The organism is Burkholderia contaminans (assembly GCF_029633825.1).
GTDB lineage: Bacteria > Pseudomonadota > Gammaproteobacteria > Burkholderiales > Burkholderiaceae > Burkholderia > Burkholderia contaminans.
The window spans coordinates 3,206,227-3,433,376 of record NZ_CP090640.1 but is presented as its reverse complement, the minus strand read 5'-3'; the positions used below and the strand labels follow the sequence as shown (position 1 = coordinate 3,433,376).

Sequence of the window (227,150 nt, the reverse complement as noted above, 5' to 3'; positions counted from 1 at the left end):
ACCGGCACCATTTCCGCTTCATTCTCTCGCCCGAGGATGGCGCGGAGCTGGAAGACCTGCGTACCTACACGCGGCACCTCATGGGCCGCATGGAGGCCGACCTGGGCACACGGCTGGAATGGGTGGCGGTGGATCACTGGAACACCGACAACCCGCACACGCACATCGTTGTGCGGGGGCGCGATGACACCGGCAAGGACCTCATCATCGCGGGCGACTACATCACAGATGGCTTCCGCCACCGCGCTGCCGAGCTGGCGACCGAATGGCTGGGGCCGCGCACCGAACTGGAGATCCAGCAGACCTTACAGCGCGAGGTGAATCAGGAGCGATGGATGAGCCTGGATCGCACGCTCAAACGCGAAATAGGCGAGGCCGGTGACGATGGCCTGGTGCATGTCGAACGGCTCAACGAACCCCGCTTACAAGACCAGCGCCTGCTGCTGATCGGCCGCCTGCAATGCTTGCAGCGCCTGGGCCTGGCCGACGAGACGAAGCCGGGCACCTGGGCCGTCCATGCCGATGCGGAAAAGACCTTGCGCGCCCTGGGCGAGCGCGGCGACATCATCCGCACCATGCAACGGGCCATGCGCGGCGAGCCGCGCGAACTGGCGGTGTTCGAGCCGGACCAGGATGCAGATGGAAGCGGCCGGACCATCCTCGGGCGCGTAGCCGCGAAAGGGCTGGCAGACGAGCTGCACGACCGGGGCTATCTGGTCATCGACGGGGTGGACGGCAAGGCGCACTACGTCGCGCTCAATGCCCGCGACGAGTTGGTGAACTACCCCACGGGCTCCGTGGTGGAGGTGAAGGGCTCGACCGACGCGCGCGCCGCCGACCGCAACATCGCTGCGCTGGCGAGCAATGGCCTGTACCGCACCGATCATCACTTGGCCGTGGCGCAGGGGCAGGCCGTACCGGGTCGCGACCCGCAGGAGGTCTTGGCGGCCCACGTTCGACGGCTGGAAGCCCTGCGCCGGGCGGGCATCGTGGAGCGCGTGGCCGAGGGGCTATGGAAGGTGCCCGGCGACCTGCCCGAGCAGGGCCGCCGCTACGACGCTCAGCGCCTGGGCGGCGTGGCCGTGGAGTTGAAATCGCACCTGTCCATCGAGCGGCAGGCCCGCGTGATCGGGGCCACTTGGCTCGACCAGCAGTTGATTGGCGGCGGCTCGGGCCTGGGCGACCTGGGCTTTGGTGCGGAGGTCAAGCAGCAGATGCAGCAGCGCGCCGACTTCCTCGCCGAACAGGGGCTGGCCGAGCGGCGCGGGCAGCGCGTGATTCTGGCGCGCAAGCTGCTGGGCACGCTGCGCAACCGAGAGCTGGCGCAGGCCGTGAAGGACATTGCCGCTGAAACCGGTCTGGAGCATCGGCCGGTGGCCGATGGGCAGCGCGTGGCCGGCATCTACCGGCGCAGCGTCATGCTCTCCAGTGGGCGCTACGCGATGCTCGATGACGGCATCGGCTTCTCGCTGGTGCCCTGGCGGCCAGTGATCGAGCAGCGGCTGGGGCGGCGGCTTGCTGCAATCGTGCGCGGCGGTAGCGTGTCGTGGGAAGTTGGGCAGCAGCGAAGCCCCTCTGTTGGTTAGGTCGCTTCGGATTACCAAGTCGGAGGTCTTGACAATTTTGACGAGTCCCGCCCTAGCACTATCGTATTAAAACAGGTAAAAAATTCCATTTTTTGTCTAATTGACGCTTGCCGCTCTCAGCTCAAAAAATAAGCACTCCACACATATAACAAAATTGAAAGGAGACATATATGTGGCGAGTTATTTTTGATATTAATGGGAGCTTCAATAATATATTTTCTTTGGAAAATTTAGGCGAAAAGCAATTAACAACAAAAGTTCTGAAAACAGAGCAAGAACGGCCAGTTGCGGCTCTTATGGCAATCGAAGATTGCAGGCTTAATGGTCTCGGCCATTGCAACGCTTGAGACGATGTAACAGCAATTTCGCATGCAACAAAGGAGACGCAATGAGCTATTCGAATTACATTCTTCCTGACGAGCAACGGGTTGGCCGATGGTCGCTCAATATGGCTTGGTGGGCGCTTTTCTCGGCGATGTTCTGGCTTTACATAGCGGTCGCTTGCGCCAATCTCGTCGGTACGGCCGACACGATAATCGGCATGATGCTGTCGATCGTGGTCTATGGCGGCATCAACGCGGTGCTGGCAAAGTTCGGTGCACGTACCGGCTTGACCGTGGAACTCTTCTCAAGATCGCTGTTCGGCATTCTGGGGTCGGCGCTCGCGACGCTGATCTTCGCGGCGACGGCGATCTATTACATCGTCTTCGAAGGTTCGATTATCGCCGTTGCATTTCAGTCGTATTTCGGCGGCGACATCAAGCACTGGTATGTCGCGGTCGCTATCTACATCCTCCCTCTTGTGATGGGCGGTGTGCACAAATGGCTGGACCGGCTCAACGGCTTCCTGCTGCCGATCTATTTCTTCGGCCTGATCGCCGCCGTCGTGATTACTGCGGGGACACACCCCGACGCCGCCATCGCATGGCCGACCGCTCCGGCCGAGAGCGCCCCCCTTCCCGGCTGGCTGACGACGTTCCTGATCTACATGGGCGTGTGGATCATGATGATGTACACGTTCGACTACGCCCGTCTCAGCAAGCAGAAAGACGAGCGCTTCCACGCCAGTGTCACATTCGGCTGGTTCTTTTACATCTTCACTTTTGGCTTCAACGGCCTCATCGGTATCTACCTCGCTTCCGTATGGAACGTCGCTGGCACCGAGACCGGGGTGGTCAAGGCTCTCATCGAGTCGCTCGGCGTCGTCGGATTGATCGTCATCGTTGTCTCGCAGACTCGGATCAACTCGGCGAGTTACTATCTGAGTTCGACGAACCTCGACGCCTTCTTCACCCGTATCTTCCGGCTTGCATTGCCACGCTGGGTTTGGGTCATCGTGACCGGGGCGATCGCTTACATGGTGATGCTCACCGATGTCCTGACCTGGATACTCAAAGCGCTCGCCTGGCAGGGTGTGTTCGTCACGGCGTGGGTCGCCATTGCAATGGTGTACGTCCTGTCCAACCGCCACGAAACGGGTGTTCTCCCCGAGGTACGCCGGGAAAGGCTCTCCCCTGTCGCTCCCGGCGCTGCAGTGTGGCTGGGTGCGTCGATCATCGGCATCTGGTTCACGGAGCAATCCGCGTTTCCCGTGCTCGCCCGGCTTGCGCCGATCATCACCTTCGTGCTTGCTGGCGTCGGGTTCTGGCTCACGTCGCGCGTGGCTCCGCCACGCATGCTCAGCACGTCCGAAAATGTGCATGTCGATGAGCAGCAGATGGCATGAAGCGTGACGCGAGCCCGAAAGAAGAACGGGGGCGAACGCGACCAGAGGGGCGGCTCACATTGTCGTTGCCCGTGGCTGTCGCGATCACAGTTGTGGTTGCGCTGCCGTTCGGACTCTGGCTCGGCCCATGGACCATCCCGTTGTTTCCGGCATTCATCGTGTGGACCGAGTACTTCGTGCTGGGGTCCAGTCCACAAGCGCTTAAGACGATCGCCCCCGCGTACATTGCAGGGGTGATTGCCGGCACCGCTGCTCTCATCCTGTCCCTCCTTCTCGACGGCTGGCTAGACGGGGCGAGCTTGATTGCCGCCGGCGACGTGGCGTGGATCGCGGGACTGTTCCTCGCGTTCATCCCGTTGATCTGGGTGATGCGGTTCTTGCCGTTCACTCAGGGGCAAGGAGGACTGCCGTACTTCAACGGAATAACCATGGGCATGGCGACCTACTTCGTGGGTGGGTACGAAGAATACGGGCGCCTTTCAATGCCGGATCACGCTCAGCCGCTCGTGCCCCTGATCACTATGCTCCCTGCGGTCTTCGCCGGGGTTCTGGGGATGTTCCTGGGCTGGTTCAACATCGCGATCATGACTCCCCTCGGCCGAGGTGGATCAGACGGGCCTGCCAAGCTCTGAGTCGAGAGGGCCGGGTGCTCCGCCGAGCCGCGGGTATGTTCGGGCGGGGCTCTGCCGCCGACCCTACGCCATACGGGCAAGCCATAACTCGGGCACATGCTTCGTGCGGCGCACACTCTGGCCGGTGAGCTTCTCCATCCTCGGCACGCGCTGACGCGCATGGTGAGCCAGACTAGGTGTAGTTGAGCCATGTCGCGAACCAGGACCGTTGATGCTCGTGCGTAGACGGTCGGGCTACTGCGGCACGATGCGAGACCTGTGTGGGGCTGCTCGCACGGTCTTCGTGTCCGAGCCGCTTCGCTATGGTCTATAAGGCTGAGAACCTGCTGAATGGCGTAGGAGGAATAGACGTAGGTGCATAGCAGGAAGCGGCTGCGCTCTGGCACTGGCGTCGTAACCGAAAACGCCACGAACCGGAATGCCCGGGCCGCCCCAGTGACGCCCGCTGGGGCGCTGCGGGTCGACATTATCTTCGTCATCAAGGCGCTCTTTGAATCTAGAACACACGAGAGGTGTCCCGCACGATGCCTATGGTGAGGATGAAGGCGATCAGGCGAAAGTCGGCATGGTGCAAACAGCGTTCCATGGCTAGTCGCTGGGGGATTGCTTGCGGACAGGTGATCGCCAAGCCGGCCGCCCATCGGGCCGATTGGTCCGGCACTCGGCGCGCGTGCATGAGCGCCACTGCCTCGCGCGAGCGGTCTGAAAGACGAACGCCAAGTCCATAACGGTAGAAAGCGATCGGTGATCGAGCTAGCGGCTGGGGCCGCAGATCGTCGCGACGGCGCGCGGGTGTGGGTGTCATGGGAGATGGGACGGCAGCCTGGCCGCAAGTCTAAATGCGTTAGTTTTCCAAGACATAACGGCTGCAGAAAATTTTCATAGCACGATAGTAGAAACGAAAGAACTAAATTTCTAGCTTAGCTTCATGGACGAGCGCAATTTTTGAACACAAAATCAATACTTCACACATATAACTTAAATTGAAAGGAGACATATATGTGGCGAGTTGGCGTGGATGTTGGAGGTACTTTCACCGATTTGTTTGCTTGGGAAGAAACGACCGGTAAACAAGTCACGGCGAAGGTGTTGACAACCAAACAGGATCGCTCAATCGCGGTTCTTCAGGCGATTGAAAAAGCTGGAATCGATATTGCGGATATTTCATATCTTATGCATGGCACGACCACCGCGACCAATGCATTGATCGAGCGCAATTACCCCGATGCGGCATTCATCACGACAGAGGGTTTTCGCGACACCATAGAAATCGGAAGGCAGCACAGAAAACACCTTTACGACCCTTATCAGACCAAGCCCAAGCCGATTATCAAGCGCCGTTTTCGCTACACGGTTCCCGAACGCACCAATGTGCAGGGCGAAACCGAGCGGAACCTGGATAATGCCGCAGCTCATGAGGTCGCGAAGCGGATTAAGGCCGCCGGCATTCAGTCGGTGGGTATCGGATTCATCAATTCCTATGTCAGCGGGAAGCATGAAGAGCAGATGCGTGACATTCTTCTGGAGCATTGTCCCGATATTCACGTGGTTCTCTCTGCAGAAACGCGCCCGGTATTTCGCGAGCATGGCCGCTTTATGACGACGGCAGTGCGCGCGGCCTGCATGCCCGTGATGGTCAAGTACATGGACGACCTCGAAGCGCGGCTCACGCTGCACCGGTTCGCCGGACAGTTGTTGATCCTTAAGAGCAGCGGCGGCGTGATGTCGGCCGACGTGGCGCGCCTGCATCCGGAAGACATGCTGGAGTCTGGCCCCGCGGGCGGCGTAGCCTACGCGGGCTACCTGACCCAGCAAAGCGGGTTCGAGCGCATCCTGCACACCGACGTGGGCGGTACCAGCTTCGACGTGTCCATCGTCGAGAACGGCCGGGGCCTGATCACCCGTGACCATGAGTTGGAATGGGAGGTGCCCATCGTTGTGCCGATGCTCGACATCCATAGCGTGGGTGCCGGCGGCGGTTCGATCGGCTGGGTGGATCAGGGCGGTTCGCTTCGCGTGGGCCCTCACAGCGCGGGTGCCGAACCCGGGCCCGTGTGCTATGGCCGCGGCGGCACCCAGCCGACCATCACCGATGCCAACCTCCTGCTCGGACGCCTAGACCCGACGCTCAGCGGCAAGATGACGCTGGACATTGCGGCCGCGGAAAAAGCAATGGCGGATCTGGCCCAGAGAATCGGCCTTTCCACGTTGGCGACAGCCGAAGGCATGATCCGTATCGGATGCGAATACATGGCCCAGGCCGTGAAGAAGATCCTCGTTTCCCGCGGTCGCGATCCCCGAGACTTCGTTTTCGCAAGCTTCGGCGGTGCTGGCGCCCTGCATGCCTGCATCGTCGCCAGGTCGATGAACATCCCCAAGGTCATCGTGCCACCACATGCGGGCGTGGCCTCCGCATTCGGTGCGACGGTGATGGATCTGCGCCAAGATCTGGAGCACTTCTATTACACCCCGGTGAAGAGCGCCGATCTGGACAGAATCAACGGCATCCTGTCCGAGCTTGAGACCAAGGCCAAGGCCGCGCTGAAAGCCCAAGGCTTCGACAACGAAAACGAAATCGAATTGATCCGTACCGCGCAGATGCGTTACGTGGGGCAGTCCTACGAGGTGGACACCCCCATCCCCAATGGCGTACTAACGGCAGACAGCCTGCCCGGCATCGAACAGGAGTTCCACGCCTGCCACCTGAAGGAGTTCGGTGTCAGTTCGGAAGACTTCGCACCGGCATTCGTTTCCTTCGGCGTCGCGGCCATTGGTCATATGGAGGATCCGCCACCCGTGGAAATCTCCCACGTCGCGGGCGGCGACATCCTCAAGGGCGAGCGCGACGTGTATTTCGAGGGCGCCTGGACCCTGTGCCAAGTCTACAGCGGCGAGGCGCTGGGCACCCAGCACCGCATCGAAGGCCCGGCCATCGTCGAATACGAGCATGCCTGCACCGTCCTGCCCCCCAAGACGCGCGCACACGTGAACGCGATGGGCGCCCTGGTCATCGACATCGAATACTGAAAAAGGAGACACGAAATGACCCATCAAGCCATCGACAACGTGGTTGCCGACGACATCGATCCCATCACGTTCGAAGTCATGCGCAGCATCTTTGAGTTCGCCAGTGACCGCATGGCCTCCGTGCTGCAGCGGTCCTCCTTCTCGCCCATCCTGGCGGACATGCTGGACTTTTCTAACGCCATCTACGACGCCGACCTGCAACTGCTGAGCCAGGCGGCCAACTGCCCGGTGCACTTGGCCGCCATGAAATTCAGCGCCGAAGAAGCCGTCAAGGGCATCGGCAAAGACAACGTCCATGAAGGCGACGTGCTGGTCGTCAACGATCCCTACCGTGGCGGCACCCACATCAACGACATTTCGTTCATCAAGCCCATCTATTACAAGAAGGAGCTGATCGGCTACGGCGTGAGTCGCGGGCACTGGATGGACCTGGGCGGCGGCGGCGCTGGCGGTCAGGCGTTCAGCACCCACATCGCCGCAGAAGGTCTGCGCCTGCCCCCGCTGAAGATCTTCACGGACGGCAGGATCAACGAGGATCTGCTGGCCATCATGCTGAACAACAGCCGCACGCCCCACTTCATCAAAGGCGACTTGCAGGCCCACCTAGGCGCACTGCGCGGAGCGGAGCAGGAACTACAGCGCGCCTGCGACCGCTACGGCGTCGATACGGTGAAAAAGGCCATGAAGAAGATTCAGGCCTATACCGAGAAGATGATCCGGGAGAGCATCGGCAAGATCCCCAACGGCGTCTACGAGGCGGAAGACTATGCCGATACCGACGGCGTGAGCCATGAGCGGGTCAAGATCAAGGTCAAGCTGGAAATCCGGGACACCTCGATCAAGGTAGACTTCACCGGCACCGACCCGATCTGCCAGGGCGCGATCAATTCCCCGCGCGCCAACACGATCTCGGCGGCGCTGTACTCGCTGCAGTTCTTCCTGGCGCCGGACGCACCGCAGAACCAGGGCATGTTCAACCCCATCGAAGTGGTGCTGCCCGAGGGCTGCTGGCTCAACGCCCAATGGCCCGCCCCGACCATCGGCTGCACGACGCTGACCTCGTCCAAGATCACCAGTGCCATCTGGCAGGCGCTCGCCAAGGCCATCCCCGAGAAGATCACGGGCTCGACCTGCGCGGAGTGCAACTGGTTTGTCGCCAGTTGTACCTCGCCGGACGGCAAGACCGACGTGTTCTCGGACCTGCCCGCCGGCGGCTGGGGCGGCACGCCCTACGCAGACGGCATGAGCGTCACCATGGACCCGCTGGGTAACTGCATGAACATGCCTGCGGAAACGGCGGAGCTGTTCTTCCCCATTGCCTACGAGGCCTTCGAGATGCGTCAGGACTCGGCCGGTCCGGGTCAACACCGTGGCGGCCTCGGTGCGGTCTTCAAGGTTCGCTTCCTGGGCGGCGGTGAACTGGGCATGGAAACTGCGCGCACGCTCGAAGGCAGCCCCGGCGCAGCTGGCGGTTTGCCCAGCGCCGTGCAGCGCTCCAGCCACATCCGTGCTGACGGCTCCGTCCAGGTGATCGGCGGCATCGATGCCGAGGGTGCCTGGAGTAACCCGCTGCTGTCAGGGCACAAGTTCCGTGCCGGCGAGGTGTTCATGTTCGAAAGCACTGGCGGCGGCGGCTGGGGCAACCCCAAGCGGCGTACCGTCGAGGAAGTGCTCGATGACGTCCTCGACGAGTACATCAGTATCGAGGCGGCAGAGAAGCACTACGGCGTCGTCATCGATCCGCAGACCTTGCAGGTCAGCGCGGCTGCTACCCAGGCCCTCAGAGGCTGATGGCTGGCGTGCGCGCCACTTGAACACACCCAGAAGGCCGCTGAGCACACCGGCCCTGGGCCGGTGTTTTTCATTCCACGGGTGCCCCATTCACCCCAAGGCCATAGGAGCTATGATGAAGTTGAATCCCACGCCTCCGTTGAAACGGAGTTATTGGCAGGAATCGATAGATGCCAGCGCACCAACTCCGGCGCTGCGTGGCATGGAAAAGGCAGATATCGCCATCATCGGCGGCGGCTTCGTCGGTCTTTGGACTGCGCTGACCCTCAAGCAGCACGAGCCGGACTGCGACGTGGTCATCCTGGAGCAGGACGTCTGCGGAGGAGGCGCCTCGGGCCGCAATGGCGGATTCGCCATGTCCTGGTGGCCGAAGATCGGAACGCTCCAGTCCCTTTGCAGCACAGAGCAGGCGCTCTTCCTGGGCCGCAGTGCCGAACAGGCAATCCATGAACTGGGTGAGTTCTGCCGTGAGCACGCCATTGATGCGCATTTCGTACAGAAGGGCTGGCTGTGGACCGCGACGACGCCAGCCCACGTGGATTCCTGGAACGGTACCTTGCAGGCCTGCGCCCGCCTGGGCGTGCAGCCTTTCGATCGCCTCTCGCCCAAGGAGGTACGGCGCAGGACGGGCTCCCCCATCCACCTGGCCGGGGTCTTCGAGGCGTCCAACGCCACCGTGCAGCCGGCCGCGCTCGTGCAGGGCTTGCGCCGGGTGGCTCTGGCATCCGGGGTGCGGATTCACGAGCGCTCGGGCGTGACCCGCATTCAGCCCGGCATGCCCGCAGTACTGCACACCGAGGGAGGGCAGCTCCAGGCAGAAAAGGTCGTGCTGGCCACCAATGCATGGTCGGCCGCCATTCCGGAACTGGCACGGCTGATCACCCCAGTTAACAGTTCCATTGCCGTGACATACCCCCTGGGCGAGGAATTTGAAAAAATCGGCTGGGCAGGTGGTGAATCCATCACCGATTCGCAATTGATGGTGGATTACTACCGCACCACCCGCGATGGGCGGATCGCGTTCGGAAAAGGCACGGGAGCCATTTCCTACCGGTCGGAAATCAAGAGCATATTCAGTGACGACGCACAAAGCATTGCCATGACGTGCGCCGATCTTTTTCATACCTACCCGTCCTTGAGAAACGATAGGATCAGCCACGGCTGGGCAGGCCCCATCGACCGGACTTACGACAGCCTGCCGGTTTTTGGAAACCTGAAAGGGCACGCCAACATTCTCTATGGCATTGGCTGGAGTGGCAATGGCGTGAGCCCCAGCCGCTTGGGCGGCCGCATTCTGGCCAGCATGGCACTGGGCCGCAAGGATGAATGGACCCAGTGCGGACTGGTGGGACGCCTATGCAAGCCATTCCCACCGGAACCTTTCCGGTATGTCGGCGGCAGCATGGTTCGTAACGCCGTGATTCGCAAGGAGCAGGCGGAAATGCGTGGTGAGCGCCCCGGAACCATCGATCGCCTATTGGCCAGCCTGGCCCCGTCTGGCCTTGAAGACAAATCCTGAGGATATTGAAGATGAACCCCATCGTGATCCGCGTAGAAAATGATGCCGCTTTCGGGCCAACGGCCCCTGTGGGTGCCCCTTGCGGCGAACCCGTTGCCCAGACACGCACCGCAGGCCACCGATCCGTCACGCCGCAGGGTACGAGCGCCGGCGTCTGGGAATGCTCGCCAGGGCGTTTCCGCCGCCAGGTGCCTCAGGCCGAATACAGCTACTTCATCAGTGGAGAAGGCAGCTTCACGCCTGATGGCGGCGCGCCAGTGGAGTTTCGCGCGGGCGACACCATTTACTTTGCCGCCGATAGCCAAGGGGAATGGCATGTCCGCCAGACCGTGCGCAAGGCCTACCTCATCATTGCCTGAGTCTGCCTGCCGCCGGTTTCAGCCTCCTGGGGGGATGGCTGAGAATCCATAGACACGTCGATTCCAAGCCTCCGGTCACAAGGGTGCCTCCATGCCACTAAGAATTGCCGACATCACCCAGATGCCAGAATTGCGCACCCGCTTCTTTGCAGGAAGCCAGGGCGGAGACAGAACAGTGCGCTGGGCGCATGTCTGTGAGTTGCCCGACCCCACCGAATGGCTGGGTGAAGGCGATCTGCTGATGACCACGGGAATGGGTATTCCCGCTGCACCGCAAGCGCAGGCCTCATATATCGAGAGGCTTTCCCAAGCAGGGCTGGCCGGCGTGATGATCGGAGAGAACATGCAAGCGCCGGGGGATCTCTCCACGTTGCAAAGTACGGCCGACCAGTTGAACTTCCCGGTATTGATGACTCAGTACGGCGTGCCGTTTGCCAGTGTCACCAGGGCCGTCATAGACGCGGGGCGCAAAGAGGAGTTCGACCGCCGCAACGCCATCAATAGGCTGTTCGTGAGTGCCCGCATGGCCATCGAAGGCCTAAGCCTGGAGCAACTGCTGCAGCGCTTGGAAGAGGACATACACGCCGATCTGATGTTGCTCGATCCGCAGGAGAAAACGCAGTTCTGGTTTCCCAGGAACATCGACATTCCCCAGAATCTACGCGACGCCATCAAGCGCCAGCCCATGGATTTCTCGGAAACACAGCCCGTGGTCCGGCGCTACATGCTTGACGATGGCGATGTCTTTGCCGTTTCCATACCGTCCCGCAAGGGTGGCGTCCTGCTCATACGCCATGGAGAGAGCCATTTACTCGAATACAGCCTGCTGCACCACCTGGTTGCGGTGCTGGGCATATCCATTGAGCGCCTCCGCATGGAAACAGAGCGCTCTCTGCGGATAGGGTCAGAACTGCTCGATGATCTGCTGAGCCTCCGGCTCTCACCCTATGAGATGGGAAGGCAACTCGAACAGTTCAAACTCAAGATCGAATCGGCCTGCATTGCTGTGGCGCATCCCAGTTCGCAGAAACTCTCGGAATGGAGCCTCCAGTTCTGGCGGCTTAATCTGCCCGTGGTGCTGCGCCCCCAGGGCGATGAATTGATCTTTATGGCGCATACCAGGGATATTCCCTTGGTGCAGACCATTCTGGGCACAGGGGTGGGGTTCAGCAATGAAATTGGCAACTATGAGAGGCTGTCGGAAGCCTTGCGAGAGGCACGCTTGGCCTTGGTCCATACCAGGGAGCATCCCGTCATCTCTTATGCGGAGATCGTCGACAAGGTGCCGTGGCTGCCAGACAACTTGGAAGAAGCCGCACAAACCTTCCGGCGTATCCTGGGACCGTTGGCTGATCATGACGAGAGACAGGGAACACCGCTGCTCCATTCCCTGCGCGTGTTCCTCGAACAGAACCGATCGTGGCTGGTGGCAGCAAAGCAATTGCACATCCACAAGACCACGCTGATCTACCGCATACGCAAGATCGAATCCCTCACGGGTCGCTCGCTTGACCATACGGAAGACGTCGCCATTCTGTGGCTTGCACTTCGGGCCGGAGAAATAGCGGGGGCTTCTTCCTCGCAGAAACGCAGGCCGCAAAAGGCCAGCGATCCAACTCATCCCTCCATGAAAGAACTTAAGTGATTGATTCCCATCTGTTCAAGCAGCATGCCTACATAAACGGCGAATGGCTGTCCGCCCTCGGTGGCGACACGCAATCCATTTTCAATCCGGCCACTGGGCAACTGATCGGCACGGTGCCGATGATGGGACGTCAGGAGGCCAGGCGAGCCATAGCTGCCGCCAACCAGGCCCTGCCTGCCTGGCGTTCCCTGCCGGCCAAGGAGCGTTCGGCCAGGCTGCGGGCGTGGTTCGAACTCATGCTGGAGCACCGGGAGGAACTGGCGTGTCTGATGACCATTGAGCAAGGCAAGCCGGTTGCCGAGGCTCGCAATGAGATCCTGTACGCGGCATCCTTCGTCGAATGGTTTGCCGAGGAGGGAAAACGGGTGTATGGAGACGTGATCCCCAGCCCCCAGGCCGACAAGCGCTTGCTGGTGATCAAGCAGCCGATCGGCGTCACCGCAGCCATCACGCCCTGGAATTTTCCTTCGGCCATGATCACCCGCAAGGCGGCGCCGGCGTTGGCCGCAGGCTGCACCATGGTGCTCAAGCCGGCGCCGCAAACGCCTTTTTCCGCCCTAGCGTTGGCAGCACTGGCGCAGCAAGCAGACATCCCTGCCGGCGTATTCAATGTCGTGACCGGCTCGGCGGAAGAGATCGGAGGCGAATTTACCAGCAACCCGACTGTGCGGAAGTTGACATTTACGGGTTCTACCCAAATTGGCCGCTTGCTAATGGCTCAATGTGCCAACGATGTAAAGAAGATGTCCTTGGAACTGGGTGGCAACGCGCCCTTCATCGTCTTTGAGGATGCTGATTTGGACAAGGCGGCCGAAGGTGCACTGATCGCGAAATACCGCAACAATGGTCAAACTTGCGTATGCACTAATCGAATTTATGTTCATGATAGTGTTTACGATGATTTTGTTCTCAGATTAAAGAGTGCTGTTGATGGGCTTAAAGTTGGCAATGGTTTGGAGAGTGGTATAACCATTGGCCCATTAATTAATGACGCTGCAGTCGAGAAAGTGAAATCCCATATCTCTGATGCATTGAGTAAGGGAGCGAAAATTTTGACTGGCGGTAAGCCTCATTCTCTTGGAGGATATTTTTTTGAGCCCACTATACTGACAGATGTTACCCAAGATGCCTTGGTTGCTAAAGAAGAAACATTTGGACCGCTAGCTCCCATCTTCCGGTTTCATGATGAAAGCGAAGCTGTTGGATTTGCAAATGATACAGAATATGGGTTGGCGGCATATTTCTATACAAAGAATTTAAGCCGAGCTTTCCGTGTTGCTGAAGCGCTGGAATATGGAATGGTTGGAATAAACTCCGGGGCAATTTCTAACGAGGTAGCGCCATTCGGGGGCATTAAATCCTCTGGATTGGGGCGCGAAGGATCAAAATATGGAATAGAAGAATATTTGGAAATTAAATATATTAATATTGAATTGTAGGTTGCTTTCTTCAGCGGGTAAAAAGGAAATGTGACAAGTGGATCTTCGACATCTACGCTGTTTCTTGGCAGTGGCCGAAGAACTCCACTTCGCTCGCGCCGCCGAGCGGCTGCATATCGACCAGTCACCGCTATCGCGCACCATCAAGGAGTTAGAGGAAGAACTCGGTGCTTGTCTGTTTGTGCGTACCACCCGCAGCACGCAATTAACTCGCGCAGGACGGGTGTTCCTAGAGCATGTTTCGCGCATCTTTTCCGCGCTGGACCAAGCCCGCGATAGCGTCAGATCAGCAGCCAACGGTTTTCATGGGCAGTTGCGTATCGCACTGTCCGACGGCATCACGCCGTCGCGCTTGCCAGCTCTGCTGGCTCGCTGCCGCGAGGAAGATCCTGAGATAGAGATTCGGCTGTTCGAGGTGTCACTAGTCCAGCAACTCAAGGGCTTGCATGACGACCTGTATGACGTCGGCTTCTCAATGGCCGAAGAGGTGGGTGACGGCATAGTGGTCAGGCGTGCGTGGGAAGACGAGCTGGTGGTGGCGGTTCCCGCGCGCCATCCCGTGCTGGCCCACAAGCAAGTTCCGCTGGAGGAAGTGCTGCGCTATCCGTTGGCGCTGTGCGATCCGGCGATATGCGAAGGCCATGCGCGGCAAGTTGATCGCGTTCTGCACCGATACGAGCAAAGTCCACTTATCGCGCAGCGCGTAGCCTCCTATGAGGTGATGATGACCCTCGTCTCCGCCGGGCTAGCACTCGGGTTGGTAGGTGCTACGCACATTGCATCCGGCCGTGGGCCAGGCGTCGTGGCCCGGCGCTTGGCGGGCAAGCCGCAGATGCTGACCACCTACCTGTTGCACCGTGACTTGGAGCCTTCTCCCATGCTGGCCCGGTTTATCGAACGGGTCGCAGTTCTCGATTCCGGTGACGGCGATAACGTCGTTGATGGCTCGTAAATTTCCGCCTGGAAAGGGTGGTCTTCATGAACAGGATCGCTGTGCCCCTCATCGCCATGACTTTGACGGCCTGCGGCCAGTCCAAACTCACCGACACCGTGGACGAACTGATAGCGAATCCCGCGCGCCTCAAGGAGGTCCAGCGCCTGTGCAAGGAAGACCGCGCGAAGGCCGGCGAAGAACTCTGCCGCCGCGCCGCCGAGGCCGTCAACCTGCGTTTCTTCGGTGATCGGCCGGAGCAGAAATCCCCGTAGTCCTCTTCGCCGTCGCTGCGCCGCGACGAATCTTGCTGTTACCACCTTACGCTGCAACGCGCTCGCGCTTGCGGCTTTTTTATTGTCTTCGCCACAGCAAGAAATCTGGCTCATTCGGCCTCAATCCCCGCCACAAAGGTCTTTGACCGGCACCTTCCACGGCACTGATCCTGATGCCTGCGGCACATCGCCGTGCCGTGATGGGAGGTCAGTCAATGCAAGGGACGAACGTGCTGTTCGGCCAGATCGCTGTCGTGTTCGGCATCGTGATCGCTGGCGTGTGGGGCGCCACACAATGGACCGCTGCCGCCTTGGGCTACCAACTGCGCCTGGGCTCGCCCTGGTTCGATTTTCTGAACACGCCGGTCTATTACCCCTGGCGGCTGTTCGAGTGGTGGTTTTTCTTCGACGCCTATGCGCCGCGCGTCTTCGACATCGGCGGTGCGATCGCGGGCGGCAGTGGCCTAGTGGCCGTGATGGTTGCCATCGGCATGTCGATCTGGCGCTCGCGACAGTCGAAGCTGGTCACGACTTACGGCTCGGCCCGCTGGGCAAACGCTGAGGACGTCCGCAAGGCTGGCCTCGACAAAGCTGCCGGCGTTTTCCTCGGTCTGCATCAACGCCAGTACCTGCGCCACGAAGGGCCGGAGCACATCCTGACGTTCGCACCGACGCGTTCGGGCAAGGGCGTGGGGCTGGTGGTTCCCACCTTGCTCTCCTGGCCGGCGTCGGCCGTCATCCACGACATCAAGGGCGAGAACTGGTCCATCACCGCCGGCTGGCGTTCGCGCTTCTCTCACTGCCTGCTTTTCAACCCCACCGATGCCAAGTCCGCAGCCTATAACCCGCTGCTGGAAGTCCGACGGGGCGCGCATGAAGTCCGCGACGTGCAGAACATCGCGGACATCCTGGTTGATCCCGAAGGCGCGCTTGAGCGGCGCAACCATTGGGAGAAGACTTCCCATGCTCTGCTGGTCGGCGCCATCCTGCACGTGCTGTATGCGGGCGAGGACAAGACGCTGCGCGGCGTCGCCAATTTCCTCAGCGACCCCGCGTGCCCCTTCGAGCTGACGCTGCACCGGATGATGACGACGAAGCATCTGGGCGATGCCGCGCATCCCGTCGTCGCCTCGGCGGCGCGCGAAGTGCTCAACAAGAGCGACAACGAGCGCTCCGGTGTTCTCTCCACCGCCATGTCATTCCTCGGCCTGTACCGCGATCCCACCGTGGCCGAAGTCACATCGCGCTGCGACTGGCGCATCGCCGACCTGATCGCAGCAGAGCACCCGGTATCGCTGTACCTGGTGGTACCGCCGTCGGACATCAGCCGCACCAAACCGCTGATCCGCTTGATCCTCAACCAGATCGGGCGGCGCCTGACTGAATCGCTGGATGGTTCGGATGGGATCGCGCGCCGACACAAGCTGTTGTTGATGCTCGACGAGTTTCCGGCGCTGGGCCGGCTCGACTTCTTCGAAACGGCCTTGGCCTTCATGGCGGGCTACGGCATCCGCAGCTTCCTGATTGCGCAGTCGCTCAACCAGATCGACAAGGCCTACGGCCAGAACCATTCGATCCTAGACAACTGCCATGTGCGAGTGACCTTTGCCACCAATGACGAGCGCACCGCCAAGCGCATTTCTGAAACCCTTGGCACCGCGACCGAACTGCGTGCACAGCGCAACTACGCCGGCCATCGGCTGGCTCCGTGGCTGGGCCACCTGATGGTGTCACGCCAGGAAACGGCGCGCCCGCTGCTGACGCCCGGTGAGGTGATGCAGCTCCCGCCCGATGAAGCCGTGGTGATGGTGTCCAGCATGGCGCCGATCAAGGGCAGGAAGCTGCGCTACTACACGGACAGCAATTTCAAGCGGCGCGTTCTGCCGCCGCCTGTGCTAGCGAATGGCCGCTATTCCGACGCGCCTCCGGCACGCGCTGATGACTGGAGCGGCCTGGTGATTCCGGCCGTTCCGGTGGCACCGGCCATCGAAGCCGTCGATGGCATCGGTAGCGCCGACGACGGTGGCCCGCGCCGCCAGCCCGAACTGTCTGAAGCCGTTGAGTATGACCCCGAGCTGGCTGCACCCGCTGCAGACCTCGCGCTGCTCGATGACGACGAAGTGCCGCTTCCACTTCCCCGCCAGTTCGATCCGGCCCTGCAGCGCACGGCTCGGCTGGCATCCCTCGACCCTGACGACGGAATCGATCTATGAGCCAGCACCGCCTCAATCTCTTCATCCAGCCCGAGCACGCCAGGCGTCTTGATGAACTGGCCGCTAAGAAGGGCGTCTCCAAGTCGTCCATCGTCGCTGCCGCATTAGCGTCCTGGCTATCGCCCGATGCGGCCGACCAGCGCGAGGCGGCGATTGCCAAGCGGCTCGACCGGCTGGCGCGCCAGTTCGAGCGGTTGGACCGCGATCAGAACATTGAGATCGAGACGCTGGCGCTGTTCATCCGCTACTTCCTGACCGTCAGCACGCCGGTGCCCGAAGCGCATCAGGACGCGGCCCGCGCCCAGGGCAAGGCGCGTTTCGAGCAGTTTGTCGAACAACTCGGCCGCCACCTGCTGCGTGGGCGCAGCCTGGTGCGCGACGTGGTGGAGGAACTGCAGCCCGATGGTGCGCGAATGGATGACGCGGCGGCAGTCGCCGAAGCACAGGAGCGATCCCGATGAGTGGCGTTCCCCCATCGCCCATGGCCACGTCGCTGGACCGCCGCATTCGCATGCTGCGCACGGCCATGGGGCCGGTCATCGCCGCAGCGCTGGATGACCCGGACGTGGTGGAAATCATGCTTAACCCCGACCGTACCCTCTGGATTGACCGGCTGTCATCGGGCCGCGCGCCGCTGGGCGTGGAGCTGTCCGAAGCGGATGGTGAACGCATCATCCGGTTGGTGGCGGCCCACGTCGGCGCGGAGGTGCATCGCGGCCAGCCGCTGCTGACGGCAGAGCTGCCAGAAACCGGCGAGCGCTTCGAGGGCATCCTGCCACCCGCTGCACCTGCACCGGCCTTTGCACTGCGCAAGCGTGCCGTGGGCGTGATTCCACTGGCTCGCTATGTCACCGACGGAATGATGACCGCCGACCAGGCGGAGTTTCTGGTGGAGGTCGTGCGTGAGCGGCAGAACATCCTTATCGCCGGCGGCACCAGCACCGGCAAGACGACGCTCGCCAATGCGCTGCTCGCAGAGATCGCTGCCACGGGCGACCGCGTGCTTGTGCTCGAAGACACCGTAGAGCTGCAATGTGCGGCCCGTGACCATGTGCCGTTGCGCACGCGCCAGGGCGTGGTGTCCATGCAGGAGCTGGTGCGTTCCTCCATGCGCCTGCGCCCGGACCGTGTCGTCGTGGGCGAGGTGCGCGGCGGTGAGGCGCTGGATCTCATCAAGGTCTGGGGCACGGGCCACCCTGGTGGCATCGCCACCATCCATGCGGGCTCCGCGCTGGGTGCGCTGCTGCGTCTGGAGCAATTGATTCTCGAAGTGGCGGTCCATCCACCCCGCGCGCTGATCGCCGAGGCCGTCAATGTCGTGATCCACATCGCCGGGCGAGGGCGCAAGCGCCGCATCGACAGCATCGCCCGCGTGATCGGCTTCGATGCCTCCAGCTACCAGCTCGACGATGCCCTGCCGCCACCACTTTCCTCCGTTTCCGTCCCTTCCTCAACCCAACCTGGAGAACTTCCATGACACACGCTACTACTTGCCGTTTTTCCGCAAATCCGCTTTCCAAATTTTCGGGGCATGGTTTGGCGCGCCCTGCCATGCAGGGGCTGATGCTGGCCGCGCTGTTGCTGCTTCTAGCCGGCACCGCGCAGGCTGCGGGCTCCAGCATGCCCTGGGAAGGGCCGCTGCAAGCCATCCTGGAATCCATCCAGGGGCCTGTGGCCAAGATCATCGCGGTGATCATCATCATCTCGACCGGCCTGGCGCTCGCGTTTGGCGACATGTCGGGCGGGTTTCGCAAGCTGATCCAGATCGTCTTCGGCCTGTCCATCGCTTTCGCGGCGTCCTCGTTCTTCCTGTCGTTCTTCAGCTTCTCGGGCGGGGCGGTCGTATGAGCCCGCGCGAGAGCATCGCGGCAGGCTTCGAGGTGCCGCTGCACCGCTCGCTGGCCGAGCCTATCCTGCTCGGCGGCGCGCCACGCACCGTGGCCATCGCCACGGGCACGCTGGCCGCTGCCGTGGGGCTGGGCCTGCAGCTGTGGATTCCGGGTGCCGTGCTGTGGATCGCCGGCCATGCGCTGGCGGTCTGGGGTGCTCGCGTCGATCCGCAGTTCATGCAGGTCTTTGCGCGGCACATCAAGTACAAGCCGCTGCTGGACGTGTGAGGGGATGCCATGCTGAACCTTGCCGAATACCGCCGGCGGCCCGCGCTGCTGGCCGACTGGCTGCCCTGGGCCGGCTTGGTGGCTCCGGGCGTTGTCTTGAACAAGGACGGTTCGTTCCAGCGCTCTGCACGGTTTCGGGGGCCGGATCTGGACAGCGCCACGCAGGGCGAGTTGATCGCCACGTCGGCGCGCCTGAACAACGCGCTGCGCCGGCTGGGTTCGGGCTGGGCCCTATTCATCGAGGCCGAGCGGCGGCCGGCCGCGCACTATCCGCATTCCGACTTTCCGGAGCCGCTGTCCTGGCTGGTGGATGAGGAGCGCCGGGCTGCCTTTGAGGGATCGGGGCAGCACTTCGAGAGCGGCTATCACCTGACCTTCGTCTACCTTCCGCCGGAAGAGTCCCATGCGCGAGCAGCCAACATGCTCTATGAGAACACGCCGACGCAGGGCGTGGACTGGCGCGAACGCCTGGCCGCCTTCATCGCGGAAACCGACCGCATCTTCGACCTGCTCGACGGCGCGATGCCCGAGATGGCCTGGCTCGATGACAGCCGAACGTTGACGTATCTGCACGCGACCGTGTCCACGCGGCGCTATGCGTTGTCGGTGCCCGAGGTTCCATTCCACCTCGATGCGCTGTTGGCCGATTGCGCCCTGGTGGGCGGCCTGGCGCCCATGCTGGGCGACCAGCACATCCGCGTGGCGACGATTCGGGGCTTTCCCACCGCGACTTGGCCGGGGATTCTGGACGACCTCAACCGGTTGGGCTTTGCCTACCGCTGGAGCACGCGCTTCCTGTGCATGGACAAGGCCGAGGCTGAGAAGGAGCTGCGCCGCCTGCGCCGCCAATGGTTCGCCAAACGCAAGAACATCGTGGCGCTGCTGCGCGAGACCATCTTCCAGCAGGAATCTCCGCTGGTCGATACCGATGCGAGCAACAAGTCGGCGGACGCCGATGCGGCCCTGCAGGAACTGGGCGGAGACCAGGTCGCTTTCGGCTACGTCACCACGACGCTGACGGTACTCGACGCCGATCCGGCCGTGGCCGATGAGAAGCTGCGGATGGTCGAGCGTGTGGTCCAGGGGCGGGGATTCGTCACCATTCCTGAAACGCTCAACTCGGTGGAGGCGTGGCTGTCGTCGGTGCCGGGCAATGCCTATGCCAATGTGCGCCAGCCCATTGTCTCGACGCTGAACCTGGCGCACCTGATGCCGGTGTCGGCGGTATGGGCCGGTCCGGAGAAGAACGCGCATCTCGGCGGGCCACCGCTGATCGTCACGCGCACCGAGGGCGCCACGCCGTTCCGGCTTGTGACACACATCGGGGACGTGGGGCACACGCTGGTGGCCGGCCCCACGGGCATGGGCAAGTCGGTCCTGCTCGCCACGCTGGCTTTGCAGTTCCGGCGCTATCCCGGCTCGCGTGTCTTTGCCTTCGACATGGGGCGTTCGATGCGGGCCACGGTGTTGGGCCTCGGCGGCGAGTTCTACGATCTGGGGGCAGACTGCGTATTTCGGGGAAGTTGAACGCCCGTTTCGGTGAAGTCGAACAGGCCAGGAGGGAGGTGCTGCGTTGTGCTTAGATTGTACTGCAGGTGTTCGAGATCAGGCTACTTTTTGATCAGGTGCGTTCTTCTTGCGCATCGAGTCGCCCTTCAATGCAAGCTTGTGAGCCTGATGGACGAGGCGGTCGAGGATTGCGTCGGCGAGAGTCGGGTCTTGCAGCCAGGCGTGCCAGTGTTCAAGGGGCAATTGCGATGTGATGATCGTGGATCGCGTGCCGACGCGATCGTCGAGCACTTCGAGCAAGTCGTTGCGCGCGCCCTGGTCGACGTCCTGCAGTCCCCAGTCGTCGAGCAACAGGACGTCCATCTTGGCGAGCTGCGCGAGCCGACGTGTGAAGCTGCCGTCGCCATGGGCGATCTTCAATTCCTCGAACAGCCGGGCGACGCGCACGTACAGCACGGAGAATCCCTGTCGGCAGGCCTGCTGGCCGAAGGCGCAGGCGACCCATGTTTTTCCGGCGCCAGTCGGCCCTGTCAGGATGAGGTTCTGTGCATTGCGGATCCAGTCACAGCCGGCGAGCGTAGCGACGATACCCTTGTCGAGCCCACGGCTCTGCCGGTACTCGATGTCCTCAACGCAGGCCTGGGGATTCTTGAGCTTCGCAGACTTGAGCAATCGCTCGAGCCGCCGGGTATCGCGCCAGGCGATCTCACGATCCACGACCATGCCGAAGCGTTCCTCGAACGACAGGCTCGTGCTGGCCGTCAGCGCCGCCTGTTCCTCGAACGCGCGAGCCATGCCGTCCAGCTTGAGGGCCTTGAGCTGGGAGAGGGTTTGCTGCATCAACATCGCGACCTCCTTGGGTCAGTGGTAATACTTGGGCCCTCGCACGTTCTCGTGCAGGGGCGACTGCCATTCGGTGGCCCCGCTTTGTGGCAGTGGATGCTTGTCGGCGCCGGTTTGCAGGATGGTGCGCACGGACCGCTGGGTCGGCGCGCCAATCACGAGTGCGCGCTGACACGCCGCTTCCAGCCGCTCCTTGCCGTACTTGCGCGACAGCGACAGCAGACCCAGGCAGGCCCGGTATCCCATTTCCGGGTGCGGACGGTTCGTCAGCAAATGCCTGACGATCGCCTCAGCGCTGACGCCGATCGATGTACCCCAGTGCAGCAGCCGGCTCGGGGTCCATTCCATGTGGGCGCGGTAAGCCGCAGGCATATGCTCGGCCACGGTGGTGTACTTCCCTTGAGCCGACTGCGAGCGTGGGCGGCAACGCGCTTGCCGCCGTGCAGGACTTCTACACCGTAACGCGTCACGCGCGCGTGGACTTCCTGACGCACAAGACTGTGCGGTGCGCTGTAGTAGTGACCGTCTACCTCAATGTGCGCGTCAATGTTGACGCGGCACTTCTGGAAGGTGGCGATTTCGTAGCGACGCGTCGGCAACGGGCGCAGCGCCGGTTTGTCGAGCCGCTCGAACCACTCGCGTCGAGTGCCATCGAGCTTCTTGAACGGCCGCGTATTCAGGTCATTGATCAACCCGGCGATCGCCTTGTTCAGTTCGGCCAGACTGTAGAACCGGTAATTCCGGAGGCGGGCGAGAATCCATCGTTCGACGATCTGTACGCCGACCTCAACTTTCGCCTTATCCTTCGGCTTGCGCGGGCGCGCGGGCAGCATCGCGGTACCGTAATGGTTCACGAAGTCCTGCGTGGTCAGGCCGAGCGTGGGTTCGTAGCGGTCGGCGTTCGAGATCAGTGCCCTCGGGTTGTCGGGCACAAGCAGAGCGGGCACGCCGCCGCAGAACTCCATCGCGTCAATGAGGCCACCGATCCAGTCGGGTGTCGCTTCCGATCGCGTAGCGCACGCATACGTGTAATTCGATGCGCCGAGCACGGCGACGAAGATGTGCGCCTTGAACGCAATGCCGCCGGTGCGATCGAGAATCGGCACCGTTTGCCCGGCGTAGTCGGCGAACAACTCTCGCCGGCGTAATGTTGCTGGGGCATCGAGCGCTTCAACGTCTGGGCCCAGTCCTTGTATCGCTGACAGAACTGCGTGTAGCGCAAGGTCTTCTGGCCGGGGTTCGCGCCGACGTACTCCTCCCACAGCAGTTGCAAGGTTACGCCTTTGCGGCGCAACTCCCGATGAATCCAGGCGCAGTCAGGCTCCATGCGCTTGCCTGCGGCCGTCGTCGGAACGGCGCCGTTGACGAGCAACTGCTCCAGCTCTGCCTCGGACAGCGGCTCGATCTTCGCCCAGTCCGAGCCGGCCGAGGCGGCAAGCTGCAAATATTGGGTAATGGTACCGAGCCCGACGCCGAGCGCGCCGCTCACTTGCCGGTGAGACAGATTACAGGTCCATTTCAGGCGAAGCACATCTTTTATTTTGCGCATGGTCGTCCGGTGAGCCGGCATAGTCGGTTTCTCCCAAAAGGAGCAACCTTAACCGCCGGCCGATTGAGCCATCCGCAGTACCGCCAACCGAAACCGCGCCTTTCGTTTCGGCACGCCGAACACACATTTCGGCGCAGTGAACAGCCGTTTCGGCGGGCTGAACACCGATTTCGGGAAGATGAACACGCGTTTCGGAACGCCGAACACCAATTTCGGAATACCCCGAAACTGTTCGACTTCAAGCGAAACGGCTGTTCACCTTCCTCCGGAAACCCTGTTCGACTTCAACCGAAATCCGTGTTCGGCTTCGCCGAAATACGCAGGCAGACGGAGAGATCGCTTTCCAGCCGCTGGCGCGCATCGACCGCGAAGGCTACAGGACCTGGGCTGCCGAATGGGTGGAAGGTCGGCTGCTGCATGAAGGCATGGCGGTCGGGCCCGAAGAGCGGGCCGCCATCTGGTCGGCCTTGCTCAGCCTCGCTGGCGCACCGTTGGAGCAGCGCACGCTGACGGGTCTGTCGGTGCTGCTGCAGTCCAATGCGCTGCGCCAGGCCTTGGCGCCCTATGTGCTCGGGGGTGCGCACGGCAAGCTGCTCGATGCGGACCAGGACCGGCTGGGCGATGCCGATGTGCAGTGCTTCGAGATGGAAGAGCTGATGCATAGCAAGGCCGCGGTGCTGGCCGTGCTGGGCTATCTGTTCGCACGTTTCGATGAGCGCTTCGACGGTGCGCCCACACTGCTGATCCTGGATGAAGCCTGGCTGTTCCTCGACGATCCGGTGTTCGCCGCGCGCATCCGTCAATGGCTCAAGACGCTGCGCAAGAAGAACGTCTCGGTGATCTTCGCTACGCAAAGCCTGGCGGACATCAAGGATTCGAGCATCGCGCCCGCCATCATCGAAAGCTGCCCCAGTCGGATTTTCCTGCCCAACCCGCAGGCTACGGAGCCACAGATCCGCACGATCTACGAGGGCTTTGGGCTGAACACCCGCCAGATCGAGATCGTCGCGACCGCCGAGCCCAAGCGGGACTACTACTACCAGTCGCGCCTGGGCAATCGCCTGTTCGACCTCGACCTGGGGCCCGCCACGCTGGCCTTTGTGGGCGCTTCCACGCCGCAGGACCAGAACGCCATCGACACGGTGCTGGCTTCTGCTGCTTCCACCGCTCCATCGTCTTCGCCCTTCGCGGACGCATGGCTGCGCCATCGCGGCCTGCACTGGGCCTCGGAGCTGCTGGCGTCAGCGCCAGCGGCAGCTTCCCATCCTGTCCACCCTTAGGAGAACTGCCATGTCACTTCGTACCGTTTTGACCACCAGGCTCGCTGCGGTAGTCGCCGCCGGTGTTCTGGCCTTCGCCGCTGCACAGCCGGCCTTGGCGCAGCGCATTGTGTTCGATCCCTCCAATTACGTGCAGAACACGTTGACGGCCATCCGCACGCTGGAGCAGATCAACAACCAGATCAAACAGCTGCAGAACGACGCGCGCAATCTGGCCAGCCTTCCGTTCAATGCGGTGGGCCGGCTGCGTGCCAACCTGGCGACCACCCAGCGGCTGATAGCGCAGGCCAAAGGGCTGGCGTACGAGCTGGCCACCATGGACCGGGATTTCGCGCGCCTGTACCCCGAGCAGTACGCGGCGACCGTCAGCGGCGACCAGATGTACCGCGATGCGCAGGAACGCTGGAAGAACACCCTGCAGGGCCTGCAGACAACCTTGCGCATGCAGGCACAGGCATCGCAGAACCTGGGCGAGGACGAAGGCGTGCTGGCCGATCTGGTGAGCCAGAGCCAGTCGGCAGTGGGTGCCCTGCAGGCCATGCAGGCCACGAACCAGCTGCTGGCCCTGCAGGCCAAGCAGTCCATCCAGGTGCAGCGGCTGCAGATCACGCAGGACCGGGCCGCGTCGCTGGAGCTGGCCCGCCAGACGGCGGCCGCCGAGCGCGGGCGGGAGGTGACGCGCAGGTTCATGGGCACGGGCACTCCGTATTCGCCGCAGTCCACAGGCTTTTACGGCAACTGACCGGACCAGGCCATGAACGACGTGACGGTCATCGACCGCTTTCTCAATACCTTTTCGCGCTACATCGACTCGGGGTTCGGGCTGTTGCAGGGGGAGGTGGCCTTTCTGACGGCCACGCTGATCGTCATTGACATGACGCTGGCGGGGCTGTTCTGGGCGATGGGGCATGCCAGCGGCCAGGGTGAGGATGTGCTCGCCAAGCTGCTGCGCAAGGTGCTGTACGTGGGGGCCTTCGCCTACATCATCGGCAACTTCAATATGCTCGCGGGGATCGTCTTCCGGTCTTTCGCGGGGCTGGGGCTCACGGCCAGCGGCTCCTCCCTGAGCATGGGCGACTTCCTGCAGCCGGGACGGCTCGCGAAGGCGGGCATCGATGCGGGGACGCCAATCCTCAAGCAGATCAACGACCTGGCCGGTTTCCCCGAGGTATTCGTCAATCTAGCGCCCATCGTGGTGCTGTTTATCGCCTGGTTCATCGTCGTCTTGAGCTTCTTCGTGCTGGCAGTGCAGCTTTTCGTGACGCTGATCGAGTTCAAGCTGACGACGCTCGCGGGCTTTGTGCTGGTGCCGTTCGCACTGTGGAACAAGACGGCATTCCTTGCGGAGAAGGTGCTGGGCAATGTGGTGTCCTCGGGCATCAAGGTGCTGGTGCTGGCGGTGATCGTGGGCATCGGCTCGGGGCTGTTCGCCGAGTTCAGGGTGCATCCCAGTGAGCCGTCCCTCGACCATGCGTTGGTCATCATGCTGGCGTCACTGAGCTTGCTGGCACTCGGGATCTTCGGGCCTGGAATAGCGACTGGGCTGGTCTCTGGCGGCCCGCAGCTTGGTGCGGGGGCCATGGCCGGAGCGGCGGTGGGAGCTGCTGGCGCAGCCGTGGCTGTAGGCGCCGCCGCAGCAGGTGTTGGCGGTGCGGTGGCTGCCGGGGCGCGCATGGCGCCGGGTGCCGCCAAGCTGGCAGGCAGCGGCGCGCGGGCGCCAAGGCGGCCTTCGACGAAGGCGCTGCGGCTGCGGGCGGTGGCGTCCGGGGTGCTGCGGTCGGCGTGGGCAACGTCGCCAAGGCCGGCGCACAAGCGGCCGGGCAGAAGGTGGTGGATGGGGCGCGTTCGCTCAAGGAGCGCGCGACAGCCGCGTTCCGGCCTGAGGACGCTGCCCCGGCATCCACCAGCGCTGCCGCTGAAAGCAGTGCCTCGGCCGCAGCTACCGAACAGCCGGCATGGGCCAGGCGCCTGCACCGCCGGCAGCAGCTCACCCATGCCGCCACGACCGCCGCCCACTCGTTGCGCGGTGGGGATGGTGGCGGCTCAAGCAGTGGGCCCAGCCTGCGCGATTCCGATTCCTGACCCTCAAGGAGAACCCTCATGCGATTCAAACGACCGCAGGTGCGCTATGGCGATACGCCGCAGCCTGCGACCCCTTACCAATCTGCCGCACAGGTCTGGGACGAGCGCATTGGCTCGGCCCGCGTGCAGGCGAAGAACTGGCGGCTGATGGCTTTTGGTTGCCTGTCGCTGGCATTGCTGATGGCCGGTGGCTTGGTCTGGCGCTCCGCGCAGTCCATCGTAACCCCCTATGTGATTGAGGTGGACGAGGCCGGGCAGGTGCGCGCGGTGGGCGAAGCGGCCACGCCGTACCGGCCGAGCGATGCGCAGGTGGCATATCACCTGGGCAGGTTTATCGGTCTGGTGCGCTCGCTGTCCATCGATCCCATCGTGGTGCGGCAGAGCTGGCTCGACGCCTACGACTACGCCACCGACAAGGGCGCGGTCGTACTCAATGACTACGCACGGGTGAACGATCCGTTCACCCGCATCGGCAAGGAGTCGGTGTCGGTGCAGATCACCAGCGTGGTCCGGGCGAGCGATGCCTCGTTCAACGTGCGCTGGACGGAGACACGCTTCGTCAATGGCGCGCTGGACCGCACCGAACGCTGGAACGCCGTGGTGTCCACGGTGCTGCAAGCCCCGCGCACCGAGCAGCGGCTGCGCAAGAACCCATTGGGTATCTATGTCAACGGCCTGTCGTGGAGTCGGGAACTGGATGCCAACGAAGGAGCCAAATGATGAATCCCTTGAAACTGTTTTCTCGCATAGGTGCATTCGTGCTGGTGGTTGTGGCCCTGTCGGCCTGTGCTACACAAGGCAAGCCGCCACCGACCATCGCACTGGATGAGGTTGTGCAGGCCAGCCCATTGCCTGAGCCGCCCAAGCCGGTCGAAGTGGTGGAGGTGCCAAAGGTGCTGCCGATGCCCGCGCAGATGAAACCGCTGGCGGACGGCGAAGCCAAGACACTGCCCGAGTCCCCCGATGAAAAACAACGGGTCGCCCGCGCCAACGCCGAGGCGCGTGTCGCGCCCACGCGCGAGGGCTATGTCAACGCGATCCAGGTCTGGCCTTTCACCGATGGTGCGCTGTACCAGGTCTATGCGGCCGTGGGGCGCGTGACGGTGATCTCGCTGCAGATGGGCGAGGAACTGGTGACGGTGGCCGCAGGTGACACGGTGCGCTGGATCGTGGGCGACACCTCCAGCGGCGCGGGTGAAGCGCTGCGCGTCAACGTGCTGGTCAAGCCGATCCGCTCGGGGCTCAAGACCAACCTGGTCATCACCACCAACCGGCGGACCTACCTGGTCGAGCTGACCTCGACTGAGAAGGCCTGGATGGCCTCGGTGTCCTGGGAGTATCCGAAGGACAAGATGCTGGCCCTGCAGCGCCAGGCACAGGCAGCGAGCGCTGCGGCGCCCGTGGAGTCAGGTCTGACGCTGGAGAAGCTTCGGTTTCGCTACGCGGTCAGCGGTAGCAATCCGCCGTGGAAGCCGCTGCGGGCCTTCGATGACGGCGAGAAGGTGTACATCCAGTTCCCGCAGGGCATTGCGCAGGGTGAGCTGCCTCCGCTGTTCGTGATCGGGGCGCAGGGGGATGGGCAACTGGTGAACTACCGGTTTCGCGCACCGTACTACATCGTGGACCGGTTGTTCGGCGCTGCGGAACTGCGCCTGGGCGGGGACAAGGGTGAGGTGGTGCGGATCGAGCGCACGGATGGCAAGCGAGGAGGCTGAGCATGGGCCAGGACGACACACCCGATCTCGCCACGCCGCAACCCGGCAAGGTGGCGCCTGAAGCCGTGGCGCTGCGCGCCCAGCCCCGCCCGGTGACACGCCTGAATCGGCGCACGCTGGCCATGCTTACCGGCGGCCTGTCGGTCGCCGTGCTCGGCGCCATGATCTGGTCGCTGCAACCCCATCGGCGCGGCGGCGGCGAGCAGACCGAACTGTTCAACGTGGACCGCGTGTCGAAGTCGGAGGGCCTGGACCAGCTTCCATCCGACTACTCGAAACTGCAGAAGGTGCCTGTGCTGGGGCCGCCGCTGCCGGGCGATCTGGGGCCGGCCATCGTGAAGTCGCAGCAGCCGGTGTACGGGCCACCGGGACATGATCCCGAGGATGCGCTGCGCAAGGAGGCGGAGGCGGCAGCGGCTTCGTCGGTGTTCTTCCGCTCGGTCAGTCAGCGTGCCGCTGCTGTGCCGGCGGGGCAGGGTGCCGCGGCATCCGGTGCCTTGGCAGCCGGCCTGGCGGGCTTTGACCCGCTCGCGGCGGGGCCCGCATCGACGGCGGCCCAGCCCTCCGATCCGACGGCTGTGCAGAACCGGCAAGACCAGAAAGAGGGATTCCAGAAAGCCGGAACTACAGAATCCCGCAATTCCGGCAATCTGCAAATGCCGGTATCTCCCTACCAGGTCATGGCAGGGACGGTGATCGCCGCGGCGCTGGTGACGGGCATCAAGTCCGACCTGCCGGGCGATGTGATCGCCACGGTGACGGAGCCGGTCTATGACACTGCCACGGGCAAATTCCTGCTGATCCCGCAGGGCTCGCGCATCCTGGGCAAGTACAACAGCCAGGTGAGCTACGGGCAGAGCCGGGTGCAGATGGTGTGGAACCGGGTCATCCTGCCGGACACATCGTCGTTGTCGCTGGACAACCTCGTGGGCACCGACCCGGCGGGCTATGCGGGGCTGGAGGACGGCGTGGACCGGCACTGGGGGCGCATCCTGGCGGGCGCGGCGCTCACCACGCTACTGGGCGTGGGGGCCGAACTGGCCGCGCCCGAGAACCGGCAGGATGGAAACCGCGTCGTCATTGCTGGGCGCGATAGTGTGCAGGACAGCGTGAACCAGATCGGGCAGGAGATGACCCGGCGCAACATGAACATCCAGCCGACGCTCACGGCTCGGCCGGGGCTGCCGGTGCGGGTCATCGTGAACCGGGATCTGGTGCTGCGGCCTTATCAGCCGATGTTTTTCCAGCGCGGGGCTATGCGATGAGCACAACCAGAGAGCTGCGGCTAGGCCCTCTGCCTAGGGCTGAGAGCATTAAGCTGACTTTCACCTGCCCGGCCAACATAAAGGCGGATCTCGATCGGTATGCCGCGTTGCACGCTCAGACCTACGGCGAGGCGGTCGATGCGGCGACGCTGATCCCGCACATGCTTGAGGCTTTCATGGCTGGGGATCGAGGGTTCAGGCGAGTGAGCGTCAAGCGAAAAACTCTCATTGCCTCTGTCGAGCCGCCGTCCGGTACGGGTGATGCAAAGGAATAGCGCCCCGCGCTGAAGCCAAACGGCTCGTCACAAGCCGCGAGTAGTTGCTGATATGCGGATGGTTCTACGCTTGCGTGCTAGCACTAGTCTGGTACACTGTCTGTGCATCAAGGTAGAACTATCCGCAAATGAGCCACCCACTAGGCACCATCGCCAAAGTCCACGCAGCCGCCGTTTTGCGCGACCAGGCCCCGAAGGAGGGGCCTGACGGTAACGTGCGCGCACTGGCCATCCGAGATCTGGTGGCTGGCAAACCCTTGCGCTGGCACGAGTTGCCACGCCTGCATGTGCCAGAGCGGTATCTCTCGTACTGCCTTCAGCGCGGCGACGTCGTGATCCCGTCGAGGGGTGACTACTACAGGGCCTGGCTCTTCGATGGTGCCGACGATCCGGTCTTCCCCGTGGGCCAGCTCAACGTGATCCGCCCGAGCCCCCAACTGGACGCGCGCTACCTGGTCTGGCATCTGAACGAGCCGTCGACCCAGAAGCGGATTTCTTTGCTGTTGACGGGCACCACGATCAAGGCGCTGACCAAAGCTGCGCTTCTTTCGCTGGAAGTCGAAGTTCCGCCCATGCCGAAACAGCGCCAGATTGCTGAACTCGATCAGACCAAACAGGAGATTGTGGGCATTCGACATCGTTTGAACGAGATCGACCGGATCGAGGTCGCCCACATGACGCGACAAGCACTGCGCAGGGGGGCCGCACATGTTTGACCCCGCGCGACAAGATTCCATTCGGTCTGCAGTTCTCCAGGCCTGCGACGCGTTCCGCGGAATCTGCGGGCCGATGGAGTACAGAGACCTCGTGCTGGCAATGCTGCTGGTAAGGTTCCTATCTGATTTTGCGTCGGCCCACGGCAACCAGGCTGCCGTAGTCTCTACCGATGCCTCCTATTGGGTGCCGGACGAGTCCCGCTTCGACCGCCTCGTCGCTGCCCGCAACAGCGCTGACCTGGGGAAACGCATCGATGCGGCCCTTGCTGCCATCGAACAGGCCAATGCTGGCCTGCGCGGCGTCTTCCAGGGCATCAGCTTCAACTCGACCGTGCTCGGCAACGCAGAGCAAAAGGAGCGTGTGCTTGGGCGGCTGCTGGATGCGGTCAGTGCTAGCGCTCTGAATCTCAGCGAGGACGGCGGCTTGGCGAATGAAGCCGTTGCCTTCGCGTGTGATTCGCTGATCAGACATACCTCGGAGCAGGGTGGAAGATGGGGCGGTGAGTTCTACACCCCGCCCGAGCTGTCTCAGCTGCTGGCGCGCCTGATGGAACCCGCGAGTGGCGAGGCCGTCAGTGATCCCTGTTGTGGAACAGGTTCTCTGCTGATCGCCTGCAGTCAGTTCGCCAGGGCGAGGTCAGGGCAGGGCGGGTGCGACCTCTTTGGCCAGGAGAAGAACGGATCCACCTGGGCGCTGGCCAAGATGAACATGGTTCTTCATGGTGAGATCCGTCATCAGCTCGAGTGGGGAGACACCCTGCGTGACCCCAAGCTGCTCGACGCCTCTGGCGGGCTGAGGCAGTTCGATGTTGCTGTTTCCAGCCCACCGTTTTCGCTGCGCGACTGGGGGCACGAAATGGCGGAGAGAGACGTCCATCAGCGCTACCGACGCGGCGTCCCCCCGCGAACGGCCGGTGACTACGCGTTCATAAGCCACATGGTTGAGACGCTCGCGCCTGAGACGGGCCGCATGGCAGCGGTCGTGACCTTGGGGGTGCTCTTTCGCACTGGGGCAGAACGGCAGATCCGCGAGCAACTCGTCCGCGAGAACCTGATCGATGCGGTGATCGCCTTGCCTACCAAGATGTTCGCCCATGCGGCTATCCCGGTCGCGATTCTCGTGCTGCGCAAGCGGAAGGCCGACGACGGCGTGATCTTCATCGACGCCAGCGACACCTACCAGCATGGCAAGACGCAGAACGTGCTGCGCGAGTCCGATCTGAGCATGATCGAGGACATCTACCGCCGGCGGCAAGACGTTGAACGGTATGCACGCCTCGTGGACCCAAGCGAGATCGCGGCGAACGACTTCAACCTCAGCGTGGCTCGGTATGTGGCTACCGCAGCAGATGAGGAAGCGGTTGACCTCGACGCCTTGCGAGCCGAGCGCGTTCAACTCAAGTCCGAGCTGGCGCGGCTGGAAGCCAAGCTGTCAGCGTTGCTGGAGGAGGCCGGTCATGCGTAGCACAAAGGAAAACGGCCGCTTACGCGGCCGCCTCCTCTTTTGCGTCTTGGAGTCCAGCGTCCGTCCGAAGAGGGTGCTACTGAACCATGTTGCCCAAGCGCTTACCAGGGGAGTATAACACGCATGCTGAAACTGATTACAGGCAACCCTGCTGGGAATCTGGCACACGTCCAGGCACTTTCGCATGCGCGACTGAGCAGCTACCGAAGCTTCTTCGGCGCGACGGATGACGGTGAGGCGCTGGGACTCTACCAGTGGAACGACGACCTGAGCGCCGTACTTTTTCGCACGATCTCGCTGGTGGAGGTGGTGCTTCGGAACCAATTTCATCATGCCATGAGCCTGCGCTATGGCGCAGTAGGTGGCCAGGGCTCCAAGGACTGGTACGCGCACGTTGCGCTGAGCAGCCTGTCGAAGGCCAAGATCATGGACGTCACGCACTACAAGCAGGGCAAGCAGTTGCTGCCGCGCGTACCTGCCCCCTCACCCGATGACGTGGTGTCCGGCCTGACATTCGGGTTCTGGCCGCGCCTTCTCGACCTCACGGTCGATGTTCACCGACAACCCGTGGCATGGGGCCCCATCCTCGTTGACGTTCTCCCCGGGCATCGGCAGCGACAGGCAGGCTACTGGGCCAAGCTGAAACATAGAGACGCCCTCTTTGCCAGGCTCGACCTGTGCAATGAGCTGCGAAATCGCATCGCTCACCACGAGCCCATCTGGAAGCTGGGACCACTGATGGCTGAGAGCCGTTCCCGTCACGGGTCGCCGGTGGTGGTGATCCAGGCGCCTGCGCCCACAACGCCTGCGGATGCGCTGAACCGTTTGCGTACGCTGTACGACCGTGTTATTGAACTGCTGGGCTGGCTGTCCCCCGCGGTGGCGGCTAAGCACAGTGCCAGCGATATGCATCTGCGCTGCCTGAACCTGCTGCAGATCAATACTCTGCGCGATTATCGGCGCGCGTTGCCTCCAGCCGAGATCGACCTCGCGACAGTACCCAACCTGAGGTCCCTGCGAAAGGCGCTCAGGTACGCTGCTCGCCGCAGGCAGCCAGTGCTTATTAAGGACGGCCAACGGTTGATCGGCAATCTGTCCTGCACCACACCGTGAAGAAGCCCGCTGTGCGGAATCGTATTCGCCGAAAGCTTCGCACATGACTCCGCCAACTGCGCTCAAACGGCGCAGGACGGGTCGGCTTGTCTCGCCACGTTCACTGGCATCGGGCAGCGATTGGTCATCTAGAAATTCGATTCGTACCTCTTGTGAATGCGCCGTACTGTACGTTCTTCAAGCTGCGTCCGTTGCCAGTAACTACGGTTGCGATGCCTCGGCTGCAGCGTCGATATGCTCGCAGTTTCGCATCTCACCCCCTAGGTTGCTGCTATTTTCCGCATTGGCAGTGACGCTCAGGCTGCGCGCGGCCAGTTCTCGGGGACGAGCTTCGATCCATCACGCCAGCGCTCCCGCAGCGCGGCTTGGAACCGGGCGTCGTCGCTGAAGTCCGGATGGTCGGTGATGAGCACCTGGAATTTGCCTTCCAGGCGCTCGACAACATCAAAGATCAGTCCGAAGAGCCGCTTGACGGCTCGGCGATCAGTGTCGATCTTCTCCTGCGTCACGCCGTCGCCCGGCGCCGTGTCGGGCGAGAAATGCGCCTGAGACAGCTGGTCAAGCAGAAGGAAGGCCGGCACAGGACGGCCGCGGCTTGCAAACCAAGTGTGCAGAGCCAGGTGCGCCACGATGTGGTAGCCCACATGATTCTCGCCGCTGCCGATCTCGCGCATGGGCACAGGCCGATCGGGCGTGTCGGCTACGACAGTGAGGTTGCGTGGGTCCAGGCGCAGGGGCGACTCTGAATACTCGAGGTCGATCCGTCTCGCATAGTCGGACAGATAGCGGTTTACGTTGGACAAGCAGGAATCGAGTTTGGCCTGAATGGTGTCGGTACTGACCGCTTCGTTGAGTTCGCCTTCCTGTACGCGCAGTTCCGTGAGTCGTGCCTGCTGCTCACTGATGTCCGGCATCTGAGGGATGTTCTCCATGTACAGGCTGATGCGCCCCAGCACCATCGCGCGCCGCGCCTCGGTGTCGCTTGCCAGTTGCAGGCGCTGGCTGCCGCGCTTGACAGCGGTGAGCAGCGCGCGGTTATCGTCGAGCCGGCGGCGCACGTCGGCCAGTTGAGTCTCTACCTGCTGGATCGCGGTCGCGATGCGCGGCGTTGCAGCGTCCATCGCGCCGCTGCGCTCACCGATGTAGTCCTGGGCTGCGCGCAGATCGCTGATCGAGGGGACTTGCGATGCCTCGGGAAGATCCTGCATGCATAGCGGGCAGGCGTGACCGGGCGCGTCGTGCTCGAAGACAGTTACCGCCTGCAGTCGTGCAGTGTGCTCACGGGCCTCGCCGGCATAGCCCCTGGAGCTGCCTTCGAAGCTGCGGGCGCGTTCCAGCGTGGATAGCAGCGAACGCTGCTCGCGCACAAGCCCGCTGCGCACGTCGGAAAGGCGCCGAAATTCGACGTCCTCGCCAGCTTCAGCTGCGGCGGTTGGGATCGGGGTGTTCTGGATCGCGCGTAGCGCCTCGATTTTTTCCTGCCAGGCAGCATCGTCGTCGAGCGTGCTCAGGCCGACCGCTTTCGCCTCGGCCAGCAAGGTGTCGGCGCGGCTGAGGCCTTCGCCGCGGATTGCAGCGGCCTCCGCCAGCCTGCGCTCGATCTGCCTAAGCTCGGTACGCACGCGCTTGAGTTCCTGCTGTTGAGCGACGTAGTCGTCGGTCACGGCGCCGAGGAAGTAGGGCAGGGTGTCCTTGATCGCCTGGGCCACGAACCGGTCGTTGGAACCGTGGAACAGGTACTTGCGCTGCGCGATCTCGGGCTGCGCCTGGAAGCAGAAGGTGAGGGCGTGGCTGATGGAGGCGGCCAAGGGCTCGCGCGTCTGGCCCGGAGGCGGCTCGTGCAGGTAGTCGCCCATTCCTACCCAAGACGCCAGCATCGCGCGCAGGCCCTCGCGGTTGGTTGTCGCGCGCAAGGCCTCGGCCTCAGGGATCGTGACCTTGTCGTTGGCTTCGACATAGATCGCCTCATTGGATTTGCCATCACCCTTTGGCAACTGGCGCGCCACGAAGGCCTGCCCGCGGCCGGTCTCCAGCAGCAGGCCGAACCAGGCGACGTTGCGCCGCACCTTGCCCTCGGGCACGTCGATCTCTTTGGCGCCCATCGCGTACTCGATGATGCCCACCAAGGACGATTTGCCGGTGCGCGGGTCGCCCGAGATGATGTTGACGCGGCCCGGGGCGAAGGGCACCACGCGGTGCCGCCCATCGTGGCTGTAGATGACGACGGCGCGAATCTGAATCATGGTTGCACTCCCAACAGCGCCAGCACCGTCGGCGGCGCGCCCGCTTTGCACAGCCAGCGGCCGACCAGTGTCGCCTGGCGCATGCAGTCCCTCACCTCCACACTCGACGTGCGCAGATAGGCGTTAATTTTCTTCAGGGCGACGTCGCTGGCCTCAAGCCTTTGCCCCTCCAGCGACAGTAGCCCGTGCTGCACCCCAAACAAGAGGGCCTCGCGTACCGTCGCGCGCAGCACGCCCACACCTTTGGCGACGGCCGATCGCTCCAGCGGGTGGTCATGAACCCAGGTGGCGAGTGAGGTAGTGGTCGAGCGAGGCAGCTGCTCGCGCGTCTGACCGCGCAAGATCAGACTCGCGCCGACGAACGCCATTGCAAAGGGCAAGCCGCCTCCTTCGCTGCCAAGCGCTGTGGCCTCGGTCCGGTAGCCGCGCGTGAGGTGCCACACTACGATAGCGCAGAAGGCGGGGTTGAGCAGATTGCGCTGCTCGATGCTGCGTTCTTGCCAGGCGTTCATGCTGCGCTGCCTTTGCTGGACGCGTCGAAGACGGCTTGCAGTCGCGCCTGGAAGTCGGGATGCCAGCCTAGGCGCAAGTCCTCGGCCAGCATATGCAACGAGCCCCGGCAGACCCAGGGCACGTTGACGCCCGAACGGATCGGCACGTGCGCATCCTCTGCCCACTTCAAGATCGCGCGGCCCGCACGGGCCATGGCGTCTTCGGAGGCGCCTTCGCCGAGCTCGTCGCACGCCTGGGCGAACTGCAGCTCCCACTCGGTGTGCAGCCGCTGGTCGTATTTCTGCAGGTCGGCATCGAATAGCAGGTCGTCGCGGGTCCAGGCCGAGCGCTGGCGAAAGGCCTGCAGGTAGCTGACGATTGCATTGCGGATGCGCAACTGGCTGCCGCCCACCAACTCCACCTGTTTGTAGAAGGGGCGATCGGCGAACTCCGGCAACTGGTCGAGGGCCACCATCAACGTGTCCAGCTCTCCGTCGATCGGTAGCGAGTCGGGTTTCAGCGACTCCTGGATCTCCACGATCTGGGCGTCGATTTCCGCGCGCGGGATGCCCCCGGACGGGTGAACCAACTCGTGCACTACGCGGCGGAACCACCAGCCTTCGAGCATCTGGATTGACAACACCTGATGATGCAATGACACATGGTAGAGCTCCACCTTCAGTTGCTCGGTGATGGCGACTGCGTCGGGCTGGGACGGCACTACATAGACGCGCGCCAGCAACTCTTCCCGGGCGGCCTCGTCCAAGGTGAGGTAAGCCTTGAAGGCGTCCTTGAGCTCGCTATTGCTGGAGGTGGTAGCTGCGTGTTTGAGCCGCTTGGCCGCTTCCGCCACGTCGCGCCCGTCACCCTCGATGCCCAACGTAGAGCAGGCGCTGCCGAAGGGCGCTGCGGCCGTGGCGATCAGGAAGCGGGCCGTCTCGGCTGGAATCTCGCCGCTCTCCAGTCCCGCGAGCCAAATCCGCATGGTCTTCCAGAGCTCGGGGCTCAGGTCGGTCAGGTTGGCCATCGCATTGAGCGAGTGTTTGGTCTGCAGCACGGCGTCGGGTTCGCCGCCGACCTCGAAGCTCACGTCGTCCAGAGTCTCGATGCTGACGGTGAAGTCACCGGCGGGGCTGCGTCGCAGCGCCCACAACAGCGCGACGCGGACCTGGTAGAGGTAACCTACCATCGGGCCAGCGGCGCCGAACGTGGAGAGGCTGGTGGGACTCATGGGTTGGGACCTCCTGGATTAGGCGACCGCAAGGATTTGCACGTCGGCGGACGCCAGCAGCGTGTAGAGCGGAGCGATGCTCCGGCGCGTGTTGCGACTGGGGGAATGCGTGAAGAAGACCCGCTGCTTGGCGCGTGTGAACGCCGCGAAGAAACCGACGGTCGCCTTGCGGTGTTCTGGGCGTAGCTCCGCCAGGCCAAGTCGCCCAGGTCGACGAAGATCACGGTGTGACGCTCCAGCGCCTTGCTCTTGTGCAAGGTCATGAGGGGCACCTCTTTCGTTCCTTCGTCGGCTTCCAGCGCTGGGGCCAAAGCGATTTCCTCGAAGGCAGGTTTCGCCTCACTTTTGGCTGTGGAGGACCATGCACCCACACCGCGCTTACCAGCCCTCACGCTGGTAGTGGTGGGCTTCGGGGTAGTAGTCGTGATGGACATGGTCCCGGTAGAGCCGGTAGCAGCCGTAGCCCCAGAGAAGGAGCGCAACGGCGTGGAAGCCTATCTCCATCCACTGGTAGGCTATCGGTGGCTGAGGTTGGCTCGGCAGAATGCTGAAAACTTTGGCGATGAAATTCGCAATAGCAAACGGCACGGCAGTCGCTGCCAAATAGAGCGTCCCGCGCCATTTGCCGAATTTGTAGGCCATCCGGCCGGTGTCCAACAGATAAAGCATTGCATTCTCCGTTACTGATACTTACGTGCATGGTAGCGACTATTCGGCCCACTAACGGGCATGAGCGCATGGACGAAACGCAAAGCGGCGGCTGCGCTTGATTGCTTGCTGAGGGAAGGGGTCGCGTCTGGACGGCGTGCGCTACTGGGTGGCGAACTGCGTGCTTTGCCACTGGCCGCATCGGCGGTTTAGCTCCAGGCAATAGATGGCTCGTGCGAAGCGGCGCCCTGCACGCTGCCTTCAGACGCAGTCTCCAACCTTCGCCGTAGTCGGCATAGTGCTGGTAACGTCGATGATGAGGTCGGCGTTGCAGCGTACTCTGGAAGGTCGTGGCGGACGCTATCTAAGTACTCCGACATACGCTGGTCTTTGACCCAGTTTTCGAGCCGTTTTCTTGGGGTAAGTTTTGGGTAACCACATCGCCAAACCATGCCAATCCACGCCCAAAGCATGCTCCAGCGCGTTCCGGCGTAGATGCTCTAAGTGGCCGTCATCAAAGAGAATTTCTTCCGCTAAGTGTTAAAGCACTTCTGTCTATCTACACAATGCTGCTATGGGCTCAATCGAAATCTCGCCGCAGGGGATGTCCATCATTGAGGACTGCCATGTCCGATCCATTGTTGACTCTCTCGAAGAGGATGAGGCTTCGGAGGACTGGTATCCGGCCAATAACATGTCGATCAAGCTCTGGCAGTGCTTGGAAGCCCTGAGAGACATTGATGTCGCTCTGGAAAGCGCTCTCGGCCAGAAGAACTCGACAAAGCGAAAGCGCCAACTCAAGCAGTTCTCAGTTCAACTTCATTCCTTCGCCACGGCCGTGGTTAGACTATGTGATCAAGTTGTTGGCGATCAGGACGCGCGCAGATGGCTTGAGCCGGGGACAACCAAGCAAGTCTCGATCATTAAGTCCGAGTTTCTGGAACTGGTGCCAATCGACCACAAGGGCGACCTGTCGGTGCTGAGAAATCGCATGGGCGGACACATTGACCGAGACCTGGCGCCATGGAATGCGCGCGAGATACTGTCCCGCAAGGCAATCTCGGGCTTTGGCCGGTGGCTCCACGTCTGCTTGCATGCGATGCTGGATCTGCTGAAGCTTGATGTCTACTCATGGAGCGTGCACTCAGGGGAGGGCAACTTTCGCCTCATGGCAAAGGAACCGTTTCTGCTGACTTTCAAGATAGGCAAAGACGAGAAGGAGCTTGTTGCGATTCACATTGCGCGGTCTCCGCGCAGCGTCATTGCCGATATCGCCGCATCTGTCGTGACCAACTCGCAGTGGATGTTCGAGCCTGGCGAGGCCAGGATCGGGTCATTGCGGGGAGATCGCGGAGCGCAATGGAATACGTTCACAGGCTGCAGCGCACTTTGGGCAGCTAAGAACTCGTTCGGCTGATTGTGCGGGCATACCATTGGGCGTCCTACTACGAAGTAAGGATGAGCATGACACCGTGTGAAACTCCGTAGCGAGCCCGCCGGAGTATGATTGAAAGCGGTTGACAATGAAGTCAAAAGAGTCGCTTCCCCGCAAATCGCTCCATCTCTCGCACCAGCAAAAGATATGCGCTTCTGACGGTAAAAGCGACGGTAATGCCCATGTCGATCACAGCCAAGTCCTTTAACCATGCGGGTTTGGGCAGCCTGTTGATGATGGAGTGGGAGTGAATTGACGGCCTTCGAGGACTATCGCCAGCTATCGAAAAACTGCCGTGACGTGTTGACCTTCAGGTCGATACGTCACGGAATCTATCGATGGCTATCGCCGGCCAGCAAAACAAGTTGGCCGTCGATCTGACGGTAAAAATCGAGGCCGGATCAAGACATTCCCGTTCACTATTCAGACTTTTACCGTCTTCGACGGTAAAAGTCTTCTCCGGGAAGCTTGTTTTACGCGGCTTTCCGGGCATCCACCGGTCTCCCGATCCCTGACGGCAAAACCGCCAAAAATTGGACACGGTGAACGGTTCGGAATATGCGAAACGGACCGTGTTCAAGCGGCTGCACTGCCGCGAAGCGAGACGGCGTCATACCAGCGTCGCAGGGCGTGGAATTCTTCCGGAATCGACAAGTCGATCGCCTTCGCGGCGAAATCCACCGTGACGAGCAGCGTGATGTCCGCTACCGAGAAGTTCTCGCCAGCGGCGAAGGGCGACTCGGCCAGCCGCGCGTTCATGTCCGCGAACAGATTCTTCACGCGCCGCGTGCTGCGCTCGACCAGTGCAGGGATCTGCTCGTAGTCGTGCGGTCCCGCGATCGCCCGGCCTTTCAGGCCGGGCGCCTTGTTCCGAATCGCTTCCATCACTGACGCAAAGCCTTCCTGCTCGATGCGGCGATCCCACATCGAGACCACGGCCTGCTCCGCGGGCGTCGTGCCGAAGAGCGACGGCGTCGGGTACACATCATCGAGGTAGCGGCTGATGACGGGCACTTCGCCGATGGTCGTCCCGTCGTCCAGCACCAGCGTGGGCACGACGCGGCGAGGATTGATGGCGCGGTAGGCGTCGCCGTGTTGTTCGCCCGTGCCCAGGTCGACGGGGACCAGGGTGGGAGTGAGACCCTTCTCGGCGAGCAGGATGCGCACGCGGCGCGAATTGGGCGACGAGGTGGAGTGATAGAGCTTCATTTGAATTTCCTTGAGAGATTGAATGGGCGGGGGCTCAGAGCTTGGAGCCGCCATCCACGCGCAACGTGTCACCGGTGATCCAGCGCGACTGGTCCGAGGCCAGGAACGCGACGACGCTGGCGATGTCGTCGGGTTGGGCCAGGCGTTGCAACGCCTGCATGCCGAGGGTTGCCTCGCGGCCGGCGTCCGTCTTGGTGAAGCTCGACATCTCGGTCTCCACCACGCCCGGCGCCACTGCGTTGACGCGGATGCCACGCGGGCCGAGCGCCGCGGCCCAGTGCTTCACCAGCGTATCGACCGCCCCCTTGGTGGCCGAGTAGGCAGAGAGCGTGCCGACCGAGGCGCGTGCCGCCAGCGAGGACAGCAGGACGATGCTGCTTCCTTTGCACAGAGCGGGCAGTAGTTGCTGCACGAGGAAAAAAGGTGCACGCACGTTGACGGCGAAGAGCGCGTCGAAGTCCTCGACCGTCGTCTCCTCGATCGACGCGGCCCTGGCGATGCCGGCATTGGCCACCAGAACATCCAGCCGTCCGCCGATGATGGTGCGAACACGCTCGGCGAGCTTGTGGGGACCGTCCGGCGAACGCAGGTCGGTTGCGATCGTCTCGGCTTTGCCGCCGGCGCGGCGGATCTCGTCGACCACAGCCGTCGCGTCCGTTTCGCCGCTGCCGTAGTGAACCAGGACCTGCGCGCCGGCCGCGGCCAGTGTCAACGCGGTGGCCCGGCCGATGCCGCGCGAAGCACCGGTGACGAGCGCGGTCTTGCCTGTGAGTGAGTTCATGACGTCCATCTCCAAAGAGGTTGCGAGGTCGCTCAAGCGCTGGCCGTGCCGGCCGGGCCTTCGTTCAGGAACTGAATGGCGTGCGCGACGAAGCGCTCCGGGTACTGATAGATCGAGCCGTGGCCGGCGTCCGGATAGATCACCAGCTGGGCGTTCGGCAGGTGCTGCTGCAGCGTGACGGAGTGCGCCGTCGGGATGATCGCGTCGTTGCTGCCCTGGACGATCAGCGTGGGCTGCCGGATCGACTTCAGGTAGGCCAGCGCATTCTCGTCCGGCGCGATCCACTTGCCGATGGCGACGCCTTGGGCGGCGACGGTTTGCGCGCTCGCTTCCGGGTCGCGATCCTGGCGGCGCCACTTGCGTTGAAGGAAGTCGATGCCGGCTTTCTGGCTCGCGTCGGACGGAGCGAAGTGCACCGACAGCCAGAGGTGTTCAGGCGGCTCGTAGCGGCCCGCGAAGATCTCGGCCGAGCGGCTGGCCGTCATGTCGTTGCCGCGATGGCCGGTGCCGACGAGGATGAGCTTGCGCACGAGATCTCCGCCTTGAAGTGCGATCTCCTGCGCGACAAAGCCGCCAATCGAGATGCCCAGCACATCGACCTGGTGGAGGCCGAGCGCGCGGATGAAGGCGATTGCGTTGGCACCCATTTCCGGGAAGCTGGCAGGCGTCTCGCCGGACGAGCTGGACACGCCGGCGTTGTTGAACAGGATCACTTCGCGCGTCTCTGCCAGGCCGTCGGTCACGGCCGGGTCCCAATAGTCCATCGTTCCGGTGTAGTGCTGGTTGAAAACGATTGGCACGCCGCTTGACTTACCGAACCGGCGATAGGCGAAGCGGATGCCATTGGCCTCGACGTACCGGGTCGGGGCGGTGTGATGGGTGAAGGCGTTCATGGTCGTATTCCGGATGAGGCTGACGGATTCTTGAGCGGGCAAGACGCTGCCCGGCTCCGGTGCAAAGCCGGGCGTTGCCCGGGCGACAGGGAGGGCCGCGCCGGCTCGGCGCGGCTCGGATCAGCCGGCGGTCTTGCCGCCGTCGACGGTGACGATCTGGCCGGTTACGAACGCTGCAGCGTCCGAAGCCAGGAAGCGCACGGCCGCTGCAATCTCGGCCGGCTTGCCGACGCGGCCCAGCGGCACGCCCGAAGCGAGCGCGGCCTTGTTCTCCGGCGTGCCGGTGAAGCGGTCCAGCATGCCGGTGTCGGTCGGGCCGGGAGCCACGGCGTTGACGCGAACGCCCGCGGCCGCCACTTCCAGCGCTGCGGACTTGGTCATGCCCTCGACGGCATGCTTGCTGCCGGCGTACACCGACGCGTAGGCCGCACCTTCATGCCCGTAAGTCGAGGAGATGTTGATGATGCTGCCGCTGCCCTGGGCAGTCATCACGCGCAGTTCGTGCTTCATGCTCAGCAGCGTGCCGAGCACGTTGGTGTCGAAGGTGGCGGCGTAGCTGTCGGCGGTCTGGTTCACGATCAGGCCGGGCTGGCCTTCGGTGCCGGCGTTGTTGACGGCCACGTCCAGGCGGCCGAAGTGCGCCACGGTCTGGTCCACCAGATCCTGGACCTCCTGGTCGTGCCGGACATCGGCCTGGATGAAGTGGGCCTCGGTGCCCAGCTGACGGAGTTCGGATTCGAGCGCCTTGCCTTCCGCCGGCCGGCGGCCGGAGATGACGAGACGGGCGCCGCTGCCTGCAAACGCCAGGGCGGTGGCGCGACCGATGCCGGTCAGCGCGCCGGTGACGAGAATGACGGGGTTGGAGGTCATGATATGCTCCTTGAGGTATGACGGTTGACGTATGGGCGATGGGTTGCCGGGGTTCGGAAGCTGCTTTTCCCGGCGCCATGGTTGAGAATTTAGGGGCTTCCACTCGCAAACAAAAAGACTTTGTAAGCGGGTGGGGATGCTTGAAAAGCATGGGAGAAAGCATGGAGCTGAGACATCTGCGCTACTTCATCGCCGTGGCGGAGACGGGCAGCCTGACGGTGGCTGCCGAGCGTCGGCTGCATACCTCCCAACCTTCGCTGAGCCGGCAGATCCGCGACCTGGAAGATCAGGTCGGCGTGGATCTGCTGAGCCGCAGCACGCGCGGCGTCGAACTGACGCCGGCGGGGAAAGCCTTCATCGATCACGCGCGGCTGGCCCTGAGCCAGGTTGATGCGGCGATCGAGGCCGCGCGCCGGGCGGCGCAGCCGAGCAAGCAGCGTTTTGCACTGGGATTCCTGACCGGGCAGGAGATGACCTGGCTGCCGAAGGCGCTGAACCTGCTACGCGACGAGCTGCCGAACATCGATGTGACGGTCTCCAGCGATTACTCACCGGACCTGGCGGATGCATTGGCGCGTGGCCGGCTGGATCTGGCCTTCCTGCGCGCCGAGCCGGGCTTCGATCTGGACTACACGACGGTTGGGCAAGAGCCGCTGGTCGTGCTGATGCCGAGCGATCACGCGTTGGCGTCGCAAGAGCGCATCCGCCCGCAGCAACTCGTGGGACAGCCTTTCGTGGCCATGGCCAACAAGGCACGCGTGCTGCGTTCTGTGGTGGACACGTACCTGCAGCGCGAAGGTGTGACGCTTACGCCCACCCAGGGCGTGGACAACCCGGCGATGGTGATGTCGCTCGTGGCGTCGACGCGCGGGCTGACGTTGATTCCCGACTACGTCGAGAACCTGCTGCCGTGGTCCGTGGTGAGCCGCCCGCTGGCGGGAGATGCGCCGACAATCGACCTCGTTGTCGGTCACAGCCGCTCCAACGCCTCGCCAATCCTCAAGCTCTTCCTGTCCCGGTTGGGCGAACTGGTGCCAGCGGCCGCCAAACAAGCAATGCAGCCCGGGAATGTCATAAGGACGGGCGCCTGACATGTTCGGCGCAGAACCGGTGGTACACGCGTCAGATTCTTCGGGATGCAGTGCCGAGCCCAAACTCCGCCACTGGTTGGAGAAATCGGTTGGGCGCACAACCTGCTCATCATGCTGCGCTGCAAGTGCGCGCAGGTGCGTCAGGGCGACGTGAGCCGGTTCATCTGCATCATCATGTGCAAGGAGGGCCCTTGCATGACACGATCGTGGGCGGCCACAAAATGGCTGTCCTGCCGTTGCCTTGTATTCGGAATCGACCGGAAGAGTGTTGCGACAAGAAAACGGCTTGGCAGATTGCCAAGCCGTTTTTCATCAGTGGATTGCGCGAGTCGGAAGCATCGCGACCCGGATGCTCACGCGTGTGCGCCCACGAGCGAACGCAGGTAAGTCGGCACTTTCGCCTTCGCCGTGGCCTGTACACGCGCCATGAGTGCGTGATCGATGCGATTCAGTCCGTAAGTCCGCGCAATGTCGTGCTGCAGCCGACACCACAGGTGCCCGGCCATCTCGGCATCGACCATCGCCCGGTGCGCACGGCCCGATTTCGGCAGCCGCAGCATATCGACCAGGCTCGACAGGCGGTGACTCGTGGCATCCGGGTAGATGCGTCTCGCCACGAGCATCGTGCAAGCAAACGCATGCTCGGCCGACTCGCCAAGCAGCCCGAGTTCCGACTGCCAGAACCGTTTGTCGAAACCGGCGTTGTGGGCCACGACCGCATGCTTGCCGACGAACGCCGCGGCTTCCTTCATGACCTTCGACGCCGGCGGCGCCGCTGCGATCATCTCGTTCGTGATGCCGGTCAGCGCGACGACATCGGACGGAATGCGTCTGCCTGCATTCATCAGGCTCTGGAAACGGTCGACGATTTCACCGTCCCGTAGCAGGATGACGGCGATTTCGGTCGCACGGTCGCCCATATTCGGCGAAAGTCCGGTTGTTTCGAAGTCCAGTACCGCAACGGTTTGCATGGTCGAATCCTGTGGCTTCACGCGGTGTCGTTAGAGTGGCCGAGAGGTTAGCATCTCCAGGCCCGCGACAGGCTCGTTCAGCCCGGGAAACGCTCATCCGTGCGGGGCGTGCCGAACCGATCGATGACCCGACCGCCCGGAGCGCACGACGTGAAGGGCGGCGTGCTATCCCGCGCGGGCCACGATCATGCGTGCTGCGGCGAGGACGACGGTTTCGTGCGATAGCGCAGGTGAATCAACGGATAGGCGCGCCCCTGCCCATCGAGCGCCGATCGCCCGGTGCGCTCGAAGCCGAGCCGTTCATAGAATCCTGCCGCCGCTTCGTTCTGCTCGTTGACGTCGGTCGACAGGTCGGGGTGACGCTTGAGCGCATCTTCCACGAGCAGGCGCCCGACACCCGCGCCATGGTGAGCGGGATCGACGAACAGCGCTTCCATATGACTGCCGTCGAGCAGCATGAAGCCGATCGCGCGGTCGGAATCGTCGACGGCGAGATCGAGCGGCGCACCGGGCAGGAACGCGACGACTTCGGATTCGATCGCACGTCGGTCGTCGTCGCTGAGGAACGGGTGCGTGGCGTCGACCGCGTTGCGCCAGATATCCAGCACGCGTGCGCCGTCGGCCGGGGTGGATTTGCGAATTCTGATCATGGGTTGGCCCGTCTTTGATTTGTAATTGGCAGTTCGTCGGCGGGTAGCCGGCACCGTCATGGCCCCGATCGGGCCGCTCGCAAAGGCTGCGAGAAAGACGGCGGTGTTTCAGGTTTTCAAGTATTGGCCGGACGCTGCGCGTGACCAGGGACCGCAGCATGCTCGATCGCGCGTCGCGCGACATCACGAACCCCCGCGCTCATCGGCAAGTCATCGCGGTCGAGTTCGGCGAGATCGAACCAGCGCGCATCGAGCGCATCGTCGCCGGCGGCAGGCGTGCCGCGCAACCATCGGCACAGCACCGCGACCATGACGAAATGCTGACGCACGTCGCCGCCAGCATCGTAATCGAACGCATCCAGCGCGGTAAAGGCGTCGAGCGCCTCGACGTCCATGGTCGTCTCTTCGGCGATCTCGCGCACTACCGCGCTCGCAATCGATTCCCCCACTTCGATCTTGCCGCCGGGAAAGCCCCAGCATCCCGCATCGGGCGGATTGGCGCGACGTACCAGCAGTACGTCGCGCTCCCGCAGCACGATGCCGATCACGGCGGGAACCGGGCGGACGGAAGCGGGGATGCGGGTCGGGGAGCGAGATGAGTCGGACATGTGGTGCTGCGCGCGGGTGCGTTCGGGTGGGTGGGGCGGCCGGCGACGTTTCATTGTGCGTGGTCGGTGCGCTGCTCGATCGCGCGGATCACCGCGACCATGTCGTCAGCGCCATGTCCGGCTCGCTCGGTCTCGCCGTACAGCGCATGGCAGATGTCGAGCAGGGGCGACGCGATGCCGATGCCGCGCGCGGATTCGGCAACGAGGCGGGCATTCTTCAGCACGTCGGTGATCGCGGCCTGCACCGAGAAATCCGCCGCGACGAGTTTGCCGAGCTTCACGCGTGACACGTCGCTCGCCATCGGGCCTGCGTTCAGCACGTCGGCGAAGCGGGCGAGATCGATGCCGTGGCGTTGCGCGAAATGCGTGGCTTCGGTCAGGCCGGTGACCATCGTGATCAGGAACAGGTTCACGGCGAGCTTCATCGTCAGCGCCGACGGTACGTCGCCGCACACGAAGCTGTCGCGGCACAGTGGCTTCACGAGCGAACGGACGGCGTCGACGTCGTCCGGCGCGCCGGCGAGCATCACGACGAGTTGACCGGCTTCGGCCGGCTTGCGCGACCCCGACACGGGTGCTTCAACGTAACGGCCCGACGCGGCGGCGATTTCGTCGGCCAGCGCGCGCGAGTATTCGGGCGGATGCGTGTCCATGTTGACGATCGTATGTCCGGCGACGCGGCGGCTGAAATCGGTCGTGCCGCGTCCGAGGACGGCATCGGTCGCCGCGTCGTTCGCGAGCATCAGGATGACGGTGCGGCAGGCCGCGAACACGTCGTCTGCATGGTCGGCCACGCGCGCGCCGGCGTCGCGCAGCGCATTGTCGCTGCCGTGCGACCGGCTCCACACGATGAGCGGCGTACCGGCCCGTGCAAGATTGAGCGCCATCGGCGTGCCCATCACGCCAAGGCCGATGAATCCGACTGCGGTCTGCATGTTCTGGCTCCCACGGTGGGTGGAGACGATCGTGGGCGTCAGTATCGCAGCGTTTCCGCACGCCTGCCATGTGGTCCGCACGCCTGCGGGCGCCACGTCATGGTTGCGCCGTCATCTCCGCCAGATACGGCCACGGATAGATGCCGCGCGCATGACCGTCGCCGAATACCGCGCGGATGCCGTAGCCGGCTGCCTCGACGTCGTTCAGCATCACATCGGGTCGTACATCGACACGACCGCCGTCGCGCCGGATCCTTCGGCATTCCGCACACGGGCAATCAATGCGCAGCTGCGCATAGCCGATGCGTTGCGTGTGACCGTCCGGCCAGCGAAGCGTCAATGTGCGCGCAGGGTGATCGAGCGCGATTTCGGTCGGGGCGATCATGGCGACGACGCGTCGATTTGCCGGATCGCGATCCGCACGGCCTTGCGTACTTCCGGATCGTGGTCCTCCAGCGCGCGGGTCAGCGCGGGCAACGTCGCGCGGTCGCGCAATTCGCCGAGCGCAAGCGCGGCTTCCTTGCGCAGGTTGCTGATCGCATGCGAGAGCAGCGCGGCGACGGCCGGCGCCGCGGCCGCATCGCGCAGTTGCCCGAGCGCACGTGCGGCACGCAGGCGCACTTGCCAGTAGTCGTCGTCGAGCGCGGCGACGAGCGGTTCGCGTGCGGTCGCAACGCGCAGCTTGCCGAGCGTCGTGGCCGCTTCCTCGCGCACCTGCCATTCGTGGTCGCGTAGTGCGACGAACAGTGCGTGGATGGTGGACGCATCGTCGGGCGCCGCGAAACCGATCGCGCCGACCGCGATACGTCGCACGTCCGCTGCGGTATCGGTCGTCGCGATGCCCGCGAGCGGCGGCAGCGCACGTGGATCCTTGAGCCAGCCGAGCACCGCCACGGCTTCGGCGCGCACCGCGGCGTGTTCCGCGTCGAGCGCGTGCAGCGCGGGCGCGAATGCGCCGGGGTCGCGCAACTCGCGCAATCCGCGCAGCACGGCTCGGCGCACGAACGGCTCGGGCCGGGCTGCCCATCGACACAGCACGGCGCCCGATGCCGAGTTCTTCAGTTCGGACAGGCTTTGCGCCGCGGCGGCGCGCACGTCGTCGTCCGGATCGAGCAACGCACCGCACAGTGCGTCGACGACGTCGGGCTGTTCCCACGCACCGAGCACGCGGGCGGCTTCGGCGCGCACGTCGGGCGACGGATCGGCGCGCAGCGCGGCGATGAAAGCGGGCACGAACCCGGGGTCCTCGAGATCGGCGAGTTCGAACAGTGCGACGCGGCGCACGGCGGCATCGGGCGACGCGAGGCGGGCGGCGAGTGCGGCTTCGTCGGAAGCGTGCGCGCGGGCCGGCGTGGCAGCGAAGGAGGAGTCGGTCATGGGCGACGGGAGGGAGCGTTGGGGGACAGGGTCAGCGCAGCAGGTAAGGGATGTCGACCTTGACCGCGCCGGTCGGGCAGTCGCGTTCGCATGGCATGCAGTACCAGCATTCGTCGAACTGCATATAGGCCTTGCCCTTGGTCACGTCGATCGCGAGCAGGTCGAGCGGGCACACGTCGACGCAGACGGTGCAGCCCTTGTCGGCGATGCACAGGTTCTCGTCGATCGTCACGGGTGCGCTGCTGCGCTGGAAGATGTCGTGCGGGGTATGGGGCATGGCTGGTTCCTCAAAGGGCGGCCGCGAGCGCGGCCGGTTCGCGGATGCGCAGATTCGTGTAGGCGCCGCGCTCGTCGTCGGCAAGCGGCACGACATACGGTTCGACCGGCCGCTTCTCGCTGCGCATCGCGCCCGCGGCGTCCTTGTGCAGCCAGGTGTGGCAAAACCATTCGGCGTCGTTGCGATGCGGGAGGTCGACGCGGTGGTGGTACAGCCCCCAGCGGCTTTCGGTGCGGTACAGCGACGCGCGCGCTGCCATTTCCGCGCAGTCACGGATCGCGCGCACTTCGGCGGCGCGCATCAGTTCGTGCGGGTGGTTCGCCTTGATCTCTTCGATATCCTCATTAATGGCGTCAAAGCGCTGCAGCCCGATTTCCATCTTGCGCGTCACCTTCGGCGGTTGCAGATAGTCGTTCACCATGCGGCGCAGCTTGTATTCGACCTGGGCCGGCGCCAGGCCGCGCTCGCGCAGCAGCGGCGCAAGCACGCGCGTGCGTTCGGCGGCGACCTGTTCGTCGTCCACCGGCGCATGCTCGCGGCCGGCCACGTAGTCGGCCGCGTTCTGCCCGGCAAACCAGCCGTACGTGAATGCGCCGAGCATGTAGTTGTGCGGGACAGCCGCCATGTCGCCGGCCGCGTAGAGCCCGGGCACGGTCGTCTCCGCGCGGGCGTTCACGTACACGCCGGATGCGCTGTGGCCGCTGCAGAAGCCGATCTCGGAGATGTGCATCTCGACCATCTGGCTGCGGTAATCGGTGCCGCGCCCGGCATGGAAACGGCCGCGGCTCGGCCGCTCGTTCGTATGCAGGATCTGCTCGATGGTCTGGATCGTTTCTTCCGCGAGGTGGTCGAGCTTCAGGAACACGGGGCCGTTGCCGCTTTGCAGTTCCTGGTAGAACTCCCACATCATCTGGCCGCTCCAGTAGTCGCATTCGATGAAGCGTTCGCCCTTGCCGTTCGCGGTGAAACCGCCGAGCGGGCCGGTGACGTACGCGCACGCGGGGCCGTTGTAGTCCTTGATCAGCGGATTGATCTGGAAGCATTCGAGATTCGCGAGCGCGGCACCGGCGTGATACGCCATCGCATAGCCGTCGCCCGCGTTGGTCGGATTCTCGTAGGTGCCCATCAGGTAGCCCGAGGCCGGCAGGCCGAGGCGGCCGGCCGCGCCGCAGCAGAGAATCACGGCCTTCGCGCGGATCACGTGGAACTCGGCGGTGCGGCAGTCGAAGCCGAGCACGCCGCTCGCGCGACCCTGCGCGTCGGTCAGCACGCGCGTCGCCACGATCCGGTTCGTGATCGCGATGCGCGCGCGCTTCAGCTGCCGGTACAGCACCTTCTTGATGTCGTGTCCTTCCGGCATCGGCAGCACGTACGAGCCCATGTGATGGACCTTCTTCACCGCGTAGTCGCCGGTGCCGTCCTTCTCGAACTTCACGCCCCAGCGGTCGAGCTGCTCGATCGTCGCGAAGCTGTGCGTCGCATATGCGTACACGGCCTCCTGGTCGACGATCCCGTCGTTGGCGATCGTGATCTCGCGCGTGTACTGCTCGGGCGTCGCATGCCCGGGGATCACCGCGTTGTTCAGGCCGTCCATCCCCATCGAGATCGCGCCGCTGCGCTTCACGTTGGCCTTTTCGAGCAGCAGCACGCGCAGGGACGGGTCGCGCTCCTTCGCCTTGATCGCTGCCATCGGGCCGGCAGTGCCGCCGCCGACCACGACGATGTCGTATTCGAGCACGTGGGTGGTCATCGCTGTTTCCTTGCAGGTTTGCGCGGCTTCTGCCGGTCGATGCGCAGCCGGTACTGGAAGGCGTCGCCGCGGAAGTAGAGGGTTTCGTAGTCGATCGGTGCGCCCGACGCGTCATGCGTGAGGCGCTCGATGCGCAGCACGGGGCTGCTTTCCTCGACGTGCAGGGCATCGACGATCTCGTCGTCGGCGAGGATCGCGTCGATCGACACGTCGGCATGGCCGAGCGGGATGCCGCAGTCGTTTTCCAGGACCAGGAAAATGTCGCGGGTCGCGAGGTCGGCGCCCGCGAGACGCTTGCCGATGGCTTCGGGCACCCACGTCTGTTCGAGCGACACGGGCTCGCGATTCAGCAGCCGCACACGATGAATCTCGACGAGCGCCGCGCCTTCGGGCACGTTCAGCTTCGTGGCGAGATGGCGGTTGGCCTTGACGGTGCGGAGGCTGCGCACCTGGTTGACGATCTCGTAGCCCATCGACGACATCGCCTCGGCGAAGCCCTGCAGCGAGGTCACGTTCTGGAACGCCTTCGGCTTCGACACGAAGGTGCCCTTGCCGTGCAGCTTGAACAGCAGTCCTTCCTTCTGCAGATCGCCGAGCGCCTGGCGCACCGTGATGCGACTGACGTCGAACATCGCGCAGAGTTCGTGCTCGGACGGCATCCGGCTGTGCGGCGCATAGGTGCCGTCGAGAATGCGCGCACGCAGCGTGTCCTTGATCTGCACGTAGAGCGGGGCCGCCGACAGCGGCACGACGTTGGGGGAGGTCATCGGTCAACTTGTTATGACAAGATTGCCCGAGTGTAGTCAGCCGGATCGCGCGGTCCAACCAACTATTTCTGATTTCGACTTTCCCGATTCCGGAAAGGCGCGGGGCAGGGGCGGACCGAACGGTCGATCCGGCGTGCGGTGACGGCCCGGTCCGCCCGTTGCGGGCGGAGCCGATCGGCGGACAATGAAAGTTCGACGTTGCGTGTGCCGCGCATGTCGATTTCCCGATGCGTCGCCCGTCGTATCCATGTCGACTGGGCATTGCGCGAAGCAGGTGGCGCCCGGTTCCCGAGGATCGTCATCACGACAAGGAGGTACCCCATGCCGGACTCCCGATACCGCTGGGTCATCGTCGCCGCGGGCGGCCTGATGGGCTGCATCGCGATCGGCGCGATGTTTTCGCTGCCGGTGTTCCTGCGCGCGATCGCGCGCGACACGGGCTGGTCGATGACCGGCATTTCCGGCGCGATGACGCTCGGCTTCATCGCGATGGCCTTCGCGAGCATGGCGTGGGGCAGCTTGTCGGACCGCATCGGCACGCGCCCGGTCGTCATGACGGGCGCCGTCCTGTTGTCGGCAAGCCTGGCGCTGGCGAGCCGCGCGCCGTCGCTGCTCGCGTTCCAGCTCACCTTCGGTCTCGCCGTCGGCGGCGCGACGGCTGCGATATTCGCGCCGATGATGGCGTGCGTGACGGGCTGGTTCGACACGCACCGCAGCCTCGCGGTGTCGCTCGTGTCGGCCGGCATGGGGATGGCGCCGATGACGATGGCCCCGCTGGCCGCGTGGCTCGTGTCGGTGCGCGACTGGCGCACGTCGATGCTGCTGGTTGCGGCGCTGGCGGCCGTCGTGATGGTTCCGGTGTCGCTGCTGGTGCGCCGGGCGCCCGCGCTCGACGGCGCGCAGGCGGCTCCCGCGGTGTCGGCGCCTGCCGGCGACCCCGCGGCGATGTCGGTCGCGGATGCGCTGCGCTCGCCGCAGTTCGTCGTGCTGCTGCTGACCAACTTCTTCTGCTGCGCGACGCACTCGGGCCCGATCTTCCATACGGTCAGCTACGCGGTGACGTGCGGGATCCCGCTGATCGTCGCGGTGTCGATCTACAGCGTCGAAGGGCTTGCCGGCATGGGCGGCCGGATCGCGTTCGGGATCCTGGGCGACCGCCTCGGCGCGAAGCGCATGCTGGTGGCCGGGCTGCTCGCGCAGGCGCTGGGTGCGCTCGGGTATTACTTCGTGCGCACGCTCGACGGGTTCTACGCGGTCGCCGTCGTGTTCGGCTTCATCTACGCGGGCGTGATGCCGCTGTATTCGGTGCTCGCGCGCGAGAACTTCCCGCTGCGGATGATGGGCACCGTGATCGGCGGCTGCGCGATGGCCGGCAGCCTCGGGATGGCCGCGGGCCCCGTCGCCGGTGGCCTGATCGTCGATACGTTCGGCAGCTACGGCTGGCTGTATCTCGGCTCGTTTGCGATCGGTCTCGGCGCGTTCCTGATCGCGATGATGTTCCGCCCGTTCGCGAACGCGCGGCGGGAAGCGGCGGCTGCCTGAAACAGGAAAACTGGAAACAGGGCCGTGTCCGTTTTTCCGGGGCGGCGCGGTTCGGTGGGCGTCGTCCCAAACAAAAGCGGAGCCCGATACGGGTCGCATTTGCCGGTGTCCGGATGGCCCGCAGCCCGCTGCAGCGCAGCAGAGCGGCAAATGAGACGGATCGGCGCGCATGCCCCACGATTCGGCCCCTAAAAAACACAATATCGAGCATATATTCGAAGGGCCTGTCATACCGGCGTCACCCTGCTAGAATTCGGCCTGCCGCATTGTTCCGATTGACTGATGAGATTGCTTGACGCCCTGGTCGAACAACGTATTGCCGCCGCCGCCGCGCGGGGAGAGTTCGACGATTTGCCGGGTACCGGCGCGCCGCAGGCGCTGGATGACGACCTGCTCGTACCCGAGGAGGTGCGGGTGGCCAACCGTATCCTGAAGAATGCGGGCTTCGTGCCGCCGGCCGTCGAGCAATTGCGCGCGCTGCGCAACCTGCATGACGAAGTGCAGGCGGTCAGCGACCGCGCCGCGCGATGCCGTCTGCAGGCGAAGATCCTTGCACTCGACATGGCGCTCGAATCGCTGCGCGGCGGCCCGATGGTGATGCCGCGCGATTACTGCCGGCGCATCGCGGAGCGCCTGTGCGAGCGCGGGCTCGACGAAGCGTCCGCTGAAGCGGGGCCGATGTGACGTCCGACGCGCTGCACGACGCAGACCGGTCGGCAACCGCCCCGGCGGCCGAACCTGCCGCCGATTCCCCCGTTCCCGAAGCTGCGCCTGCATCGGCGCGCGACCTGCATTTCATGCGCCTCGCCCAGGCTGCCGCCGAAGAGGCGCGCGCGGCCGGCGAAGTGCCGGTTGGCGCGGTGCTCGTGCGTGGCGACGAAGTGATCGCACGCGGTTTCAACCATCCGATCGGCGGGCATGACCCGTCGGCCCATGCGGAAATGGCCGCGCTGCGCATGGCCGCGCAGCATCTGCAGAATTACCGGATGCCCGGCTGCGAGCTGTACGTGACGCTCGAGCCGTGCCTGATGTGCGCGGGCGCGATCATGCATGCGCGCATCGCGCGGGTCGTCTACGGTGCCGCCGATCCGAAGACGGGCGCGTGCGGCAGCGTGATCGACGCATTCGCGAATCCGCAACTGAACCACCATACCGAAGTGACCGGCGGCGTGCTCGCCGACGAGTGCGGCGCCGCGTTGAAGTCGTTTTTTGCCGACCGCCGTCGCGCGCTGCGCGAAGCACGGCTTGCCCGTGACGCCGAGTCCGGCGCGTCATAGGCGCGCCCGCCGCACCCGCCGCTCGACGCGAGCCGGGCGTGCACGGTTCCGTGAACCGGAGACGGTTCGGACCCTCTAAGCAGGTTTGACGACCCGACACCTTTCTTCGCCATGTCCTTCCAGCCCGCCGCGTCCTACACCATCCGCCTGCTTGCGCCATCCGGCTATCCGCATGACCCGGACGCGATCAATCGCGCGCTCGAGCGCCTCAGCACCGCGCAGCATCGCATCGAGAACATCGAAGCGACGCAGCGGCGCTTCCAGCGGTTCGGCGGTACCGACGGCGAGCGGGCAGGCGACCTGAATCGTCTTGCCGATCCCGAGCGGCCGCTGCCGGACATCGCGCTCGCGGTGCGCGGCGGCTACGGCGCGGCGCGCATCCTGCACGGGCTCGACTATCGCGGGCTCGAGCGCCGGCTGCGCGACCAGCCGGTCGCGCTCGTCGGCCACAGCGACTTCACGGCGCTCCAGCTCGCGCTGTACGCGAAGGCGCGCATCAAGACGTTCGGCGGCCCGATGCTGTCCGCCGACTTCGGCGCGGAAACGCCGAGCGACTTCACGATGCAGCATTTCTGGCAGACGCTGACGCAGCCGAGCACGACGATCATCGCCGAAGCGCCGCAGGTGCAGAGCGTGAACGTGACGGGCACGCTGTGGGGCGGCAACCTCGCGATCCTCACGTCGCTCGTCGGCACGCCGTACATGCCCGACATCGAAGGCGGCATCCTGTTTATCGAGGACGTCAACGAGCAGCCGTTCCGGATCGAACGGATGATCTATCAGTTGCACCTGTCGGGGCTGCTCGCGCGCCAGCAGGCGCTCGTGCTCGGCCAGTTCACCGGTGCACGACCATTCGAGTACGACAACGGCTACGACATGCAGGCGATGATCGACCAGGTGCGCGCGGTGATCGGGATTCCGGTCGTGACGGGCCTCCAGTTCGGTCACGTGCCCGACCTGCTCACGCTGCCGTTCGGCGCGCAGGCGCAACTGGTCGCGAATGCGCATGGGTTCCGGCTCACGCTGTCGGACTATCCGCACCTCGGTTGAGGCGGGCGCAGTCGGTCGAAAGGCGGGGTTCCCGCCTTTTTCTTTATGTAAATGTGCAACTAACGGTCAGGTATTTTTCGTCGACATCAGCAAGGTCGTGGCCTGATCTTGCACCAGTTTTGTCAACAAAATGACCGGAAGCTACACGACGAGAAGCGCGTCAGTTGTACGTCCCAGCCTTGTCGTGCATGGATTTGACGCATCGTGCACCGAACGAGGTCGCATCGATGCACGCCGATTGTGCGCAATGTCGGAAAAGAATTGTTGACAATATTTATGTCCACCCTAGGATGAGGATCATCACACGATGCCGATCATGAACGAGCCCGAATCCCACCCGTCCGGTGCAGCCAGTCCCGAAGCGATCGCCGAGCGGATCCGCACGGCGATCCTCGAGCATCGGCTCGCGCCGGGCGCGAAGCTGACGGAGGCGCAGCTCTGCGAGGTGTTCGGCGTGAAGCGCGGCGCGATCCGCCAGGCGCTCGCGCAGCTCGCGACCGACAAGCTGGTCGATCTCGAGCCGAACCGCGGCGCGTTCGTCGCGAGCCCGACGCTGCAGGACGTGCACGAGGTGTTCGAGATGCGCCGGATCATCGAGCTCGCCGTGGTCGAGCGGCTCGCGACCGGGCCCGGCGCGAAGCGGCTGAAGGGCGTCGCCTCGCTGATCGAGAAGGAACGCAAGGCGTTCCAGCGGCAGGACTTCGCGGCCTGGATCCGCCTGTCGGGCGAATTCCATACGGCGCTCGCCACGCTGATGGGCAATGCGACGCTCAGCGAGTGCCTCGAAGGGCTCGTCGCACGCTCGACGCTGATGTCGGCGCTGTACGAATCGCACGGGCGCAGCCCGTGCTCGTGCGACGACCACGACGAGATCCTCGGTGCGCTGGAGGCCGGCGATCCGAAGCGGGCGGTGACGCTGATGGCGCACCACCTGCAGCATGTCGAACTGAAGATGCTGGACCGGCCCGCACAAGGGCAGGTCGATTTGCGCGAAGTGTTCGGCGGCGCCTGAGCGGCGACGCGAACCCGGCCACGCGCCACAAGAACGAGCGAAATGCAGGCCCGCGGCGTTTGCCGCGGGCCGCTGGTCCGACTCCGGGCGTCGATCCGGAGCGATATCGATGACGGTGGAGCGGCCTTCCGGCCGCGTCAAGGAGAAGTCATGGCTCAGTTCAGTGTGGCGCACGATAGCGCCTATCCGGCGGAAGAAGGCGGCGAGGGCGGCGACCCGACACTGCCGAATGGTTACAGCGAACGTCTGTACAACGAAGATTTGGCACCCCTGAAAAATCAGACATGGGGTTCGTACAACATCTTCGCGTTCTGGATGTCCGACGTGCACAGCGTCGGCGGTTACGTGTTCGCGGGCAGCCTGTTCGCACTCGGGCTGACGAGCTGGCAGGTGCTGATTGCACTGATCGTCGGCATCGGCCTCGTGAACGCGCTGTGCAACCTGATCGCGCGGCCGAGCCAGCAGATCGGCGTGCCGTACCCGGTCGCATGTCGCGCGACGTTCGGCGTACTCGGTGCGAACGTGCCGGCCGTGATCCGCGGGCTGATCGCGATCGCGTGGTACGGCATCCAGACCTATCTCGCGTCGAGCGCGCTCGTGATCGTCGTGCTGAAATTCTTTCCGCAATGGCTGCCTTACGCGGACGTGCATCGCTACGGCTTCCTCGGGCTGTCGGCGGTCGGCTGGGCCGGCTTCATGCTGCTGTGGGTGCTCCAGGCGTTCGTGTTCTGGAACGGGATGGAGACGATCAAGAAGTTCATCGACTTCGCGGGGCCGGCCGTCTACGTCGTGATGTTCATCCTCGCCGGCTACATGGTGTGGCGAGCGGGCTGGCGCAACATCGGCATCAACCTCGGCGGCGTGAAGTACCACGGCGCGGAAGTGATTCCGGTGATGATCACGGCCGTGTCGCTGGTCGTGTCGTACTTCTCCGGGCCGATGCTGAACTTCGGCGATTTCTCGCGCTACTGCCGCTCGTTCGGCGACGTGAAGCGCGGCAATTTCTGGGGGCTGCCCGTCAACTTCCTCGCGTTCTCGCTCGTCACGGTGATCACCACCGCCGCGACGCTGCCGGTGTTCGGCGAACTGATCACCGATCCGGTCGCGACGGTCGGCCGCATCGACCATCCGACCGCGGTGATCCTCGGCGCGCTCACGTTCACGATCGCGACGATCGGCATCAACATCGTCGCGAACTTCGTGTCGCCCGCGTTCGACTTCTCGAACGTCGCGCCGCGCCTGATCAGCTGGCGCGCGGGTGGGATGCTCGCGGCCGTCGCGTCGATCTTCATCACGCCGTGGAACCTGTTCAACAACCCGGCGGTGATCCACTACACGCTCGACGTGCTCGGCGCGTTCATCGGCCCGCTGTACGGCGTGCTGATCGCCGACTTCTACCTCGTCAAGCGCGGCCGGCTCGTGCGCGACGACCTGTACACGATGTCGGAAAGCGGCACGTACTGGTACACGGGCGGCGTGAACCGCCGCGCGCTGGCCGCGCTGCTGCCGGCCGCGGTGATCGCGGTCCTCTGCGTGATGGTGCCGGGCTGGCAGGCCCTCGCGAATTTCTCGTGGTTCATCGGAGCGGGGCTCGGCTTCGTGTTCTACCGGCTGCTCACGAGCGCGAAGGCGTAAGGAGCGTGCGATGAGGATCCGACTGATCAATCCGAATACGACCCAGCGGATGACCGACGCGATGGGCCGCTGCGCGCGCGAGGTCGCGGCTGCCGGCACGGAGATCGTGGCCGTGAGCCCGCCCATGGGGCCGCCGTCGATCGAAGGCTATTACGACGAGGCGCTCGCGACGCCGGGGCTGCTCGCCGAGGTCGCGCGGGGCGAGCGCGACGGTTGCGATGCGTACGTGATCGCGTGCTTCGGCGATCCGGGCCTGTACGCGGCGCGCGAGCTCGCACGCGGGCCGGTGATCGGCATTGCCGAGGCCGCGATGCATGCGGCGAGCGTGCTCGCGCCGGGCTTCTCTGTCGTCACGACACTCGCGCGCACCTGCGGGATGGCATGGCATCTCGCCGAACGCTACGGGATGAAACGGTTCTGCCGCAACGTGCGCGCGACCGACGTCGCGGTGCTCGAGCTCGACCGGCCGGGCTCGGCCGCGCGCCGGATCATCGTCGACGAATGCCGGCGCGCGCTCGACGAGGACGGCGCCGACGCGATCGTGCTCGGCTGCGCGGGGATGGCCGAGTTCGCGCACGAGATCGAGCAGCAGATCGGCGCGCCGGTGGTCGAGGGCGTCACGGCGGCCGTCAAGTGGGCCGAGGCGCTCGTCGCGCTGCGCCTCGCGACCGCGAAGCGTGGCGACTACGCGCGCCCGCTGCCGAAGCGCTACGACGGCGCGTTCGCCCGCTTCAGCCCGCCGGACAGGGATGAGGCGGAAGCGCTCCCGAATTTGCCGCAACCGCACATACACACCGTCTGACACGCACTATCTGCGCCGCTGTATGGGCGCGTATGGGCGTTTTCGCTACACTGGGCCGTCATCGCATCGGCTTGCGCAGCCGGCCTCCGGCGCCTGCGCAGTCGATGCGAACCCATTATTTCAGCGAGCTTTCGCCGCACTTCGAACCATGTCACTCGATCCCAACTATCCGCGCGACCTGATCGGCTACGGCCGCCATCCCGTTCAGGCGAACTGGCCGGGGCGCGCCCGCGTTGCCGTGCAATTCGTGCTGAACTACGAGGAGGGCGGCGAGAACTGCGTGCTGCACGGCGATCCGGGCTCCGAGCAGTTCCTGTCGGAAATCGTCGGCGCGGCCGCGTATCCCGACCGCCACATGAGCATGGAGTCGATCTACGAATACGGTTCGCGGGCCGGCGTGTGGCGCATCCTGCGCGAATTCGAGAAGCGCGGGATGCCGCTGACGGTGTTCGGCGTCGGCATGGCGATCGAACGCCACCCGGAGCTTGCGCGCGCCTTCGTCGAGCTGGGCCATGAAATCGCGTGCCACGGCTGGCGCTGGATCCACTACCAGAGCATGACGCCCGAGCTTGAAGCCGAGCACATGCGCCTCGGGATGGAAGCGATCGAGCGCGTGACGGGCGAGCGTCCGCTCGGCTGGTACACCGGCCGCGACAGCCCCAATACGCACCGCCTGGTCGCGGAATACGGCGGCTTCCTGTACGACTCCGACAACTACGGCGACGACCTGCCGTTCTGGATGGATGTCGAGGTGTCGGGCGGCGGCACGTCGCCGCAGCTGATCGTGCCGTACACGCTCGACACGAACGACATGCGCTTCGCGACGCCGCAGGGCTTCAACACGGGCGATCACTTCTTCGACTACCTGCGCGACGCATTCGACGTGCTGTACGCGGAGGGCGACGAGGCGCCGAAGATGCTGTCTATCGGCATGCACTGCCGGTTGCTCGGCCGGCCGGGCCGGTTCCGCGGGCTGCAGCGTTTCCTCGATCACATCGAGAAGCACGATCGCGTATGGGTGACGCGCCGTGTCGATATCGCGCGTCACTGGCGTGAACATCATCCGTATCAGCCCAATCATCGAAACGAAGGGAAAGCATGAAGGCGATGCGCTACACGTTGGAACAACTGAACACGATGGCGCCGAGTGCATTTGTCGCGGCATTGTCGGGGATTTTCGAACATTCGCCGTGGGTGGCCGAAGTCGCCGCGGGCGAGCGGCCGTTCGCGAGCATCGACGCGCTCCACAAGACGATGTCGGGCGCGGTGGAAACGGCCGGCGAAGTGCGCCAGCTCGCGCTCATCAACGCTCACCCGGAACTGGCCGGCAAGGCCGCCGTGCGCGGCGAGCTGACCGCCGAGTCGACGCGCGAGCAGAGCGGCGCGGGCCTCGACCAGTGCACGCAGGAAGAGTTCGACAAGCTGCTGACGCTGAACCGCACGTATCGCGAGAAGTTCGGTTTCCCGTTCATCCTCGCGGTGCGCGGCTATGACCGGCACGGCATCATCGCGAACTTCGAGTCGCGCGTGAATCACTCGCGCACCGAGGAGCTGCGGGCGAGCCTCGACCAGATCTACCGGATCGCGCGTTTCCGCCTCGACGACCTGATCGACGCCTGACATCGCAATACGGCCTGCTGCATCGCAGCGGCCTGATCGCCTCACTGAAACAAGGAAACATCATGGCTGTTCCGCTTCTCGATCCCAACGCTCCCGACTTCACGCGGCGCTACGTGAACCTGGCCGACCCGCGTCTCGGTGCGCAGGCGCTCGAAGCCAGCGACGATTTCTTCGCGCCGAAGGACCGGATGCTGAACCCCGAGCCGGCCGTCTTCATCCCCGGCAAGTACGACGACCACGGCAAGTGGATGGACGGCTGGGAAACGCGCCGCAAGCGCACGACGGGCTACGACTGGTGCATCGTCAAGCTCGCGCGCCCGGGCGTGATCAAGGGCTTCGACATCGACACGAGCCATTTCACCGGCAATTTCCCGCCGGCCGCGTCGATCGAGGCCGCGTTCGTGGCCGACGGCGCGCCGACGCATGCGACCGAGTGGGTCGAGATCGTGCCCTCGACGACACTGCAGGGCAACAGCCATCACTACGTCGAAGCGAGCGATGCGCGAGCGTTTACCCACCTGCGCGTGAACATCTACCCGGATGGCGGCATCGCACGCCTGCGCGTGTACGGCCAGCCGCAGCTCGACTGGGCCGGCGCGAGCGCGACCGAGCAGTTCGACCTCGCGGCGATGGAAAACGGCGGTTATGTGGTGGCCGCGAACAACCAGCACTTCGGCGTCGCGTCGAACCTGCTGCTGCCGGGCCGCGGTGTGAACATGGGCGACGGCTGGGAAACCCGCCGCCGCCGCGAACCGGGCAACGACTGGGCGATCATCGCGCTCGCGCAGCCGGGCGTGATCCGCAAGATCGAAGTCGATACCGCGTTCTTCAAGGGCAACTACCCGGACCGCTGTTCGATCCAGGCCGCGTACGTGTCGGGCGGCACGGACAGCTCGCTGATCACGCAGTCGATGTTCTGGCCGGTGCTGCTCGGCGAACAGAAGCTGCAGATGGACAAGCAGCACTACTTCGAACAGGATATCGCGTCGCTCGGCCCCGTCACGCACGTGCGGCTGAACATCATTCCGGACGGCGGCGTGTCGCGCCTGCGCCTGTGGGGGACGCTCGACAAATGAAGACGCTTGCCATCGAACCGCTGACCAAGGAAGCGTTCGCGCCGTTCGGCGACGTGATCGAAACGGAAGGGGCGAAGCAGATTCCGATCAACCTCGGCACCACGATCCGCTTTCACGATCTCGCGAAAGTCGACGTGACCGATGAAGACGGCCGCACGCTCGTCAACCTGTTCCGCGGCCAGCCGCGCACGCTGCCGTTTGAAGTGAAGATGCTCGAGCGGCACCCGCTCGGCAGCCAGGCGTTCGTGCCGCTGAACGACCAGCCGTATCTCGTCGTCGTGGCGCCCGCGGGCGATCTCGATCCGGCGAAGATCCGCGCGTTCGTGACGAGCGGCTGGCAGGGCGTCAACTATGCGAAGGGCGTGTGGCATCACCCGCTGATCGCGCTCGGCGGCGTCAGTGATTTCGTCGTCGTCGATCGCGGCGGCGATGGCCTGAACCTGAACGAGCAGGACCTGCAGGAATCGTTGTGGCTCACCGACGAGGCGCTGCACGCGCTGACGGCCTGAGTCGCCGGCGTTTCTGCCGGCGTCTGACGAAACCCGCGCATCATGCGCGGTTTTTTTTTGTGCGGCCGGTTCGGCGCGATTCAGGTCGCCGCGTTTTTGCGCGTGTCGTGCGAGCTGCCGGCGCCGCGACGCCGGTTCGCAATCGGTGCATGCTGCGCCATCAGCTCGGCGACCCAGTCGATGAAGACGCGCAGCTTCGCGCTGACGTGCCGGTTCGGCGGGAACGCGATGTACATCGGCATCGGTTCGAGCTGCCATTGCTCGAACAGCGGCACCAGTTCGCCGCGGGCGCGATGCGCGCCCGCCATGTAGTCCGGCAGCCACAGAATGCCCAGTCCGGCGAGGCCGGCCTCGAGGTACGCATTGCCGTCGTCGACCGCGAGCACGTAGCGTCCGCGCACGTGGACCTGCTCGCCGTCGCGTTCCATCGCAAACGGCAATGCCTTGCCGATGCGCGCCCACAGAAAGCCGACGACCCGGTGATGCGTATCCTCCAGCTCGTCCGGATGCGTCGGCGTGCCGGCGCGTGCGAGATAGGACGGTGACGCATACACGCCGAGCCGCAGGTCGCCGACGCGCCGCGCGACCAGTGAGCGATCGGTCGGCTCGCCGCCACGCACGACGCAGTCGACGTTCTCGCCGATCACGTCCACCACGCGGTCGCTCACGCCCATGTCGAGCTGGATGTCCGGATAACGCGCATGGAACGCGGGCAGCGCGGGGATCAGGATCAGGCGGGCGAACGGGGTCGGCACGTCCACGCGCAGCCGCCCCCGGGGCGACGCGGACGCGGCGGACAGGCTCGTTTCGGCGTCGTCCATGTCTGCCAGCAGCCGCACGACGCGGTCGTAGTACGCGGCGCCGTCCGCCGTGACGACAACCTTGCGCGTCGTGCGATTGAACAGCTTCACGCGCAGCCGCGCTTCGAGCTGCTGCACGAGTTGCGTGACGGTGGTGCGGCTCATGTGCAGCGTCTCGGCTGCCTTCGTGAAGCTGCCGGCTTCCACCACGCGGGCGAATGCCTGCATTGCGTCGAATCGATCCATCGGGTCAGGGCTCCGCGTCGGTCGGAATTGTTTGGTGCGTGCAAACAGTGTTGGACAGGGTTGCCGGTTTATTCGCCGTGCAATGGTCCCTAAAGTGCCTTCATCGTTAATGCAGGGGCGGTTTCGCCCCGCAAACCGAAGGAGGTAGGGGATGGTAAAGCGTAGCGTGGTTTTCCCGCCCGGTCGCCAGGCACTGTACGATCGCAACCGCTATTCGCCGGCGTTGCGCTCGAACGGCTTCCTGTTCGTGTCCGGGCAGGTCGGCAGCCGAGAGGACGGCTCGCCGGAGCCGGAGCTGGGCGCGCAGGTCCGCCGTGCGTTCGACAACCTGAATGCCGTGCTGCGTGCGGCCGGCTGCACGTTCGACGACGTCGTCGACGTGACCGTGTTCCTCGTCGACCCCGAGGCGACGTTCGAGCGGATCTGGGAGATCGTCCCTGACTACTGGGGCGCCGCGCCGCATCCGACGCTGACCGCCGTCGGCGTGACGTGGCTGTACGGCTTCCAGTTCGAGATCAAGGCGATCGCGCGGCTGCCGGAGACGGTCGACGCGTGAGCAGCGCGCGGTTCGCGGCGGCGCGCGTCACGGCGCGGCCGGCGGCTCCTGTTCGTATGCGCGATGCAGCAGCGCGACGAACGATGTCGAATCGGGCAACGTCGCCGTGCCAAAGCGGCGCACGGCGATCCCGGGCGTCCATGAATTCATCACGACGGCGCCGGCCATCGACGGCAGGTCGGCCGGTGCCAGTTCGCGATCGTGCTGCGCGACGCCCATGCGCGCCAGTTGCCGGCGCAGGATGCTCATCGTGACGCCGCCGAGCATGCCGGCCACCGGCCACACGACCGCGTCGCCGGTCCAGAACGCCAGATTCCAGATCGAGCCCTCGCTGATGCGCCCGTGGCGATCGACGAAGGCCGCATCGTCGAAACCCTGCGCGATGGCGCGGCGCAGGAAGTGCGTCTTGGCGACTTCACCGACGTGCTTGATGTCCGGCAGTACGCGCTCGTGTTCGAATAGCGCGAGATCGAGCGGGCCCGCCGGTCCCGACGATGGCGCGGCGGTGCGGACCAGCACGTCGAGCGTTTCGTCGTCGCGCGGCGCGACGAATTCGCCCGTCGTCGCATGCACGGTCGCCGTCAGCGACAGCGCCGGCGGCGCACGATCGAGCGCGGCGCGCAGGAGCGTGCGAATCCGGTCGTCGGGCAGTGCCTGGCCGAAGAGCGTGCTCGACGCATCGCGCAGCCGCGCGAGATGCAGGTCGAGGCCGCGCACGTGGCCGTCGCGCACCTGCATCGCGGTGAAATGCGCATGGCCCGCGAACGCGAGCGCGGCGAGCGCGTCCGGGGTGGCGGCGACGCCGTTGAGCTGAGCGACGGACGGGAACGGGGCAACGGTCATTGGCGTATCTCCGGGTTTGGCCGCGAGCGCGGGGCTCACGGCATCTTCAAGAAAGCCTATTGTTTGCCGATTGATGGCGTGTTGAAAAACGAGTAGTTTTGGAAGGGTCATCAAATCCGGTTTGAAGATCGATGGAACGCATGTGGCCCGGTACGCGCGCGCTGAGGACGTTCGATGCGGCGGCGCGGCACCTGAATTTCTCGCGGGCGGCCGACGAGGTCGGGCTGACGCCGGCGGCCGTCAGTCACCAGATCAAGGGAATCGAAGCGCAGCTCGACATGGCGCTGTTCGTCCGCACGAGCCGCAGCATCCGGCTGACGCCGGCCGGTGTCGTGCTGGCCGCTGCGGCCGCCGAGGCGCTGGCGGGGCTGCAGCGCGCGACTGCCCGGGCACGGCGCGTCGCGCGGGAGCAGACGGAATTGCGCGTATCGGTCGGCGCGCGCTTCGCGACGCACTGGCTGCTGCCGCGGATGCCGCGTTTCAGGGCCGAGCATCCTGCGTTCGAGCTGTCGTTCGATATCACCGACCGGTTGCGCGATTTCGATGACGACGACATCGATGTCGCGATCCGCTTCGGCACCGGGCGTGATCGCGATGCGTGCGCGCAGCGCCTGTTCGATACGTCGGTCGTTGCGATCTGCAGTCCGGCGCTGCTGTCGGCCGGGCCGCCATTGCGCAAGCCGCGCGACCTGCTGCGCCACACGCTTTGCCACGTCGACTGCGAAGTCGACGGCGTGACCTGGCCGCGCTGGGCGGCCTGGATGGCCGCGGCCGGTGTCGACGGCTTCGACGACAGCCGGTGCGTATCGTTTCCGGATTCGAGCCACGTCGTGCAGGCTGTGACGGACGGCACCGCGATCGGTCTGGCGGAGCCGCGCATGATCGCGCGCGATCTCGCGGAGGGGCGCGTCGTGCAGCTGTTCGACGTGAACGTCGAGGTGGCGCCCGGCCTTGCGTATCACGTCGTGTATCCGGAGCGCACGCAGGACGATCCGCGCATCGTCGCCTTGCGCGACTGGCTTGCAGATGAAGTCGCGACGATGTGCGTTTAATGGTGGCGGCGGCGCGTGCTATCGTGCCCGCATCGCCACTGCTCGACGCCGTTTTCCACGCGTGTTCCTTCGATGAGCCAACCTGAAAGCAACCTCGCGATCCTGCTGAGCACGATGCAGCCCGAACTGCTTCCGGGCGCGTTCGCATTCGTGTTGCTGCCGACCGATGCAGACGTATCGTTATCCGAAGTAATTGCAACGTTCCGCGAGGCGGAAGGGCTGACCGTCGTGGTCGAAGAGGAGACGGCAGCGCGTCACGGCTGGCCCGTGCTGTTCCGTGCGGCCTGGATCACGCTGACCGTGCATTCGGACCTCGCGGCGGTGGGCCTCACGGCAGCATTCGCACGGGCGCTCGGCGCGGCCGGCATCAGTTGCAACGTGATGGCCGCCGCATACCACGATCACATCTTCGTGCCGTTCGACGATGGCCCGCGTGCGCTCGATGCGCTCGTCGCGCTCCAGCGCGATGCGATGCGCGGCTGACGCGCGAAGCGCATTCGGAACATGCAAAAAAACGGGCCCGTCATCGGGCCCGCGAACGGAGAGGATTGCGCCGGAGAACGACCCCGGCGCACGACGGCTTACTTGTTCGCGCCACCTTCGAACCAGGCGGCGAGCTTCGTGCGCTCGTCGTCGGTCATGTGCGTGACGTTGCCGATCGGCATTGCCTTCAGGCGCACGGCCTGTTCGTAGATACGCTGCGCGTTCTTCGACACTTCGTCCGGCGTGTCGAACATCACCCCTGCGGGCGCGCTGCCCATCAGCGTCGGCTTCGCCGAGTGGCACTCGACGCAGCGCTGCTGCAGGATCGGCATGATGTCGTTGATCACGACCTTCGGCGCGTTCGCGGCCTGCGCTTCCGGCGCGACCGGCTTCGGCGTCGTCCAGACCAGTGCGCCTGCCAGCAGCGCGACGCCGCCGATCGGCAGGTACCACAGCTGCTTGCCGCGGTGGCGCATCACGAAGAACTGGCGGATCAGCGCGCCGGCCAGCATGATCAGCACGAGCACGACCCAGTTGAACTTGTTCGTGTAGGTCATCGCGTAGTGGTTCGACAGCATCGCGAATACGACCGGCAGCGTGAAGTACGTGTTGTGCACCGAGCGCTGCTTGCCGCGCTTGCCGTAGATCGGGTTCGGCTCTTCGCCCTTGAGCATCTTGTCGACCATCTTGCGCTGGCCGGGGATGATCACGAAGAACACGTTCGCCGACATGATCGTCGCGAGCATCGCGCCGACGATCAGGTAGGCGGCACGACCCGCGAAGATGTGGCACGCGAGGTACGCGGCGGCGACCACGTAGATGCCGACGCAGATGCCGAGCACGCGGTCGTTGGTGCCGAGGATGCGGCACAGCGAGTCATAGACGATCCAGCCGGCCGCGAGGAAGCCGAGTGCGGACGCGACGGCGACCACCGGGCCCATGTCGAGCACGCTCTTGTCGATCAGGTAGGTGTTCGGCGCGAGCAGGTACAGCACGAAGAACAGCGAGAAGCCCGACAGCCAGGTCGTGTACGACGGCCACTTCGACCAGTGCAGGTCATCGGGCATTTCCGGCGGCGCGACCGTGTACTTCTGCATGTTGTAGAAGCCGCCACCGTGGACGTGCCACAGTTCGCCGAACACACCGCGCTTGCGCTGGTTCGGGTCGGTCGGCGGTTTCAGGCTGTTGTCGAGCGCGACGAAATAGAACGACTCGCCGATCCACGCAATGGCGACGATGACGTGCAGCCATCGCAGCGCGAGGTTCAGCCAGTCGGTGATGAAGCCTTCCATGAAACTCCTCCAGACTCAAATCGTTTGTTTGATGCGGGCGCTGATTCGAATGTCAGCTGCCGCGATAGGTGCTGTACGACCACGGCGACACGAGCAGCGGCACGTGGTAGTGCGAGCCGGTGTCGGCGATGCCGAAGCGGAGCACGACGCGATCGACGAAACGGGGTTCGGGCACCTTCACGCCGAGCGACGCGAAGTAGTCGCCGGCATGGAACACGAGTTCGTATTCGCCGGCGGCGAGCGCGGCGCCTTCGAGCAGGGGTTCGTCGCAGCGGCCGTCGCTATTGGTCAGCACGGTCTTGATCGCGCGGCGCGATTCGCCGTCCAGCGCGTAGAGGTCCACCTTGATTGCAGCGCCGGGACGGCCGTGCGCCGTATCGAGTACGTGGGTAGTGAGCTTTCCCATTCGTTGTGTCCTTGTGTGAATGCGAGGTTCGGCGGCGACTCGATCCATGACTGTGCGGCGGATCGAGGCTCCACGTCACGTGGCTACATACCCGTCGGCGAGATTGAAGCGAGCGCCGTGCAGGCATTGTAAAAAGGTTCCCTGCGCAAATACGGGCGCGATATCAAAGATAATGCGCCGCGCATGAGCGGCTGTCGACGGCCCGCCGGATACGGCTCCCGGCGGGCGTTTCGGGCCTCCGGCGGGGCGTTGCGCGGCGTACCATATCGAAACCGTGAAGCGCGGTATTCCGGATCGCGCATTGTGTGCGGCGCGCGCTTGGGCGATCCTCCCGCCGTGCGCGTTGGCCTGTGGCCCGCGCGTACCCCGAAGACGGCGAGCACGCCGGGTAACCGGGCCAGGGCGTTCGAACGGACGCGGGCACCGGAGCGTGCCGCGATTCAGCGTTCGAACGGCTGTGTGACCGTCCCCAGGATCCACCCCTGGGGGCAGACCGACGCGGAGAACGCATGAACCTCGAGCAGCACGCTGGCGCACGCGCGCCGAACACCTCCTCATCCCGCCCGAAAACCCTGCTGGTCAAGCACGCCGACGTGCTCGTGACCATGGACGACACGCGGCGCGAGCTGCGCGACGCGGGGCTCTACATCGAAGACAACCGGATCGTCGCGGTCGGCCCGTCCGCCGAGTTGCCCGAGACGGCCGACGAAGTGCTCGACCTGCGCGGCCACCTCGTGATCCCGGGGCTCGTGAACACGCACCACCACATGTACCAGAGCCTGACGCGCGCGGTGCCGGCCGCACAGAACGCCGAGCTGTTCGGCTGGCTCACGAACCTCTACAAGATCTGGGCGCACCTGACGCCCGAGATGATCGAGGTGTCGACGCTCACCGCGATGGCCGAGCTGCTGCAGTCGGGCTGCACGACGTCGAGCGATCATCTGTACATCTACCCGAACGGCAGCCGCCTCGACGACAGCATCGGCGCCGCACAGCGGATCGGCATGCGCTTTCACGCGAGCCGCGGCGCGATGAGCGTCGGTCAGCGCGACGGCGGGTTGCCGCCCGATTCCGTCGTCGAGCGCGAGCCCGACATCCTGCGCGACACGCAGCGCCTGATCGAGACCTATCACGATGAAGGGCGTTACGCGATGCTGCGCGTGGTGGTTGCGCCGTGTTCGCCGTTCTCGGTGAGCCGCGACCTGATGCGCGACGCGGCCGTGCTCGCGCGCGAATACGGCGTATCGCTGCACACGCACCTCGCGGAGAACGTCAACGACATTGCATACAGCCGCGAGAAGTTCGGGATGACGCCCGCCGAATATGCGGAGGATCTCGGCTGGGTCGGCCACGACGTATGGCATGCGCACTGCGTGCAGCTCGACGATGCGGGCATCGGCCTGTTCGCGCGCACGGGCACGGGCGTCGCGCACTGTCCGTGCTCGAACATGCGGCTCGCGTCCGGCATCGCGCCGGTGAAGAAGATGCGTCTCGCGGGCGTGCCGGTCGGCCTCGGCGTCGACGGCTCAGCATCGAACGACGGCGCGCAGATGGTGGCCGAGGTACGCCAGGCGCTGCTGCTGCAGCGGGTCGGTTTCGGGCCCGACGCAATGACCGCGCGCGAAGCGCTCGAGATCGCGACGCTCGGCGGCGCGAAGGTGCTGAACCGCGACGACATCGGCGCGCTGAAGCCCGGCATGGCCGCGGACTTCGCCGCATTCGACCTGCGCCAGCCGCTGTTCGCGGGCGCGCTGCACGATCCGGTCGCGGCGCTCGTGTTCTGCGCGCCGTCGCAGACGGCGTACACGGTGGTGAACGGGAAGGTGGTGGTGCGGGAAGGGCGGCTCGCGACGCTCGACCTGCCGCCCGTGATCGAGCGTCACAACGCGCTCGCGCACGCCCTCGTGGAAGCTGCGCGCTGACGCGTCGGCGGGGAGGTCGCGCAGCACGTTGCGGATCGGGTGCGCGGCTTATGCCTCGATCAGCGTGCGGGTGGCTTCGGCGACGAGGCTGCGCAGCCAGCGTACTTCGTCGGAGTAGTGGCAGCGCTCGTGCCACAGCTGGTAGTACTGCATCGGCGGGAAGTCGAGCGGCGCCGGCACGACCGACAGCGGCAGGAACTTCGCGTAGTGATCGGCGAACAGCCGCGTGGTCGTGAAGATCAGGTCCGACTTCACGAGCACGTAAGGCGCGAGATTGAAGTACGGCAGCGTGACGACCACGTGGCGCTTGAGCCGTTCGCGCGCGAGATGCACGTCGATCGCGCCGCGCTGGCCGACCGAGTAGGGCGTCGGCGCGAGATGCGGCGCGTTCAGGTACTGGTCGAGCGTCAGCCCGCCGCGCTTCGCGAACGGGTGCGTGTTGCTCATCAGGCAGACGATTTCGTCGACGAACAGGTTCGACAGGTGCAGCTGCTCGGGCGGTTCGGGCCAGTTGCCGACGACGATGTCGAGCTTGCCGTCTTCCAGCGCGAGCTCATAGTCGAACGCGGGGCCGAGCGAATGGAATTCGAGCGTCGCGTTCGGCGCGGCCTGGCGGAAGCGCTCGACCACGGTCGGCACGAACAGCACGTTCAGGTAGTCGGGGCAGCCGATCCGGTAGCAGCGGATCGACGTGGCCGGGTCGAAGTTGTGCTGCTGGAACTTGATGCGCTCGATTTCACGCAACGCGTTCTGCACGGGCTCGAGCAGGCGCAGCCCGTATTCGGTCGGCACCATGCCGGATTTGCCGCGCACCAGCAGCGGATCGCCGGTGATGTCGCGCAGGCGCCGCAGCGCGGCGCTGATCGCCGGTTGCGACTGGTTCAGTTTGACGGCCGCGCGCGTGACGCTGCGCTCCATCAACAAGGTGTGCAAGACGCGCAAGAGGTACGTGTCGATCGCCTCGCGTTGCTGACTCATGTTATCTCCGGTTTATATGGCTGGGCTGATCGAGGGATGGGGTGGGTATATTGTTTTTAATATGAACGAAAATCAGCGTCAAGAGATGGATACCCGCGGCTACCCGCCGGCGGGGGCTCGACCAGGGGGCCGGACGAGGTGAAATACGGGACGCGTTGCGCCGCGCGGGTCCGTATTGCACGGATCCGGATCGCGACGCGGCGGGTGAGGCGACGGGTGCGTCAGTCGTCGATACGCATGCCGACCTTCAGCGTGACCTGCCAGTGCACGACCTGGTCGCCTTCGATGTGGCCGCGCGTTTCGGTCACCTGGAACCAGTGCAGGTTATGTAGCGTCTTGCCGGCTTTCGAGATCGCGTTGCGGATGGCGTCGTCGCTCGATTTCTGCGACGAACCGGTCAACTCGATCATCTTGTACACGTGGTCGCTCATGGTGCGCTCCCTGGGATGTCGGTATGGATGGCCGGCGCAAGCCGTGGTCCCGAAGCGGCGCCGCGCGTGCCCGGCTTCTTGAGTGATAGGTATGATGGGCGGCAAGTGCAACCCATATCGGAGACGAGGAGCATCGTGGAAGTCGGATTTTGCGGACCGGGATTGATGGGCGCGCCGATGATTCGGCATTTGCTGGCGGCCGGGCATCGCGTGAGCGTATGGAATCGTTCGCGCGAGAAGGCCGAGGCGCTCGTGAAGGACGGCGCGCAGGTAGTCGGTACGCCGCGCGAACTGGCCGAGCGCGTCGAGACGGTATTCGTGTGCGTGCTCGACGGGCGCGCGGTGGGCGATGTCGTGTTCGGCGAGCACGGGCTGCTTTCGGGTGATGCGGGCGCGCGCCGCGTGCAGCGCATCGTCGATCATTCGAGCATTCCGCCCGCCGCCACGCGCGACTACGCGGCGCGTGCGGCCGCGCTCGGGGTCGGCTGGGTCGATGCGCCGGTGTCGGGCGGCGTGCCCGGCGCGCAGGCCGGCACGCTCGCGGTGATGGCCGGCGGCCGCGCGGCCGATCTCGACGCGGTGCGAGCGCTGATCGATACGTACGCGTCGCGCATCACGCACATGGGCGACGCGGGTGCGGGCCAGACGGCAAAGTTGTGCAACCAGGCGATCGTGACCGCGACGGTCACCGCGATCGCCGAGGCGGTCGGCCTGGCGCAGGCAAGCGGCATCGACGCCGCGCGACTCGCCGAAGCACTGGCCGGCGGCTGGGCCGATTCGGTGCTGCTGCAGACGTTCGTGCCGCGCATGACGTCGGGCGGTCATCCCCCGATCGGCGCGCTGAGTACGTTCCAGAAGGATGTCGATGCGATCGCCGACGCGGCGCGCGACACGGGCGCCGTGATGCCCGTGTCGGCCACCGTGCAGCAAGTGTTGCGGCTCGGCGCCGCGCAGGGGCTCGCCGGCGCCGATTTCGCCGCGTTCATCGACATCGTGCGGCCGGGCAACGGCCGCCAGCAGGCGTCGTGACGGACAAGCGGGGCGTGTGAATGGCAGATGGGCCGCGCGGAGGCGGCCCATCGAATGGCGGGGCGATCAGCCGAGGGAGCGTGGTGTCGTGTCGCCGGCGTTCTGGCGGCCGAGCCCGCCGCGCAGGCTCGCTTTCGTGCCTGCACCAAACTCGGGCAGGATGCGCGCACGCGCACGGCTGGCGAACACGAGGAAGCCGAAGCCGTTTGCTTCATACCAGTATCCACCGTTCTCGAGGCCGTCCAGCGGCTGCTCGAGCGCGTTGGCGATCGACTCGATGCAGCGCTTGCGCAGTTCGGCGATGGCGGGATAAGGCGGCTGGGCACCGCGCACGCTGCACAGGAGCACGTCGAGACCGGGCAGCACATGTGCGTACAGGACGGGCTCGTCCTGCGCACGGGCGCGGGCAATCTTGGTGTCGAGCTGGGCAAACGGTTTCGAGTGGCGCAATACCGCGAGGAATGACTCCTGGCCATCCTGCTGGGCACGCCGACGTTTTTTCGGGAAGGACATAAACACTCGCCTCAAAAACAATTGCAAGAAATGCGGCACTTTCATGCGACCCACTCCCGGCTATGTACGCCGCATGTCGATCCTTTATAGCACACGAAAATGCTGCCTTCGTGCAGTACGACGATCAATGTCTCCCGTCGACCTGCTCGCCATGATCGACACAGCCAGCGTCTTGGCGCCCGTACTGTCGTTTAGTCTCCATCATAGACCTGCTTTCCCCGCGCGTGCATTCGCCCGTCACAAAAAAGTGAGATAGGCCGCATGCGGCGGTGCATCGCGCACGCAATAAAAAGGCCCGCACGGGGCGGGCCTGGCTGGCGGGGCGCCTGGCGATCAGCGCTGCTTCAGCGAATCGCGGATCTCGCGCAGCAGCACCGTGTCTTCCGGCGTCGCGGCCGGCGCGGCATCTTCCGGCTTGCGCAGCTTGTTGATGAATTTCACCATCAGGAAAATGATGAACGCGAGGATGACGAAATTGATTGCCACCGTGATGAACGAGCCGTAGCCGAACGCGGCGACACCCGCGGCCTGCAGGTCCTTGAACGAATCGGGATTACCCTTGAACGTCGGGGGAATGGTGCCGAGCAGAACGAACTTGTTCGAGAAATCAAGGCCGCCGGTCAGCACGCCGATGACCGGCATGATGAGGTCTTTCACGACCGAGTCGACGATCTTCGAGAACGCGCCGCCGATGATCACGCCGACGGCGAGATCCATGACGTTGCCCTTGACGGCGAACTCCTTGAATTCCTTGATGATGCTCATGAGCGGCTTTCTCCTGTTTGGGGCGAGAGGAGGCGTGCCGCGACGCGCAGGGATGCAGAGCGTCGAATGAGGGTCGGTGGCACGCCGATGGCCGCATGATAGCGAACGCTCCCCATTGCCGGTAGTCCATCTTGAAATGATTGACAAATCCGCGCGTCGGCGCGGCCGGCCATGCAGGGGAGCGCGGCGTGCGTGGCAGCGCGTCGCGGGTGCGTCGACGCGCTGCGTGGTGTCAGGTGTTGTCGTCGGTCCAGCCGTCGTCGTTGCTGCCGAGATCCATGCCGCCGCCGCCACCGTTGCCGTCGCTCCAGTTCGAACTGTCGCCGCGGCCGAAGTCGAAGCCCGGGTCGTTGTCCTGCCGGCGGCGCTCGCCGTCGACGATCACGTCGCGTTCGACCACACGCTCGCGGCCGCCCGACATCGCCTCGCCGAGCAACACACCGGTCAGCAACCCGCCCATGCCGCCGCCGAAACCCCCGCCGCCTTGCTGGATCACCACCGGCGGTTGCTGTTGCGGGTAGGGCTGCTGCGGGTACGGCTGGCCTTGCGCGCCCGTCATGCGGTCGGCTTCCTGCGCATACACGGAGCCGCTGCCGTTCGCCGGCGCCGCGGGTTGCGCGGCCGGATCGGGACGGCCTTCGATGCGTGCCTTCACGCTCGCATGACGCTGTTCGAGTTCGTCGACGCGATACGGCGGCACCGGATTCTTGCCGTTCGACAGCGATTCGACGAGCGTGCGCGCATCGGTCTCGATCGCTTCGAGTTCGCCCGTGAGTGCCGCGGCGCCGGGCGCCGTCGACAGCTTCGCGTCGAGTTTCAGCGGGCGGATGTCGTTCAACACGTCGGTGGCGCGCTTGAGCTGCGTGCGGCGTTCGTCATCGGCGCGGCTGTCGTCGGCCGTGCGTGCGCGCCGCAGCGTCCAGCGCAGCACCAGCGCGATCACCGCGGCGATCAGCCCGAAGCCGATCCACATGCCGGTCGACGGGCCGTGTTTTTCGGCCGGCGCGACGGCGGGCGCGAGCGACGATTGCAGCGTGCCGGCCTGCGTGGCCGACGGCACGTTGCCGCTCACGCGCGCCGCGTCGGCACGGATGCGCGACTCGGTCTGCGCGAAGCGCGAAGCATCGGTGAACTTGAGTTGCGGATCGAGCGATTTTGCGCGCTGCAACTGCGCGAGTGCGTCGGACGCGCGGCCTTCGCGGTCCAGCACCTGTGCGTACAGGTAGCGCGCATGCGCGTTGTTCGGATGGGCGTCGATGACTTGCGACAGCTGCGTGTCGGCTTGCTGCCAGTTGCGTTGCGCGATCGACTGCTCGACCTGCTGCAGCGACGGGACCGCAAACGCGGCGGACGACAGCAACATCAGCGAGAGGCCGAGTGCGGCGAGAGATTTCTTCATGGTCGAACCGGGCGCAGGCGCCCGTCTCCTGACGATCGGTTCGCGCCGCGCCCGGGGCGGGCGGCGGCGCGGTGGCCCGCAGATATCGTTACTGCGCGGGCGTGTCGAGCTGCTTCTTCAGCGCGGCGAGGCGATCCTCGACCGACGGGCCCTTGTTCAGCGCGGCGAGCTTGTCGTCGAGCGCCTTGCCGCTCGACGTGTCGGCCGAATTCAGGCGCGCGTCCGAGCGTGCGTTCTGCAGCGCGACCTTGTCCTCGAGCTTCTGGAAGTCCTCGGACAGGTTCTTGCCGCCGATGCCGCCCAGCGCGCTGGCCGCGACGTCCTTCGCCTGCGCGATCTCCTGCTTGGCCTGCAGGATGTTCGAGCGGGCATTCAGGTCGTTGCGGCGCTGACGCATGTCGGCGATCTGCCCCTTCAGCTTGTCGACCGACGGCTCGAGCGTCGTCAATTCGGCTGCGAGCGCGTCGCGCTCGGCTTCCGCGTTCGACTGCGCGCCGAGCGCCTCGCGGGCGAGTGCTTCATCGCCGGCCTGCAGCGCGCGCTTCGCGCCTTCCTCGTACTTCTTCACCTTGTCGTCGGCCGCATCGCGTTTGCTGCGCTGGGTCGCGACCTGTGCCTCGATCTCGATCAGCGAATTCTCGGCACGGCCGATGCTGTCGTCGAGCTCCCGCACGATCTGCCGTGCGTCGCGCGACGGATCCTGTACCGAATCGGCCGCATCGTTCAGCAGGCCTTTGATCGTGCGCGAAACAGAGTCGAAAAGCGACATGAAATCCTCCGTGGTTGATAGGCGCCGCGTGAGAGCGGCAGTGCCCGTTGCGAGCCGGTTCCGACCCGCATGAGCCGGCGGATATTACACCACCGGTTCACTTAAATACGGCTTAAACGCGCGAGTTCAAGCGGCTGGCGCATCAGGATGTCGAACCTTTCGCGATTGAAAGAAAATCCGCCGTGCGCGCGATATTGCGTGTCCATGATAGGCAGAGGATGACGACAATACGTTCCTCAAATCACGGCATTGCGGGAATTTTTACAAAAAATCGCGAAGGCATCCGGTCGATTTCATTAAAATGCGCTGTCACGTCGCGGGAACGGATCGCCGCGCGGCGGGGTCTGTCGACGTGACAGCCGCATCACGCTGTATCCGCTCTGATTCATTCGCCTGCATTTCCGCATGCGTCCGAGGGTGCCACGACCGCCCGCCATTCCGACATGCCAATTATCAAACGACCGCCTTCTTCTTCCGACAGGAACGAACCCCACTACACGCTGCGCCGTTCGCCGTCCGGAGCCTATTACCCCGATGACGACGATCGCGACGACGGCCGCCGCACCCAGCGCAGCAGCGGCGGAGGGCGCGGTCGCTCGTTCGGCTCGCGCGTCATGCTGTGGTTCGCCGGCCTCATCGCGACGCTGGCGATCGTCGGCGCGCTGATCGTCGGCTACGCGCTGGTCGTGATGGCGCCGCAGCTGCCGTCGCTCGATGCGCTGACCAACTACCAGCCGAAGGTGCCGCTGCGCGTGTTCACGGCCGATCACGTGCTGATCGGCGAGTTCGGCGAGGAGCGCCGCAGCCTCGTGCGCTTCCAGGACATTCCGGACGTGATGAAGAAGGCGGTGCTCGCGATCGAGGACTACCGCTTCTACGAACACGGCGGCGTCGACTTCGTCGGCATCCTGCGCGCCGGTGTCGCCGACCTGATGCACGGCGGCGCGCGCCAGGGCGCGAGCACGATCACGATGCAGGTCGCGCGCAACTTCTTCCTGTCGAGCGAGAAGACCTACACGCGCAAGATTTACGAAATGCTGCTCGCGTACAAGATCGAGAAGGCCCTGACGAAGGACCAGATCCTCGAGCTGTACATGAACCAGATCTATCTCGGCCAGCGCTCGTACGGCTTCGCGGCCGCCGCGCGCGTGTATTTCGGCAAGGACCTGAAGGACATCACGCTGGCCGAAGCCGCGATGCTCGCGGGGCTGCCGAAAGCGCCGTCCGCGTATAACCCGGTCGTCAATCCGAAGCGCGCGAAGGTGCGCCAGGAGTACATCCTGAAGCGCATGCTCGAGGTCGGCTACATCACGCAGCCGCAGTACGACGCGGCCGTGAAGGAAGAGATCCACGTGCGCACGCCGGGCAACCAGTACGCGGTGCACGGCGAGTACGTCGCCGAGATGGTGCGGCAGATGATGTACCAGCAGTACAAGGACGAAACCTATACGCGCGGGCTGACCGTCACGACGACGATCAACTCGTCCGACCAGGAAGCCGCCTACCAGGCCGTGCGCCGCGGCATTCTCGACTACGAGCGCCGCCACGGCTATCGCGGGCCGGAAGCGTCGATCAAGCTGCCCGCGGCCGGCGACGACCGCGACGAGGCGATCGACGACGCGCTCGCCGATCACCCGGACAACGGCGATCTGCAGTCGGCGGTCGTGCTGTCGGCATCGCCGAACGCGGTCGAGGTGCAGTTCGTCGGCGGCGCGACCACGACGATCGGCCCGGCCGGGCTGCGCTTCGTGGCGGGCGCGCTCAGCCCCCGCGCGAACGACACGCTGCGCATCAAGCCGGGCTCCGTCGTGCGCGTGCTGAAGGACGGCAAGACGGGCTGGCAGGTCGTGCAGCTGCCGCAGGTCGAAGGCGCGCTCGTCGCGATCGCGCCGCTGGACGGCGCGATCCGTTCGCTCGTCGGCGGCTTCGACTTCAACAAGAGCAAGTTCAACCACGTGACGCAGGCCTGGCGGCAGCCGGGCTCGTCGTTCAAGCCGTTCATCTACTCGGCGTCGCTCGACAAGGGCATGGGGCCGGCGACGATGATCAACGATGCGCCGCTGTACTTCCCGCCGAGCGTCCCGGGCGGCACCGCATGGGAGCCGAAGGACGACGACCAGCCGGACGGCCCGATGACGATGCGCACCGGCCTGCAGCGTTCGAAGAACCTCGTGTCGATCCGGATCCTCGCATCGATCGGTACGCAGTATGCGCAGCAGTACGTGACGCAGCGCTTCGGTTTCGATCCCGCGAAGACGCCGCCTTACCTGCCGATGGCGCTCGGCGCGGGCCTCGTGACGCCGCTGCAGCTGGCAACCGGCTATGCGGTGTTCGCGAACGGTGGCTACAAGGTCGATCCGTACCTGATCGCCGAAGTCGACGACGCACGCGGCCAGGCGCTGCAGAAGTCGCAGCCGGTGCTGGCGGGCAGCACGGCGCCGCGCACGATCGAAGGCCGCAACGCGTACGTGATGAACAGCCTGCTGCATTCGGTCGCGACGGCCGGCACGGGCGCGGGCACCAACGTACTGGGCCGCAGCGACTTGCAGGGCAAGACGGGTACGACGAACGACGCGAAGGACGGCTGGTTCGCCGGCTACCAGCAGTCGCTCGTCGCGGTCGCGTGGATGGGTTTCGACCAGCCGAAGAGCCTCGGCAGCCGCGAATTCGGCGCGCAGCTCGCATTGCCGATCTGGGTGAACTACATGCGCACCGCGCTGAACGGTGTACCCGAGCAGCAGATGCCGATGCCGGATGGCCTGACCTCGATCGACGGCGAGCTGTACTACGCCGATCGCACGCCGGGCAACGGCTTCGTCTCGAACGTCGACATCAACCCGGCCGAGAACGCGATCAGCGCGAACGACGCACTCGGCTCGGCCGGTGCGGCGGGGCTTGCGCCGCCGCCTGTCACGCCGCAGGAGAAGCAGCAGATCATGGACATGTTCGAGAACAAGTAAGCGGCACGCTGCTGTTCCGGCATGCGACGGGCGCCTTCGGGCGCCCGTTTTTTTTGCGCGATTTCTTTTGCGCGAATGGCCGGCAGGCGGAGAAGGGGAAATCAGAACGATGCGCAGGCGGGCACGACGGTCATGCCGACCGATTGCTGGTGGAATCGCTGCATGTACGCTTGCCGGATCGCGGCGAGCCGCGCACGTGTATCGGGCGTGTCGTCCGCGATGATACGGATCACGAAGCTGTCTTCGCGCGTGATCCCGCCGCTTGTCTGGTCGCGCCACTGGCCGTGTGTGTCCCAGTAGGTGAGGCCATCGGGGAACCGTGGGGTGACCGTATCGGCGAGGAATGCCGCGCGCTCCGCATCGGTGACGGGGCCGCGCCCCGTGATGTCGCGCCCGAACAGCAGGTCGGCCTGCAGCATGCGGTTTTCGCCCGGCTGCGTGCAGGCCGGCGATGTGCCGACGACGGGCGACGGCGGTGCCGCGCAACCGGCGAGCAGTGCGATCGCCATGACACATGCGGCCAGCGACCGCATCTGCCCATTTCGTGACGATCGACCTCCACGTGCGCAAAACGCTGCGCGCTCAACCACTTGCGTGCTTGTCCGGCGGGTTATCAACAGGGCTGTCAACATAATCTGGGGATAACCCTAGGTTCGTCCACGCGTGCCCGACGTGGGGTCAGTGCTGCAGTTTCGCGTGCGCGAGATGCATGCCGAGCGTGGCGGGGTCGGTATTGGTGCCCGATAGCAGCACGCCGACGCGCTTGCCCTGCAGCGTTTCGCGCAGCGGGCCGAGCAGGGCGGCCAGCGCAGCCGCGCACGCCGGTTCGACCGACAGTTTCAGTTGCGAGAACAGGAACAGCATCGCGGCCCGCAGCGCGTCGTCGGACACGGTGACGATGCGGTCGACGTGGCGTCGGCACAGCTGGTAGCTGTATTCCTCGGTATGCGGCGCCATCAGCGAATCGGCGATCGTCTGCATCGCGCCCATCTTGATCGTGTGATTCGCCGCGAAGCTGCGGCTCATCGCGTCGGCGCCTTCCGGCTCGACACCGTACACGTGCACGCGCGGATTCGCGAGCCGCAGCGCGGTCGCCATGCCGGCCGCGAGCCCGCCGCCGCCGATCGGCACGATCACCGCGTCGAGGTCCGGAGTCTGCGTCGCCCATTCGTAGCCGAGCGTCGCGGTGCCGAGAATCGTGTGATAGCCGTTGAACGGATGGATGAAGAAGCGGCCTTCCTCGGCCTCGATCCGCCGGACCAGGTCGAATGCCTGCGACGCGCTGCCGGCCAGCACGACTTCCGCGCGGTACTGCTTGCACTGCGCGATGCGCGACGGGCTTGCGGTGTGGAACATCACGACCTTGGCGCTGCTGCCGAGCCGCATCGCCGCATACGCGACGGCCGCCGCGTGATTGCCGGCCGACACGCAGGTGACGCCGGCGTTCTTGCGGGCTTCGTCGAGCGCGAGCAGGTGCGTGAACGCGCCCCGCGCCTTGAAGCTGCCGCTCACCTGCAGCAGCTCGAACTTGAAGTTGACGTGCGTGCCTTCGAGGGAAGGCAGGTCGGCGCGCTCGAACACGGGCGTGCGCGCGACCCACGGCGACAGCGCGAAATGCTGCGCGGCGATTTCGTCGAGCGTCGGAATCGGCTCGCCGTCGATCGTCGTATGGGCGGTGCCCTGTTGTTCAGTCGACATGACGTGGCGGGTGGCGAAGTGGGCCGGCCCGCACACGCGGGCCGGCGTGGCGGGGGGCAGTCAGTGCGCGTCGACCGACATGCTGCGGATGAACTTGTGCAGGAACTGCTCGCAGCCGGCGAGCTGCGCAAGCTCGACATATTCGTTCGGCTTGTGCGCCTGCTCGATGTTGCCGGGCCCGCACACGACGCTCGGGATGCCCGCACGTTGGAACAAACCGGCCTCGGTGCCATAGGCGACCTTGCGCTTGTCCTGGTCGGCCGTCAGCGCGCGCACGAGCTGCGTGATCGCGGCCTGTTCGGTGGCGTCGAGGCCGGGCGCCGCGGCGATCTTCGAGAATTCGATCGCGGCATTCGGATGCTCGCGAAGCATCTGCGGCAGCAGCGTGTCCCGTGCATACGCTTCGATGCGCGTGAAGATCTGCTCGGGATCGAGCGTCGGCAGGTTGCGGAACTCGAAGTCGAAGCGGCACTCGGCCGGCACCGTGTTGATCGCGTTGCCGCCCTGGATCGTGCTCGTCTGCGCGGTCGTGAACGGCACGTCGTACAGTTCGTCGAACGGGCCTTCGGCGCGAAAGCGCTCGGCGATGTCGCGGATGTGGCAAATGAGGCGCGCCGCGTACTCGATCGCGTTCAGCCCCTTCGGCGTCAGCGACGAATGCGCCGCGTGGCCGCGCACGCAGCAGCGGTACGCATTGATCCCCTTGTGCGCGATGATCGGCCGCATGCTGGTCGGCTCGCCGACGATGCAGCCGGACGGTTGCACGCCGCGCTTGACGAGATCCGCAATCATCAGCGGCGCGCCTGCGCAGCCGATTTCCTCGTCGTAGGACAGCGCGAAATGAATCGGCTTCGCGAGCTTCGTCGCCTGCATCTCGGGCAGCAGCGCGAGCGCCGCGCCGATGAAGCCCTTCATGTCGCAGGTGCCGCGGCCGTACAGGCGGCCGTCGCGGATTTCCGGCGCGAACGGGTTGCTGTCCCATTGCTGGCCGTCGACCGGCACGACGTCGGTATGCCCGGACAGCACGATGCCGCCGTTCGTCGAGCCGTCGTGCGCGGGCACGGTCGCGAACAGGTTCGCCCAGCCGTCGCGCGGATCGTGCGTGATCGTCGATGCGATGCCCTTCGCGGCGAGCGCGTCGCGCACCGTTTCGATCAGGCCGAGGTTCGGCACACGGCTCGTCGTGTCGATCGACACCAGTTGCTTGATCCAGGGCAGGCTGACGAGCGACGCGTCGCCTTGGGTTGCGGCGGACGGCGCTGTCGCGTCGAGAGTGGACATGGCAAAACTCCGTCTGATGAATGGGAAAATCATACTCAAAAACGCGTCGGCCCGCCCGCATCGGGCGCAGTGCGGTGCAGCAACGCCGCACCCGTCAGTATCGCGTCAGCGCACCGCGGCAGTCGCTCCCTGCTTGGGTCCGAGCGCGCGCAGGGTTTCCTTGATCGTCGACACGCGGATCGCGAGATCGGGCGAGCGCGTCTCGATGCGCAGCTTGTCCTGGCCCGCGAGCTTGATGTGCCGATGCTTCTGCACCATCTCGATGATCCGCATCGGATCGATCGGCGGATTCGGCTCGAACTGCAGCCCGATCGCCACCTCGCTCGCATCGATCTTCACGATGCCGAGCGGCTTCGCGGCGATCCGCAGCCGGTGCGTCTCGACGAGCGCGTGCGCCTGCGGCGGCAGCTTGCCGAAGCGGTCGATCAGCTCTTCCTGGATACCGTCGATCGCGTCGCCGTGCTCGCAGTTCGCGAGCCGCTTGTACAGCGACAGCCGCTCCTGCACGTCCGCGCAGTAGTCGGCCGGCAGGATCGCCGGCGCGTGCAGGTTGATTTCCGTCGTCGCGGCGAGCGGGGCGGTGAGGTCGGGCTCCTTGCCGTTCTTCAGCGCCTTCACCGCGTCGTTCAGCATGTCCGTATAGAGCTGGAAGCCGATCTCGTGGATCTCGCCCGACTGCTTGTCGCCCAGCACTTCGCCGGTGCCGCGGATCTCGAGGTCGTGCATCGCAAGATAGAAGCCGGAGCCCAGTTCCTCCATCTGCTGGATCGCTTCCAGCCGGCGCTGCGCCTGCTTGGTCAGCGCCTGCGGATCGTGGACCAGCAGGTACGCATAGGCCTGGTGATGCGAGCGGCCGACGCGGCCGCGCAGCTGGTGGAGCTGCGCGAGGCCGAACTTGTCCGCGCGGTGCATGATGATCGTGTTCGCGCTCGGCACGTCGATGCCGGTCTCGATGATGGTCGTACACAGCAGCACGTTCGCGCGCTGCGCGACGAAATCGCGCATCACGCGTTCGAGCTCGCGTTCGTGCATCTGGCCGTGCGCGATCACGATGCGGGCTTCCGGTACGAGCGCCTCGAGCATCGCCTTGCGGTTCTCGATCGTCTCGACCTCGTTGTGCAGGAAGTACACCTGGCCGCCGCGCTTCAGCTCGCGCAGCATCGCCTCGCGGATCACGCTTTCTTCCTCGCGGCGCACGAAGGTCTTGATCGCGAGCCGCTTCTGCGGCGCGGTTGCAATGACCGAGAAATCGCGCAGCCCTTCGAGCGCCATCCCGAGCGTGCGCGGGATCGGCGTGGCGGTGAGCGTCAGCACGTCGACTTCCGCACGCAGCGCCTTCAGCGCTTCCTTCTGGCGCACGCCGAAACGGTGTTCCTCGTCGATGATCACGAGGCCGAGGCGCTTGAACTGCACGTCCGACGACAGCAGCTTGTGCGTGCCGATCACGATGTCGACGCTGCCTTCGTTGATCTGCGCGATCGCCGCGTTGACTTCCTTCGTGGTCTTGAAGCGCGACAGCTCGACGATCCGCACCGGCCAGTCGGCGAAGCGGTCGGCGAAGGTCTGCGTGTGCTGCTCGGCGAGCAGCGTGGTCGGCGACAGCAGCGCGACCTGCTTGCCGCCCAGCACCGCGATGAACGCGGCGCGCAGCGCGACCTCGGTCTTGCCGAAGCCGACGTCGCCGCACACGAGGCGGTCCATCGGCTTGCCGCTCGTCATGTCGCCGATCACGGCCGCGATGGCGGCCGCCTGGTCGGGCGTTTCCTCGAAGCCGAAGCTTTCCGCGAACTTCACGTAGTCGCGCGGATCGAGCGAGAACGCGTGGCCTTCGCGGGCCGCGCGGCGCGCGTACAGGTTCAGCAGCTCGGCGGCCGTATCGCGGATCTGCTGCGCGGCCTTGCGCTTCGCGCGCTCCCACTGGCCGGAGCCGAGCGCGTGCAGCGGCGCGCTGTCGGGATCGGCGCCGCTGTAGCGCGAGATCACGTGCAATTGCGCGACCGGCACGTAGAGCTTGCTGTCGCCCGAGTATTCGAGATGCAGGAATTCCGTCTCGCCTTCGCCGAGATCCATCGACACGAGGCCCATGTAGCGGCCGATGCCGTGCTGCGCGTGGACGACCGGGTCGCCCACCTTCAGCTCCGACAGGTCGCGCACCATCGCGTCGACGTTGCTCGCCTGTTCCTGCCGGCGGCGGCCCGCGCGGCGGCCGAGCGCGCCGTACAGTTCGGTCTCGGTGACGATCGCGTAGCCTTCGCCCGGCACCGCGAAGCCGTTCGAGAGCGGCGCGACGCCGAGCGCGAAGCGTGCGTCGCTCTCGAGCCAGCCGGCGAAGTGGTCGTTCGATGTGGGGCGCAGATGGTGTTCGGCGAGCAGTTGGAGGATCGTCTCGCGGCGGCCGGCCGATTCGACGGTCAGCAGCACGCGCTTGCCCGACGATTCGACGAAGGTGCGCAGCGCGGCGAGCGGATCGTCGGCATGGCGATCGACCGTGAGTTCGGGCAGGCCCGTTGCCCAGCCGCCGGCCGGCTGCGCCGGGAGCACGACGCGCGCGAACGGCTTCGCGAATGCGAAGAAATCCTCGTCGGACAGGAACAGGCGCTGCGGTTCGAGGATCGGCCGCTCGCGATCGTGCGCGAGGAACGCATGGCGCTGCTTCGTATCGGCCGTGAAGCGGCGGATCGACGCTTCGAGATCGCCGGTGAACACGAGGTGCGCATCCTGCGGCAGGTAGTGGAACAGCGTGGCGGTTTCGTCGAAGAACAGCGGCAGGTAGTACTCGATGCCGGCCGACGGCACGCCGTTGCCGATGTCCTTGTAGATCGGCGCGCGGCTCGGGTCGCCTTCGAAGGTTTCGCGCCAGCGGCTGCGGAAGGCCGTGCGCGCGGCTTCGTCGAACGGGAACTCGCGGCCGGGCAAAAGACGCACGTCGCGCACCGGGTAGAGGCTGCGCTGCGTGTCCGGGTCGAACGCGCGGATCGAGTCGACCTGGTCGTCGAACAGGTCGATCCGGTACGGCAGCGGCGAGCCCATCGGGTACAGGTCGATCAGCGATCCGCGCACGCAGTATTCGCCGGGCCGCACGACCTGGCTTACGTGCTCGTAGCCGGCCAGCGTGAGCTGCGCCTTCAGCTTCGCCTCGTCGAGCCGCTCGCCCTGCGCGAATGCGAACGTGTACGCGGCCATGAAAGACGCAGGCGGCATCCGGTACAGCGCGGTGGTCGCGGGTACGAGCAGGATGTCGCAGCGGCCCTCGCCGAGGTCGTGCAGCGTCGCGAGACGTTCGGACACGAGGTCCTGGTGCGGCGAGAACGTGTCGTACGGCAGCGTTTCCCAGTCCGGCAGCAGGCGCACGCGCGCGTCGGGTGAAAAGTAGCGGATTTCCTGCGAGAGCCGCTGCGCGTCGACCGCGTTCGCGCAGATCACCGCAAGGAGCGGCACGTCCTGGCGGTTGTCGGCGAGATAACGGGCGATGGCGAGCGCGTCGGCGGAACCATGCGCGCCGTCGAAGGCGAAGCGCTGGCCGGGCTTGACGCGGGCAACGGGCGAGGCGGACGGGGTGGAAGCGTTATCTGGCATAGGGACGACAGGGGTGGCGTGCACGGGCGCATCGCGGTGCGCCGGTCGAGACGAAAGACCTATTATAAAATCCGCTTCTCGATTTCATCTTACCGGCGTTTCCCTTCGTGACTCCCCGACTTTTCGCCCTGATTCCCTGCGCCGGCACCGGCAGCCGTTCCGGCTCGGCCGTGCCGAAGCAATACCGCACGCTGGCCGGCCGCGCGCTGCTGCACTACACGCTTGCCGCGTTCGACGCGTGCAGCGAATTCGCGCAGACGCTCGTCGTCCTCGCGCCCGACGATTCCCATTTCGACGCGCGCCGCTTCGCGGGCCTGCGCTTCGCGGTGCGCCGCTGCGGCGGCGGTTCGCGCCAGGCGTCGGTGCTGAACGGGCTGCTCGAACTGGCCGAATTCGGCGCGACCGACCACGACTGGGTGCTGGTGCACGACGCCGCCCGCCCGGGCATCACGCCGGAACTGATCCGTACGCTCGTCGCAACGCTGAAGGACGATCCGGTCGGCGGCATCGTCGCGCTGCCGGTGGCCGATACGCTCAAGCGCGTGCCGGCCGGCGGCGACGCGATCGCGCGCACCGAGTCGCGCGACGCGCTGTGGCAGGCGCAGACGCCGCAGATGTTCCGCATCGGCATGCTGCGCGAGGCGATCCTGCGCGCGCAGCGCGAAGGGCACGACCTGACCGACGAAGCGAGCGCGATCGAATGGGCCGGCCATACGCCGCGCGTCGTGCAGGGCAGCCTGCGCAATTTCAAGGTCACGTACCCGGAAGATTTCGCGCTTGCGGAAGCGATCCTCGCGCGTTCCACGAACGCTTCCTGACATTCACCCCCTCACAATCGGAATACGCATGGATTTCAGAATCGGACAAGGCTACGACGTGCACCAGCTCGTCGAGGGGCGCGCCCTCATCATCGGCGGTGTGACGATTCCGTACGAACGCGGCCTGCTCGGCCACTCGGATGCGGACGTGCTGTTGCACGCGATCACCGATGCGCTGTTCGGCGCGGCGGCGCTCGGCGACATCGGCCGCCATTTCTCCGACACGGACGCGGCGTTCAAGGGGGCCGACAGCCGCGTGCTGCTGCGCGAGTGCGCCGCACGCATCAAGGCGGCCGGTTTCACGATCCAGAACGTCGACAGCACCGTGATCGCCCAGGCGCCGAAGCTGGCGCCGCATATCGACGGGATGCGCGCGAACATCGCGGCCGATCTCGGGCTGCCGCTCGATCGCGTGAACGTGAAGGCGAAGACCAACGAGAAGCTCGGCTATCTCGGCCGCGGCGAAGGGATCGAGGCGCAGGCCGCCGCACTGCTGGTGAAGCAGGGCGGCTGACGCGAGGCTGCGGCGGCGCGCGGTTCGCCCGCCGCGCCGCGCTGCTGAAATGAAAAATGCCACGCGGATGCGTGGCATTTTCGTTTGGAGCGACTGCCGGGCCGGCGCGGTTGCCGGCCGGGCGGTGCAACCGCTTATTCGCCTTCCGCGGCGATCACTTGCGCGGCGGCGTTGATCACCGACGCGATGCGGCCGACGTCGCGCAGCTGCGTAACGGTCATCCCTTGCTCGTTCTTCAGCAGCGCATAGTGCGACTTCACGCAGAAGTGGCACTTGCCGACGATCGACGCGGCGAGCGCGTACATCTCGAACTTGCGCTTGTCGACGCCACCGTGCGTCGCATACGCGCCCATCCGCAGCTCGGCGCGTTGCGTCTTCAGGTCTGCATCGTCGGCCATCTCGACATACGGATACCAGGTGTTGTTCATCCCCATCAGCGCGGCTGCCGTCAGCACGGCGTTCGTCTCTTCGGGCGACAGGACGCCGGCTTCGCGGATCGTCTTGATGAGCACCGTGCTCTTCGCCGCGATGGCCGCCGCCAGCGCGACGCCGACCGCGTCGGTGCCTTCGAGCGACGAGCGCGAGATCGTGCCGTCGAGGTTCAGGCGAATGTCCTTCGCGTAGTCGGGGATACGTGCCTTAATCGAGTCGATGAATTCCATTGATATCTCCTATGGGTTGGCCGTTAAAAAAGCCCGCAGGCAGGACGTGCGCCGCGGGCTTCGTGCATCGATGCGCTTACAGCGTTGCGCCGCCGACTGCACGGTTGCACGGGCACAGTTCGTCCGTTTGCAGGCCGTCCAGAATCCGCAGGACTTCTTCCGGGCTGCGGCCGACGTTCAGGTTGTTCACCGAAACGTGCTGGATCGTGTTGTCCGGATCGACGATGAACGTTGCACGCAGGGCCACGCCGGCTTCCTTGTCGCGCACGCCGAGCTGGTCGATCAGCTCGCCCTTGACGTCGCCGAACGAGTAGTGGTTCAGCTTGTCGAGGTCCTTATGTTCACGGCGCCATGCGAGCTTGACGAATTCGTTGTCCGAGCTGCCGCCCAGCAGGATGGCATCGCGCTCTTCGAACTGCTTCGTGAGCTTCGCGAATTCGACGATTTCCGTCGGGCACACGAACGTGAAATCCTTCGGATAGAAGTAGATGATCTTCCACTTGCCCGGGAACGACGCTTCGGTGACGGTCTCGAATGCCGACTGGCCGTTTTCCTCGTGATTGTTGAAGCCCGGCTTCGCGGCTACGACGGTGAAAGCTTCGAGTTTATCGCCCACGGTTTTCATGCGGATACTCCTGTATGAGTTGGGAAGAAGACTGAGTCAAGCTACCTCGGTGCTGCAACGATGGTGTGACAGCATGGGCAAAACTATAACACTATTAGTTAGGCGATTCAATAGATTTTGACTAACGATCCTCATAGCTTTTTTCAACCGGATCGATAGTGTGCAGCGCAAGAAGCGTGCGCGAGCGCGTCACGCAGTCGCACGCGCCTTGCCGGCGCCGGGGAATTCGAGCGTGACTTCGAGGCCCGCTTCCGGGTTGCGGTTGCGCAGGCGCAGCGCGCCGCGATAGCGGCCGACCAGGCGCAGCACGATCGCCATCCCGAGGCCCGTGCCGTCCGCCTTGGTGCGGGCGGTGTCGACGCGGTAGAACGGCCGCATCACGAGCGGCAGTTGATCCTCGGGGATGCCGGGGCCTTCGTCGCTCACCGACAGCTCGACGCGCGCGTGCGACACGCGTGTCTCGAGCGTGATGCGCGACACGCCGTCCTGCTTGCTCTGGCCGTACTTGCGCGCGTTCTCGACGAGGTTGCCGATCACGCGGCGCATGTCGGTCTCGTCGGCTTCGATCACCGCGCTCGGCGCGAGCCGTGTGCGGATCTCGACGCCATCCTCGCCCGACACGCGGGCGGCGACTTCCTGCGCGATCGACGATAGATCGACGGGCTCCGGTTTGCGTTGCGACGGGCGCGCGTAGTCGATGAAGGCCGCGATGATGCGGTCCATCTGCTCGATGTCGTCGACCATCGCGTCCTTGGTCGCCTGGTCGGACGGGCTCATCTCGGTTTCGAGCCGCAGCCGCGCGAGCGGCGTGCGCAGGTCATGCGAGATGCCCGCGAGCATCAGCGCGCGGTCGGCCTCGAGCTGTTCGAGGTCGCGCACCATCTGGTTGAAGCTGCGGTTGGTCTCGGCCGCGACGCCCATCCCGCGCTCGGGCAGCAGCTCGGGTGTCTGGCCCGAGCCGATCTGCCGCGCGGCAAGCGCGAGCCGCGAGAACGGCCGGTTCACCAGGCTGGTGATGAACGCTGAGCCGAACAGCGACAACGCGAGCGCGAACAGCCCCCAGCCGGCCCACTGCAGGCCCGTGACGCTGTCGAGCTGGTCGCGGTCGAGCGCGACCCAGTAATCGTCGTCGTCGATCTTGAAGCTGATCCACACGCCGGGAATGTCGTTGACCGACTGGGCGATCACGGTATCGTCGCCGAGGCGGCTGCGGATGTCGTGTTCGATCAGGCGGTTCAGCGATTCGTCGGGCTGCAGCTTGAACTTGTCGGTTTTCTCGCGCGGGTAAACGCGCACGCCCTCGTTGCTCTCGAGATCCTGCAGCAGCGCGCGCCGCAAATCGGGATCGGAATAGAGCAGGGCGGTGCGCGTGAGCTTCACGATCGCGACGAGCTGGAGAGCCACGCGCTGTGCACGCGGCTCGCGCTCGATCACGCGAAAGCTCTGGAACCACGCGGCGAGACTGACCGAGATCAGCAGCGCGATCAGCAGGAAGGTGCGCCAGAACAGCCCGCCGAACGCGAGCTGCAGGAGGCGCCGGTCGATACGCATGGGACGGGCCGTGGGCGGGCGAAACCGGAAAGGAAAAAGATCAGGCGGCGCCGTCCGGGATGAACACGTAGCCGAGGCCCCAGACGGTCTGGATGAAACGCGGGCTGCCCGGATCGGGTTCGATCAGCTTGCGCAGCCGCGAGATCTGCACGTCGAGGCTGCGGTCGAACACTTCGTATTCACGGCCGCGTGCGAGCTCCATCAGCTTTTCGCGCGACAGCGGCTGGCGCGGATGACGCGCGAACACCTTCAGCACCGAGAATTCGCCGGTGGTGAGCGGAATTTCCTGGCCGGATTTCGTCAGCGTGCGCGTGGCGAGGTTCAGCGAGAACTCGCCGAACTCGAACACCTCGGTGGTTTCCGACGGCGCACCCGGCAGTTCGGCCGGCGCCTGGCGGCGCAGCACCGCATGAATGCGCGCCACGAGTTCGCGCGGGTTGAACGGCTTCGGCAGGTAATCGTCGGCGCCCATCTCGAGGCCGACGATGCGATCCACATCCTCGCCCTTCGCGGTGAGCATGATGATCGGCGTGCGGTCGTTGCTGCCGCGCAGGCGGCGGCAGATCGACAGGCCGTCTTCGCCCGGGAGCATCAGGTCGAGCACGAGCAGGTCGAAACGCTCGCGTACCCAGAGCTTGTTCATTGCGGTCGCGTTTTCCGCGACGTAGACATTGAAACCCTGCTCGCCGAGATAGCGGCGCAGCAGGTCGCGCAGGCGCGGGTCGTCGTCGACGACGAGAATCTTGGAGGGGTTTTTCGTTTCCATGATCGGCATCTTATCGCGAATGGGAATTGGCGCACGGCCGCGTATTTTCGTGCGTTACAGTCGGTTACAAAATTTACCCGTAGTGTCGCGCCGAGTAAAGGCAGGCTATAGAGATTCCTTTACTCGAAGCCGAAATTCGGTAGATACTCCCCTGCACTCCATCATTCATCTTTGCACACCCGAATTCCGCAGGGTTTTTCAAGTACCAGAGGTAACCGGTTGCCGCGTGACGAAGGGAACAAATCGACCAAAGAAGCGAGGACGGTCATGCGATCTGCCCGGATTGCACTGATGCTGACGATCGCGCTTGCCGGTCCGTATGCGTCGAACTTCGCGTATGCGCAGCGCCCCGAGCAGGGCGCATCGTCGCGCAAGCTGCCGCGCGGCAAAGCGCCGCAGTCGGATCGTACCGCCGAGACGACGGTCCGTTCCGCCGTGCCTCCCGATCTCGAACAGCGCCGCCGCGACGGGCACATGACGCCCGAGGAACGCCACCTTTTGCGCCAGCACATCGAGGACGCCGTTCGCGAGCTGTACAAGCGCTGACACGCCGTCTTTCTCCCTGCGCGGAATTCACCGCGCGGAAAAGTTTCGTAGCAATTTTTCCGTCAACTTTCGCCTGCCGATTGCCGTTGTACCGGCATCCGCACCGCCGGTGCGCTCCGGGAGTCCATGACGATGAAAGCGAACGCTGCCGCACCGGCGCCGTCGCCCGCCATGCAGTCGCCGCTCGACGCCGACGATGCATTGTTTTTCCTGAGTCGTACCGGATTTTCTCCCGCGCCCGCCGATGTCGCGCGCGTCGTCGGCATGACGCGCGCGCAGGTCGTGGCCGACACGCTCGGCAACGTTCGCCGCGACCCCATCACGACCTGGCCCGACTGGATCGCCGAGTTGCCGCCGACGCGCGCGCAGCGCCAGGCGCTGACGCCCGACATGCGGCGCGACGAGCAGCGCGAGCGCAACGTCCGGTACGATGCGCTACGCGCGGCGTGGGTCAACGAGATGATCGTCACGCCGTCGCCGCTCACCGAGCGCATGACGCTGTTCTGGCACGGGCACTTCACGTCGGGTCAGGACAAGGTGCCTTATCCGCAGACGATGGCGGCGCAGAACGCGCTGTTTCGCCGCGAGGCGCTCGGCAACTTCGGCGTGTTGCTGCATGCGGTCGCGAAGGATCCGGCGATGCTGCAGTACCTCGATGGCGCGAGCAATCGCAAGGGGCGCCCGAACGAGAATTTCGCGCGCGAGGTGATGGAACTGTTCACGCTCGGCGAAGGGCATTACACGCAATACGACGTGACCGAGGCCGCGCGTGCGATGACGGGCTGGACAGTCGATCCCGATACTTATCGCTTCGAGGTTCGGCCGGATTTGCACGACGCCGGCGACAAGACGATCCTCGGCGAAACGGGGCCGTTCGATGGCGACGGCTTTCTCGACATCCTGCTGAAGCGGCCCGGTACCGCGCGTTTCATCGCCGCCAAGCTGTGGCGCGAGTTCGTGTCGGATACCCCCGATCCTGGCGCGCTCGATGCGGTGGCCGACCGGTTTCGCTCGAGCGGCTACGACATTCGGGCGGCGCTCGCCGCGTTGTGGTCGACCGACGCCTTCTGGGATCCTCGCAATCGCGGCGTGCTCGTCAAGTCGCCGGCGGAATTCGTCGTCGGGTCGGTGCGGCTGTTCGACGTGTCGTACGGCGATCCGCAGATGCTCGCGAACACCGTGCGCACGCTCGGGCAGAACCTGTTCTATCCGCCGAACGTGAAGGGCTGGCCGGGCGGCGCGCTGTGGATCAACAGCACCACGCTGCTCGCGCGCAAGCAGTTCGTCGAGCAGCTGTTCCGCGCGACGGAGACGGCCGGCATGCACCCGCCGGCGCATGCGATGGTGCCGCCGCCGAATGCGCCGAATGGCCGCGCACATGCGATGCCGGTGGTCGATACGGCATCCAACGCCGGCATGCACGGCACGCCTGCCAAGCCCGCGCGCGCCGGCCTGCGATTCGACCTCGAACGCTGGCTTTCGCAATATCGCGCGCGGCCGCAGGCGATTGCCGGTTTGTCGACCGAGCTTCAGCTGCAGCATGCGGTGCTGCAAATGTCGCCGGTCGCTGCGATCGACACGGATTCGACCGGCAGCGCGTATCTCGAGGCGCTGCTGATGGATCCGGCCTATCAACTGAAATGATTCGAACGACGATGAAGCGGGGAGCCGGTGCGGCAAAGACGCCGGGCGGTGAACCAAAGGATGCGCGATGAACCGACGTGATTTTCTGACGCTGACGGGCGCGGCGGCCGCGGCCGGCGTGTCGATGTGGCAGGCGCCTGCGATGGCCGCTTCCGTGACACAGGCGGGGCGCCAAGCGGCGGCCGGGTACGCGAACGTGCTGATCCTCGTCGAGCTGAAGGGCGGCAACGACGGCCTCAACACGGTAGTGCCGTATGCGGACCCGCTCTATTACCAGTTCCGCCGCAGCATCGGCATCAAGCGCGAGCAGGTGCTGCAACTCGACGCGCACACGGGGCTGCATCCATCGCTTGCGTCGCTGATGCCGCTGTGGCGCGACGGGCAGGTCGCGGTCGTGCAGGGTGTCGGCTACCCGCAGCCGAACCTGTCGCATTTCCGCTCGATCGAGATCTGGGATACCGCGTCGCGCTCGGATCAATATCTGCACGAAGGCTGGCTGACGCGCACGTTCGCGCAGGCGCCCGTGCCGCCCGGTTTCGCGGCCGACGGCGTCGTGCTCGGCAGCGCCGAGATGGGGCCGCTCTCGAACGGTGCGCGAGCGATCGCGCTCGTCAATCCCGCGCAGTTCATTCGTGCGGCCCGGCTTGCCGAGCCGTCGTCACTGCGCGAACAGAACCCCGCGCTCGCACACATCATCGACGTCGAGAACGACATCGTGAAGGCGGCCGACCGGCTGCGTCCGCGCGGCGGGATGCGTGAATTCAGGACCGCCTTTCCGGCCGGCGCGTTCGGCACGTCGGTCAAGACCGCGATGCAGGTGCTGGCCGCGTGCGAAGCGTCCGGGCCTGGTGCGCAGGATGGTGTCGCGGTGCTGCGCCTGACGCTCAACGGCTTCGATACGCACCAGAACCAGCCGGGGCAGCAGGCTGCGCTGCTCAAGCAGTTCGCGGAAGGGATGAGCGCGATGCGCGGCGCGTTGATCGAACTCGGGCGCTGGAACCAGACGCTCGTGATGACCTATGCGGAATTCGGGCGGCGCGTGCGCGAGAACCAGAGCAACGGCACCGATCACGGCACGGCCGCGCCGCATTTCGTGATGGGCGGCCGCGTGGCCGGCGGGCTGTACGGTGCGCCGCCGGCGCTCGGGCGGCTCGACGGCAACGGCAACCTGCCGGTCGCGGTCGATTTCCGCCAGCTCTACGCGACCGTGCTCGGGCCGTGGTGGGGGCTCGATGCAACGCGCGTGCTGCAGCAGCGCTTCGATACGCTGCCGTTGCTGAAGGCGTGAGGCGTGGAGATCAGCGGCGGCGCGCGGCGCGCCACGCGATCCACAGCTTGCGGATCGGTGTCAGCGCGATGCGCTGATGCAGCACCTGGTAGCCGTCGCGCTCGATTTCGTCGAGCAGCGAGCCGGCCAGTGCGATCTGCGCGCGCAGCGTGCGCTGGGCGCGGCGTTCGGATGCCGGGATCGCCGCTTCGGCGGCCACGAGTGCTTCGCGCGCGCGGGTCGTTTGGAATTGCAGCAATTCGGTGAAGGCCGGGCTGTAGCGGCGGTTCAGCAGATCGGCCGCGGTCACGTTGTAACGCTGCAGTTCGTCGATCGGCAGGTAGATGCGGCCGTGGCGCGCATCGTTGCCGAGGTCCTGCACGAACTGCGCGAGCATCAGTGCGCGGCCGGCGTCCGCGGCCCACGGTTGCGGTTCCGCCGGGTTTGGCGAACTTGCGCGTGCGACCAGCGACGCGAAGGTGCCGCCGGCCTGCGCGATATAACGCTGCAGGTTCGCGAAATCGAGGTAGCGCGCCTGTTCGAGATCCATCCCGTAACCGTTGACGAGCGTACGCAATGCGTCGGCCTCGGCGGCGATCGCCGGATGATGCTGCGCAAGCGCCTTCGTGACCGGGTGCGACGGCTGACCGTCGGCCAGCGCCGCGAGTTCCTTGTGCCACCACGCGAGCTTCGTGTGTCCGACGGTCGGGTCGCTGGTTTCCTTGACGGTTTCCTCGAGTTCGCGGCGCAGCGCGAATAGCGCAGTCAGACGCGGCTGCGTGGCGAGCGGCGCCTGACGCAGCGCGTAGTAGACGCTGGAGCCCGCAGGGGCGGCCTTTTGCTGACAGTAGTCGTCGAAGTTCACGGGCGGAATCGTGTGGGGGCGGGTTCGGGGACGCGCGGCGGCGCGGTGCCGAAACGTCGAGCGCGGCATTCTAGCACCGCTGCACGACGGGTGCCGGCGGGGCGAGACAAGCCCGCACGGATCGGGTAGAATCTCGCGCTCGCCTGATCGGGCGTGCCGGTTACAAGCCGGCGCGATGTCCCGGGCGCGTGGTCACGCATCTTTCGTGCCGCGTGGTCAGGCGACAGAAATGCGCGTGAGTGGCGAAATTGGTAGACGCACCAGGTTTAGGTCCTGACGCCCGCAAGGGTGTGCCGGTTCGAGTCCGGCCTCACGCACCAGAAGTCGAATGCGCCTCAGTCCGGGGCCGTTCACCCAAAAGCGCTGTCGGTCGATTGACCGCAGCGCTTTTTTGTTGATGCCGGTGTTTTTCCCGGTACGAGAGCCGGGGCAAGCGGTGGGCGAATATTCGTGCCGCGTGTAATATTGTGTTCGCTTCCCCTATAAGAAACACAATTACGCCGAGGGCCATCGATGAAAAACACCGTCCGCGTTCCGCTTTTCGTACTGGCGCTGATACTCGCTGCGCCGGCATTTGCCACGACGCCCGCCGACAACATAGCGTGGAGCGCCAAGCCGGTGCAGCGGTTCGTCATGCCCCCGGAGTGTTACGCCTACTCGAAGCGGCAGATTTCGAGCGATGAGTCGTTGACGACGGAACGTGTGCTGATAGCGGCCGCCAGGTTCCTGACCGGCACTGGGCCCACCCTCGTTATCGGCGGGACCCGGGGCACAGTCCCCGATCCGTGTACGTCCTCGGGCCTGTGACCGGCCCGCAAGCGAACTGCGGGAATTCCCGCTTCATCTGAAACAAGTCCGGCACCCAGCGCCGCGCGTCGCCCGACCCGCGGCGCTTCATCATTCCAGGCGCGCTTATTCCCAGAAGCTCCGGATCGCGACCGCCACGATCACCGGCACCGAGAACACCAGCGGGATCGCGAAATACTGCGCTTCGCGATCGACGACCCAGCTATAGATCACCCACGCCGCGCCGATCGCGAACGTGATGAGGCCGACCGTCACGGCGGCGATGTTCAGGACCAGCTTCGAAGGCTGGCGGCGCGCCTTGGCATCGTCATTGTTATCGCGCGGGGACGATTTCATCGGAAGAGTGCGGCTTCGGGCCGAAACGGGGATAAAGGCACAGGAAACCCCATCCGCCCCGATCGCGCAAGAGGGCCGGCGCCGGCCGGCCCTCGTCGCGTCCGCCGGCGCGCTTTACAGCCCGAACGACGTAGCCAGTTCGTCGAGCAATTCCCGCTGGAACGCGACGAACCGTTCGCCCGGCTGCTGCGCGATCGCGAGGTCGAGCATCGGATCGGCGACGTCGGTGCGAACCCCCGCCAGCGCCTCGACGATCGCGAGCCCGCAGAACGGCACGTACGCCTCCGAATAGCCGCCTTCGTGCACGATCACGAGCCGCCCGCCGCAATGGCGTTGGGCGGCTTCCTTCACCGCCCGTGTCATGAACCGGTAGCTGTCGGTATGCAGCTGCATGCGCGCGAGCGGATCGACCGCGCTCGCGTCGAGGCCGCTCGCGATCACGACGAGCTCGGGCCGGAATCGCTCCAGCGCCGGCAGCACGATTCGCTCGAACGCGTAGCGATACGCATCGTCGCCGCTACCCGCGAGCAGCGGCACGTTCAGGTTCGCACCGACACCTGCGCCTTCGCCGCGGTCGTCGGCGCCGCTGTAGCCGGGCGGGAAGCAGCGGTCCTGATGCAGCGAGATCGTCAGCGTGTCCGGATCGTCGTAGTAGATCGACTGCGTGCCGTTGCCATGATGCACGTCCCAGTCGATCACCGCGACGCGCTCGATGCCGTGTTTCGCGCGGGCGGCCTCGATCGCGATCGGGATGTTCGCCAGCAGGCAGAAGCCCATCGGGCGATCGCGCAGGCAATGATGGCCGGGTGGGCGCGACAGCGAGAATGCGTTTGCCGCACGCTCGCCGAGGACCGTGTCGACGGCCGCGATCGCGAGTCCGGCGGACAGCGCGGCGATCTCGTAGCTGCCCTTGCCGAACGGTGCGAGGTCGCCGAGGTCGCCGCCATTCGCATCGCTGAGTGCGCGGAACGCGTCGAGATAGTGCGCGGGGTGAATGCGCAGCAGGTCGGCGGTCGTGGCCGGCTCGGCACCGCGCAGGTCGAGCTGCGCGGCCAGGCCCGAGGCCTGCACGAGCGACAGGAAGCGCCGCTTCGAATCGGGCGATTCCGCGTAGCCCGCGCTCGACGGCGGCTGGACCCAGCCGCCGACCGGGAAGAACAGCGCGTGCGTGCCGCCGGTATGCCAGAAAGTGCGTTCGTCGGTGAAGAAGGCAGTGCGATTCATGGATGTGCGTGACCTGTCACGGTTGGGTGGAAATGGAAGGGTGCGTCCGGCGGTCGATGTGGCGCAGTGCGGCGAACGACACGATCGCGACGGCCGTCGCGGCCGAGAACAGCGCGCGCATCGTGCCGCCGGCGTCGAGCATCAGCCCGGCGAGCAGCGGGCCGGCCGCGAGGCCCGCGCCGATCACGAAATTGAGCGTGGCCACGAGGCGCCCCGACGTGTCGATCTGCGCGACGGTCGCGAGGATGAACGGCAGTACGAACGTCCACGCGAACTTGAATGCGAAGATCGCCGCGCTGTAGCCGCCGGCATGCCGCATCACGGCGAGCGCGACGAGCGAGGCCGCGAGCAGCGCGTAACCGGCCGCGAGCATCGCGCGCCGGGCAAGCCGGCCGCCCGCGCAGGACGCGAGCGCCGCGCCGGCGATGCCCATCACGCTCGCGATCGCGAGTACATTGCCGGTCGACTGCGGATCGAGTCCGGCTTCGGTCGCGGCGCGGCTTGCGAACGTCCACACGCTGCCGATCGCGAGATAGAACGTCAGCACCGCGCCGATCGCGAGCACGACGAAGCTTTGAGGTGTCTGCGCCGCAGCGTCGCGCGCGGGTGTTGCTCGCGCGCCCAGTGAGGACGGAAAGCCGCGCGACAGTGGCGCCGCGAGCAGCGCGAGTGCGGCGAGCGCGACATACAACGCGCGCAATCCGAACGCCGCGAACACGTGCGGCAGCACGAACAGGCCGATCGCGCCCGCGATTAACTGGCCGACGACCCACAGGCCGTACACGCGGTCGCTGTTCTCGCTCGTCGCGGCGCTCGTCATGCAGAGCACCATCAGCGAGCCGCCGCCGAGCGCGGTAACGGCGCGCAGCGCAAGCAGCGCGACGAAGCCCGGCATCCACAGCGCGGTCAGCAGGTTGCCCGCGCCGAACAGCGCGATGGCGAATGCGGCGACGCGGCGCGCGTCGACCCGCCCGAGCCACAGGTACGACGGCACGGTCGCCAGGCTGAACGCGCCGAGTTCGACGAAGAAGTAAGTGCCGATCTGCGACGCGGACAACCCGAGCTGCGTCGCGAGCTGGCCCGCGACGGCAGGCGCCACGAGCAGCAGCAGCGGCGTGATGGCCGCGAACACGACAAGCGCGACGAGCGTCGAGCGCGCGAAGGTCGATGCGCGGCCGGCGGGCGGGAGTGCGGCATCCGGGGACAGGGTTTTCATGGCGGAATCTCGTTGGGGAAATCAGAACAGGTGGTACATGCCGACCATCGCGCCGAACTGCGATGCACCCGCGAGCGGCGTCGGGTCGTATTCGTAGACGGTTTGCGAACTCTGGCCGCTGTTGCGCGCGTAGCCGAGGTTCACGTACGTGACGGTGCGTTTCGACAGCGCGTACGTGGTGCTCGCGATGAACAGCGTCGGGTGGCCGATCGCCGGCGTGCGCGAGTCGGTGTGATAGACACCCGCGTTCAGGCCGATCTCGCTCGACATCTGGTAGCGCGCACCACCCCAGACGATCGTGCGCGCCGCGTCGAGGTCGCCGGTCAGGCGTTCGACGCCCGCATGGACGGTGAGCGGCAGTGTGGCGAACGCATAGCGCGCGGCGAGCGTGCCGAGTTCGCGGCGGCGCGACGACGTGTCGTCGGCCGCGGAAACATCGCCGTGCGCCTGATGCAGCACCGCGCTGACCGACAGGCCGTTGCTCGTGTACTGGCCGGCGAGTTCGAGCACGCGTCCGGCGCGCGTATTGCCGGCGACGCCGGACGTCGCGGCAAGCGCCTCCACGTCGAAGCCGGCGAACGTCGGCGACTGGTACTTGACCGAGTGGTCGATGAAGTTCGCGTTCATCGGCAGGATGACGCCCTGGCCACTGTACGACGCGTACCAGAGCGGGTCGTAGAACAGCGTCTTGTCGAACAGCACGCTGAACTGCCGGCCGAGCGTGACGGTGCCGACGGGCCCCGCGATGCCGACGTACGCGCCGCGGAAGAATGCATAGCCGGGCACGGTCGCGGTGCCGTCGTTGAGGTTGAGGCCCTGTTCGAGCTTGAACAGCGCACGCCAGCCGCCGCCGAGATCCTCGTGGCCCTTCAGCCCGATCTGCGAAGGCAGGATGCCGTAGTTCTGCAGCTGCACGGCCGAGTGGCGTCCGTCGGCATGCGTCAGGTATTGCACGCCGGCGTCGAGCGCGCCGTACAGCGTGAGACTCGACTGCGCGTGCGCGGCAGCGCCGCACGCGGCAAATGTCGCGACGGCCGCGGCCGTGCGGATGAAGCGGGGTTGCGTCACGTGGGGTTCTCCATACCGTCCTGCATCGGTTTGTCGTTGGTGTTGTCGCGACGCAGTGTCCGCAGCGGGAAAACCTTCGAACAGTCGTACAGATGAACGGTGTGGAAAACCCGTGGTGCACGACATGCACACGGCGCGCTGCCGTGCCGCGGCGTGCTGCGGAGCAGCAACCTGCCGTGCACCGTTCAAATGGATGGGGCTGGCGCCCGTTCCGGCACCGTGGCCCGTCAAAAAAACCGCTCGCTATAATCGGCCGGTGTCGTCGCGCACATCAGCAGCCCGATCGGGCAGGGGAGCGGAAGGTGAGGATCACGACGGAAATCGGGCAGGATCTCGATGCGCTGCGCGACGTGCCGGCCGCCATCGTGCTCGACGATTTCGCCTGGCCGCCTCTGCCGTCCCGGCGCGCCGATTTCGACGGCGTCACGCGCGGTGACGCGTCGCAGCGCGAACTCGGGCTGATGCTGCTCGACCTGTACGCGGTTGCCGCCCGGTCCGGCATCGGCGAATTCGAATACCGCTTCTTTTCGCTGCTGCAGGCGCTCGTTCCGTTCGACGCCGCATGGACGGGCGTCGCGACCCACGTGCCGACGGGCCCGGTGATGCACAACAGCTTCCTGTACCGGTTGCCGCATGCGTTCTTCAGCGACTGGAAGCGCGTGCGCGATTGCGACCCGCTCGCGCACCGCACGCTGCGCGGCGCGCACGGCCACGCGGTGCGGTTGTCGGTCGTCGAACCGGGTCTCGATGCCCGGTTTCGCGACTGGTGCGTGAAGTACGGGCTCGCGCAACTGATGTGCGTGTGCACGCTCGATCGCCGGTTCGGCCTGACGACGTTCATGTCGATCTACCGCCAGGGCCTGAACCGCCCGTTCAGCGACGACGATGCGCGCCGCTTCGAGGAAGTGATTCCGCATCTCGCGGCGGCGCTGACGATCAATCGCGCCGCGCAACTCACGCGCGAACGCGGTGATACGGTCGCGCCGGCGGCGCGTGCGCTGTGCGACAACTTCGGCGTGCTTCACCATGCCGATCACGGTTTCGACGACGTGCTGCGTACCGAGTGGCCGGCATGGGCCGGCGCCCGCGTGCCGGAGCCGCTCGTCGCGCACTTGCGGCGACAGCCGGGCCAGCCGTTCGTCGGCGATGCGCTGCGAATCCAGTGCGTGCCGGTTGCGGGGCTGTTCCAGATCGAGGCGCGGCCGCGCTCGCTGCTCGACCGCCTGAGCCCGCGCGAGCTCGCGGCGATCCGCTATTACGGCGCAGGGCGCTCGCACAAGGAAGTCGCGCAACAGATGGCGATTTCGCCTACGACCGTGCGCCACTACCTGCGCTGCGCGTACCGCAAGCTCGGCATGCACGACAAGAGCCAGATCGCCGGCGTGCTCGGCGCGACGGGCGGTGCGGCCGACGACGAGCCGGTGGAAGCCGGTGGCGAGCCGCGCTGAATTGCACGATGCGCACGTTGCATGCGATCGCGTGAATGGTTGTGCCTGCAACCATTGAACGTTATGCTCGTCAGCTTCCAGGAGACGGAATTCCATCATGAACGACACGAATTCAGGGGCGGTGCGCGCGGCGGTGGTCGGGGTCGGCGCGATCGGCGGGTTGCTCGCGACCGCGCTGTCGCGGGCCGGCATGACCGTGAGCGCGTATGCGCGCGGCGCGACGCTCGACGCGTTGAATGCGCACGGCGTGCGAGTGATCGACGAGGCCGGCGAGACATCGTCGGTGCCGGTGCGAGCGAGTGACGATGCGGCCGCGCTCGGCGTGCAGGACTACGTGGTGATCGCGCTGAAGGCGCAGGCGTTGCCGGCGCTGGCCGCGGGCATCGCGCCGCTGGTCGGGCCGGACACCGTGATCGTCGCTGCAATGAACGGGCTGCCGTGGTGGTTCACGCACGGGCTCCGAGGCGCGCTCGACGGCGTGCCGCTCGATGCGGTCGATCCGGCCGGCGCGGTGTCGGCGGCGTTGCCGCCCGCACAGGCGATCGGTTGCGTCGTGCACCTGTCGTCGAGTACCGACGCGCCGGGCGTCGTACGCCGCGGGCGCGGCAACCGGTTGATCGTCGGTGCGCCCGATCCGCGGCTCGACGTTGCCACGGCGCGATTCGCCGCGGCGCTTGCGGCGGGCGGTTTCGACGTCGAGTCGACGCCCGCGATCCGGACCGAGATCTGGACGAAGCTATGGGGCAACATGAACATGAATCCGCTGAGCGCGCTGACGGGGTCGACGGCCGAGCAGTTGCTCGACGATCCGTTCACGCAGGATCTCGCATTGCGGATGATGGAGGAGGCGGCCGCGATCGGCGCGAAGCTGGGTCTGTCGACGGGGATGAGCGGGCCCGAGCGGATCGCGGTCACGCGCAAGCTCGGCGCGTTCAAGACGTCGATGCTGCAGGATTTCGAAGCGGGGCGTGCCCTCGAGATCGGGCCGATCCTCGGCGTGTTCCCTGAACTCGGTCGCAAGCTCGGCGTGCCGACCCCGTATTGCGACGCGGTGCTCGGGTTGTTGCGCCAGCGCGCGGCGAACAGCGGCCTGTAGCGCGCTCGGGGCCGCTGCATGCGCGACGCCGGCGACGCTACGCGTTGCGCTTCGCTTGCAACGCGTAGCGCGACATCACGCAAAGCGGGCCGCCCGCGTCGCTGTTCAGGCGACCGGGGCGGCCCGTCGAATTCATCTGATTAATGCTGCGGGCGCCGTGCCCGTAGCGGGGCTCAGTCGTCCCGCTCGGTCGCGTGCGCGACGACCTTGTCGAGCAGTCGTTCGAACGTCTGGCGTTCGCTGTCGGACAAGCACGCGAGCAAGCCGTCGTTCCACTTGCGCACGATCGGCATGATCTTGCGATGCAGCGCGCGGCCGTCGGCGGTCAGCGCGATCAGCACGATCCGGCCATCCTCCTCGCTCGCGCTCCGCTCGAGCAGCCCCTGGCGCAGCAGCGCCTCGGCTGCCCGGCTCGCCTGGCTCTTGTCGAGATTGGTGTGGCGCGCGAGATCCATGATCGAGAACGGGCCGAAGGCGCCGACGGCGGCGATCACGCGCGCCTCGGGCAGCGAGATGTCGAGCTTGTGCCGGTACACCTCGCCGATCCCGCGGTCGGATCGCTTCGTGAGCGCGTGGAGGCGATAGGTCAGAAACTGATCGAGCCCGGCTTGACGGCCTTTCATGTCGAATCCTGAAGAAAAAGGGCGGGCCCGATTGTTCCTGTATCGCGCGCTCGGGTCAACGGTCAGTGTGCGCCGTACTTCAGGCGTGTCAATTGCTCCGCTTCGTTCGCGAGCAGATTGGCCGCGTCGCGGATCGCGACGTCGAGCGTGATCGGCCCGGGAGCCGGCGAGAAGCAGCCGGAAAAATGTTCGGACAGACGCGGCAGCGCGGCCGGGTCGACCGCGCCCGACAGCAGCGATGCGGGCACGCCGGCGGCCTGCGCGTGGCGGCACGCGATGAACGGTGCCTTGCCGTGCAGCGTCTGCACATCGGAGCGGCCTTCGCCGGTGATCAGCCAGTCGGCGCCGGCAAGCGCCGCGTCGAGGCCGACCTGCCGCGCGACCACTTCGGCGCCCGCTTCGAACTGCGCGCCGAGCATGTGCAGCGCGAAACCGAGGCCGCCCGCGGCGCCGGCGCCCGGCAGGTCGCGGCTGCGACGGTCGAGCGCAGCTTCGAGCAGGTCGGCGAAGCGGGCGAGGGCGGCGTCGAGGGTCGCAATCTGCCCGGGCGTCACGCCCTTCTGCGGGCCGAACACGGCGGTCGCGCCGTGCGCGCCCGTCAGCGGGTTGTCGACGTCGGACATGCCGATGAATTCCGTTTCCTTCAGCCGCGGGTCGAGCCCCGACGCGTCGATGCGCGCGATCTCGGCGAGCCGCGACGGAACGGGTTCGACCGGCTGGCCGGCCGCGTCGAAGCACTGCAGGCCGAGGCCCGCGAGCAGCCCGGCGCCCGCATCGTTGGTGCTGCTGCCGCCGAGCGCGACGAAGAAGCGGCGCACGCCTTCGTCGAGCAGCGTACGGATCGCCTCGCCCATCCCGCGCGTACTGCGTGCGTCGACCGGCACGCTCATGCCGACCGGATCCGTAATGCCGACGATCTCTGCCGTCTCGACGATCGCGGTGCGCGCGTCGATCACGCCGACCGCCGCATCGCGCGCCGCGAGCGACGCGCCGGCCACCCGCAACGCACGCCGCGTGCCGCCGCCTGCCAGCATCGCGTCGAGCGTGCCTTCGCCGCCGTCGGCCATCGGGCAGCAGCGCACGACCGCGTCGGGCCGCGCGCGGCGGATGCCGGTGGCGATCGCGTCCGCGACCTGCTCGGCGGAAAGCGAGCCTTTGAACGAATCGGGCGCGATGACGACGACAGGCGCGGACGGGTGTTGCGGCATGGTGTCTCCGGAAGGCGTGATTAGTGTGAAGAATATCGGGGCTGCGGCGGCGGCTACCCCTCAATCGGAGCTTACAGGATGGCGGGGCCGGGGAGGATACGGCGTTCGGCATAGCGGCGATCCGCTTGCATTGCCGTGCAAAGGGCTGTTGACGCGGCGCGGACGCATGTGTGTCGCGCCGATCTGGCGGTGTGATGAAAATTGTTTGCTAGAATAGTCGATTCTTCCGGCCAAAGCCGTGCTCCGAGCCGCTTGCGCTAGCCATCCGGCGCGTGCAGGGATGGCGTGGCGCTCCGGCGCGGCGAGTGGATGTGACACACATCACGCCGCAGGCAGGCACGGCAAGGAAAACCCGATTCGCTCGAATAATTTTAGGACGATTGAAGCCATGGCTAACGTTGTTGAGAACCTCGGCAAGCTTGAACGCCGCGTGACGATTTCCCTGCCGAAAGACACCGTGCAGAAGGAAATCGACGCCCGTATCCAGAAACTCGCGAAGACCGTGCGCATGCCGGGTTTCCGCCCGGGCAAGGTGCCGGTGAAGATGGTCGCGCAACAGTACGCGGGTCAGGTCGAAGCGGAAGTGCTGAGCGACAAGATCGGCCAGGAATTCTTCACGATCAGCCGCGCGGAAAACCTGCGCGTCGCTGGCCAGCCGAGCTTCGAGCCGAAGCAGGAGCAGGCTGAAGGTGCATACGCGTTCGACGCGACGTTCGAGGTCTACCCGGAAGTCAAGATCGGCGATCTGGCGACGGCTGAGGTCGAGCGCTCGACGACGTCGATCGGCGACGCCGAAATCGACCGCACGCTGGACATCCTGCGCAAGCAGCGCGTGCACTTCCACGCACGTGGCGAAGCCGGCGAGCACGGCGACGGCGGTGCGGACACCGCAGCGAAGAACGGCGACCGCGTGACGGTCGACTTCGTCGGCAAGATCGACGACGTCGCGTTCCAGGGCGGCACGGCTGAAGACTTCCCGTTCGTGCTCGGCGAAGGCCGCATGCTGCCGGAATTCGAAACCGCTGCGCTGGGCCTGAAGGTCGGCGAATCGCGCACGTTCGATCTGGCGTTCCCGGAGGACTACCACGGCAAGGACGTCGCGGGCAAGACGGCGCAGTTCACGGTCACGATGAAGAAGATCGAATGGCCGCACCTGCCGGAAATCGACGCTGAATTCGCGAAGTCGCTCGGCATCGAAGACGGCGACCTCACGAAGATGCGTGCCGAGATCAAGGAAAACCTCGAGCGCGAAGCGAAGCGTCGCACGCAGTCGATCGTCAAGAACCAGGTGATGGACGCGCTGCTGAAGATCTCCGAACTCGACGTGCCGAAGGCGCTGATCGAGCAGGATCAGCAACGCCTCGTCGAAATGGCTCGCCAGGATCTGGCGCAGCGTGGCGTGCCGAACGCGAAGGACGCACCGATCCCGGCCGAGATGTTCACCGAGCAGGCAGAACGCCGCGTGAAGCTGGGCCTCGTGCTGGCCGAGCTCGTGAAGGCGAACGGCCTCGAAGCGAAGCCGGAACAGATCCGCGCGGAAGTCGACGAGTTCGCAAAGAGCTACGAAGACCCGAAGGAAGTGGTCCGCTGGTATTATTCGAACCAGCAGCGCCTCGCCGAGATGGAAGCGTTCGTCGTTGAAAGCAACGTCGTCGATTTCGTGCTGGGCAAGGCGAAGGTGACGGACAAGGAAGTGAGCTTCGAAGCACTCGCGAGCGCATCGGCGCAAGCGTAAGTGTTGCTCTAGCGGCGTGCCGGCTGTCGGAGCGACGGCCCGCACGCCGTTTTTACGTCAAGCGCACGGTTGCCATTAATATGGCGATTGAGCGGGCGGCTTCCTTCCGTTCAATTTTCCATTCGAACAAGGTTCATTGAATGATCACTCGCGCTGAATTGCTGGACATGCTTGCTTCGAACGCGCCGCAGGGTTTCGAGGCGCAAGCGCTGGGGCTGGTGCCGATCGTCGTCGAAACGAGCGGCCGCGGCGAGCGTTCGTACGATATCTACTCGCGTCTCCTGAAGGAGCGCCTGGTGTTCATGGTCGGCGAAGTGAACGACCAGACCGCCAACCTCGTGGTTGCGCAGCTGCTGTTCCTCGAGAGCGAGAATCCCGACAAGGACATCAGCCTGTACATCAACAGCCCGGGCGGGTCGGTGTCGGCCGGCATGGCGATCTACGACACGATGCAGTTCATCAAGCCGGACGTGTCGACGCTGTGCATGGGCCTCGCGGCCAGCATGGGCGCGTTCCTGCTCGCGTCGGGTGCGAAGGGCAAGCGTTTCGCGCTGCCGAACTCGCGCGTGATGATTCACCAGCCGCTCGGCGGCGCACGCGGCCAGGCATCCGACATCGAGATCCAGGCACGCGAAATCCTCTACCTGAAGGAGCGGCTGAACCAGTTGCTCGCGCAGCACACGGGCCAGGACGTCGAACGCATCGCGCGCGACACCGACCGTGATAACTTCATGTCGAGCGAGGACGCGAAGGCATACGGGCTGATCGATCAGGTGCTGTTGAAGCGTCCGTGAGCTTAAGTAGGGTGCCGCCCCGATTCGTGCGGCGCCCCTGCAACGTCCCGTACGCCCTGAGCATCTGCGGCAAGCGCATCCAGCCGGCTCCGGTCGCGCCCTAGGCGCGGCAGTCGGGGCATTCGGCGTATCATGTCATCTACCTGTCCGGAGGCTCTACATTCATGGCGGACAAAAAAGGTTCGAACAGCGAGAAGCTGTTGTATTGCTCGTTTTGCGGAAAGAGCCAGCATGAGGTGAAAAAACTCATCGCGGGTCCGTCGGTGTTCATCTGCGATGAATGCATCGACCTCTGCAACGAAATCATTCGCGACGAGGCGGCTGCCGCCGGCGTCGAGGCCAGCCTGTCCCGGTCGGATCTCCCGAGCCCGCAGGAAATCCGCGACATCCTCGATCAGTACGTGATCGGCCAGGAGCGCGCGAAGAAGATCCTCGCGGTGGCCGTGTACAACCACTACAAGCGCCTGAAGCATCTCGACAAGAAGGACGACGTCGAACTGTCGAAGAGCAACATCCTGCTGATCGGCCCGACGGGCTCCGGCAAGACGCTGCTCGCGCAGACGCTCGCGCGGTTGCTCAACGTGCCGTTCGTGATCGCCGATGCGACGACGCTGACCGAAGCCGGCTACGTCGGCGAGGACGTCGAGAACATCATTCAGAAGCTGTTGCAGAACTGCAACTACGAGGTCGACAAGGCCCAGCGCGGGATCGTCTACATCGACGAAATCGACAAGATCAGCCGCAAGTCGGACAACCCGTCGATCACGCGCGACGTGTCGGGCGAGGGCGTCCAGCAGGCGCTGCTGAAGCTCGTCGAGGGCACGATGGCGTCGGTGCCGCCGCAGGGTGGCCGCAAGCACCCGAACCAGGATTTCATCCAGGTCGATACGACCAACATCCTGTTCATCTGCGGCGGTGCATTCGACGGTCTCGAAAAGGTGATCACCGACCGTACCGAGAAAACCGGCATCGGCTTCGGCGCGACGGTCAAGAGCAAGCAGGAACGCGACGCGGGCGAAGTGCTGCGCGAAACGGAACCGGAAGACCTGATCAAATTCGGTCTGATCCCCGAATTGATCGGCCGCCTGCCGGTGGTCGCGACGCTCGGCAAGCTCGATGAAGCCGCGCTGATGAAGATCCTGGTCGAGCCGAAGAACGCGCTCGTCAAGCAATATCACAAGCTGTTCGCGATGGAGCGCGTCGAGCTGGAAATCCGGCCGGGCGCACTGCAGGCAGTCGCCCGCAAGGCGATCCGCCGCAAGACCGGCGCGCGCGGTTTGCGTTCGATCATCGAACAGGCGTTGCTCGACGTGATGTACGAGCTGCCGACGATGAAAGGGGTCAGCAAGGTCATCATCGACGAGAACGTCATCGATGGCGACGGCAAGCCTTTGCTGATCTACGAGGACACGCCGAAGGTGGCGGGTTCGAACTGACCGGCTTGCCGACGATGTTCTGCGAAAAAGGCCGTTCATGAGACCGTGGGCGGCTTTTTTTCGTTTATCTTGTGGGTAACTCTGACTCGACACGCGGTGGTTACTTTCTTACCGAATATTTCCCGCACTTGAAGGCTTGCAATTCGTTGTGGCGGCCTCAATTACCGAACAATTGATTCCACTCATGGGGAAATGAAATGTCAGGCACCCAACTTCTCCCGCCGGAACGCATCACGCTCCCGCTGCTGCCGCTGCGGGATGTCGTCGTTTTCCCGCACATGGTGATTCCGCTCTTCGTGGGCCGGCCGAAATCGATCAAGGCCCTCGAAGCAGCGATGGAAGGCGGCAAGCACATCATGCTCGTCGCCCAGAAGACCGCGGCCAAGGACGAACCGACCGAAAAGGACATGTACGAGGTCGGTTGTATCGCCAACATCCTGCAGATGCTGAAGCTGCCGGACGGCACCGTGAAGGTGCTCGTCGAGGGCCTGCAGCGCGCGAAGGCGTTGTCGATCGAAGAGCAGGAAACGCAATTCTCCTGCGACGTGATGCCGCTCGAGCCCGATCACGCCGACAGCGCTGAAACGGAAGCGCTGCGCCGCGCGATCGTGTCGCAGTTCGACCAGTACGTGAAGCTGAACAAGAAGATCCCGCCGGAGATCCTCACATCGCTGTCGGGTATCGACGAAGCAGGCCGCCTCGCCGACATGATCGCCGAGCGCCTGCCGCTGAAGCTCGACCAGAAGCAGCACATCCTCGAGATGTTCCCGGTCATCGAGCGCCTCGAGCACCTGCTCGCGCAGCTCGAAGCCGAGATCGACAACCTGCAGGTCGAAAAGCGCATCCGCGGGCGCGTGAAGCGCCAGATGGAAAAGAGCCAGCGCGAGTACTACCTGAACGAACAGGTCAAGGCGATCCAGAAGGAACTGGGCGAAGGCGAGGAAGGTGCGGATCTCGAGGAACTCGAGAAGCGCATCAACGCCGCGCGCATGCCGAAGGAAGCCAAGAAGAAGGCTGACGCCGAGCTGAAGAAGCTGAAGCTGATGTCGCCGATGTCGGCGGAAGCGACCGTCGTGCGCAACTACATCGACACGCTGATCGGCCTGCCGTGGCGCAAGAAGAGCAAGGTCAACAACGACCTGTCGAACGCCGAGCAGGTGCTCGACGAGGATCACTTCGGCCTCGAGAAGGTGAAGGAACGCATCCTCGAGTATCTCGCGGTGCAACAGCGCGTCGACAAGGTGAAGGCGCCGATCCTGTGCCTCGTCGGGCCCCCGGGCGTCGGCAAGACCTCGCTCGGCCAGTCGATCGCCCGCGCGACGAACCGCAAGTTCGTCCGGATGGCGCTCGGCGGCGTGCGTGACGAAGCCGAGATCCGTGGCCACCGTCGTACGTACATCGGTTCGATGCCGGGCAAGATCCTGCAGAGCCTCACGAAGGTCGGCGTGCGCAATCCGCTCTTCCTGCTCGACGAAGTCGACAAGATGGGCATGGATTTCCGCGGCGATCCGTCGTCGGCGCTGCTCGAAGTGCTCGATCCGGAACAGAACCACACGTTCGCCGACCACTACATCGAAGTCGACTTCGACCTGTCGGACGTGATGTTCGTCGCGACGTCGAACTCGCTGAACATCCCGCCGCCGCTGCTCGACCGGATGGAAGTGATCCGCCTGTCGGGTTACACGGAAGACGAGAAGGTCAGCATCGCCCAGCGTTACCTGCTGCCGAAGCAGAAGAAGAACAACGGGCTGAAGGAAGGCGAGATCGAGGTCACCGAGCAGGCGATCCGCGACATCATCCGCTACTACACGCGCGAAGCCGGTGTGCGTTCGCTCGAGCGGGAAGTGTCGAAGATCTGCCGCAAGGTCGTGAAGATGCTGCTGCTGAAGAAGGCATCGGGCGCGATCAAGGTCGACGGCGAAAACCTCGATACGTTCCTCGGCGTACGCAAGTACGACTTCGGCCTCGCGGCGAAGGAAAACCAGGTCGGTCAGGTGACGGGCCTCGCGTGGACGGAAGTCGGTGGCGATCTGCTGACGATCGAAGCCGCGGTGATGCCTGGCAAGGGCAACGTGATCCGTACGGGTTCGCTCGGCGACGTGATGAAGGAGTCGGTCGAGGCGGCACGTTCGGTCGTGCGCTCGCGCTCGCGTCGTCTCGGCATCAAGGACGAAGCGTTCGAGAAGCAGGACATCCACATTCACGTGCCGGAAGGCGCGACGCCGAAGGACGGTCCGTCCGCCGGCGGTGCGATGACGACCGCGCTGGTGTCGGTGCTGACGGGTATCCCCGTGCGTGCCGATGTCGCGATGACGGGCGAAATCACGCTGCGTGGTGAAGTCCTGCCGATCGGTGGTCTGAAGGAGAAGCTGCTCGCCGCGCATCGCGGTGGCATCAAGCTCGTGCTGATCCCCGAAGAGAACGTGAAGGATCTCGCCGAGATTCCGGACAACGTGAAGAACGCGATCGAGATCGTGCCGGTCCGCTGGATCGACAAGGTGCTGGAACTCGCGCTCGAGCGTTCGCCGACCCCGCTGCCGCCGGAAGAAGAGGCGAAGGCGGCGGCACCGGTCGCCGATGCGGCGAAGGACGCCGGCTCGACGGAATTCGTCAAGCACTGAGCATCCGGACACCGTCGTTCCTGACGGTTGTTCACGAAACCCGCGGCATAGCCGCGGGTTTTTTTTATGCGTCGCCGAATCGTGTGCGTGAACGTTTAAAAAATTCGCGTCAGGGCTTTGCAAAATGATCGGGGATGAATTAAACTTGCGGGCTCGCTGGTTGTTGATGCCGAAACGCAGATCGCAGCCAGAACGAATCGGAAACGGGTGCTTAGCTCAGCTGGTAGAGCGGCGCCCTTACAAGGCGTAGGTCGGGGGTTCGAACCCCTCAGCACCCACCAGTTTCCTGATTCAGCCAGACCAAGGAGCGGTAGTTCAGTCGGTTAGAATACCGGCCTGTCACGCCGGGGGTCGCGGGTTCGAGTCCCGTCCGCTCCGCCAGAAAATGAAGAAGCCCGCCTCGCGCGGGCTTTTTCATTTGCGTTTTCGGTTGCGCCCGCTGGCGGGCGCGTGACTGCGGAGTGGAGGAAGCTGCCTGCGCAGCTTCCGGCGGGACTCGAAGGGATGCGCGTGCACGCGCATCCGCGGCCTGCAGGATGTAGGCGAGTCCCGTCCGCTCCGCCAGAAAATGAAGAAGCCCGCCTCGTGCGGGCTTTTTCATTTGCGTTTCCGGTTGCGCCCGCCAGCGGGCGCGTGACTGCGGAGTGAAGGAAGCTTGCGCGGCTTCCGGCGGGACTCGAAGGGATGCGCGTGCACGCGCATCCGCGGCCCGCAGGATGCAGGCGAGTCCCGTCCCGCTCCGCCAAACAAACGAAAGTGCCCGCCTTGTGCGGACATTTTCGTTTTATGCGCCTGTTTGCTCCGCCGTACTTGCCCGCAGTGCGTCTGCTTTTCTCCCGTCCCACCCCGTATGTTGTAATATCGGACGTTTTGTCCAATTTTCCCGTCACGCATGCTCGATTTCTTCCGTAATCACCAGCGCCTGATGATGGCGCTCCTGCTCCTGATCGTGTTGCCGGGGCTGGGTTTCGTCGGGATCCAAGGCTTCCGCGGTTTCTTCGACGATAGCGCGAACGTCGCGGCAGTCAACGGGCACAAGATCACGCGGGTCGAATTCGACGGCGCGTTCCGCCAGCAGATCGACCAGGCGCGTCAGGCGCTCGGCGGGCAGTTCGACATCAAGATGTTCGATACGCCCGAGCACCGCAAGCAGGTGCTCGATGGCCTGATCCAGCAACGCGTGCTGGCCGACGAGACCCAACGTCTGCATCTGACCGCATCCGACAACGCCGTGCGCGACGCGCTGATGAGCACGCCGTTGGTCGCAGCGGCGAAGAAACCCGACGGCACGATTGACGTCGAACGTTATGCGCAATTGCTGTCATTCCAAGGGATGACGCCGGAGCAATTCCAAGAACGGGTGCGCTACAGCCTCGCGCTGGATCAGATCCCCGCCAGCATCGTGTCGACTGCATTCACGCCGAAGAGCCTCGCGCAACGCCTGTCCGAACTCGCCGCGCAGCAGCGCGAAGTGCAGGCGCTCGTGCTGAAGACGAGCGACTTCGCCGCGAAGGTCCAGCCAACCGACGCGCAGCTCGCCGCGTACTATGACGCGCACAAGCAGAGCTTCGCGACGCCGGAGACCGCGACGATCCAGTACCTCGTCTATTCGCCGGCCGCAGCCGCCGCGAGCGCGCAGCCGACCGATGCGGACATCAAGAAGTTCTACGACGACAACCCGACGCACTTCCGCACCGAGGCACAGGTGCGCGTGAGCCACATCTTCATCGCCGCGCCGGGCAGCGCAAGCGCGGCCGACAAGGCTGCAGCGAAGACGAAGGCCGAGCAGCTGCTGGCCGACGTGAAGGCGCACCCGGACCAGTTCGCGCAGATCGCGCAGAAGAGCTCGCAGGACGCACCGTCGGCGGCGAAGGGCGGCGACCTCGGCTTCATCGCGCGTGGCTCGACGGCGGGCGGCAAGGCGTTCGACGATGCCGCGTTCGCGCTCAAGCAGGGCGACGTGAGCGGTGTCGTGCAGTCGGATCTGGGCTTCCACATCCTGAAGGCAACGGAAGTGAAGCCGGCGGCCGTCAAGCCGTTCGCCGACGTGAAGGACCAGATCGCAGTCGAGCTCAAGCAGCAGTACGCATCGAAGGCGTTCACGGACAACGCGGAAGGCTTCACGTCCACCGTCTACGAAAAGGCGAAGACGCTGCAGCCGGCCGCGGACAAGTACAAGCTGACGATCCAGACGGCCACCGTCACGCCGACGCCGAATCCGCAGCTGCCGCCGACGAGCCCGTTGAACAATCCGAAGTTCCTGGCCGCCGTATTCGCGAACGACGCAGTGAAGAACCAGAACAACACGCAGGCGATCGACGTCGGCAACAACACGCTGATCTCGGCGCGCGTAACGGACTACAAGCCGGCTGCCGTGCCCGCGCTCGACGCGATCAAGGACGTCGTGCGCCAGAAGGTCGTTGCCGAGCAGGCTGCGGAACTCGCGAAGAAGGCGGGCGCAACGAAGCTCGCCGAACTGCAGAAGTCGAAGTCGGTCGACGGGTTCGGGGCTGCGCAGAAAGTCTCGCGCACGCAGTCGCAGGGCCTGACGCCGGCTGCGCTGAGCGCCGTCTACAAGGTCGACGCGAAGACGCTGCCGGCATATGTCGGTGTCGATCTCGGCGCGGACGGCTACGCGATCTACCGCGTGAACGCGGTGATCCCGGGCTCGGCGGTCGATCCGCAGCAACTGGCCGCCGCACAGCAGCAGATGTCGCAGACCGATGCGCAGAGCGAAGGCGAAGCGTATCTCGCCGCGCTGCGTGATCGCTCGAAGGTGAAGCTGTACGGCTCGACGGCCAGCCAGTCGCAGGACGGCGACAACTGAGCGTCGTTTCGCGCGCAACAAAAAGCCCCGCTTGATGCGGGGCTTTTTGTTTTCCGGCGGGGCGGCAGCGTCAGCCGCGCGGCTTGCCGAGCAGCGGTTTCAGCGCCGGCCAGACGTTGTCGAGCAGAATGCCTTGTGCCTGCTGTGCAGGGTGCATCTGGTCGGCCTGGAACAACTCCGGCTTGTTCTCGATGCCGGCCAGCAGGAACGGCACGAGCGGCACGCCGAGATCCTTCGACAGCCGCGTATAGACGGCGTGGAACTTCTGCGTGTAGTCGGGGCCGTAATTGGGTGGCACATACATGCCGACCAGCACGACTTTCGCCCGCGCCTGTCGCGCACCGGCGATGATGTCGCGCAGGTTCTGTTCTGTCGTTGCGAGCGGCACGCCGCGCAACGCATCGTTCGACCCGAGCTCGACGACGACGATCGCCGGCTTGAGCCGCTGCAGCACCGCGGGCAGTCGCGCTCGGCCGCCGCTCGTGGTGTCGCCGCTGACGCTGGCGTTCGCGACGCTATAATCGATTCGCTCGGTCGTGAGCCGTTGCCGCAGCAATGCTACCCAGCCGGTGTCACGCGGCAGCCCGTATTCGGCCGACAGGCTGTCGCCGAGCACGACGATCACGGGCTGGCCCGATGTCGCTGCCGGCGTCGTTGCGGCGCGTGCCGGCACGGTAGCCGCGAGCAGGGTGCCCAGCAGCGCGGCGAATGCCGCGCGTCTTTTCCAGCGAAATGTCGTGTCCATGTTCAAGATTACCGATCCGATCATCGAAGTCCATGACGTATGCAAGCGGGTCGCCGATGCAACGGGCGAGCTGACGATCCTCGACGGCATCACGCTCGCCGTGCAGCCGGGCAGCAGCCTCGCGATCGTCGGCGCGTCGGGGTCGGGCAAATCGACGCTGCTCGGCCTGCTTGCCGGGTTGGACAGCGCGACGAGCGGCACGGTTCGCCTGCTCGGTCGTGCGCTCGACCAGCTCGACGAGGATGCGCGCGCGGCACTGCGCAACGGCGCAGTCGGCTTCGTGTTCCAGTCGTTCCAGTTGATGCCGCACCTCACGGCGCTCGAGAACGTGATGCTGCCGCTCGAGCTGCAGGGCGGCATCAGCGCGCGTGAAGCAGCTGATCGTGCCCGGGCGCTGCTCGTGCAGGTCGGTCTCGGCGAGCGCACCGCGCATTATCCGAAGCTGTTGTCCGGGGGCGAGCAGCAGCGTGTCGCGCTTGCGCGCGCATTCGTCACGCGCCCGGCGATCCTGTTTGCCGACGAGCCGACCGGTAGCCTCGATGCAGCCACGGGCCATGCGGTCATCGACCTGATGTTCGAACTGAACCGCACACATGGCGCCACGCTCGTGCTTGTCACGCACGATGTCGAACTTGCACGCCGCTGTGCGACGACCGTGACGATCGACGCCGGACGCATCGTCGAGCCGCACACGGAGCGGCGCGGCACCTGAATCGAGCGGCCGGTCGCGCAAGCAGGGCTGCGCGGCCGGCCTCTGCATGACGCCGATACCTCAGCGCATCAGCGCTTCAGCGCCGCACGGGCGCGCTCGATCAGCGCGGTGGTCGACGAGTCGTGCTTCGCCGGATCGACAGACTCGGCCGTCAGGTCGGCTTCCACCACCTTCCCGAGAATCTTGCCGAGCTCGACGCCCCACTGGTCGAACGGATTGATGTCCCACACCGTTGCCTGCACGAGCACTTTGTGTTCGTACAGCGCGATCAGCGCGCCAAGCGTGCGCGGCGTCAGCGCATCGACGAGCAGCGTCGTCGTCGGGCGGTTGCCGGGGAACGTCAGATGCGGCGCGAGCGCCTCCTTGCCCGGCCCCGCGACCTTGCGCGCTTCATCGAGCGTGCGGCCGAGCATCAGCGCCTCGCTCTGCGCAAAGCAGTTCGCCAGCAGCTTCGGATGATGGCTCGCGAGCGGATGCTCGGGTGTCAGCACCGCGATGAAGTCGATCGGCACGATCGTCGGGCCCTGGTGCAGCATCTGGAAGAACGCGTGCTGGCCGTTGGTGCCCGGCTCGCCCCACGTGACCGCGGAGGTCGGGTAGTCGACGAAGGTGCCGTCCAGGCGCGCGGATTTGCCGTTGCTCTCCATTTCGAGCTGCTGCAGGTATGACGGCAGGTAGTGCAGCGCTTCCGAATACGGTGCGACGAGATAGCTCTGCGAACCGAAGAAATTCCGGTACCAGATACCGATCAGGCCGAGCAGCACGGGCAGGTTGCGCTCGAGCGGCGCTTCGCGGAAATGACGGTCCATGTCGTTCGCGCCGGCCAGCAGCTCGTCGAACTGCTCGGGGCCGATCGCGATCATGATCGACAGGCCGACTGCCGACCACAGCGAATAGCGGCCGCCGACCCAGTCCCACATTTCGAACACGTTGTCCGCGGCGATGCCGAACTTCACGACTTCGGCCGGGTTCGCCGACACGCCGACGAAGTGCTTCGCGAGCGCTTCCTCGGGGCAGCCGCGTGCGATGAACCAGTCGCGCAGCGAGCGCGCGTTCGTCATCGTCTCGAGCGTCGTGAAGGTTTTCGACACGATGATCGCGAGCGTTTCTTCCGGGTCGACCTGTTCGAGCACGCGTGCGAGATCGGCGCCGTCGACGTTCGACACGAAGTGCGTGGTGATGTCGGGCGTCGCGACGTAGTGCAAAGCATGTACGACCATCTTCGGCCCGAGATCGGAGCCGCCGATGCCGATGTTGATCACATGGCGGATGCGCTTGCCGGTGTAGCCCGTCCACGTGCCGCTGCGCACGGCGCGCGCGAAGGTCGCCATCTTCGCGCGCTCGGCGCTGATCTGCGCGTGGAACGGCGCTCGCGGATCGGTCGCGCGCAGCGCGGTGTGCAGCGCGGCGCGGCCTTCTGTCGGGTTGACGATCTCACCCGCGAACATCGCGTCGCGGCGCGCTTCGACGCCCGCGTCGCGCGCGAGCTGCACGAGCAGGCGCAGCGTCTCGTCATTGATGCGGTTCTTCGAGAAATCGGCCGCGAGGCCGCCGCCCGCGAGCGTGAAGCGTTCGGCACGCGTCGGCGCGTGGTCGTTTTCCGGCGCGAACCAGTCGCGCAGGCGAGCATGGCGGATTTGCTCGAAGTGGGATTGAAGGGCAGTCCAGGCGGGGAGCGAATTCAGCGTCATGGCGGTTCGAGTGAAGCGTGAATCGGGAGGAATGCCGCGCCGGCTCATCGGGATCGGAAGGCCGGCGGACGAGAGGGCCCGCCGTGCGGCGGGGCAGTCAGTATAGCGGCCTTATGTGTCGGCGCGCGGCGACGCGTAAAAAAGGCGATTGATCAACGTGCGCACCATCGGCGCGAGTTCGCCGGCCGTGAGTCCGGCCGGGCCGGTGCCGTGCGCGGTCAGCGTGTCGGCCGCGAGGCCGTGCAGGTAGACGCCCGCGAGCGCCGCTTCGTACGGCGCGACGCGCTGCGCGAGCAACGCGCCGATCAGTCCGCCGAGCACGTCGCCGGTGCCGCCCGTGGCGAGCGCCGCATTGCCGGTCGGATTGATCGTCACGCGGCCGTCCGGCGCCGCAATCACCGTGCCCGAGCCTTTCAGCACGACGTTCGCTACATAACGCGCCGCGAGCGCCTGCGCGGCGGCGACACGGTCGTGCTGGATCGTCGCCGTGTCGCTGCCGAGCAACCGGGCGGCTTCGAGCGGGTGCGGCGTCAGCACGCACGGATTGCCGCGCGTACCGCGCGTAGCGACGGCGGCCGCGAGATCGGCATGTGCCGCGACGAGGTTCAGCGCATCGGCATCGAGCAGCGTTGCGGCATCGTGTGCGAGCACGTCGCGCACGAGCGTCGCCGCGGCCTCGCGCGTACCCAGCCCGCAGCCGGCCGCGATGGCGGTCATCGCGCCGAGATCGAGGCCGTCAGCCGGATGCAGCATCAGTTCGGGAAACGGCGGGTCGTACGGCGGCGCGCCGGCGCCGAGGAAGCCGACGTGCACCTTGCCGGCACCGGCGAACAGCGCGGCGCGGGCGGCCGGGATCGGCGCACCGCACATGCCCGTGTCGCCGCCGAGTACCGCGAGACTGCCGAACGTGCCCTTGTGGGACGCGAATGCGCGCGGGGGCAGGGCGGCGGCGAACCGCGCGGGCGCGTTCAGCACGATGGCCGGCGCGGCGGGCGGCGCGACGTCGAGCGATGCGACGTCGATCTCGCCGGCGAGATCACGACCCTCGCCGGTGTAGAGGCCCGGCTTCGCGGCGATGAAGGTGAGCGTATGGGTGGCGGCGACAGCGGCACCCGCGCCGACGATCCGGCCCGTATCGCTGTCGAGCCCGCTCGGGATATCGAGTGCGAGCACCTGGCCGCCGCTGCGCGCATGCGCGGCGATGCGCCGGGCCTGCTCGGCGAATGCGCCGTCGAGTGCGCGGCCGAGACCGATGCCGAACAGCCCGTCGACGACCCATGCAAAGCCGTCCAGCGAAGCAGGCGGTGCGGCGGACAGCGGTACGCCGGCTGCGCGCGCGAGGCCGAGCGCCCATTGCGCGTCGTCCGGTTTCACCGGCACCGGCATCCACGCTTGCGTGGCGACGCCAAGCTGCTGGAGGTGGGCGGCGGCAACCAGCGCGTCGCCGCCGTTGTTGCCCGGGCCGACCGCGAACCACACGGGGCGGTCGTCGCCGGCCATGCGCTCGGACAGCCAGTGCGCGGCGGCGGCGCCGGCGCGACCCATCAGCGTATGCGGCGGCAGCACTGCCGCGGCGTCGGTTTCGGCCGTGCGCAGGTCGGCGACGCGCAGCAGCGCGATCGGATCGGAATCGGGAAGCGGGCGGGTATTGACGGTCATCGCGGGGTCGTGGCGGCTGGCTAGGAGGCCGCCGGGGACGGGCCCGCGGCGGTCAGGTCGTGAAGCGCCCGGCGCGCAGCGCGGCGAGCGTGTCGGCGGGCCAGTGCTGCACGTCGCCGCCCAGATAGTCGGTCACCACTTTAGCAGACCCGCATGCGAGCCCCCAGCCGGCCGGGCCGTGTCCGAAATTGACGAACACGCGCGAATGCGGGGTCGGACCGACGACCGGCAGGCCGTCCGGTGACAGCAACTGCGTGCCTTGCCACGACAACGCAGCGGAGATCCGCGCGGCGCCGGGCACCCAGTCGTGGACGGCCTGGCCCAGCAAGGCGAGCGCGGCCTCGGACAGCGGCTCCGCGAGCGGCTTCGCGGTGTCGGGCAGGCTCTGCAGCACGGCGCCGCCGCCGACGCGCAGCCGCTGGTGGGTGCGCGTGATCGAGATCCGCTTGATCGAATCGATGACGTTCAGGTGCGGCGCGTGTTCTTCATAGGCGACCGGCGCGGTGAGCGTATGGACGCGCACCGGGTGCAGCGGCAGGCGCCAGCCGAGCCGGTCGAGCAGTGGCAGGCTGCCGGCGCCGGCGGCGACCACGATCGCATCGGCGGAAATCACGTCGACCTCGCGTGCGTTCGACGCGCGCCGGTCGCCGGGCGGGACGAGCTCGACCGCGGCACGGCCGGTGTCGGCGCGGATCGCGGCGACTTCCGCGCCGAAGCGGAACTGCACGCCATGCTCGTCGAGCGTCTGCTTGACCAGTTTCGCGAACAGCGGGCAATTGCCGGTGCGTTCGGTCTCGAGCAGCACGCCGCCGGCGAAGCCGGGTTCGGCCGGCACCGACGGCTCGAGCGCAGCGCATTCGTCGGCGGAGAGCAGGCGGTACGGCTGGTCGAGCGTGCGCAGCAGGTCGAGTGCGGGCTGCATCGCCTCCCAGTCGCGCGGATCGCGCACCACGTGCAGGATGCCGGGCTTCTGTTCGAATTCGAGTTCGAGGCGCGTCTCGATGTCGGCGAGCGTGTCGCGCGACGCATCGATCAGCGGGCGCAGCCGCGCGTACTGGGCGGCGAACGCGTCGGGTTCGCGCAATGTGCCGAGCTGCTTGACGAAGCGGCGCACGCCGCCGTTGAAGCCCGGCTTGTAGACGATGCCGCTGTCGCGCGGCTGGCGCTGGCGCATGAAGGTCGGGCCGAACCAGACGTCGAGCGGGCTCGGCAGCAGCGCGCCGCCGTCGCCGTAGGTCGCACCCTGTGCGACGGTGGCGTGACGTTCGACCACGCACACGCGATGGCCGGCCGCGCGCAACTGGTAGGCGGTGGCGACGCCGCTGATTCCGCCGCCTATGACGATGACATCCATGGATTGCTTCGATGACGGGCGGCGCGCGTGCGCCGCCCGGTGAGAATTCGCTGAGGGCCCCGGCCCGGTGAACCCGGAATGATAGCGCCAAAATCACGGGAACCGGCGCCGGGCGAGCACGGACCGTGCAGCCGCGCCACGGCCGCCGGCTGCCGCGCCCGCGCGGGCTGCCCGGCGGGCGTGACGGACGCGGCGCGCCCCGTGGCACCGTCGCGGTGCACGCGGGCTACCGATTGGCCGGTCTGGGGCGACCGACTTCCGGGTATAATTACGGCCTTCCTTTCGCCCCACGTCGCCACCTCGCGCGACTCATCGACGTCAGTCCAGCCCATGGCTCACTTCTCGTGTTTTCCCGGCGCTTCGGCCCTCTCCGATTTCCGTCAAACCCGTCTGCTCGACACGCTCAGGCAAATCGACGCCAACATCGTCGCGGTGCGCGGGCAGTTCCTGCACTTCGTCAATGCGGCCGAGCCGCTGTCGGCCGACGACAGCGCGCGCATCGACGCGCTGATGCACTACGGCGCGCCGTTCGAGCCGGCGGCCGAGAAGGGCACGGCCGAGACCTTCGTCGTGCTGCCGCGCTTCGGCACGGTCTCGCCGTGGGCGAGCAAGGCGACCGACATCGCGCAGCATTGCGGCCTCACACAGGTGCGCCGCATCGAGCGCGGCGTCGAATTCACGGTCACGCTGAAGTCGGGCCTGCTCGGCGGCAAGAAGGCGCTGTCGGACGACGCGCGCGCAGCCGTCGCGGCCGCGCTGCATGACCGGATGACCGAAAGCGTGGTCGCGGCGCGCGACGACGCGAAGCACCTGTTCGACGAACTGCCGGCCAAGCCGCTCGCGACCGTCGACGTGCTGGGCGTCGGCCGCAGCGCGCTGGAACGCGCGAACGTCGAGCTGGGCCTCGCGCTCGCCGACGACGAGATCGACTACCTGGTCGACGCGTTCCGCAAGCTCGAGCGCAACCCGACCGATGTCGAACTGATGATGTTCGCGCAGGCGAACAGCGAGCACTGCCGCCACAAGATCTTCAACGCGCAGTGGACGATCGACGGCGAAGCGCAGGACATGTCGCTGTTCGCGATGATCCGCAACACCGAGAAGCTGAACCCGCAAGGCACGATCGTCGCGTATTCGGACAACTCGTCGATCATGGTCGGTGCCGAAGCCGAACGCTGGTTCCCGCGCAACGCAGGCGCGGCCGGCGAGCCGGGTGAACGTTATGGCCGCCACACCGAGCTCACGCACACGCTGATGAAGGTCGAGACGCACAACCACCCGACGGCGATCTCGCCGTTCCCGGGAGCGGCGACCGGCGCGGGCGGCGAGATCCGCGACGAAGGCGCGACCGGCCGCGGTGCGCGCCCGAAGGCGGGCCTCACGGGCTTCACCGTATCGAACCTCGATCTGCCCGATGCCCGCCAGCCGTGGGAAAACGATCGCGACGCGGCGCAGCCGGTTGCCGAGCGCAACCCGAACGAAGCGCACGGCCCGTACGGCCGCCCGGACCGCATCGCGTCGCCGCTGCAGATCATGATCGACGGCCCGCTCGGCGGCGCCGCGTTCAACAACGAATTCGGCCGTCCGAACCTCGGCGGCTATTTCCGCGTGTACGAGCAGAACGTCGGCGGGAAGGTGCACGGCTATCACAAGCCGATCATGATCGCGGGCGGCCTCGGCAACATCGCGGATCAGCATACGCACAAGCACGACGTGCCGGCCGGCTCGCTGCTGATCCAGATCGGCGGCCCGGGCATGCGGATCGGGATGGGCGGCGGCGCCGCGAGCTCGATGGCGACCGGCGCGAACACGGCCGAACTCGATTTCGACTCGGTGCAGCGCGGCAACCCGGAAATCGAGCGTCGCGCCCAGGAAGTGATCAACGGCTGCTGGCAGCTCGGCGCGGAGAACCCGATCCTGAGCATCCACGACGTCGGCGCGGGCGGCCTGTCGAACGCGTTCCCCGAGATCGTCGACGGTGCGGGCAAGGGCGCGCGCTTCGAGCTGCGCAAGGTCGCGCTCGAGGAGTCGGGCCTGTCGCCGCGCGAAATCTGGTCGAACGAAGCGCAGGAGCGCTACGTGCTGGCGATCGCGCCGGCCGACCTGCCGCGCTTCGAGGCGATCTGCGCCCGTGAGCGCTGCCCGTTCGCGGTGGTCGGTGTCGCGACCGACGAACGCCAGTTGAAGCTCGTCGACGACGAAGCGACGGGCGCCGATGAATACCCGGTCGACATGCCGATGGAAGTGCTGCTCGGCAAGCCGCCGCGCATGCATCGCGACGTCACGCGCGTGACGACCGAGCGCGCGCCGGTCGACGTGACGGGCATCGCATTGTCGGCGGTTGCCGTCGACGTGCTGAAGCACCCGACGGTCGGCAGCAAGTCGTTCCTGATCACGATCGGCGACCGCTCGGTCGGCGGCACGTCGGTGCGCGACCAGATGGTCGGCCCGTGGCAGGTGCCGGTGGCCGACTGCGCAATCACCGCGCTCGACTACGCGGGCTTCAAGGGCGAGGCGATGACGATGGCCGAGCGCACGCCGCTCGCCGTGATCAATGCGCCGGCATCGGGCCGCATGGCGGTCGGCGAGGCGATCACGAACATCGTGAGCGCGCCGATCGCGGCGCTCGACAAGCTGAAGCTGTCGGCGAACTGGATGGCGGCATGCGGCACGGCCGGCGAGGACGCCGCGCTGTTCGACACGGTCAAGGCGATCGGCATGGAGCTGTGCCCGGCGCTCGGGATCGGCATCCCGGTCGGCAAGGATTCGCTGTCGATGAAGACGAAGTGGGATGAGCAGGGCGTTGCGAAGGAAGTGGTGTCGCCGGTGTCGCTGATCATCTCCGCGTTCGCACCGGTCGAGGACGTGCGCCGTCACCTGACGCCGCAACTGCGCCGCATCGCCGACGCGGGCGACAGCGTGCTGATCGCGATCGATCTCGGCCGCGGCAAGAACCGGATGGGCGGCAGCATCTTCGCGCAGGTTACGCAGCAGGTCGGCGACACGACGCCGGACGTCGACGATGCGGAAGACCTGAAGCGCTTCTTCAACGCGATCCAGTCGCTGAATGCGCAAGGCAAGCTGCTGGCGTACCACGACCGCTCGGACGGCGGCCTGTGGGCGACGGTGTGCGAAATGGCGTTCGCGGGCCACGCGGGCGTGTCGCTGAACGTCGACATGCTGACGCTCGACCCGAATCACGAATCCGACTACGGCGACGCAAAGGACTGGGCGAAGCAGACGAGCGGCCGCCGCGAGGATCGCACGCTGCGCGCGCTGTTCTCCGAGGAACTCGGCGCCGTCGTGCAGGTGCGTGCGACCGATCGCGACGCGGTGCTCGGCGCGCTGCGCGAGTTCGGCCTGTCGGCGTGCTCGCACGTGATCGGGTCGGTCAACGATCGCGACGTGATCGAGGTGTACCGCGACGCGAAGAAGATCTTCGACGCACCGCGCACCGAACTCCATCGCGCATGGAGCGAAGTGAGCTGGCGCATCGCGCGCCTGCGCGATAACCCGGCCTGCGCGGATGCCGAATACGACGCGCTGCTCGACGCGGCCGATCCGGGCATCTCGCCGGTGCTGAGCTTCGATCCGGCCGATGACATCGCCGCGCCGTTCATCGCGACGGGCGCACGGCCGCGCGTCGCGATCCTGCGCGAGCAGGGCGTGAACTCGCATCTGGAAACGGCCTACGCGTTCGATCGCGCGGGCTTCGATGCGCACGACGTGCACATGAGCGACCTGCTGGCCGGCCGTGCCACGCTCGCCGATTTCGCGGGCGCGGTCGCATGCGGCGGCTTCTCGTACGGCGACGTGCTGGGCGCGGGCGAAGGCTGGGCGAAGACGGTCCGCTTCAACGCGAACCTTGCCGACATGTTCTCGGCCTTCTTCGCACGTCCCGACACGTTCGCGCTCGGCATCTGCAACGGCTGCCAGATGATGTCGAGCCTCGCGTCGATGATCCCGGGCGCGGAAGCGTGGCCGAAGTTCACGCGCAACAAGTCCGAGCAGTTCGAGGCGCGCTTCTCGTTCGTCGAAGTGCAGAAGTCGCCGTCGATCTTCTTCGCGGGGATGGAAGGTTCGCGGATTCCGGTCGCGGTCGCGCACGGCGAAGGCTATGCGGACTTCTCGCAGCAGGGCGACATCGATCGCGTCGCAGTCGCGATGCGTTACGTCGATCACCGCGGCGAAGCGACCGAGCGTTATCCGTTCAACCCGAACGGCTCGCCGGCCGGCATCACGTCGGTCACGACGGCCGACGGCCGCTTCTCGGTGCTGATGCCGCACATGGAGCGCGTGCATCGCACGGTCGCGATGAGCTGGCACCCGGAAAGCTGGGGTGAAGCGAGCCCGTGGATGCGCGTGTTCCGCAACGCGCGCCGCTGGATCGGCTGATCGGGATGATGTTCGACCCGAACGCGCCGGTCGAGGTCGTCACGCTGCGTGATGCGCGTGCAAGCGAGGCCGACGCGATCGGCCGCGTGATCGTCGCCGCGTTTGCGGGCGAGCCGGAAGGTGGGCAGTTCGAACGGCGAATCGTCGATACGCTGCGGGCGGACGGTGCGTTGAGCGTCTCGCTCGTCGCGGAGCGCGACGGCCGCCTGATCGGGCACGTTGCGTTCTCGCCGGTGTCGATCGGTGGCGAACCGTCCGGCAGCCAGGGCTGGTACGGGCTGGCGCCGCTCGCGGTGCTGCCCGACTGCCAGCGGCAGAGCATCGGTGCGGGTTTGGTGCGCACGGGGCTCGACGCATTGCGCCGGCTTGGCGCGCGCGGTTGCGTGCTGCTCGGCGAACCCGCGTACTACACGCGGTTCGGCTTTGCGCCATCCGGCGACATCGTGTTCCCGGGCGTACCGCCCGAGTATTTCCTCGCGCTGTCGCTCGACGATTCGGCGCCGCGGCCGTCGGGTGACGTTCGCTATCACGACGTGTTCTATCCCGCGTAGCCTGCCGCGCTTGCGGTGCGCGCTTGCGGTGCGCGCGAATCGTGCACGGGAAAGGGCCGCTCTTCTGAGCGGCCTTTTCTTTTGCCGGGCGAGCTGACGCACATCGTGATGCGCCAACAGCCCGCGCGGGCAATAAAAATGCCGCTCCGAAGAGCGGCATTTTGGATGCATCGGCGACGAGCGCCTGCGTTACTGGATCTTTGCCTGCTGGCGCAGACCTTCCTCGAACGCCTGCAGCTTCTGCTGCACAAGCTGCTGCGCGATCTGCTGCTTCACCTGATCGAACGGCGGCGGGGCGATGTCGCGGACGTCGTCGACACGGATGATGTGCCAGCCGAATTGCGTCTTCACCGGCGTGTCGGTCATCTGGCCTTTCTGCAGCTTTTGCGCGGCCGCCGCGAATTCCGGCACGTACGCCTTCGGGTCGGACCAGTCGAGATCGCCGCCGTTCTTGCCCGAACCCGGATCCTTCGAGAACTGCTTCGCGAGATCCTCGAACTTCGCGCCGGCCTTGATCTTCGCGATCAGGTCCTTCGCCTGCTGCTCGTCGCTGACGAGGATGTGGTGCAGGTGGTATTCACGATTGCCGCCCGCGCCCTTCACGAGGTCGTCGTAGCGCGCCTTCACTTCGGCGTCGGTCGGCTGGTTCTTCTTCAGGAAGCTCTCGATCATCGAACGCAGCACGACGGTCTGCTGCGCGACGGCGACCTGCGCCTTCACGTCCGGACGGTTCGGGATGCCTTCGCGGATCGCTTCCTGCATCAGGATTTCGCGGTTCACGAGTTCCTGGCGGACGGCCTGCTGCAGCTGCGGGCTGTCGGTCTGGCCTTGCTGGACGAGCTGAGCAACCATCGCGTCGGCGCGCGACTTCGGAATCGGCGTGCCGTTGACGACGGCGATGTTCTGGGCAAATGCCGGTGCCGCTGCAAAAGCAGCCGCCGCGACCCACAGGCGGGGGGATTTCAGGATCATCGGGAATTCCTAATGAGACTAGATTGAAGATTCGTTGAATTCTTCGGGCGTGTAAGCCACGATCGCGAGCGCGTGAATGCCGCGCTGCATCGCATCAGCGAGCGCATCATACACCAGCCGGTGCCGCGCGACGCGCGGCTTGCCCGCGAATGCGGCCGCTACGATCGTGACCGTGAAGTGGCCGCCGGCGGACGCGCCGGCGTGGCCCGCATGCTGCGCGCTGTCGTCGCGCACGGTGAGCGACAGCGGGGCGAGCGCCGCGGTGAGGCGCGCTTCGATCAGCGCGATGCGTTCGCCGGGCGACGCGTGGAGAAAGGCGTCCGTCATGTCACTCGTCCTTCAGGTATTTCGTGAGCCACAGGCTCTGCAGGATGATGAATACGACCATCGCGCCCGTCGTGCCGAACAGCTTGAAGTTCACCCATTGCGATTCGGTGAAGTTGTGCACCACGTACAGGTTCGCGACACCGAGCACCGCGAAGAACAGCGCCCAGGCGACGTTCAGCTTGTCCCACACGGGGTGCGGCAGCGTGAGCTGCTTGCCCATCATCTTCTCGATCAGGTTGTTGCCGAACGCATAGCGCGCGGCGAGCAGCCCGATCGCAAACAGCCAGTACAGCACAGTCGGTTTCCATTGAATGAATTTCTCGTCATGCAGGACGAGGGTGGCGCCACCGAAAACGACGATCACGCCGAGGCTGACCCACAGCATCGTGTCGACCTTCCGGTGCCGGAAGGCAACCCAGGCGACCTGGGCCAGCGTCGCGACGATCGCGACGGCGGTGGCGGTAAAGATGCCCCAGACCTTGAAGGCGGCAAAAAACAGGATGATCGGAAACAGATCGAACAGGAATTTCATGGCGCTCGCAGCTGCGTGAAAGGCCGCTTGCGCGGCCTTTCACCGTTGTAGGGACCCGCCAGGCACCGCCGGAGCGGATCGGGGCGGTGGCGCGAGGGGCGCCCCGCGGATCCGCCCGGCGCCGCTCATTCGTTTTCGGGTCGGGACTCGAAGTTTAACGCAGCCGAATTGATGCAGTACCGCAAACCGGTCTTGTCGCGCGGGCCGTCCTCGAAGACGTGGCCGAGATGCGCGCCGCAGTGGTTGCAGCGCACCTCGACGCGCACCATCCCGTGCGAGTAGTCGACCTTTTCGTCGATCACCTCGCCATTGAGCGGCTTGAAGTAGCTGGGCCAGCCGCAGCCCGAGTGGAACTTGGCGCCGGACTCGAACAGCGGCGTGCTGCAGACGACGCATTTGTAGATGCCGTCGTCTTCGGTGTCGGTGTATTCGCCGGTGAATGCGCGCTCGGTGGCCGCATGCTGCGTGACTTCGTACTGCATCGGCGTGAGCCGGCGGCGCAGCTCGGCGTCGTCCTTCTCGTACGGGAAGATCTTGTCGTCGGAATCGTGGGACATGTGGGGTTCTCCTGATCGATGGGGCGATACTCGCGGGTTGCGGCTCAGGACGAGCAGCTCACTTCGAGCGACCCGGCCCAGTCGGGCGGCAACGCCGCGTACGCTTCATGCTCCGGTTGTTCGTCGAACGGGCGGCGCAGGATCTGCGCGAGCCGCTCGATTTCCGAAAAATCCTTTTCCTTCGCGCGCCGGATCGCGACTTCGGCCAGATGGTTGCGAAGCACGTATTTGGGGTTCGCGCGGTTCATTGCAACCGCGCGAGCCGCGTCGTCGCGCGTTTCCTCGGACAGTCGCGCGCGGTAGAGGTTCGCCCATGCGTCGAATGCTTCACGGTCGATGAAGAGGTCGCGCGCGGGTGCGTCGCGGCTCGCGTCGTGCTTCGAGATCTGCGCGAGCCGGCGGAACGTCAGCGTGAAATCCGCGTGGCTCGCATGCATCGTCTCGAGCAGCTTGTTGGCGAGTTCGGCATCGTGCTCGCGTTCGAGCTCCAGGCCGAGCTTCGCGCGCATCGCACGTTCGAGCGCGGGGCCGAAGCGTTCCGGGAACTTCGCGAGCACGGCCTGCGCGTCCTCCACTGCACGCTCGGCGCGCGCATCGTCGTCGGCGATGCCGTGCTGCAGGCCGATCAGCGGCAGCAGCGCCTGCGCGAGGCAATAGCAGTTCCAGTGCGCGATGCGCGGCTGCATCCGGTATGCGTAGCGGCCGCTCGTATCCGAGTGGTTGCAGATGTGGTTCGCGTCGAACGCATCGACGAAGCCGAACGGGCCGTAGTCGATCGTCACGCCGAGGATCGACATGTTGTCGGTGTTCATCACGCCGTGGCAGAAGCCGACGGCCTGCCACTGCGCGACGAGATCGGCCGTGCGCAGCGTCGCGGCCTTGAGCAGCGCGAGGTACGGATCGTCGGCGTGGCGGCAATCCGGATAGAAGCGGTCGATCACGTGATCGGCGAGCTGGCGCAGCAGGTCGGGGCGATCGTTCGAGAAGAAGTGCTCGAAGTGGCCGAAGCGCACGAAGCTCTCCGACACGCGCGTGACGACCGCCGACGTCTCGATCTCCTCGCGCACCACCGGCTGGTCGGAGCCGATCACCGTCAGTGCGCGCGTGGTCGGGATGCCGAGGTGATGCATCGCTTCCGAGCACAGGAATTCGCGGATCGACGAGCGCAGCACCGCGCGGCCGTCACCCATGCGCGAGTATGGCGTGCGGCCGCTGCCTTTCAGCTGCAGCTCGTAGCGGCGGCCGTCCGTGCCGGTGCGCTCGCCGATCGTCAGCGCGCGGCCGTCGCCGAGCTGGCCGGCCCACACGCCGAACTGATGGCCGGAATACACCGACGCATACGGCATCGCGTTCGCGGGCCAGTCGCGCGTCGGGTTGCCGGCGAACAGCTCGGCGAAGCCGGGCTGCGCGGCGATCGACGGTGGCAGATCGAGCAGTTGCGCGACTTCGCCGGAAAGGCCGACGACGTACGGCGCGGCAAGCGGCGCGGCCGGCAGCCGCGTATGAAACGCGTCGCCGAGCGTGATGAACGCGCCGGCGGCGGGCGCGCCGAGCGTGGCGGCGAGGTCGGGGAGGGTGTCAGCCGGATCGGCTGCGCTTCGGGAAAACGACATGTTGAGCGCCTCTGGGTAAGCCGATATTGTAAGGCGGCGCCGCGCCGCCCGCATGGTGGCCCGCGCACCGTGCGCCAGGCCCGTCCGGGGCCGCTGACGGGCGCGCCGCAGAGGCACCGATTCGCATCCTCACGGAGAACAGGACGATGGGTAAGCCGTTGCTGGGCCAGATGATGGACATGCCGTTGCTGGTGTCCTCGCTGATTTCTCACGCCGCGCGCCACGCCGGCGATACGGAGATCGTGTCGAAGCGCGTGGAAGGCGACCTGCATCGCTACACGTACCGCGATTGCGAACGCCGCGCGAAGCAGCTGGCGCAGGCGCTCACCCGGCTCGGCGTCGAAACCGGCGATCGCGTCGGCACGCTGGCGTGGAACGGCTACCGGCATCTGGAAGCGTATTACGGGATCGGCGGGATGGGGGCCGTGTGCCACACGATCAATCCGCGCCTCTTTCCCGAGCAGATCGCGTACATCGTCAATCACGCGGAAGACCGCTACGTCTTCTTCGACATCAATTTTGCGCCGCTCGTCGAGGCCATCGCGCCGCAATGCCCGCACGTGAAGGGCTGGGTCGCGATGACGGACGCCGCGCACCTACCGTCCGGCACGACGCCGTTCCTCTGCTACGAAACGCTCGTCGAAGCGGAGGACGGCCGTTACGACTGGCCGCGCCTCGACGAGCAGCAGGCGTCGGGGCTCTGCTACACGTCGGGCACGACCGGCAACCCGAAGGGCGTGCTGTATTCGAACCGCTCGACCGTGCTGCACGCGTACGGCGCAGCGCTCCCCGACGCGATGAACCTGTCCGCGATGGACGCCGTGCTGCCCGTCGTGCCGATGTTCCACGTCAACGCATGGGGGCTGCCGTACGCGGTGCCGCTCACGGGCGGCAAGCTCGTGCTGCCCGGCAAGGATCTCGACGGGAAATCGCTGTACCAGCTGATGGAGGCCGAGCGCGTGACGTTCTCCGCGGGCGTGCCGACCGTGTGGCTCGGCCTGCTCAACTACATGCGCGAGGCCGGCGTGCGCTTCTCGACGCTGAACCGCACGGTGATCGGCGGCTCCGCGTGCCCGCCCGCGATGCTGCGCACCTTCGAGGACGAATACGGCGTGCGCGTGATTCACGCATGGGGGATGACCGAGCTGTCGCCGCTCGGCACGCTCGCGAAGCTCAACTGGGCGCAGTCGCAGCGGCCGCTCGACGCGCAGCGCAAGCTGCTCGAGAAGCAGGGGCGTGTGATCTGCGGCGTCGACATGCGCATCGTCGGCGAGGACGGCCACGAGCTGCCGTGGGACGGCGTCGCATTCGGCGAATTGCAGGTGCGTGGCCCGTGGGTGATCGATCACTACTTCCGCGGCGATACGTCGCCGCTGTCGTCGGACGGCTGGTTCCCGACCGGCGACGTCGCGACGATCGACCCCGACGGCTTCCTGCAGATCACCGACCGGAGCAAGGACGTGATCAAGTCGGGCGGCGAGTGGATCAGCTCGATCGACATCGAGAACGTCGCGATTGCGCACCCGGGCGTGGCCGAGGCCGCCTGCATCGCCTGTGCGCACCCGAAATGGACCGAGCGCCCGCTGCTCGTCGTGGTGCCGCGCGAAGGGGCGAACCTGAGCCGCGACGCGCTGCTCGCGTTCTACGAAGGCAAGGTCGCGAAATGGTGGATTCCCGACGACGTCGTATTCGTCGAATCGCTGCCGCACACCGCGACCGGCAAGCTGCAGAAGCTGAAGCTGCGCGAGACGTTCCGCGACTACGTGTTGCCGACGGCGGTCTGCGAGCCGTAACGCAGGCCCGGGCCGGAAGCGGCGCGTGACGCGGTCCCCCGATCCGTCCCCGGATGGGCGACCGGCATCGGGAACGAAATTCAAATTGAACGACCGTGCTTTTTCGTTGTATGCTGCCTCCGTTCATCAGGACATGCGGCTGTTCGACCGCGCACAATGAAGCGCAGCCACCCCGGCGCGCGATGCATGGAGGCAGGCAGATGGCAGTGGATTACTCGACTCGCGACGGCGTGGCCGTCCTTACGCTCAACAATCCGCCCGTCAACGGGCTCGGCCTGTCGACCCGTCAGGGCGTCATGGACGCGCTCGATCGCGCCGCGCAGGACCCGTCGGTGACAGCCATCGTGCTGACCGGCGCGGGACGCGCATTCTCGGGCGGCGCCGACATCACCGAATTCAATACGCCGAAGGCGCTGCAGGAGCCCACGCTGCACACCGTGATCCGCGCGGTGGAGGCGAGCGCGAAGCCCGTCGTCGCGGCGCTGCACAGCGTCGTGATGGGCGGCGGCCTCGAGCTTGCGCTCGGCGCGCACTACCGCGTCGCGGCACCGGGCGCGCAGGTCGCGCTGCCCGAAGTGAAGCTCGGCCTGCTGCCGGGCGCGGGCGGCACGCAGCGCCTGCCGCGTGCGGTGGGGCTCGAAACCGCGTTGAACATGATCGTGTCGGGCGCGCCTGTGCCGTCGGAGCAGCTTGCGAAGAGCGGGCTGTTCGACGAAATGGCCGACGGAGACCTGCTCGACGCGGCCGTCGCGTTCGCGGGCAAGGTCGGCGCGCAGAAGGGGCCGCATCCGCGCGTGCGCGATCGCAAGATCGTTCACCCGAACGCCGCGGGCTTCATCCAGTTCGCGCGCAATTCCGCGAAGGCCGCCGCGCCGAATTTCCCCGCACCGCACAAGTGCATCGACGCGATCGAGGCCGGCGTGCTGCACGGCTTCGACAAGGGCAGCGTGGCCGAGCGCGAGGGTTTCGTCGCGCTGATGATGACGCCGGAAAGCCGTGCGCTGCGGCATGCGTTCTTCGGCGAGCGCGCGGCGAGCAAGATTCCCGACGTGCCGGCCGATACGCCGCTGCGCGAGATCCGCCGCGTCGGCGTGATCGGCGCGGGCACGATGGGTGGCGGGATCGCGATGAACTTCGTCAACGCAGGCCTGCCCGTCACGCTGCTCGAGACGAAACAGGAGGCGCTCGAGCGCGGCGTCGCGACGATCCGCAAGAACTACGACGCGCAGGTGAAGAAGGGCAAGCTCACGCAGGAGAAGCTCGACGCGCGCATGGCGCTGATCACGCCGACGCTGTCCTACGACGACCTGAAGGACGCCGACCTGATCGTCGAGGCCGTGTTCGAGGAACTCGGCGTGAAGGAGCAGGTGTTCACGAAGCTCGACGAAGTCGCGAAGGCGGAGGCGATCCTCGCGTCGAACACGTCGACGCTCGACGTCGACAAGATCGCTGCATTCACGAAGCGTCCGCAGGACGTCGTCGGCATGCACTTCTTCAGCCCGGCGAACGTGATGAAGCTGCTCGAGGTCGTGCGCGGCGCGCAGACCGCGAAGGACGTGCTTGCCACCGTGATGGCCGTCGCGAAGAAGATCCGCAAGACGGCGGTCGTGTCGGGCGTGTGCGACGGCTTCATCGGCAACCGGATGATCGAGCAGTACATCCGTCAGGCGCTGTTCATGCTCGAGGAAGGCGCGCTGCCCGCGCAGGTCGATCGTGCGATCGAGAAGTTCGGTTTCGCGATGGGCCCGTTCCGGATGAGCGACCTTGCCGGCAACGACATCGGCTGGGCGATCCGCAAGCGCCGTTACATCGAGCAGCCCGATCTACAGTACTCGAAGATCGCCGACCGCCTGTGCGAGCAGGGCCGCTTCGGCCAGAAGACGGGCGCCGGCTGGTACGACTACGTGCCGGGCGAGCGCAAGGCCAGGCCGTCGTCGCTCGTCGACGAGATGGTCGTCGCGTATTCGAAGGAGCGCGGTGTCGAGCGTCGCAAGATCGGCGACGACGAGATCGTCGAGCGGCTCGTGTTCGCACTCGTCAATGAAGGCGCGAAGATCCTCGAGGAGAAGATCGCGTCGAAGGCGTCCGACATCGACATGGTCTACCTGACCGGCTATGGCTTCCCGCTGTGGCGCGGCGGCCCGATGCTGTACGCGGACGTGGTCGGCCTCTACAACGTCGAGCGCGCGATTCGCCGCTACGCGGCCGCACCGAACGGCGACGCATGGCAGCTCGCACCGTCGATCGCGGAACTCGCGAAGGCCGGCCGCGGGTTCAACGGCTGACGCGCCGGATCGCGGCGCGACGCATACCCGGAGAAACGCAATGAAACGCACCGACGACGTACTGCTCGTGATCGACGTGCAATACGACTTCATGCCGGGCGGCGCGCTCGCGGTGCCTGACGGCGACGCGGTCGTGCCGGTGATCAACGCGCTCGCGCAACGCTTCGACCAGGTCGTGCTGACGCAGGACTGGCACCCGCGCGAGCACGTGTCGTTCGCGGCGAACCATCCGGGCCGCGAACCGTTTTCCACGCTTTCGCTGCCGTACGGTGAGCAGGTGCTGTGGCCCGTGCACTGCGTGCAGGACACCGATGGCGCGGCGCTGCATCGCGATCTCGACATCCCGCATGCGCGGCTCGTGATCCGCAAGGGCGGCGACGCGCAGGTCGACAGCTATTCCGCGTTCGTCGAAGCCGACCGCACGACGCGCACCGGGCTTGCGGGCTATCTGCGCGAGCTCGGTGCGAAGCGCGTGTGGTGCTGCGGGCTCGCGACCGACTATTGCGTCGCGTGGTCGGCGCTCGATGCGCGCGCGGCCGGTTTCGAAGCCGCGGTGATCAACGATGCGTGCCGCGCGATCGACCTGAACGGGTCGCTCGCCCACGCGTGGCAACAGATGCAGGCAGCGGGCGTCGCGCATGTGACGTCCGCGGGCGCGCGCCCGGCGGCGTAGCGCAATTTCCCATCCGATTCAGGACATGAAGCAGGACCGAAGGAGACTCGCATGACCGAAGCCGTAATCGTATCGACCGCCCGCACGCCGCTGGCGAAATCCTGGCGCGGTGCTTTCAACATGACGCACGGCGCGACGCTCGGCGGCCACGCGGTCGCGGCCGCTGTCGAACGCGCGAAGCTCGACCCCGCACGCGTCGAGGACGTGATCATGGGTTGCGCGAACCCCGAGGGCGCGACCGGCGCGAACATCGCGCGGCAGATCGCACTGCGCGCGGGGCTGCCCGTGACGGTGCCGGGGATGACCGTGAACCGTTTCTGCTCGTCCGGGCTGCAGACCATCGCACTGGCCGCGCAGCGGATCATCGCGGGCGAAGGCGAAGTGTATGTGGCGGGCGGCGTCGAATCGATCTCGTGCGTGCAGAACGAGATGAACCACCACATGATCCAGGAAGGCTGGCTCGTCCAGCACAAGCCCGAGATCTACTGGAACATGCTGCAGACGGCCGAGAACGTCGCGAAGCGCTACGGCATCTCGAAGGAGCGGCAGGACGAGTACGGCGTGCAGTCGCAACTGCGCGCCGCGGCTGCGCAGGAAGCCGGGCGCTTCCTCGACGAGATCGTGCCGATCACCGTGCTCGCGGGCGTTGCCGACAAGGCGACGGGCCGCCTGTTCACGAAGGAAGTGACGGTCTCGGCCGACGAAGGGATTCGCCCCGACACGACGCTCGAAGGCGTGTCGAAGATTCGCTCGGCCGTGCCGGGCGGCGTGATCACCGCCGGCAACGCGAGCCAGTTCTCGGACGGCGCGTCGGCCTGCGTCGTGATGAGCGCCGACGCCGCGCGGCGCGAAGGGCTGCAACCGCTCGGCGTGTTCCGCGGTTTCGCGGTGGCCGGTTGCGAGCCGGACGAGATGGGCATCGGCCCCGTGTTCGCGGTGCCGAAGCTGCTGAAGCAGGCGGGGCTGAAGGTCGACGATATCGGCCTGTGGGAACTGAACGAAGCATTCGCGGTGCAGGTGCTGTACTGCCGCGACACGCTCGGGATTCCTGAGGATCGTCTTAACGTGAACGGCGGCGCGATCGCGGTCGGCCATCCGTACGGTGTGTCGGGCGCACGCCTGACGGGCCATGCGCTGATCGAAGGCAAGCGGCGCGGCGTGAAGTACGTGGTCGTCACGATGTGCATCGGCGGCGGGCAGGGTGCAGCCGGCCTGTTCGAAATCCTCTGATCTTTGATGTGGAGCGGCCGCGGTTTCGCTTCGGCGAGACAGGCGGCCGCGACGCGAATCGGTGCGAATGATCCGCCATTCGAAACAATCGGGAAGCAATAGGCATGCGCCCGGCAATGCCGTTTCCCCTTACTTGTCAAACGAATTGCCCCACCTATACTTGCTCTGACATTTGCCTTTCGGCACGATGGGCAGGATCGTGCGTCGTGTGATCCGTGCCGCGAAGGTTCGAACCCACGCAGCAGACCGACCGGGGACCGAATGAGTACGACCTATGCAGCCGGGGAACCGCCGCGCGTCGTCAGCGCGGCCGCAAGGCTCTACGCGAAATGCCTGCTGGTCGGATTCGCGTTGCTGCCCGCCTATCTGATTGCGTATCTGTGGTTCTTCAGCGACCCGCACGTCGTGTTCGAGAACCACGCGTTCCATGAAATCGCGATCGCCGCCGCCACCCTCGAAGGCGCGTTCGTCACCTACGTGACGTGGGTCTGCTACCGGTCGTCCGGCGAGCCGCTGCTGCGCTGGCTGACACTCGGCTTTCTCGGCTTCGCGATGATCTATGCGCTGCACGGTGCATTCACCGGGATGGCGCATCACAACATCTGGCTGTTCCTGCTGTACGGGCCCGCGTCGCGGCTCGTGATGTCGATCCTGCTGCTCACGGGCCTGCTGTCGTATTCGCGGCCGCCCGATCGCGTCGAGAAGCGCACGAGCGTGCGCACGTGGCTGCCGTGGATCGTCTTCTTCGTGATCGTCAACGTGGTCGTGGCGTACATCGCGTATTCGCCGGTCGCGGGCGCGCCGGGCACGCGGCTGTCGATGGAAGGCGGCGCGCTCGTATTCTCGCTGCTGAACGTCGCCGTGCTGCTCGCGCGGCGGATCCGCTCGCCGCTGATGATGATCTACGGCGTGTCGATCATGGCGTTTGCACTGTCGTCGCTCGCGTTCATTCTCGGCAAGCCGTGGAATCACATGTGGTGGCTCGCGCACGCGATCTTCGCCGGCGGCTTCTTCCTGCTCAGCTACGGCGTCGTGCAGGCGCTGCAGACGACGCGCTCGTTCTCGGCGATCTACCGCCAGGAAGACCTGATGAGCCGGCTGTCGGAATCGATGGCGCGCACCGAGAGCGCGTTGCAGGAGCTGCGGCGCACGAACCAGAAGCTCGAATACATGGCCGCTACCGACCCGATGACGGGCGCGTCGAACCGCCGGCAATTCATCGCGCAGGTCGAGCGCGAGATGGTGCGGGCCGAGCGCGACGGCACGCCGTTCTGCCTGCTCGCGCTCGATCTCGACAATTTCAAGAACATCAACGATGCGTACGGGCATCAGATCGGCGATGAGGTGCTGCGCGGTGTCGTGCGCCAGTGCCTCGACGCGATCCGGCCGGCCGGCGGGCTCGCGCGGGTCGGCGGCGAGGAATTCATGGCGCTGCTGCCGGAGATGCCGCTCGAAGGCGCACGGATGACCGCCGAGCGCGTGCGCTCGTCGATCGCGAGCTCGCCGTTCGGGCTCGATTTCAAGCGCGTGCAGGTGACGGTCAGCGTCGGCGTTGCGCAATACGGGGCCGACGGCAGCACGGTCGATGCGTTGCTGCGCGTGGTCGACGAACGGTTGTACCAGGCGAAGCGGGAAGGGCGGAACCGGGTCGTGGCGCGGTGACACGGGTTGGCGCGGCACGCGGGCGCCGGTGAACGGATGCGGAACGTTCGGCAACCCGGGCGTAAAGAGGCCGTGTCCGGCGCCTCGATCTCCAACGAAGCCCCGGAGGCGGTAACGCCACCGGGGCTTTTGCATGGCCGGTCGGCATGCGGCTGGCGACGCGCTACCGCGCTGCCAGCGCCGCCGCGCGCTGTTTCGGCTGAGCACCATCCTGCATCTGCTGCGACGCCTGCCACCAGTACTTGCCCGCGCGCTGCTGCGGATCGCGGATCGCGAGATACGTCGTACTCCAGAGCTGCGCAGCGTTCGCCTCGGTGGCGTCGGCGCTACGCGTACCGAATGCATCGGTCTGGTACTTGCCGTTCACGTACGACCACGTCCACATCTCGGACGTGCGCATGTCGCGTCCGTTCGAGATCACCTGCCAGATCGTCTGCCGCACCTGCGCGAGCAGCGTGCGTGTCGCAGCCGACAAGTCCTGGCGCGCGAGCTGGCGATCGAGCCCGGCCACCCACATCGCCTGCTGCCACGACCAGATCACCGTGCCGTGATACGCGGAACTGGTGAATTTCGGCCACAGCGCCTGGCTTGCATACGCGGGATTCGCGATCAGCATCCCGGCATCGGTCACGAGCCCGGTCGGGAACGGCCGCGTGACGTCGGTGACGATCCGCTGTAGCTCGTCATCCGGCGGCGTGCCGAACAGCAGCGCGAAGCCGCCATCCGAATTCATCACCGGAATAGGATTGCCCTGCTGATCGAGCGACAGCGAGTAGAACGCCAGTGGCGCGCCCGGTGCGGCGCCGGCCGGCACGCCCGCGGACGGCGCATAGGCCGACACGTCGGTGGCCGCCTGCGCGGCCGGTACGCTGACCTGGAACAGCGGCGGTGCCTGCGTTTCCCACGTGGCCGCCTGATTTGCCGTATTGGCGAGCGTCGCGCGCTGTCCGGCATCCAGGTACGGATCGAGCAGGCCGCGCGCGAGGAATGCGTTCGCCGCGCGCAACGCGGCCGGCACGAGCACCGCGTTGACGTCATACGGATAGACGCCGCCGCCGAGCCCGTCGGTACTGTCGCGCCAATTGCCGACGATTTCGCCGGGCCGCAGGTGGATCAGGTTCGCGACTGTCGGCTGCTGCGCGAACGGCTGCGCGGTTGTCGCGACGTGCAGCAGGTTGACGACCAGGCGGCTGCCATTGGTCTGTCCGTCGCTGCCGCGCTGCGCGAGATACGCGGCCGCGCGGGCCTGGCCGCGCGTATCGTCGATCAGCCACGCGGCCGCGATCGGCGCGAGCAGGTAGTCGCTGTCGATCATCTTGTAGTCGTAAGTCGGTGTCGAATCGTTCGGCCGCCCGTTCTTCTGGTTGTCGACGAGGGCGAATTCGCCGATCCCTTCCTCGTGCGCGACCTTGCCGTCGGTAGACAGCCGGCTCAGCACCGACGACAGGCCGGCCTCGATCGCCGCAGGTTCGAGCACGGGCATCAGCATGCGTACCGAGATCAGCGTGTCGCGGCCGAAGTAGGTGTCGTACTGCCACGAGCCGGCCAGCAGCTTGTCGTGGAAGCTCAGGAATTCGAGCACGTTCTGGCTCACCGGGTCGGGGTTCACCGACGGCGCGAGCAGGTCGGCGTGCGTGATCGGCGACAACGGCGTCTCGCCCGACAGCGCATCGACATGCAGCCGCAACGTGTGCGAGCCCGCCGGTGCGCTCAGGACGAGCTTGCCGCCCGCTGCCGGCGCGATGCTGCCGCCGTCGCGCAGCGTGATGCGCAGTGAATAGCCGGGCGCGCCGTCGATCCGGTCGCGTTGCCACAGTGCCGCGCTGCCCTGGACCGTCGGCGCGGTGAGGATCTGCTGCGGAATCGTTGCACCGCCGTTGAAGTCACGCAGGAAGCGCACGTTGCTGAGCACGCCCTGTCGGATCGTCAGCGTGTTGGTGTCCACCGACACGTCGGCGCCGATGCCGTACAGCGGGCGACCGTGCGTGTCGGGTGCCGATAGCGCGGACGGCGGCGTGTCGAGGCTCCAGTTCACCGGTTGCGCGGTATCGTCGAACCACAGCCCGGTGCCGCTGTTGCCGGCGGGGAAGACCACGAGCAGGCGCGGCTTCGTCGACGAGCGCACGAGCAGGTGTGCGGCGACGTTGTCCTGCCGGTAGAACGCGTTGATCTGGCCGCCGGTGTCCATGCGGAACGACAGCGCGACGTTGTTCGACGGCGGGTTGCTCGATTTGACGTCGTCGTCATTGCAGGCCGCGAGCAGGCCGGCGCAGATGAATCCGAGACACAGCGACTTCGCAAGGCGATGCATGTTGATGTCCCTCCTGATGACTGGCGATTTTTATGAGAATTATCGAATGAGCGGGTGCTCGATCTGCTTCGTCCGGTATTGCGGAATTCCTGGGAAATTCGGAATTAATCCGGGCGTACTTCCGGGGCGAATTGAATGAGAAATAACCGGTTGTCGGTTAATGCCGGAATTGAAAAAACGGAGGCGCTGCCCCGGCCGGGCATGCAAGACTTCTCTGTTGGCGTTCCAGTATCGCGCCGACATGGGTGTGTGCGCGGTATGAAAATCGAAACGTAAGCTGTCGTTGGGGATTCTAAAGTTCGGATAAAGTCGAAGTCAATAATGATTTTGTGGTTTTCGAATAATGTTCTGGAATGAGGTCGCAATTATTGCTTGTTGGGTCGGTAAAATATGCGAATTCGCCAGGGAATGGAGATGAGCTGATTATTGAATTTGGTGAAAATAGATTGGCAATCGTTGTCGGTATTGGTGATTGATTCTGAACCGGGATTGAATCGTGGCGGTTTGCCTGTCGCCGTGTCGCGGGCGGCGGATTCGACAATACGAAGCAGTGAGCAACCGGCGTTCCTGCGATTGGACCGTGGGGGATTCCATGAACCGGCTCCATGCGATCACGTCAGCGGCGCCGGCAAGTTTGGTAGGCTTGGGGACCGCTTCCGTTTACCGAATTCACGCACTCGGTCATTGACGCGATTCGATATCGGTCTTGTGCGGGACTGACGATCTTGCGACAAAGCGACTTTTCATCGACGGTCGATGGTGGTTGACGTCGCTTTCACTCCGGAGAATGCGCCGTGCTGCACGTGTCCGACGATTCAGTGGTCGTATTGGTTGATTTTCAGGCGCGGCTGATGCCGGTGATCCACGAAGGGGCATCGGTCGTCACGCAGGCTGTCCGACTTGCCCGCATTGCGCAGATCCTCGGGGTGCCGGTGATGGGTACCGAGCAGAGCCCCGTCCAGCTGGGCCGGAACGTACCGGAGATCAAGGATCTGTGCTCCGACACCGTCGTCAAGGACCATTTCGACGCGTGCGCGGAGGGCCTGGTCGATGCATTGCCGGCGGGGCGCAACAGTGTCATCGTCGCCGGATGCGAGGCGCACGTGTGCGTGTTGCAAACGGCGTTCGGGCTATTGCGCAGCGGCCGCAAAGTCACAGTGGTCAGCGATGCCGTGGGGTCGCGCAGGATGACTGACCGGGACGCGGGGATCGCCCGGCTCGGGGTGGCGGGGGTGCAAATCGCGACGGTCGAGATGATCGGGTTCGAATGGCTGGGCTCCAGCCGGCATCCGCGTTTTCGCGATGTGCTGCGCCTGATCAAATGAGTCGCGGCGCCCGTGCGCTGACGGAAACAGCGTTCCGGGAGCCGAATGCGTGAATCTCGGCATGTCGGCGCTTTGGCGCCGGCGAGTTTGGCAGGCTGGCTGGGCGGGATCGTCGCGCTGGCAGGCGACACGGAGAAAAATCGGGCATCGCGTGCGGGCGCCCGGTGGCGGTCCACCGACAGCGTGACGACAGTCCTCGTTGAACTGTCGTGCCGGCTCGAAACCTCACCGTCGCGGGGGAGGCGAGGCTTCTCTGCCGGCGACGGCGTTCAGGCTGCTGCCGCCTGATGAACCGAGTCGCGTTGCTCGCCACCCAGGATATCGATCAGGCTGGCCAACATCCGCTCCAATTCACCGGTCATCAGCGTGACATCCGAGTCGAAGCGTTCGTCGTCGTTCTGCGCGGTCGGATCCGCCGCCTCCTTGATCACGTCGAGCGGCGTCACGCGCTTGATCGTCAGCGATGGCGTCAGCACGAAGGAGATCCGGTTATCCCAGGTCATCGCAAGGCGCATGCATTGTTTGCCGGCCTCGATGTGCCGGCGCATGTCGTTCGCTTCCAGCGCGTGGCCGACGTATCGCACCGTGGCGCCGCCTTCACCGCTCGAGCGCAGCTCGGCGTCCTGGTCCACGGTGAATCCGCCCGGCGCCTCGCCGGACAACAGCCAATCCGTCATCGCGGCGACCGGCGAACGCACTACCTGCACACCAGCGAGCGGCAACTGATCGATCGATTTGACGAGCAGGCCGCGAACGTCGTCGGCAAGCGCCTGTGAAGCCGCATCGATGACGAGCCAGCCGTTCACCGTATCGATCCATACGCGGGTATCGCGCTGAATGGTGAACGCGCGCGGGAGCAGTTCGTCGGTTACCTGCTCCTTGAGTTCGCGCATCTGCTTTCGCCCCACCTTGAAACCCTGCTGCTCCTCCATTTCAAGCGCGCGGGCCTTGGTCACCTGAGTGACGACCGACGCCGGGAGCAGCTTCTTCTCGGCACGAAACGTCAGCAACATCTGCCGGTTGATCGAATACACGAGTGCGCCGTCGTCACGCGGCGACGCCCATCCGCAGCGCTGCATCTCGACGCTGGTGCCCGGCTGGAACGCGTGGGGCGCCAGCCATTTTTCCATCTGATCGGGGGTAACGGCCCAAGGTGCCGGAAGACGATGAAGCTGAAGGTTCTTGAACCACATAGGAGTACGGGCAAAGCGCACCATTCTATATGACGGTGATGCTTTCGGTGCGATTCGGTTGCCCGACGTGACGGTCCAATCCGAACGTACGTAGCGCGTTTCGTCGCCGCCTGGCCGCACAACAGGATCGCAAGCGACGCTGCGAAAGAACGTGATCAAGCGCTGGCTGATGCCGCAGCTGCCGACGGGGCTGCTGACGGGCTGCGCGAGCAGGGCGTCGCGCTCGTCGTCACTCGGAACCGGACCGCTGCCCGGAATGAAAATTTCAGAGATTTGCAAGCAACCGCAACTGATGCTTGGTCTCGGCCCCCATTACCAGGGCATAGAATCGCGCCTCGCGACGCTCAGGTACTGAAAGATCCTGCGCGTCGGAAAACTTGTTCCATTCGACACCGTCGATGCCCTCCAGTTTGCCGTGGGACCGTGCAAAGGCAAGCAACAACCGACTAGCTTCGCGTCGGATAACGATGCGATCCACATTCAATACATAGGGTCGCCATCCGTTCAGAAGAACAACGTAGTGAGGTACGGAACTTTGGTCGACTGTCATCGCCGGCGTTGCCATTCATCGAGATCTCGTTAGCCAATCAGATTCCTTCCAGCGTAGCAATCCGCAGAGGGTTTCCACGTGGAAGAATGGTTTCCTCAGCCAGGTTCGTCGCGTTCGAGCGATCGAGGCCGTTCGTCAACCATACCGTGAAGTTAGCCATTCTTCTGCCCATTTTGTTGCGTACGCAACTGCATCCTCACGATTGTAGAAAGCAGCCAGATCGCTACTATCATGTACTTCCTGTTCCGCGCCGTCCATCAGTGTTGTGGTGATCCGCGCGTGCGCGACATACTGAACATCGGCTCTGCGCGGTGTCGAATCGATTCGGAATCGCGTCGAATTGAAGCGCATTTTTCCTCCATGTATCGTGTTTCGGCCATCGAGTCGGCTGCTGACGATTTCTTCAGATCAGCTTGCTGCTGTCGTTCGAGTGCTGGCCCCGTGAGAGGAATCAGATCCGCTCCCGAAGATACTGGGTGCACTTCAGTCGCAGGCCCAACCGATTCGCGAGCGCATATCGCGGGTGTGCTGTCGCATCATCCGCGATACCAGGACGCTGTTCGGAAGGCGCGGAGCTATCCACGGCGTGGACGGACTTCGCTATTTGAAGGGCGGCATGACCTATCCAGACTCGATCGCGCCACTCGCATTTCGCTCGATGGACGACCAGCCATGCCTGCAGCGATTCGACGAGCTGAGGGGGTGACAGCCACTGACGAGTTTTCCTCTGGGTGACGAGCTGCAGCCCAACAAGGAAACAGAGCAAATCAACATACCGGGTCGCGACGCGCATGGTTGGTCTTCTGGTTTTCAATGTTTGTGACCGCGTCGGCGTGAGCATCATCCTTGGATGCTGAGCGCCTTCTCCAATGCCGCAATCAATTTGAATGCGTCGTCCCGACCGATCAGAAAGCCTCGGCTGGTGTACTCACACCCGAATGCATAGAAGCTCGGCAACAGGGTCACCATGTCTTTCTGCCGATTGAAATCGACTTCGCATTTGGTCAGCGGAAAAAACGGAGGCGCCTCGGACGGCATGTTGTACACGATGCTCTCCTAGTACATTTTCCGGGGCGGCAACATGCGCTTCGCACGCAAGTGTTGCCTGGCAACGGCGCTGGCTTTTTTCCGCTTGCGTTCCGTCGTCGGCTTTTCATAGGAGGTGCGACTGCGCAACTCGCGGATCAGCCCCGTTTTCTCGATGTCACGCCGGAAGCGCCGCAGCGCGACATCGATCGGTTCGTTGAGCTTAAGAGTGATTGTGGTCATGTAGATCCTGTATCGAAAGATTCAAACGGAAAGTCAGCCGAGCCGTGTCATGACGGCGCTTGCAATCTCGTCGGATTCGAATTCCGAATATCCGGCTCCGATCGATAGTGCACGTATGGCAGTGAACATTTGCAGCTCATGTGGACGGCACATTGCCGAATCGGCGATTCTGACGGGTACGACGGTGTCGATCCAGGTGACCTCGCGCCGTCTGATCAAGCCGAGCAGTTCGTCGATGATCATTTTGACCTCCAACAGACCGGGAAATTGTGTTGCGCTGACGAGTCGCCTCAGCGCGCGCTGGAAAAGAACCCCTGTTTGCCGCGGTTATCGTCGATGATGTTCTCGGCATAGCGCACCGAGGCACGACGGGCGTCGCCGGCGTTGTCAAATGGGGATGTGTCGCGCAATCTGAAAGTCTGGCTCTGTGTCAGCGTATCGGTGGTCCCGCGAAGGCAAATCTTGACTGCCGCGTCGAACCCGGCGTCGTAGTTATGCGGGCTGCCATTCGGCGCCAGCGCGTGAGGATAAATCAGTGGATAAATCTCGAATCCACGGTAGACGTGCATGCTCATGACAAACTCCTGGCGTTCGGCCACGACGAGTCGCATGGGCAAACGCATCCAGCCGGTATCCACGTTGCGGAGCGGGCTGGTTGATGAAAGGGACTGCGTTGCAGCGCGGAAGAGGGCGATGCAGCAAGAGGGCGGATGGAGGGGCGAAAGGTCAGGGGACTATTGGTCGCCCTGATGAGCCCATCATACGCGCATCGTTTGTTGCCCGTCCGATTTATTTCGGCTTTGCGCTGAGCTGGCCCCTTCAACAGGGCCAATGGGCTTCTGGCAAATTCCCTTTAAACCCCGCTCCTGGAAAGAGTTCAGACCAGCCGTTTCTTCAGCCGGGCATGCTCCACCTCGAGCTCCTCGAGCCGGCGGGCTTCCGAGACTTTCATGCCGCCGAACTTCGTACGTCAGGTGTAGAACGACGCATCACTGAACCCGTGCCTCATGCACAGTTCCTTGACCGGCATGCCGGCCTCGGCTTCCTTCAGAAACCCGATGATTCGCTGTTCCGTAAAGCGCTTCACATCGCCAGAGCGTGGAGCCGGACGGCTTCACGAACAGATACAGTCCATTGGCGTCGGTAAGTTTGGTAGGCTTGTCGCCTGCCTTCGCTTGTCGGATCTTGATGCCGGTAAGTGGCACGGTGAAAATGGCGGTATCGTCTCTGGCTTGTCGAACTGCTACCCCTTTTCATCCCCCATTTTTTTCTCGGCTGGACACGATTTCCGGCGACGCAGGCGAACGGTAGAAGGGCGTGAAACGCCCGACTGGCAAGGGGCTGCGGCAAGTTGCCGACCCATCACGAACTGGAGCGAACGAAGTGATCAGACACATTGTCATGTGGAAGTTGAAAGAATCGGCCGAAGGCGCGACGCGCGCGCAGAACGCGCTGAAGCTGAAGGAGAAGCTCGAAGGCTGCCGCGACCTCGTGCCGGGCACGCTGCAGATCGACGTCGGCGTGGCGACGCCTGGCCTCGATGCGACCGCCGACATCGTGCTCGTGTCCGATTTCGCGGACAAAGCCGCACTCGATGCGTACCAGGTGCATCCGGTTCACCAGGAAGTGAAGAAATTCGTCGTCGCGGTGGCCGAATCGCGCGAGTGCGTCGACTACCTCGTCGACAGCGCACGATGAGCGACGCGGCAACCCCGACGGACGGCCCGTCGATCGAAAGCCCGTTCGTCGACATGCTCGGCGTGCAGCTCGTGTCCGCGAGGGACGGCGCAAGCGAGATTGTGCTGCCGCTCGAAGAGCGGCACATGAACACGTGGAGCATCGCGCACGGCGGCGTGACGATGACGCTCGCGGATATCGCGCTCGCGATGGCCGCACGCAGCCTGACCGACGACGGTATCGGCGTCGTCACGGTCGAAATGAAGGTGAACTTCATGCAGCCGGGGCGCGGCGAGCTGCGCGCGTACGGGCGTGTGATGCATCGCTCGACCACGATGGCCTACTGCGAAGGCGAAGTGCGCGACAGCGACGGCAATTTCGTCGCGAAGGCGCTCGGCACGTTCAAGTACATGCGGCGGCTCGCGGTGGGCCGCGACATCAAGCGCCAACGTTCGCGCACGGCGCCGGACGCCCAGCCCGGCCCGAGCGACGCGTAAGCGCCCGGACGCACGGCGGTCCCGCCTCTTCACAGGCGGGGCCGTTTTGTCTGGCGGCGTGCATCGCACACCGCGGAATGTCGCAACACACGGCGCATCACGCTCGCCTGACGCGCGCGTGGCATCATGCACGCTTGTCCGTTCACGGCGCCCGCCAGGCGCCGTCCTCACCGATGCCGCTGAATCCGAAGATCGCCCAGGTGCTCGACATGGTCGAGCGCGCGAAACGTCCGTCCTATCACCACCAGACGCCGCAGCAGGCGCGCGCCGCGTACGAGAAGAGCGCGCCGATTCTCGACGTCGCACCGGCGCCGATGCATTCGGTCGAGGAATGCGTCGTGCCGACGCGCGACGGCCGCACGATCGGCGCGAGGCTGTACCTGCCGGTCGCGCCGAGCCTGGCGGAGCCGCTGCCCGCGCTCGTGTACTACCACGGCGGTGGTTTCACGGTCGGCAGCGTCGATACGCACGACGCGCTGTGCCGGATGTTCGCGCACGATGCGCAATGTGCGGTGCTGTCGGTCGGCTACCGGCTCGCGCCCGAACACAGGTTTCCGACCGCGGTGCACGACGCCGACGACGCATTGCAATGGCTGCATCGCGAAGCGGCTGCGTTCGGCATCGATGCCGAACGATTGGCCGTCGGCGGCGACAGCGCGGGCGGCACGCTCGCGACCGTCTGCGCGGTGCTCGCACGCGACGCAGGCATTCGCCTTGCGCTGCAGATGCTGATCTACCCGGGCGTGACGGGTTTCCAGGACACGGAATCGCACGCAAGGCTCGCGAACGGCTACTTGCTGACGCAGGACACGATCCAGTGGTTTTTCATGCAATACATACGCGATCGGGCGGACCGTGACGACTGGCGTTTCGCACCGCTCGACGGCACGCGTGATGCGCCGTCGTTCGCGGGCGTCGCGCCGGCATGGATCGCGACGGCCGAATACGATCCGCTGAGCGACGAAGGCGCTGCGTATGCGGAAAAGTTGCGTGCGGCGGGCAACGCGGTCACGCTCGTCTGCTATCCGGGGATGATCCACGAATTCTTCAAGATGGGCGGCTACGTGCCCGAGGTGCGGGCCGCGCATGCCGACGCGGTGGCGGCGCTGAAGGCCGCATTCGACGACGTTTGACGGTGGTTGTTTGGCGGCGTACGCGCCGCATGGGAGCTGCGATGACGAACGGCGTGGTGGAAACGGGCGACTGGACGGTACTCGGCGGCGATGCCGCGCGGATTCGCGATGCGGTGTTCGTGCGCGAGCAGCAGATACCGCCGGAATGGGAGCTCGATGACGACGATCCGCTGTCGCTCCATGCGGTGGCGTACCGCGTCGATGCGGCGACCGGCGCGCGCCGCGCGGTCGCGACGGGGCGGCTGCTGCCGTCCGGCACGATCGGGCGCGTCGCGGTACTGGCCGACGCGCGCGGGCAGGGCGTCGGGTCAGCCGTGCTGAACGCGCTGCTGGATGCGGCGCGGCGCCGCGGCGAAATCGTCGTGCGGCTCTACGCGCAGGATTCGGCCGTGTCGTTCTACCTGCGGCACGGCTTCGCGGCGGTCGGTGAACCGTTCGTCGAAGCCGGCGTGCCGCACGTCGAGATGGCACGCGCGCCGTAGCGCGGCGCGTGCTCAGCGCGGCGGCGTCGCGTCGAGGTCGAACGTGAGCGCGCGCTCGAACGTGCCGGGCCGGACGGTGCGGTGCGAGCCGTCGTCGTCGCAGCGTTCTTTGATCTCGACCGTCAGCCGCACGCCTTCCTTCATCGTGACGCGCAGCGCGGTCGTGCCGCGCGTGCCGTATTCGGGTGTCTCGATGAACGCGGCCGACAGCGCACGCTCGCGCTCGATCGGAATACCGGTGTGCGGCAGTGCGTCGTCGTCCGCGACATGCGGGTCGCGCATCAGCGCGATCAGCTCGTCGAGCGACGGGGTCGGATTGTCGGTGAGCAGCGTGCCGAGTTCCGCGCGCTTGCGCACCACTTTCGGCCAGGGCGTATCGAGCCGCGCATTCGACAGCGCATGCACGCCGGGCGCGATCGCGACAGGCGCGGCGACACTGCTTTCACCTTCGGGTGCGCGATTGCAGAACCACGCGAGCTCACGCCGTCGCCAGTCGCCGACGAGCAGGTTGAAGCCGTTGTAGACGGCCGCATGCTCCGCGAGCCGCCCGAGGTAGTCGAGCGGCGCGATGGACGGGCCGCCGAGGAAGTCGGACACGAGCTTGCCGCGGGTCGGCGCACCCGCGCGGATGTCGAACGGTGCGCGGTAGTTCGTCAGCGCGGCGAAACGGCCGTCGCGCGATACGCCGAGCCACGTGCCGCCCGCTTCGAGATCGCGGCCGGCCAGCACGCCCGGTACATCTTCCCACCATGAGAGCGGCGCGCTGGTCCGACGAAAGAACTCGTCGCGGTTGGCGGTGAGGGTAAAGACGGGACCGGCGGCGGCATCAGGCTGCCAGTCGAAGGCAATCAGACACATCGGGCGAATCTCTCGCAGGAAACATCGGGCGCCGGCTGCGACTCGCGAGCCGGCGCGCGAACGGGTTGTCAGTGCATTACGCTTCCGTCGGCCAGGCGTACGGCAGCGTATCGAACGCGAGCACCGGGCCGTCGGCCGAACCGAGGTGCACCGTGCCGCTGTCGAGCGCGGCGAGCTTGATCTCGACGAGCGCGTCGACACCGCCGGAGGGCGCGGCCGCCGCGTTGACGATCATCCCGCACGGCTGGCCGGGATCGTCGCTGTGGAACAGCTCGACGCCCGCATGCACGGTATCGGTCTCGCCGGCGACGTGCGCGAGCGCCGTGCGGCGCTTGATCGTGCCGCGGTACTGGCTGCGCGCGACGATTTCCTGGCCCGGGTAGCATCCCTTGCGAAAGTTAACGGCGCCGATCACGTCGAAGTTGACCATCTGCGGCACGAACTGTTCGACGGCAGGCAGCGTGATGCGCGGTTCGCCCGCGCGGATGTCGAGCCAGTCCCATACGGCCGGCGACACGACCGGCAGCGACCCGCCGAGCGCGGCGATGCGCGCGTCGACTTCCGCGCGCGGGCCGATCCACAGATAGCGCTTGCGGCCGGCTGCATCGGGCACGCGGATCAGCGTGCCGGCGGGGCCGTCGACCTTCACGTGCACGCCGTCCGGCAGCGCATCGAAGATGCCCGACAGCGCGTCGCGCACGTCGCCCGCGAAACCGACCACCGCGAGCGCGTCGCTCGCATCCGTCAGCTTCGCTTTGGCACGCAGCACGAACATCGACAGCCGCTTCTGCACGGCGGGCTGCACGTCCTTCGACACCAGCAGGCGCACGCCGTGGCCGGCGCGCCACGTGAGGAACGAGCCGAGGAGGCGCCCCTTCGGCGAGCAATAGCCGGACAGCCGCGCACTCGCGGCGTCGAGATGTTCGATGTCGTTGGTGAGCTGGCTGTGCAGGAACGTCGCGGCATCGTCGCCGGCCACGTCGATCACGCCGAACTGCGGCAACGGCATGCAGGCGCCCGGCGCGTCGAAATCGGCGGCGGACGGACGGGGGAAAACGGGGAGCGAGGCGGGTGCGGCCTGGACTGCCGGTGAAGCGAACGGTGTGCTCATGGAATGAGGGAACAGTCAACCCTGACTTTGACGGAGGCGAGCAAGTATTATATGGGTCTTACCTGAGTCACGTTTCCATGTCCCTACTGAAGAAATGCGCCGCGACGATCGTGGCGCTGGCCGTCGTTGTGGCCGCTGCCGGCGCGGGCGGCGGGTATTACTGGGCAACCCGGCCGCTGTTGCTGGGTTCGGCATCGCTCGACGTCACGATCAAGCCGCGCAGCAGCGTGAAGAGCGTCGCGCTGCAGTTGAAGCGCGGCGGCGTGCCGGTCGAGCCGCTCGGCTTCGTCGCGATGACGCGCGTGCTCGGGCTGTCGAGCCGGCTCAAGTCCGGCAACTACGAATTCAAGACCGGCATCACGCCTTACGAGGTGCTGCAGAAAATCGCGCGCGGCGACGTGAACGAGTACGTCGCGACGGTCATCGAAGGCTGGACCTTCAAGCGGATGCGCGCGGAACTCGACTCGAACCCCGATCTTGCGCACTCGACGGCCAGCATGAGCGACGCCGAGCTGCTGCGCGCGATCGGCGCGCCGGACAGCGCGGTGCAGCGCGGCAGCGGCGAGGGGCTGTTCTTCCCCGACACCTATCTGTTCGACAAGGGCACGAGCGACCTGAACATCTACCGGCGCGCGTACCATCTGATGCAGACGCGTCTCGACGAGGCCTGGGCTGCGCGCGTGCCGGGCCTGCCGTACAAGACGCCTTACGAAGCGCTGACGATCGCGTCGATCGTCGAAAAGGAAACGGGCCATGCGGCCGACCGTGCGTTCGTCGCGGCCGTGTTCGCGAACCGGCTGCGCATCGGCATGCCGCTGCAGACCGATCCGTCGGTGATCTACGGGCTCGGCGATGCGTACGACGGCCGCCTGCGCAAGCGCGACCTGCAGGCCGACACTCCTTACAATACCTACACCCGACGCGGGCTGCCCCCGACGCCGATCGCGCTGCCGGGCGTGGCCGCGCTGCAGGCGGCGATCAACCCGGCACCGACGAGCGCGCTCTATTTCGTCGCGAAAGGAGATGGCACGAGCGTGTTCTCGGACACGCTCGGCGACCACAACAAGGCCGTGGACAAGTACATACGAGGTCAATAATGGCGAGCGGTAAATTCATCACGTTCGAAGGCATCGACGGGGCGGGGAAGACTACCCACCTGCAATGGTTCTGCGAACGCCTCCAGGGCAAGCTGGCCGCGGCCGGCCGGCAAGTCGTCGTCACCCGCGAGCCGGGCGGCACGCAGCTCGGCGAGAAACTGCGCGAGATCCTGCTGAACCAGCCGATGGACCTCGAGACGGAGGCGCTGCTGATGTTCGCCGCGCGCCGCGAGCATCTCGCGCTCGTGATCGAGCCGGCGCTCGCGCGCGGCGACTGGGTCGTCTCCGATCGCTTCACCGATGCGACGTTCGCATACCAGGGCGGCGGCCGCGGGCTGCCGCGCGACAAGCTCGAGACGCTCGAGCGCTGGGTGCAGGGCGGTTTCCAGCCCGACCTGACGGTGCTGTTCGACGTCGCGCCGCAGGTGGCGAGCGAGCGCCGCGGCGCCGCGCGCATGCCCGACAAGTTCGAGAGCGAATCCGACGCGTTCTTCTCGCGCACGCGCAGCGAATACCTGCGGCGCGCGGAAGAGGCGCCGCACCGCTTCGCGATCGTCGATGCGACGCAGACGATTCCCGAGATCCGCCAGCAGCTCGAACGCGTGCTCGCCGCGCTGTAATTCGCAAGGAACGCACCCCATGATCTACCCGTGGCAGACCGACGACTGGAACCGCCTGCAGCAACTGCGTGCGCAATGGCCGCACGCGCTGCTGCTGCACGGCCAGGCCGGGATCGGCAAGCTGCAGTTCGCGCAGCATCTCGCGCAGGGCTTCCTGTGCGAATCGCCGCAGCCGAACGGCGAGCCGTGCGGCGCCTGCGCGGCCTGCACCTGGTTCTCGCAGGGCAACCATCCGGATTACCGGATCGTGCTGCCCGAGGCGCTGGCGGGCGAGGCGCCGGGCGCCGCGGACGACACGAAGGCGGCCGACGCGGACGAAGGCGGCAAGAAGGCGCGGGCGCCGAGCAAGGAAATCAAGATCGAGCAGGTGCGCGCGCTGCTCGACTTCTGCGGAGTCGGTTCGCATCGCGGCGGCGCGCGCGTCGTCGTGCTGTATCCGGCCGAGGCGCTCAACGTCGCGGCGTCGAACGCGTTGCTGAAAACGCTGGAGGAACCGCCTTCCGGCGTTGTATTCCTGCTCGTGTCGGCGCGCATCGACCGCCTGCTGCCGACCATCATCAGCCGCTGCCGGCAGTGGCCGATGACGGTGCCGGCGCCCGATGCGGCCGCGGCCTGGCTTGCCGCGCAGGGCGTCGAGCATGCGCCGGCGCTGCTCGCCGAGGCCGGCGGTGCGCCGCTCGCCGCGCTGGCGCTCGCGAGCGACGAGAACCGCCCGCTGCGCGACTACACGCTCGGGCAGCTCGCGGCCGGTGCGGCCTGCGACCCGTTCGCGTGCGGCGAGACGCTGCAGAAGCTGCCGGTGCCGCTGGTGCTCGGCTGGCTGCAGCGCTGGCTGTACGACCTGCTGGCCCAGCGGATGGCGGGCGCGCCGCGCTACTTCCCGATGCACGCGTCGGCGCTCGCGCGCTGCGCGGAAGCGGTCGATGCGAATGCGTTCGCCCGCTTCATGAAAGCCGTGACGCGGCAGCGGACGGTCGAGAACCATCCGCTCAACGCGCGGCTCGTATTCGAGGAATTGTTTCTCGGATACAGGGAAATGTTCGCGTGACCCGGCATTGTTTCCTGCAGGTTGCGAAATGATGACGGCCCCGCACCGTGACGCGACCGTGGCCGGCCGGCCCGCGAACGCCGCCCGTTGCCGCATGCCGGCGCGCGCATGCGCGCTCGCCTTACGTATTCAGGAAAAATGATGTTCGTCGATTCTCACTGCCATATCAATTTCAAGGGCCTGGCCGACCGCCTGCCGGCCGTTCTCGAGAACATGCGCGAGCACGACGTCACGCACGCGCTGTGCGTGTCGGTCGATTTCGAGACGCTGCCCGAGGTCCTCGCGATCGCGGACGCGTACGACAACGTCTATGCGTCGGTCGGCGTGCATCCCGATCACGAGGACATGCACGAGCCGACGCTCGCGGAGCTCGTCGAGCTGGCCGCGCACCCGAAGGTCGTCGCGATCGGCGAAACGGGCCTCGACTACTACCGTCTCGAAGGCCGGTCGATCGACGACATGGAATGGCAGCGCGAACGCTTTCGCACGCATATCCGCGCGGCGACCGCGACGATGAAGCCGCTGATCATCCACACGCGCTCGTCGTCGGAAGACACGCTGCGGATCATGGCCGAGGAGCGCGCGGACGTGCCGGGCGGCGTGATGCACTGCTTCACCGAGCCGTGGCCGGTGGCCGAGCAGGCGCTCGCGCAGAACTTCCATATCTCGCTGTCGGGCATCGTCACGTTCAAGAGCGCGACCGACGTGCAGGACGTCGCGCGGCGCGTGCCGCTCGACCGGCTGCTGATCGAGACCGACTCGCCGTACCTCGCGCCGGTGCCGTATCGCGGCAAGCCGAATGAACCTGCGTACGTCAGCCATGTCGGACGCTTTATCGCATCCGAGCGCGGGATTGCCGTCGAGGCGCTCGCCGATGCGACGACACAGAACTTTTTCCGGCTGTTCAAGATCGCCCGCTAACGACGTGCGCGCAGCCGACAACCCAGGGAAGGAGCCCACAACAATGACGAAGCCGACCAACCATCTGCCGAAACGCGCACTCGTTGCCGCCGCGCTCGTCGCGAGCGGCCTGTTCGCGGCAGCCGGCGCACATGCCGAATCGCTCGATGCGATCGTCAAGGCCGTCAAGTTCGACGACATCGCCGACATCGGCAAGCAGCTCAAGAGCGGCAAGCTCGACCCGAACACGATCGCGCCGAACGGCGACCCGCTGATCGTGATCGCCGCGCGCGAGAAGTCCGACAAGGTCGCGGCGGCGCTTGCCACGACGCCGAACGTCGATCTCGAGAAGGAAGACAAGGCCGGCGAAACCGCGCTGATGCTCGCGTCGCTGAACGGCGATGTCGGCCTCGCGAAGCTGCTGATCGACAAGGGCGCGGAAGTCAGCAAGAAGGGCTGGGCGCCGCTGCACTACGCGGCCACCAACGGCCAGGACGCGGTCGTGAAGCTGCTGCTCGACCACGACGCGTACATCGATACCGCATCGCCGAACGGCACGACGCCGCTGATGATGGCCGCACGCGGCAACCATCCGTCGACGGTCACGCTGCTGCTCGACCAGGGTGCCGATCCGCAGGTGAAGAACCAGCTCGGCATCACCGCGCTCGAATTCGCGAAGCACTACAACGCGCCGGACGCGATCGAGATCCTGAGCAAGCGGACGACCCGCATCGGGGCATCGACGCCGGCAGATGCGCAAAAGAGTGCAAAATGACGGTTTTCGGTGCGGCAGACGGTGCCCGCCCGGCCGGATTCCGGCCGGAGCAGGGCGTCCCGGCGCCGCGCCGGCCAGGGCAGCAGGCGGTCTCGGGCCGCATTGACATAAGGAACACCATGTTGCGCGCAATGTTTTGTGCCGCGGCGTTTGCCGTGCCGTTGTCGGCGGCGGCTTTCACGGGCGCTGATCTCGACCGGCTGTGCGCGAAGACGGACGTCAAGTCGCGGGCGTCGTGCGCGGCCTACATCGAAGGCGCCGCCGACGGCGTCTACAACACCATCGATGCGATCGGCGGCACGACGGGGCCGCGGGTCGGCCAGTATTTCTGCCTGCCGCCCGACATCCGGGCGCAGCAGATGACCGACGCGGTGCGCAAGTACATCGCGGAAAATCCGAAGCTGGCCGACTACAACGCGAGCACCGCGGTGTCGCTCGGTCTCGGCAAGGCGTTTCCCTGCAGGAGCGGCAACTGACCTGACGCCGTGTCCGGGCCCGCGCGCGGCCCGGGCGTCGCCGACGCATCCAGGACGAGGCGTGCGCGCCTCATAACCCACGGGCGCCGATGATTTCAATCGAGGAACTGCAGCGCATCACCGATGCGCCGCTGCATTCATGGCTCGGCACGCTCGCCGTGTCCGTCATCGTCTTGCTGGTCGTCACGGTCGTGCACCGTCTCGGCGCACGCATCGTCAAGCGCATCGCGCAGCCGTATCCGTTGATGAGCGCGATCCTGCGCTACATCGACAGGCCGTCGCTCGTCGTGCTCGCGCTGCTGGCGCTCGAATTCCTGTGGGTCCAGGCCGACGACGGTATGTCGTTCGTGCGCGGCATGCGCACGGCGGCGGCGGTCGGCTCCATCGTTTCGCTCACGTGGCTGCTGGTGCGGCTCGCCGCCGGCGTCGGCGACGCCATCATCCAGGCGCATCCGATCGATACAGCCGACAACCTGCAGGCCCGGCGCATCCATACGCAGGCCAAGGTGCTCGTGCGGACCGTGATGGTGCTGATCGTCATCATCGGCACCGGCGCCGCGCTGATGACGTTCCCGAACGTGCGCCAGGTCGGCGCGAGCCTGCTGGCGTCGGCCGGTGTCGCGGGCCTGGTCGCCGGTATTGCCGCGCGGCCGGTGCTCGGCAACCTGATCGCCGGGCTGCAGATTGCACTCACGCAGCCGATCCGGCTCGACGACGTGGTCGTGATCCAGGGCGAGTGGGGGCGCATCGAGGAAATCACCGGGTCGTTCGTGTCGGTCCGGCTGTGGGACCAGCGGCGCCTCGTCGTGCCGCTGCAGTGGATCATCGAGAACCCGTTCACGAACTGGACGCGCAGCAGTTCGGAAATCATCGGCACGGTCTACCTGTCGGTCGATTACCGCACGCCGCTCGCGCCGCTGCGCGAGGAGCTCGCGCGGCTCGTCCACGCGGCGCCGGAGTGGGACGGCCGCGTGCAGGTGCTGCAGGTGACCGACGCGACGGAACGCACGATGCAGTTGCGTGCGCTCGTGAGCGCGGCCGACTCGTCGTCGTGCTGGGACCTGCGCTGTCGCGTCCGCGAAGGGCTGATCGCCTACCTGCAGGACCGCTATCCGCAATGCCTGCCGCGCAGCCGGATGGAACTGTATCCGCATGATGCCGCGCCGGACGCGCCGAATCCCGAGCGGCCGCACGCGCGGCAGCCTGCCGCCAGCACCGCGGCCAATACCGCGGCCGATCCGCAGGCCGCCGAAGGCCGCTGAAAGCGGCCCGCATACCGTCACCCTCGTCATGACCGCGCTGAAAACGCTTGCCATCGCCAATTACCGCTCGCTGCGCGAGCTGATCGTGCCGCTCGCGGCGCTCAACGTCGTCACCGGGCCGAACGGCAGCGGCAAGTCGAGCGTGTACCGCGCACTGCGGCTGCTCGCCGACACCGCGCAGGGGCGCGTGATCCCGTCGCTCGCCCGCGAAGGCGGGTTGCCGTCGACGCTGTGGGCCGGCCCCGAGCGCTTCTCGCGGGCGATGCTGGACGGCGATATGCCGGTGACCGGCACGGTGCGCAAGGGGCCCGTGAGCCTGAAACTCGGCTTCGCCTGCGACGATTTCGGCTATTCGATCGATCTCGGTCTGCCGGTGAAGAACGACGCGACGCAGTTCTCGCTCGACCCGGTAGTCAAGCGCGAGTGCATCTGGGGCGGCGCGCTGCTGCGCCCGTCGACGCTGCTCGTCGACCGGCAGGGCGCGCAGATCCGTGCGCGCACCGCATCGGGAGACTGGCAGACGATTCCGCAGCCGGTGGCCAGCTTCGACAGCATGATGACCGAGTTCGCCGATCCGACCGGCGCACCCGAGATGATCGCGGTGCGCGAACGGATCCGCTCGTGGCGCTTCTACGACCACTTCCGGACCGATGCGCAGGCGCCCGCACGGCAGTCGCACATCGGCACCCATACGCCGGTGCTCGCGGACGACGGCGCCGACCTGGCCGCCGCACTGCAGACGATCCGCGAGATCGGCAACGGCGCGGCACTCGATGCGGCGATCGACGACGCGTTTCCCGGCGCGTCGGTCGTGATCGACAATCCGGGCGGCCGCGGCCGCTTCGACGTGCTGATGCGCCAGCCGGGGCTGCTGCGGCCGCTCGCGGCGGCCGAGCTGTCGGATGGCACGCTGCGCTACCTGCTGCTCGCGGCCGCGCTGCTGACGCCGCGGCCGCCCGCACTGATGGTGCTGAACGAACCGGAGACGAGCCTGCATCCCGACCTGCTGCCGGCGCTCGGCCGCCTGATCGCGCAGGCGGCACAGCGTTCGCAGGTGCTCGTCGTGTCGCATGCGGCACGGCTCATCGCGACGCTCGAGCGCGAAGCCGGCTGCGAATCGCTGGTGCTCGACAAGCAGCTCGGCGCGACGGGGCTCGTCGATGCCGACACGCGTGACCTGCCGGCATGGAAGTGGCCGTCGCGCTGACGGGCAGGGCGGCGGCACGCGTTCGGGCGCGCTCGTCGCATCGGGGGCCGGATCGGCCCGACAGGCGGAATGTATCCTGCCTGTAACAACACCCATAAAATGAAAGACGGGCGGTTCTGCGCAGCGGGATCGCGAATAATGAAGAGATATCCGGCTGGCGCCGTGCCGGCCAGCGCTGCATGGGGGCGAGCGGGGGCGAAAGCCCAAAGGCCCGCCGGCCGTGCGGCAACGGACAGGACACAGGAGACGTGGACCATGAGAATTGCCCAGATCGCGCCGCTGACCGAATCCGTGCCGCCGAAACTGTACGGCGGCACGGAGCGCGTCGTGTCCTACATCACCGAGGCGCTCGTCGAACTCGGCCATGATGTGACGTTGTTCGCGAGCGGCGATTCGACGACGCGGGCGAAGCTCGAGCCGGTCTGGCCGCGCGCGCTGCGGCTCGATTCGTCGATCCGCGACCGGGTCGCGCCGCACATGCTGCTGATGGAGACGGTCGCGCGCCGCGCGAAGGACTTCGACGTGCTCCATTTCCACATGGACTACTACTCGTTCTCGGTCTTCAACCGGCAGGAAACGCCGTACGTGACGACGCTGCACGGCCGGCTCGACCTGCCCGAGCAGCAGCCGGTGTTCGACACGTTCAACACGGCGCCGGTGATCTCGATTTCGAACTCGCAGCGCCAGCCGCTGCCGCAGGCGAAATGGCTGACGACGGTTTACCACGGGCTGCCCGACACGCTGTACATGCCGCAGCCCGTCGAGCCGCGCTATCTCGCGTTCCTCGGCCGCATTTCGCCGGAGAAGCGTGTCGACACGGCGATCCGCATCGCCCGCCAGTGCGGGCTGCCGATCAGGATCGCCGCGAAGATCGACGCGGCCGACCAGGAGTACTTCGAGCGCGAGATCAAGCCGCTCTTCGCGTTGCCGCACGTCGAATTCATCGGCGAGATCGCGGATCACCAGAAGGCCGAGTTCCTGTCGGGCGCGCATGCGCTGCTGTTCCCGATCGACTGGCCGGAGCCGTTCGGCCTGGTGATGATCGAGGCGATGTCGTGCGGCACGCCGGTGATCGCGTTCAATCGAGGCGCGGTGCCGGAAGTGGTGGACGAGGGCGTGTCGGGTTTCATCGTCGAGGACGAAATCAGCGCGGTGGCCGCCGTGAACCGGCTGCACCTGCTGCCGCGTGCGCGCGTGCGGCAGCGCTTCGAGGAACGCTTCACGTCGCGCCGCATGGCGCAGCAGTATGTCGACGTCTACCAGTCGGTGATCCGTGCGCAGAAGCGCTCGCGCTTCAAGGTGATCGACTCGACGACCTGACGCGCGAGACGCAGGACGCGCGCGGATGGAAAAACGGCGATGCCCGCAAGGACATCGCCGTTTGTGCATGGCCCGCGCGCGGTGCGCACGGGCGGTGCGCGAGCGTCAGATCTTCAGCTTCGTGACCTTCGTGCCGTTGATCGACACGTCGCCCATCAGGCCCGCGTTCGTCAGCACGACGACCTGGACCGGCGCGGTGGCCGTGGTCGTGTCGACCGCGCCGTTCGCGCCCATCTTCACGAGCGCGACCGACGCGCCGGCGCCGGCTGCCCAGCCGTCCGAGCCGCGGAATTCGTCGAGCGCTTCCTGCGTCATGAACAGGAACACGATCGCCTTCGACTGCGCACCGGCCTGCAGGCCGACCGACAGCGACGACGTGTTGTAGTAGCCGACCGTGCTGCCGCCGACGCGCAGTGCGCCGTTGCCGGACTGGCCGCCGACGATGAAGCCTGCCTGGATGACGTCCGGGAAGACGAGCACGCCGCGCGACTTCGCGACGAGTTCGCGCGAACCCTTGACCGTGGAGTACATGCGCGACAGCGTTGCGTCGACGCTCGAGTCGATTGCCTGGCGCTTCGACGCATTCGTTGCGGCGTTGTCCGGTTTGTCAGGGGTGGTGGTGCAACCGGTGAGCGCGAGGCTACCGACGATGAGCGCAGCGGCGGCTTTCAGCACAAGATTCCGTTTTTGCATCGTTCTTCTCCATCGGATGATGTTCGGAGTGAGTCTCGCTCAGGGAGCGGATCACGTCGGCAGTTATATCACAGCGGATTACAGCCTCTTTTCGTTGCGACGTGAAAAAGCGTCAAATCGGCCGGGGATGTCGCGGCGCGCCAACGGACGAACCGGCACCCGCGCGCCGACGTCGTATCGGCATGCGGGAAACACGGTGGTCGATCGGATGGCTGCGCCTGCCGCGCACATCAGTGCGTGACGGGCGGAACAGGCGGCTTGATCGGGGGGCGGCGCAGCGCGCGGCGGATCAGCGCGATCACGACGCCGCAGGCGAACAGGAACGCGGCCGGCACGACCCAGTAGCCGACGAACGCGTGCCACAGGTAGCTCGCCAGCGTGCTGCGGCGCACCACGTATTCGTCGCGGGCCGCCTGCTGGCGCGGCGCATTGGCGGCGAGCACGTCGGCCGGGCAACCGGCCGCGCGCGCCTCGTCAGGATCCCCGTGGCACTTCGCGGCGGCACCGGCGGCCTGCTGCGCATCGGTGAGCTGCCAGGTGGTCAGCGCGAGCTGCAGGTCCGCCTTGTTGTACGCCATTTCCTCGCGGATCTCGCGCACGGCGACGATCGCAACGGGCACGGCCCAGAACACGATCACGATCAGCCAGCGGCGGAACCAGCGGTGTTGTCTCCATGCCATCCATGCCTCCGTTTGACGCGTGTGCGCGTCTGTCTCGAGGGCGGCCCGATGGCGCTTCTTGTACTTGGATGGGCCGCGTTGCAGCCATCATAGAAGAAAACGCGGCGAATTGCCGCACCATGTGGCGGCGCCGGCACGGCGGGCCGGGAAAGCAGGGCGGGAGGCGTCACAAAAGCGCGGATGAAGCGCGGGGGCGGCGCGCGTTGATGCGCGTGCAACGAAAACAAAAATGCCGCGCCCGCCGGAGCGGTGCGCGGCATTCGATACGGGAGCGCCGGAACTCAGGCGGCCGGCGCGTTGCTCAGGCAGCTCTTCATGAACGCCTTGCGGTCGTCGCCTTTCTTGCCGGTGGCCTGCGTGTTGCACGCCTTCATCTTTTCCTGCTGCGACATGGCCTTCGCGGGCTTCGCCGACAGGCAGTCCTTCATGAACGCCTTGCGTTCATCGCCCGTCTTGCCGGCTGCCTGGGTGTTGCAGGCCTTCATCTTGTCCTGCTGGCTGTTCGCCGCGAATGCGGGGGAAGCCAGCATGCCGCCGAGAAGCACTGCGGCTACGAGCGATTGGATTTTCATTTCGACACTCCCATGGGGTGAATTGCGTGTTATCGACGCCGTCACGAAGCACCGTGCAGTGACGATAGGGTCGCATCGCACGGCGCGCTCCGATTATGGCAAATCCATGTGAAAACACCAAAACGGCACTTTCTATAACGTTGCGGACGCCACGGCCGTTGACGGCACGTGTTGCCGGACGATCGGGACAAACCATGATGCGCGGCGGCCAGCCTCGGTCGCCGCGCCGGAACCCGGCCGCAAGCCTTTACAATCGCGGCCATGAATACTTCGAATTCCGCATCCCCCTCGTCCGCGGCGGCCCTGCCGCGCATCGCCGTGCTCGCCACCGGCGGCACGATCGCCGGTGCCGCGCCCGACGCGGCCAGCACGGCCGGCTACCAGGCCGGCGCGCTCGGCGTCAATTTCCTGGTCGACGCGGTGCCGGCGCTCGCGTCCGTCGCGCGCATCGACGCCGAGCAGATCGCCAGCATCGACAGCAAGGATCTCGCGCTGCCGCTGTGGAATACGCTCGCCGCGCGGATCGACGCGCTGATGGCCGACCCGGCGGTCGACGGCATCGTGATCACCCACGGCACCGATACGCTCGAGGAAACCGCGTATGCGCTGCACCTGGTCGTCAACGGCGACAAGCCTGTCGTGCTGACGGCCGCGATGCGGCCGGCGACCGCGCTGTCGTCCGATGGTCCGCTGAACCTGCTGAACGCGGTGACGGTCGCCGCGCACCCGTCCGCACGCGGGCAGGGCGTGCTGGTCGCATTCAACAACCGGATCCACGGCGCGCGCGACGTCGTGAAGACGAGCACCTATGCGGTCGATGCGTTCCAGTCGCCGGAGCTCGGTGCGCTCGGCTGGGTGCAGGACGGCCGGGTCGAATTCGCCCGCCGCGTCACGCGTTCGCGCGACACGCAACTGGCGATCGCCGCCGCGTGGCCGCCCGTCGAAGTCGTCGCGAGCTACGCGGGCGTGACGCGGACGGCCGTCGATGCGCTCGTCGCGGCCGGCGTGCGCGGTCTCGTCGTCGCGGGCACGGGCAACGGCTCGATCCATGCGACGCTGCAGGCGGCGCTGGCCGATGCGGTGAGTGCGGGAGTCGTGGTGGTTCGCGCGTCGCGCGTCGGGTCAGGGCACGTGATGCGCAACGGCGCGGCGAGCGACGATGCGCTCGGCTTCGTGAGCGCAGGGTCGCTGAACCCGTTCAAGGCGCGCGTGCTGCTGATGCTCGCGCTCGCGAACGGCATTCACGGCAGCGACGCACTGCAACGCGCGTTCGATACGCTGTGAACGGCTGACCGCTGCGCGCGGCGTGGGCCGCGCGCGTCACCATGAAAAAAGGCAGGCCGATGGCCTGCCTTCTTGCGTCCGTCAGTCCTGCAACAATGCTCAGGACTGCGGCGGAATCACGAGCTTCTGGCCCGGGTAGATCCGGTCCGGGCTCGACAGCATTGGCTTGTTCGCCTCGAAGATCACCGGGTACTTGTTCGCATCGCCGTAGACTTCCTTGGCGATCGCCGACAGCGTGTCGCCCGGCTTCACGTCGTGGTACTGCACTTCCGGATCGTCCGGCTGCAGATCGTCGTCGTTGACGCCCGCGACGCCTTGCACGTTGCCGGCCGCGACCTTGACCTTGGCCTTCGTGTCGAGGTCGGCGACGCTGCCCGACAGCGTCACGGTGCGCGACGCGCCGTCGAACGCCACGGTCAGGTTCGACGTGTCGAGACCTTGCGTGTTGATGTAGTTCTTGATGGCATCGGCCGCGGTCTGGTTTGCGGCATTCGGATCTTCCGCGGCTTGCGCATCGGCATGACCCAGCAGTTTTTCACCCGCCTCTTTGATAAACGAAAGAAGACCCATCGTTGCACTCCTTAGGTGGTTGAAAAGAAAACGCGCCGTGAAGTGGCGAAAAAAACACCGCGCTGGGCGCGGTCACCGGAGGTGAACGCAAGCGCGGCGGTTTTCTCGAAAGGCGTGGCGAAAGTGTAGGCGTTCATGACGACGATTGCATGAAAAATCGCACGCTCGAACGTAAAGAAATGTAATACGCGAAATCCGACAGGCGGACACCCGACGACGACGTCTGACCGACCAAGGCTTCCCCGGCGTCGCCGGGTGCCGCTGCGGACCCCACCACGCCGCTCTCAGCCCAGAGCGGCGTTTTTCGCCCCGTCCCGCATGCCGTTCGGCAGTGCAGGGCGGGGCGCCCCACCGTGATGCGCGAGCGTGTCGCGCATCGATGCGACCGGCCGTGCCGGTCACGTGTGTCTGTCGCGCGCGTCCGCCATCGCAGCGGAAACGCGCATCGTTGCAGCCGTGTTACGCGGCCGGCGTCTGGCCGATCTCGAAGTTCGACATGATCTCGAGCGCACGCACGAGTGCCGAGTGATCCCATGCCTTGCCGCCGTGCGATGCACACACGCTGAACAGCTGCTGCGCGCTGGCCGTGTGCGGCAGCGCGAGGCCGAGCTTGCGTGCGCCGTCGAGCGCGAGGTTCAGGTCCTTCTGGTGCAGCTCGATGCGGAAGCCCGGATCGAACGTGCGCTTCGTCATCCGCGCGCCGTGCACTTCGAGGATGCGCGAGGCGGCGAAGCCGCCCATCAGCGCCTGGCGCACACGCTCCGGATCGGCACCCGAACGTGCGGCGAACAGCAGCGCTTCGCCGACCGCCTCGATGTTCAGCGCGACGATGATCTGGTTCGCGACCTTGCAGGTCTGGCCCGCGCCGTTGTCGCCGACGAGCGTGATGTTCTTGCCCATCTTCTCGAACAGCGGCTTCGCGCGCTCGAACGCCGCCTCCGGGCCGCCGACCATGATCGTCAGCGTCGCTTCGCGTGCGCCGACTTCGCCGCCGGACACCGGCGCGTCGAGGTAGTCGCAGCCGAGCGCGTTGATCTGCTTCGCGAATTCCTGCGTGTCGAGCGGCGAGATCGAGCTCATGTCGATCACGAGCTTGCCGGCCGTCAGGCCCTTCGCGACGCCGTCGTCGGCGAACAGCACGTTACGCACGTCCGGCGTATCCGGCACCATCGAGATGATGATGTCTGCGTTCCGCGCGACTTCGGTCGAGTTCACGACGACCTTCGCGCTCGTGCGCAGGTCCTCGGGAATCGGGAACGCGCCGTTCACGACGAGCTGGTGGTCGCCCTTGAGCAGGTTGCGCGCCATGTGCGCGCCCATGATGCCGAGGCCGATGAAACCGATGGTTGCCATGTGAAAGTCTCCTATAGGGCTGAAAACGGGAAGGGCGCGACTCAGGCGGCGCGACGCGCCGAGCCGGGTGCGCAGCCGGCGACGCCTTGCAGCCAGCCGAGGCCTTCCGTCGTGGTGGTGCGGGGCTTGTACTCGCAGCCGACGTAGCCGGCATAGCCGAGCCGGTCGAGCAGCGCGAACAGGAACGCGTAGTTGATCTCGCCCGTGCCCGGCTCGTTGCGGCCCGGGTTGTCCGCGAGCTGGACGTGGCCGATCGACGCGAGGTTGCGTTCGATCGTCGCGGCCAGTTCGCCTTCCATGCGCTGCATGTGATAGATGTCGTACTGCAGGAACAGGTTGTCCGAGCCGACCGCGCGGATCACGTCGAGCCCTTCGGACGAGCGGTTCAGCGCGAAGCCCGGGATGTCGAAGCTGTTGCACGGCTCGACGAGCAGGCGGATGCCTTCGCGCTTCAACGCATCGGCGGCAAAGCGCAGGTTGTCGACGATCGTGACGAACGTCTTGTCGCGCGCCGTGCTGGCCGACGGGATGCCGACGAGGCAGTTCAGCTGCGGTACCTTCAGCGCCTTCGCGTACTCGATCGCACGGCCGACGCCTTCCTGGAATTCGCCGACGCGGTCGGGCAGGCACGCGATGCCGCGCTCGCCCTGGTCCCAGTTGCCGGCCGGCAGGTTGTGCAGCACGAGGCGCAGGCGATGCGTCTCGAGCCGCTCGGCGAGTTCCTCTTTCGCGTACGGGTACGGGAACAGGAACTCGACGGCGTCGAAGCCCGCATCGGCGGCCGCCTTGAAGCGGTCGAGGAACGGCACTTCGTTGAACAGCATGGTCAGGTTTGCAGCAAACTTCGGCATGAGCTAAGCCTCTTCGGTCGGTCAGTCAAAAATGTCGTGCGGTTCAGTCGAGCATCGAGATCGCGGTCGGTGCGTGCTCGGCCTTTTCGGCGAGATCCTCGAATTCGTTGATCGCGTCGATTTCGGTGCCCATCGAGATGTTCGTCACACGCTCGAGGATCACTTCCACGACCACCGGCACGCTGAACTCTTCCGCGAGCGTCTGCGCCTGACGCAGCGCCGGCTCGATCTCTTCCGGCTTGAACACGCGCAGCGCCTTGCAGCCGAGGCCTTCCGCGACGGCCACGTGGTCGACGCCGTAGCCGTTCAGTTCCGGCGCATTCACGTTGTCGAACGCGAGCTGCACGCAGTAGTCCATGTCGAACGCACGCTGCGCCTGGCGGATCAGCCCGAGGTACGAGTTGTTCACGACGACGTGCACGTACGGCAGCTTGAATTGCGCGCCGGCCGCCAGTTCCTCGATCATGAACTGGAAGTCGTAGTCGCCGGACAGCGCGACGATCGGGCGGCCCGGGTCTGCTGCACGCACGCCGAGCGCGGCGGGGATCGTCCAGCCGAGCGGGCCGGCCTGACCGCAGTTGATCCAGTTGCGTGCCTTGAACACGTGCAGGAACTGCGCGGCGGCGATCTGCGACAGGCCGATCGTGCTGACGTAGCAGGTATCGCGGCCGAACACCTTGTTCATCTCTTCGTACACGCGCTGCGGCTTGACCGGCACGTTGTCGAAGTGCGTCTTGCGCTGCAGCGTGCGCTTGCGCTCCTGGCATTCCGACACCCACGCGCTGCGATCCTTCAGCTTGCCGGCGGCCTTCCATTCCTGTGCAACGGCGACGAACAGCTCCAGCGCGGCCTTCGCGTCCGACACGATGCCGAGATCCGGGCCGAACACGCGGCCGATCTGCGTCGGTTCGATGTCGACGTGCACGAACTTGCGGCCCTTCGTATAGACCTCGACGCTGCCCGTGTGGCGGTTCGCCCAGCGGTTGCCGATGCCGAGCACGAAGTCGGACGCGAGCATCGTCGCGTTGCCGTAGCGGTGCGACGTCTGCAGGCCGACCATGCCGGCCATCAGCGGATGGTCGTCGGCAATCGCGCCCCACGACATCAGCGTCGGGATCACCGGCACGCCGATCGTTTCGGCGAACTGGACGAGCAGGTCTTCCGCCGCCGCGTTGAGCACGCCGCCGCCCGACACGATCAGCGGCTTGTCCGCGTCGTTGAGCATCGCGAGCGCCTTCTCGATCTGCGCGCGGGTGGCCGCGGGCTTGTAGACCGGCAGCGGTTCGTACGTGTCGATGTCGAATTCGATTTCGGCGAGCTGCACGTCGATCGGCAGGTCGACCAGCACCGGGCCCGGACGGCCCGAGCGCATCAGGTGGAATGCCTGCTGGAACACGCGCGGCACGAGCGCCGGCTCGCGCACGGTGACGGCCCACTTCGTGACGGGCTTCGCGATCGACTCGATGTCGACGGCCTGGAAGTCTTCCTTGTACAGGCGGGCACGCGGTGCCTGGCCCGTGATCGCGAGGATCGGAATCGAGTCGGCCGAGGCGGAGTAGAGGCCCGTGATCATGTCGGTGCCGGCGGGGCCCGACGTGCCAATGCACACGCCGATGTTGCCCGGGGCCGCACGCGTGAAGCCTTCGGCCATGTGCGACGCGCCTTCGACGTGGCGTGCCAGTACGTGGCTGATGCCACCGGACTTGCGCATGGCCGAGTAGAACGGGTTGATCGCTGCGCCCGGCACGCCGAATGCGGTCTGGATGCCTTCTTTCTCGAGCACGAGCACAGCTGCGTCGACGGCTCTCATCTTGGCCATGAATGTCTCCTTGAATGGGGTGGATCTTGCAAATGGGTCTGTTGGGGACACTTTAGGGATGCAGGAAAGGTTTGATAAGATCAGCCGCAGTCGCTTTTTTCGAAACTAAAAGTATGGAATGACGGCCTGGCGGGCTTTCCGCTGGCGCCGGAACGGAGACGGAGGCGGGAGATGGATCGCTTCAAGCAGATCGAGACGTTCGTGCGGGTGGCCGATGCCGGCAGCCTGGCGGCGGCGGCGCTCGAGGAGGGCGTGTCGCCGGTGGTGCTGGGGCGACGCATCGACGCGCTCGAAAAGCGTCTCGGCGTGAAGCTGATGTACCGTTCGACGCGGCGGCTGGTGGTCAGCGAGGAGGGCGCGGCGTTCCTCGAGCGCTGCCGCGGCCTCCTGTCCGAATGGGACCAGGCCGAGAACGAACTGGCCGCCGGGCGGCGCGCGGTCAGCGGGCACCTGATCGTGTCCGCGCCGGCCGCATTCGGGCGCAAGCATGTCGCGCCGCATGCGCCCGGCTTTCTGGCCGACAAGCCCGAGATGCAGTTGTCGTTCAACCTGACCGATCGCGTCGTCGATCTCGTACGCGAAGGCTACGACCTGTCGATCCGGATCGGCGGGGCCGTCGATCCGAACTTCGTCGCGGTGAAGCTCGCGTCGAACCGGCGCGTGGTGTGCGGCACGCCCGGATATTTCCGCCAGCATGGCCGGCCGAAGTCGCTCGACGACCTGCTCAAGCACAACTGCCTGGCGTTCAACCTGCAGGGCGGGCAGAACCGCGGCTGGTATTTCCAGCGCCACGGCAAGATCGCGACGATGCGTGTCGCAGGCAATCTCGACTGCAACGACGGCGAACTGCTGCACCGCTGGGTGGCGGAAGGTCTCGGGCTCGGCTGGCGCTCGACGTGGGAAATCGCCGCCCAGCTCGAGACGGGCGAGCTTGAAACCGTGCTCGACGAATATGCGTTGCCCGACTACGACATCCTCGCGGTCTACCCGCAGCAGCGCTACGTGCCGGCGCGCGTGCGCTACTTCATCGACTACCTGCGCGCCGCTTATGCGAGCCCGGGCTACTGGAGCACCACGCCGTAACCGGCACGGACGGCCTGGCCACCGGGCCGTTTGACGATTTATTTGCGCTTCAGCCGCGCGGCGCGGGAATAAACTCGACGCAACGACGGTAAGGTCATCAAGCGTGCACGTTGCCGGTCTGTCCGGGCACCGTGTCCGGAACGGGCGCGGCTTCGGCCGCCGGGACCAGGGAGGCCATGTGGGGCAAGCCGGACAGGCGGTCGAAGAGCGGTCGGCAGACGACGCGGTTGCGCGTGGCGAGCGGTTTCGTGCGCTCGTGCTGCCGCATCTCGACGCCGCATACAATCTCGCGCGCTGGCTGAGCGGCAACGCCGGCGATGCGGACGACGTCGTCCAGGACGCGTGCATGCGCGCACTGCGCTTCGTCGATTCGTGTCGCGGCGACAACGCGCGGCCGTGGCTGCTGACGATCGTGCGCCATACCTGGTACACGGAATGGCGACGCCGCACGCATGCGCACGAGGTCGCGCTGCCCGACACGCTCGACGACACCGACGTGCCCGACGACTGGCAACCGGCGACCGACGATCCGCTCGCGCACCTGCTGCGCGGCGAGAACGTGCGGCTCGTGAACGAAGCGCTCGCGAAGCTGCCGCCCGAATACCGCGAGGTGCTCGTGCTGCGCGAGATGGAGGACCTGAGCTACCGCGAGATTGCGGCGATCGCGGACGTGCCGGTCGGCACGGTGATGTCGCGGCTCGCACGGGGCCGGCGCAAGCTCGCCGCGCTGCTGGGCGGCCCGCCGGCACCGGCGACCGAAGGCAGGCCGGGCCGTACGCCGGCTGGCGGAACCGCATCGGAGGCTATCGATGGACTGTAACGAAGCGCGAGCGTTGCTGGACGCGGACGTCGACCGCGAGCTGTCGGCGCCCGATGCGTTGCGGGTCCAGCAGCATGTCGAAGGGTGCGAAGCGTGCCGCCGCGAACGCGCGCGGATCGTCACGCTGGTGCAGGCCGTGCGCCAGGCTGACTATCACCGTGCGCCGGATGCGTTGCGGGCCAGCATTCTCGCGAGCCTGCCGGCAGCGGCCGATGCACCCGTGCGCGAGCAGGCGCGGGCGGAGCCGCAGCACGAACGGCGCTCAAAGCCGCAGCCGCGTCCGCGTGGCCGCCGCTGGTTTTCGTGGCTGACGGACCGTGGCGGGGCGGCACGCCCGGTGTCGGCCGGCATGGGGCCGCGCGTTGCCGCGCTGCCCGGCCTCGGCTGGGGTGTCGCGCTGCTGGTGGCGCTTGCCGCGGCGGGCGGGATGGCGTTGTCCGCCCGCCACGCCGACACCGACCGCACGGTCGACGAACTCGTGTCGAGCCACGTGCGGGCCGACCTGTCGGCGCGCGACATCGACGTGATCTCGACCGACCGGCATACGGTCAAGCCGTGGTTCAACGGCCGGATCGACTATGCGCCGCCGGTCGAGGATCTCGCGGCGGACGGCTTCGCGCTGGTCGGCGGCCGGCTCGACTACGTCGGGCGTCGCCGCGTCGCGGTGCTCGTCTACCGTTACCGGCAGCACGTGATCGACGTCTACGTGCGGCCGGCCGGGGAGGGGCCGGGGGCGCCGTACTCGACCGTGTCGCAGGGCTACGCGCTCGACCGGTGGGACGCGGCCGGGATGACGTGGTGGGCCGTGACCGACGCCGAGCCGTCGGCGCTCGCGGCATTCAGGACCGCGCTCGATGCGCGGCTCGGGGTCACGCGCACCGAGTGACGGCACGGCTGCGGGCTGCGGGCCCGCCGCGCGCTTTTGTTCCGACCCTGACCGGGAAAAGAGAGTCGAAGGGCGGCCCGCTTGCCGGGCGCGCCCTTCAAGTCGTTGAAAACATGGCCGAATCCGCGTGCGAATCGTCGATTGGTCTTGCATGTGCCCCGTATCCGGGTTAGAATCTTCGGCTTCTCACTTGCCACACCGGTTCAGACGCCCGGGTGGCTTTAATCCACAAGGAGTGTGTAATGCGTCATTACGAAATCGTATTCATCGTGCACCCCGATCAGAGCGAGCAAGTGCCCGCGATGATCGAGCGTTACAAGACCACGATCACGTCGCACGGCGGTCAGATCCACCGCGTCGAAGACTGGGGCCGTCGCCAACTGGCCTACATGATCGAGAAACTCGCGAAGGCTCACTACGTCTGCATGAACATCGAGTGCGACCAGACGACGCTCGACGAACTCGAACACGCGTTCAAGTTCAACGACGCCGTGCTGCGCCACCTCATCGTCAAGATGAAGAAGGCCGAAACCGGCCCGTCGCCGATGATGAAGGAAGTTCAGCGCGAAGAAGCCAAGAAGGCGGCTGCAGCTCAGCCGACCGAAGCGCAGGCTTAAGTTCGTCACTCATTAAGCCATCAAGGAGCGCGTCACTCACGTGAACAGGTTGCAATTGACGGCAAGCGTCGTCGAACGCGCACCGGTGCGATATACGCCGGCAGGTGTTCCGATCGCAAGCGCCACATTGCATCACCGCACGGAAGTCGTCGAAGCAGGCATTCCCCGTCAGGTCGAAATGACGATCGAGGCGGTGGCGGCCGGTGAGGCGAGCGGCAGGCTGGAGAGTCGTGAAATGGGCGTCGAAACGCTGTTCACGGGCTTCCTGGCAAAAAAGAGCCGCAACGCGAGAACCTTGGTGTTTCACATCACAGCATTGCAGGACATTGGAAAGGACTGAAATCATGCCCCGCCCGACTGGTAAGAAATTCGACAAGCGTCGTCAGCAACAAAACCCGCTCTTCAAGCGCAAGAAGTTCTGCCGTTTCACGGCCGCAGGCGTCGAGCAGATCGACTACAAGGACACGGAAACGCTGAAGGACTTCATCGGCGAAAACGGCAAGATCACGCCGGCTCGTCTGACGGGTACGAAGGCGCACTATCAGCGTCAGCTGGATACGGCCATCAAGCGTGCGCGTTTCCTCGCGCTGCTGCCGTACACCGATCAGCACAAGGCGTAATCAGGCGACGCAAAAAGGAGAATTCGAATGCAAATCATTCTGTTGGAAAAAGTCGCCAATCTGGGTAACCTCGGCGACATCGTCAAGGTCAAGGACGGTTACGCTCGCAACTTCCTGATCCCGAACCGCAAGGCTCGCCGCGCAACGAAGGAAGCGATCGCCGAATTCGAAGTTCGCCGCGCTGAACTCGAAAAGATCGCCGCTGAAAAGCTGGCAGCATCGCAGGCAGTCGGCGAGAAGCTGAACGGCCAGTCGTTCGAAATCACGCAGAAGTCGGGCGTTGACGGCCGTCTGTTCGGCTCGGTCACGAACGGCGACGTCGCGGAACTGCTGAAGAAGGCAGGTTTCGAAGTCGAGAAGCTGCAAGTTCGCATGCCGGAAGGCCCGCTGAAAATGATCGGCGAGCACAGCGTCCAGGTCGCGCTGCATACGGACGTCGTCGTCGACGTCACGATCAACGTGATCGGCGACCACGCGTAAGCGTACGCAAGCTTTCCGGGCGGCTTCCGCCGTCCGGACAAGGGCAGGCGCCCGGGCAACCGGGGCCTGCCTTTTTTATTGCGCGCTCGCCGGCAAGCGGTGGTAGCGCTGCCGCCATCTATTCGCGATAATCCCAACCCATGAACGCGCCGCAAGATCCTCAAATCGAATCGCTGAAAGTCCCGCCGCATTCGGTCGAAGCCGAGCAGTCGGTGCTCGGCGGCCTGTTGCTCGACAACGCGGCCTGGGACCGGATTGCCGACTTCCTGTCGCAAGGCGATTTCTACCGCTACGACCACCGGATCATCTACGAGCACATCGGCCGCCTGATCGCGTCGACGCGCCCGGCCGACGTCGTGACCGTGTACGAAGCGCTGACCACGTCCGGCAAGGCCGACGACGTCGGCGGGCTTGCCTACCTGAACGCGCTCGCACAGAACACGCCGAGCGCGGCGAACATCCGCCGTTATGCGGAAATCGTGCGCGACCGCGCGGTGCTGCGCCGGCTCGTGTCGGTCGCCGACGAGATCTCGGCCGATGCGTTCAACCCGCAGGGCAAGGAAGTCCGCCAGCTGCTCGACGAGGCCGAGTCGAAGGTGTTCTCGATCGCCGAAGAGGGCGCGCGCGGCAACCAGGGCTTCCTCGAGATCGGCCCGCTGCTCACGCAGGTCGTCGAGCGCATCGATACGCTGTACCACACGGCGAACCCGAGCGACGTCACGGGCACGCCGACGGGCTTCGTCGACCTCGACCGGATGACGTCGGGAATGCACGGCGGCGAACTGATCATCGTTGCGGGAAGACCGTCGATGGGCAAGACCGCATTCTCGATGAACATCGGCGAATACGTCGCGGTCGAGTACGGGCTGCCGGTCGCGGTGTTCTCGATGGAAATGCCGGGCACCCAGCTCGTGATGCGGATGCTCGGCTCGATCGGCCGGCTCGACCAGCACCGGATGCGCACGGGCCGCCTGACGGACGAGGATTGGCCGAAACTGACGCACGCCGTGCAGAAGATGAGCGAGGCGCAGCTCTTCATCGACGAGACGGGCGGCCTGAACCCGATGGAATTGCGCTCGCGCGCGCGGCGTCTGGCGCGGCAGTGCGGCAAGCTCGGCCTGATCATCGTCGACTACCTGCAGCTGATGTCGGGTTCGTCGCAGGGCGAGAACCGCGCGACCGAAATCTCGGAAATCTCGCGATCGCTGAAGAGCCTCGCGAAGGAGCTCGACGTGCCGGTGATCGCGCTGTCGCAGCTGAACCGCGGCCTCGAACAGCGTCCGAACAAGCGCCCGGTGATGTCGGACTTGCGCGAATCGGGCGCAATCGAACAGGACGCGGACGTGATCCTGTTCATCTACCGTGACGAAGTCTACAACCCGGACAGCCCCGACAAGGGCACGGCCGAAATCATCATCGGCAAGCAGCGTAACGGTCCGATCGGCCCCGTTCGGCTCACGTTCCTGGGGCAATACACGAAGTTCGACAACTTTGCGGGGGCGCAGACGTTCTACGGCGAGTAACGCCGGTTTGTAAAGCCCTAAATCGCCAAACGTTGTATCCAATCCCGGCGCGCGCATGTGCGCGCGTCGCGTCGCGACCGAAAACGGTACAATGTCGCCCGTTTTCGTGACAGTAGTTTGACAATCTCTCAGGAATCCCATGTTCGGTCGATTCATGCCCACCGAGGGCAAGTTCTTTGAACTCTTCAACGCGCACGCGAAGCACATCGTTTCCGGTGGCCGCGAACTCGAACTGCTGATCGACAATCTCGCCGACGCCGAGATTCACAAGCAAAACGTGCAGACTGCCGAGAAGGCCGCCGACAAGCTCACGCACGAGGCGATCGATCTGCTGCACAAGACGTTCATCACGCCGCTCGATCGCGACGAGATCCACAAGCTGATCACGACGATGGACGACATCCTCGACCTGATGGAAGACGTCGCGACGGCCGTGTCGCTGTACGACGTCCGTGCCGTCACGTCCGAAGCGAGCCAGCTCGCGCACATCGTCACGCAGTCGGCCCAGCACGTGCAGCAGGCAGTGGCCATGCTTTCCGACATGAAGCAGTCGGCGCAGATCCTCAAGCAGTGCGAGGAGATCGACCGCTGGGAGTCGGAGGCCGATCGCGTGCTGCGTGCGGCCATGTCGAAGCTGTTCCGCGAGGAAGACGACGTGAAGACGCTCATCAAGCTGAAGGCGATCTACGAGCTGCTCGAAGAGATCACCGACAAGTGCGAGGACGTCGCGAACATCATCGAAGGCATCGTGCTGGAAAACGCCTGAGCGGACCACGATGCATTCGATACAACTCGCCCTATGGATGGTCGCGGCGCTGGTGCTCGTCGCGCTCGTATTCGACTTCATGAACGGCTTTCACGACGCGGCGAACTCGATCGCCACCGTCGTGTCGACCGGGGTGCTGAAGCCCCAGCAGGCCGTCGTGTTCGCGGCCGCGTTCAACGTGATCGCGTACTTCATCTTCCACCTGAAAGTCGCGCAGACCGTCGGTAAAGGCACGATCGACCCCGAGATCGTCGACCACTACGTCATATTCGGCGCGCTGGTCGGTGCGATCGGCTGGAACGTGATCACGTGGTACTACGGGATTCCGTCGAGCTCGTCGCACGCGCTGATCGGCGGCCTGGTCGGTGCAGCGCTCGCCAAGTCGGGCTGGAGCTCGCTGAACATCGACGGGCTGCTGAAGACCATCGCGTTCATTTTCATCTCGCCGCTGCTCGGCTTCATCCTCGGCTCGCTGTTCATGCTCGGCGTGTCGTGGCTGTATTTCCGCACCGCGCCCAGCAAGGTCGACCGGCGCTTCCGGCGGCTGCAGCTGCTGTCGGCCGGGCTGTACAGCCTCGGGCACGGCGGCAACGACGCGCAGAAGACGATCGGCATCATCTGGATGCTGCTGATCGCGTCGGGCTATGCGTCGGCAACCGCCGATGCGCCGCCGGCGTGGGTGATCGGCGCGTGCTATCTGTCGATGGGCCTCGGCACGCTGTTCGGCGGCTGGCGCATCGTGCGCACGATGGGCCAGAAGATCACGAAGCTCAAGCCGGTCGGCGGTTTCTGTGCGGAAACCGGTGGCGCGATGACGCTGTTCCTCGCATCGTTCCTCGGCATTCCGGTGTCGACCACGCATACGATCACCGGCGCGATCGTCGGTGTCGGTGCAACGCAGAAGCTGTCGGCCGTGCGCTGGGGTGTGGCCGGCAACATCGTGTGGGCATGGGTGCTGACGCTGCCCGCGGCCGCGCTGTTCGCGGCCGGCGGATGGTGGCTCGGCCACCAGATCTTCTGATTGCCGACGTCGTAGCCGGATCGACATCCGATGCGCCGCAAGCCGAGAGGCTGCGGCGCATTTTCTTTTGGAGCGGAGAAGTTTTCGACGGAAAGGGCGGGGGCGGCGGCAGATACCGCCAACGTCATTTATTGTCGAGCTTCGGGCAACCGGTCAGTAGCTTTCGTTCGCAAACCGCGCGATCGGATCGTCTGTCGTACTAGTGCGCGGGCGGACAGGCGCGGATTGCGTCGACGCGCGCAATACCTGCACAGGTGCGGGCTCGATACTGCGCGGAGACGCCGACGCGGCGGCAGGTGGCGGTTCGGCATCGAACGCGGCGGCCTGGGCGGCCGTGAGCGCCGTCGTCGGAATCTGCGTGCCGGACTCCACCGGGGCGGCAGGCGCTGCATTGGCCGTCATCGCGGTCATGCTGTCATTCGTTGACGTTGCCTGTTGCTGCGCGGCCTGCATACGCGGTGGCGGCGGTTCGTACGGATCGGCGGCCGGGGCAGCAGCTGCGGCTGCGGCGGTCGTCACGACCGGCGCGGCAGCGATGACGGGCGAGGGCGCAGGCGCCTGCGTCGCTCTCGCTTGCGACGACGCATAGGCAGGCGGCCGCGGCGCAGCGGCAGTTGCGACCACCGTGGCCGGTACGGCCGCCGGCGCGCTGCGCGGCTCGTCGCGCTTCGCCTCGTAGGTCGGCGCGTCGAACGGCGTAGGCGCCCCGCGCGGCGGCGCGACGCGGCGAATACCGTCGAAACGCTTGGCCCAGTACGGGTTCGTCAGGTAATCGAGCCGCACGGTGCCGCCCGTCGACGGTGCGTTGACGAAGCGCAGCTTGCCGACGTAGATGCCGACGTGCGAATGCGCGCGGCCGGTCGTATTGAAGAAGATCAGGTCTCCCGGCGCGATCTGGTCCGGGTCGATCGATACGCCGCGGCTGCTCATGTCGGCGGTCGTGCGCGGCAGGTTCACGTCGGCCGCGCGGCCAATCACGTAGCGCACGAGCCCGCTGCAGTCGAAGCCGCTCGTCGGTGTGTTGCCGCCCCAGCGATACGGGACGCCGACGAGGCTCATCGCCTGGATCGAGATTTCTTCCTGGCCGACGCTGTGATCGACGAATTTCGGGAAATTGGCAGGAGCGGGAAACGCGCGCGGTGTCGTGATCCTCATGCCCGAATCGGAGCGCGATGCCGACTGCGGCGGCACGCTGGAGCAGGCCGCAAGCAGGGAAACGACAGCAACGGGAACCCAGATTCGAAGCATGGCAAGGCGGGCAAGCGCGGCGCGCTCGCGAATCGTATGACAACAGACAGACCCGATGGTAGACGCTCCGGCGGGGCTTAAGCAACCATTCTTGAGAATTTACTTGAAGTTTCGCGCGTAAACGGCGTTGTTGCGTGACGAAGCGTTACTTGCGTTTTCGACCCCAAATAAAAACGGCGCTCCGTTTCCGGAGCGCCGCGAGGCGTCGACAGTCGGCCGATCGGCCGGCTGGCCGCGTTACAGGATGTCCGACGCGTAGTCGGCGAGCCGCGAGCGTTCGCCGCGCGCGAGCGTCACGTGGCCGCTGTGCCCCCAGCCCTTGAAGCGGTCGACGACGTACGTGAGGCCCGAGCTGCCCTCGGTCAGGTAAGGCGTGTCGATCTGCGCGATGTTGCCGAGGCACACGATCTTCGTGCCCGGGCCCGCGCGCGTGACGAGCGTCTTCATCTGCTTCGGCGTCAGGTTCTGCGCCTCGTCGATGATCAGGTACTTGTCGACGAACGTGCGGCCGCGCATGAAGTTCATGCTCTTCACCTTCAGGCGCGAACGGATCAGTTCCTGCGTCGCGGCACGGCCCCATTCGCCAGCCGCGTCGTCGGTCTTCTGCAGCACTTCGAGGTTGTCGTCGAATGCGCCCATCCACGGCTGCATCTTCTCTTCCTCGGTGCCCGGCAGGAAACCGATGTCCTCGCCGACGGGCACGGTCGCGCGCGTCACGATGATCTCGTTGTAGCGCTTGTCGTCGAGCACCTGCGCGAGGCCGGCCGCGAGCGCGACGAGCGTCTTGCCGGTGCCGGCCTGGCCGAGCAGCGTGACGAAGTCGATCTCGGGGTTCATCAGCAGGTTCAGCGCGAAGTTCTGCTCGCGATTGCGCGCGGTGATGCCCCACACGTTGTTCTTGTGGTGGCTGTAGTCGCGCAGCGTCTGCAGCAGCGCGGTCTTGCCGTTCAGCTCGCGGACGATCGCATGGAACGTCGGCTCGCCGTTCTGCGGCTCGAGATAGACGAACTCGTTGACGAGCATCGACGCGACGAGCGGGCCCGTCACGCGGTAGTACGTGGTGCCCGTCTTCGTGTCCTGCCAGCTCTCCATGCCCTTCGCATGCTTGGTCCAGAAGTCCTGCGGCAGTTCGCGCACGCCGTTGTACAGGAGATCGGAATCCTCGAGTACCTGGTCGTTGAAGTAGTCTTCCGCGGGCAGGCCGAGCGCGTGCGCCTTGATCCGCATGTTGATGTCTTTCGACACCAGCACGACCTGACGGTCGGGCCGGTCGCGCTGCAGCGCGCGCACGACGCCGAGGATCTGGTTGTCGGCCTTGCCTTCGGGCAAGCCTTCGACGGGCGCGATATCCGTGAGCTTGGTCTGGAAGTACAGGCGGCCGAGCGCCTCGCGGCTGCCGAGGCGCGACAGCGGAATGCCGGCCGTGATCGCGCCGGCATCGGCGACGAGCGCGTCGAGCGTGCGGCTGACCTGGCGTGCGTTGCGCGCGACTTCGGACATCCCCTTCTTGTGGTTGTCGAGTTCCTCGAGCGTCATCATCGGCAGATAGACGTCGTGTTCCTCGAAGCGGAAGAGGCTGCTCGGGTCGTGCATCAGCACGTTGGTGTCGAGCACGAACAGCTTCTGCTGTTCGGCTTCGGCGGGCTTGCGGCTGCGCGACTTCGTCGCGGCGCCGGTATCGCGCGCGGGGGCGGCGGCCGGTCTGTCGGCAGCCGGTTTGTCGTTGCGCGCGACGATCGGCGCCGCGGGTTCGGCGGCCGCCGGCATCGGCTGCAGCAGGGCAGCCGTCTGTTTCGGCTTGCGGCCACGTGCGGGTGTGCTTGCGGCATCTTGCGTCGAAGACGCGACGGCGCGCAGCGGCGCGGCCGTGTTCGCGGCTTCGGTCATCGGTTGGGCCACGCTCGCCGGACCAAAGTCACCGGCTGTGGATGCGTCCCCTTCGGCGGATTTCTTCGCGGCTTTCGCGGGCCGCGCTTTCGCCTTGTATTCGTCGGGCGGCAGCAGGCTGCCGAGCTTGCTGGGGGGAGTAGGCAAAGGCATGGTGTCCCTCGGGAGGAATCGTGTCGCATGGGGTGCGCCGCTGATCGCATCCTGCGTGACGTAGACGCATGCAGTTTGCGCGCGGTGGCGCACAGGAAGTTCGTCTAGCCGGTTCGCCTAAGTGTCGATCAGCTCCTTGACGCGGTGAGGGCCGGACCGAGGCCCGGCGCGCAATCCATAAAAAAAGCCGCTGCCTCGTCGATAGAGGCATGCGGCTCGGCTGATACGGTCGTAATGCGCGTCAGGTGCCGGCAAGCATCGCAACGAGCACCGGCGCAGCTACGAGAAATATGGGGCGAACTGGCATTCATTGCGGCCCAATATAACGCGCCTCAAAGCGCTTGTACAGCACTTAGCACGTCGTCCACATGACCCGGTACCTTGATGCCGCGCCATGCCTGGCGAAGCACGCCGTCGGCGTCGATCAGGAACGTGGAGCGCTCGATTCCGCGCACTTCCTTGCCATACATTTTCTTCATCTTGATGACATCGAACAGCGCGCACAGCGCTTCGTCGGCATCGGAAATCAGCGGGAACGGCAGTTCGAGCTTCGCCTTGAAATTGTCATGCGAGCGCAGGCTGTCGCGCGACACGCCGATGACTTCCGCGCCGGCTTTCTTGAACTTCGGATAGAGATCGCGGAACTGCAGCCCTTCGGTCGTGCAGCCCGGCGTGTTGTCCTTCGGATAGAAGTACAGCACGAGTTTCCTGCCCTTCAGGTCGGACAGCGAAATGTCGCCGCCCGTGGCCGGTGCGGTGAAATCGGGAACTTGACGGTCAACTTCGACGGACACGTGTTTCTCCTGTTGTTATGGAAAGGCGCCGCTGCGGCGGCGCGGTTCGGCGGGGCGTCGCGGCAGTGCGCCGCAAGGGCGCAGCGGGCGACGCCGGCGCGCGCGAACTCAGTCGGGCTGAACGATCAGTTCGCCGGAGCGGCCGGGAATTTCGCCCCACGTGACAGGGTACGATGGCAGCGAGTCGCGGTCCAGCGCTGCGTGGTAGTCGCCCATCGTCGCGAACGTGTGGCCTTGCGCGCGCCAGCCGGCGAGCAGTTGCTCGAACACGGGCGCGAGCTTCTGGCCTTCCAGTTCCGCATGCAGCGTGAACACCTGGTCGTGCGGATTGGTTTCGGTGAACTTGAGGATGTGCGCGGCGACGTTGTGCGTGTCGACGCCGTCGATGCCGAGCACTTCGTCGAGCGTCGGCAGCGTGGTGGGCATCTGCACGTGCGACAGCGTGCGGCCATTGACGACGGGCAGGTACGGCGAATGGCCGCGGCCATCGGATGCGTAGCGCATCCCCCATGCGTCGATCTGCTCGAACGCGGAATCGTTCATCTGCCAGCCGGCCGCGCCGTGCGTGACGGGCGGCGCGCCGAAGATCTCGATGAAGCGCGCGTGGCTCTTCTGCATTTCACGCGCGGTCCAGTCGCGATCGCGCACGCGGACGTTGTCCTGCCAGTACACGTGATCCCACGTGTGGATCCCGCATTCGAAGCCGGCCTCGTGAATCGTGCGCATGTCGGCGATCGCGCGGCGGCCGATGTCGGGGCCCGGCAGCAGCACGCCGTACATCAGCTGCTTCACGCCGTAATGCTCGACCACCGACGTGCGCGACACCTTCTTCAGGAAGCCGGGGCGGAACACGCGCCGCAGCGCCCAGCCCGTGTGATCGGGCCCGAGGCTGAAGAGGAAGGTCGCGCGCGCACTGAAGCGGTCGAAGATGCGCGCGAGATTCGGCACGCCTTCGCGCGTGCCGCGCAGCGTGTCGACGTCGATCTTGAGGACGATGCGAGCCAAGCGAACGTCCCGGTCAGCCTTGCTGTTCGACGAGCGCGCGCGCGTCGGCGACGTGGCCGCGATACGCTTCGAAGATGTTGCGCAGCGCGTCGTCGAACGTCGCTTGCGGCGCCCAGCCGAGTTCCTGCATCGTGTTGTCGATCTTCGGCACGCGGTTCTGCACGTCCTGGTAGCCGTTGCCGTAGTAGGCGCCGGACGTCGTCTCGACGAGCTTCACCTGCTTGGCCGAATCGGCGTACTCGGGGAATTCCGCCGCCAGTTCGAGCATCTTGTGCGCGAGTTCGCGAACCGAGAAATTGTTCTTCGGATTCCCGATGTTGTAGATCTTGCCCGACGCGACGCCGTCCTTGTTCTCGATGATCTTCATCAGCGCGCTGATGCCGTCGCCGATGTCGGTGAACGCGCGCTTCTGCGAGCCGCCGTCGACGAGGCTGATGTTCTCGCCGCGCACGATGTGGCCGAGGAACTGCGTGACCACGCGCGAGCTGCCTTCCTTCGGCGTGTAGATCGAGTCGAGGCCCGGGCCGATCCAGTTGAACGGACGGAACAGCGTGAAGTTCAGGCCTTCCATCCCGTAGCCCCAGATCACGCGGTCCATCAGCTGCTTCGAGCATGCGTAGATCCAGCGCGGCTTGTTGATCGGGCCGTAGGTGAGGGCCGATGCGTCCGGGTCGAACTGCTCGTCCGAGCACATGCCGTAGACCTCGGAGGTCGACGGGAACACGAGGTGCTTGCCGTACTTGACGGCCGAACGCACGATCGGCAGGTTCGCCTCGAAGTCGAGTTCGAACACGCGCAGCGGCTGCTGGACGTAGGTGGCGGGCGTCGCGATCGCGACGAGCGGCAGGATCACGTCGCACTTCTTCACGTGATACTCGACCCACTCCTTGTTGATCGTGATGTCGCCTTCGAAGAAATGCATCCGCTCGTGGTTGACGAGGTCGCCCAGCCGATCGGTCTGCATGTCCATGCCGAACACTTCCCAATCGGTGGTTTCAAGAATGCGCTTCGACAGGTGATGGCCGATGAAGCCGTTCACACCCAGGATCAGGACTTTTTTTGCTTTCATGAATGACGGGAAGAATGAATGAACTGCGCGAATTCCGCGGGCGTCACGACGGTTTCGCTGCCGTCCCGCTGCTGCCACAGCTCGAGAATGGATAGGGCGCGGCTGTCGCCGCAGACGCCGAATAGCGCATTATCGCTTACGTGCAGGCCGGGCGGCAAATCTGCCGCGGCGGCCGCTGCCGCGCTGCCGGGCGCCGCGAGGCGCGCGCGCGCGATCACGAAACGCGTGCCGTCGACGTCCGTGAACGCGCCCGGATACGGGGGCGCGACCGCGCGCACCAGGTTGTAGACCTGCGCGGCCGGCTTCGACCAGTCGATGCGACCGTCCTCGGGCTTGCGCCCGCCGTAGTAGCTGCCGGTGGCGAGATCGTTCGGCAGGTGCGGCGCCTCGCCGGCGAGTAGCGCGGGCAGCACGCGCCAGAGCGTCTGCTCGGCGGCTACCGTGACCTTGTCGAACACCTGCGTGGCGGTGTCGTCCGGCAGGATCGGCACCGCGGTCTGGCCGATGATCGCGCCGGCGTCGGGTTTCGCTGCCATCTCGTGCAGCGTCGCGCCGGTTTCGCTTTCGCCGTTCAGTACCGCCCAGTTGGTCGGTACCCGACCCCGGTATTTCGGCAGCAGCGACCCGTGCATGTTGTACGCGCCCTTCGGCGCGATCGCGAGCAGGTCCACCGGCAGCATGTGCCGGTAGTAGAACGAGAAGATGAAGTCCGGCTGCGCGTCGGAAACCGCGCGGCGCAGCGCCGGATCGGCGGGATCGGCCGGCGTGACGACCGGAATGCCGTGCTCGGCCGCGACGGACGCGACGCTGCCGAACCAGATGTTCTCGTTCGGGTTGTCCTCGTGCGTGACGACGAGCGCGACGTCGACGCCGCGCGCGAGCAGCACCTGCAGGCAGCGCACGCCGACGTTGTGATATGCGAAGACGACTGCGCGCGGCTTCATTGCGTGGCACCCGTGCGGTTTGCGCCGGCCGGCACTGCCGGCACGCCGTCGTGCTGCTCGAGCACGGCCTGGATCAGGTAGCGCGGCCGTGCACGCACCTGCTGGTAGATGCGGCCGACGTATTCGCCGAGCAGGCCGAGCGCGAAGATGATCACGCCGAGCAGGAAGAACGTGATGGCAAACAGCGTGAACACGCCTTGCACTTCCGCGCCGACGATGAAGCGTCGCACGAGCAGCAGCACGAACAACGCGGCTGAGCCGAGCGACAGGATCACGCCGATGAACGACAGCCACTGCAGCGGCACGACCGAGAAGCCCGTCACGAGGTCGAAGTTCAGCCGGATCAGGCTGTACAGCGAGTACTTCGACTCGCCGGCGAAGCGCTCCTCGTGCGCGACCTCGATTTCGGTCGGTTTCTGCGCGAACGTGTACGCGAGGGCGGGGATGAACGTGTTGACTTCGCCGCACACGTTGATCGTGTCGATGATGCGGCGGCTGTACGCGCGCAGCATGCAGCCCTGGTCGGTCATCTTGATGCGCGTGATGCGCTCGCGCAGACGGTTCATCATCTGCGACGCCTTGCGCCGCCACAGACTGTCCTGGCGCTGCTTGCGGATCGAGCCGACGTAGTCGTAGCCCTCACGCATCTTCGCGATCAGCTTGCCGATTTCCTCGGGCGGGTTCTGCAGGTCGGCGTCGAGCGTGATGACGATCTCGCCGCGCGACTGCGCGAAGCCGGCGAGGATCGCCATATGCTGGCCGTAGTTGCCGTTGAGCAGCACGACGCGCGTCGTGTCGGGACGTACGTGGAACTGATCGGCGAGCATCGCGGCCGAGCGATCGCGGCTGCCGTCGTTGATCAGGATCACTTCGTACGACGTGCCGAGTGCGTCGAGTGCCGGGTACAGCCGCGCGAACAGCGCAGCCAGGCCATCTTCCTCGTTGTACACGGGGATGATGATCGATACTTCCGGGTTCGCGGCGCCCGGATGCCCGGCGCGTGCTTCAAGGTGACTCATGTACGCTTATTTTCCGTATTGTTCGCAAATCTGGTTGATGGCGTCGACCACGCGACGCACGTCGCCTTCCGTCATCTGCGTGAAGAGCGGCAGCGTGACGGTCGACGCGCCGTACCGTTCGGCGTGGGGGAACATGCCCTCCTTGAAGCCGCGTGCACGGTACAGCGTGAAAAGATGGATCGCCGGGTAGTGGATGCCCGTGCCGATGCCGCGTTCCTTCATCTGCGCCATGAACTCGGCGCGCGTGATCGTCAGGCGCTCGAGCGGCAGCGTGATCAGGAACATGTGCCAGTTGCCGTTCTCGAATTCGGCGATCGGCAGGCCGACGCCGAGCTTCACGGCTGCACTGCCGTCGAATTCGGCGAAGTATGCACGCGCCAGCGCGCGGCGCTGCGCGGTGAAGCGTTCGATGTGCGGCAACTGGCCGAGGCCGACGCGCGCGGCGACGTCGGTCAGGTTGTACTTGCCGCCGAGCACGTCGCAGTCCATCCCGTCGAAGCCCGTGCGCGTGATGCCCTGCAGCCGGTACTTCTGCGCGAGCGTCGCTTCTTCCTCGTTGTTCAGCACGAGTGCGCCGCCTTCGATCGTCGTCAGGTTCTTGTTCGCGTGGAAGCTGAACGACACGATGTCGCCGATCGCGCCGATGCGCTTGCCGTTCCACGTCGAGCCGAACGCCTGCGCCGCATCCTCGATCACGCGCAGCTTGTGTGCGCGTGCGATCGCGTACAGGCGGTCCATGTCGACTGGCAAGCCGGACAGGAACACGGGAATGATCGCCTTCGTGCGCGGCGTGATCGCCTGCTCGAGCTTGTCGAGGTCGATATTGCGCGTGACGGGATCGATGTCGGCGAACACGGGCGTCGCGCCTGTCTCGAGGATCACGTTGCTGGTCGAGACCCACGACGCCGGCGTCGTGATCACTTCGTCGCCGGCGCCGACGCCCGCGATGCGCAGGCCGATCTCGAGCGTGCAGGTGCCCGAATTGAACGCGCGGACCGGGCGGCCGCCGCAGTACTCGGACAGCGCCGCTTCGAATTTCTGGCACTGCGGGCCGGTGGTGATCCAGCCCGAGCGCAGTACGTCGACGACGCCCTGGATGGTTTCCTCATCGATCTCGGGGCGGGTGAACGGCAGAAACGGAGCGGTAGTCTGGCTCATGTACGCTTTGGCCTGTAATGGCGTGTAATAAAAGGGTCGGGCGATCCGTCCGAAACCGGCATTAAACACCGGTTGGCCGATTCGCACCGTGATTTTTTGTAGGCGGACGCTTAATGTGCACGGCGGGGCGTGCTCAGCTGCGCGCGAGCACGAGCACGCCGATCAGGATGATGCCGATGCCGACGAGCCGCTGGACCGACAGCACTTCGCCGAACAGGTACCAGGCGGCGAACGCGTTGACGACGTAGCCGAGCGACAGCATCGGGTACGCGATCGACACGTCGACCCGCGACAGCCCGACGATCCAGACCACGACGCTCAGCACGTAGCAGCCGAGGCCGCCGATGATCGGCAATTGGGTTGCGATCTTCAGGCCGACCGGGATGATGTTCGCACGGCTGAATTCGAAGTGTCCAACGGCGTTGACGCCGGCTTTCAGCAGAAGTTGCGCACAGGCGTTGAGCATCACGCCGGTGATGATGCAGACGAACGAAACGGGATTCATGCAGCGGGCGTCCTTACGATTGCGGTTTCTCGACGATCACGCGGCGGTTGTCGCGTGCAATCACGCGCATCGGCACGCCTTGCTTGACCAGGGCGTCGTATTGTCCGGGCGGCATGATCGCGAGCGCATGGGTTTCCTGCTTCCAGCGCGTGATCCACTCGTCGACGGTCGGAATCCACTTGTTCGGCTCCATCGAGATCCCGAACGCGAGCTCGTCCTGGCGCTGGACCATGATCGTCGTGTGGCCCATATAGAACGGGAACGTGTGATCGAGCATCTCGATCGAGTAGAACGGCGTGTCGGCCGGCAGTTTCGCCAGCTCGGCGCGCACGGCCGGCGCGAGGAGCGCGCCCGAGCTGTAGCGGCCGAATTCGTCGTGGCCGGTGCCGCCGATCGTGCCGAAGGCGAGCCAGGCGGCGCCGAATGCGGCGAGCGCGGCAGCCACGCCCGTGCGGCGGTTCAGCCAGGCGGCCGCGAGCGTCAGCACGGCTGCGACCGCGAGGCCCGCGTACAGCCACATCTGGAACGCGCGGTACAGCGCGTTCGGCGTGCGGGCATCGCCCTGGTACGCAAGGAAGATGACCCCGAACGCCGCGACGACGAGGAACACGAGATAGCCGAGCAGGTGGCGGCGGAACCGGTCGGCGCTCATCAGCGGCAGGTACGCGCCGATGATCAGCGCGAGCGCCGGCGCGACCGGCAGCACGTACGAGATCAGCTTCGAATGCGACGCGCTGAAGAACAGGAAGATGAATGCGCTCCAGATCAGCAGCACGAGCATCGGCGAGAAGCCGTTCGGCTGGCGCGGCATCCGCAGCGCATGGCGAATGCTCTGCCACGCGACCGACAGCCACGGCAGGAAGCCGACCAGCAGCACGGGCACGAAGTAGTAGAGCGGGCCCGGGCGGTTCTGTTCCGGGGTCAGGTACCGGCGGAACTGCTGGACGATGAAGAAGAAGTTGAAGAACTCGGGGTTGCGCTGCTGGACGAGCACGAACCACGGGGTGACGATCGCGAAGAAGATCACGAGGCCGCTCACCAGGTACAGGCGCTTCCACAGCGCCCAGTCGCGCGCGATCAGCGTGTAGAGCACGAGCACGGCGCCGGGCAGGATCAGGCCGACGAGGCCCTTCGACAGCACCGCGAACGCCATCGCGGCCCAGCATGCCCACATCCAGCCCCGTGCGGCGGCCGGGCGCAGCCCGGGCCGCTGCGCGAGCAGCAGCGAGCACAGCGACAGCGCCATCCAGAATGCGAGCCCCATGTCGAGCGCGTTGAAGTGGCCCATCAGGTTCCAGTACGGCGCGCTGGCGAGCACGACGGCTGCGAGGAAGCCCGACAGCGGGTTGAACAGGCGCGCGCCGGTGTAGCCGACCAGCAGGATGCCCGCGAAGCTCGCGACGGCCGTGTAGAGGCGCGCCTGCCATTCGCCGATGCCGAACCACGCGAACGTGAGCGCGTTCAGCCAGGTCTGCAGCGGCGGCTTCTCGAAATACTTGTAGCCGTTGTAGCGCGGCGTGATCCAGTCGCCGGTGACGAACATCTCGCGCGCCATTTCCGCGTAGCGGCCTTCGTCGCTCGGGATCAGGTGGCGCAGCCCGAGCGGCGCGAACCAGACGATCGCGAGTGCGACGACGAGGAGGACGAGCGTGATGCGATTGAGCGGTAGCCTCGACGGCGTATCGTTCATGGATTTTCAGCCTGTTGGTTGTTGTGACGGGCCGCCGGCGGGTTGCGCCGGGGGCGGGCGGCCCGGCCGGGCCGATCCGGGGATCGACCCGCTGCGCCGGCCCGAGTTTTACCGCATCGGGGATTAACGTTCAATTAAGAGCGCGGCGGCGACTTTGCGGCCCTCGGCCATCAGGATGTTGTAGGTGCGGCAGGCGGCCTGGAAATCCATCGTCTCGACGCCGATCCGCTTCGCCGTGAGCGCCGCGACGAGCCGCGGGTGCGGGAAGCGCAGCCGCGCGCCGCTGCCGAAGATCACGAGTTCGGGTGTCGGGTCGAGCAGCATCGCGAAATGCTCCGGCGCGAGCGCGTCGAACGACGACACGGGCCATGCCTGGACCGGCGCGCCGGGCAGCACGATGACGCTCGTTTCATGGCGTTCGAGATTGACGTCGACATAATCGGGGCCGTAGCCGGTGACGGTGTTGAGCGCGCCGCTCGTATCCTGGTGCAGTTTCAAATCGGTATTCCGCGGTTCCGTAGGGGAATGTATCGCAGGGCCACACGGGCCCGGATGGCCGGTTTCGCTTGCCCGAGCACGCGGGACGCCTGAAGGCGCGGGCCCGGCGCGGCCATGGTGCATTGCGAAAGTCAGCCAAAATCCGCTAAATTATAACTTTTTGGTCGCCCCCGGGCGCCAATTGCGTCGCGCGTCGCCACAAGCCGCGCCCGACCGCCCGCTTTTTCCCAGTCTAGACAGCGCGCACAGACCGGCCGCTCTCCAGTTTTGATCCCGTCCCCCGGCCGCAAGGCCAACCCAGGAACCGTGTCGTCGTGAAACCGATTCAGAAGTCGAACAAGCTGCTCAACGTCTGCTACGACATCCGTGGCCCGGTGCTCGAGCACGCGAAGCGCCTCGAGGAAGAAGGCCACCGCATCATCAAGCTGAACATCGGCAACCTCGCGCCGTTCGGTTTCGACGCGCCGGACGAGATCATCCAGGACATGATCCGCAACCTGCCGACATCGTCCGGCTATTCGGATTCGAAAGGCGTGTTCTCGGCGCGCAAGGCCGTGATGCACTACACGCAGGAAAAGGGCGTCGTGGGCGTCGGGCTCGACGACATCTACATCGGCAACGGCGCGTCCGAGCTGATCGTGATGGCGACCCAGGCGCTCCTGAACGACGGCGACGAAGTGCTGCTGCCCGCGCCCGACTACCCGCTGTGGACGGCGGCGGTCAGCCTGTCGGGCGGCACGCCGGTGCATTACATCTGTGACGAACAGAACGCGTGGATGCCCGATCTCGACGACATCCGCCGCAAGATCACGCCGAACACGAAGGCGATCGTCGTGATCAACCCGAACAACCCGACGGGTGCGCTTTATTCGGACGAATTGCTGCTCGAGCTGCTCGAGATCGCGCGCCAGCACGGGCTGATCGTGTTCGCCGACGAGGTGTACGACAAGATCGTCTACGACGGCCTCGAGCACACGGCGCTGGGTTCGCTGTCGGAGGACGTGATCACCGTCACGTTCAACAGCCTGTCGAAGAGCTATCGCTCGTGCGGCTACCGCGCGGGCTGGATGGCCGTGTCGGGCCTCGGCGGCGACAACCGCCGGCACGCGAAGGATTATCTCGAAGGGCTCGGCATCCTGTCGTCGATGCGCCTGTGCGCGAACGTGCCCGGGCAGTTCGCGATCCAGACGGCGCTCGGCGGCTACCAGAGCATCAACGAGCTGATCGTGCCGAGCGGGCGCCTGTACAAGCAGCGCGAACTCGCGTACGACATGCTCACGTCGATCCCGGGCGTGACCTGCGTGAAGCCGCAGGCCGCGCTGTACATGTTCCCGCGCCTCGACCCGAAGCTTTATCCGATCCAGAACGACCAGCAGTTCATTCTCGACCTGTTGCTCGAGGAACGCGTGCTGCTCGTTCAGGGCACGGGCTTCAACTGGGTCGCGCCGGACCACTTCCGCGTGGTCTTCCTGCCGAACCTCGACGACCTGACCGATTCGATCAACCGGATCGCACGCTTCCTCGACGGCTACCGCAAGCGCCATTCGGCCTGAGCGGCACGGCCACACGGCACTCACTCATTCTTACTCATTCGATCACACGCAGCATGGAACCGATCAAAGTTGGCCTGTTGGGCTTCGGCACGGTGGGCAGCGGCACCTTCACGGTGCTGGGCCGCAACCAGGAAGAAATCAAGCGACGCGCGGGGCGCGGCATTGAGGTGACGCGCATTGCGGTGCGCAACCCGGCCAAGGCGCTGGCAGCGCTCGGCGGCGACGCCGGCGCCGCGCAGATCACCGACGATTTCAATGCAGTCGTCGATGATCCGTCGATCGCGATCATCGCCGAGATGATCGGCGGCACGGGCATCGCGCGCGAGCTCGTGCTGCGCGCGATCGCGAACGGCAAGCACGTCGTGACAGCCAACAAGGCGCTGCTCGCGGTGCACGGCACCGAGATCTTCGAGGCCGCGCGCGCGAAGGGCGTGATGGTCGCGTTCGAGGCGGCCGTCGCCGGCGGCATCCCGATCATCAAGGCGCTGCGCGAAGGCCTGACCGCGAACCGCATCCAGTACATCGCGGGCATCATCAACGGCACGACCAACTACATCCTGTCGGAAATGCGCGATCGCGGGCTCGACTTCGCGACCGCGCTGAAGGCCGCGCAGGAGCTCGGCTACGCGGAAGCCGATCCGACCTTCGACATCGAAGGCGTCGACGCCGCGCACAAGGCGACGATCATGAGCGCGATCGCGTTCGGCGTGCCGGTGCAGTTCGAGCGTGCGTACGTCGAAGGCATCAGCAAGCTCGACGCGACCGACATCCGCTACGCGGAAGAACTCGGCTACCGGATCAAGCTGCTCGGCATCACGCGCCGCGCCGAAAACGGCATCGAGCTGCGCGTGCACCCGACGCTGATCCCGGAAAAGCGCCTGCTCGCGAACGTCGAAGGCGCGATGAACGCGGTCGTCGTGCATGGCGACGCGGTCGGCACGACGCTGTACTACGGCAAGGGCGCGGGCGCGGAGCCGACCGCATCGGCCGTGGTCGCGGATCTCGTCGACGTCACGCGCCTGCACACGGCTGACCCGGAGCATCGCGTGCCGCATCTCGCGTTCCAGCCGGACAGCCTGTCGAACACGCCGATCCTGCCGATCGAGGAAGTGACGAGCGGCTACTACCTGCGCCTGCGCGTTGCCGACCAGACCGGCGTGCTCGCCGCGATCACGCGCATCCTCGCCGAATCGGGCATCTCGATCGACGCGCTGCTGCAGAAGGAGTCGGAGCAGGTCGACGGTGCGAACGGCGAAACCGACATCATCCTGATCACGCACGAAACGGTCGAGAAGAACGTCAATGCGGCGATCGCGCAAATCGAGAGCCTCGCGACGGTCGTGTCGAAGGTGACGAAGCTGCGCATGGAAGCGCTGAACTGAGCTGAGGACGACATGAACTACATCTCCACGCGCGGCGCCGGCATCGGCGAGCGCCACACGTTCTCCGACATCCTGCTCGGCGGTCTCGCGAAGGACGGCGGGCTCTACCTGCCGGCGGAATATCCGAAGGTGTCCACCGATGAGCTCGCGCGCTGGCGCGCGCTGCCGTACGCGGATCTCGCGTTCGAGATCCTGTCGAAGTTCTGCGACGACGTGCCGGCCGACGACCTGCGCGCGCTCACGCGCCGCACGTACACGGCCGACGTATACCGCAACACGCGCCATGGCGAGAACGCGTCCGATATCACGCCGCTGAAGACGCTCGGCACCGAGAACGGCGCGCCGATCTCGCTGCTCGAACTGTCGAACGGCCCGACGCTCGCGTTCAAGGACATGGCGATGCAGCTGCTCGGCAACCTGTTCGAGTACACGCTTGCGAAGCATGGGCAGACGCTGAACATTCTCGGCGCGACGTCCGGCGACACGGGCAGCGCGGCTGAATACGCGATGCGCGGCAAGGCCGGCGTGCGCGTGTTCATGCTGTCGCCGCACAAGAAGATGAGCGCGTTCCAGACGGCGCAGATGTTCAGCCTGCAGGATCCGAACATCTTCAACCTCGCGGTCGAAGGCGTGTTCGACGACTGCCAGGACATCGTGAAGGCCGTGTCGAACGATCACGCGTTCAAGGCGCAGCAGAAGATCGGCACGGTCAACTCGATCAACTGGGCACGCGTCGTCGCGCAGGTCGTGTACTACTTCAAGGGTTACTTCGCGGCCACTCGGTCGAATGACGAGCGCGTGTCGTTCACGGTGCCGTCGGGCAACTTCGGCAATGTCTGCGCAGGCCACATCGCGCGGATGATGGGGTTGCCGATCGCGAAGCTCGTGGTCGCGACCAACGAGAACGACGTGCTCGACGAGTTCTTCCGCACGGGCGCGTATCGCGTGCGCAGCGCGGAGAACACCTATCACACGAGCAGCCCGAGCATGGACATCTCGAAGGCATCGAACTTCGAGCGCTTCGTGTTCGACCTGCTCGGCCGCGATCCGGCGCGCGTGATGCAGCTGTTCCGCGACGTCGAGGAGAAGGGCGGTTTCGATCTCGCGGCGAGCGGCGATTTCGCGCGCGTCGCCGAGTTCGGCTTCGTGTCGGGCCGCAGCAGCCACACGGACCGCATCGCGACGATCCGCGACGTGTTCTCGCGCTACGACACGATGATCGATACGCACACGGCCGACGGCGTGAAGGTCGCGCGAGAGCATCTCGACGCGGGCGTGCCGATGGTCGTGCTCGAGACGGCGCAGCCGATCAAGTTCGGCGAGACGATTCGCGAAGCACTCGATCGCGAAGCCGAGCGTCCGGCCGCATTCGACGGGCTCGAGGCGCTGCCGCAGCGTTTCGAGGTCGTGAAGGCCGATGCGCAGCAGGTGAAGGACTTCATCGCCGCCCATACGGGCGCATGACGCATGGCCGGGCCGCGGGCCCGGCTGCGCAGGACGGCCGGAACGCCGATTCGTCGAACGGATCGGGGTTCCGGCCGTTTCGTTTGGCAGCGGCCAAGCGGCGGTCGTCGCAACTCGTACGAAACAAGTGTCAGACCGGCGCGTTCGCGCCGATCACAGTTTCCGCATGTCCGCCATATCGCGCGCCCGCGCGACGGCGTCGCTACAATGACGTATTGAATCCAACGATCCCCGATTCCATCGATGTCGAACCCGAATCCCGCGGCGCCGCGCGCGCCGATGCTGTCGACCGCCGAGGCGCTCGCCGCGCTGCTCGATGCCGCGAAGCCGTTGGCCGGCGCCGAAACCGTCGCCACGCTCGACGCGCTCGGCCGTGTGCTGGCGGCCGACGTGAGCTCGCCGCTCGACGTGCCGCCGATGCATACGAGCGCGATGGACGGCTATGCGGTGCGCGTCGCCGACCTGCTGCATGGCGAGCGGCGCTTGCCGGTGTCGCAGCGCATTCCGGCCGGTCATCCGGCCGCGCCGCTCACTGCCGGCACGGCCGCGCGGATCTTCACCGGCGCGACGGTGCCCCCCGGTGCCGACGCCGTCGTGATGCAGGAACAGACGTCGGCGGACGGCGATGCGGTCGAGATCCTGCACACGCCGAAGGCCGGTGAATGGATCACCGCGCAGGGCGCGGATATCCGGCAGGGCTCGGTGATCCTGCCGGCCGGCACGCGGCTCACGCCGCAGGCGCTCGGCCTGGCCGCGTCTGTCGGCTGCGCGCAACTGGCGGTTGCGCGGCGAATTCGCGTCGCGGTCTTCTTCACCGGCGATGAACTGACGATGCCCGGCGAACCGCTGAAGCCCGGCGCGATCTACAACTCGAACCGGTTCACGCTGCGCGGGCTGCTGGAGCGGCTCGGCTGCCACGTGACCGACTACGGGATCGTGCCCGATTCGCTCGCGGCGACCCGCGACACGCTGCGCGCGGCCGCCCGCGATCACGACGTGATCCTGACGAGCGGCGGCGTGTCGGTCGGTGACGAGGACCACGTGAAGCCGGCCGTCGAGGCCGAAGGGCGGCTCGCGCTTTGGCAGATCGCGATGAAGCCCGGCAAGCCGCTTGCGTACGGCGCGGTGCGCCGCGGCGACGATCGCCCCGACGCGCACTTCATCGGGCTACCCGGCAACCCGGTGTCGAGCTTCGTCACGTTCCTGCTGTTCGTGCGGCCGTTCCTGCTGCGCCTGTCCGGCGTGCGCGACGTCGCGCCGCGCGCGCTGTCGCTGCGCGCCGACTTTTCGCAAAACAAGGGCGACCGGCGCAACGAATTCCTGCGTGCGCGCGTCAACGCGGCCGGCGGCCTCGATCTGTTCCCGAACCAGAGCTCGGCGGTGCTGACGTCGACGGTGTGGGGCGACGGCCTCATCGACAACCCGCCGCAGCACGCGATCAGCGCCGGCGAGACCGTGCGTTTCATTCCGTTTTCCGAACTGCTGTCGTAACGCGACGGCTCCCCGAACCATGAAGATTCAACTGAAATTTTTTGCAAGCGTACGCGAGGCCCTGGGTGTCGCCGACGAGCAGGCCGACGTGCCGGACAGCGTCACGACCGTGGGCGACGTGCGCGCGTGGCTGCGCGTGCGCGGCGGCGCGTGGGCCGAGACGCTCGCCGACGGGCGCGCACTGCGCATGGCGTGCAACCACGAGATGACCGACCCCGACACGCGGCTCACCGAAGGCTGCGAAGTCGCGTTCTTTCCGCCGGTCACGGGCGGTTGAGGCGCTGGCGATGGCAACGGTACGAATCCAGACCGAAGACTTCGACCTGAACGTCGAGGTCGCGGCATTGCGCGCACGCAACCCGAAGATCGGCGCGCTCGCGTGCTTCGTCGGCACGGTGCGCGACTTGAACGAAGGTGATTCGGTTGCCGCGATGGCGCTCGAGCACTATCCGGGGATGACCGAGAAGGCGCTCGAGAAGATTGCCGCCGAGGCCGGCCGGCGCTGGCCGGGCATCGACGTCGCGATCGTGCATCGCGTCGGCACGCTCCTGCCGCTCGACCAGATCGTGATGGTCGCAACGGTCGCGTCGCACCGCGGCGATGCGTTCGCGTCGTGCGAGTTCGTGATGGACTACCTGAAAACCGAAGCGCCGTTCTGGAAGAAGGAAACCACGCCGGACGGCGAGCGCTGGGTCGATGCGCGCAGCACCGACGATGCCGCGCTCGCGCGCTGGGGGATCGAATCGGGCAATACGCGGCGCTGAGCGCGGCGTCCGGGTAGCATGTGGCGCGATGCCGCATGCGCACAAGCGTCGCGCGCGCCGGCTACCCGTTATGCGTCCGGATCGCTGCTGCGCCCGATGATCTTCGTCGGAAACGGCTCGCCGCGAGCGCGCGACGGCAACGCGTGCGGATCGTCGCCTGCATCGCGACGGCGCGGCGCGATCGCGTCGAGCAGCGCCTGCTGCTCGGGCGGAATCCGATAGTCCCAGCCGAACCGGCTCAACTGGAGGCTCTGCGCGATCCGCAGCGCCGGCTCCATGAAGCGGATCGCCGCAGGCGGCGCGTAGCGCGCCTCGACGGTCTTCAGGAACAGCGACAGCCAGCGGCTGAAATGGGCCGGCTCGATCCCGTCGAGCGGCTGGTGCGCCTGCTGCACGTTGCCGCGATAGCCCTTGGTGCCGAGCACGAGGCTGGACCAGAACGTGACCATCTTCGGCAGATGGTCGTCCCAGCGGCCGGCCAGCTTTGCGTCGAACACCGGCCCGAGCAGCGGATCGGCGCGCACGCGGTCGTAGAACGCGTAGACGAGATCGCGGATGTTCTCTTCGGTCGGCTCGGTGTCGCGAGGGCGGGCCGGTGCGGTATCGGGCGAGGCGGGCAGGACGGTCATGGCAAAAGGGCCGGCAGAAATAGGCAACGACAGGGGCGGCGCGGGCATCGAGTAGGACGCCGATCGAATTTTGACGCAAAATAGCGTCCAATACCCCTGAAAAACCTGTAAATGTCACGCATCTTATTGCGCGCGCGCCATCGCGGCAAGCCGGGGCCACGGAGCAGGGCCGTCGACCGGGCTCGCGCGCATCCCGATCGGCCCGGCTCGCGTAATCGGGGCACGATTGATCTTTTCCGTATTCGCCCATGAGACTCACCGACTACACCGACTATTCGCTGCGCGTAATGCTGTACCTTGCCGTGCGCGGCGAGGGGCTCGCTACGATCCAGGAGATCTCGGACGCCTACGGCATCTCGAAGAACCATCTGATGAAAGTCGTGCAGCAGCTCGGCGAGCTGGGGTGGGTCGACACCGTCCGCGGCCGCAACGGCGGGCTGCGGCTGTTCCCGGAATCGCTGCAACTGACCGTCGGCCAGGTCGTGCGTGCGACCGAGAGCGATTTCGCGCTGGTTGGCTGCTTCTCGGCCGAGGGCGAATCGCGCGGCTGCGTGATCGAGCCGCACTGCCGGCTGAAGGGCGTGCTGGCGGCCGCGCGCGATGCATTTTTCGCCGAACTCGATCGTCACACGCTCGGTGAACTGGTCGAACCCGCTTCGCCGCTCGCCGCGTTGCTCGGTATCCACCCGGTCGTGCGCGTGCGCGCCGAGCCTTCGCCGGAAGACGCACCTGCGTCCGTCGAGCCGCCGTCGACGGCCGGCTGATACGCGCTTGCCGCGCTTCTCGATCCGGCCGTGGCCCGTCCCGGGGCCGCCTCGAGGATATCCATCGATTTTTGCGCTGAATCAACCCGAATTTCGCTTGAAAGCCGCATAACCATCCTCATCTTGGTGTTAATCGAAAATTGGAGGTCTCGACTAAATGAGAATCGACAAGCTCACCACCAAGTTCCAGGAAGCACTCGCGGACGCGCAAAGCCTCGCGGCAGGCCGCGACAATCAATACATCGAACCCGTTCACGTCCTCGCGGCGCTGGTCGCGCAGCAGGACGGTTCCGCGCGCTCGCTGATGTCGCGCGCGGGCGTTCACATTCAGGCGCTGCAAGGCGCGCTGAACGAGGCCATTTCGCGCCTGCCGCAAGTGACGGGCACGGGCGGCGACATCCAGATCGGCCGTGAACTGGCCGGGCTGCTGAACCAGGCCGACAAGGAAGCGCAGAAGCTCAACGACACGTTCATCGCGAGCGAGATGTTCCTGCTCGCCGTGTCCGACGACAAGGGCGACGCCGGCAAGCTCGCACGCCAGCACGGCCTCACGCGCAAGGCGCTCGAAGCCGCGATCGCCGCGGTGCGCGGCGGCTCGCAGGTGCACAGCCAGGACGCGGAAAGCCAGCGCGAGGCGCTGAAGAAATACACGGTCGACCTGACCGAGCGGGCCCGCGCGGGCAAGCTCGATCCGGTGATCGGCCGCGACGACGAAATCCGCCGTTCGATCCAGATCCTGCAGCGCCGCACCAAGAACAACCCGGTGCTGATCGGCGAGCCGGGCGTCGGCAAGACCGCGATCGTCGAAGGGCTCGCCCAGCGGATCGTCAACGGCGAAGTGCCCGAGACGCTGAAGGGCAAGCGCGTGCTGTCGCTCGACATGGCCGCACTGCTCGCGGGCGCGAAATATCGCGGCGAATTCGAGGAGCGCCTGAAGGCGGTGCTCAACGACATCGCGAAGGACGAAGGCCAGACGATCGTCTTCATCGACGAAATCCACACGATGGTCGGCGCGGGCAAGGCCGAAGGCGCGATGGATGCGGGCAACATGCTGAAGCCGGCGCTGTCGCGCGGCGAGTTGCACTGCATCGGCGCGACCACGCTCGACGAATACCGCAAGTACATCGAGAAGGATGCCGCGCTCGAGCGCCGCTTCCAGAAGGTGCTCGTCGACGAGCCGAGCGTCGAGGCGACGATCGCGATCCTGCGCGGGCTGCAGGAGAAGTACGAACTGCACCACGGCGTCGACATCACCGACCCGGCGATCGTCGCCGCGGCCGAGCTGTCGCATCGCTACATCACCGACCGCTTCCTGCCGGACAAGGCCATCGACCTGATTGACGAAGCCGCTTCGAAGATCAAGATGGAAATCGATTCGAAGCCCGAAGAGATGGACAAGCTCGACCGTCGTCTGATCCAGTTGAAGATCGAGCGCGAAGCCGTGAAGAAAGAGCAGGACGAAGCGTCGCAGAAGCGCCTGCAGCTGATCGAGGAAGAGATCGAGCGTCTCGGCCGCGAATATGCGGACCTCGAGGAAATCTGGACCGCAGAGAAGGCCGCGGTGCAGGGCAGCGCGCAGCTGAAGGAAGAGATCGAGAAGGTGCGTGCGGACATCGCGCGGCTGCAGCGTGACGGCAAGCTGGAGAAGGTTGCCGAGCTGCAGTACGGCAAGCTGCCGCAGCTCGAGGCGCAACTGAAGCAGGTCACGCAGGCCGAAGAGCAGGAGCAGCACAACCCGACGCGTCCGCGCCTGCTGCGCACGCAGGTCGGCGCCGAGGAAATCGCGGAAGTCGTATCGCGTTCGACCGGTATTCCGGTGTCGCGGATGATGCAGGGCGAACGCGAGAAGCTGCTGCACATCGAGGAAAAGCTGCATGAGCGCGTGGTCGGCCAGCACGAGGCGATCAGCGCGGTGGCCGATGCGATCCGCCGTTCGCGCGCGGGTCTCGCCGATCCGAACCGTCCGTACGGCTCGTTCCTGTTCCTCGGTCCGACCGGTGTCGGCAAGACCGAGCTGTGCAAGGCGCTGGCGTCGTTCCTGTTCGACTCGGAAGAGCACCTGATCCGTATCGACATGAGCGAGTTCATGGAGAAGCACAGCGTCGCGCGGCTGATCGGCGCGCCGCCGGGCTATGTCGGCTACGAGGAAGGCGGTTACCTGACGGAAGCCGTGCGCCGCAAGCCGTACAGCGTGATCCTGCTCGACGAGATCGAGAAGGCGCATCCGGACGTGTTCAACGTGCTGCTGCAGGTGCTCGACGATGGCCGCATGACGGACGGGCAGGGTCGCACGGTCGACTTCAAGAACACGGTGATCGTGATGACGTCGAACCTCGGCTCGCAGGTGATCCAGGCGATGACGGGTTCGCCGCAGGAAGAGATCAAGGACGCCGTGTGGCTCGAGGTGAAGCAGCATTTCCGCCCCGAGTTCCTGAACCGGATCGACGACGTCGTCGTGTTCCATGCGCTCGACCGCAGCAACATCGAGTCGATCGCGAAGATCCAGCTCGCACGCCTGCACGACCGGCTCGCGAAGCTCGACATGGCGCTCGACGTGTCGGAAGCGGCGCTCGAACAGATCGGCAAGGTCGGCTACGATCCGCTGTTCGGTGCGCGTCCGCTGAAGCGCGCGATCCAGCAGGAGATCGAGAATCCGGTCGCGAAGCTCATCCTCGCGGGCCGTTTCGGTCCGAAGGACGTGATTCCGGTCGACGTCCAGGACGGCACGTTCGTGTTCGACCGCGTCGTTCACTGATCGCAGGCCTGCGGCCGCCGCCCGGTTTGCGCCGGGCGCGCAAAAACAAACACCCCGCCTCGGCGGGGTGTTTGCTTATGGAGCGTCGCAACGACGCAGCGCGTCAGCCCTGCTTGTTGCCGCCGAACATGCCGGCGATCTGCGACAACGAGCCGAGCACGTTCGACGGGTCGACCTGTGCCTGGCCATCGGCCGGCACCGCGCCGTCCGGCGTCGCGTGGTTGACGACGTGCGGCAGCACTTGCGCGAGGACGGTCGAGGCCGTCGACGGATCGACACCGAACTTGCTCGCAAGCGCACCGATCGCATCCGAGCCCAGCACGTTCTGCAGGGTGTCCGGCGAGATCGGCTGGTTCTGGCCGGTGCCGACCCACGAGCCGATGATGTCGCCGGCGCCGCCGGCCTTGAACTTCTCGATCAGGCCATTCAGGCCGCCCGGCTGGTTGTTGATGAATTCGAGCGCGGTCGTGATCAGCGCGCTTTGCGAGTTGCCGCCGGCCTGGCCGCCGAGCAGACCGCCAACGATGTCGAGGAGACCCATGGTTCTTCACCTTTACCGATAATAAGGGCGCCACGTCGTGGGCGCCCGTTGAACGAATGCCGCGCGCACGCCGTCGCGCGCGCGGCGCACATCAGGCGCCTGACGCCGCGGCGGCGGAGGCTGCCTTGTCCTTCTTGCTTTTCTTCTTCGAACCCTTCGTCGCTTTTGCCGACGAGGCCGCGGCCGGTGCGCTCGCACCCGCATCGGCGGATGCCGCCGCCGCTGCGGCCGCTTTTTCCTTCTTCGTCGTGCGCTTGGCCTTGGCCGGCTTCGCCGCCGCATCCGGCGCGCTTGCCGCCGGTGCCGGTGCGGTGGCCGTCGTGCCGGCCGTCGCGGTCGTGGACGTCGACGCGGTGCCGGCCGACGTCGTTGCCGAGGTCGTTGCCGAGGTCGTCGCGGCCGGCTTCGACAGCTTCACGCCCTTCGGTGGCGTCGACGAGCCGCCGATCGTCAGGCCGTTTTCCTCGAGATGCCCGACCGATTTCGTGCCGAGGCCCTTGACGCGATTCGCGAGATCGTCCGCGTCCTTGAACGGGCCGTTCTTGGTACGTTCGTCGATGATCGCCTTCGACTTCACGGGCCCGAGACCCTTCACGGATTCGAGCGCGGCCTGGTCAGCCGTGTTGACTTCGACGGCTGCGGCAAGCCCTGCGGCGAGCGACAGCGATAGCGCGACGAACAGCATCAGCAGCTTTTTCAGCATGGCAAAGGCTCCCTGGTTCTGACGGATGAATGGCTGTTGCAACGGACGGCGGGCGACGCCCGGCCGGGCGTCGCCGTTAAGCATAGGACAAATGCGTGCCCTTTTTAAGACAGGCTGACCGAATCTTGCTGAAGGCTTGCGACGCTGTAAAGACCGAAACCTTCGCCGGATGACGGTTTTGACCATTCTTTACGGTGTCGCCGGGGCGTCTCCGGGTGTCGCTGACGATCGCCGCACTGGCTGTTCGACAGGGCTTGACTTAGAGTGAACTCTAACTCCTAACCTTGTTCCTGCCATGTCGAAAACCGTGACCCAACCTTCCTCCGCCTCCGCCGGCCCGCTGACGATCGGCCAGGTCGCCGAAATGACCGGCCTGTCGACGCATACGCTGCGGTACTACGAGCAGGCCGGCCTGCTGCGTGCGATTTCGCGCACGGCGGCCGGACACCGGCTCTATGCACCGGCCGACCTTGACTGGCTGGCCTTCGTGATGCGCCTGAAGGCGACCGGCATGCCGATCGCGCAGATGCAGGCGTTCGCGGCGCTGCGCGCGCAAGGCGAGTCGACCTTCGGTGCGCGGCGTAGCCTGCTGGTCGCGCATCACGACGCAGTGCGCGCGCATATCGCGGAGCTGCAGGCGAGCCTCGATGTGATCAGCGACAAGATCGTGAACTATGAGGCACAGGAGCGGGATATGGCTCGACGGGCAAGACCTTCTCACTCTCTATCGGAACAGGACGGACACAATGGAACGACTCGTTGAAGACCGCTACACGCGCGGCTGGAACAAACTGAAGGAAATCGACGGCGAAGTGGGCGAGCGCGTGATCGCGGCGCTCGCGCCGATCGCACCGGATTTCGGGCGGCTCCTGGTCGAGTTCGGTTTCGGCGACATCTACAGCCGGCCGCAGCTCGACCTGAAAGCGCGCGAGATCGCGACGATCGCGGCGCTGGCCGCGCTCGGCAATGCGCAGCCGCAACTCAAAGTGCATATCGAGGCTGCGTTGAATGTCGGCTGCACGCGCGACGAGATCGTCGAGGTGTTCATGCAGATGGCCGTCTACGCGGGTTTTCCGGCCGCGCTCAACGCGCTGTTCGCCGCGCACGAAGTGTTCACGCGGCGCGATGAGGCGGCCGGCAACGCGGCAGATGCGAACGAAGCAGCCGTACAGCCCGCATGACGAAGCGCGCGCCGGCGCGTCACGCGCGGTGCGGCGCGACGATCCGGTGCTTCGCGATGCGCCGGTACAGCGTCGCGCGCGAGATGCCGAGCGCCTGCGCGGCCGCGTCGGGCCGCCAGCGATGCGCGGTGAGCGCCGCGACGATGCGACTGCGTTCGTCGTCGGGCAGCGTGCCGGGAGACGTGCCGCCAAGCTGCGTGGCGATATCGGCCGGTAGATCTCGCCGCGTCACGCGCGCAGCGTCGCACACCGCGCACGCATAGCGCAGCACGTTGCGCAATTGCCGCACGTTGCCGGGCCACGGATACGCGGCGAGCTGTTCGGCGAGCGTCGCATCGAGCGTCAGCACGTGGCCCGTGGCCTGCGCTTCCTCGGCGAATACGGCGGCGATCACGTCGCGCACGTCGGCACGCTCGCGCAGCGGCGGCAGTTCGAACGTCGCGCCGCTCAGCCGGTAGTACAGATCCTCGCGGAACGTGCCGTCGGCCACCATGCGCGCGAGATCGCGGTGCGTCGCGCAGATCACGTCGAGATCGACGCGTACGGGTGTATCGCTGCCGAGCGGCACGACTTCGCCATCGGCGAGCACGCGCAACAGGCGCGTCTGCAGCGCGAGCGGCATGTCGCCGATTTCATCGAGGAACAGCGTGCCGCCGTCGGCGAGCGCGATCTTGCCGCGCGCGCCGTGCTTGCGTGCGCCGGTGAACGCGCCGGCCGCATAGCCGAACAGTTCGCTCTCGATCAGCGCTTCCGGCAGCGCGCCGCAGTTGACCGCGACGAACGGCCGCGTACGCCGCGCGCCGGCATCGTGGATCGCGCGCGCGAATACTTCCTTCCCCGCACCGGTTTCGCCGAGCACGAGAATCGGCAGCCGCTTGCTTGCGACACGCAGCGCGAGCTCGGCCTGCTGCGCGATATGCGCATCGCTGCTTTGCAGAAACGGCGTCAGCGCGCCGACGTGGCGTTGCGCGCTTCCCGGGCGGCGCGAGGCCGTTCCGGGCTCGCGGCCGGTCCGCCGTAGCGGCGCACGCAGCCGCGCATAGAGCGGCGCGCCGGTCGCGCGCAGCCGCAGCGCGACGATCGCATCGAGCCGCGCGGCATCGCGCAGCGGCATTTCGGTCGCATCGAAGATCTCGTCGATATGGCGCGGTTCGCGCAGTGCCGGCAGTGCGTCGCGCGCCTGCCGGTTTGCCGCGACGATGTTGCCGCATTCGTCGAACGCGATCAGCCACTCGGGTTGCGCTTCGACGTAGTGACGATTCGGATGACCAAACAGGATCCAGTGCTGCGCGGTGCTGTGCACGAAATAGCCGTCCTCGATCAGCGCCGCGCTCTGCCGCACGAGTTGATAGACGAGACGCTGGCTGTCGCGGCCGTCGGGTGAATGAACGGCCGACGCGTCGAGCACGCCGATCAGCTCGCCAGCCGGCGAGAAGATCGGTGCCGCGCTGCAGGTGAGCGTCGTGAAGGCCGCACGAAAGTGATCGGTCTTGTGCACGGTGATCGGCGCGAGATCGGTCAGTACGTTCGCGACGCCACAGGTGCCTTCCTCGCTTTCCGACCAGCACGAGCCGATGTGCAGCCCCGCATGGCGGAAGTCGTTGCGGCGCTCGCGGTCGATCCGGTAGTCGATCGTCACGCCGTGCGCGTCGGTCAGCATCACGCAGTAGTCCGCGACGCGGATCATGTCGTGCAGCCGCGTCAGGCACTGGCCCGACGCGCGCAGGAAGGCCTCCTCCTTGTCGCGTACTTCGCGGAGTTCGGCCGCGGTCAGCACGCGCGGGCCGATCGATGAAGCGGGGTCGAGCCTGTAACGCTCGAGGGACCGCTGCCACGAGGACACGAGGCGCGTGGAGTCGGCCGGCGCGGGCAGGCGTCCGGCGAGCGCGCCCAGCACTCGGTCGGCGTGCTGGGCCTGGGGGACGGCGTAGGGCATGGTCGGCTCCGGTTCCGTACGGCGGGGATGCGATGTTCTTGTAGCACATCCCGTTCGACGGATCACACTGCATCGCAGCACGCGGCGGCCCTGAGACGTTCGTCTCACGGTATCGCTGGCTGTCTCGTGTCGTTGAGACGCGTGCATGGGCGACAGGTGGAGATCGTCCGGCATGACGCGGCGTGCGCGGCGCCGCGACAGGGCGGGGTTTGCAGGCAGGGCGGTGCGCTTGCACCGGCGTCACGGCGGCCGTTTCGTCGTATCGACGCCGTGAGACGAGCGGGCCGAACGGCCGCGCGCTTCGCCCTTCCGGCGACGAATCCGAAACACCGGCATCCCCGCCGCGTCAGCATTCACGAGGGTTTCACGTTCCTCGCAGGCATGGTGGCACGCCGCTTGCAGAGATCACGGGCAAGTCGGCGCGGTTGCGTCGACGACGATCCGCCGCCCGGCGATGGCAGCGGACGAGACAGGCAGGGCCTCGGCACGCCAACGTGCCGCGGCCGGCCAACTGGATGGAGACGAACCCGTGACGATGCCCGTTACCGTCGGCGTGATCGCGAACCCCGCATCGGGGCGCGATATCCGGCGCCTCACGACGCATGCCTCCGTGTTTCCGACGGCGGAGAAGGCGAACATGGTCGTGCGCCTGCTGGCCGGCCTCGGTGCGATGGGCGTCGAGCGCGTGCTGACGCTGCGCGACCGGACGGGCATCGCGACGCTGCTGCTGCGTGCGCTCGACACGCACCGTGCGGTCGCGCCGCACGAGCGCTGGCCCCAGGTCGAATTCGTCGACCTGCCGATCACCGACACCGTCGCCGATACCCAGGCCGGCGCCGCGTACCTGCACCGGATGGAAGTCGCGCTGATCGTCGTGCTCGGTGGCGACGGCACCCATCGCGCGGTTGCCGCGCACTGCGGCGCGACGCCGCTCGTCGCGCTGTCCACCGGCACCAACAACGCATTTCCCGAACATCGTGAAGCCACCGTCGCCGGCGTCGCGGCAGGCCTCGCCGCGACCGGCGCCGTGCCGGCCGAAGTCGCGTTCACGCGCAACAAGCGGCTCGTCGTGCGCTGCGTGGCGGGCGCGCAGCCGGGGCGCGAGGAGATTGCGCTCGTCGACGTGTGCGCCGCGCGGCAGCGCTTCATCGGCGCCCGCGCGATCTCGGGGTCCGACGACATCGATTCGCTCTACCTGACGTTTGCGGAGCCGGACGGGATCGGCCTGTCCGCGCTCGGCGGCGCGTGGGCGCCGCTCGAACGCAGTGCGCCGCACGGGCTCGCGATGCGCTTCGCGGCCGAAGGCGAGACGGCCGGCACGCCGCTCGTCGCGCCGATCGCGCCGGGCCGCGTCGATCGCGTCGTGATGCGCAGTTGCGAGCGGCTCGAGCCGGGTGCGTGGCAGACGATTCCGTTCGAGCACGGCACGCTCGCGTTCGACGGCGAGCGCGAGATCGAGGTCGCGCGCGGCGATCGCTACGAGATCTCGCTCGACTGGCGCGGGCCGCTGACGGTCGACGTCGGCCGCACGCTGCGCTATGCGTCGTCACGCCAGCTGCTGCGCGATGCAGGCGACTGGCGCTATTGACGCCCCGCTTTACCGCGTGACATTTCGGCATCCACAACGATCGACAAGGAGACATCGCCATGACAGCCCCACTCGAAGGACAGGTCGCCATCGTCACGGGCGGCGCGCGCGGCATCGGCCGCGGCATTGCCCTGACGCTTGCCGGCGCGGGCGCCGACATCCTGCTGGCCGACCTGCTCGACGACGCACTCGACGCCACCGCGCGCGAGGTACGCGCGCTCGGCCGCCGGGCGGCGGTTGCGAAGATCGACGTCACGCAGGCCGCGCAGGTCGATGCGATGGTTGCGCAGGCGCTCACCGACCTCGGCCGGCTCGACATCCTCGTGAACTGCGCGGGCGTGATCAGCATTCATCCGGTTGGCGAACTGACCGAGCGCGACTGGGATTTCGTGATGGACGTGAACGCGAAGGGCACGTTCCTCGGCTGCCGCGCGGCGCTCGCGCCGCTGAAGGCGCAGGGCCGCGGCCGGATCATCAACGTCGCGTCGATCGCCGGCAAGGAAGGCTTTCCGAATCTCGCGCACTACAGCGCGTCGAAATTCGCGGTCGTCGGCTTCACGAACGCGCTCGCGAAGGAGGTCGCGCGCGACGGCGTGACTGTCAACGCGATCTGCCCCGGCATCGTGCGGACCTACATGTGGGACCGGCTGTCCGACGAATGGAAGACCGACGGCGAATCGGTCGAGGCGTCGTGGCAGCGGCACCAGTTGACGCTGATTCCGCAGGGCCGCGCGCAGACGCCGGAAGACATGGGCCGGCTCGCGCTGTTCTTCGCGACGATGGACAACGTGACGGGCCAGGCCGTGAACGTCGACGGCGGCTTCACGTTCCACTGACGGCCGCGGGCCGTGAAATCCGTCGCCACGGCCCGGCCGCGGCGGCATTCGCAGTCAGACCTACTCAGGAGACACACATGACCGCTTCGACACAGCTCAGCAGGGACACGCTGCTGGACGCCTACCGGCTGATGCGCACGATCCGCGAATTCGAGGAGCGCCTGCACGTCGAATTCGCGACCGGCGAGATTCCCGGCTTCGTTCACCTGTATGCGGGCGAGGAGGCGTCCGCGGTCGGCACGATACTGCACCTCGGCCTCGACGACTACGTCGCGACCACGCACCGCGGCCACGGCCATTGCATCGCGAAGGGCGTCGACGTGCACGGGATGATGGCCGAGATCTACGGCAAGAAGACGGGCGTCTGCCACGGCAAGGGCGGCTCGATGCACATCGCCGACCTGGCGATGGGGATGCTCGGCGCAAACGGGATCGTCGGCGCGGGCGGCCCGCTCGTCTGCGGTGCGGCGCTCGCGGCGAAGCACAGGAAGACCGGCGGCGTCGGCGTGTGCTTCTTCGGCGACGGCGCATCGAACCAGGGCGTGATCTTCGAATCGATGAACCTCGCGTCGGTGTGGCGGCTGCCCGCGATCTTCGTGGCCGAGAACAACGGCTATGCGGAAGCGACGTCGTCGAGCTGGTCGGTCGCGACCGACAACATCGCCGATCGCGCGAACGGGTTCGGGATGCCGGGCGTGATCGTCGACGGCTTCGACTTCTTCGCGGTGCACGAAGCGCTCGGCGAGGCCGTCGAGCGTGCGCGCAACGGTGGCGGGCCGACGCTCGTCGAGGTGAAGTTCACGCGCTATTTCGGCCACTTCGAAGGCGATGCGCAAACCTATCGCGCACCCGGCGAAGTGCAGAAGCTGCGCGACGAGAAGGACTGCCTGAAGCATTTCGAAACGCGCGTCGTGCGGGCCGAAGCGCTGACGACCGCCGACCTGCGCGCGGTCGATGCCCAGGTGAAGGCGCTGATCGACGATGCGGTCGCGCAGGCCAAGGCCGCGCCGGTACCCGACGCGGCCGACCTGCTGACCGACGTCTACGTGTCGTACCCGTGAGCGCCGCCTGACACTGCGGCCGACACGGCGAACCGAACATTCCAGGAGACAGACATGGCAAGGAAGATCACTTATTCGCAGGCGATCAACGAAGCGCTCGCGCAGGAAATGGCGCGCGACGACAGCGTGATCGTGATGGGCGAGGACAATGCAGGCGGCGCGGGCGCGCCGGGCGAGGACGACGCGTGGGGCGGCGTGCTCGGCGTGACGAAGGGCCTGTTCCACAAGTTTCCGGGCCGCGTGCTCGATACGCCGCTGTCCGAAGGCGGCTACATCGGCGCGGCGGTCGGCGCTGCCGCGTGCGGGATGCGGCCCGTCGCGGAGCTGATGTTCATCGATTTCATGGGCGTGTGCTTCGACCAGATCTTCAACCAGGCCGCCAAGTTCCGCTACATGTTCGGCGGCAAGGCCGTGACGCCGGTCGTGATCCGCGCGATGTACGGTGCAGGCCTTCGCGCGGCCGCGCAGCATTCGCAGATGCTCACGTCGCTGTTCACGCACATTCCGGGGCTGAAGGTCGTGTGCCCGTCGACGCCGTACGACGCGAAGGGGCTGCTGATCCAGGCGATCCGCGACAACGATCCCGTGATCTTCCTCGAACACAAGCTGCTCTATACCCGCGAAGGCGATGTGCCGGAGGAGTCCTATGCGATTCCGTTCGGCGAAGCGAGCGTGATGCGCGACGGCGACGACGCGACGATCGTCACGTACGGCCGGATGGTGCATCTCGCGATGGACGCGGCCGCGAAGCTCGCGAAGGACGGCATCCAGGTCGACGTGATCGACCTGCGCACGACGTCGCCGCTCGACGAGGACACGATCCTCGAAAGCGCGGAGCGCACCGGGCGCGTGGTGGTCGTCGATGAAGCGAACCCGCGCTGCTCGATCGCGACCGACATCGCCGCACTCGTCGCGCAGCGCGCGTTCCATGCATTGAAGGCGCCGATCGAACTCGTGACCGCGCCGCATACGCCCGCGCCGTTCGCGAGCGTGCTGGAAGACCTGTATATCCCGTCCGCCGATGCGATTGCGCAGGCGGTCCTGAAGACGAGGAGCTGACACGATGTCGATTCACATGATCACGATGCCCAAGTGGGGGCTGTCGATGGAGCAGGGGCAGGTCAACGGCTGGCTGAAGTCGCTCGGCGAACGCGTGACGAAGGGCGATGAAGTGCTCGACGTCGAGACCGACAAGATCTCGTCGGGCGTCGAATGCGCGTTCGACGGCACGCTGCGCCGGCAGGTCGCGCAGGAGGGCGAGACGCTGCCGGTCGGTGCGCTGCTCGGCGTCGTCGCCGCCGCTGACGCGAGCGATGCCGACATCGATGCGGCGATCGCCGATTTCCAGCGTGACTTCGTGCCGAGCGCGGCCTCCGACGAAGCCGCGGGCCCGCAGCCGGAAAAGGCGCAGATCGGCGGCCGGACGGTGCGCTTCCTGAAGCTCGGTGAAGGCGCGGGCACGCCCGCCGTGTTGATCCACGGCTTTGGCGGCGATCTCAACAACTGGCTGTTCAATCACGCGGATCTCGCCGCGCACCGGCCGGTGTGGGCGCTCGATTTGCCCGGTCATGGCGAGTCGGGCAAGGCGGTCGAGACGGGCAGCCTCGACGAACTGGCCGACGCGGTGCTCGCGCTGCTCGATGCGAAGGGCATCGACAAAGCTCACCTGATCGGCCATTCGATGGGCGGTGCAGTCGCGATGACGGCGGCCGAGCGCGCGCCGCAACGCATCGCATCGCTGACGCTGATCGCGAGCGCCGGGCTCGGTACCGACATCAACCGCGCTTACATCGACGGCTTCGTTGCGGGCAACAGCCGCAACACACTGAAGCCGCACCTCGGCGCGCTGTTCGCGGACAACGCGCTGGTCACGCGGCAGCTCGTCGAGGATCTGGTCAAGTACAAGCGGCTCGAAGGCGTGCAGGCCGCGCTCGAGAAGATCGCGAATGCCGCGTTCGACGGCGCCGCGCAGCGGCGCGTGTTTCGCGACCGGCTCGCGACGCTTGCGCCGCGCACGCTCGTCATCTGGGGCGAGCGCGACCAGGTGATTCCGGCGCAGCACGCGCAGGGTTTGCCGGAAGGCGTGCGGGCCGAGGTGATCGCCGGCAGCGGGCACATGGTGCAGATGGAGGCGGCCGCCGACGTGAACCGCCTGATCGTCGCGTTTCTCGGAGGCTGACGATGGCCGCCGCGCTCGAACGACCCAGCCTCACGGCGCTCGGCCAGCCGGGCGCGAGAAGCCGTGACAAGCTCGCGCGCATTCCGGTGCGCGTCGAGCCCGCGGCCGGTGTGGCGTTGCCGAAGCCGCCGTGGCTGCGCGCGCGGCCGATGATGAGCGCGGCGGTCGCCGACATGGCGGCCGTGCTGCGCGAGCATCGGCTGCACTCCGTCTGCGAGGAGGCGATGTGCCCGAACATCGGCGAATGCTTCGCGCAGCGCACGGCGACCTTCATGATCATGGGCGGCCTGTGCACGCGGCGCTGCCCGTTCTGCGACGTCGCCCACGGCCGTCCCGAGCCGCTCGACGCCGACGAGCCCGCGCGGCTGGCCGATGCGGCCGCGGCGCTCGGGCTGCGCTACGTCGTGATCACGTCGGTCGACCGCGACGACCTGCGCGACGGCGGCGCCGCGCATTTCGCCGCGTGCATCGCGGCGGTGCGCGCGAGCGTGCCGGGCATCGGCGTCGAAGTGCTGACACCGGACTTCCGCGGCCGCGTGACCCGCGCGCTCGATGCGCTGTCGACGGCCCGGCCCGACGTGTTCAACCACAACATCGAGACGGTGCCGTCGCTGTATCGCGCGGCGCGGCCGGGCGCCGACTATCGCGGCTCGCTCGAACTGCTCGCGCAGGCGAAGCGGGCACGGCCGGGACTGGTGACGAAATCGGGGTTGATGCTCGGGCTCGGCGAGTGCGACGACGAAGTGCGCGACACGCTGCGCGACCTGCGTGCGCATGACGTCGACGTGCTGACGCTCGGCCAGTACCTCGCGCCGTCCGCGCACCATCTGCCGGTGCGGCGCTACGTCAGCCCGGACGCGTTCGCCGCGTGGCGCGACGAGGCGCTGTTGCTCGGTTTCAGGGAAGTCGTCGCCGGCCCGCTCGTGCGGTCGTCGTATCACGCGGCCGACGTGCTGGAGGAGACGTAGCGGGCAGTGCGTCAGGCGGACGTGGAAGCGGCGGCATGCGCATGACTGACGCGGCGCAGGTACAGCACGAGCCCGGCGCCCGCGAGCATCAGGCTGATCGTGTTCGCGAACCAGAAGCCGCGCGCGCCGGTCAGCCACGCGGGCGCGATCCCGCCCACGTCGAAGCCGAGCACGTAGCCGCCGCTGAGCCCGACGCCCCACAGCGCGACCGCATAGATCACGGTCGGCACGACCGCGACCTTGTACGCGCGCAGCACGAACGCCGACGTGACCTGCAGCGCGTCGAAGACGTGGTAGCACGCGACGATCGCGACGAGCGGCATCGCGGCCGCGGCGACGGCCGGGTTCGGCGTATAGCCGCCGATGATCAGCGGGCGCAGCACGAACACGAGCAGGCCGTAGGTCGCGGCGATGCCGCACGCGAAGATCACGCTGTGGCGGCCGAGCAGCCGGGCTTCCTCGGGCCGACCGGCGCCGAGAGCGCGCGCGACCAGCGTCGACGCCGCCACGCCGATCGACAGCGGCGTCATGTACAGCACCGCGCCGATGTTGCCGGCGATCTGGTGGCCGGCGAGCGTCGTCGTGCCGAACTGCGCGATGAACAGCGCCATGCACGTATACGACGTGACCTCGATCAGGTACGACAGGCCCATCGGCACGCCGAGTTTCAGGATCGCCTTCTGGCGTTCCCAGACCGGCCAGCAGAAGCGCGAGAAGATCGCGAGCGGCGCGAACACGTCGAGCTTCGCGAGCAGCGTGTAGCCGATCAGCGCGAGCGCCCAGTTGATCAGCGTGCTCGCGAGCCCGCAGCCGGGGCCGCCGAGGGCCGGCACGCCGAACCCGCCGAAGATGAACCACACGTTCAGCGGAAACTTGAGCAGCAGCGCGCCGATCTGCAGGATCATTGCGAGGCGCGGCTTGCCGGCCGCGTTGGTCAGCGCGTTGTAGATGCGGAAGACGAGGCTGGCGGGCAGCCCGTACGACAGGATGCGCAGGTAGTCGACGGTGCGGTCGTGCAGCGCGGCGGGCGTGTGTGCGACGCGCAGCAGCGGTTCGGGAAAATGCAGCAGGAGAAAGCCGGGCACCGCGAGCAGCAGCGCGAGCCACAGCGCCTGGCGCACTTCCTCGCCGATCTCGGCGTAGCGGCGCGCGCCGTACAGCTGCCCGGTGATCGGCTGCAGCGCCGACAGGATGCCCGTCAGGCCGATATAGATCGAAATGTAGATCGACGAGCCGAGCCCGAGTGCGGCCAGATCGACGGCCGAATAGCGCCCGACCATCGCGGTGTCGATCACGCCGAACGCGATGATCGCAAGCTGGCCGACGAGCACCGGCCATGCGAGACCGACGATCCGGCGGATGTCGCCGAACATCGTCAATCGGCCGGCTGGCGGCGCGGCGGACGCCGCTTGACGGGCGTCTTCGGCCGTTCGATGCGCTCGTACAGGCGGAAGCGCTCGTCACGGTCGGCGGCGCGGCGGCCTTCCCACACGAGACGCCACACGTATTGCGACATCGAGCTCGGCTCGCCGAAGTCCGAGCGGTCCTGGCGCAGGATCACGTCGCAGTCGCCGGAAAAGTCAAAGCGCATGTTGCCGAAATACGCGAAGGTCGCGATCTGCGCGTCGCCGAGCCGCACCGGCGAGATGCACTCGTAGTCGGACGGCAGGTGCACGGCGATCTGCTGCGCGACGTCGCGATAGGTCCGGCCGTAGTTGACGATCGGCAGCCACAGCGTCATCAGCAGCACCCACATCAGCGTGGTGCCCGCACCCGACAGCACGACGCTGCGCCACAGCACTTTCGGCTGCCGCGAGATGCGCCAGCGCACGAGGAAGCACCAGCACACGGTGGCGATCACCGCGCAGATGAACGACAGGATCTTGAAGTGCGGCTCGTAGCCGGGCACGAGGCGGGCGAGGTTGCGCGCGAGCGGATGCGGAAAGCCCGTGAGCGAGGCGAGCCACACGAGCCACACGAAGGTGCCGAGGATCGTGAAGCTCAGCACCGCGAACCAGTCGATCGCGTTGATCGCGCCGCGCTTGAGGGTCGGCAGCGCGAACGTCGCGAGTACCGCGAGCGGCGGCAGCAGCAGCATGTACATGCGGTTCGACTGCTGGCTCTGCAGGATCACGAGCGCGACGAGCGGCACGGCGACCGACAGCGGAATCGCGACGTGCGCACGGCGGCGCATGCCGGCCCAGCTCCACCATGCCCAGATCGCGAGCGGCCATGCGGGCCACGTGAACAGCGGGAGGTTCTTTGCCGCATAGCCGAGCACGGCGGTCGGCGGACCCGAAAAGCGCATCAGGCTGCCGTGGATCCACTGGTTGAAGAACCATGCGGCGTCGTCGGGTGCCGCGACGAACGCGGCCAGCGGCCACAGCGCGAAGATCGCGGCCGCGAGCGGTACGCCGACCAGCGGCAGGCGCAGGTTGCGCATCTCGGGCGTGACGAGCCACAGCACGGCCGTGCCGGCGAGCAGGGCGACGACCAGCACCGGATTGCCGGACAGCGCGACGAGGCCCATCGCGAGGCCCCACCACAGCGCGCCCTGCATCGGCTTGTCGATGCCGCGCACGATCCCGTAGACGAGCATCGCGATCCACGCGAACTCCGCAAGCTGCGGCGTCGTTTCATGCCCGCGCTCCGCGAGGCCGAAGCAGGCGACGAGCACCAGCAGCGCGCCATCGGCGAGCGTGCGGCCGTAGTCGCGCGGCTCGGGCTCGCCGCCGAATGCGTATTTGAACGGCTGGACCTCGGCACGCCGGCCGAGCAGATAGGCCGCGTACCAGACGAATGCGCACGCGACGCAGAACAGGATGCCGGTATCGACGCGCGACGCGTTGCTCGCGTCGACCCACGGGCCGAGGCCGCGGATCGACAGCGCGCCGAGCCAGTAGCCGAGCGGCCCGTCGGTCGTGATGAACTTGCCGACCAGGTTCGGCAGCAGCCAGTCGTGCCAGCCGCCCTTGGCCATCGTCCACATCACGCCAAAGCCCGCCGCGTCCTCGTTCTTCCACGGGTCGCGGCCGAACAGGCCGAACGCGGCGTAGACGAAGCAGAGCGTGAGCAGCAGCCAGCGCGGTAGCGCGCGCGTGGCGGAGGCGGTGAGACGGACGACAGGCTTCATGCAGATGAGCGATTTGTTATGGGCGGGTGGCCGGCGCGGATGCGCGCGGTCGAGCCGGTTTCGAGCATCCGGCATTGTAGACGCGCCCGCTGTTGCGCGTCAGGTCGATGCCCGGGCGCCGGCTGGCGCCTGCCGGGCGAGCAGAGACAAAAAAGGGCAGCCTGGGCTGCCCTTTTGTGCGGTACCGGTGCAATGCAACCACCGGATGCAGTGCGAAGCTTACTTCGCCTTGCCGCTGGCGCGAACGCCGAACTTGTTCTTGAACTTCTCGACACGGCCTGCCGTGTCCATGATCTTTTGCTGACCCGTGTAGAACGAGTGCGATTCCGACGACACTTCGATCTTGGCGAGCGGGTAGGTCTTGCCATCGAGTTCGATGTTTTCGCGCGTCTGGATCGTCGAGCGCGTGATGAACTTGAAGCCGTTCGACATGTCTTGGAAGACGACTTCGCGGTAGTTCGGGTGGATGCCTTCTTTCATGGTCTTTCCTTGGTGAGAGCGGTAGCCAACCCGCCGCTTGTCGTACCGGAACGCGCACATTGCGCAAACCAGACCACGCCAAGCCCGGCGCGAGCCACTTGCCTAAGGTCGAAAAACGGCGATTATGCCAGAAAATCAGATGGTTGACGAATAATTTTCACGGCGCGTCGAGCGCGCCGGTGCCGGCCGGATCCTGCCGGTAGTAGCGCGCGAGCAGCCGGTACAACTCCGGAAATTCGGACTCGAACGCTTTCGGCCGGACGAACAGCGCTTCGCTGCATACCGCGAAGAATTCCGACGGGTGGTCGGCCGCATAGGGATCGATCAGCGAATCCCGCTCGAAGCGCGCCCACGCACGGTCCGGCACTGCGTCGACGCGCGCGCAGAACTGGTCGTACGCGTGTTCGAACACGTCGGCCCAGGCCTGCGCATCGAGGTGCGGCGCGTGCCAACGCCGAAATAGGGGCGGATAGCCATCGGCCGCGCCGTTGACCATGTCGATCTTGTGCGCGAACTCGTGGATCACGACGTTGTATGCGTCGTGGCCGTCCGTCATCTGCGCGTCTTCCCAGGACAGGATCACGGGGCCGCCTTCCCAGGCCTCACCGCTCGCATCCTGCTCCACTTCGTGCACGACGCCGTCCTCGTCCTGCACCGTCTTGCGGATCACGAATTCACCCGGGTACACGACGACGCCGACCCAGCCGTCGTACAGCGACAGGTCGAGATTCAGCACGGGCAGGCAGGCCTGCGCGGCGATCGCGACGATCATCGCGTCGGTCAACTCGAGCCCGTGTGCGGTCGAGAACGATTTCTTCGCGATGAACAGGCTCGTCAGTTCGCGCAGACGGCCGAGCGCGTCGGGCGGCAGTGCCGCGAGAAACGGCAGGCGCTCGACGGTGTCCTGCCACAGCGCGTCGGGAATCGGGTGGCTGCGCAGCGCGTGGTTGCGGCGGCGGTCGTCGAACCAGCGGGTCAGTTTCGAGAGCATGAAGGCGGCTCGCGGAAATCCAAAGCCTGTCTTTTAACTCAATCGATCTCTTTTTGCCATGCCGCAAAGAGGCCGCCGACGAGCGCCACGCCCGCCAGGAAGTAAAAGCCGTCGAGCGACGCGAGGAACGACGCCTGTTGCGCGACCATGCGCGCGATCGACGCGATCGCGAGTCCGTGCGCCTCGTTCAGCGCGTGGCCGGCGGCGGCATAGCTGCGCGTCAGCGCATCGACTGTCTGCTGGAAGAGCGGGTCGAACACGTTCGCGCGCTCGACGAGCCGCGTCTGATGCACGGCCACGCGGTGCTGTTCGACGATGATCACCGACGACGTCGCGAACGAGATCGTCAGTTGCCGGACGATGTTCTTCAGCCGGTAGCCGTGCGTATATTCGTCGATCGCGAAGATCCGGAACGTCAGGTTGGCCACCGGCAGCACGATGAAGAGCAGCAGCAATCCGCGCAGCAGCAGCGGGACGATCAGCGCGGCCTCGCCGACCTGCGGCGTCATCCGCGTCATCCACAGCGCGGCCGTGATGGCGATCGCGAACCCCGGCAAGACGAACCACTTCTTGTGGGTGACGAGTTTCGCGTAACGCAGGTACGCGAACAGCGCGGTGGCCGAAATCAGCGACATCGTGCCCACCAGCCGCCCGGCGTTCTCGACCGGATAGCCGAGCCCGCTTTCGAGAAAGCGCGACGTCAGGTAACTGAAGCCCGTCGACTCGTAGTAATAGAACATGTAGAGCAGCAGCCCGACCTGGAACGTCCGTTCGCGGAACGCGTGCAGGCGCACGAGCGGCGTCGGGTGGTTCCACTGGTGATACGCGAACCACGCAAGCGCGCCGATTCCCGCGATCGTCAGCAGGATCAGCATGGGCGAGCCGCTGTAGAGCTGGTAATGCACCTGCTGCAGCACGATCTGCAGCGCGCCTTGCGCGAGCGCGAACACGACATACGGCCAGAAGTGTCCGGAGCCGCGTTCGTCGTCGGGTGTCCGGCCCGAATCGGGCAGCGTGAGCAGCGCGAGGATCGCGAACGCGATGCCGGCCGGCGCCGAGCACGCGAACAGCGCGCGCCACGTCGAATGTGCGACGAGCAAGCCGCCGACGATCGGCGCGAGCGCGCTGCCGAGCAGGATCATGATCAGGAACGCGCGTGTCGCGGGCGGCCGTTCCTGCGGCTTGAAGCTGATCTGGATCAGGATCCGGCACGCGCCCATCATCGGGCCGATGAAATATCCCTGAAAGCCGCGCGCAAATGCGAGTTCGAGCGACGTGTCGGCGAGCGCGGCCGCGATCGCGCCGAACGAGAACATCAGCATGCAGCCGGCGACGTAGCGGCGATGGCCGAGCCGGTCGACCCACCATTGCTGCTGCAGGATGCCGAGCACGGCCGTGACCGCATAGGCGCTCGACGACCACACGAGCTCGTCGGGCGATGCATTGATGCCGCCTGCGATGTAGCTCGCGAAGAACGAGAAGACCGCGTTGTCGAAATAGTCGATGCCGGTGACGAGCGCAAGCGCCCAGGGGAACAGGTCCGCGCGCAGGTTCGCGCGGCTCCACAGCGGCGAGCGACCGGGCATCGTGTTCATTCGCGCGCCTTGCGTGCGCGCCGCGTGCCGGCTTCGGCCTGCCGCTGCGCGATCAGCGCATCGGCGTTTTCGCCGGCAAGGCGCCGATCGACGTAGTCGATGTCGTGCTGCAGCTCCTTGCGCAGCGCGACGGCTTCCTTCAGTTCGCGCTGGACGGCCGCGATCCGCCGGTCGAGTGTGTCGATCTGCTCGGCGAGGCCGGTGCGGATGTCGCGCAGCGACGCGTCCGAATAGCGGCGCCGGCCGTCGCCCGTTTCTTCCAGCGGGCGTTTCAGCATTTCCGTGATGCCGTGTAGCGAGAAGCCGAGCGCCCGCAGCCGCAGGATACGCGCGAAGCGCTCGAGGTCGGTCTCGTCGTAGAGGCGGTAGCGGCCTTCGCTGCGCGACGGCGTGACGAGCCCGCGCTCTTCGTAATACTTCAGCGTGCGCGGCGTGACGCCGAGCCGTGACGCCGCATCGCTCACGGTCAGCAGCGGGGTGGAGGTGTCGTTCGGCATCGGGAGGGGATCGGGTTTGGGTGATGCCGCGATTATAGATCAACCTGTACGTTCACGTTCAGGTTGATACCGAAAAACGGCCGCCGGGCAGGATGCGCGGGCGGCCGTCTTGTTGGTGCGGGGCGGGGCAATTATCCGCCGCGGCGCATCAGGTCGAAGAACTCGGAGTTGCTCTTCGTCTGGCGGATCTTGTCGAGCAGGAATTCCATCGCTTCGACTTCGTCCATGTCGTGGATGAACTTGCGCAGCACCCAGATCTTTTGAAGGATCTCGGGCTTGATCAGCATTTCTTCGCGACGCGTGCCCGACTTGTTCAGGTTGATCGACGGATACACGCGCTTTTCCGCGAGACGGCGCTCGAGGTGCACTTCCATGTTGCCGGTGCCCTTGAACTCTTCGTAGATGACGTCGTCCATGCGGCTGCCGGTTTCGATCAGTGCGGTGCCGATGATCGTCAGCGAACCGCCTTCCTCGATGTTGCGCGCCGCGCCGAAGAAGCGCTTCGGACGTTGCAGTGCGTTCGCGTCGACACCACCCGTCAGCACCTTGCCCGATGCCGGGATCACGGTGTTGTACGCGCGTGCGAGGCGCGTGATCGAGTCGAGCAGAATCACGACGTCGTGCTTCATTTCGACGAGGCGCTTGGCCTTCTCGATCACCATTTCGGCGACCTGCACGTGGCGCGTGGCCGGTTCGTCGAACGTCGAGGCGATCACTTCGCCGGCGACCGAGCGCTGCATTTCGGTCACTTCTTCAGGGCGCTCGTCGATCAGCAGCACGAACAGGATCACGTCCGGGTGGTTCTGCTTGATCGCGTGTGCGATGTGCTGGAGCATCACGGTCTTGCCCGACTTCGGCGACGCGACGAGCAGGCCGCGCTGGCCCTTGCCGATCGGCGCGATCATGTCGATGATGCGGCCCGTGACGTTTTCCTCGCCGCGCATTTCGCGTTCGAGCGACAGCGGCTTGTTCGGGTGCAGCGGCGTGAGGTTCTCGAACATGATCTTGTGTTTCGAGGCCTCGGGCGGCTGCCCGTTGACTTTGTCGACCTTCACCAGCGCGAAGTAGCGCTCGCCGTCCTTCGGCGTGCGGACTTCACCTTCGATGGTGTCGCCGGTGTGCAGGTTGAAGCGGCGGATCTGCGACGGGCTGATGTAGATGTCGTCGGTGCTCGCGAGGTACGACATTTCCGGCGAGCGCAGGAAGCCGAAGCCGTCCGGTAGCACTTCGAGCGTACCGTCGCCGAAGATCGTCTCACCCGTCTTGGCGCGCTTTTTGAGAATGGCGAACATCAGCTCCTGCTTGCGCAGGCGGTTCGCGTTTTCGATCTCCAGGCCATTGGCCATTTCGATCAGTTCGGAGACGTGCAGAGACTTGAGCTCGGATAAATGCATACGGAGAACCCGCCAGGGAGGAGACGACGAAAGAAATAAAGGGAGGAGGGCGAGCGGAAGCGCTCAGAGACTTAAATGCGTCTTGTAGACGTTTTTTAATTCTAGCATAGGCCGATTCGCGCTTGAGCGAGCGATCGGCGGCTTGTCGACGGACGTGTTGCCGGCTGACAACACGTCCGCGGAACTGCCTGTATTACAGGTGGCTGTCCAGGAATGCGGTGAGCTGCGACTTCGACAGCGCGCCGACCTTCTGCGCGGCGGCCGCGCCGTTCTTGAACAGGATCAGCGTCGGGATGCCGCGCACGCCGAACTTCGCGGGCGTTGCCTGGTTGTCGTCGACGTTGATTTTTGCGATCTGCAGCTTGTCGCCGTAGTCCTTCGCGACTTCGTCGAGGATCGGGGCGATCATTTTGCACGGGCCGCACCATTCGGCCCAGAAATCGACGAGCACGGGCTTGTCGGATTTGACGACGTCCTGTTCGAACGATGCGTCGCTGATGTGTTTGATCTGTTCGCTCATTGGGTCAATACCTCTTACGGTTCGGGGACTGCCTGCTTGCGCGTTGCGGCGAACCGGCTGCCGTTGGCTGCCGGCCGCTGCGGCAGGTCACTCCGCTCTCCGGAAAGGAGGGGTGTAAGCGCTGCATGCCGCGGCTCGCGGGTCGTTCGGGCGTCATATTAGCCTAAATTGCTATCTGCTGCGGGCGGCGATAGTAGCCGCTACGCGAGTAGGGGTACGACGCGACGTTCGACCATCGTGTCCAGCAGGTGGAGGCCGGCTCGCAAATTACAAGGGGTGGACGCGCAGGCCCTTCGCGTCGGGAGGGCTTCGTGAAGCCCGATGTGCGTCGGTTTGTCTGGTCAAATTCGCATTGGTGCGAACAAACGGTCGCATTCATCCGGAAGCGGTGATAGAATATGCCGTGACGGGCCTCCTCGCATGGTGGGGCGGTGAACCTGGTCAGGTCGGGAACGAAGCAGCCACAATCGTTTTCCGCCAGTGCCGAGGGTCGGGCTCGTCACCTTCCTTCTCGCCCCGTTCGCCGGGCGTTTTTTATTTCTGCACCACACTCCGTTTTACCTGCGCGTTGCCTGTCTTCCGCACCGTTTCGCGTGTCGGCGCGACGCAGCGTTACTGATACAATTTCCCGATGACCTATCAAGTTCTCGCACGCAAGTGGCGTCCGAAGGATTTCGCTTCGCTCGTCGGCCAGGAGCACGTCGTCAGGGCGCTTACGCACGCGCTCGACGGCGGGCGTCTCCATCACGCCTATCTGTTTACCGGAACCCGCGGTGTCGGCAAGACGACGCTGTCGCGGATCTTCGCCAAGGCACTCAATTGTGAAATCGGCGTTACGTCGCAGCCGTGCGGCGTGTGCCGTGCCTGTCGCGAGATCGACGAAGGGCGATTCGTCGATTACGTCGAGATGGATGCCGCGAGCAACCGCGGCGTCGACGAAATGGCCGCACTGCTCGAGCGCGCGGTGTACGCGCCCGTCGATGCGCGCTTCAAGGTCTACATGATCGACGAAGTGCACATGCTGACGAATCACGCGTTCAACGCGATGCTGAAGACGCTCGAGGAGCCGCCGCCGCACGTCAAGTTCATCCTCGCGACCACCGATCCGCAGAAAATCCCCGTGACCGTGCTGTCGCGCTGCCTGCAGTTCAACCTGAAGCAGATGCCGGCCGGGCACATCGTGTCGCATCTCGAACGGATCCTCGGCGAAGAGCAGATCACGTTCGAGCTGCAGGCGCTGCGCCTGCTCGCGCGTGCCGCGCAGGGCAGCATGCGCGACGCGCTGTCGCTCACCGACCAGGCGATCGCCTATTCGGCGAACGAGGTGACCGAGTCGGCCGTGTCGGGCATGCTCGGCGCGCTCGACCAGACTTACATGGTGCGTCTGCTCGACGCGCTCGCCGCAGGCAGCGGCTCGGAAATCCTGGCGATTGCCGACGAGATGTCGCTGCGCAGCCTGTCGTTCTCGACCGCGCTTCAGGATCTCGCGAGCCTGCTGCATCGCATCGCGTGGGCGCAGTTCGCGCCGGGCTCGGTGCTCGACGAATGGCCCGAAGCGGGCGACCTGCGCCGCTTCGCCGAGACGCTGAGCCCCGAGCAGGTCCAGTTGTTCTATCAGATCGCGACGGTCGGTCGTGCCGAGCTCGGCCTGGCGCCGGACGAGTACGCCGGTTTCACGATGACGCTGCTGCGGATGCTCGCGTTCGAGCCGGCGGTTGCCGCCGGCAGTGCGCCGGGCGGCCAGCCGTCCGCGCCGCGTGCGGTGCCGGGCCCGCGCGTGGCGGCGGCATCGGCCGCTGCGGCGAAGCCGGTATCGGCTAAACCTGCCGAAGCAGTGCGGCCGCAGGCTATTGCTCCGGCACCGCCCGCGGCACCGGTTGCGCGTGCAGCGCCGGTACAGTCCGGCGACGAAGCAGACCGGCCGGCCGTGACGCCGGCTGCCGTCGATGCAGCCGCGCCGGCCCCGATTGACGCGCCAGTCATCGAAGTGCCGCGGTCGCAGACGGCTGCAGCACCGCAAGCGGAGCCGGCCGGCGACAACCCGGCACCGGTACGCAAGGAACCCGAGCGGCCTGCTGCCCCGCCTGCTGCCGTTACGCAGCGAAGCGACGAGCCGGCTGCGCCGGCCGAACCGATGCCGCGCGCTGCGCCGCCTGAGCCCGCCGCGCGTCCGGCGGCGCGTTCCGGCGGAGCCGCTGCCGCGCTCGACGTGTTGCGCAATGCGGGGATGCGCGTGTCGTCCGACCGCGGGCGCGCAGGCGCCGCCGCCGCGAAAACGGCTGCCCAGCCGGTCGCCGAGAAGCCGGCCGCACCGCGTCCCGCCGCCGTCCAGTGCCGACGCCGCGCGCTGCCGCCCGTGCACCGCAGGCAGCCGATTCGCGCCGGGCTTCGCCGCCGTGGGAGGACATCCCGCCCGACGACTACGTGCCGCTCAGCGCCGACGAAATGTTCGGCGGCCCGCCCGACGATGGCTTCGTGCCGGTATTCGACAGCGGCCCCGACGATGTGCGCGTGGCGCCGAGGCCGGCGGAAACCCGTCCGTCCGCACCGGTCGACACGCGTCCGTTGCCGCCTGCGATCGCACTCGATCCGGTCGGCTTCGACGGCGAATGGCCGGCGCTCGCCGCGCGGCTGCCGCTCAAGGGCGTCGCGTACCAGCTCGCGTTCAACAGTGAACTGACGGCTGTCGATGCGACGACGTTGAAGCTTTCCGTACCGGTGCCGCAATATGCGGACGCCGCGCAGGTCGCGAAGCTGAAGGCCGCGCTGGCCGACGCGCTCGGCAAGCCGGTCGAGGTGGCGGTCGAGGTCGGGCCCGCGCGGCGCACCGCGGCGGCGCTCGACGCGGCCGCGCGCGCGGCACGCCAGCGCGAGGCCGAGCAGGAGATTCACGGCGATCCGTTCGTCCAGCAGCTCGTGCGCGATTTCGGCGCGCGCATCGTAGAAGGTTCGGTGCGCCCGCTCGCCGATGCGGCGCCGGACGGCCCGCCGCCGACACTGCATTGAACTGACCGCCCCGCGACAGGCACAATCACGCCCACACATAGGCCGGCACGCGCCGCGTGCCGGTTTTCACACGATCAAGAAGGAGTATTCCCATGTTGAAAGGCAACCTCGCCGGACTGATGAAGCAAGCGCAGCAAATGCAGGAAAACATGAAGAAGATGCAGGAGCAGCTTGCGCTGATCGAAGTCGAAGGGCAGTCGGGCGCCGGCCTCGTCAAGGTGACGATGACGTGCCGCAACGAAGTGCGTCGCGTGTCGATCGACCCGAGCCTGCTCGCGGACGACAAGGACATGCTCGAGGACCTCGTCGCGGCTGCGTTCAACGATGCCGTGCGCAAGGCCGAAGCGACGTCGCAGGAAAAGATGAGCGGCATGACGTCGGGCCTGCCGCTGCCCCCGGGCTTCAAGCTGCCGTTCTGAGCACCGCGCCCGTGCCACTTTTTGCCCCCGTATGAAACAGCCGTCCGCCCTGTCCGCTCTCGTCGAAGCGTTGCGCGTGCTGCCCGGCGTCGGGCCGAAATCCGCGCAGCGCATGGCGGTCCACCTGATGCAGCACGATCGGGAGGGCGCGGAGCGGCTCGGCCGGTCGCTGCTGTTCGCGACCGAGCACCTGCAGCACTGCGAGAAGTGCAACACGTTCACCGAAGCGCAGATCTGCGAGGTCTGCAGCGACGAAGAGCGTGATCCGACGCTGCTGTGCGTCGTCGAGACGCCTGCCGACCAGATCATGCTCGAGCAGACGATGACTTACCGCGGGCTGTATTTCGTGCTGATGGGTCGGCTGAGCCCGCTCGACGGGATCGGTCCGAAGGAAATCCATTTCGATCGCCTCGTGCGGCGCGCGTCCGACGGTGTCGTCAAGGAAGTCGTGCTCGCGACCAACTTCACGAACGAAGGCGAAGCCACCGCGCACTACCTCGGGCAGACGCTGAAGGCGCGCGGGCTCGCGGTCACGCGCCTCGCGCGCGGCGTGCCGGTGGGCGGTGAGCTCGAATACGTCGACGCGGGCACCATCGCCCGCGCGATGCTCGACCGCCGCACGATGTAAGCCGGGCGCCGCCGGCGGGCGGCGCCGTTCCTCATGCCAGGGAGACACATGAGCACCAGCCAGGGTCCGCTCGCGGGCGTCAAAGTGCTCGAATTCGGAACGCTGATCGCGGGGCCCTTCGCGTCGCGGCTGTTCGCCGAATTCGGCGCGGAAGTGATCAAGATCGAGGATCCGAACGGGGGCGACCCGCTGCGCAAGTGGCGCAAGCTCCATCCGGAGCAGGGCGGCACGTCGCTGTGGTGGTCCGTTCAGGCGCGCAACAAGAAATCGGTCACGCTCAACTTGAAAGCCGACGCCGGCAAGGCGATCGCGCGTCAACTTGCGCGCGAGGCAGACATCGTGATCGAGAATTTCCGCCCGGGCCTGCTCGAAAAGCTCGGGCTCGGCTACGACGTGCTGTCGGCCGACAACCCGGGCCTCGTGATGGTGCGCCTGTCCGGCTACGGGCAGACCGGCCCGTACCGCGACCGGCCCGGCTTCGGCGCGATCGCCGAATCGATGGGCGGGCTGCGTCACATCACCGGCTATCCCGAACTGCCGCCGCCGCGCATCGGCATCTCGATCGGCGATTCGATCGCCGCGCTGCACGGTGTGATCGGCGCGCTGATGGCGCTGCATCACCGCAAGGTCAACGGCGGTGCGGGGCAGGTGGTCGACGTTGCGCTGTATGAAGCCGTCTTCAACATGATGGAAAGCGTGGTGCCCGAATACGGCGTGTACGGGATGGTGCGCGAGCGCACCGGCGCGTCGCTGCCGGGCATCGTGCCGTCGAATACGTATGCGTGCCGCGACGGCAGCATCGTGATCGGCGGCAACAGCGATCCGATCTTCAAGCGGCTGATGAAGGCGATCGAGCGCGACGATCTCGCCGACGATCCCGCGCTCGCGCAAAACGACGGGCGCGTGCCGCGCACGCAGGAGATCGACGACGCGATTGCCGCGTGGCTTGCGCCGCGCACGATCGAAGAAGCGCTCGTCGTGCTCAACGCGGCCGACGTGCCGGCCGGGCGTATCTATAGCGCGGCCGACATGTTCACCGATCCGCAGTTCGTCGCGCGGCAGATGATCCAGCGCTTCAAGCTGGCCGACGGCACCGACATTCCGTTGCCGAACATCACGCCGAAACTGTCCGACACGCCGGGCGAAACACGCTGGCTCGGGCCCGAACTCGGCGAGCACACGGACGAGGTGCTGCGCGGTCTCGGCTACGACGCGCAGGCGATTGCCGCATTGCGCGACGCGGGCGCGATTTGATCCCCCTCGGGCCTGTCGCTTCGCGCCAGGCTCCTGGAGCGGCGCATTCCCCAAGGGGGCTCCGCTGGCGGGGGAAAACCCGGGGCGATGCGGTGTTTTCCCGAGCACGCAGAACGCCGCAGCGCAACGCGGCGGCGCGGCGTGTCCGGGGGGCCGCAACCGTCCATCCGTAGTCGCCGGACTGTCGCTCTCGCGCCATCTTTCCTCGGTTACAATCGCCGGATGCGAATCCTACTCAGCAACGACGACGGCTATCTCGCCCCCGGTCTCGCCGCGCTCAGCGACGCGCTGCAGCCGCTGGCCGAGCTCACGGTGATCGCGCCCGAGCAGAACTGCAGCGGCGCGTCGAATTCCCTCACGTTGTCGCGGCCGCTGTCGGTGCAGCGCGCGGCGAGTACGGGTTTCTTCTACGTGAACGGCACGCCGACCGATTCGGTACACATCGCGTTGACGGGGATGGCCGAAGCCAGCCCGGACCTCGTCGTTTCCGGGATCAACAACGGCCAGAACATGGGCGAAGACACGCTCTATTCGGGGACAGTTGCGGCCGCCACCGAAGGCATCATGTTCGGCGTGCCGGCCATCGCATTCTCGCTGGTCGACAAGGGCTGGGCCCATCTGGCCGACGCCGCGCGCGTCGCCGCGGAGATCGTCGAGCACTATCTCGCGCATCCGCTGCCGGGCCAGCCGCTGCTCAACGTCAATATTCCGAACCTGCCGTACGACGAACTGAAAGGCTGGAAGGTCACGCGCCTCGGCAAGCGTCATCCGTCGCAGCCGGTGATTCGCCAGACCGACCCGCGCGGCGAACCGATCTACTGGATCGGCGCGGCAGGTGAAGCGCTGGACGCCAGCGACGGCACCGATTTTCACGCAGTGGCAAACGGTTTCGTGTCGATCACGCCGCTGCAACTGGACCTCACGCATACGCAGATGCTGCCCGCGACGCGCGAATGGGCGCGCGCCGGAGGGCGGGCTTCATGAGCGGCGAGCGCGCGAAGCGGTTCCCGCTCGCGCTCGAAGATCTCAAGCGAGCGCCACGCAAGTCGGAAGGTCGGGCCGGCGAACGCCATGCGGCGGTCGCGGTATCGAAGGCCGCCGACAAGCCTGCAGCCGTGCTGAAACCGGTTGCGGTGAAGCCTGCCGTGGTGCGGACGGCATTGCCCGGCTCCGCCGCGGCGAAGCCCGCGACCGTTCCGAAGCCGACCGCGCCGAAGCCCGCCATGCCGAAGCCGGCCGCGCCGAGCGTCGCGCCGGCCGGCGCGTTCGCGCTTACGTCGGAACGCGTGCGCGAACGGATGGTCGAACGGCTGCGCGCGAACGGTGTGACCGACGCGCGCGTGCTGGAAGCGATGGCCGCGGTGCCGCGACACATGTTCGTGGATCCGGGGCTCGCGACGCAGGCTTACGAGGATTCGGCGTTGCCGATCGGCCACCAGCAGACCATATCAAAGCCGTCGGTCGTCGCGCGCATGATCGAGCTCGCGATGGCCGGCCGCACGCTCGAGCGCGTCCTCGAGATCGGCACGGGCTGCGGCTATCAGGCCGCCGTGCTGAGCCACGTGGCGCGCGACGTGTATTCGATTGAACGCATCAAGCCGCTCTACGAGCGCGCGAAGCTGAACCTGCGGCCGCTGCGCGTGCCGAACATCCGTCTGCACTACGGCGACGGGCGTGTCGGCCTGCCGTCCGCGGCCCCGTTCGACGCGATCGTGATCGCGGCGGCGGGGCTCGACGTGCCGCAGGCGCTGCTCGAACAGCTCGCGATCGGCGGGCGGCTCGTCGCGCCGGTCGGCGCGCAGAGCGGGCAGCACCAGGTACTCACGCTCGTCGAGCGCGTCGCGCACGCGCAATGGCGAGCGTCACGGCTTGATCGCGTTTTCTTTGTCCCTTTAAAATCCGGAGTAATTTGAAACCGATGAGTATGTTGCGCGCGATGCAAAACAACCGTTCCAGGGAACCGCTCACGCTCGCCCAGCGGGCGATCTGCGTAGCTGCGTTCTCCACGCTTCTGGCCGCCTGTGCGACGCGGCTCGACAACGCGCCCGTCGTCGATCGCTCCGGTTCGCTCGGCACGACCGGCGCCGCGCAGCCCGCGGCGCCGCTCCCGCCGGCGCCGCCGGGTTACTACCGGGTGAAGCCGGGCGATACGCTGTACCGGATCGCACTCGAAAACGGGCAGAACTATCGCGACATCGCCGCGTGGAACAACCTGGCGAACCCGAACCAGATTGAAGTCGATCAGCTGCTGCGCGTTTCGCCGCAGGCCGGTGCCGCCGTTGCGGGCACGCAGGTCGCCGCGCCGATCGCGGGCGCCGCCGTTGCGACCGCGCCGCTCAGCAGCGGTCCGGCAACGCCGGCCGCCGGTACGTCGTCGTCGGTCGCGACGCCGCCTGCCGCCGCAGCCGCATCGAGCGATACGGCAGCCGCGCCGAGCGGCCCCGTGACGTTCGCATGGCCCGCGCGCGGTCCCGTGCTGAACGGTTTCGACGACGCGAAAAACAAGGGCGTCAATATCGGCGGGTCGGCCGGCGAGACCGTGAAGGCGGCGGCCGACGGTCGCGTTGTCTACTCCGGTAATGGTCTGCGCGGCTACGGCAACCTCATTATCATCAAGCACGATGCAACTTACCTCACGGCGTATGCACACAATCGCGCTTTGATGGTAAAAGAGGGGGACGCGGTAACGAAGGGGCAGAAGATCGCCGAGATGGGGAACAGCGATTCCGACCGCGTGATGCTGCATTTCGAGGTTCGCCGGCAGGGTAAACCTGTCGATCCGCTGAAGTATTTGCCGCCTCAATAACCGAGACGACCATGCCGAAATCGAAGCGCCACGAGCCGCAAGCCGAGTCTGAGAAGATCAGTCGTGCCACGCAAGCATCGGTGGGGCGAGCTGGTGCTTCGACGGACGACGAAGACGATGTCGCGGAAAACGAGCGTGACCTCGAGGCACGCGACTCTGACGCGGAAGGCGGCGACGACGAGCGCGAAGGCCGCGCCGAGGCGGCGCCCGACGTCGACGATTTCCGCACGCTGCTGCAGGCCGAGCTCACGGCCGACACGATCCAGCATTACCTGAACCGCATCAGCGTGAAGCCGCTGCTCACCGTCGAGGAGGAGCAGCGCTATTCGCGTCTGGCCAAGGCCGGCGAATTCGAGGCGCGGCAGGTGATGATCGAGCGCAACCTGCGTCTCGTCGTCAGCATCGCGAAGGGGTATCTGAACCGTGGCGTGCCGCTGCTCGACCTGATCGAGGAAGGCAACCTCGGCCTGATGCATGCAATCGAAAAATTCGACCCGACGCGCGGCTTCCGCTTCTCGACCTACGCGACGTGGTGGATCCGGCAGAGCATCGAGCGCGCGATCATGAATCAGGCCCGCACGGTGCGCCTGCCCGTGCATGTGATCCGCGAACTGAACCAGGTGCTGCGCGCGAAGCGTCACCTCGAAAAGAACTCGATGTCGACGGGCGAGGCGGCCGAGCGCCGTGAAGCCAGCATCGACGACATCGCCTATCTCACCGGCAAGACCGCCGAGGAAGTCACCGACATCCTCGCGCTCAACGAGCACACGGCGTCGCTCGATGCGCCCCTCGACCTCGATCCCGCGAGCAGCCTGCTCGACCTGCTGCCGGACGACCAGAGCCAGTCGCCCGACGCGGAGGTGCAGCACCGCGAGCTCGAGACGCTGACGCGCGCGTGGCTGTCGCGGCTGTCCGACAAGCATCGGCATGTGATCGAGCGCCGCTTCGGCCTGAACCACATCGAACCGGCAACGCTTGAGGAGCTGGCCGACGAGATGGGGCTTACACGCGAGCGCGTGCGCCAGATCCAGCAGGAAGCGCTGGTGCGCCTCAAGCGGTTTTTTGCCTCCAACGGTGTGCGCAAGGACGCCGTTCTGTAACTGATGACTCCGATTCTTGTTTTTGACATCGAGACGATTCCCGATGTCGACGGCATTCGCCGTCTGGAAGACCTGCCCGCGACGCTCGACGATGCCGCGGTGGCCGAACATGCGTTCGCGGCCCGTCGCGAGAAGACCGGCGGCGATTTCCTGCCGCACCACCTGCAGCGCATCGCGGCGATTTCGTGCGTGTTTCGCGACAACAACGGGTTTCGCGTGCGCTCGCTCGGCACGCCGCAGGACAACGAAGCGACGCTGATCCAGTCGTTCTACCGCGTGATCGAGAAATACACGCCGCAGCTCGTGTCGTGGAACGGCGGCGGCTTCGATCTGCCGGTGCTCCATTACCGCGCGCTCGTGCACGGCATTCCCGCGAGCCGCTACTGGGACCTCGGCGAGGACGACCGCGATTTCAAGTGGAACAACTACATCTCGCGTTACCACTCGCGGCATACCGACCTGATGGATGTGCTCGCGATGTACCAGGCGCGCGCGAACGCGCCGCTCGACGCGCTCGCGAAGATGTGCGGCTTTCCGGGCAAGCTCGGCATGGACGGCAGCCAGGTTTGGCCGGCGTTCCAGGCCGGGCGGATCGAGGAAATCCGCAACTATTGCGAAACCGACGTCGTCAATACCTACCTGCTGTATTGCCGGTTTCAGTTGATGCGCGGCGGCCTGACGCCGAGCGAGTATGCGGACGAGATCCTGCTCGTGAAGAACTCGCTTGCGCAGGAACCTGCGTCGCACTGGGCCGAATACCTGGCCGGTTTCGACGCGTAGTGCGGGCGAGGTGCGCCGCGGACGGTGGCGCGATCATGCGAGTTCGAGCAGCACCGGCTGGTGATCGGACGCGCGCACGTCGCCGTCGATCTCGCAGCGCGTGACGCGTGGCACCAGCGTTTCGGTCACGAACACGAAGTCGCACGCGAGCGGCCCCTCCGACCATTGCACCGTATCGTAGACCCCCGCCGTCGGCGGTGGCGGCCGGCCGGGGTGTCGTGCGACCCATGCGTCGACGAAGCGCGGCGCCTCATCGATCGGCTCCAGGAATCGGCAATAGGCGTCGCTGCCGAATGCGCTGTTGAAGTCGCCGCAAACGATCGCATCGCACGGCTGGCCGGTTGCACTGAACGGCCCCTCGGCGGTTTCGGCAGGCGCCGGTCGTGCCGCGTGCGCGCAGGCCTCGCGGTGCCGGTCGCGCAATGCGTCGACCTGGGCGAGCCGCTGGCGCGCCGAATAATATTCCAGATGCGTGGTGACCACCCGCAGTGGCCCGAAGGGCGCCTGCAACTCGACGTCGAGCGCGACGCGTGGCATCGACGGCGCGCCGGCGTCGGCCGGCCAAGGCAGCAACTGGCGGAGCACGCGCCTGACCGGCAGCCGGGTTGCGATCGCGTTGCCGAACTGGCGGCGCGGTGCGCCGGTTTCGATGGGCGGCAAGTCGGCGCCGATCGCTTCGGCGATCGTATATCCGGGCAGCAGTGCCGCGAGTTCGGCGAACTGGTCGGCACCGGGCCCGCCGGGCAGTGCACCAAAGCCGCGCGTGACTTCCTGCAGGCACAGCACGTCGAAGTCGCCGAGCGCGCGGATCGCGGCGACGGTGCGTGAAAGATCGACGCCGCCGTCCGCGTCCCGACCCCATTGGATGTTCCAGTCGATCAGCTTCATGGTCGAATCTCCTGTCGGGCGGATCCCGGGCCCGGAGCCGCTTGTGAGTCGGCGCGACGGGCCACGCGCGGCCACGGGTGCGCCCGGGCCGTCTGTCTGGCCGTTTCGGCGCAATGCCGGGCCGGCTATGCTTAAGTATCGACGCTTGGCGCATGCAAAGCGGGCGATGCGGGCCTGCGTCGTCTACAATCTCGCCTTCTTCAACGTTTGTCAGGAAAAGCTGGTGTCCGAAGCCGTCCCCACTTCTGCGCGCAAATCAAGAAATGCGCCCGTCGCGCCCGGAATCGCCCCGGTCCTCGAGATCGAATCGCTCGACATGGAAGCGCGCGGTGTCGGCCGCACGATTACCGAGGACGGCGAGCCGGGCAAGGTCATCTTCGTCGAGGGCGCGCTGCCGGGCGAGCGCGTGACCTATTCGAGCTTCCGCCGCAAGCCGAGCTACGAGCAGGCGACGGTTGTCGACATTCTGCGCCCGAGCGTGATGCGCACGAAGCCGAAATGCGCGTTCTTCGGCACCTGCGGCGGCTGCTCGATGCAGCATCTCGACATGCGTGCCCAGGTGGCGGTCAAGCAGCGCGTGCTCGAAGACAACCTGTGGCACCTGGCGAAGCTGCGCGCGGAAACGATGTTCGCGCCGATCCATGGCCCGTCGTGGGGCTATCGCTACCGCGCACGCCTGACCGTGCGCAACGTCGCGAAGAAGGGCGGCGTGCTGGTCGGATTCCACGAGAAGAAGAGCAGCTACGTCGCCGACATGACGAGCTGCGAAGTGTTGCCGCCGCACGTGTCGGCGATGCTCGTGCCGCTGCGCAGGCTCGTAGAGGGGCTGTCGATTCGCGATCGGATGCCGCAGATCGAACTCGCGGTCGGTTCGGAAGTGACGGCGCTCGTGCTGCGTGTGCTGGAGCCGATCAACGCGGACGACGAAGCGCTGCTGCGCGCGTTCGCGGACGAGCACAAGGTGCAGTTCTGGCTGCAGCCCAAAGGCCCTGATACGGTGACGCCGTTCTATCCGCTCGACGTGTCGCTCGATTACACGCTGCCGGAATTCGGCATCCGCATGCCGTTCAAGCCGACCGACTTCACGCAGGTCAACCATCAGATCAACCGCGTGCTGGTGGGCCGCGCGCTGCGCCTGCTCGCCCCGTCGCGCGACGACCGCGTGCTCGACCTGTTCTGCGGGATCGGCAACTTCACGCTGCCGCTCGCACGGCTGTCGCGCGAGGTGATGGGCATCGAAGGCAGCGACACGCTGACGACGCGCGCGCTGGCGAATGCGCGCGAGAACGGTGTCGACGGCCACACGACGTTCGCGTGCCGGAACCTGTTCGAAGTGACGGGCGACGACATCCGGGCGCTCGGCGCGTTCGACAAGTTCCTGATCGACCCGCCGCGCGAAGGCGCGCTCGCGGTGTCGAAGGCGCTGGCCGAGATCGCGCAGAGCGGTGAAGGCCCGCTGCCGAAGCGCATCGTCTACGTGTCGTGCAACCCGTCGACGCTCGCGCGCGATGCGGGCCTGCTCGTGCACGAGGCCGGCTACCGCCTGAAGGGTGCCGGTGTCGTGAACATGTTCCCGAATACGTCGCACGTCGAATCGATCGCGCTGTTCGAGCGCGACTGAGCCCCGGGCGACGGACGTAAAAAAACCGGCCCGCGGGCCGGTTTTTTCGTGATGTGCAGCGAACGTCAGTTGCGGTTGCCGCCGAAGATGCCGAGCAGCGCGAGCAGGTTCGTGAACACGTTGTACAGGTCGAGGTAGATCGCGAGCGTGGCCGAGATGTAGTTCGTCTCGCCGCCGTTCACGACCCGCTGGACGTCGAACAGCATGTAGGCGGAGAAGATCGCGATCGCGAGTACCGACACCGTGAGCATCAG

211 protein-coding genes, 3 tRNA genes, 1 other RNA gene and 7 pseudogenes (2 of these 222 only partly in view) are annotated in these 227,150 nt (G+C 65.9%); 125 read left to right on the top strand and 97 right to left on the bottom strand.

The window, feature by feature from the left end:
* From LXE91_RS16025 to LXE91_RS15940, 18 genes and pseudogenes are all read left to right on the top strand, one after another.
* Window positions 1-1,586, top strand: the 3' portion of a protein-coding gene (locus tag LXE91_RS16025) for a relaxase/mobilization nuclease domain-containing protein (protein WP_046543526.1). 418 nt of this gene lie to the left of the window's left edge; only the last 1,586 of its 2,004 coding nucleotides appear in the window; its start codon lies off the left edge, out of view; the stop codon is at window positions 1,584-1,586.
* 170 nt (window positions 1,587-1,756) lie between these two features.
* Window positions 1,757-1,933 (top strand): hypothetical protein, encoded by a 177-nt coding sequence (locus tag LXE91_RS16020; RefSeq protein ID WP_158077540.1) that lies wholly within the window; start codon window positions 1,757-1,759, stop codon window positions 1,931-1,933.
* Between the two features lie 41 nt (window positions 1,934-1,974).
* Window positions 1,975-3,312, top strand: coding sequence for a purine-cytosine permease family protein (locus LXE91_RS16015; protein WP_046543525.1), 1,338 nt, complete (start codon window positions 1,975-1,977; stop codon window positions 3,310-3,312).
* Window positions 3,309-3,944: a DUF1097 domain-containing protein gene (locus LXE91_RS16010; protein ID WP_046543524.1), complete on the top strand. Its 636-nt coding sequence runs from the start codon at window positions 3,309-3,311 to the stop codon at window positions 3,942-3,944. The genes LXE91_RS16015 and LXE91_RS16010 overlap by 4 nt, the downstream gene beginning before the upstream one ends.
* A gap of 999 nt (window positions 3,945-4,943) precedes the next feature.
* Window positions 4,944-6,971, top strand: a complete 2,028-nt coding sequence (locus LXE91_RS16005) for a hydantoinase/oxoprolinase family protein (protein WP_046543522.1) — start codon at window positions 4,944-4,946, stop codon at window positions 6,969-6,971.
* A 15-nt stretch (window positions 6,972-6,986) separates the two neighbouring features.
* Window positions 6,987-8,762 (top strand): hydantoinase B/oxoprolinase family protein, encoded by a 1,776-nt coding sequence (locus tag LXE91_RS16000; protein ID WP_198113736.1) that lies wholly within the window; start codon window positions 6,987-6,989, stop codon window positions 8,760-8,762.
* Window positions 8,763-8,877: 115 nt separating this feature from the next.
* Window positions 8,878-10,281, top strand: coding sequence for an NAD(P)/FAD-dependent oxidoreductase (locus LXE91_RS15995; protein WP_046543575.1), 1,404 nt, complete (start codon window positions 8,878-8,880; stop codon window positions 10,279-10,281).
* A gap of 11 nt (window positions 10,282-10,292) precedes the next feature.
* Window positions 10,293-10,640, top strand: coding sequence for a cupin domain-containing protein (locus LXE91_RS15990; protein ID WP_046543521.1), 348 nt, complete (start codon window positions 10,293-10,295; stop codon window positions 10,638-10,640).
* A 91-nt stretch (window positions 10,641-10,731) separates the two neighbouring features.
* On the top strand, window positions 10,732-12,285 hold the full coding sequence (locus tag LXE91_RS15985; protein WP_052760012.1) for a PucR family transcriptional regulator: 1,554 nt from the start codon (window positions 10,732-10,734) through the stop codon (window positions 12,283-12,285).
* A complete protein-coding gene (gabD, locus tag LXE91_RS15980; RefSeq protein ID WP_046543520.1) occupies window positions 12,282-13,724 on the top strand; it encodes an NADP-dependent succinate-semialdehyde dehydrogenase in 1,443 nt (480 codons plus the stop codon). The genes LXE91_RS15985 and gabD overlap by 4 nt, the downstream gene beginning before the upstream one ends.
* Window positions 13,725-13,761: 37 nt before the next feature.
* Window positions 13,762-14,676, top strand: a complete 915-nt coding sequence (locus tag LXE91_RS15975; protein ID WP_046543519.1) for a LysR family transcriptional regulator — start codon at window positions 13,762-13,764, stop codon at window positions 14,674-14,676.
* Between the two features lie 26 nt (window positions 14,677-14,702).
* Window positions 14,703-14,930, top strand: a complete 228-nt coding sequence (locus tag LXE91_RS15970) for an EexN family lipoprotein (RefSeq protein WP_046543518.1) — start codon at window positions 14,703-14,705, stop codon at window positions 14,928-14,930.
* A gap of 215 nt (window positions 14,931-15,145) precedes the next feature.
* On the top strand, window positions 15,146-17,143 hold the full coding sequence (locus tag LXE91_RS15965) for a conjugal transfer protein TraG (protein ID WP_046543517.1): 1,998 nt from the start codon (window positions 15,146-15,148) through the stop codon (window positions 17,141-17,143).
* On the top strand, window positions 17,140-17,604 hold the full coding sequence (locus tag LXE91_RS15960; protein WP_046543516.1) for a ribbon-helix-helix protein, CopG family: 465 nt from the start codon (window positions 17,140-17,142) through the stop codon (window positions 17,602-17,604). The genes LXE91_RS15965 and LXE91_RS15960 overlap by 4 nt, the downstream gene beginning before the upstream one ends.
* Window positions 17,601-18,620: a P-type conjugative transfer ATPase TrbB gene (gene trbB, locus LXE91_RS15955; protein ID WP_046543515.1), complete on the top strand. Its 1,020-nt coding sequence runs from the start codon at window positions 17,601-17,603 to the stop codon at window positions 18,618-18,620. Before LXE91_RS15960 ends, trbB begins: the two co-directional genes overlap by 4 nt.
* The gene (locus LXE91_RS15950) at window positions 18,617-18,991 is read left to right on the top strand and encodes a TrbC/VirB2 family type IV secretion system protein (protein WP_046543514.1); all 375 of its coding nucleotides are present in this window, start codon (window positions 18,617-18,619) and stop codon (window positions 18,989-18,991) included. Before trbB ends, LXE91_RS15950 begins: the two co-directional genes overlap by 4 nt.
* Window positions 18,988-19,260, top strand: a complete 273-nt coding sequence (locus LXE91_RS15945; RefSeq protein WP_046543513.1) for a VirB3 family type IV secretion system protein — start codon at window positions 18,988-18,990, stop codon at window positions 19,258-19,260. The genes LXE91_RS15950 and LXE91_RS15945 overlap by 4 nt, the downstream gene beginning before the upstream one ends.
* 9 nt (window positions 19,261-19,269) lie before the next feature.
* Window positions 19,270-20,766: pseudogene (locus tag LXE91_RS15940) on the top strand (VirB4 family type IV secretion/conjugal transfer ATPase); the annotation flags it as partial.
* Between the two features lie 99 nt (window positions 20,767-20,865).
* Here LXE91_RS15940 and istB read toward each other — a convergent pair.
* Both istB and istA read right to left on the bottom strand, forming a co-directional pair.
* Window positions 20,866-21,615, bottom strand: coding sequence for an IS21-like element helper ATPase IstB (gene istB / locus LXE91_RS15935; RefSeq protein ID WP_046543512.1), 750 nt, complete (start codon window positions 21,613-21,615; stop codon window positions 20,866-20,868).
* Window positions 21,616-21,630: 15 nt separating this feature from the next.
* A pseudogene (istA, locus tag LXE91_RS15930) lies at window positions 21,631-23,182 on the bottom strand (IS21 family transposase).
* 305 nt (window positions 23,183-23,487) lie between these two features.
* On the opposite strand from istA, the pseudogene LXE91_RS15925 reads away from it, so the two are divergent.
* The 10 genes and pseudogenes from LXE91_RS15925 to LXE91_RS15880 all read left to right on the top strand — a co-directional run.
* Window positions 23,488-24,441 (top strand): annotated as a pseudogene (locus LXE91_RS15925) (TraG/VirB4 family ATPase); the annotation flags it as partial.
* 10 nt (window positions 24,442-24,451) lie between these two features.
* The gene (gene trbJ / locus LXE91_RS15920; RefSeq protein ID WP_046543510.1) at window positions 24,452-25,183 is read left to right on the top strand and encodes a P-type conjugative transfer protein TrbJ; all 732 of its coding nucleotides are present in this window, start codon (window positions 24,452-24,454) and stop codon (window positions 25,181-25,183) included.
* 12 nt (window positions 25,184-25,195) lie between these two features.
* A pseudogene (gene trbL, locus LXE91_RS15915) lies at window positions 25,196-26,523 on the top strand (P-type conjugative transfer protein TrbL).
* 18 nt (window positions 26,524-26,541) lie between these two features.
* Window positions 26,542-27,243 (top strand): conjugal transfer protein TrbF, encoded by a 702-nt coding sequence (gene trbF, locus LXE91_RS15910; RefSeq protein WP_046543508.1) that lies wholly within the window; start codon window positions 26,542-26,544, stop codon window positions 27,241-27,243.
* Window positions 27,243-28,238: a P-type conjugative transfer protein TrbG gene (gene trbG / locus LXE91_RS15905; protein ID WP_046543571.1), complete on the top strand. Its 996-nt coding sequence runs from the start codon at window positions 27,243-27,245 to the stop codon at window positions 28,236-28,238. The genes trbF and trbG overlap by 1 nt, the downstream gene beginning before the upstream one ends.
* 2 nt (window positions 28,239-28,240) lie before the next feature.
* Complete coding sequence (locus tag LXE91_RS15900; RefSeq protein WP_046543507.1) at window positions 28,241-29,503, top strand: TraB/TrbI/VirB10 family type IV secretion system protein; 1,263 nt, start codon at window positions 28,241-28,243, stop codon at window positions 29,501-29,503.
* Window positions 29,500-29,778 carry a DUF2274 domain-containing protein gene (locus tag LXE91_RS15895; protein WP_046543506.1) on the top strand — a complete coding sequence of 93 codons (279 nt, stop codon included), beginning with the start codon at window positions 29,500-29,502 and terminating at the stop codon, window positions 29,776-29,778. Before LXE91_RS15900 ends, LXE91_RS15895 begins: the two co-directional genes overlap by 4 nt.
* Before the next feature lie 128 nt (window positions 29,779-29,906).
* A complete protein-coding gene (locus LXE91_RS15890) occupies window positions 29,907-30,494 on the top strand; it encodes a restriction endonuclease subunit S (RefSeq protein WP_052760011.1) in 588 nt (195 codons plus the stop codon).
* Entirely contained in the window at window positions 30,487-31,959 is a 1,473-nt protein-coding gene (locus LXE91_RS15885) for a type I restriction-modification system subunit M (protein WP_046543505.1), read from the top strand. The genes LXE91_RS15890 and LXE91_RS15885 overlap by 8 nt, the downstream gene beginning before the upstream one ends.
* Before the next feature lie 123 nt (window positions 31,960-32,082).
* Window positions 32,083-33,072: an Abi family protein gene (locus LXE91_RS15880; protein ID WP_052760010.1), complete on the top strand. Its 990-nt coding sequence runs from the start codon at window positions 32,083-32,085 to the stop codon at window positions 33,070-33,072.
* A 296-nt stretch (window positions 33,073-33,368) separates the two neighbouring features.
* Here LXE91_RS15880 and LXE91_RS15875 read toward each other — a convergent pair whose 3' ends face one another.
* The 4 genes from LXE91_RS15875 to LXE91_RS15860 form a co-directional block, all read right to left on the bottom strand.
* Entirely contained in the window at window positions 33,369-35,315 is a 1,947-nt protein-coding gene (locus LXE91_RS15875; RefSeq protein ID WP_046543504.1) for a DUF3732 domain-containing protein, read from the bottom strand.
* Window positions 35,312-35,827: a three component ABC system middle component gene (locus LXE91_RS15870; protein ID WP_052760009.1), complete on the bottom strand. Its 516-nt coding sequence runs from the start codon at window positions 35,825-35,827 to the stop codon at window positions 35,312-35,314. The genes LXE91_RS15875 and LXE91_RS15870 overlap by 4 nt, the downstream gene beginning before the upstream one ends.
* The gene (locus LXE91_RS15865) at window positions 35,824-37,038 is read right to left on the bottom strand and encodes an ABC-three component system protein (protein ID WP_046543503.1); all 1,215 of its coding nucleotides are present in this window, start codon (window positions 37,036-37,038) and stop codon (window positions 35,824-35,826) included. Before LXE91_RS15865 ends, LXE91_RS15870 begins: the two co-directional genes overlap by 4 nt.
* A gap of 378 nt (window positions 37,039-37,416) precedes the next feature.
* Window positions 37,417-37,707 (bottom strand): hypothetical protein, encoded by a 291-nt coding sequence (locus LXE91_RS15860; RefSeq protein ID WP_046543502.1) that lies wholly within the window; start codon window positions 37,705-37,707, stop codon window positions 37,417-37,419.
* A gap of 553 nt (window positions 37,708-38,260) precedes the next feature.
* Between LXE91_RS15860 and LXE91_RS15855 the strand changes: the two genes are divergently transcribed.
* Together LXE91_RS15855 and LXE91_RS15850 are read left to right on the top strand one after the other, a co-directional pair.
* A complete protein-coding gene (locus LXE91_RS15855; protein ID WP_143274586.1) occupies window positions 38,261-39,103 on the top strand; it encodes a hypothetical protein in 843 nt (280 codons plus the stop codon).
* A 356-nt stretch (window positions 39,104-39,459) separates the two neighbouring features.
* Entirely contained in the window at window positions 39,460-39,636 is a 177-nt protein-coding gene (locus tag LXE91_RS15850; protein ID WP_157644966.1) for a hypothetical protein, read from the top strand.
* A 61-nt stretch (window positions 39,637-39,697) separates the two neighbouring features.
* Here the strand turns inward: LXE91_RS15850 and LXE91_RS15845 are convergent, their stop codons facing one another.
* From LXE91_RS15845 to LXE91_RS15830, 4 genes are all read right to left on the bottom strand, one after another.
* Window positions 39,698-40,330: a glutathione S-transferase family protein gene (locus LXE91_RS15845; RefSeq protein WP_039342778.1), complete on the bottom strand. Its 633-nt coding sequence runs from the start codon at window positions 40,328-40,330 to the stop codon at window positions 39,698-39,700.
* A gap of 34 nt (window positions 40,331-40,364) precedes the next feature.
* Complete coding sequence (locus tag LXE91_RS15840; RefSeq protein ID WP_039342898.1) at window positions 40,365-41,111, bottom strand: SDR family NAD(P)-dependent oxidoreductase; 747 nt, start codon at window positions 41,109-41,111, stop codon at window positions 40,365-40,367.
* Window positions 41,112-41,143: 32 nt separating this feature from the next.
* Window positions 41,144-42,004 (bottom strand): alpha/beta fold hydrolase, encoded by an 861-nt coding sequence (locus LXE91_RS15835; protein WP_039342779.1) that lies wholly within the window; start codon window positions 42,002-42,004, stop codon window positions 41,144-41,146.
* A gap of 120 nt (window positions 42,005-42,124) precedes the next feature.
* Entirely contained in the window at window positions 42,125-42,874 is a 750-nt protein-coding gene (locus LXE91_RS15830; protein WP_039342781.1) for an SDR family NAD(P)-dependent oxidoreductase, read from the bottom strand.
* Window positions 42,875-43,035: 161 nt separating this feature from the next.
* Between LXE91_RS15830 and LXE91_RS15825 the strand changes: the two genes are divergently transcribed.
* Window positions 43,036-43,965 (top strand): LysR family transcriptional regulator, encoded by a 930-nt coding sequence (locus tag LXE91_RS15825; RefSeq protein WP_039342783.1) that lies wholly within the window; start codon window positions 43,036-43,038, stop codon window positions 43,963-43,965.
* A gap of 353 nt (window positions 43,966-44,318) precedes the next feature.
* Here the strand turns inward: LXE91_RS15825 and LXE91_RS15820 are convergent, their stop codons facing one another.
* From LXE91_RS15820 to LXE91_RS15780, 9 genes are all read right to left on the bottom strand, one after another.
* Window positions 44,319-44,936: a 3'-5' exonuclease gene (locus LXE91_RS15820; RefSeq protein ID WP_039342785.1), complete on the bottom strand. Its 618-nt coding sequence runs from the start codon at window positions 44,934-44,936 to the stop codon at window positions 44,319-44,321.
* Window positions 44,937-45,121: 185 nt separating this feature from the next.
* Complete coding sequence (locus tag LXE91_RS15815) at window positions 45,122-45,586, bottom strand: acetyltransferase (RefSeq protein ID WP_039342787.1); 465 nt, start codon at window positions 45,584-45,586, stop codon at window positions 45,122-45,124.
* 116 nt (window positions 45,587-45,702) lie between these two features.
* A complete protein-coding gene (locus LXE91_RS15810; protein WP_039342789.1) occupies window positions 45,703-46,194 on the bottom strand; it encodes an NUDIX hydrolase in 492 nt (163 codons plus the stop codon).
* A gap of 50 nt (window positions 46,195-46,244) precedes the next feature.
* Window positions 46,245-47,159, bottom strand: a complete 915-nt coding sequence (locus LXE91_RS15805) for an NAD(P)-dependent oxidoreductase (protein WP_223274356.1) — start codon at window positions 47,157-47,159, stop codon at window positions 46,245-46,247.
* Window positions 47,160-47,226: 67 nt separating this feature from the next.
* Window positions 47,227-47,514, bottom strand: a complete 288-nt coding sequence (locus LXE91_RS15800; RefSeq protein WP_039342794.1) for a gamma-butyrobetaine hydroxylase-like domain-containing protein — start codon at window positions 47,512-47,514, stop codon at window positions 47,227-47,229.
* On the bottom strand, window positions 47,511-48,506 hold the full coding sequence (locus LXE91_RS15795) for a HEAT repeat domain-containing protein (protein WP_039342797.1): 996 nt from the start codon (window positions 48,504-48,506) through the stop codon (window positions 47,511-47,513). The genes LXE91_RS15800 and LXE91_RS15795 overlap by 4 nt, the downstream gene beginning before the upstream one ends.
* A gap of 31 nt (window positions 48,507-48,537) precedes the next feature.
* Window positions 48,538-48,783, bottom strand: a complete 246-nt coding sequence (locus LXE91_RS15790) for a 4Fe-4S dicluster domain-containing protein (RefSeq protein ID WP_039342800.1) — start codon at window positions 48,781-48,783, stop codon at window positions 48,538-48,540.
* A 10-nt stretch (window positions 48,784-48,793) separates the two neighbouring features.
* The gene (locus LXE91_RS15785) at window positions 48,794-50,533 is read right to left on the bottom strand and encodes a fumarate reductase/succinate dehydrogenase flavoprotein subunit (RefSeq protein WP_039342802.1); all 1,740 of its coding nucleotides are present in this window, start codon (window positions 50,531-50,533) and stop codon (window positions 48,794-48,796) included.
* Window positions 50,530-51,300 carry a GntR family transcriptional regulator gene (locus tag LXE91_RS15780; protein WP_039342803.1) on the bottom strand — a complete coding sequence of 257 codons (771 nt, stop codon included), beginning with the start codon at window positions 51,298-51,300 and terminating at the stop codon, window positions 50,530-50,532. Before LXE91_RS15780 ends, LXE91_RS15785 begins: the two co-directional genes overlap by 4 nt.
* Window positions 51,301-51,621: 321 nt before the next feature.
* Here LXE91_RS15780 and LXE91_RS15775 point away from each other — a divergent pair, with 321 nt between their 5' ends.
* The 11 genes from LXE91_RS15775 (at window position 51,622) to LXE91_RS15725 (ending at window position 61,823) form a co-directional block, all read left to right on the top strand.
* On the top strand, window positions 51,622-52,842 hold the full coding sequence (locus tag LXE91_RS15775) for an MFS transporter (protein WP_039342805.1): 1,221 nt from the start codon (window positions 51,622-51,624) through the stop codon (window positions 52,840-52,842).
* A gap of 282 nt (window positions 52,843-53,124) precedes the next feature.
* Window positions 53,125-53,526, top strand: a complete 402-nt coding sequence (locus LXE91_RS15770; protein ID WP_006478536.1) for a DnaJ family domain-containing protein — start codon at window positions 53,125-53,127, stop codon at window positions 53,524-53,526.
* Complete coding sequence (tadA, locus tag LXE91_RS15765; protein WP_039342806.1) at window positions 53,523-54,119, top strand: tRNA adenosine(34) deaminase TadA; 597 nt, start codon at window positions 53,523-53,525, stop codon at window positions 54,117-54,119. The genes LXE91_RS15770 and tadA overlap by 4 nt, the downstream gene beginning before the upstream one ends.
* Before the next feature lie 111 nt (window positions 54,120-54,230).
* Entirely contained in the window at window positions 54,231-55,169 is a 939-nt protein-coding gene (ldcA, locus tag LXE91_RS15760) for a muramoyltetrapeptide carboxypeptidase (RefSeq protein ID WP_039342808.1), read from the top strand.
* Between the two features lie 307 nt (window positions 55,170-55,476).
* Complete coding sequence (locus tag LXE91_RS15755; RefSeq protein WP_039342809.1) at window positions 55,477-56,181, top strand: GntR family transcriptional regulator; 705 nt, start codon at window positions 55,477-55,479, stop codon at window positions 56,179-56,181.
* A 150-nt stretch (window positions 56,182-56,331) separates the two neighbouring features.
* Window positions 56,332-57,816, top strand: coding sequence for an NCS1 family nucleobase:cation symporter-1 (locus tag LXE91_RS15750; protein WP_039342811.1), 1,485 nt, complete (start codon window positions 56,332-56,334; stop codon window positions 57,814-57,816).
* Window positions 57,817-57,826: 10 nt separating this feature from the next.
* Window positions 57,827-58,618 carry an aspartate/glutamate racemase family protein gene (locus LXE91_RS15745; protein WP_039342813.1) on the top strand — a complete coding sequence of 264 codons (792 nt, stop codon included), beginning with the start codon at window positions 57,827-57,829 and terminating at the stop codon, window positions 58,616-58,618.
* Window positions 58,619-58,766: 148 nt separating this feature from the next.
* Window positions 58,767-59,720: an allantoinase PuuE gene (gene puuE / locus LXE91_RS15740; protein ID WP_039342815.1), complete on the top strand. Its 954-nt coding sequence runs from the start codon at window positions 58,767-58,769 to the stop codon at window positions 59,718-59,720.
* Window positions 59,717-60,238: a 2-oxo-4-hydroxy-4-carboxy-5-ureidoimidazoline decarboxylase gene (uraD, locus tag LXE91_RS15735; RefSeq protein WP_039342817.1), complete on the top strand. Its 522-nt coding sequence runs from the start codon at window positions 59,717-59,719 to the stop codon at window positions 60,236-60,238. The genes puuE and uraD overlap by 4 nt, the downstream gene beginning before the upstream one ends.
* A gap of 62 nt (window positions 60,239-60,300) precedes the next feature.
* Window positions 60,301-61,314: an allantoicase gene (gene alc / locus LXE91_RS15730; protein WP_011352409.1), complete on the top strand. Its 1,014-nt coding sequence runs from the start codon at window positions 60,301-60,303 to the stop codon at window positions 61,312-61,314.
* On the top strand, window positions 61,311-61,823 hold the full coding sequence (locus LXE91_RS15725) for an ureidoglycolate lyase (protein ID WP_039342820.1): 513 nt from the start codon (window positions 61,311-61,313) through the stop codon (window positions 61,821-61,823). Before alc ends, LXE91_RS15725 begins: the two co-directional genes overlap by 4 nt.
* Before the next feature lie 80 nt (window positions 61,824-61,903).
* Here the strand turns inward: LXE91_RS15725 and LXE91_RS15720 are convergent, their stop codons facing one another.
* Window positions 61,904-62,869 (bottom strand): LysR family transcriptional regulator, encoded by a 966-nt coding sequence (locus tag LXE91_RS15720; RefSeq protein ID WP_039342822.1) that lies wholly within the window; start codon window positions 62,867-62,869, stop codon window positions 61,904-61,906.
* A gap of 151 nt (window positions 62,870-63,020) precedes the next feature.
* Between LXE91_RS15720 and LXE91_RS15715 the strand changes: the two genes are divergently transcribed.
* Window positions 63,021-63,425, top strand: a complete 405-nt coding sequence (locus LXE91_RS15715; RefSeq protein ID WP_039342823.1) for a RidA family protein — start codon at window positions 63,021-63,023, stop codon at window positions 63,423-63,425.
* A gap of 27 nt (window positions 63,426-63,452) precedes the next feature.
* On the opposite strand, the gene LXE91_RS15710 is transcribed toward LXE91_RS15715, so the two are convergent.
* Window positions 63,453-64,268, bottom strand: coding sequence for an aminotransferase class IV family protein (locus tag LXE91_RS15710; RefSeq protein ID WP_039342825.1), 816 nt, complete (start codon window positions 64,266-64,268; stop codon window positions 63,453-63,455).
* A 131-nt stretch (window positions 64,269-64,399) separates the two neighbouring features.
* Between LXE91_RS15710 and LXE91_RS15705 the strand changes: the two genes are divergently transcribed.
* On the top strand, window positions 64,400-65,320 hold the full coding sequence (locus LXE91_RS15705; protein WP_039342827.1) for a LysR substrate-binding domain-containing protein: 921 nt from the start codon (window positions 64,400-64,402) through the stop codon (window positions 65,318-65,320).
* A gap of 72 nt (window positions 65,321-65,392) precedes the next feature.
* Window positions 65,393-65,803 (top strand): ACT domain-containing protein, encoded by a 411-nt coding sequence (locus tag LXE91_RS15700; RefSeq protein WP_039342828.1) that lies wholly within the window; start codon window positions 65,393-65,395, stop codon window positions 65,801-65,803.
* 98 nt (window positions 65,804-65,901) lie between these two features.
* Here the strand turns inward: LXE91_RS15700 and LXE91_RS15695 are convergent, their stop codons facing one another.
* Together LXE91_RS15695 and uraH are read right to left on the bottom strand one after the other, a co-directional pair.
* Complete coding sequence (locus LXE91_RS15695; protein ID WP_039342830.1) at window positions 65,902-67,095, bottom strand: urate hydroxylase PuuD; 1,194 nt, start codon at window positions 67,093-67,095, stop codon at window positions 65,902-65,904.
* Between the two features lie 52 nt (window positions 67,096-67,147).
* Window positions 67,148-67,501: a hydroxyisourate hydrolase gene (gene uraH / locus LXE91_RS15690; protein ID WP_011352401.1), complete on the bottom strand. Its 354-nt coding sequence runs from the start codon at window positions 67,499-67,501 to the stop codon at window positions 67,148-67,150.
* Between the two features lie 509 nt (window positions 67,502-68,010).
* Between uraH and LXE91_RS15685 the strand changes: the two genes are divergently transcribed.
* Window positions 68,011-69,423 (top strand): 8-oxoguanine deaminase, encoded by a 1,413-nt coding sequence (locus LXE91_RS15685; RefSeq protein WP_039342831.1) that lies wholly within the window; start codon window positions 68,011-68,013, stop codon window positions 69,421-69,423.
* Between the two features lie 48 nt (window positions 69,424-69,471).
* Here LXE91_RS15685 and LXE91_RS15680 read toward each other — a convergent pair whose 3' ends face one another.
* Entirely contained in the window at window positions 69,472-70,401 is a 930-nt protein-coding gene (locus LXE91_RS15680; RefSeq protein ID WP_006762467.1) for a LysR substrate-binding domain-containing protein, read from the bottom strand.
* A 221-nt stretch (window positions 70,402-70,622) separates the two neighbouring features.
* Complete coding sequence (locus tag LXE91_RS15675) at window positions 70,623-70,832, bottom strand: dodecin (protein WP_039342833.1); 210 nt, start codon at window positions 70,830-70,832, stop codon at window positions 70,623-70,625.
* A 135-nt stretch (window positions 70,833-70,967) separates the two neighbouring features.
* Between LXE91_RS15675 and LXE91_RS15670 the strand changes: the two genes are divergently transcribed.
* A complete protein-coding gene (locus LXE91_RS15670) occupies window positions 70,968-71,861 on the top strand; it encodes an NAD(P)-dependent oxidoreductase (protein WP_039342835.1) in 894 nt (297 codons plus the stop codon).
* 66 nt (window positions 71,862-71,927) lie between these two features.
* Here LXE91_RS15670 and LXE91_RS15665 read toward each other — a convergent pair whose 3' ends face one another.
* The 4 genes from LXE91_RS15665 to LXE91_RS15650 form a co-directional block, all read right to left on the bottom strand.
* Complete coding sequence (locus LXE91_RS15665) at window positions 71,928-72,374, bottom strand: hypothetical protein (RefSeq protein WP_027784713.1); 447 nt, start codon at window positions 72,372-72,374, stop codon at window positions 71,928-71,930.
* Window positions 72,375-72,707: 333 nt separating this feature from the next.
* A complete protein-coding gene (gene mscL / locus LXE91_RS15660) occupies window positions 72,708-73,139 on the bottom strand; it encodes a large conductance mechanosensitive channel protein MscL (protein ID WP_039342842.1) in 432 nt (143 codons plus the stop codon).
* Between the two features lie 232 nt (window positions 73,140-73,371).
* Entirely contained in the window at window positions 73,372-74,538 is a 1,167-nt protein-coding gene (locus tag LXE91_RS15655; RefSeq protein ID WP_039342844.1) for a tetratricopeptide repeat protein, read from the bottom strand.
* An 88-nt stretch (window positions 74,539-74,626) separates the two neighbouring features.
* The gene (locus tag LXE91_RS15650; protein ID WP_039342846.1) at window positions 74,627-75,307 is read right to left on the bottom strand and encodes a PspA/IM30 family protein; all 681 of its coding nucleotides are present in this window, start codon (window positions 75,305-75,307) and stop codon (window positions 74,627-74,629) included.
* 443 nt (window positions 75,308-75,750) lie between these two features.
* Here LXE91_RS15650 and LXE91_RS15645 point away from each other — a divergent pair, with 443 nt between their 5' ends.
* Window positions 75,751-78,267: a penicillin-binding protein 1A gene (locus LXE91_RS15645; protein ID WP_039342847.1), complete on the top strand. Its 2,517-nt coding sequence runs from the start codon at window positions 75,751-75,753 to the stop codon at window positions 78,265-78,267.
* A 101-nt stretch (window positions 78,268-78,368) separates the two neighbouring features.
* Here LXE91_RS15645 and LXE91_RS15640 read toward each other — a convergent pair whose 3' ends face one another.
* From LXE91_RS15640 to mfd, 4 genes are all read right to left on the bottom strand, one after another.
* Window positions 78,369-78,800, bottom strand: coding sequence for a DUF3574 domain-containing protein (locus LXE91_RS15640; protein WP_039342849.1), 432 nt, complete (start codon window positions 78,798-78,800; stop codon window positions 78,369-78,371).
* A 145-nt stretch (window positions 78,801-78,945) separates the two neighbouring features.
* On the bottom strand, window positions 78,946-79,965 hold the full coding sequence (locus tag LXE91_RS15635; protein WP_039342851.1) for a threonine/serine dehydratase family protein: 1,020 nt from the start codon (window positions 79,963-79,965) through the stop codon (window positions 78,946-78,948).
* A 60-nt stretch (window positions 79,966-80,025) separates the two neighbouring features.
* A complete protein-coding gene (gene argE, locus LXE91_RS15630) occupies window positions 80,026-81,246 on the bottom strand; it encodes an acetylornithine deacetylase (RefSeq protein ID WP_039342853.1) in 1,221 nt (406 codons plus the stop codon).
* Window positions 81,247-81,351: 105 nt separating this feature from the next.
* Window positions 81,352-84,822, bottom strand: coding sequence for a transcription-repair coupling factor (gene mfd / locus LXE91_RS15625; RefSeq protein WP_039342856.1), 3,471 nt, complete (start codon window positions 84,820-84,822; stop codon window positions 81,352-81,354).
* Between the two features lie 107 nt (window positions 84,823-84,929).
* Between mfd and ispD the strand changes: the two genes are divergently transcribed.
* The gene (ispD, locus tag LXE91_RS15620; RefSeq protein ID WP_011352390.1) at window positions 84,930-85,640 is read left to right on the top strand and encodes a 2-C-methyl-D-erythritol 4-phosphate cytidylyltransferase; all 711 of its coding nucleotides are present in this window, start codon (window positions 84,930-84,932) and stop codon (window positions 85,638-85,640) included.
* Window positions 85,641-85,668: 28 nt separating this feature from the next.
* Entirely contained in the window at window positions 85,669-86,154 is a 486-nt protein-coding gene (gene ispF / locus LXE91_RS15615) for a 2-C-methyl-D-erythritol 2,4-cyclodiphosphate synthase (protein ID WP_039342858.1), read from the top strand.
* Between the two features lie 134 nt (window positions 86,155-86,288).
* Here the strand turns inward: ispF and LXE91_RS15610 are convergent, their stop codons facing one another.
* The 4 genes from LXE91_RS15610 to ompR all read right to left on the bottom strand — a co-directional run bounded on the left by LXE91_RS15610 (window position 86,289) and on the right by ompR (window position 89,767).
* Window positions 86,289-86,816 (bottom strand): carboxymuconolactone decarboxylase family protein, encoded by a 528-nt coding sequence (locus tag LXE91_RS15610; protein ID WP_011352388.1) that lies wholly within the window; start codon window positions 86,814-86,816, stop codon window positions 86,289-86,291.
* A 76-nt stretch (window positions 86,817-86,892) separates the two neighbouring features.
* Entirely contained in the window at window positions 86,893-87,441 is a 549-nt protein-coding gene (locus LXE91_RS15605) for a peroxiredoxin (protein WP_034181176.1), read from the bottom strand.
* 189 nt (window positions 87,442-87,630) lie between these two features.
* Window positions 87,631-88,992 carry an ATP-binding protein gene (locus LXE91_RS15600; RefSeq protein ID WP_039342861.1) on the bottom strand — a complete coding sequence of 454 codons (1,362 nt, stop codon included), beginning with the start codon at window positions 88,990-88,992 and terminating at the stop codon, window positions 87,631-87,633.
* 40 nt (window positions 88,993-89,032) lie between these two features.
* Complete coding sequence (ompR, locus tag LXE91_RS15595; protein ID WP_006478565.1) at window positions 89,033-89,767, bottom strand: osmolarity response regulator transcription factor OmpR; 735 nt, start codon at window positions 89,765-89,767, stop codon at window positions 89,033-89,035.
* Between the two features lie 258 nt (window positions 89,768-90,025).
* Here ompR and LXE91_RS15590 point away from each other — a divergent pair, with 258 nt between their 5' ends.
* The 3 genes from LXE91_RS15590 to LXE91_RS15580 all read left to right on the top strand — a co-directional run bounded on the left by LXE91_RS15590 (window position 90,026) and on the right by LXE91_RS15580 (window position 93,236).
* Window positions 90,026-90,304 carry a hypothetical protein gene (locus tag LXE91_RS15590; RefSeq protein WP_039342863.1) on the top strand — a complete coding sequence of 93 codons (279 nt, stop codon included), beginning with the start codon at window positions 90,026-90,028 and terminating at the stop codon, window positions 90,302-90,304.
* Window positions 90,305-90,436: 132 nt separating this feature from the next.
* On the top strand, window positions 90,437-91,948 hold the full coding sequence (locus tag LXE91_RS15585) for a DUF1800 domain-containing protein (RefSeq protein ID WP_039342905.1): 1,512 nt from the start codon (window positions 90,437-90,439) through the stop codon (window positions 91,946-91,948).
* 67 nt (window positions 91,949-92,015) lie between these two features.
* Entirely contained in the window at window positions 92,016-93,236 is a 1,221-nt protein-coding gene (locus LXE91_RS15580; protein ID WP_039342864.1) for a DUF1501 domain-containing protein, read from the top strand.
* Window positions 93,237-93,246: 10 nt separating this feature from the next.
* On the opposite strand, the gene hpnD is transcribed toward LXE91_RS15580, so the two are convergent.
* Window positions 93,247-94,080 carry a presqualene diphosphate synthase HpnD gene (gene hpnD / locus LXE91_RS15575; RefSeq protein WP_039342867.1) on the bottom strand — a complete coding sequence of 278 codons (834 nt, stop codon included), beginning with the start codon at window positions 94,078-94,080 and terminating at the stop codon, window positions 93,247-93,249.
* A gap of 233 nt (window positions 94,081-94,313) precedes the next feature.
* Between hpnD and LXE91_RS15570 the strand changes: the two genes are divergently transcribed.
* Together LXE91_RS15570 and LXE91_RS15565 are read left to right on the top strand one after the other, a co-directional pair.
* Window positions 94,314-94,400: transfer RNA gene (locus LXE91_RS15570), tRNA-Leu, on the top strand.
* A gap of 193 nt (window positions 94,401-94,593) precedes the next feature.
* Window positions 94,594-94,887 carry a hypothetical protein gene (locus LXE91_RS15565; RefSeq protein ID WP_039342869.1) on the top strand — a complete coding sequence of 98 codons (294 nt, stop codon included), beginning with the start codon at window positions 94,594-94,596 and terminating at the stop codon, window positions 94,885-94,887.
* A gap of 105 nt (window positions 94,888-94,992) precedes the next feature.
* On the opposite strand, the gene LXE91_RS15560 is transcribed toward LXE91_RS15565, so the two are convergent.
* From LXE91_RS15560 to LXE91_RS15545, 4 genes are all read right to left on the bottom strand, one after another.
* Window positions 94,993-95,223 carry a hypothetical protein gene (locus LXE91_RS15560; protein WP_039367191.1) on the bottom strand — a complete coding sequence of 77 codons (231 nt, stop codon included), beginning with the start codon at window positions 95,221-95,223 and terminating at the stop codon, window positions 94,993-94,995.
* A gap of 114 nt (window positions 95,224-95,337) precedes the next feature.
* Window positions 95,338-96,447 carry a class II histone deacetylase gene (locus tag LXE91_RS15555; RefSeq protein WP_039367189.1) on the bottom strand — a complete coding sequence of 370 codons (1,110 nt, stop codon included), beginning with the start codon at window positions 96,445-96,447 and terminating at the stop codon, window positions 95,338-95,340.
* A gap of 16 nt (window positions 96,448-96,463) precedes the next feature.
* Window positions 96,464-97,663 (bottom strand): MFS transporter, encoded by a 1,200-nt coding sequence (locus LXE91_RS15550; RefSeq protein ID WP_039367187.1) that lies wholly within the window; start codon window positions 97,661-97,663, stop codon window positions 96,464-96,466.
* A 21-nt stretch (window positions 97,664-97,684) separates the two neighbouring features.
* Window positions 97,685-98,731: a porin gene (locus tag LXE91_RS15545; protein ID WP_039367184.1), complete on the bottom strand. Its 1,047-nt coding sequence runs from the start codon at window positions 98,729-98,731 to the stop codon at window positions 97,685-97,687.
* A gap of 302 nt (window positions 98,732-99,033) precedes the next feature.
* On the opposite strand from LXE91_RS15545, the gene LXE91_RS15540 reads away from it, so the two are divergent.
* A complete protein-coding gene (locus LXE91_RS15540; protein WP_039367181.1) occupies window positions 99,034-100,179 on the top strand; it encodes a helix-turn-helix transcriptional regulator in 1,146 nt (381 codons plus the stop codon).
* Between the two features lie 97 nt (window positions 100,180-100,276).
* Window positions 100,277-101,275 carry a 2-dehydropantoate 2-reductase gene (locus LXE91_RS15535; protein ID WP_039367179.1) on the top strand — a complete coding sequence of 333 codons (999 nt, stop codon included), beginning with the start codon at window positions 100,277-100,279 and terminating at the stop codon, window positions 101,273-101,275.
* 173 nt (window positions 101,276-101,448) lie between these two features.
* Here LXE91_RS15535 and LXE91_RS15530 read toward each other — a convergent pair whose 3' ends face one another.
* Window positions 101,449-101,898, bottom strand: a complete 450-nt coding sequence (locus tag LXE91_RS15530; RefSeq protein WP_039367176.1) for a MarR family winged helix-turn-helix transcriptional regulator — start codon at window positions 101,896-101,898, stop codon at window positions 101,449-101,451.
* 62 nt (window positions 101,899-101,960) lie between these two features.
* On the bottom strand, window positions 101,961-103,106 hold the full coding sequence (locus LXE91_RS15525; protein ID WP_039367173.1) for a glycerate kinase: 1,146 nt from the start codon (window positions 103,104-103,106) through the stop codon (window positions 101,961-101,963).
* 388 nt (window positions 103,107-103,494) lie between these two features.
* Between LXE91_RS15525 and tig the strand changes: the two genes are divergently transcribed.
* From tig to LXE91_RS15490, 7 genes are all read left to right on the top strand, one after another.
* On the top strand, window positions 103,495-104,841 hold the full coding sequence (gene tig, locus LXE91_RS15520) for a trigger factor (protein WP_039367170.1): 1,347 nt from the start codon (window positions 103,495-103,497) through the stop codon (window positions 104,839-104,841).
* 140 nt (window positions 104,842-104,981) lie between these two features.
* On the top strand, window positions 104,982-105,635 hold the full coding sequence (gene clpP / locus LXE91_RS15515) for an ATP-dependent Clp endopeptidase proteolytic subunit ClpP (RefSeq protein WP_010092137.1): 654 nt from the start codon (window positions 104,982-104,984) through the stop codon (window positions 105,633-105,635).
* 164 nt (window positions 105,636-105,799) lie between these two features.
* A complete protein-coding gene (gene clpX / locus LXE91_RS15510) occupies window positions 105,800-107,071 on the top strand; it encodes an ATP-dependent Clp protease ATP-binding subunit ClpX (protein WP_006489345.1) in 1,272 nt (423 codons plus the stop codon).
* 197 nt (window positions 107,072-107,268) lie between these two features.
* Complete coding sequence (gene lon, locus LXE91_RS15505; RefSeq protein WP_278068099.1) at window positions 107,269-109,692, top strand: endopeptidase La; 2,424 nt, start codon at window positions 107,269-107,271, stop codon at window positions 109,690-109,692.
* 205 nt (window positions 109,693-109,897) lie between these two features.
* Window positions 109,898-109,973: transfer RNA gene (locus LXE91_RS15500), tRNA-Val, on the top strand.
* Window positions 109,974-109,996: 23 nt separating this feature from the next.
* Window positions 109,997-110,073 (top strand) — tRNA-Asp (locus LXE91_RS15495).
* A gap of 511 nt (window positions 110,074-110,584) precedes the next feature.
* Complete coding sequence (locus LXE91_RS15490) at window positions 110,585-112,519, top strand: SurA N-terminal domain-containing protein (RefSeq protein WP_039367158.1); 1,935 nt, start codon at window positions 110,585-110,587, stop codon at window positions 112,517-112,519.
* Window positions 112,520-112,589: 70 nt separating this feature from the next.
* On the opposite strand, the gene LXE91_RS15485 is transcribed toward LXE91_RS15490, so the two are convergent.
* Window positions 112,590-113,264: an arylesterase gene (locus tag LXE91_RS15485; RefSeq protein ID WP_039367155.1), complete on the bottom strand. Its 675-nt coding sequence runs from the start codon at window positions 113,262-113,264 to the stop codon at window positions 112,590-112,592.
* Between LXE91_RS15485 and LXE91_RS15480 the strand changes: the two genes are divergently transcribed.
* On the top strand, window positions 113,263-113,976 hold the full coding sequence (locus tag LXE91_RS15480; RefSeq protein WP_039367152.1) for an ABC transporter ATP-binding protein: 714 nt from the start codon (window positions 113,263-113,265) through the stop codon (window positions 113,974-113,976). The two genes, LXE91_RS15485 and LXE91_RS15480, sit on opposite strands and share 2 nt — an antisense overlap.
* 68 nt (window positions 113,977-114,044) lie before the next feature.
* Here LXE91_RS15480 and pgi read toward each other — a convergent pair whose 3' ends face one another.
* From pgi to LXE91_RS15465, 3 genes are all read right to left on the bottom strand, one after another.
* Window positions 114,045-115,667 carry a glucose-6-phosphate isomerase gene (gene pgi / locus LXE91_RS15475; protein WP_039367149.1) on the bottom strand — a complete coding sequence of 541 codons (1,623 nt, stop codon included), beginning with the start codon at window positions 115,665-115,667 and terminating at the stop codon, window positions 114,045-114,047.
* 111 nt (window positions 115,668-115,778) lie between these two features.
* Entirely contained in the window at window positions 115,779-117,326 is a 1,548-nt protein-coding gene (locus tag LXE91_RS15470; RefSeq protein ID WP_278068098.1) for an NAD(P)H-hydrate dehydratase, read from the bottom strand.
* 52 nt (window positions 117,327-117,378) lie between these two features.
* A complete protein-coding gene (locus LXE91_RS15465; protein WP_039367142.1) occupies window positions 117,379-118,680 on the bottom strand; it encodes an FAD-dependent oxidoreductase in 1,302 nt (433 codons plus the stop codon).
* Window positions 118,681-119,010: 330 nt separating this feature from the next.
* Here LXE91_RS15465 and purL point away from each other — a divergent pair, with 330 nt between their 5' ends.
* Window positions 119,011-123,075 (top strand): phosphoribosylformylglycinamidine synthase, encoded by a 4,065-nt coding sequence (gene purL, locus LXE91_RS15460; RefSeq protein ID WP_039367139.1) that lies wholly within the window; start codon window positions 119,011-119,013, stop codon window positions 123,073-123,075.
* Window positions 123,076-123,080: 5 nt separating this feature from the next.
* Entirely contained in the window at window positions 123,081-123,626 is a 546-nt protein-coding gene (locus tag LXE91_RS15455; protein WP_039367206.1) for a GNAT family N-acetyltransferase, read from the top strand.
* 189 nt (window positions 123,627-123,815) lie between these two features.
* On the opposite strand, the gene LXE91_RS15450 is transcribed toward LXE91_RS15455, so the two are convergent.
* The 5 genes from LXE91_RS15450 to LXE91_RS15430 all read right to left on the bottom strand — a co-directional run bounded on the left by LXE91_RS15450 (window position 123,816) and on the right by LXE91_RS15430 (window position 127,627).
* Entirely contained in the window at window positions 123,816-124,598 is a 783-nt protein-coding gene (locus tag LXE91_RS15450) for a peptidylprolyl isomerase (protein WP_039367137.1), read from the bottom strand.
* 18 nt (window positions 124,599-124,616) lie between these two features.
* Entirely contained in the window at window positions 124,617-124,925 is a 309-nt protein-coding gene (locus LXE91_RS15445) for a BolA family protein (RefSeq protein ID WP_039367134.1), read from the bottom strand.
* A 1-nt stretch (window position 124,926) separates the two neighbouring features.
* Window positions 124,927-125,457: a septation protein A gene (locus LXE91_RS15440; protein ID WP_011352350.1), complete on the bottom strand. Its 531-nt coding sequence runs from the start codon at window positions 125,455-125,457 to the stop codon at window positions 124,927-124,929.
* A 125-nt stretch (window positions 125,458-125,582) separates the two neighbouring features.
* Window positions 125,583-126,014 (bottom strand): peptide-methionine (R)-S-oxide reductase MsrB, encoded by a 432-nt coding sequence (msrB, locus tag LXE91_RS15435; protein ID WP_039367131.1) that lies wholly within the window; start codon window positions 126,012-126,014, stop codon window positions 125,583-125,585.
* Window positions 126,015-126,058: 44 nt separating this feature from the next.
* Window positions 126,059-127,627 carry a protein adenylyltransferase SelO gene (locus tag LXE91_RS15430; protein WP_039367128.1) on the bottom strand — a complete coding sequence of 523 codons (1,569 nt, stop codon included), beginning with the start codon at window positions 127,625-127,627 and terminating at the stop codon, window positions 126,059-126,061.
* Between the two features lie 146 nt (window positions 127,628-127,773).
* On the opposite strand from LXE91_RS15430, the gene LXE91_RS15425 reads away from it, so the two are divergent.
* From LXE91_RS15425 to LXE91_RS15405, 5 genes are all read left to right on the top strand, one after another.
* Entirely contained in the window at window positions 127,774-129,420 is a 1,647-nt protein-coding gene (locus LXE91_RS15425; RefSeq protein ID WP_039367125.1) for a 3-(methylthio)propionyl-CoA ligase, read from the top strand.
* Window positions 129,421-129,620: 200 nt separating this feature from the next.
* The gene (locus LXE91_RS15420) at window positions 129,621-131,705 is read left to right on the top strand and encodes a 3-hydroxyacyl-CoA dehydrogenase NAD-binding domain-containing protein (protein WP_039367122.1); all 2,085 of its coding nucleotides are present in this window, start codon (window positions 129,621-129,623) and stop codon (window positions 131,703-131,705) included.
* Between the two features lie 40 nt (window positions 131,706-131,745).
* A complete protein-coding gene (gene pncA / locus LXE91_RS15415; RefSeq protein WP_039367118.1) occupies window positions 131,746-132,378 on the top strand; it encodes a bifunctional nicotinamidase/pyrazinamidase in 633 nt (210 codons plus the stop codon).
* 51 nt (window positions 132,379-132,429) lie between these two features.
* Window positions 132,430-133,608 (top strand): acetyl-CoA C-acyltransferase, encoded by a 1,179-nt coding sequence (locus LXE91_RS15410; protein WP_039367115.1) that lies wholly within the window; start codon window positions 132,430-132,432, stop codon window positions 133,606-133,608.
* Between the two features lie 261 nt (window positions 133,609-133,869).
* Window positions 133,870-135,270 carry a GGDEF domain-containing protein gene (locus tag LXE91_RS15405; RefSeq protein ID WP_039367112.1) on the top strand — a complete coding sequence of 467 codons (1,401 nt, stop codon included), beginning with the start codon at window positions 133,870-133,872 and terminating at the stop codon, window positions 135,268-135,270.
* A 163-nt stretch (window positions 135,271-135,433) separates the two neighbouring features.
* Here LXE91_RS15405 and LXE91_RS15400 read toward each other — a convergent pair whose 3' ends face one another.
* A complete protein-coding gene (locus tag LXE91_RS15400) occupies window positions 135,434-137,581 on the bottom strand; it encodes a glucosidase family protein (RefSeq protein WP_039367109.1) in 2,148 nt (715 codons plus the stop codon).
* Between the two features lie 794 nt (window positions 137,582-138,375).
* Here LXE91_RS15400 and LXE91_RS15395 point away from each other — a divergent pair.
* Window positions 138,376-138,906 carry an isochorismatase family protein gene (locus LXE91_RS15395; RefSeq protein ID WP_039367105.1) on the top strand — a complete coding sequence of 177 codons (531 nt, stop codon included), beginning with the start codon at window positions 138,376-138,378 and terminating at the stop codon, window positions 138,904-138,906.
* 269 nt (window positions 138,907-139,175) lie between these two features.
* Here LXE91_RS15395 and LXE91_RS15390 read toward each other — a convergent pair whose 3' ends face one another.
* From LXE91_RS15390 to LXE91_RS43670, 8 genes and pseudogenes are all read right to left on the bottom strand, one after another.
* On the bottom strand, window positions 139,176-140,099 hold the full coding sequence (locus LXE91_RS15390) for a recombination-associated protein RdgC (protein ID WP_039367103.1): 924 nt from the start codon (window positions 140,097-140,099) through the stop codon (window positions 139,176-139,178).
* Between the two features lie 265 nt (window positions 140,100-140,364).
* A complete protein-coding gene (locus tag LXE91_RS15385) occupies window positions 140,365-140,649 on the bottom strand; it encodes a hypothetical protein (protein ID WP_039367203.1) in 285 nt (94 codons plus the stop codon).
* Window positions 140,650-141,489: 840 nt separating this feature from the next.
* Window positions 141,490-141,696: a hypothetical protein gene (locus LXE91_RS15375; RefSeq protein ID WP_039367063.1), complete on the bottom strand. Its 207-nt coding sequence runs from the start codon at window positions 141,694-141,696 to the stop codon at window positions 141,490-141,492.
* A gap of 9 nt (window positions 141,697-141,705) precedes the next feature.
* Window positions 141,706-141,918 (bottom strand): 30S ribosomal protein S21, encoded by a 213-nt coding sequence (gene rpsU / locus LXE91_RS15370; RefSeq protein WP_039367060.1) that lies wholly within the window; start codon window positions 141,916-141,918, stop codon window positions 141,706-141,708.
* A gap of 33 nt (window positions 141,919-141,951) precedes the next feature.
* On the bottom strand, window positions 141,952-142,161 hold the full coding sequence (locus tag LXE91_RS15365; protein WP_039367051.1) for a hypothetical protein: 210 nt from the start codon (window positions 142,159-142,161) through the stop codon (window positions 141,952-141,954).
* Between the two features lie 47 nt (window positions 142,162-142,208).
* Window positions 142,209-142,493, bottom strand: a complete 285-nt coding sequence (locus LXE91_RS15360; protein WP_039367200.1) for a hypothetical protein — start codon at window positions 142,491-142,493, stop codon at window positions 142,209-142,211.
* A gap of 308 nt (window positions 142,494-142,801) precedes the next feature.
* Window positions 142,802-143,005 (bottom strand): annotated as a pseudogene (locus LXE91_RS15355) (transposase); the annotation flags it as partial.
* Window positions 142,908-143,123 carry an Arm DNA-binding domain-containing protein gene (locus LXE91_RS43670; protein ID WP_325089639.1) on the bottom strand — a complete coding sequence of 72 codons (216 nt, stop codon included), beginning with the start codon at window positions 143,121-143,123 and terminating at the stop codon, window positions 142,908-142,910. The gene LXE91_RS43670 and the pseudogene LXE91_RS15355, both read right to left, overlap by 98 nt.
* A gap of 178 nt (window positions 143,124-143,301) precedes the next feature.
* Here LXE91_RS43670 and LXE91_RS15350 point away from each other — a divergent pair, with 178 nt between their 5' ends.
* The 4 genes from LXE91_RS15350 (at window position 143,302) to LXE91_RS15335 (ending at window position 145,707) form a co-directional block, all read left to right on the top strand.
* The gene (locus LXE91_RS15350) at window positions 143,302-143,616 is read left to right on the top strand and encodes a Dabb family protein (RefSeq protein WP_039367048.1); all 315 of its coding nucleotides are present in this window, start codon (window positions 143,302-143,304) and stop codon (window positions 143,614-143,616) included.
* Window positions 143,613-144,092, top strand: coding sequence for a PaaI family thioesterase (locus LXE91_RS15345; RefSeq protein WP_039367046.1), 480 nt, complete (start codon window positions 143,613-143,615; stop codon window positions 144,090-144,092). Before LXE91_RS15350 ends, LXE91_RS15345 begins: the two co-directional genes overlap by 4 nt.
* A gap of 173 nt (window positions 144,093-144,265) precedes the next feature.
* Entirely contained in the window at window positions 144,266-145,225 is a 960-nt protein-coding gene (locus LXE91_RS15340) for an alpha/beta hydrolase (protein WP_039367198.1), read from the top strand.
* A gap of 41 nt (window positions 145,226-145,266) precedes the next feature.
* Entirely contained in the window at window positions 145,267-145,707 is a 441-nt protein-coding gene (locus LXE91_RS15335) for a GNAT family N-acetyltransferase (RefSeq protein ID WP_039367044.1), read from the top strand.
* Window positions 145,708-145,719: 12 nt separating this feature from the next.
* Here the strand turns inward: LXE91_RS15335 and LXE91_RS15330 are convergent, their stop codons facing one another.
* Both LXE91_RS15330 and ygfZ read right to left on the bottom strand, forming a co-directional pair.
* Window positions 145,720-146,565 (bottom strand): NRDE family protein, encoded by an 846-nt coding sequence (locus LXE91_RS15330; RefSeq protein ID WP_039367041.1) that lies wholly within the window; start codon window positions 146,563-146,565, stop codon window positions 145,720-145,722.
* Window positions 146,566-146,641: 76 nt separating this feature from the next.
* On the bottom strand, window positions 146,642-147,676 hold the full coding sequence (ygfZ, locus tag LXE91_RS15325; RefSeq protein WP_039367039.1) for a CAF17-like 4Fe-4S cluster assembly/insertion protein YgfZ: 1,035 nt from the start codon (window positions 147,674-147,676) through the stop codon (window positions 146,642-146,644).
* A gap of 77 nt (window positions 147,677-147,753) precedes the next feature.
* Between ygfZ and mltG the strand changes: the two genes are divergently transcribed.
* The 9 genes from mltG (at window position 147,754) to LXE91_RS15280 (ending at window position 156,381) form a co-directional block, all read left to right on the top strand.
* Window positions 147,754-148,773: an endolytic transglycosylase MltG gene (gene mltG / locus LXE91_RS15320; protein WP_039367038.1), complete on the top strand. Its 1,020-nt coding sequence runs from the start codon at window positions 147,754-147,756 to the stop codon at window positions 148,771-148,773.
* Entirely contained in the window at window positions 148,773-149,393 is a 621-nt protein-coding gene (gene tmk / locus LXE91_RS15315) for a dTMP kinase (protein ID WP_039367036.1), read from the top strand. Before mltG ends, tmk begins: the two co-directional genes overlap by 1 nt.
* 19 nt (window positions 149,394-149,412) lie before the next feature.
* Window positions 149,413-150,441, top strand: a complete 1,029-nt coding sequence (locus LXE91_RS15310; RefSeq protein WP_039367034.1) for a DNA polymerase III subunit delta' — start codon at window positions 149,413-149,415, stop codon at window positions 150,439-150,441.
* Between the two features lie 141 nt (window positions 150,442-150,582).
* Window positions 150,583-151,362, top strand: a complete 780-nt coding sequence (locus tag LXE91_RS15305; RefSeq protein WP_039367031.1) for a TatD family hydrolase — start codon at window positions 150,583-150,585, stop codon at window positions 151,360-151,362.
* Between the two features lie 43 nt (window positions 151,363-151,405).
* Window positions 151,406-152,116, top strand: a complete 711-nt coding sequence (locus tag LXE91_RS15300; protein ID WP_011352329.1) for an ankyrin repeat domain-containing protein — start codon at window positions 151,406-151,408, stop codon at window positions 152,114-152,116.
* 119 nt (window positions 152,117-152,235) lie between these two features.
* A complete protein-coding gene (locus LXE91_RS15295) occupies window positions 152,236-152,592 on the top strand; it encodes a Rap1a/Tai family immunity protein (protein ID WP_006485939.1) in 357 nt (118 codons plus the stop codon).
* 89 nt (window positions 152,593-152,681) lie between these two features.
* Entirely contained in the window at window positions 152,682-153,854 is a 1,173-nt protein-coding gene (locus LXE91_RS15290) for a mechanosensitive ion channel family protein (protein WP_039367026.1), read from the top strand.
* A gap of 28 nt (window positions 153,855-153,882) precedes the next feature.
* On the top strand, window positions 153,883-155,061 hold the full coding sequence (locus LXE91_RS15285; protein ID WP_039367195.1) for an AAA family ATPase: 1,179 nt from the start codon (window positions 153,883-153,885) through the stop codon (window positions 155,059-155,061).
* Between the two features lie 255 nt (window positions 155,062-155,316).
* Entirely contained in the window at window positions 155,317-156,381 is a 1,065-nt protein-coding gene (locus LXE91_RS15280) for a glycosyltransferase family 4 protein (RefSeq protein ID WP_039367023.1), read from the top strand.
* Between the two features lie 105 nt (window positions 156,382-156,486).
* Here LXE91_RS15280 and LXE91_RS15275 read toward each other — a convergent pair whose 3' ends face one another.
* The 3 genes from LXE91_RS15275 to LXE91_RS15265 form a co-directional block, all read right to left on the bottom strand.
* Window positions 156,487-157,074: a BPSL1445 family SYLF domain-containing lipoprotein gene (locus tag LXE91_RS15275; protein ID WP_039367021.1), complete on the bottom strand. Its 588-nt coding sequence runs from the start codon at window positions 157,072-157,074 to the stop codon at window positions 156,487-156,489.
* 230 nt (window positions 157,075-157,304) lie between these two features.
* On the bottom strand, window positions 157,305-157,754 hold the full coding sequence (locus LXE91_RS15270; protein ID WP_039367018.1) for a membrane protein: 450 nt from the start codon (window positions 157,752-157,754) through the stop codon (window positions 157,305-157,307).
* Between the two features lie 281 nt (window positions 157,755-158,035).
* Complete coding sequence (locus LXE91_RS15265) at window positions 158,036-158,326, bottom strand: PsiF family protein (protein ID WP_039367016.1); 291 nt, start codon at window positions 158,324-158,326, stop codon at window positions 158,036-158,038.
* Window positions 158,327-158,587: 261 nt separating this feature from the next.
* Here LXE91_RS15265 and LXE91_RS15260 point away from each other — a divergent pair, with 261 nt between their 5' ends.
* Window positions 158,588-159,610 carry an asparaginase gene (locus LXE91_RS15260; RefSeq protein ID WP_039367013.1) on the top strand — a complete coding sequence of 341 codons (1,023 nt, stop codon included), beginning with the start codon at window positions 158,588-158,590 and terminating at the stop codon, window positions 159,608-159,610.
* A gap of 99 nt (window positions 159,611-159,709) precedes the next feature.
* Here the strand turns inward: LXE91_RS15260 and lysM are convergent, their stop codons facing one another.
* The 5 genes from lysM to gcl all read right to left on the bottom strand — a co-directional run bounded on the left by lysM (window position 159,710) and on the right by gcl (window position 164,203).
* Window positions 159,710-160,180 carry a peptidoglycan-binding protein LysM gene (lysM, locus tag LXE91_RS15255; RefSeq protein ID WP_039367010.1) on the bottom strand — a complete coding sequence of 157 codons (471 nt, stop codon included), beginning with the start codon at window positions 160,178-160,180 and terminating at the stop codon, window positions 159,710-159,712.
* Window positions 160,181-160,191: 11 nt separating this feature from the next.
* The gene (locus LXE91_RS15250) at window positions 160,192-160,317 is read right to left on the bottom strand and encodes a hypothetical protein (protein ID WP_256093589.1); all 126 of its coding nucleotides are present in this window, start codon (window positions 160,315-160,317) and stop codon (window positions 160,192-160,194) included.
* A gap of 322 nt (window positions 160,318-160,639) precedes the next feature.
* Window positions 160,640-161,533, bottom strand: a complete 894-nt coding sequence (locus LXE91_RS15245) for a 2-hydroxy-3-oxopropionate reductase (RefSeq protein ID WP_039367007.1) — start codon at window positions 161,531-161,533, stop codon at window positions 160,640-160,642.
* A 41-nt stretch (window positions 161,534-161,574) separates the two neighbouring features.
* Window positions 161,575-162,384 (bottom strand): hydroxypyruvate isomerase, encoded by an 810-nt coding sequence (gene hyi, locus LXE91_RS15240; protein WP_039367004.1) that lies wholly within the window; start codon window positions 162,382-162,384, stop codon window positions 161,575-161,577.
* A gap of 43 nt (window positions 162,385-162,427) precedes the next feature.
* Window positions 162,428-164,203, bottom strand: coding sequence for a glyoxylate carboligase (gene gcl / locus LXE91_RS15235; RefSeq protein WP_039367001.1), 1,776 nt, complete (start codon window positions 164,201-164,203; stop codon window positions 162,428-162,430).
* A gap of 171 nt (window positions 164,204-164,374) precedes the next feature.
* Between gcl and LXE91_RS15230 the strand changes: the two genes are divergently transcribed.
* The 10 genes from LXE91_RS15230 (at window position 164,375) to LXE91_RS15185 (ending at window position 172,019) form a co-directional block, all read left to right on the top strand.
* Entirely contained in the window at window positions 164,375-165,286 is a 912-nt protein-coding gene (locus tag LXE91_RS15230; protein WP_039366999.1) for a LysR family transcriptional regulator, read from the top strand.
* A 178-nt stretch (window positions 165,287-165,464) separates the two neighbouring features.
* The gene (locus tag LXE91_RS15225) at window positions 165,465-166,106 is read left to right on the top strand and encodes an RNA polymerase sigma factor (RefSeq protein ID WP_039366995.1); all 642 of its coding nucleotides are present in this window, start codon (window positions 165,465-165,467) and stop codon (window positions 166,104-166,106) included.
* Window positions 166,096-166,992, top strand: a complete 897-nt coding sequence (locus tag LXE91_RS15220; RefSeq protein WP_278068097.1) for an anti-sigma factor family protein — start codon at window positions 166,096-166,098, stop codon at window positions 166,990-166,992. Before LXE91_RS15225 ends, LXE91_RS15220 begins: the two co-directional genes overlap by 11 nt.
* Window positions 166,993-167,234: 242 nt before the next feature.
* The gene (rpsF, locus tag LXE91_RS15215) at window positions 167,235-167,609 is read left to right on the top strand and encodes a 30S ribosomal protein S6 (protein ID WP_006402295.1); all 375 of its coding nucleotides are present in this window, start codon (window positions 167,235-167,237) and stop codon (window positions 167,607-167,609) included.
* Window positions 167,610-167,649: 40 nt separating this feature from the next.
* On the top strand, window positions 167,650-167,949 hold the full coding sequence (gene priB, locus LXE91_RS15210; protein ID WP_011657069.1) for a primosomal replication protein N: 300 nt from the start codon (window positions 167,650-167,652) through the stop codon (window positions 167,947-167,949).
* A 4-nt stretch (window positions 167,950-167,953) separates the two neighbouring features.
* The gene (gene rpsR / locus LXE91_RS15205) at window positions 167,954-168,229 is read left to right on the top strand and encodes a 30S ribosomal protein S18 (protein ID WP_006486248.1); all 276 of its coding nucleotides are present in this window, start codon (window positions 167,954-167,956) and stop codon (window positions 168,227-168,229) included.
* Between the two features lie 27 nt (window positions 168,230-168,256).
* Complete coding sequence (gene rplI, locus LXE91_RS15200) at window positions 168,257-168,709, top strand: 50S ribosomal protein L9 (protein ID WP_039366989.1); 453 nt, start codon at window positions 168,257-168,259, stop codon at window positions 168,707-168,709.
* A gap of 140 nt (window positions 168,710-168,849) precedes the next feature.
* Window positions 168,850-170,232 carry a replicative DNA helicase gene (locus LXE91_RS15195; protein ID WP_006486249.1) on the top strand — a complete coding sequence of 461 codons (1,383 nt, stop codon included), beginning with the start codon at window positions 168,850-168,852 and terminating at the stop codon, window positions 170,230-170,232.
* 139 nt (window positions 170,233-170,371) lie between these two features.
* Window positions 170,372-170,998 carry a DUF47 domain-containing protein gene (locus LXE91_RS15190; protein ID WP_039366987.1) on the top strand — a complete coding sequence of 209 codons (627 nt, stop codon included), beginning with the start codon at window positions 170,372-170,374 and terminating at the stop codon, window positions 170,996-170,998.
* 10 nt (window positions 170,999-171,008) lie between these two features.
* Complete coding sequence (locus LXE91_RS15185; RefSeq protein ID WP_046543500.1) at window positions 171,009-172,019, top strand: inorganic phosphate transporter; 1,011 nt, start codon at window positions 171,009-171,011, stop codon at window positions 172,017-172,019.
* 153 nt (window positions 172,020-172,172) lie between these two features.
* On the opposite strand, the gene LXE91_RS15180 is transcribed toward LXE91_RS15185, so the two are convergent.
* Both LXE91_RS15180 and LXE91_RS15175 read right to left on the bottom strand, forming a co-directional pair.
* Entirely contained in the window at window positions 172,173-173,267 is a 1,095-nt protein-coding gene (locus LXE91_RS15180; protein ID WP_039366982.1) for a C40 family peptidase, read from the bottom strand.
* Between the two features lie 237 nt (window positions 173,268-173,504).
* Window positions 173,505-175,307, bottom strand: coding sequence for a PhoH family protein (locus LXE91_RS15175; protein ID WP_039366980.1), 1,803 nt, complete (start codon window positions 175,305-175,307; stop codon window positions 173,505-173,507).
* Between LXE91_RS15175 and LXE91_RS43665 the strand changes: the two are divergent.
* Window positions 175,203-175,447, top strand: a pseudogene (locus tag LXE91_RS43665) (hypothetical protein); the annotation flags it as partial. The gene LXE91_RS15175 and the pseudogene LXE91_RS43665 sit on opposite strands and share 105 nt — an antisense overlap.
* A gap of 192 nt (window positions 175,448-175,639) precedes the next feature.
* Here LXE91_RS43665 and LXE91_RS15170 read toward each other — a convergent pair.
* From LXE91_RS15170 to LXE91_RS15130, 9 genes are all read right to left on the bottom strand, one after another.
* The gene (locus LXE91_RS15170; RefSeq protein ID WP_031403668.1) at window positions 175,640-176,101 is read right to left on the bottom strand and encodes a peroxiredoxin; all 462 of its coding nucleotides are present in this window, start codon (window positions 176,099-176,101) and stop codon (window positions 175,640-175,642) included.
* A gap of 108 nt (window positions 176,102-176,209) precedes the next feature.
* Entirely contained in the window at window positions 176,210-177,106 is an 897-nt protein-coding gene (locus tag LXE91_RS15165; protein ID WP_039366973.1) for a polysaccharide deacetylase family protein, read from the bottom strand.
* Between the two features lie 13 nt (window positions 177,107-177,119).
* The gene (locus LXE91_RS15160; protein ID WP_006482864.1) at window positions 177,120-178,175 is read right to left on the bottom strand and encodes a bifunctional UDP-4-keto-pentose/UDP-xylose synthase; all 1,056 of its coding nucleotides are present in this window, start codon (window positions 178,173-178,175) and stop codon (window positions 177,120-177,122) included.
* Complete coding sequence (locus LXE91_RS15155; protein ID WP_039366970.1) at window positions 178,172-179,119, bottom strand: formyltransferase; 948 nt, start codon at window positions 179,117-179,119, stop codon at window positions 178,172-178,174. Before LXE91_RS15155 ends, LXE91_RS15160 begins: the two co-directional genes overlap by 4 nt.
* Window positions 179,116-180,138: a glycosyltransferase gene (locus tag LXE91_RS15150; RefSeq protein WP_039366967.1), complete on the bottom strand. Its 1,023-nt coding sequence runs from the start codon at window positions 180,136-180,138 to the stop codon at window positions 179,116-179,118. Before LXE91_RS15150 ends, LXE91_RS15155 begins: the two co-directional genes overlap by 4 nt.
* A 6-nt stretch (window positions 180,139-180,144) precedes the next feature.
* Entirely contained in the window at window positions 180,145-181,296 is a 1,152-nt protein-coding gene (locus LXE91_RS15145) for a DegT/DnrJ/EryC1/StrS family aminotransferase (protein ID WP_039366965.1), read from the bottom strand.
* A gap of 133 nt (window positions 181,297-181,429) precedes the next feature.
* Window positions 181,430-181,801, bottom strand: a complete 372-nt coding sequence (locus LXE91_RS15140; RefSeq protein WP_011352303.1) for an EamA family transporter — start codon at window positions 181,799-181,801, stop codon at window positions 181,430-181,432.
* Window positions 181,802-181,814: 13 nt separating this feature from the next.
* Complete coding sequence (locus tag LXE91_RS15135) at window positions 181,815-183,491, bottom strand: glycosyltransferase family 39 protein (protein WP_039366962.1); 1,677 nt, start codon at window positions 183,489-183,491, stop codon at window positions 181,815-181,817.
* Between the two features lie 123 nt (window positions 183,492-183,614).
* On the bottom strand, window positions 183,615-183,989 hold the full coding sequence (locus LXE91_RS15130; RefSeq protein WP_012328660.1) for an Mth938-like domain-containing protein: 375 nt from the start codon (window positions 183,987-183,989) through the stop codon (window positions 183,615-183,617).
* A gap of 314 nt (window positions 183,990-184,303) precedes the next feature.
* On the opposite strand from LXE91_RS15130, the gene LXE91_RS15125 reads away from it, so the two are divergent.
* The 6 genes from LXE91_RS15125 (at window position 184,304) to LXE91_RS15100 (ending at window position 190,643) form a co-directional block, all read left to right on the top strand.
* On the top strand, window positions 184,304-185,542 hold the full coding sequence (locus LXE91_RS15125) for a pyridoxal phosphate-dependent aminotransferase (protein WP_039366959.1): 1,239 nt from the start codon (window positions 184,304-184,306) through the stop codon (window positions 185,540-185,542).
* Between the two features lie 53 nt (window positions 185,543-185,595).
* Window positions 185,596-186,924, top strand: coding sequence for a homoserine dehydrogenase (locus LXE91_RS15120; protein WP_039366956.1), 1,329 nt, complete (start codon window positions 185,596-185,598; stop codon window positions 186,922-186,924).
* Window positions 186,925-186,936: 12 nt separating this feature from the next.
* Window positions 186,937-188,388, top strand: coding sequence for a threonine synthase (gene thrC / locus LXE91_RS15115; RefSeq protein WP_039366955.1), 1,452 nt, complete (start codon window positions 186,937-186,939; stop codon window positions 188,386-188,388).
* A gap of 243 nt (window positions 188,389-188,631) precedes the next feature.
* On the top strand, window positions 188,632-189,879 hold the full coding sequence (locus LXE91_RS15110; protein ID WP_039366953.1) for a molybdopterin molybdotransferase MoeA: 1,248 nt from the start codon (window positions 188,632-188,634) through the stop codon (window positions 189,877-189,879).
* A gap of 19 nt (window positions 189,880-189,898) precedes the next feature.
* Complete coding sequence (moaD, locus tag LXE91_RS15105) at window positions 189,899-190,156, top strand: molybdopterin converting factor subunit 1 (protein ID WP_039366951.1); 258 nt, start codon at window positions 189,899-189,901, stop codon at window positions 190,154-190,156.
* 10 nt (window positions 190,157-190,166) lie between these two features.
* Window positions 190,167-190,643, top strand: a complete 477-nt coding sequence (locus LXE91_RS15100) for a molybdenum cofactor biosynthesis protein MoaE (RefSeq protein WP_039366949.1) — start codon at window positions 190,167-190,169, stop codon at window positions 190,641-190,643.
* Between the two features lie 68 nt (window positions 190,644-190,711).
* On the opposite strand, the gene LXE91_RS15095 is transcribed toward LXE91_RS15100, so the two are convergent.
* Window positions 190,712-191,272 (bottom strand): group III truncated hemoglobin, encoded by a 561-nt coding sequence (locus LXE91_RS15095; protein WP_039366947.1) that lies wholly within the window; start codon window positions 191,270-191,272, stop codon window positions 190,712-190,714.
* 248 nt (window positions 191,273-191,520) lie between these two features.
* Here LXE91_RS15095 and LXE91_RS15090 point away from each other — a divergent pair, with 248 nt between their 5' ends.
* Together LXE91_RS15090 and clpB are read left to right on the top strand one after the other, a co-directional pair.
* Entirely contained in the window at window positions 191,521-192,036 is a 516-nt protein-coding gene (locus LXE91_RS15090; protein WP_039366945.1) for an Rrf2 family transcriptional regulator, read from the top strand.
* Between the two features lie 157 nt (window positions 192,037-192,193).
* Window positions 192,194-194,791: an ATP-dependent chaperone ClpB gene (gene clpB, locus LXE91_RS15085; protein ID WP_039366941.1), complete on the top strand. Its 2,598-nt coding sequence runs from the start codon at window positions 192,194-192,196 to the stop codon at window positions 194,789-194,791.
* Between the two features lie 103 nt (window positions 194,792-194,894).
* On the opposite strand, the gene LXE91_RS15080 is transcribed toward clpB, so the two are convergent.
* Window positions 194,895-195,332: a YidB family protein gene (locus LXE91_RS15080; protein WP_039366939.1), complete on the bottom strand. Its 438-nt coding sequence runs from the start codon at window positions 195,330-195,332 to the stop codon at window positions 194,895-194,897.
* Between the two features lie 91 nt (window positions 195,333-195,423).
* Complete coding sequence (locus tag LXE91_RS15075; RefSeq protein ID WP_039366936.1) at window positions 195,424-196,035, bottom strand: ComEA family DNA-binding protein; 612 nt, start codon at window positions 196,033-196,035, stop codon at window positions 195,424-195,426.
* A gap of 295 nt (window positions 196,036-196,330) precedes the next feature.
* Between LXE91_RS15075 and LXE91_RS15070 the strand changes: the two genes are divergently transcribed.
* Together LXE91_RS15070 and LXE91_RS15065 are read left to right on the top strand one after the other, a co-directional pair.
* On the top strand, window positions 196,331-196,798 hold the full coding sequence (locus LXE91_RS15070; RefSeq protein ID WP_039366933.1) for a MerR family transcriptional regulator: 468 nt from the start codon (window positions 196,331-196,333) through the stop codon (window positions 196,796-196,798).
* Window positions 196,782-197,216: a carboxymuconolactone decarboxylase family protein gene (locus LXE91_RS15065; RefSeq protein ID WP_039366930.1), complete on the top strand. Its 435-nt coding sequence runs from the start codon at window positions 196,782-196,784 to the stop codon at window positions 197,214-197,216. Before LXE91_RS15070 ends, LXE91_RS15065 begins: the two co-directional genes overlap by 17 nt.
* A gap of 19 nt (window positions 197,217-197,235) precedes the next feature.
* Here LXE91_RS15065 and LXE91_RS15060 read toward each other — a convergent pair whose 3' ends face one another.
* Window positions 197,236-199,152, bottom strand: a complete 1,917-nt coding sequence (locus LXE91_RS15060; protein WP_039366928.1) for a sigma-54-dependent Fis family transcriptional regulator — start codon at window positions 199,150-199,152, stop codon at window positions 197,236-197,238.
* A gap of 529 nt (window positions 199,153-199,681) precedes the next feature.
* Between LXE91_RS15060 and LXE91_RS15055 the strand changes: the two genes are divergently transcribed.
* From LXE91_RS15055 to lipA, 6 genes are all read left to right on the top strand, one after another.
* Window positions 199,682-200,740 carry an ATP-NAD kinase family protein gene (locus LXE91_RS15055; protein ID WP_039366925.1) on the top strand — a complete coding sequence of 353 codons (1,059 nt, stop codon included), beginning with the start codon at window positions 199,682-199,684 and terminating at the stop codon, window positions 200,738-200,740.
* 59 nt (window positions 200,741-200,799) lie between these two features.
* Window positions 200,800-201,576, top strand: a complete 777-nt coding sequence (locus LXE91_RS15050) for an SDR family NAD(P)-dependent oxidoreductase (protein WP_039366922.1) — start codon at window positions 200,800-200,802, stop codon at window positions 201,574-201,576.
* A 77-nt stretch (window positions 201,577-201,653) separates the two neighbouring features.
* Entirely contained in the window at window positions 201,654-202,637 is a 984-nt protein-coding gene (locus LXE91_RS15045) for a thiamine pyrophosphate-dependent dehydrogenase E1 component subunit alpha (protein WP_039366918.1), read from the top strand.
* A 54-nt stretch (window positions 202,638-202,691) separates the two neighbouring features.
* Window positions 202,692-203,696, top strand: coding sequence for an alpha-ketoacid dehydrogenase subunit beta (locus LXE91_RS15040; RefSeq protein ID WP_039366915.1), 1,005 nt, complete (start codon window positions 202,692-202,694; stop codon window positions 203,694-203,696).
* A 4-nt stretch (window positions 203,697-203,700) separates the two neighbouring features.
* Window positions 203,701-204,816: an acetoin dehydrogenase dihydrolipoyllysine-residue acetyltransferase subunit gene (locus LXE91_RS15035; RefSeq protein ID WP_039366912.1), complete on the top strand. Its 1,116-nt coding sequence runs from the start codon at window positions 203,701-203,703 to the stop codon at window positions 204,814-204,816.
* 2 nt (window positions 204,817-204,818) lie between these two features.
* Complete coding sequence (gene lipA, locus LXE91_RS15030; RefSeq protein ID WP_278068096.1) at window positions 204,819-205,784, top strand: lipoyl synthase; 966 nt, start codon at window positions 204,819-204,821, stop codon at window positions 205,782-205,784.
* An 11-nt stretch (window positions 205,785-205,795) separates the two neighbouring features.
* On the opposite strand, the gene LXE91_RS15025 is transcribed toward lipA, so the two are convergent.
* The 8 genes from LXE91_RS15025 to trxA all read right to left on the bottom strand — a co-directional run bounded on the left by LXE91_RS15025 (window position 205,796) and on the right by trxA (window position 214,394).
* Complete coding sequence (locus LXE91_RS15025; protein ID WP_046197067.1) at window positions 205,796-207,157, bottom strand: MATE family efflux transporter; 1,362 nt, start codon at window positions 207,155-207,157, stop codon at window positions 205,796-205,798.
* A gap of 2 nt (window positions 207,158-207,159) precedes the next feature.
* The gene (locus LXE91_RS15020) at window positions 207,160-208,992 is read right to left on the bottom strand and encodes an ArnT family glycosyltransferase (protein WP_095146041.1); all 1,833 of its coding nucleotides are present in this window, start codon (window positions 208,990-208,992) and stop codon (window positions 207,160-207,162) included.
* A gap of 144 nt (window positions 208,993-209,136) precedes the next feature.
* Window positions 209,137-209,397, bottom strand: a complete 261-nt coding sequence (locus LXE91_RS15015; RefSeq protein ID WP_006753671.1) for a type B 50S ribosomal protein L31 — start codon at window positions 209,395-209,397, stop codon at window positions 209,137-209,139.
* A gap of 157 nt (window positions 209,398-209,554) precedes the next feature.
* The gene (locus tag LXE91_RS15010; protein WP_039360307.1) at window positions 209,555-210,388 is read right to left on the bottom strand and encodes a M90 family metallopeptidase; all 834 of its coding nucleotides are present in this window, start codon (window positions 210,386-210,388) and stop codon (window positions 209,555-209,557) included.
* A gap of 38 nt (window positions 210,389-210,426) precedes the next feature.
* Window positions 210,427-211,983, bottom strand: a complete 1,557-nt coding sequence (locus LXE91_RS15005) for an MFS transporter (RefSeq protein WP_039360305.1) — start codon at window positions 211,981-211,983, stop codon at window positions 210,427-210,429.
* A complete protein-coding gene (locus LXE91_RS15000) occupies window positions 211,980-212,480 on the bottom strand; it encodes a MerR family transcriptional regulator (protein WP_039360302.1) in 501 nt (166 codons plus the stop codon). Before LXE91_RS15000 ends, LXE91_RS15005 begins: the two co-directional genes overlap by 4 nt.
* 131 nt (window positions 212,481-212,611) lie before the next feature.
* A complete protein-coding gene (gene rho / locus LXE91_RS14995) occupies window positions 212,612-213,874 on the bottom strand; it encodes a transcription termination factor Rho (RefSeq protein ID WP_006478662.1) in 1,263 nt (420 codons plus the stop codon).
* A gap of 193 nt (window positions 213,875-214,067) precedes the next feature.
* Window positions 214,068-214,394 (bottom strand): thioredoxin TrxA, encoded by a 327-nt coding sequence (gene trxA, locus LXE91_RS14990; RefSeq protein WP_006402348.1) that lies wholly within the window; start codon window positions 214,392-214,394, stop codon window positions 214,068-214,070.
* Window positions 214,395-214,799: 405 nt separating this feature from the next.
* Here trxA and ffs point away from each other — a divergent pair.
* The 10 genes and pseudogenes from ffs (at window position 214,800) to LXE91_RS14940 (ending at window position 224,387) form a co-directional block, all read left to right on the top strand.
* An RNA gene (gene ffs / locus LXE91_RS14985) (signal recognition particle sRNA small type) lies at window positions 214,800-214,898 on the top strand.
* 127 nt (window positions 214,899-215,025) lie between these two features.
* Window positions 215,026-217,400 (top strand): annotated as a pseudogene (locus tag LXE91_RS14980) (DNA polymerase III subunit gamma/tau).
* A 92-nt stretch (window positions 217,401-217,492) separates the two neighbouring features.
* Window positions 217,493-217,819 carry a YbaB/EbfC family nucleoid-associated protein gene (locus tag LXE91_RS14975; protein ID WP_006482124.1) on the top strand — a complete coding sequence of 109 codons (327 nt, stop codon included), beginning with the start codon at window positions 217,493-217,495 and terminating at the stop codon, window positions 217,817-217,819.
* A gap of 31 nt (window positions 217,820-217,850) precedes the next feature.
* The gene (recR, locus tag LXE91_RS14970) at window positions 217,851-218,447 is read left to right on the top strand and encodes a recombination mediator RecR (protein WP_006478665.1); all 597 of its coding nucleotides are present in this window, start codon (window positions 217,851-217,853) and stop codon (window positions 218,445-218,447) included.
* Between the two features lie 48 nt (window positions 218,448-218,495).
* Window positions 218,496-219,701 carry a CaiB/BaiF CoA transferase family protein gene (locus LXE91_RS14965; RefSeq protein ID WP_039360293.1) on the top strand — a complete coding sequence of 402 codons (1,206 nt, stop codon included), beginning with the start codon at window positions 218,496-218,498 and terminating at the stop codon, window positions 219,699-219,701.
* A 222-nt stretch (window positions 219,702-219,923) separates the two neighbouring features.
* Window positions 219,924-220,685 carry a 5'/3'-nucleotidase SurE gene (gene surE / locus LXE91_RS14960; RefSeq protein WP_039360290.1) on the top strand — a complete coding sequence of 254 codons (762 nt, stop codon included), beginning with the start codon at window positions 219,924-219,926 and terminating at the stop codon, window positions 220,683-220,685.
* Window positions 220,682-221,614, top strand: a complete 933-nt coding sequence (locus LXE91_RS14955; RefSeq protein WP_039360352.1) for a protein-L-isoaspartate(D-aspartate) O-methyltransferase — start codon at window positions 220,682-220,684, stop codon at window positions 221,612-221,614. The genes surE and LXE91_RS14955 overlap by 4 nt, the downstream gene beginning before the upstream one ends.
* A gap of 5 nt (window positions 221,615-221,619) precedes the next feature.
* Entirely contained in the window at window positions 221,620-222,507 is an 888-nt protein-coding gene (locus LXE91_RS14950) for a peptidoglycan DD-metalloendopeptidase family protein (protein WP_039360286.1), read from the top strand.
* 11 nt (window positions 222,508-222,518) lie between these two features.
* The gene (gene rpoS / locus LXE91_RS14945) at window positions 222,519-223,607 is read left to right on the top strand and encodes an RNA polymerase sigma factor RpoS (protein WP_039360284.1); all 1,089 of its coding nucleotides are present in this window, start codon (window positions 222,519-222,521) and stop codon (window positions 223,605-223,607) included.
* Between the two features lie 3 nt (window positions 223,608-223,610).
* Window positions 223,611-224,387 carry a 3'-5' exonuclease gene (locus tag LXE91_RS14940; protein WP_039360281.1) on the top strand — a complete coding sequence of 259 codons (777 nt, stop codon included), beginning with the start codon at window positions 223,611-223,613 and terminating at the stop codon, window positions 224,385-224,387.
* A 33-nt stretch (window positions 224,388-224,420) separates the two neighbouring features.
* Here the strand turns inward: LXE91_RS14940 and LXE91_RS14935 are convergent, their stop codons facing one another.
* Window positions 224,421-225,275 (bottom strand): endonuclease/exonuclease/phosphatase family protein, encoded by an 855-nt coding sequence (locus LXE91_RS14935; protein WP_039360278.1) that lies wholly within the window; start codon window positions 225,273-225,275, stop codon window positions 224,421-224,423.
* A gap of 166 nt (window positions 225,276-225,441) precedes the next feature.
* Between LXE91_RS14935 and rlmD the strand changes: the two genes are divergently transcribed.
* Complete coding sequence (gene rlmD / locus LXE91_RS14930) at window positions 225,442-226,896, top strand: 23S rRNA (uracil(1939)-C(5))-methyltransferase RlmD (protein ID WP_039360276.1); 1,455 nt, start codon at window positions 225,442-225,444, stop codon at window positions 226,894-226,896.
* Between the two features lie 65 nt (window positions 226,897-226,961).
* On the opposite strand, the gene LXE91_RS14925 is transcribed toward rlmD, so the two are convergent.
* Window positions 226,962-227,150 carry the end of a Bax inhibitor-1/YccA family protein gene (locus LXE91_RS14925; protein WP_039360273.1) on the bottom strand. It continues 510 nt past the right edge of the window, so 189 of the gene's 699 nt are visible here — the last part of the coding sequence; its start codon lies beyond the right edge, outside the window; the stop codon is at window positions 226,962-226,964.

Coding starts and splice junctions, on each gene's coding strand:
- clpP (WP_010092137.1), top strand. CDS start 104,982: ATGATCACTCGCGCTGAATTGCTGGACATGCTTGCTTCGAACGCGCCG.
- moaD (WP_039366951.1), top strand. CDS start 189,899: ATGAAGATTCAACTGAAATTTTTTGCAAGCGTACGCGAGGCCCTGGGT.
- lon (WP_278068099.1), top strand. CDS start 107,269: ATGTCAGGCACCCAACTTCTCCCGCCGGAACGCATCACGCTCCCGCTG.
- LXE91_RS15855 (WP_143274586.1), top strand. CDS start 38,261: ATGGGCTCAATCGAAATCTCGCCGCAGGGGATGTCCATCATTGAGGAC.
- LXE91_RS15195 (WP_006486249.1), top strand. CDS start 168,850: ATGAACGCGCCGCAAGATCCTCAAATCGAATCGCTGAAAGTCCCGCCG.
- LXE91_RS15410 (WP_039367115.1), top strand. CDS start 132,430: ATGACCGAAGCCGTAATCGTATCGACCGCCCGCACGCCGCTGGCGAAA.
- LXE91_RS15400 (WP_039367109.1), bottom strand. CDS start 137,581: ATGCATCGCCTTGCGAAGTCGCTGTGTCTCGGATTCATCTGCGCCGGC.
- LXE91_RS14940 (WP_039360281.1), top strand. CDS start 223,611: ATGACTCCGATTCTTGTTTTTGACATCGAGACGATTCCCGATGTCGAC.
- LXE91_RS15285 (WP_039367195.1), top strand. CDS start 153,883: ATGACCGCGCTGAAAACGCTTGCCATCGCCAATTACCGCTCGCTGCGC.
- LXE91_RS15090 (WP_039366945.1), top strand. CDS start 191,521: ATGAGACTCACCGACTACACCGACTATTCGCTGCGCGTAATGCTGTAC.
- LXE91_RS15305 (WP_039367031.1), top strand. CDS start 150,583: ATGTTCGTCGATTCTCACTGCCATATCAATTTCAAGGGCCTGGCCGAC.
- LXE91_RS15830 (WP_039342781.1), bottom strand. CDS start 42,874: ATGACCTCCAACCCCGTCATTCTCGTCACCGGCGCGCTGACCGGCATC.
- LXE91_RS15015 (WP_006753671.1), bottom strand. CDS start 209,397: ATGAAAGAAGGCATCCACCCGAACTACCGCGAAGTCGTCTTCCAAGAC.
- LXE91_RS15095 (WP_039366947.1), bottom strand. CDS start 191,272: ATGACCGTCCTGCCCGCCTCGCCCGATACCGCACCGGCCCGCCCTCGC.
- LXE91_RS15230 (WP_039366999.1), top strand. CDS start 164,375: ATGGATCGCTTCAAGCAGATCGAGACGTTCGTGCGGGTGGCCGATGCC.
- LXE91_RS15160 (WP_006482864.1), bottom strand. CDS start 178,175: ATGAAAGCAAAAAAAGTCCTGATCCTGGGTGTGAACGGCTTCATCGGC.
- LXE91_RS15450 (WP_039367137.1), bottom strand. CDS start 124,598: ATGATCCTGAAATCCCCCCGCCTGTGGGTCGCGGCGGCTGCTTTTGCA.
- LXE91_RS15885 (WP_046543505.1), top strand. CDS start 30,487: ATGTTTGACCCCGCGCGACAAGATTCCATTCGGTCTGCAGTTCTCCAG.
- LXE91_RS15960 (WP_046543516.1), top strand. CDS start 17,140: ATGAGCCAGCACCGCCTCAATCTCTTCATCCAGCCCGAGCACGCCAGG.
- lysM (WP_039367010.1), bottom strand. CDS start 160,180: ATGGGTCTTCTTTCGTTTATCAAAGAGGCGGGTGAAAAACTGCTGGGT.
- LXE91_RS15345 (WP_039367046.1), top strand. CDS start 143,613: ATGAGCGACGCGGCAACCCCGACGGACGGCCCGTCGATCGAAAGCCCG.
- LXE91_RS15005 (WP_039360305.1), bottom strand. CDS start 211,983: ATGAACACGATGCCCGGTCGCTCGCCGCTGTGGAGCCGCGCGAACCTG.
- LXE91_RS15790 (WP_039342800.1), bottom strand. CDS start 48,783: ATGCCCCATACCCCGCACGACATCTTCCAGCGCAGCAGCGCACCCGTG.
- LXE91_RS14975 (WP_006482124.1), top strand. CDS start 217,493: ATGTTGAAAGGCAACCTCGCCGGACTGATGAAGCAAGCGCAGCAAATG.
- LXE91_RS15890 (WP_052760011.1), top strand. CDS start 29,907: ATGAGCCACCCACTAGGCACCATCGCCAAAGTCCACGCAGCCGCCGTT.
- LXE91_RS15850 (WP_157644966.1), top strand. CDS start 39,460: ATGGCTATCGCCGGCCAGCAAAACAAGTTGGCCGTCGATCTGACGGTA.
- LXE91_RS15480 (WP_039367152.1), top strand. CDS start 113,263: ATGTTCAAGATTACCGATCCGATCATCGAAGTCCATGACGTATGCAAG.
- LXE91_RS15900 (WP_046543507.1), top strand. CDS start 28,241: ATGGGCCAGGACGACACACCCGATCTCGCCACGCCGCAACCCGGCAAG.
- LXE91_RS15715 (WP_039342823.1), top strand. CDS start 63,021: ATGGTAAAGCGTAGCGTGGTTTTCCCGCCCGGTCGCCAGGCACTGTAC.
- ldcA (WP_039342808.1), top strand. CDS start 54,231: ATGTCCTTCCAGCCCGCCGCGTCCTACACCATCCGCCTGCTTGCGCCA.
- LXE91_RS15300 (WP_011352329.1), top strand. CDS start 151,406: ATGACGAAGCCGACCAACCATCTGCCGAAACGCGCACTCGTTGCCGCC.
- LXE91_RS15050 (WP_039366922.1), top strand. CDS start 200,800: ATGACAGCCCCACTCGAAGGACAGGTCGCCATCGTCACGGGCGGCGCG.
- LXE91_RS15840 (WP_039342898.1), bottom strand. CDS start 41,111: ATGAACTCACTCACAGGCAAGACCGCGCTCGTCACCGGTGCTTCGCGC.
- LXE91_RS15250 (WP_256093589.1), bottom strand. CDS start 160,317: ATGAACGCCTACACTTTCGCCACGCCTTTCGAGAAAACCGCCGCGCTT.
- LXE91_RS15635 (WP_039342851.1), bottom strand. CDS start 79,965: ATGTCGACTGAACAACAGGGCACCGCCCATACGACGATCGACGGCGAG.
- LXE91_RS15965 (WP_046543517.1), top strand. CDS start 15,146: ATGCAAGGGACGAACGTGCTGTTCGGCCAGATCGCTGTCGTGTTCGGC.
- LXE91_RS15295 (WP_006485939.1), top strand. CDS start 152,236: ATGTTGCGCGCAATGTTTTGTGCCGCGGCGTTTGCCGTGCCGTTGTCG.
- LXE91_RS15565 (WP_039342869.1), top strand. CDS start 94,594: ATGAAAAACACCGTCCGCGTTCCGCTTTTCGTACTGGCGCTGATACTC.
- LXE91_RS15745 (WP_039342813.1), top strand. CDS start 57,827: ATGAGGATCCGACTGATCAATCCGAATACGACCCAGCGGATGACCGAC.
- clpB (WP_039366941.1), top strand. CDS start 192,194: ATGAGAATCGACAAGCTCACCACCAAGTTCCAGGAAGCACTCGCGGAC.
- LXE91_RS15710 (WP_039342825.1), bottom strand. CDS start 64,268: ATGACCGTTGCCCCGTTCCCGTCCGTCGCTCAGCTCAACGGCGTCGCC.
- LXE91_RS15725 (WP_039342820.1), top strand. CDS start 61,311: ATGAAGACGCTTGCCATCGAACCGCTGACCAAGGAAGCGTTCGCGCCG.
- istB (WP_046543512.1), bottom strand. CDS start 21,615: ATGTTGATGCAGCAAACCCTCTCCCAGCTCAAGGCCCTCAAGCTGGAC.
- pgi (WP_039367149.1), bottom strand. CDS start 115,667: ATGACGCTGAATTCGCTCCCCGCCTGGACTGCCCTTCAATCCCACTTC.
- alc (WP_011352409.1), top strand. CDS start 60,301: ATGGCTGTTCCGCTTCTCGATCCCAACGCTCCCGACTTCACGCGGCGC.
- LXE91_RS15455 (WP_039367206.1), top strand. CDS start 123,081: ATGATGTTCGACCCGAACGCGCCGGTCGAGGTCGTCACGCTGCGTGAT.
- ispF (WP_039342858.1), top strand. CDS start 85,669: ATGGATTTCAGAATCGGACAAGGCTACGACGTGCACCAGCTCGTCGAG.
- LXE91_RS16015 (WP_046543525.1), top strand. CDS start 1,975: ATGAGCTATTCGAATTACATTCTTCCTGACGAGCAACGGGTTGGCCGA.
- gcl (WP_039367001.1), bottom strand. CDS start 164,203: ATGGCCAAGATGAGAGCCGTCGACGCAGCTGTGCTCGTGCTCGAGAAA.
- LXE91_RS15070 (WP_039366933.1), top strand. CDS start 196,331: ATGTCGAAAACCGTGACCCAACCTTCCTCCGCCTCCGCCGGCCCGCTG.
- LXE91_RS15275 (WP_039367021.1), bottom strand. CDS start 157,074: ATGCAAAAACGGAATCTTGTGCTGAAAGCCGCCGCTGCGCTCATCGTC.
- trxA (WP_006402348.1), bottom strand. CDS start 214,394: ATGAGCGAACAGATCAAACACATCAGCGACGCATCGTTCGAACAGGAC.
- LXE91_RS15985 (WP_052760012.1), top strand. CDS start 10,732: ATGCCACTAAGAATTGCCGACATCACCCAGATGCCAGAATTGCGCACC.
- LXE91_RS16000 (WP_198113736.1), top strand. CDS start 6,987: ATGACCCATCAAGCCATCGACAACGTGGTTGCCGACGACATCGATCCC.
- LXE91_RS14955 (WP_039360352.1), top strand. CDS start 220,682: ATGAGCGGCGAGCGCGCGAAGCGGTTCCCGCTCGCGCTCGAAGATCTC.
- LXE91_RS15040 (WP_039366915.1), top strand. CDS start 202,692: ATGGCAAGGAAGATCACTTATTCGCAGGCGATCAACGAAGCGCTCGCG.
- LXE91_RS15265 (WP_039367016.1), bottom strand. CDS start 158,326: ATGAAAATCCAATCGCTCGTAGCCGCAGTGCTTCTCGGCGGCATGCTG.
- LXE91_RS15945 (WP_046543513.1), top strand. CDS start 18,988: ATGAGCCCGCGCGAGAGCATCGCGGCAGGCTTCGAGGTGCCGCTGCAC.
- LXE91_RS15865 (WP_046543503.1), bottom strand. CDS start 37,038: ATGAGTCCCACCAGCCTCTCCACGTTCGGCGCCGCTGGCCCGATGGTA.
- rpsR (WP_006486248.1), top strand. CDS start 167,954: ATGCCCCGCCCGACTGGTAAGAAATTCGACAAGCGTCGTCAGCAACAA.
- LXE91_RS15025 (WP_046197067.1), bottom strand. CDS start 207,157: ATGTTCGGCGACATCCGCCGGATCGTCGGTCTCGCATGGCCGGTGCTC.
- mltG (WP_039367038.1), top strand. CDS start 147,754: ATGTCCCTACTGAAGAAATGCGCCGCGACGATCGTGGCGCTGGCCGTC.
- rpsU (WP_039367060.1), bottom strand. CDS start 141,918: ATGACCACAATCACTCTTAAGCTCAACGAACCGATCGATGTCGCGCTG.
- surE (WP_039360290.1), top strand. CDS start 219,924: ATGCGAATCCTACTCAGCAACGACGACGGCTATCTCGCCCCCGGTCTC.
- LXE91_RS15490 (WP_039367158.1), top strand. CDS start 110,585: ATGCTCGATTTCTTCCGTAATCACCAGCGCCTGATGATGGCGCTCCTG.
- LXE91_RS15875 (WP_046543504.1), bottom strand. CDS start 35,315: ATGATTCAGATTCGCGCCGTCGTCATCTACAGCCACGATGGGCGGCAC.
- trbG (WP_046543571.1), top strand. CDS start 27,243: ATGAATCCCTTGAAACTGTTTTCTCGCATAGGTGCATTCGTGCTGGTG.
- LXE91_RS15645 (WP_039342847.1), top strand. CDS start 75,751: ATGCCAATTATCAAACGACCGCCTTCTTCTTCCGACAGGAACGAACCC.
- LXE91_RS15950 (WP_046543514.1), top strand. CDS start 18,617: ATGACACACGCTACTACTTGCCGTTTTTCCGCAAATCCGCTTTCCAAA.
- LXE91_RS15610 (WP_011352388.1), bottom strand. CDS start 86,816: ATGGAATTCATCGACTCGATTAAGGCACGTATCCCCGACTACGCGAAG.
- LXE91_RS15990 (WP_046543521.1), top strand. CDS start 10,293: ATGAACCCCATCGTGATCCGCGTAGAAAATGATGCCGCTTTCGGGCCA.
- LXE91_RS15405 (WP_039367112.1), top strand. CDS start 133,870: ATGAGTACGACCTATGCAGCCGGGGAACCGCCGCGCGTCGTCAGCGCG.
- thrC (WP_039366955.1), top strand. CDS start 186,937: ATGAACTACATCTCCACGCGCGGCGCCGGCATCGGCGAGCGCCACACG.
- LXE91_RS15650 (WP_039342846.1), bottom strand. CDS start 75,307: ATGTCGCTTTTCGACTCTGTTTCGCGCACGATCAAAGGCCTGCTGAAC.
- LXE91_RS15560 (WP_039367191.1), bottom strand. CDS start 95,223: ATGAAATCGTCCCCGCGCGATAACAATGACGATGCCAAGGCGCGCCGC.
- LXE91_RS15995 (WP_046543575.1), top strand. CDS start 8,878: ATGAAGTTGAATCCCACGCCTCCGTTGAAACGGAGTTATTGGCAGGAA.
- rpoS (WP_039360284.1), top strand. CDS start 222,519: ATGCCGAAATCGAAGCGCCACGAGCCGCAAGCCGAGTCTGAGAAGATC.
- LXE91_RS15430 (WP_039367128.1), bottom strand. CDS start 127,627: ATGTCGTTTTCCCGAAGCGCAGCCGATCCGGCTGACACCCTCCCCGAC.
- lipA (WP_278068096.1), top strand. CDS start 204,819: ATGGCCGCCGCGCTCGAACGACCCAGCCTCACGGCGCTCGGCCAGCCG.
- LXE91_RS15685 (WP_039342831.1), top strand. CDS start 68,011: ATGAACCTCGAGCAGCACGCTGGCGCACGCGCGCCGAACACCTCCTCA.
- LXE91_RS14935 (WP_039360278.1), bottom strand. CDS start 225,275: ATGAAGCTGATCGACTGGAACATCCAATGGGGTCGGGACGCGGACGGC.
- trbF (WP_046543508.1), top strand. CDS start 26,542: ATGCGATTCAAACGACCGCAGGTGCGCTATGGCGATACGCCGCAGCCT.
- LXE91_RS15755 (WP_039342809.1), top strand. CDS start 55,477: ATGCCGATCATGAACGAGCCCGAATCCCACCCGTCCGGTGCAGCCAGT.
- LXE91_RS15750 (WP_039342811.1), top strand. CDS start 56,332: ATGGCTCAGTTCAGTGTGGCGCACGATAGCGCCTATCCGGCGGAAGAA.
- rpsF (WP_006402295.1), top strand. CDS start 167,235: ATGCGTCATTACGAAATCGTATTCATCGTGCACCCCGATCAGAGCGAG.
- LXE91_RS15815 (WP_039342787.1), bottom strand. CDS start 45,586: ATGATCAGAATTCGCAAATCCACCCCGGCCGACGGCGCACGCGTGCTG.
- LXE91_RS16020 (WP_158077540.1), top strand. CDS start 1,757: ATGTGGCGAGTTATTTTTGATATTAATGGGAGCTTCAATAATATATTT.
- LXE91_RS15870 (WP_052760009.1), bottom strand. CDS start 35,827: ATGAACGCCTGGCAAGAACGCAGCATCGAGCAGCGCAATCTGCTCAAC.
- LXE91_RS15075 (WP_039366936.1), bottom strand. CDS start 196,035: ATGCTGAAAAAGCTGCTGATGCTGTTCGTCGCGCTATCGCTGTCGCTC.
- LXE91_RS15270 (WP_039367018.1), bottom strand. CDS start 157,754: ATGGCATGGAGACAACACCGCTGGTTCCGCCGCTGGCTGATCGTGATC.
- LXE91_RS15145 (WP_039366965.1), bottom strand. CDS start 181,296: ATGAGCCAGACTACCGCTCCGTTTCTGCCGTTCACCCGCCCCGAGATC.
- LXE91_RS15970 (WP_046543518.1), top strand. CDS start 14,703: ATGAACAGGATCGCTGTGCCCCTCATCGCCATGACTTTGACGGCCTGC.
- LXE91_RS15525 (WP_039367173.1), bottom strand. CDS start 103,106: ATGCCGCAACACCCGTCCGCGCCTGTCGTCGTCATCGCGCCCGATTCG.
- LXE91_RS15390 (WP_039367103.1), bottom strand. CDS start 140,099: ATGTGGTTCAAGAACCTTCAGCTTCATCGTCTTCCGGCACCTTGGGCC.
- rlmD (WP_039360276.1), top strand. CDS start 225,442: ATGCGGGCCTGCGTCGTCTACAATCTCGCCTTCTTCAACGTTTGTCAG.
- LXE91_RS14965 (WP_039360293.1), top strand. CDS start 218,496: ATGAGCACCAGCCAGGGTCCGCTCGCGGGCGTCAAAGTGCTCGAATTC.
- LXE91_RS15260 (WP_039367013.1), top strand. CDS start 158,588: ATGAATACTTCGAATTCCGCATCCCCCTCGTCCGCGGCGGCCCTGCCG.
- LXE91_RS15770 (WP_006478536.1), top strand. CDS start 53,125: ATGAGATTGCTTGACGCCCTGGTCGAACAACGTATTGCCGCCGCCGCC.
- LXE91_RS15190 (WP_039366987.1), top strand. CDS start 170,372: ATGTTCGGTCGATTCATGCCCACCGAGGGCAAGTTCTTTGAACTCTTC.
- LXE91_RS15245 (WP_039367007.1), bottom strand. CDS start 161,533: ATGGCAACCATCGGTTTCATCGGCCTCGGCATCATGGGCGCGCACATG.
- LXE91_RS15425 (WP_039367125.1), top strand. CDS start 127,774: ATGGGTAAGCCGTTGCTGGGCCAGATGATGGACATGCCGTTGCTGGTG.
- tig (WP_039367170.1), top strand. CDS start 103,495: ATGGCTAACGTTGTTGAGAACCTCGGCAAGCTTGAACGCCGCGTGACG.
- LXE91_RS15135 (WP_039366962.1), bottom strand. CDS start 183,491: ATGAACGATACGCCGTCGAGGCTACCGCTCAATCGCATCACGCTCGTC.
- LXE91_RS15340 (WP_039367198.1), top strand. CDS start 144,266: ATGCCGCTGAATCCGAAGATCGCCCAGGTGCTCGACATGGTCGAGCGC.
- LXE91_RS15060 (WP_039366928.1), bottom strand. CDS start 199,152: ATGCCCTACGCCGTCCCCCAGGCCCAGCACGCCGACCGAGTGCTGGGC.
- LXE91_RS15665 (WP_027784713.1), bottom strand. CDS start 72,374: ATGTCCTTCCCGAAAAAACGTCGGCGTGCCCAGCAGGATGGCCAGGAG.
- argE (WP_039342853.1), bottom strand. CDS start 81,246: ATGTCCACTCTCGACGCGACAGCGCCGTCCGCCGCAACCCAAGGCGAC.
- recR (WP_006478665.1), top strand. CDS start 217,851: ATGAAACAGCCGTCCGCCCTGTCCGCTCTCGTCGAAGCGTTGCGCGTG.
- trbJ (WP_046543510.1), top strand. CDS start 24,452: ATGTCACTTCGTACCGTTTTGACCACCAGGCTCGCTGCGGTAGTCGCC.
- LXE91_RS15365 (WP_039367051.1), bottom strand. CDS start 142,161: ATGATCATCGACGAACTGCTCGGCTTGATCAGACGGCGCGAGGTCACC.
- LXE91_RS15550 (WP_039367187.1), bottom strand. CDS start 97,663: ATGAAAACCCTGTCCCCGGATGCCGCACTCCCGCCCGCCGGCCGCGCA.
- rho (WP_006478662.1), bottom strand. CDS start 213,874: ATGCATTTATCCGAGCTCAAGTCTCTGCACGTCTCCGAACTGATCGAA.
- LXE91_RS15035 (WP_039366912.1), top strand. CDS start 203,701: ATGTCGATTCACATGATCACGATGCCCAAGTGGGGGCTGTCGATGGAG.
- LXE91_RS15605 (WP_034181176.1), bottom strand. CDS start 87,441: ATGAAAACCGTGGGCGATAAACTCGAAGCTTTCACCGTCGTAGCCGCG.
- LXE91_RS15810 (WP_039342789.1), bottom strand. CDS start 46,194: ATGTCCGACTCATCTCGCTCCCCGACCCGCATCCCCGCTTCCGTCCGC.
- LXE91_RS15000 (WP_039360302.1), bottom strand. CDS start 212,480: ATGCCGAACGACACCTCCACCCCGCTGCTGACCGTGAGCGATGCGGCG.
- LXE91_RS15065 (WP_039366930.1), top strand. CDS start 196,782: ATGGAACGACTCGTTGAAGACCGCTACACGCGCGGCTGGAACAAACTG.
- LXE91_RS16010 (WP_046543524.1), top strand. CDS start 3,309: ATGAAGCGTGACGCGAGCCCGAAAGAAGAACGGGGGCGAACGCGACCA.
- LXE91_RS15465 (WP_039367142.1), bottom strand. CDS start 118,680: ATGGATGTCATCGTCATAGGCGGCGGAATCAGCGGCGTCGCCACCGCC.
- LXE91_RS15845 (WP_039342778.1), bottom strand. CDS start 40,330: ATGAAGCTCTATCACTCCACCTCGTCGCCCAATTCGCGCCGCGTGCGC.
- ompR (WP_006478565.1), bottom strand. CDS start 89,767: ATGCCGATCATGGAAACGAAAAACCCCTCCAAGATTCTCGTCGTCGAC.
- pncA (WP_039367118.1), top strand. CDS start 131,746: ATGAAACGCACCGACGACGTACTGCTCGTGATCGACGTGCAATACGAC.
- LXE91_RS15010 (WP_039360307.1), bottom strand. CDS start 210,388: ATGCTCTCGAAACTGACCCGCTGGTTCGACGACCGCCGCCGCAACCAC.
- mscL (WP_039342842.1), bottom strand. CDS start 73,139: ATGAGCATCATCAAGGAATTCAAGGAGTTCGCCGTCAAGGGCAACGTC.
- LXE91_RS15700 (WP_039342828.1), top strand. CDS start 65,393: ATGAGCCAACCTGAAAGCAACCTCGCGATCCTGCTGAGCACGATGCAG.
- tmk (WP_039367036.1), top strand. CDS start 148,773: ATGGCGAGCGGTAAATTCATCACGTTCGAAGGCATCGACGGGGCGGGG.
- LXE91_RS15780 (WP_039342803.1), bottom strand. CDS start 51,300: ATGACCTCCCCCAACGTCGTGCCGCTGTCGGCGGCCCCGCTCTACGTG.
- purL (WP_039367139.1), top strand. CDS start 119,011: ATGGCTCACTTCTCGTGTTTTCCCGGCGCTTCGGCCCTCTCCGATTTC.
- LXE91_RS15585 (WP_039342905.1), top strand. CDS start 90,437: ATGAAAGCGAACGCTGCCGCACCGGCGCCGTCGCCCGCCATGCAGTCG.
- LXE91_RS15825 (WP_039342783.1), top strand. CDS start 43,036: ATGGAGCTGAGACATCTGCGCTACTTCATCGCCGTGGCGGAGACGGGC.
- LXE91_RS15835 (WP_039342779.1), bottom strand. CDS start 42,004: ATGAACGCCTTCACCCATCACACCGCCCCGACCCGGTACGTCGAGGCC.
- LXE91_RS15335 (WP_039367044.1), top strand. CDS start 145,267: ATGACGAACGGCGTGGTGGAAACGGGCGACTGGACGGTACTCGGCGGC.
- LXE91_RS15640 (WP_039342849.1), bottom strand. CDS start 78,800: ATGCGGTCGCTGGCCGCATGTGTCATGGCGATCGCACTGCTCGCCGGT.
- LXE91_RS15445 (WP_039367134.1), bottom strand. CDS start 124,925: ATGACGGACGCCTTTCTCCACGCGTCGCCCGGCGAACGCATCGCGCTG.
- LXE91_RS15310 (WP_039367034.1), top strand. CDS start 149,413: ATGATCTACCCGTGGCAGACCGACGACTGGAACCGCCTGCAGCAACTG.
- uraH (WP_011352401.1), bottom strand. CDS start 67,501: ATGGGAAAGCTCACTACCCACGTACTCGATACGGCGCACGGCCGTCCC.
- LXE91_RS15600 (WP_039342861.1), bottom strand. CDS start 88,992: ATGCGTATCGACCGGCGCCTCCTGCAGCTCGCGTTCGGCGGGCTGTTC.
- LXE91_RS15045 (WP_039366918.1), top strand. CDS start 201,654: ATGACCGCTTCGACACAGCTCAGCAGGGACACGCTGCTGGACGCCTAC.
- trbB (WP_046543515.1), top strand. CDS start 17,601: ATGAGTGGCGTTCCCCCATCGCCCATGGCCACGTCGCTGGACCGCCGC.
- LXE91_RS15555 (WP_039367189.1), bottom strand. CDS start 96,447: ATGAATCGCACTGCCTTCTTCACCGACGAACGCACTTTCTGGCATACC.
- LXE91_RS15680 (WP_006762467.1), bottom strand. CDS start 70,401: ATGAGTCAGCAACGCGAGGCGATCGACACGTACCTCTTGCGCGTCTTG.
- LXE91_RS15440 (WP_011352350.1), bottom strand. CDS start 125,457: ATGAAATTCCTGTTCGATCTGTTTCCGATCATCCTGTTTTTTGCCGCC.
- LXE91_RS15795 (WP_039342797.1), bottom strand. CDS start 48,506: ATGACCGACTCCTCCTTCGCTGCCACGCCGGCCCGCGCGCACGCTTCC.
- LXE91_RS15675 (WP_039342833.1), bottom strand. CDS start 70,832: ATGAGCGACCACGTGTACAAGATGATCGAGTTGACCGGTTCGTCGCAG.
- LXE91_RS15695 (WP_039342830.1), bottom strand. CDS start 67,095: ATGGAAGGCTTCATCACCGACTGGCTGAACCTCGCGCTGCGATGGCTG.
- LXE91_RS15800 (WP_039342794.1), bottom strand. CDS start 47,514: ATGATCGCCCCGACCGAAATCGCGCTCGATCACCCTGCGCGCACATTG.
- LXE91_RS15590 (WP_039342863.1), top strand. CDS start 90,026: ATGCGATCTGCCCGGATTGCACTGATGCTGACGATCGCGCTTGCCGGT.
- LXE91_RS15860 (WP_046543502.1), bottom strand. CDS start 37,707: ATGCTTTATCTGTTGGACACCGGCCGGATGGCCTACAAATTCGGCAAA.
- LXE91_RS15535 (WP_039367179.1), top strand. CDS start 100,277: ATGAACGACACGAATTCAGGGGCGGTGCGCGCGGCGGTGGTCGGGGTC.
- LXE91_RS15785 (WP_039342802.1), bottom strand. CDS start 50,533: ATGACCACCCACGTGCTCGAATACGACATCGTCGTGGTCGGCGGCGGC.
- LXE91_RS15895 (WP_046543506.1), top strand. CDS start 29,500: ATGAGCACAACCAGAGAGCTGCGGCTAGGCCCTCTGCCTAGGGCTGAG.
- LXE91_RS15330 (WP_039367041.1), bottom strand. CDS start 146,565: ATGTGTCTGATTGCCTTCGACTGGCAGCCTGATGCCGCCGCCGGTCCC.
- LXE91_RS15360 (WP_039367200.1), bottom strand. CDS start 142,493: ATGAGCATGCACGTCTACCGTGGATTCGAGATTTATCCACTGATTTAT.
- uraD (WP_039342817.1), top strand. CDS start 59,717: ATGAAGGCGATGCGCTACACGTTGGAACAACTGAACACGATGGCGCCG.
- LXE91_RS15185 (WP_046543500.1), top strand. CDS start 171,009: ATGCATTCGATACAACTCGCCCTATGGATGGTCGCGGCGCTGGTGCTC.
- rplI (WP_039366989.1), top strand. CDS start 168,257: ATGCAAATCATTCTGTTGGAAAAAGTCGCCAATCTGGGTAACCTCGGC.
- ygfZ (WP_039367039.1), bottom strand. CDS start 147,676: ATGAGCACACCGTTCGCTTCACCGGCAGTCCAGGCCGCACCCGCCTCG.
- LXE91_RS15720 (WP_039342822.1), bottom strand. CDS start 62,869: ATGGATCGATTCGACGCAATGCAGGCATTCGCCCGCGTGGTGGAAGCC.
- LXE91_RS15220 (WP_278068097.1), top strand. CDS start 166,096: ATGGACTGTAACGAAGCGCGAGCGTTGCTGGACGCGGACGTCGACCGC.
- LXE91_RS14950 (WP_039360286.1), top strand. CDS start 221,620: ATGAGTATGTTGCGCGCGATGCAAAACAACCGTTCCAGGGAACCGCTC.
- LXE91_RS15385 (WP_039367203.1), bottom strand. CDS start 140,649: ATGACAGTCGACCAAAGTTCCGTACCTCACTACGTTGTTCTTCTGAAC.
- LXE91_RS15880 (WP_052760010.1), top strand. CDS start 32,083: ATGCTGAAACTGATTACAGGCAACCCTGCTGGGAATCTGGCACACGTC.
- mfd (WP_039342856.1), bottom strand. CDS start 84,822: ATGCCAGATAACGCTTCCACCCCGTCCGCCTCGCCCGTTGCCCGCGTC.
- LXE91_RS15705 (WP_039342827.1), top strand. CDS start 64,400: ATGGAACGCATGTGGCCCGGTACGCGCGCGCTGAGGACGTTCGATGCG.
- LXE91_RS15110 (WP_039366953.1), top strand. CDS start 188,632: ATGTCGAACCCGAATCCCGCGGCGCCGCGCGCGCCGATGCTGTCGACC.
- LXE91_RS15155 (WP_039366970.1), bottom strand. CDS start 179,119: ATGAAGCCGCGCGCAGTCGTCTTCGCATATCACAACGTCGGCGTGCGC.
- LXE91_RS15020 (WP_095146041.1), bottom strand. CDS start 208,992: ATGCCGGATGCTCGAAACCGGCTCGACCGCGCGCATCCGCGCCGGCCA.
- LXE91_RS15280 (WP_039367023.1), top strand. CDS start 155,317: ATGAGAATTGCCCAGATCGCGCCGCTGACCGAATCCGTGCCGCCGAAA.
- msrB (WP_039367131.1), bottom strand. CDS start 126,014: ATGTCCCACGATTCCGACGACAAGATCTTCCCGTACGAGAAGGACGAC.
- LXE91_RS15150 (WP_039366967.1), bottom strand. CDS start 180,138: ATGAGTCACCTTGAAGCACGCGCCGGGCATCCGGGCGCCGCGAACCCG.
- hyi (WP_039367004.1), bottom strand. CDS start 162,384: ATGCCGAAGTTTGCTGCAAACCTGACCATGCTGTTCAACGAAGTGCCG.
- LXE91_RS15180 (WP_039366982.1), bottom strand. CDS start 173,267: ATGCTTCGAATCTGGGTTCCCGTTGCTGTCGTTTCCCTGCTTGCGGCC.
- clpX (WP_006489345.1), top strand. CDS start 105,800: ATGGCGGACAAAAAAGGTTCGAACAGCGAGAAGCTGTTGTATTGCTCG.
- LXE91_RS16005 (WP_046543522.1), top strand. CDS start 4,944: ATGTGGCGAGTTGGCGTGGATGTTGGAGGTACTTTCACCGATTTGTTT.
- LXE91_RS15655 (WP_039342844.1), bottom strand. CDS start 74,538: ATGAAGAAATCTCTCGCCGCACTCGGCCTCTCGCTGATGTTGCTGTCG.
- LXE91_RS15470 (WP_278068098.1), bottom strand. CDS start 117,326: ATGACCGTCAATACCCGCCCGCTTCCCGATTCCGATCCGATCGCGCTG.
- LXE91_RS15420 (WP_039367122.1), top strand. CDS start 129,621: ATGGCAGTGGATTACTCGACTCGCGACGGCGTGGCCGTCCTTACGCTC.
- LXE91_RS15080 (WP_039366939.1), bottom strand. CDS start 195,332: ATGGGTCTCCTCGACATCGTTGGCGGTCTGCTCGGCGGCCAGGCCGGC.
- LXE91_RS15580 (WP_039342864.1), top strand. CDS start 92,016: ATGAACCGACGTGATTTTCTGACGCTGACGGGCGCGGCGGCCGCGGCC.
- LXE91_RS15820 (WP_039342785.1), bottom strand. CDS start 44,936: ATGCAAACCGTTGCGGTACTGGACTTCGAAACAACCGGACTTTCGCCG.
- LXE91_RS15775 (WP_039342805.1), top strand. CDS start 51,622: ATGCCGGACTCCCGATACCGCTGGGTCATCGTCGCCGCGGGCGGCCTG.
- LXE91_RS15290 (WP_039367026.1), top strand. CDS start 152,682: ATGATTTCAATCGAGGAACTGCAGCGCATCACCGATGCGCCGCTGCAT.
- LXE91_RS15530 (WP_039367176.1), bottom strand. CDS start 101,898: ATGAAAGGCCGTCAAGCCGGGCTCGATCAGTTTCTGACCTATCGCCTC.
- puuE (WP_039342815.1), top strand. CDS start 58,767: ATGTCACTCGATCCCAACTATCCGCGCGACCTGATCGGCTACGGCCGC.
- LXE91_RS15485 (WP_039367155.1), bottom strand. CDS start 113,264: ATGGACACGACATTTCGCTGGAAAAGACGCGCGGCATTCGCCGCGCTG.
- LXE91_RS15100 (WP_039366949.1), top strand. CDS start 190,167: ATGGCAACGGTACGAATCCAGACCGAAGACTTCGACCTGAACGTCGAG.
- LXE91_RS15140 (WP_011352303.1), bottom strand. CDS start 181,801: ATGAATCCCGTTTCGTTCGTCTGCATCATCACCGGCGTGATGCTCAAC.
- LXE91_RS15175 (WP_039366980.1), bottom strand. CDS start 175,307: ATGCCTTTGCCTACTCCCCCCAGCAAGCTCGGCAGCCTGCTGCCGCCC.
- LXE91_RS15120 (WP_039366956.1), top strand. CDS start 185,596: ATGGAACCGATCAAAGTTGGCCTGTTGGGCTTCGGCACGGTGGGCAGC.